The 228,586-nt window shown below is 72.8% G+C and carries 192 protein-coding genes, 2 tRNA genes and 1 pseudogene (2 of these 195 only partly in view); 86 read left to right on the plus strand and 109 right to left on the minus strand.

Features of this window, described 5'->3' with window-relative positions:
* From ACZ3ZE_RS08435 to ACZ3ZE_RS08445, 3 genes are all read right to left on the minus strand, one after another.
* Window positions 1-280: the beginning of a lysophospholipid acyltransferase family protein gene (locus ACZ3ZE_RS08435; RefSeq protein WP_467258038.1), read on the minus strand. The gene continues 683 nt to the left of window position 1, outside the view; the window shows 280 of its 963 coding nt (coding positions 1-280); its start codon is at window positions 278-280; the stop codon falls past the left edge of the window.
* Window positions 277-1,089: a GNAT family N-acetyltransferase gene (locus ACZ3ZE_RS08440; RefSeq protein ID WP_361173199.1), complete on the minus strand. Its 813-nt coding sequence runs from the start codon at window positions 1,087-1,089 to the stop codon at window positions 277-279. The genes ACZ3ZE_RS08435 and ACZ3ZE_RS08440 overlap by 4 nt, the downstream gene beginning before the upstream one ends.
* Before the next feature lie 162 nt (window positions 1,090-1,251).
* On the minus strand, window positions 1,252-2,499 hold the full coding sequence (locus tag ACZ3ZE_RS08445; protein WP_363292035.1) for an extracellular solute-binding protein: 1,248 nt from the start codon (window positions 2,497-2,499) through the stop codon (window positions 1,252-1,254).
* A 264-nt stretch (window positions 2,500-2,763) separates the two neighbouring features.
* Here ACZ3ZE_RS08445 and ACZ3ZE_RS08450 point away from each other — a divergent pair, with 264 nt between their 5' ends.
* Entirely contained in the window at window positions 2,764-2,985 is a 222-nt protein-coding gene (locus ACZ3ZE_RS08450) for a dodecin (RefSeq protein ID WP_361173193.1), read from the plus strand.
* Between the two features lie 80 nt (window positions 2,986-3,065).
* Here ACZ3ZE_RS08450 and ACZ3ZE_RS08455 read toward each other — a convergent pair whose 3' ends face one another.
* Window positions 3,066-3,554: a phosphatase domain-containing protein gene (locus ACZ3ZE_RS08455; protein WP_361173190.1), complete on the minus strand. Its 489-nt coding sequence runs from the start codon at window positions 3,552-3,554 to the stop codon at window positions 3,066-3,068.
* A gap of 113 nt (window positions 3,555-3,667) precedes the next feature.
* Between ACZ3ZE_RS08455 and ACZ3ZE_RS08460 the strand changes: the two genes are divergently transcribed.
* The 4 genes and pseudogenes from ACZ3ZE_RS08460 (at window position 3,668) to ACZ3ZE_RS08475 (ending at window position 9,264) form a co-directional block, all read left to right on the plus strand.
* A complete protein-coding gene (locus ACZ3ZE_RS08460) occupies window positions 3,668-4,831 on the plus strand; it encodes an LLM class flavin-dependent oxidoreductase (RefSeq protein ID WP_363292034.1) in 1,164 nt (387 codons plus the stop codon).
* The gene (locus ACZ3ZE_RS08465) at window positions 4,815-7,196 is read left to right on the plus strand and encodes an ATP-binding cassette domain-containing protein (RefSeq protein ID WP_467258040.1); all 2,382 of its coding nucleotides are present in this window, start codon (window positions 4,815-4,817) and stop codon (window positions 7,194-7,196) included. The genes ACZ3ZE_RS08460 and ACZ3ZE_RS08465 overlap by 17 nt, the downstream gene beginning before the upstream one ends.
* A gap of 152 nt (window positions 7,197-7,348) precedes the next feature.
* Window positions 7,349-7,969: pseudogene (locus ACZ3ZE_RS08470) on the plus strand (IS5 family transposase); the annotation flags it as partial.
* 155 nt (window positions 7,970-8,124) lie between these two features.
* Entirely contained in the window at window positions 8,125-9,264 is a 1,140-nt protein-coding gene (locus ACZ3ZE_RS08475) for an RCC1 domain-containing protein (protein WP_467258042.1), read from the plus strand.
* 234 nt (window positions 9,265-9,498) lie between these two features.
* Here the strand turns inward: ACZ3ZE_RS08475 and ACZ3ZE_RS08480 are convergent, their stop codons facing one another.
* Window positions 9,499-10,284: an alpha/beta fold hydrolase gene (locus ACZ3ZE_RS08480; protein ID WP_363292033.1), complete on the minus strand. Its 786-nt coding sequence runs from the start codon at window positions 10,282-10,284 to the stop codon at window positions 9,499-9,501.
* A 34-nt stretch (window positions 10,285-10,318) separates the two neighbouring features.
* Window positions 10,319-11,914, minus strand: a complete 1,596-nt coding sequence (locus ACZ3ZE_RS08485; RefSeq protein ID WP_467258044.1) for an ISL3 family transposase — start codon at window positions 11,912-11,914, stop codon at window positions 10,319-10,321.
* A gap of 228 nt (window positions 11,915-12,142) precedes the next feature.
* Here ACZ3ZE_RS08485 and ACZ3ZE_RS08490 point away from each other — a divergent pair, with 228 nt between their 5' ends.
* Window positions 12,143-13,162, plus strand: coding sequence for a hypothetical protein (locus tag ACZ3ZE_RS08490; protein ID WP_361621716.1), 1,020 nt, complete (start codon window positions 12,143-12,145; stop codon window positions 13,160-13,162).
* Between the two features lie 175 nt (window positions 13,163-13,337).
* Here ACZ3ZE_RS08490 and ACZ3ZE_RS08495 read toward each other — a convergent pair whose 3' ends face one another.
* From ACZ3ZE_RS08495 to ACZ3ZE_RS08530, 8 genes are all read right to left on the minus strand, one after another.
* A complete protein-coding gene (locus tag ACZ3ZE_RS08495) occupies window positions 13,338-13,769 on the minus strand; it encodes a DUF4240 domain-containing protein (protein ID WP_467258046.1) in 432 nt (143 codons plus the stop codon).
* Window positions 13,770-13,812: 43 nt separating this feature from the next.
* Window positions 13,813-15,408 carry an ISL3 family transposase gene (locus ACZ3ZE_RS08500; RefSeq protein ID WP_467258554.1) on the minus strand — a complete coding sequence of 532 codons (1,596 nt, stop codon included), beginning with the start codon at window positions 15,406-15,408 and terminating at the stop codon, window positions 13,813-13,815.
* A 426-nt stretch (window positions 15,409-15,834) separates the two neighbouring features.
* Window positions 15,835-16,104 (minus strand): hypothetical protein, encoded by a 270-nt coding sequence (locus ACZ3ZE_RS08505; RefSeq protein WP_361173168.1) that lies wholly within the window; start codon window positions 16,102-16,104, stop codon window positions 15,835-15,837.
* Window positions 16,105-16,251: 147 nt separating this feature from the next.
* On the minus strand, window positions 16,252-17,079 hold the full coding sequence (melC2, locus tag ACZ3ZE_RS08510) for a tyrosinase MelC2 (RefSeq protein ID WP_363293447.1): 828 nt from the start codon (window positions 17,077-17,079) through the stop codon (window positions 16,252-16,254).
* A gap of 41 nt (window positions 17,080-17,120) precedes the next feature.
* Window positions 17,121-17,513, minus strand: coding sequence for an apotyrosinase chaperone MelC1 (gene melC1, locus ACZ3ZE_RS08515; RefSeq protein ID WP_361173162.1), 393 nt, complete (start codon window positions 17,511-17,513; stop codon window positions 17,121-17,123).
* Between the two features lie 288 nt (window positions 17,514-17,801).
* Window positions 17,802-18,548, minus strand: a complete 747-nt coding sequence (locus ACZ3ZE_RS08520; RefSeq protein WP_361173159.1) for a succinate dehydrogenase/fumarate reductase iron-sulfur subunit — start codon at window positions 18,546-18,548, stop codon at window positions 17,802-17,804.
* Complete coding sequence (locus tag ACZ3ZE_RS08525; RefSeq protein ID WP_361173156.1) at window positions 18,545-20,488, minus strand: fumarate reductase/succinate dehydrogenase flavoprotein subunit; 1,944 nt, start codon at window positions 20,486-20,488, stop codon at window positions 18,545-18,547. The genes ACZ3ZE_RS08520 and ACZ3ZE_RS08525 overlap by 4 nt, the downstream gene beginning before the upstream one ends.
* Window positions 20,489-21,235: a succinate dehydrogenase gene (locus ACZ3ZE_RS08530; RefSeq protein WP_467258048.1), complete on the minus strand. Its 747-nt coding sequence runs from the start codon at window positions 21,233-21,235 to the stop codon at window positions 20,489-20,491.
* Window positions 21,236-21,330: 95 nt separating this feature from the next.
* Here ACZ3ZE_RS08530 and ACZ3ZE_RS08535 point away from each other — a divergent pair, with 95 nt between their 5' ends.
* On the plus strand, window positions 21,331-22,227 hold the full coding sequence (locus tag ACZ3ZE_RS08535) for a LysR family transcriptional regulator (RefSeq protein ID WP_361173153.1): 897 nt from the start codon (window positions 21,331-21,333) through the stop codon (window positions 22,225-22,227).
* Between the two features lie 62 nt (window positions 22,228-22,289).
* Here the strand turns inward: ACZ3ZE_RS08535 and ACZ3ZE_RS08540 are convergent, their stop codons facing one another.
* A complete protein-coding gene (locus tag ACZ3ZE_RS08540) occupies window positions 22,290-24,464 on the minus strand; it encodes a putative bifunctional diguanylate cyclase/phosphodiesterase (protein ID WP_361173150.1) in 2,175 nt (724 codons plus the stop codon).
* On the minus strand, window positions 24,461-25,273 hold the full coding sequence (locus tag ACZ3ZE_RS08545) for an SAM-dependent methyltransferase (RefSeq protein ID WP_361173147.1): 813 nt from the start codon (window positions 25,271-25,273) through the stop codon (window positions 24,461-24,463). Before ACZ3ZE_RS08545 ends, ACZ3ZE_RS08540 begins: the two co-directional genes overlap by 4 nt.
* Before the next feature lie 495 nt (window positions 25,274-25,768).
* On the opposite strand from ACZ3ZE_RS08545, the gene ACZ3ZE_RS08550 reads away from it, so the two are divergent.
* The 3 genes from ACZ3ZE_RS08550 to ACZ3ZE_RS08560 all read left to right on the plus strand — a co-directional run bounded on the left by ACZ3ZE_RS08550 (window position 25,769) and on the right by ACZ3ZE_RS08560 (window position 27,967).
* A complete protein-coding gene (locus tag ACZ3ZE_RS08550; protein ID WP_467258050.1) occupies window positions 25,769-26,446 on the plus strand; it encodes a hypothetical protein in 678 nt (225 codons plus the stop codon).
* 28 nt (window positions 26,447-26,474) lie between these two features.
* Complete coding sequence (locus ACZ3ZE_RS08555) at window positions 26,475-27,239, plus strand: bestrophin-like domain (protein ID WP_361173141.1); 765 nt, start codon at window positions 26,475-26,477, stop codon at window positions 27,237-27,239.
* 167 nt (window positions 27,240-27,406) lie between these two features.
* Window positions 27,407-27,967, plus strand: coding sequence for a hypothetical protein (locus tag ACZ3ZE_RS08560; RefSeq protein WP_361173138.1), 561 nt, complete (start codon window positions 27,407-27,409; stop codon window positions 27,965-27,967).
* Between the two features lie 138 nt (window positions 27,968-28,105).
* Here ACZ3ZE_RS08560 and ACZ3ZE_RS08565 read toward each other — a convergent pair whose 3' ends face one another.
* A complete protein-coding gene (locus ACZ3ZE_RS08565) occupies window positions 28,106-28,633 on the minus strand; it encodes a hypothetical protein (RefSeq protein ID WP_361173135.1) in 528 nt (175 codons plus the stop codon).
* A 326-nt stretch (window positions 28,634-28,959) separates the two neighbouring features.
* Here ACZ3ZE_RS08565 and ACZ3ZE_RS08570 point away from each other — a divergent pair, with 326 nt between their 5' ends.
* The gene (locus tag ACZ3ZE_RS08570) at window positions 28,960-29,619 is read left to right on the plus strand and encodes a class F sortase (protein ID WP_361173132.1); all 660 of its coding nucleotides are present in this window, start codon (window positions 28,960-28,962) and stop codon (window positions 29,617-29,619) included.
* Between the two features lie 70 nt (window positions 29,620-29,689).
* On the opposite strand, the gene ACZ3ZE_RS08575 is transcribed toward ACZ3ZE_RS08570, so the two are convergent.
* Window positions 29,690-30,553 carry a polysaccharide deacetylase family protein gene (locus ACZ3ZE_RS08575; protein ID WP_467258052.1) on the minus strand — a complete coding sequence of 288 codons (864 nt, stop codon included), beginning with the start codon at window positions 30,551-30,553 and terminating at the stop codon, window positions 29,690-29,692.
* A gap of 90 nt (window positions 30,554-30,643) precedes the next feature.
* Here ACZ3ZE_RS08575 and ACZ3ZE_RS08580 point away from each other — a divergent pair, with 90 nt between their 5' ends.
* Window positions 30,644-31,090, plus strand: coding sequence for a universal stress protein (locus ACZ3ZE_RS08580; protein ID WP_361173126.1), 447 nt, complete (start codon window positions 30,644-30,646; stop codon window positions 31,088-31,090).
* Window positions 31,091-31,132: 42 nt separating this feature from the next.
* Here ACZ3ZE_RS08580 and ACZ3ZE_RS08585 read toward each other — a convergent pair whose 3' ends face one another.
* Entirely contained in the window at window positions 31,133-32,323 is a 1,191-nt protein-coding gene (locus ACZ3ZE_RS08585) for a CapA family protein (protein WP_467258055.1), read from the minus strand.
* Between the two features lie 228 nt (window positions 32,324-32,551).
* On the opposite strand from ACZ3ZE_RS08585, the gene ACZ3ZE_RS08590 reads away from it, so the two are divergent.
* The 3 genes from ACZ3ZE_RS08590 to ACZ3ZE_RS08600 all read left to right on the plus strand — a co-directional run bounded on the left by ACZ3ZE_RS08590 (window position 32,552) and on the right by ACZ3ZE_RS08600 (window position 34,184).
* Window positions 32,552-33,121, plus strand: a complete 570-nt coding sequence (locus ACZ3ZE_RS08590; RefSeq protein ID WP_361173120.1) for a sigma-70 family RNA polymerase sigma factor — start codon at window positions 32,552-32,554, stop codon at window positions 33,119-33,121.
* The gene (locus tag ACZ3ZE_RS08595) at window positions 33,109-33,531 is read left to right on the plus strand and encodes a PaaI family thioesterase (RefSeq protein WP_467258057.1); all 423 of its coding nucleotides are present in this window, start codon (window positions 33,109-33,111) and stop codon (window positions 33,529-33,531) included. The genes ACZ3ZE_RS08590 and ACZ3ZE_RS08595 overlap by 13 nt, the downstream gene beginning before the upstream one ends.
* A gap of 182 nt (window positions 33,532-33,713) precedes the next feature.
* Window positions 33,714-34,184, plus strand: coding sequence for a hypothetical protein (locus tag ACZ3ZE_RS08600; RefSeq protein ID WP_361621704.1), 471 nt, complete (start codon window positions 33,714-33,716; stop codon window positions 34,182-34,184).
* 4 nt (window positions 34,185-34,188) lie between these two features.
* Here ACZ3ZE_RS08600 and ACZ3ZE_RS08605 read toward each other — a convergent pair whose 3' ends face one another.
* The 7 genes from ACZ3ZE_RS08605 to ACZ3ZE_RS08635 all read right to left on the minus strand — a co-directional run bounded on the left by ACZ3ZE_RS08605 (window position 34,189) and on the right by ACZ3ZE_RS08635 (window position 42,843).
* A complete protein-coding gene (locus tag ACZ3ZE_RS08605; protein WP_467258060.1) occupies window positions 34,189-35,394 on the minus strand; it encodes a histidine kinase in 1,206 nt (401 codons plus the stop codon).
* Complete coding sequence (locus ACZ3ZE_RS08610) at window positions 35,391-37,169, minus strand: sodium/solute symporter (RefSeq protein WP_467258062.1); 1,779 nt, start codon at window positions 37,167-37,169, stop codon at window positions 35,391-35,393. The genes ACZ3ZE_RS08605 and ACZ3ZE_RS08610 overlap by 4 nt, the downstream gene beginning before the upstream one ends.
* A 10-nt stretch (window positions 37,170-37,179) precedes the next feature.
* A complete protein-coding gene (locus ACZ3ZE_RS08615) occupies window positions 37,180-37,578 on the minus strand; it encodes a DUF485 domain-containing protein (RefSeq protein ID WP_361173105.1) in 399 nt (132 codons plus the stop codon).
* A gap of 101 nt (window positions 37,579-37,679) precedes the next feature.
* Window positions 37,680-38,447, minus strand: a complete 768-nt coding sequence (locus ACZ3ZE_RS08620; protein WP_467258065.1) for a LytR/AlgR family response regulator transcription factor — start codon at window positions 38,445-38,447, stop codon at window positions 37,680-37,682.
* 29 nt (window positions 38,448-38,476) lie between these two features.
* Window positions 38,477-39,349 carry an Fpg/Nei family DNA glycosylase gene (locus ACZ3ZE_RS08625; protein WP_361173098.1) on the minus strand — a complete coding sequence of 291 codons (873 nt, stop codon included), beginning with the start codon at window positions 39,347-39,349 and terminating at the stop codon, window positions 38,477-38,479.
* Window positions 39,350-39,456: 107 nt separating this feature from the next.
* Window positions 39,457-41,448 (minus strand): SpoIIE family protein phosphatase, encoded by a 1,992-nt coding sequence (locus ACZ3ZE_RS08630; RefSeq protein WP_442305714.1) that lies wholly within the window; start codon window positions 41,446-41,448, stop codon window positions 39,457-39,459.
* 216 nt (window positions 41,449-41,664) lie between these two features.
* Window positions 41,665-42,843, minus strand: coding sequence for a DUF6777 domain-containing protein (locus tag ACZ3ZE_RS08635; RefSeq protein WP_467258068.1), 1,179 nt, complete (start codon window positions 42,841-42,843; stop codon window positions 41,665-41,667).
* A 223-nt stretch (window positions 42,844-43,066) separates the two neighbouring features.
* On the opposite strand from ACZ3ZE_RS08635, the gene ACZ3ZE_RS08640 reads away from it, so the two are divergent.
* The 4 genes from ACZ3ZE_RS08640 to ACZ3ZE_RS08655 are packed head-to-tail and all read left to right on the plus strand — an operon-like array spanning window position 43,067 to window position 46,353.
* Entirely contained in the window at window positions 43,067-44,113 is a 1,047-nt protein-coding gene (locus ACZ3ZE_RS08640) for a YndJ family protein (protein WP_467258070.1), read from the plus strand.
* Entirely contained in the window at window positions 44,110-44,694 is a 585-nt protein-coding gene (locus ACZ3ZE_RS08645) for a DUF1990 family protein (RefSeq protein ID WP_361173086.1), read from the plus strand. The genes ACZ3ZE_RS08640 and ACZ3ZE_RS08645 overlap by 4 nt, the downstream gene beginning before the upstream one ends.
* 48 nt (window positions 44,695-44,742) lie before the next feature.
* A complete protein-coding gene (locus ACZ3ZE_RS08650) occupies window positions 44,743-44,898 on the plus strand; it encodes a hypothetical protein (RefSeq protein ID WP_361173083.1) in 156 nt (51 codons plus the stop codon).
* Window positions 44,899-44,928: 30 nt separating this feature from the next.
* Window positions 44,929-46,353, plus strand: coding sequence for a lipase maturation factor family protein (locus ACZ3ZE_RS08655; protein WP_467258073.1), 1,425 nt, complete (start codon window positions 44,929-44,931; stop codon window positions 46,351-46,353).
* A gap of 192 nt (window positions 46,354-46,545) precedes the next feature.
* Here the strand turns inward: ACZ3ZE_RS08655 and ACZ3ZE_RS08660 are convergent, their stop codons facing one another.
* The 3 genes from ACZ3ZE_RS08660 to ACZ3ZE_RS08670 form a co-directional block, all read right to left on the minus strand.
* Window positions 46,546-46,716: a hypothetical protein gene (locus tag ACZ3ZE_RS08660; protein WP_361173077.1), complete on the minus strand. Its 171-nt coding sequence runs from the start codon at window positions 46,714-46,716 to the stop codon at window positions 46,546-46,548.
* Window positions 46,717-46,957: 241 nt separating this feature from the next.
* Window positions 46,958-48,442 (minus strand): SDR family NAD(P)-dependent oxidoreductase, encoded by a 1,485-nt coding sequence (locus ACZ3ZE_RS08665; RefSeq protein WP_361173074.1) that lies wholly within the window; start codon window positions 48,440-48,442, stop codon window positions 46,958-46,960.
* A 65-nt stretch (window positions 48,443-48,507) separates the two neighbouring features.
* Window positions 48,508-49,221, minus strand: coding sequence for an IucA/IucC family C-terminal-domain containing protein (locus tag ACZ3ZE_RS08670; protein ID WP_363292439.1), 714 nt, complete (start codon window positions 49,219-49,221; stop codon window positions 48,508-48,510).
* Between ACZ3ZE_RS08670 and ACZ3ZE_RS08675 the strand changes: the two genes are divergently transcribed.
* Window positions 49,200-49,883 carry a carbonic anhydrase gene (locus ACZ3ZE_RS08675; RefSeq protein WP_467258076.1) on the plus strand — a complete coding sequence of 228 codons (684 nt, stop codon included), beginning with the start codon at window positions 49,200-49,202 and terminating at the stop codon, window positions 49,881-49,883. The genes ACZ3ZE_RS08670 and ACZ3ZE_RS08675 overlap by 22 nt on opposite strands.
* Window positions 49,884-50,000: 117 nt before the next feature.
* The gene (locus ACZ3ZE_RS08680) at window positions 50,001-50,996 is read left to right on the plus strand and encodes a DMT family transporter (protein WP_361173066.1); all 996 of its coding nucleotides are present in this window, start codon (window positions 50,001-50,003) and stop codon (window positions 50,994-50,996) included.
* On the opposite strand, the gene ACZ3ZE_RS08685 is transcribed toward ACZ3ZE_RS08680, so the two are convergent.
* The 4 genes from ACZ3ZE_RS08685 to panD all read right to left on the minus strand — a co-directional run bounded on the left by ACZ3ZE_RS08685 (window position 50,877) and on the right by panD (window position 54,170).
* The gene (locus ACZ3ZE_RS08685; RefSeq protein ID WP_467258078.1) at window positions 50,877-52,331 is read right to left on the minus strand and encodes a peptidoglycan DD-metalloendopeptidase family protein; all 1,455 of its coding nucleotides are present in this window, start codon (window positions 52,329-52,331) and stop codon (window positions 50,877-50,879) included. The two genes, ACZ3ZE_RS08680 and ACZ3ZE_RS08685, sit on opposite strands and share 120 nt — an antisense overlap.
* Window positions 52,332-52,685: 354 nt before the next feature.
* Window positions 52,686-53,351, minus strand: coding sequence for an aspartate/glutamate racemase family protein (locus ACZ3ZE_RS08690; RefSeq protein ID WP_467258079.1), 666 nt, complete (start codon window positions 53,349-53,351; stop codon window positions 52,686-52,688).
* Window positions 53,348-53,692 carry a GNAT family N-acetyltransferase gene (locus ACZ3ZE_RS08695; RefSeq protein WP_361173057.1) on the minus strand — a complete coding sequence of 115 codons (345 nt, stop codon included), beginning with the start codon at window positions 53,690-53,692 and terminating at the stop codon, window positions 53,348-53,350. Before ACZ3ZE_RS08695 ends, ACZ3ZE_RS08690 begins: the two co-directional genes overlap by 4 nt.
* A gap of 52 nt (window positions 53,693-53,744) precedes the next feature.
* Window positions 53,745-54,170 carry an aspartate 1-decarboxylase gene (panD, locus tag ACZ3ZE_RS08700; RefSeq protein WP_329426278.1) on the minus strand — a complete coding sequence of 142 codons (426 nt, stop codon included), beginning with the start codon at window positions 54,168-54,170 and terminating at the stop codon, window positions 53,745-53,747.
* A gap of 180 nt (window positions 54,171-54,350) precedes the next feature.
* Here panD and ACZ3ZE_RS08705 point away from each other — a divergent pair, with 180 nt between their 5' ends.
* Window positions 54,351-55,169: a 4'-phosphopantetheinyl transferase family protein gene (locus tag ACZ3ZE_RS08705; protein ID WP_467258080.1), complete on the plus strand. Its 819-nt coding sequence runs from the start codon at window positions 54,351-54,353 to the stop codon at window positions 55,167-55,169.
* Here ACZ3ZE_RS08705 and ACZ3ZE_RS08710 read toward each other — a convergent pair.
* The 7 genes from ACZ3ZE_RS08710 to ACZ3ZE_RS08740 form a co-directional block, all read right to left on the minus strand.
* A complete protein-coding gene (locus tag ACZ3ZE_RS08710; RefSeq protein WP_467258082.1) occupies window positions 55,154-56,383 on the minus strand; it encodes an FAD-dependent monooxygenase in 1,230 nt (409 codons plus the stop codon). The two genes, ACZ3ZE_RS08705 and ACZ3ZE_RS08710, sit on opposite strands and share 16 nt — an antisense overlap.
* A 46-nt stretch (window positions 56,384-56,429) precedes the next feature.
* Window positions 56,430-59,366 (minus strand): BTAD domain-containing putative transcriptional regulator, encoded by a 2,937-nt coding sequence (locus ACZ3ZE_RS08715; RefSeq protein WP_467258084.1) that lies wholly within the window; start codon window positions 59,364-59,366, stop codon window positions 56,430-56,432.
* 51 nt (window positions 59,367-59,417) lie between these two features.
* Complete coding sequence (locus ACZ3ZE_RS08720; RefSeq protein WP_467258087.1) at window positions 59,418-64,262, minus strand: NaeI family type II restriction endonuclease; 4,845 nt, start codon at window positions 64,260-64,262, stop codon at window positions 59,418-59,420.
* Window positions 64,255-65,199 (minus strand): AAA family ATPase, encoded by a 945-nt coding sequence (locus ACZ3ZE_RS08725; RefSeq protein ID WP_361173041.1) that lies wholly within the window; start codon window positions 65,197-65,199, stop codon window positions 64,255-64,257. Before ACZ3ZE_RS08725 ends, ACZ3ZE_RS08720 begins: the two co-directional genes overlap by 8 nt.
* Window positions 65,200-65,233: 34 nt before the next feature.
* A complete protein-coding gene (locus ACZ3ZE_RS08730; RefSeq protein ID WP_442305705.1) occupies window positions 65,234-67,405 on the minus strand; it encodes a vWA-MoxR associated conflict system protein in 2,172 nt (723 codons plus the stop codon).
* Window positions 67,402-68,460 carry an alpha/beta hydrolase gene (locus ACZ3ZE_RS08735; protein WP_363292449.1) on the minus strand — a complete coding sequence of 353 codons (1,059 nt, stop codon included), beginning with the start codon at window positions 68,458-68,460 and terminating at the stop codon, window positions 67,402-67,404. Before ACZ3ZE_RS08735 ends, ACZ3ZE_RS08730 begins: the two co-directional genes overlap by 4 nt.
* A gap of 132 nt (window positions 68,461-68,592) precedes the next feature.
* Window positions 68,593-69,912, minus strand: coding sequence for a nucleotide disphospho-sugar-binding domain-containing protein (locus ACZ3ZE_RS08740; protein WP_467258089.1), 1,320 nt, complete (start codon window positions 69,910-69,912; stop codon window positions 68,593-68,595).
* Window positions 69,913-70,240: 328 nt separating this feature from the next.
* Here ACZ3ZE_RS08740 and ACZ3ZE_RS08745 point away from each other — a divergent pair, with 328 nt between their 5' ends.
* Window positions 70,241-71,377, plus strand: coding sequence for a winged helix DNA-binding domain-containing protein (locus ACZ3ZE_RS08745; RefSeq protein WP_467258091.1), 1,137 nt, complete (start codon window positions 70,241-70,243; stop codon window positions 71,375-71,377).
* A 57-nt stretch (window positions 71,378-71,434) separates the two neighbouring features.
* On the opposite strand, the gene opcA is transcribed toward ACZ3ZE_RS08745, so the two are convergent.
* The 3 genes from opcA to ACZ3ZE_RS08760 form a co-directional block, all read right to left on the minus strand.
* Window positions 71,435-72,346, minus strand: a complete 912-nt coding sequence (gene opcA, locus ACZ3ZE_RS08750; RefSeq protein WP_467258093.1) for a glucose-6-phosphate dehydrogenase assembly protein OpcA — start codon at window positions 72,344-72,346, stop codon at window positions 71,435-71,437.
* Window positions 72,347-72,446: 100 nt separating this feature from the next.
* Window positions 72,447-73,376, minus strand: a complete 930-nt coding sequence (locus ACZ3ZE_RS08755) for an NADP-dependent oxidoreductase (RefSeq protein WP_361173024.1) — start codon at window positions 73,374-73,376, stop codon at window positions 72,447-72,449.
* A 4-nt stretch (window positions 73,377-73,380) separates the two neighbouring features.
* On the minus strand, window positions 73,381-73,947 hold the full coding sequence (locus tag ACZ3ZE_RS08760) for a DoxX family membrane protein (protein ID WP_361173021.1): 567 nt from the start codon (window positions 73,945-73,947) through the stop codon (window positions 73,381-73,383).
* Window positions 73,948-74,137: 190 nt separating this feature from the next.
* Here ACZ3ZE_RS08760 and ACZ3ZE_RS08765 point away from each other — a divergent pair, with 190 nt between their 5' ends.
* From ACZ3ZE_RS08765 to ACZ3ZE_RS08775, 3 genes are all read left to right on the plus strand, one after another.
* On the plus strand, window positions 74,138-75,547 hold the full coding sequence (locus ACZ3ZE_RS08765; RefSeq protein WP_467258096.1) for a M20/M25/M40 family metallo-hydrolase: 1,410 nt from the start codon (window positions 74,138-74,140) through the stop codon (window positions 75,545-75,547).
* The gene (locus tag ACZ3ZE_RS08770; protein ID WP_442305709.1) at window positions 75,544-76,146 is read left to right on the plus strand and encodes an HdeD family acid-resistance protein; all 603 of its coding nucleotides are present in this window, start codon (window positions 75,544-75,546) and stop codon (window positions 76,144-76,146) included. The genes ACZ3ZE_RS08765 and ACZ3ZE_RS08770 overlap by 4 nt, the downstream gene beginning before the upstream one ends.
* Before the next feature lie 137 nt (window positions 76,147-76,283).
* Window positions 76,284-76,706 carry a DUF350 domain-containing protein gene (locus ACZ3ZE_RS08775; RefSeq protein WP_132917519.1) on the plus strand — a complete coding sequence of 141 codons (423 nt, stop codon included), beginning with the start codon at window positions 76,284-76,286 and terminating at the stop codon, window positions 76,704-76,706.
* 13 nt (window positions 76,707-76,719) lie between these two features.
* On the opposite strand, the gene ACZ3ZE_RS08780 is transcribed toward ACZ3ZE_RS08775, so the two are convergent.
* From ACZ3ZE_RS08780 to ACZ3ZE_RS08790, 3 genes are all read right to left on the minus strand, one after another.
* Window positions 76,720-77,934, minus strand: coding sequence for a serine hydrolase domain-containing protein (locus tag ACZ3ZE_RS08780; protein WP_361173012.1), 1,215 nt, complete (start codon window positions 77,932-77,934; stop codon window positions 76,720-76,722).
* A gap of 148 nt (window positions 77,935-78,082) precedes the next feature.
* Window positions 78,083-78,550: a hypothetical protein gene (locus ACZ3ZE_RS08785; protein ID WP_361173009.1), complete on the minus strand. Its 468-nt coding sequence runs from the start codon at window positions 78,548-78,550 to the stop codon at window positions 78,083-78,085.
* Window positions 78,547-79,983 carry a WGR domain-containing protein gene (locus tag ACZ3ZE_RS08790; protein WP_363292453.1) on the minus strand — a complete coding sequence of 479 codons (1,437 nt, stop codon included), beginning with the start codon at window positions 79,981-79,983 and terminating at the stop codon, window positions 78,547-78,549. Before ACZ3ZE_RS08790 ends, ACZ3ZE_RS08785 begins: the two co-directional genes overlap by 4 nt.
* A gap of 187 nt (window positions 79,984-80,170) precedes the next feature.
* Here ACZ3ZE_RS08790 and ACZ3ZE_RS08795 point away from each other — a divergent pair, with 187 nt between their 5' ends.
* Complete coding sequence (locus ACZ3ZE_RS08795) at window positions 80,171-81,304, plus strand: SPFH domain-containing protein (protein ID WP_467258097.1); 1,134 nt, start codon at window positions 80,171-80,173, stop codon at window positions 81,302-81,304.
* Window positions 81,301-82,284: a M23 family metallopeptidase gene (locus ACZ3ZE_RS08800; RefSeq protein ID WP_467258100.1), complete on the plus strand. Its 984-nt coding sequence runs from the start codon at window positions 81,301-81,303 to the stop codon at window positions 82,282-82,284. Before ACZ3ZE_RS08795 ends, ACZ3ZE_RS08800 begins: the two co-directional genes overlap by 4 nt.
* A gap of 74 nt (window positions 82,285-82,358) precedes the next feature.
* Here the strand turns inward: ACZ3ZE_RS08800 and ACZ3ZE_RS08805 are convergent, their stop codons facing one another.
* From ACZ3ZE_RS08805 to ACZ3ZE_RS08835, 7 genes are all read right to left on the minus strand, one after another.
* Window positions 82,359-83,576, minus strand: a complete 1,218-nt coding sequence (locus tag ACZ3ZE_RS08805) for an ROK family transcriptional regulator (RefSeq protein WP_361621671.1) — start codon at window positions 83,574-83,576, stop codon at window positions 82,359-82,361.
* Between the two features lie 96 nt (window positions 83,577-83,672).
* Window positions 83,673-84,467 carry a maleylpyruvate isomerase family mycothiol-dependent enzyme gene (locus tag ACZ3ZE_RS08810; RefSeq protein ID WP_361172993.1) on the minus strand — a complete coding sequence of 265 codons (795 nt, stop codon included), beginning with the start codon at window positions 84,465-84,467 and terminating at the stop codon, window positions 83,673-83,675.
* A 123-nt stretch (window positions 84,468-84,590) separates the two neighbouring features.
* Complete coding sequence (locus ACZ3ZE_RS08815) at window positions 84,591-87,644, minus strand: alpha-mannosidase (protein WP_467258103.1); 3,054 nt, start codon at window positions 87,642-87,644, stop codon at window positions 84,591-84,593.
* Window positions 87,645-87,726: 82 nt separating this feature from the next.
* Window positions 87,727-89,013 carry a glycoside hydrolase 5 family protein gene (locus ACZ3ZE_RS08820; RefSeq protein WP_467258105.1) on the minus strand — a complete coding sequence of 429 codons (1,287 nt, stop codon included), beginning with the start codon at window positions 89,011-89,013 and terminating at the stop codon, window positions 87,727-87,729.
* A 61-nt stretch (window positions 89,014-89,074) separates the two neighbouring features.
* Window positions 89,075-89,914, minus strand: a complete 840-nt coding sequence (locus ACZ3ZE_RS08825) for a carbohydrate ABC transporter permease (RefSeq protein ID WP_467258107.1) — start codon at window positions 89,912-89,914, stop codon at window positions 89,075-89,077.
* Between the two features lie 3 nt (window positions 89,915-89,917).
* Window positions 89,918-90,796 carry a carbohydrate ABC transporter permease gene (locus ACZ3ZE_RS08830; RefSeq protein WP_363292457.1) on the minus strand — a complete coding sequence of 293 codons (879 nt, stop codon included), beginning with the start codon at window positions 90,794-90,796 and terminating at the stop codon, window positions 89,918-89,920.
* Window positions 90,797-90,804: 8 nt separating this feature from the next.
* Complete coding sequence (locus ACZ3ZE_RS08835; protein WP_361172978.1) at window positions 90,805-92,100, minus strand: ABC transporter substrate-binding protein; 1,296 nt, start codon at window positions 92,098-92,100, stop codon at window positions 90,805-90,807.
* 195 nt (window positions 92,101-92,295) lie between these two features.
* Here ACZ3ZE_RS08835 and ACZ3ZE_RS08840 point away from each other — a divergent pair, with 195 nt between their 5' ends.
* A complete protein-coding gene (locus ACZ3ZE_RS08840; RefSeq protein ID WP_467258110.1) occupies window positions 92,296-93,321 on the plus strand; it encodes a LacI family DNA-binding transcriptional regulator in 1,026 nt (341 codons plus the stop codon).
* A gap of 158 nt (window positions 93,322-93,479) precedes the next feature.
* Window positions 93,480-95,930, plus strand: coding sequence for an endo-beta-N-acetylglucosaminidase (locus ACZ3ZE_RS08845; protein ID WP_467258112.1), 2,451 nt, complete (start codon window positions 93,480-93,482; stop codon window positions 95,928-95,930).
* A gap of 12 nt (window positions 95,931-95,942) precedes the next feature.
* Here ACZ3ZE_RS08845 and ACZ3ZE_RS08850 read toward each other — a convergent pair whose 3' ends face one another.
* Window positions 95,943-96,560: a LysE family translocator gene (locus ACZ3ZE_RS08850; protein ID WP_361172969.1), complete on the minus strand. Its 618-nt coding sequence runs from the start codon at window positions 96,558-96,560 to the stop codon at window positions 95,943-95,945.
* Between the two features lie 162 nt (window positions 96,561-96,722).
* Here ACZ3ZE_RS08850 and ACZ3ZE_RS08855 point away from each other — a divergent pair, with 162 nt between their 5' ends.
* The gene (locus tag ACZ3ZE_RS08855; protein WP_361172966.1) at window positions 96,723-97,538 is read left to right on the plus strand and encodes an alpha/beta fold hydrolase; all 816 of its coding nucleotides are present in this window, start codon (window positions 96,723-96,725) and stop codon (window positions 97,536-97,538) included.
* Here the strand turns inward: ACZ3ZE_RS08855 and ACZ3ZE_RS08860 are convergent, their stop codons facing one another.
* Window positions 97,539-98,486 carry an NADP-dependent oxidoreductase gene (locus tag ACZ3ZE_RS08860; protein WP_361173658.1) on the minus strand — a complete coding sequence of 316 codons (948 nt, stop codon included), beginning with the start codon at window positions 98,484-98,486 and terminating at the stop codon, window positions 97,539-97,541.
* A gap of 93 nt (window positions 98,487-98,579) precedes the next feature.
* Here ACZ3ZE_RS08860 and ACZ3ZE_RS08865 point away from each other — a divergent pair, with 93 nt between their 5' ends.
* Window positions 98,580-99,551: a GlxA family transcriptional regulator gene (locus tag ACZ3ZE_RS08865; RefSeq protein ID WP_361172963.1), complete on the plus strand. Its 972-nt coding sequence runs from the start codon at window positions 98,580-98,582 to the stop codon at window positions 99,549-99,551.
* Between the two features lie 3 nt (window positions 99,552-99,554).
* Here the strand turns inward: ACZ3ZE_RS08865 and ACZ3ZE_RS08870 are convergent, their stop codons facing one another.
* Together ACZ3ZE_RS08870 and ACZ3ZE_RS08875 are read right to left on the minus strand one after the other, a co-directional pair.
* Window positions 99,555-100,715, minus strand: coding sequence for an aminotransferase class V-fold PLP-dependent enzyme (locus tag ACZ3ZE_RS08870; protein WP_361172961.1), 1,161 nt, complete (start codon window positions 100,713-100,715; stop codon window positions 99,555-99,557).
* Complete coding sequence (locus ACZ3ZE_RS08875) at window positions 100,712-102,694, minus strand: carbohydrate-binding protein (protein WP_467258115.1); 1,983 nt, start codon at window positions 102,692-102,694, stop codon at window positions 100,712-100,714. The genes ACZ3ZE_RS08870 and ACZ3ZE_RS08875 overlap by 4 nt, the downstream gene beginning before the upstream one ends.
* A gap of 159 nt (window positions 102,695-102,853) precedes the next feature.
* On the opposite strand from ACZ3ZE_RS08875, the gene ACZ3ZE_RS08880 reads away from it, so the two are divergent.
* The 6 genes from ACZ3ZE_RS08880 (at window position 102,854) to ACZ3ZE_RS08905 (ending at window position 109,422) form a co-directional block, all read left to right on the plus strand.
* Window positions 102,854-104,218, plus strand: coding sequence for an ABC transporter substrate-binding protein (locus ACZ3ZE_RS08880; protein WP_361172957.1), 1,365 nt, complete (start codon window positions 102,854-102,856; stop codon window positions 104,216-104,218).
* Window positions 104,215-105,144, plus strand: a complete 930-nt coding sequence (locus ACZ3ZE_RS08885; protein ID WP_361172954.1) for a carbohydrate ABC transporter permease — start codon at window positions 104,215-104,217, stop codon at window positions 105,142-105,144. The genes ACZ3ZE_RS08880 and ACZ3ZE_RS08885 overlap by 4 nt, the downstream gene beginning before the upstream one ends.
* Window positions 105,141-105,977 carry a carbohydrate ABC transporter permease gene (locus ACZ3ZE_RS08890; protein ID WP_361172951.1) on the plus strand — a complete coding sequence of 279 codons (837 nt, stop codon included), beginning with the start codon at window positions 105,141-105,143 and terminating at the stop codon, window positions 105,975-105,977. Before ACZ3ZE_RS08885 ends, ACZ3ZE_RS08890 begins: the two co-directional genes overlap by 4 nt.
* Before the next feature lie 14 nt (window positions 105,978-105,991).
* Complete coding sequence (locus ACZ3ZE_RS08895; protein ID WP_363292462.1) at window positions 105,992-107,782, plus strand: glycoside hydrolase family 36 protein; 1,791 nt, start codon at window positions 105,992-105,994, stop codon at window positions 107,780-107,782.
* Entirely contained in the window at window positions 107,779-108,774 is a 996-nt protein-coding gene (locus ACZ3ZE_RS08900) for a LacI family DNA-binding transcriptional regulator (protein WP_361172945.1), read from the plus strand. Before ACZ3ZE_RS08895 ends, ACZ3ZE_RS08900 begins: the two co-directional genes overlap by 4 nt.
* 183 nt (window positions 108,775-108,957) lie before the next feature.
* Window positions 108,958-109,422 carry a GreA/GreB family elongation factor gene (locus ACZ3ZE_RS08905; RefSeq protein ID WP_442305995.1) on the plus strand — a complete coding sequence of 155 codons (465 nt, stop codon included), beginning with the start codon at window positions 108,958-108,960 and terminating at the stop codon, window positions 109,420-109,422.
* A gap of 50 nt (window positions 109,423-109,472) precedes the next feature.
* Here ACZ3ZE_RS08905 and ACZ3ZE_RS08910 read toward each other — a convergent pair whose 3' ends face one another.
* The 9 genes from ACZ3ZE_RS08910 to ACZ3ZE_RS08950 all read right to left on the minus strand — a co-directional run bounded on the left by ACZ3ZE_RS08910 (window position 109,473) and on the right by ACZ3ZE_RS08950 (window position 119,000).
* Entirely contained in the window at window positions 109,473-110,108 is a 636-nt protein-coding gene (locus ACZ3ZE_RS08910) for a DUF1345 domain-containing protein (protein ID WP_467258118.1), read from the minus strand.
* Window positions 110,109-110,116: 8 nt separating this feature from the next.
* Window positions 110,117-110,941 carry a family 1 encapsulin nanocompartment shell protein gene (locus ACZ3ZE_RS08915; RefSeq protein WP_361172936.1) on the minus strand — a complete coding sequence of 275 codons (825 nt, stop codon included), beginning with the start codon at window positions 110,939-110,941 and terminating at the stop codon, window positions 110,117-110,119.
* 6 nt (window positions 110,942-110,947) lie between these two features.
* The gene (locus ACZ3ZE_RS08920) at window positions 110,948-111,997 is read right to left on the minus strand and encodes a Dyp-type peroxidase (RefSeq protein WP_467258120.1); all 1,050 of its coding nucleotides are present in this window, start codon (window positions 111,995-111,997) and stop codon (window positions 110,948-110,950) included.
* Window positions 111,998-112,259: 262 nt separating this feature from the next.
* Window positions 112,260-114,098, minus strand: coding sequence for an ABC transporter ATP-binding protein (locus ACZ3ZE_RS08925; RefSeq protein ID WP_467258123.1), 1,839 nt, complete (start codon window positions 114,096-114,098; stop codon window positions 112,260-112,262).
* A 109-nt stretch (window positions 114,099-114,207) separates the two neighbouring features.
* Window positions 114,208-114,795, minus strand: coding sequence for a hypothetical protein (locus ACZ3ZE_RS08930; RefSeq protein WP_361172927.1), 588 nt, complete (start codon window positions 114,793-114,795; stop codon window positions 114,208-114,210).
* 143 nt (window positions 114,796-114,938) lie between these two features.
* Entirely contained in the window at window positions 114,939-116,291 is a 1,353-nt protein-coding gene (locus ACZ3ZE_RS08935) for a cytochrome P450 (RefSeq protein ID WP_467258126.1), read from the minus strand.
* 50 nt (window positions 116,292-116,341) lie between these two features.
* Complete coding sequence (locus ACZ3ZE_RS08940) at window positions 116,342-117,571, minus strand: wax ester/triacylglycerol synthase domain-containing protein (protein WP_363292467.1); 1,230 nt, start codon at window positions 117,569-117,571, stop codon at window positions 116,342-116,344.
* On the minus strand, window positions 117,568-118,770 hold the full coding sequence (locus ACZ3ZE_RS08945) for a beta-ketoacyl-[acyl-carrier-protein] synthase family protein (RefSeq protein WP_361172918.1): 1,203 nt from the start codon (window positions 118,768-118,770) through the stop codon (window positions 117,568-117,570). The genes ACZ3ZE_RS08940 and ACZ3ZE_RS08945 overlap by 4 nt, the downstream gene beginning before the upstream one ends.
* On the minus strand, window positions 118,767-119,000 hold the full coding sequence (locus tag ACZ3ZE_RS08950) for an acyl carrier protein (protein WP_361172916.1): 234 nt from the start codon (window positions 118,998-119,000) through the stop codon (window positions 118,767-118,769). The genes ACZ3ZE_RS08945 and ACZ3ZE_RS08950 overlap by 4 nt, the downstream gene beginning before the upstream one ends.
* 138 nt (window positions 119,001-119,138) lie before the next feature.
* On the opposite strand from ACZ3ZE_RS08950, the gene ACZ3ZE_RS08955 reads away from it, so the two are divergent.
* Genes ACZ3ZE_RS08955 through ACZ3ZE_RS08965 form a run of 3 tightly spaced genes read left to right on the plus strand, consistent with a single transcriptional unit; the run spans window position 119,139 to window position 122,672 of the window.
* A complete protein-coding gene (locus ACZ3ZE_RS08955) occupies window positions 119,139-119,687 on the plus strand; it encodes an NUDIX domain-containing protein (protein WP_361621655.1) in 549 nt (182 codons plus the stop codon).
* A 10-nt stretch (window positions 119,688-119,697) separates the two neighbouring features.
* A complete protein-coding gene (locus tag ACZ3ZE_RS08960; protein WP_467258128.1) occupies window positions 119,698-121,287 on the plus strand; it encodes a prenyltransferase/squalene oxidase repeat-containing protein in 1,590 nt (529 codons plus the stop codon).
* A complete protein-coding gene (locus ACZ3ZE_RS08965) occupies window positions 121,284-122,672 on the plus strand; it encodes a cytochrome P450 (RefSeq protein ID WP_467258131.1) in 1,389 nt (462 codons plus the stop codon). The genes ACZ3ZE_RS08960 and ACZ3ZE_RS08965 overlap by 4 nt, the downstream gene beginning before the upstream one ends.
* Before the next feature lie 500 nt (window positions 122,673-123,172).
* On the opposite strand, the gene ACZ3ZE_RS08970 is transcribed toward ACZ3ZE_RS08965, so the two are convergent.
* Window positions 123,173-129,403 carry a DNRLRE domain-containing protein gene (locus ACZ3ZE_RS08970; RefSeq protein ID WP_467258134.1) on the minus strand — a complete coding sequence of 2,077 codons (6,231 nt, stop codon included), beginning with the start codon at window positions 129,401-129,403 and terminating at the stop codon, window positions 123,173-123,175.
* Between the two features lie 243 nt (window positions 129,404-129,646).
* On the opposite strand from ACZ3ZE_RS08970, the gene ACZ3ZE_RS08975 reads away from it, so the two are divergent.
* Entirely contained in the window at window positions 129,647-130,687 is a 1,041-nt protein-coding gene (locus ACZ3ZE_RS08975; RefSeq protein ID WP_467258136.1) for an AraC family transcriptional regulator ligand-binding domain-containing protein, read from the plus strand.
* Window positions 130,688-130,710: 23 nt separating this feature from the next.
* Complete coding sequence (locus ACZ3ZE_RS08980) at window positions 130,711-131,220, plus strand: GNAT family N-acetyltransferase (protein WP_361178412.1); 510 nt, start codon at window positions 130,711-130,713, stop codon at window positions 131,218-131,220.
* A gap of 89 nt (window positions 131,221-131,309) precedes the next feature.
* Here the strand turns inward: ACZ3ZE_RS08980 and ACZ3ZE_RS08985 are convergent, their stop codons facing one another.
* Together ACZ3ZE_RS08985 and ACZ3ZE_RS08990 are read right to left on the minus strand one after the other, a co-directional pair.
* Window positions 131,310-133,865 carry a discoidin domain-containing protein gene (locus ACZ3ZE_RS08985; RefSeq protein WP_467258139.1) on the minus strand — a complete coding sequence of 852 codons (2,556 nt, stop codon included), beginning with the start codon at window positions 133,863-133,865 and terminating at the stop codon, window positions 131,310-131,312.
* 238 nt (window positions 133,866-134,103) lie between these two features.
* Window positions 134,104-134,328: a DUF6537 domain-containing protein gene (locus ACZ3ZE_RS08990; protein WP_467258142.1), complete on the minus strand. Its 225-nt coding sequence runs from the start codon at window positions 134,326-134,328 to the stop codon at window positions 134,104-134,106.
* Between the two features lie 589 nt (window positions 134,329-134,917).
* Between ACZ3ZE_RS08990 and ACZ3ZE_RS08995 the strand changes: the two genes are divergently transcribed.
* The 4 genes from ACZ3ZE_RS08995 (at window position 134,918) to ACZ3ZE_RS09010 (ending at window position 137,270) form a co-directional block, all read left to right on the plus strand.
* On the plus strand, window positions 134,918-135,538 hold the full coding sequence (locus ACZ3ZE_RS08995; protein WP_467258145.1) for a hypothetical protein: 621 nt from the start codon (window positions 134,918-134,920) through the stop codon (window positions 135,536-135,538).
* Window positions 135,539-135,875: 337 nt separating this feature from the next.
* Window positions 135,876-136,091 (plus strand): hypothetical protein, encoded by a 216-nt coding sequence (locus tag ACZ3ZE_RS09000; RefSeq protein ID WP_361178422.1) that lies wholly within the window; start codon window positions 135,876-135,878, stop codon window positions 136,089-136,091.
* 131 nt (window positions 136,092-136,222) lie between these two features.
* The gene (locus tag ACZ3ZE_RS09005) at window positions 136,223-136,585 is read left to right on the plus strand and encodes a hypothetical protein (RefSeq protein ID WP_361178425.1); all 363 of its coding nucleotides are present in this window, start codon (window positions 136,223-136,225) and stop codon (window positions 136,583-136,585) included.
* Between the two features lie 406 nt (window positions 136,586-136,991).
* A complete protein-coding gene (locus tag ACZ3ZE_RS09010; RefSeq protein ID WP_467258148.1) occupies window positions 136,992-137,270 on the plus strand; it encodes a JmjC domain-containing protein in 279 nt (92 codons plus the stop codon).
* Between the two features lie 146 nt (window positions 137,271-137,416).
* Here ACZ3ZE_RS09010 and ACZ3ZE_RS09015 read toward each other — a convergent pair whose 3' ends face one another.
* Together ACZ3ZE_RS09015 and ACZ3ZE_RS09020 are read right to left on the minus strand one after the other, a co-directional pair.
* The gene (locus ACZ3ZE_RS09015) at window positions 137,417-137,590 is read right to left on the minus strand and encodes a hypothetical protein (RefSeq protein WP_467258151.1); all 174 of its coding nucleotides are present in this window, start codon (window positions 137,588-137,590) and stop codon (window positions 137,417-137,419) included.
* A 4-nt stretch (window positions 137,591-137,594) separates the two neighbouring features.
* On the minus strand, window positions 137,595-138,233 hold the full coding sequence (locus ACZ3ZE_RS09020) for a PASTA domain-containing protein (RefSeq protein ID WP_467258153.1): 639 nt from the start codon (window positions 138,231-138,233) through the stop codon (window positions 137,595-137,597).
* A 406-nt stretch (window positions 138,234-138,639) separates the two neighbouring features.
* Between ACZ3ZE_RS09020 and ACZ3ZE_RS09025 the strand changes: the two genes are divergently transcribed.
* On the plus strand, window positions 138,640-139,188 hold the full coding sequence (locus tag ACZ3ZE_RS09025) for a tyrosine-type recombinase/integrase (protein WP_467258557.1): 549 nt from the start codon (window positions 138,640-138,642) through the stop codon (window positions 139,186-139,188).
* A 337-nt stretch (window positions 139,189-139,525) separates the two neighbouring features.
* Here the strand turns inward: ACZ3ZE_RS09025 and ACZ3ZE_RS09030 are convergent, their stop codons facing one another.
* From ACZ3ZE_RS09030 to ACZ3ZE_RS09045, 4 genes are all read right to left on the minus strand, one after another.
* On the minus strand, window positions 139,526-141,724 hold the full coding sequence (locus ACZ3ZE_RS09030) for a hypothetical protein (protein ID WP_467258156.1): 2,199 nt from the start codon (window positions 141,722-141,724) through the stop codon (window positions 139,526-139,528).
* A 614-nt stretch (window positions 141,725-142,338) separates the two neighbouring features.
* Entirely contained in the window at window positions 142,339-143,052 is a 714-nt protein-coding gene (locus ACZ3ZE_RS09035) for a WbqC family protein (RefSeq protein WP_361178436.1), read from the minus strand.
* A gap of 19 nt (window positions 143,053-143,071) precedes the next feature.
* Window positions 143,072-143,740, minus strand: a complete 669-nt coding sequence (locus ACZ3ZE_RS09040) for a YdcF family protein (RefSeq protein WP_361178438.1) — start codon at window positions 143,738-143,740, stop codon at window positions 143,072-143,074.
* 16 nt (window positions 143,741-143,756) lie between these two features.
* Window positions 143,757-144,869, minus strand: a complete 1,113-nt coding sequence (locus ACZ3ZE_RS09045; protein ID WP_467258158.1) for a helix-turn-helix domain-containing protein — start codon at window positions 144,867-144,869, stop codon at window positions 143,757-143,759.
* A gap of 541 nt (window positions 144,870-145,410) precedes the next feature.
* Here ACZ3ZE_RS09045 and ACZ3ZE_RS09050 point away from each other — a divergent pair.
* The 14 genes from ACZ3ZE_RS09050 (at window position 145,411) to ACZ3ZE_RS09115 (ending at window position 159,482) form a co-directional block, all read left to right on the plus strand.
* Window positions 145,411-145,932 (plus strand): ATP-binding protein, encoded by a 522-nt coding sequence (locus ACZ3ZE_RS09050; protein ID WP_361178443.1) that lies wholly within the window; start codon window positions 145,411-145,413, stop codon window positions 145,930-145,932.
* A 22-nt stretch (window positions 145,933-145,954) separates the two neighbouring features.
* Entirely contained in the window at window positions 145,955-146,623 is a 669-nt protein-coding gene (locus tag ACZ3ZE_RS09055) for an HAD family hydrolase (RefSeq protein ID WP_361178445.1), read from the plus strand.
* Entirely contained in the window at window positions 146,620-148,530 is a 1,911-nt protein-coding gene (locus ACZ3ZE_RS09060; protein ID WP_442304059.1) for a hypothetical protein, read from the plus strand. Before ACZ3ZE_RS09055 ends, ACZ3ZE_RS09060 begins: the two co-directional genes overlap by 4 nt.
* The gene (locus ACZ3ZE_RS09065; protein WP_442304058.1) at window positions 148,427-149,383 is read left to right on the plus strand and encodes a thymidylate synthase; all 957 of its coding nucleotides are present in this window, start codon (window positions 148,427-148,429) and stop codon (window positions 149,381-149,383) included. Before ACZ3ZE_RS09060 ends, ACZ3ZE_RS09065 begins: the two co-directional genes overlap by 104 nt.
* An 8-nt stretch (window positions 149,384-149,391) precedes the next feature.
* On the plus strand, window positions 149,392-151,110 hold the full coding sequence (locus ACZ3ZE_RS09070; protein WP_442304057.1) for a carbamoyltransferase family protein: 1,719 nt from the start codon (window positions 149,392-149,394) through the stop codon (window positions 151,108-151,110).
* A complete protein-coding gene (locus ACZ3ZE_RS09075; protein WP_467258161.1) occupies window positions 151,107-152,159 on the plus strand; it encodes a glycosyltransferase family protein in 1,053 nt (350 codons plus the stop codon). Before ACZ3ZE_RS09070 ends, ACZ3ZE_RS09075 begins: the two co-directional genes overlap by 4 nt.
* Window positions 152,160-152,255: 96 nt before the next feature.
* On the plus strand, window positions 152,256-152,768 hold the full coding sequence (locus ACZ3ZE_RS09080) for a topology modulation protein (RefSeq protein ID WP_399524264.1): 513 nt from the start codon (window positions 152,256-152,258) through the stop codon (window positions 152,766-152,768).
* Between the two features lie 31 nt (window positions 152,769-152,799).
* Window positions 152,800-153,645: a class I SAM-dependent methyltransferase gene (locus tag ACZ3ZE_RS09085; protein ID WP_467258163.1), complete on the plus strand. Its 846-nt coding sequence runs from the start codon at window positions 152,800-152,802 to the stop codon at window positions 153,643-153,645.
* Window positions 153,642-154,403 (plus strand): phosphotransferase, encoded by a 762-nt coding sequence (locus ACZ3ZE_RS09090; protein ID WP_361178468.1) that lies wholly within the window; start codon window positions 153,642-153,644, stop codon window positions 154,401-154,403. Before ACZ3ZE_RS09085 ends, ACZ3ZE_RS09090 begins: the two co-directional genes overlap by 4 nt.
* Window positions 154,400-155,056 carry a histidine phosphatase family protein gene (locus ACZ3ZE_RS09095; RefSeq protein WP_361178471.1) on the plus strand — a complete coding sequence of 219 codons (657 nt, stop codon included), beginning with the start codon at window positions 154,400-154,402 and terminating at the stop codon, window positions 155,054-155,056. Before ACZ3ZE_RS09090 ends, ACZ3ZE_RS09095 begins: the two co-directional genes overlap by 4 nt.
* Window positions 155,053-155,889, plus strand: coding sequence for a phosphotransferase (locus tag ACZ3ZE_RS09100; RefSeq protein WP_361178474.1), 837 nt, complete (start codon window positions 155,053-155,055; stop codon window positions 155,887-155,889). The genes ACZ3ZE_RS09095 and ACZ3ZE_RS09100 overlap by 4 nt, the downstream gene beginning before the upstream one ends.
* A 32-nt stretch (window positions 155,890-155,921) precedes the next feature.
* Window positions 155,922-157,007, plus strand: coding sequence for an NAD-dependent epimerase/dehydratase family protein (locus tag ACZ3ZE_RS09105; RefSeq protein WP_361178476.1), 1,086 nt, complete (start codon window positions 155,922-155,924; stop codon window positions 157,005-157,007).
* A 22-nt stretch (window positions 157,008-157,029) separates the two neighbouring features.
* The gene (locus tag ACZ3ZE_RS09110; protein WP_467258166.1) at window positions 157,030-157,800 is read left to right on the plus strand and encodes a 3-deoxy-manno-octulosonate cytidylyltransferase; all 771 of its coding nucleotides are present in this window, start codon (window positions 157,030-157,032) and stop codon (window positions 157,798-157,800) included.
* Between the two features lie 788 nt (window positions 157,801-158,588).
* Window positions 158,589-159,482: a tyrosine-type recombinase/integrase gene (locus tag ACZ3ZE_RS09115; RefSeq protein WP_467258168.1), complete on the plus strand. Its 894-nt coding sequence runs from the start codon at window positions 158,589-158,591 to the stop codon at window positions 159,480-159,482.
* 98 nt (window positions 159,483-159,580) lie between these two features.
* On the opposite strand, the gene ACZ3ZE_RS09120 is transcribed toward ACZ3ZE_RS09115, so the two are convergent.
* Window positions 159,581-159,654 (minus strand) — tRNA-Pro (locus ACZ3ZE_RS09120).
* Between the two features lie 116 nt (window positions 159,655-159,770).
* On the opposite strand from ACZ3ZE_RS09120, the gene ACZ3ZE_RS09125 reads away from it, so the two are divergent.
* On the plus strand, window positions 159,771-160,274 hold the full coding sequence (locus ACZ3ZE_RS09125) for a DUF309 domain-containing protein (protein ID WP_361178485.1): 504 nt from the start codon (window positions 159,771-159,773) through the stop codon (window positions 160,272-160,274).
* On the opposite strand, the gene ACZ3ZE_RS09130 is transcribed toward ACZ3ZE_RS09125, so the two are convergent.
* From ACZ3ZE_RS09130 to ACZ3ZE_RS09140, 3 genes are all read right to left on the minus strand, one after another.
* Window positions 160,264-161,532: a cytochrome P450 gene (locus ACZ3ZE_RS09130; protein ID WP_467258170.1), complete on the minus strand. Its 1,269-nt coding sequence runs from the start codon at window positions 161,530-161,532 to the stop codon at window positions 160,264-160,266. The genes ACZ3ZE_RS09125 and ACZ3ZE_RS09130 overlap by 11 nt on opposite strands.
* Window positions 161,533-161,820: 288 nt before the next feature.
* Entirely contained in the window at window positions 161,821-162,210 is a 390-nt protein-coding gene (locus ACZ3ZE_RS09135) for a DUF488 domain-containing protein (RefSeq protein ID WP_361178491.1), read from the minus strand.
* A 29-nt stretch (window positions 162,211-162,239) separates the two neighbouring features.
* Window positions 162,240-162,878, minus strand: a complete 639-nt coding sequence (locus ACZ3ZE_RS09140; RefSeq protein ID WP_467258174.1) for a TetR/AcrR family transcriptional regulator — start codon at window positions 162,876-162,878, stop codon at window positions 162,240-162,242.
* Window positions 162,879-163,046: 168 nt separating this feature from the next.
* Between ACZ3ZE_RS09140 and ACZ3ZE_RS09145 the strand changes: the two genes are divergently transcribed.
* The 8 genes from ACZ3ZE_RS09145 to ACZ3ZE_RS09180 all read left to right on the plus strand — a co-directional run bounded on the left by ACZ3ZE_RS09145 (window position 163,047) and on the right by ACZ3ZE_RS09180 (window position 174,513).
* On the plus strand, window positions 163,047-163,859 hold the full coding sequence (locus ACZ3ZE_RS09145; protein WP_361178496.1) for a phosphatase PAP2 family protein: 813 nt from the start codon (window positions 163,047-163,049) through the stop codon (window positions 163,857-163,859).
* Window positions 163,856-164,896: a DMT family transporter gene (locus tag ACZ3ZE_RS09150; protein WP_361178499.1), complete on the plus strand. Its 1,041-nt coding sequence runs from the start codon at window positions 163,856-163,858 to the stop codon at window positions 164,894-164,896. The genes ACZ3ZE_RS09145 and ACZ3ZE_RS09150 overlap by 4 nt, the downstream gene beginning before the upstream one ends.
* Before the next feature lie 298 nt (window positions 164,897-165,194).
* Complete coding sequence (locus ACZ3ZE_RS09155) at window positions 165,195-165,779, plus strand: DinB family protein (protein ID WP_467258176.1); 585 nt, start codon at window positions 165,195-165,197, stop codon at window positions 165,777-165,779.
* Between the two features lie 82 nt (window positions 165,780-165,861).
* The gene (locus ACZ3ZE_RS09160) at window positions 165,862-166,866 is read left to right on the plus strand and encodes an SPFH domain-containing protein (protein WP_361178505.1); all 1,005 of its coding nucleotides are present in this window, start codon (window positions 165,862-165,864) and stop codon (window positions 166,864-166,866) included.
* The gene (locus ACZ3ZE_RS09165) at window positions 166,863-167,756 is read left to right on the plus strand and encodes an NAD(+)/NADH kinase (protein WP_442304047.1); all 894 of its coding nucleotides are present in this window, start codon (window positions 166,863-166,865) and stop codon (window positions 167,754-167,756) included. Before ACZ3ZE_RS09160 ends, ACZ3ZE_RS09165 begins: the two co-directional genes overlap by 4 nt.
* 241 nt (window positions 167,757-167,997) lie before the next feature.
* The gene (locus ACZ3ZE_RS09170; RefSeq protein ID WP_361621614.1) at window positions 167,998-168,846 is read left to right on the plus strand and encodes a GNAT family N-acetyltransferase; all 849 of its coding nucleotides are present in this window, start codon (window positions 167,998-168,000) and stop codon (window positions 168,844-168,846) included.
* Window positions 168,847-169,495: 649 nt separating this feature from the next.
* A complete protein-coding gene (locus ACZ3ZE_RS09175; RefSeq protein WP_361178652.1) occupies window positions 169,496-171,190 on the plus strand; it encodes a S8 family serine peptidase in 1,695 nt (564 codons plus the stop codon).
* A gap of 227 nt (window positions 171,191-171,417) precedes the next feature.
* Window positions 171,418-174,513 (plus strand): AAA family ATPase, encoded by a 3,096-nt coding sequence (locus ACZ3ZE_RS09180; protein WP_467258179.1) that lies wholly within the window; start codon window positions 171,418-171,420, stop codon window positions 174,511-174,513.
* A 136-nt stretch (window positions 174,514-174,649) separates the two neighbouring features.
* Here the strand turns inward: ACZ3ZE_RS09180 and ACZ3ZE_RS09185 are convergent, their stop codons facing one another.
* Window positions 174,650-175,456 carry a caspase family protein gene (locus ACZ3ZE_RS09185; RefSeq protein ID WP_361178515.1) on the minus strand — a complete coding sequence of 269 codons (807 nt, stop codon included), beginning with the start codon at window positions 175,454-175,456 and terminating at the stop codon, window positions 174,650-174,652.
* 106 nt (window positions 175,457-175,562) lie between these two features.
* Here ACZ3ZE_RS09185 and ACZ3ZE_RS09190 point away from each other — a divergent pair, with 106 nt between their 5' ends.
* From ACZ3ZE_RS09190 to ACZ3ZE_RS09200, 3 genes are all read left to right on the plus strand, one after another.
* A complete protein-coding gene (locus ACZ3ZE_RS09190; protein WP_361178517.1) occupies window positions 175,563-176,423 on the plus strand; it encodes a DNA/RNA non-specific endonuclease in 861 nt (286 codons plus the stop codon).
* Window positions 176,424-176,534: 111 nt separating this feature from the next.
* On the plus strand, window positions 176,535-181,850 hold the full coding sequence (locus tag ACZ3ZE_RS09195) for a trypsin-like peptidase domain-containing protein (RefSeq protein WP_467258182.1): 5,316 nt from the start codon (window positions 176,535-176,537) through the stop codon (window positions 181,848-181,850).
* A 35-nt stretch (window positions 181,851-181,885) separates the two neighbouring features.
* A complete protein-coding gene (locus tag ACZ3ZE_RS09200) occupies window positions 181,886-182,989 on the plus strand; it encodes a trypsin-like serine peptidase (protein ID WP_467258185.1) in 1,104 nt (367 codons plus the stop codon).
* Here the strand turns inward: ACZ3ZE_RS09200 and ACZ3ZE_RS09205 are convergent.
* The 16 genes from ACZ3ZE_RS09205 to ACZ3ZE_RS09280 form a co-directional block, all read right to left on the minus strand.
* Window positions 182,976-185,351, minus strand: a complete 2,376-nt coding sequence (locus ACZ3ZE_RS09205; RefSeq protein WP_467258188.1) for a hypothetical protein — start codon at window positions 185,349-185,351, stop codon at window positions 182,976-182,978. The two genes, ACZ3ZE_RS09200 and ACZ3ZE_RS09205, sit on opposite strands and share 14 nt — an antisense overlap.
* Window positions 185,348-188,938, minus strand: coding sequence for a hypothetical protein (locus tag ACZ3ZE_RS09210; protein WP_467258190.1), 3,591 nt, complete (start codon window positions 188,936-188,938; stop codon window positions 185,348-185,350). Before ACZ3ZE_RS09210 ends, ACZ3ZE_RS09205 begins: the two co-directional genes overlap by 4 nt.
* A 16-nt stretch (window positions 188,939-188,954) precedes the next feature.
* Complete coding sequence (locus tag ACZ3ZE_RS09215; protein ID WP_361178528.1) at window positions 188,955-189,932, minus strand: hypothetical protein; 978 nt, start codon at window positions 189,930-189,932, stop codon at window positions 188,955-188,957.
* A gap of 11 nt (window positions 189,933-189,943) precedes the next feature.
* On the minus strand, window positions 189,944-190,561 hold the full coding sequence (locus ACZ3ZE_RS09220; protein WP_361178530.1) for a hypothetical protein: 618 nt from the start codon (window positions 190,559-190,561) through the stop codon (window positions 189,944-189,946).
* Window positions 190,558-192,774, minus strand: coding sequence for a hypothetical protein (locus ACZ3ZE_RS09225; RefSeq protein WP_467258191.1), 2,217 nt, complete (start codon window positions 192,772-192,774; stop codon window positions 190,558-190,560). The genes ACZ3ZE_RS09220 and ACZ3ZE_RS09225 overlap by 4 nt, the downstream gene beginning before the upstream one ends.
* Window positions 192,771-194,081 carry a baseplate J/gp47 family protein gene (locus ACZ3ZE_RS09230; RefSeq protein WP_361178535.1) on the minus strand — a complete coding sequence of 437 codons (1,311 nt, stop codon included), beginning with the start codon at window positions 194,079-194,081 and terminating at the stop codon, window positions 192,771-192,773. Before ACZ3ZE_RS09230 ends, ACZ3ZE_RS09225 begins: the two co-directional genes overlap by 4 nt.
* A gap of 3 nt (window positions 194,082-194,084) precedes the next feature.
* A complete protein-coding gene (locus tag ACZ3ZE_RS09235) occupies window positions 194,085-194,483 on the minus strand; it encodes a hypothetical protein (protein WP_363291656.1) in 399 nt (132 codons plus the stop codon).
* A 14-nt stretch (window positions 194,484-194,497) separates the two neighbouring features.
* Window positions 194,498-194,842 carry a hypothetical protein gene (locus ACZ3ZE_RS09240; RefSeq protein ID WP_363291657.1) on the minus strand — a complete coding sequence of 115 codons (345 nt, stop codon included), beginning with the start codon at window positions 194,840-194,842 and terminating at the stop codon, window positions 194,498-194,500.
* Window positions 194,842-196,539, minus strand: a complete 1,698-nt coding sequence (locus ACZ3ZE_RS09245) for a hypothetical protein (RefSeq protein WP_363291658.1) — start codon at window positions 196,537-196,539, stop codon at window positions 194,842-194,844. The genes ACZ3ZE_RS09240 and ACZ3ZE_RS09245 overlap by 1 nt, the downstream gene beginning before the upstream one ends.
* Window positions 196,536-196,898 carry a hypothetical protein gene (locus ACZ3ZE_RS09250; RefSeq protein ID WP_361178546.1) on the minus strand — a complete coding sequence of 121 codons (363 nt, stop codon included), beginning with the start codon at window positions 196,896-196,898 and terminating at the stop codon, window positions 196,536-196,538. The genes ACZ3ZE_RS09245 and ACZ3ZE_RS09250 overlap by 4 nt, the downstream gene beginning before the upstream one ends.
* Before the next feature lie 42 nt (window positions 196,899-196,940).
* The gene (locus ACZ3ZE_RS09255; protein ID WP_361178548.1) at window positions 196,941-197,441 is read right to left on the minus strand and encodes a hypothetical protein; all 501 of its coding nucleotides are present in this window, start codon (window positions 197,439-197,441) and stop codon (window positions 196,941-196,943) included.
* A 3-nt stretch (window positions 197,442-197,444) separates the two neighbouring features.
* Window positions 197,445-197,720, minus strand: coding sequence for a hypothetical protein (locus ACZ3ZE_RS09260; RefSeq protein ID WP_467258192.1), 276 nt, complete (start codon window positions 197,718-197,720; stop codon window positions 197,445-197,447).
* A gap of 2 nt (window positions 197,721-197,722) precedes the next feature.
* Entirely contained in the window at window positions 197,723-198,115 is a 393-nt protein-coding gene (locus ACZ3ZE_RS09265) for a hypothetical protein (RefSeq protein WP_055645540.1), read from the minus strand.
* A 20-nt stretch (window positions 198,116-198,135) separates the two neighbouring features.
* Window positions 198,136-199,263, minus strand: a complete 1,128-nt coding sequence (locus ACZ3ZE_RS09270; protein WP_363291660.1) for a hypothetical protein — start codon at window positions 199,261-199,263, stop codon at window positions 198,136-198,138.
* 84 nt (window positions 199,264-199,347) lie between these two features.
* Window positions 199,348-200,148 (minus strand): hypothetical protein, encoded by an 801-nt coding sequence (locus ACZ3ZE_RS09275; protein ID WP_467258193.1) that lies wholly within the window; start codon window positions 200,146-200,148, stop codon window positions 199,348-199,350.
* Window positions 200,149-200,474: 326 nt separating this feature from the next.
* Window positions 200,475-201,167, minus strand: a complete 693-nt coding sequence (locus ACZ3ZE_RS09280) for an HAD family hydrolase (RefSeq protein WP_361178654.1) — start codon at window positions 201,165-201,167, stop codon at window positions 200,475-200,477.
* A 113-nt stretch (window positions 201,168-201,280) separates the two neighbouring features.
* Here ACZ3ZE_RS09280 and ACZ3ZE_RS09285 point away from each other — a divergent pair, with 113 nt between their 5' ends.
* On the plus strand, window positions 201,281-201,880 hold the full coding sequence (locus ACZ3ZE_RS09285; RefSeq protein ID WP_361178557.1) for a carboxymuconolactone decarboxylase family protein: 600 nt from the start codon (window positions 201,281-201,283) through the stop codon (window positions 201,878-201,880).
* 98 nt (window positions 201,881-201,978) lie between these two features.
* On the opposite strand, the gene ACZ3ZE_RS09290 is transcribed toward ACZ3ZE_RS09285, so the two are convergent.
* The 4 genes from ACZ3ZE_RS09290 to ACZ3ZE_RS09305 form a co-directional block, all read right to left on the minus strand.
* Complete coding sequence (locus ACZ3ZE_RS09290) at window positions 201,979-203,229, minus strand: serine hydrolase domain-containing protein (protein WP_467258195.1); 1,251 nt, start codon at window positions 203,227-203,229, stop codon at window positions 201,979-201,981.
* A gap of 229 nt (window positions 203,230-203,458) precedes the next feature.
* A complete protein-coding gene (locus tag ACZ3ZE_RS09295) occupies window positions 203,459-204,361 on the minus strand; it encodes a geranyl diphosphate 2-C-methyltransferase (protein ID WP_442304036.1) in 903 nt (300 codons plus the stop codon).
* 8 nt (window positions 204,362-204,369) lie between these two features.
* Window positions 204,370-205,656 carry a family 2 encapsulin nanocompartment cargo protein terpene cyclase gene (locus ACZ3ZE_RS09300; protein WP_467258197.1) on the minus strand — a complete coding sequence of 429 codons (1,287 nt, stop codon included), beginning with the start codon at window positions 205,654-205,656 and terminating at the stop codon, window positions 204,370-204,372.
* A 92-nt stretch (window positions 205,657-205,748) separates the two neighbouring features.
* Window positions 205,749-207,164 carry a family 2B encapsulin nanocompartment shell protein gene (locus tag ACZ3ZE_RS09305; protein ID WP_361178568.1) on the minus strand — a complete coding sequence of 472 codons (1,416 nt, stop codon included), beginning with the start codon at window positions 207,162-207,164 and terminating at the stop codon, window positions 205,749-205,751.
* A gap of 566 nt (window positions 207,165-207,730) precedes the next feature.
* On the opposite strand from ACZ3ZE_RS09305, the gene ACZ3ZE_RS09310 reads away from it, so the two are divergent.
* From ACZ3ZE_RS09310 to ACZ3ZE_RS09340, 7 genes are all read left to right on the plus strand, one after another.
* A complete protein-coding gene (locus tag ACZ3ZE_RS09310; RefSeq protein WP_361178571.1) occupies window positions 207,731-208,612 on the plus strand; it encodes an alkaline phosphatase family protein in 882 nt (293 codons plus the stop codon).
* 1 nt (window position 208,613) lies between these two features.
* On the plus strand, window positions 208,614-209,933 hold the full coding sequence (locus tag ACZ3ZE_RS09315) for an MFS transporter (RefSeq protein ID WP_363291664.1): 1,320 nt from the start codon (window positions 208,614-208,616) through the stop codon (window positions 209,931-209,933).
* A complete protein-coding gene (locus ACZ3ZE_RS09320) occupies window positions 209,930-210,973 on the plus strand; it encodes a TolB family protein (protein WP_361178577.1) in 1,044 nt (347 codons plus the stop codon). Before ACZ3ZE_RS09315 ends, ACZ3ZE_RS09320 begins: the two co-directional genes overlap by 4 nt.
* A gap of 308 nt (window positions 210,974-211,281) precedes the next feature.
* Window positions 211,282-212,265, plus strand: coding sequence for an ABC transporter permease (locus tag ACZ3ZE_RS09325; protein WP_467258199.1), 984 nt, complete (start codon window positions 211,282-211,284; stop codon window positions 212,263-212,265).
* A gap of 3 nt (window positions 212,266-212,268) precedes the next feature.
* A complete protein-coding gene (locus ACZ3ZE_RS09330; protein ID WP_361621578.1) occupies window positions 212,269-213,168 on the plus strand; it encodes an ABC transporter permease in 900 nt (299 codons plus the stop codon).
* A complete protein-coding gene (locus ACZ3ZE_RS09335; protein ID WP_467258202.1) occupies window positions 213,165-215,342 on the plus strand; it encodes a dipeptide ABC transporter ATP-binding protein in 2,178 nt (725 codons plus the stop codon). Before ACZ3ZE_RS09330 ends, ACZ3ZE_RS09335 begins: the two co-directional genes overlap by 4 nt.
* Window positions 215,343-215,417: 75 nt before the next feature.
* Window positions 215,418-217,115: an ABC transporter family substrate-binding protein gene (locus ACZ3ZE_RS09340; protein ID WP_467258204.1), complete on the plus strand. Its 1,698-nt coding sequence runs from the start codon at window positions 215,418-215,420 to the stop codon at window positions 217,113-217,115.
* Window positions 217,116-217,195: 80 nt separating this feature from the next.
* On the opposite strand, the gene ACZ3ZE_RS09345 is transcribed toward ACZ3ZE_RS09340, so the two are convergent.
* Together ACZ3ZE_RS09345 and ACZ3ZE_RS09350 are read right to left on the minus strand one after the other, a co-directional pair.
* Window positions 217,196-217,864 (minus strand): deoxynucleoside kinase, encoded by a 669-nt coding sequence (locus ACZ3ZE_RS09345; RefSeq protein ID WP_361178590.1) that lies wholly within the window; start codon window positions 217,862-217,864, stop codon window positions 217,196-217,198.
* Between the two features lie 152 nt (window positions 217,865-218,016).
* A tRNA-Pro gene (locus tag ACZ3ZE_RS09350) sits at window positions 218,017-218,090 on the minus strand.
* 125 nt (window positions 218,091-218,215) lie between these two features.
* Between ACZ3ZE_RS09350 and ACZ3ZE_RS09355 the strand changes: the two genes are divergently transcribed.
* Together ACZ3ZE_RS09355 and ACZ3ZE_RS09360 are read left to right on the plus strand one after the other, a co-directional pair.
* Window positions 218,216-218,938 carry a transketolase gene (locus ACZ3ZE_RS09355; protein WP_467258206.1) on the plus strand — a complete coding sequence of 241 codons (723 nt, stop codon included), beginning with the start codon at window positions 218,216-218,218 and terminating at the stop codon, window positions 218,936-218,938.
* Between the two features lie 137 nt (window positions 218,939-219,075).
* Window positions 219,076-219,969 (plus strand): transketolase family protein, encoded by an 894-nt coding sequence (locus ACZ3ZE_RS09360; protein WP_363291668.1) that lies wholly within the window; start codon window positions 219,076-219,078, stop codon window positions 219,967-219,969.
* Here the strand turns inward: ACZ3ZE_RS09360 and ACZ3ZE_RS09365 are convergent.
* On the minus strand, window positions 219,962-220,324 hold the full coding sequence (locus ACZ3ZE_RS09365; protein WP_363291669.1) for an MmcQ/YjbR family DNA-binding protein: 363 nt from the start codon (window positions 220,322-220,324) through the stop codon (window positions 219,962-219,964). The genes ACZ3ZE_RS09360 and ACZ3ZE_RS09365 overlap by 8 nt on opposite strands.
* 549 nt (window positions 220,325-220,873) lie before the next feature.
* Here ACZ3ZE_RS09365 and ACZ3ZE_RS09370 point away from each other — a divergent pair.
* A complete protein-coding gene (locus ACZ3ZE_RS09370; RefSeq protein ID WP_361178602.1) occupies window positions 220,874-222,073 on the plus strand; it encodes an acyl-CoA dehydrogenase family protein in 1,200 nt (399 codons plus the stop codon).
* Window positions 222,074-222,157: 84 nt separating this feature from the next.
* Here ACZ3ZE_RS09370 and ACZ3ZE_RS09375 read toward each other — a convergent pair whose 3' ends face one another.
* The 6 genes from ACZ3ZE_RS09375 to ACZ3ZE_RS09400 all read right to left on the minus strand — a co-directional run bounded on the left by ACZ3ZE_RS09375 (window position 222,158) and on the right by ACZ3ZE_RS09400 (window position 227,662).
* Window positions 222,158-222,727, minus strand: a complete 570-nt coding sequence (locus ACZ3ZE_RS09375; RefSeq protein WP_361178604.1) for a GAF domain-containing protein — start codon at window positions 222,725-222,727, stop codon at window positions 222,158-222,160.
* The gene (locus tag ACZ3ZE_RS09380; protein WP_361178607.1) at window positions 222,724-223,347 is read right to left on the minus strand and encodes a GTP-binding protein; all 624 of its coding nucleotides are present in this window, start codon (window positions 223,345-223,347) and stop codon (window positions 222,724-222,726) included. Before ACZ3ZE_RS09380 ends, ACZ3ZE_RS09375 begins: the two co-directional genes overlap by 4 nt.
* Window positions 223,325-223,696, minus strand: a complete 372-nt coding sequence (locus ACZ3ZE_RS09385) for a DUF742 domain-containing protein (protein WP_046911061.1) — start codon at window positions 223,694-223,696, stop codon at window positions 223,325-223,327. The genes ACZ3ZE_RS09380 and ACZ3ZE_RS09385 overlap by 23 nt, the downstream gene beginning before the upstream one ends.
* Window positions 223,697-223,698: 2 nt before the next feature.
* Window positions 223,699-224,133: a roadblock/LC7 domain-containing protein gene (locus tag ACZ3ZE_RS09390; protein ID WP_329426035.1), complete on the minus strand. Its 435-nt coding sequence runs from the start codon at window positions 224,131-224,133 to the stop codon at window positions 223,699-223,701.
* 7 nt (window positions 224,134-224,140) lie between these two features.
* Window positions 224,141-226,051, minus strand: a complete 1,911-nt coding sequence (locus ACZ3ZE_RS09395; RefSeq protein WP_467258209.1) for a sensor histidine kinase — start codon at window positions 226,049-226,051, stop codon at window positions 224,141-224,143.
* Window positions 226,052-226,375: 324 nt separating this feature from the next.
* Window positions 226,376-227,662 carry an MBL fold metallo-hydrolase gene (locus ACZ3ZE_RS09400; protein WP_467258212.1) on the minus strand — a complete coding sequence of 429 codons (1,287 nt, stop codon included), beginning with the start codon at window positions 227,660-227,662 and terminating at the stop codon, window positions 226,376-226,378.
* Window positions 227,663-227,781: 119 nt separating this feature from the next.
* Here ACZ3ZE_RS09400 and ACZ3ZE_RS09405 point away from each other — a divergent pair, with 119 nt between their 5' ends.
* On the plus strand, window positions 227,782-228,586 hold the 5' portion of the coding sequence (locus tag ACZ3ZE_RS09405) for a glutamate dehydrogenase (RefSeq protein WP_361621557.1). It continues 374 nt past the right edge of the window; the window shows 805 of its 1,179 coding nt (coding positions 1-805); it begins with the start codon at window positions 227,782-227,784; the stop codon falls past the right edge of the window.

The following is a 228,586-nucleotide window of genomic DNA, read 5'->3' on the forward strand; positions in this document are numbered from 1 at the left end:
GGGGCACCCCCGGGCCGTGGACCCGGATCCGCACCCCGAAGGCGCGCACCACCGCCCGGCACCAGCGGCGGACGAGGAGCAGACGCCAGGCGGGCGGGAGCAGGGCCGCGAGCGGGGCGAGCAGCACCCCGAGGAGCACGGCCGCGAGTCCGGCGGCGAGCCGGAGCACGCCCCGGGCAGCCGCCGCGCGCGGGGCGTCGGGCCCGGGGTGGGCGGCGCACCGGCCCGGGGTGCAGGGCGCCGTGGGGAGCCACGGCGAAGGGGCCGTGGGGGTGCTCACCGGACCGGGGCGAGCGAGAGGAAGTGGCGCAGGTAGCGGGGGTTGGTGCGGCGCAGCGACAGCAGGACGTAGAGGTCGGCGACGCCGAAGTCGGGGTCGTGGGCGGGGGCGCCGCACACCCAGGCGCCGAGCCGGAGGTAGCCGCGCAGCAGCGGGGGCAGCTCGGTGCGCCCCCGCGCGGGGGTGACGCCCTCGGGGGTCCAGAGGCGGTGCGGGGTGACCCAGAACTCCTCGGGCGCGAGGTGCTTGGCCTTGACGGTGTCCCAGGTGGCGGCGGCGAGGGTGCCGCCGTCGGCGAGCGGGACGGAGCAGCAGCCGGCGAGCCACTCGTGCCCGGTGCGGGTCATGTAGCGGGCGAGTCCGGCCCAGATGAGCGCGATGACGGCGCCGTTGCGGTGGGCGGGGTGGACGCAGGAGCGGCCGACCTCGACCAGGTCGTGGCGGATGGGGGCGAGCCGGGTGAGGTCGAACTCGCTCTCCGAGTAGAGCCGGCCCGCGACGGCGGCGCGCTCGGGCGGCAGCACCCGGTAGGTGCCGACGACCTCGCCGGTGTCCTCGACCCGTACGAGGAGGTGGTCGCAGTAGGCGTCGAAGGCGTCGCTGTCGAGGCCGGGTTCCGGCCCGTCGAGGACGGCGCCCATCTCGCCCGCGAAGACCTGGTGGCGCAGCCGCTGGGCGGCGCGCACGTCCTCCTGGTCCCGGGCGAGGCCGACGACGTAGCGGGGCTGCGGCTCGTCCCCCGGCTGTGGCTGGGCCGGTACGGCCACGACCGGTGCGGCGACGTGCTGGGCGACGGGTACTGCGGCCATGTCGGGCTCCTCCGGCGGTACGGAAGGGACGGTGGGAGCCGGACCGAGCGAGCGGTGGTCCGGCTCCTTGTTTCTTCCGTGACCGGCTGGATTCGACGTGACCGTGCGGGGGCCGGTTGGTGTGGAGGCGCTGAATGCTGTCCGGCGGCCGGACGGTGACGGCTACTCCGCGAGACCGCTCGTGATCTGCTCGGAGGCCTCCTTGGCGGCCTGCCGGGGGTCGCCGCCCTGGAGGACGGCCGTCATGTACGGCTTGATGGGGTTGGAGCCCTCGATGTCGGCCCACTGCGGGGAGTTGGGGGTGGCGCGGCCGCGTGCGGCGCCGACGGCCATGGTGGCGGTGGCCTCCTGGTCCTCGATGGCGGAGGCCAGGGAGGCCTTGTTGGGGACGTAGTTCATGGCGCGGGCGAGCTCGGTCTGCCACTGCTCGCCGGCGAGCGCCTTGACGACGTCGAGCGCGGCGGCGCGCTCGGGGGCGTTCTCCGGGATGATCAGGTCGGAGCCGCCGGTGAACACGGCGCACGGCTGGCCCGCCTTCTTGCCCGGTATGGGGAAGAAACCCAGCTTGTCCTTGAGGCCGGGGTTGGCCTTGGTGATGACGGGGATGGCGCTGGGGGTGGCGATGATCTGGGCGACCTTGCCCTTGGCGAAGACCTCGGCCTGCGGCGGGTTCTGCTCGTCGGCGTCCTTGGGGCCCTGGCCGTACGACTGGAGTTCCTTGTAGTACTCCATGCCCCGCAGGGCGGCGGCGCTGTCGAGGGCGCCGGTCCACTGGCCGCTCTTGTCGACGGCGAGTTCGCCGCCCTCGTCCCAGATGAACCCGGAGAGGGTGTACCAGTCCTGACCCGCGAGGTAGATGCCCTGGGTGTCGCCCCGGTTGAGCTTCTCGGTGTCGTCGAGCCACTGGGCGCGGGTGGCGGGCGGCTTGGTGACGCCGCCCCGCGCGAAGAGGTCCTTGTTGTAGATGACGATGCGGTTGGCCGCGTACCAGGGGATGCCGTACTGGGCGCCGCCGATGGAGCCGGGTTCGGCGAGACCGGGGAGCCAGTCCTGGCTGCCGAGGTCGCGGACCGACTCCAGGGTGAGGTCGTAGAGCTTCTCGGTGTCGGCGTACTGCGCGACCTGCGTGTTGCCGACCTCGATGACGTCGGGTCCGCCGGAGCCCTCGATGGCCTGGGTGACCTTCTTCCCGATGCCGGTCCACTCCTGGATGGTGAACTTCAGCTCGATGTCGTCGTGCTCGGCCTCGAAGGACTCCGTGAAGCGCTGGAGGAAGTCGTCGCTGACGCTGTCACGCATCAGCCAGACGTTCACCGTGCGGGTGCCACCCCCGCCCGGAAGGAGACCGCACCCGGACAGGACGAGGGCGGAGACGACTGCCAGCGGACAGACGAGACGGCGGTTCTTCACGTAGGTCACCTTCTGCGTTCCAGGGCACGGGCTGCGGCATGGACTGCGGCGGCATGGAGGGCTGACCCGACGTGTGGGGGGACCGAACGGGAGGTTCGCGCGGGTATGTGGCCTGGATTCTGGTCTGGACCAAAGCGGATGGTCAAGTCCTTGACCAATCGAGCCGCCCGGCCCGGCGCGTCGGCTGGGCGGCGGCGGACGTGTCGCGGACCCCGGCGGGGTGGGGCACGGTGGAGGGAACGCACCGAGAGGAGTCCGGCTCCCATGTCGAACCACACCTATCGCGTCACCGAGATCGTCGGCACGTCCACCGAGGGCGTCGACCAGGCCATCCGCAACGGCATCGAGCGTGCCTCACAGACCCTGAGAGGCCTCGACTGGTTCGTGGTCACCGAGGTCCGCGGGCATCTCGCCGACGGGGCGATCGAGCACTACCAGGTCGGACTCAAGGTCGGCTTCCGACTGGAGGACGAGGACGAGGCCTGACCCGGCTTCAGGACTTTGGGGTCTTCGGATTCTGGATTCTGGATTCTGGATTCTGGATCCAAAATCCAGTCCCCCCACCCTCAGGTCCGCCCCTCCCCCTCCTGCGCCTCCGACAGCGCCTCCGAAGGCGCCGTCCAGCGCGCCCGCACCACCGTGAAGCCGGCCTCCTCGGCGGCGTCGCAGACCAGCTCGTCGTCGTCGACGAGCATGCGGATCTCGCGGTCCTCCCTGATCCGGCGCAACACGTCCAGCTTCGTCTGCCGGGCGGGGCGCCGGTCCCGGTCCCCGCGCATGTGGACCGGACCCTCGGGGAGGCCGTGGGCGGCCAGCCAGGCGAGGGTGTCGCGGCGGCAGCGCTCGGGGCGGCCGGTGAGGTAGACGATGTCGCACTCCTCGGCGGCCTCCCGGCACAGCGCGACGCCCTCGGCGAGCGGCGGGTCCTGGGGCGCGGCGGCGAAGAAACGGTTCCAGTCGCGCGGCTTGCCCTCCAGGAAGTGCTGGCGGTGGGCGGTGGAGCTGAGGGTGTTGTCCAGGTCGAAGACGGCCACGGGCCTGCGGTGTCGGTTCACTCCCCCAGCCTAGGCACCCGGGCCCGCGACGAACCCGCGCCGGACCCGCCCCGGGCGCCCCGGGCTTCCGGGAATCCCCCGCGCCCCGACGCGTTGAACCCTGCGTGAGCACCATGACGACGACCGCACTCGAAGGCATCAGATTCTCCGTCCTGGACCGGTCCCGCACCCGGGAGGGCGAGGACGGCGGGCAGGCGCTGCGCGACACGGTGCGGCTCGCCCGGGAGGCGGAGGCGCTGGGGTACCACCGGTTCTGGGTGTCGGAGCACCACAGCGTGCCGGGGGTGGCCGGCTCGGCGCCGACGGTGCTGGCCGCCGCGGTCGCGGGGGCGACCTCCCGGATCCGGGTGGGGACCGGCGGGGTGATGCTGCCGAACCACCAGCCGATGGTGGTGGCCGAGCAGTTCGGGGTGCTGGAGTCCCTGTTCCCGGGGCGGATCGACATGGGGCTCGGGCGTTCGGTCGGGTTCACGGACGGCATCCGGCGGGCGCTCGGCCGGGACAAGGAGGACGCCGACCGCTTCGGCGAGCAGCTGGAGGAGCTGCTGGGCTGGTTCACGGGCACGCAGACCGCCCATCCGCAGGTGCACGCCCGCCCGGCGGAGGGCCTGCGGGTGCCGCCTTTCGTCCTGGCCACCGGCGAGGGCGCGGCGATCGCGGCGGCGGCCGGGCTGCCCCTGGTGATCGGCGACCTGCGCGGGCGCTCGCGGATGCTGGCCGCGGTCGACGCCTACCGGGCCGCGTTCCGCCCGTCGGCCTGGTCGGCGGAGCCGTACGTGGTCGTCTCGGGCACGGTCGCCGTCGCCGCCACCGACGCGGAGGCCCGGCGGCTCCTGAAGCCGGAGGCGTGGTCGCTCGCCCACTCGCGCACCAAGGGCGTCTTCCCGCCGCTGCTGCCGCCGGAGCACATCGAGCGCCTGGAAGCGGCCCGGGCGGCGGACGGCACGAACGCCGGCCCGGACTCCGGCCCCGACTCCGGCCTGGACGCCGCTACGGACGCCGGTACGACCGCCCGCACGACGGCCGGGATGACGGAGAAGCAGCGCGGCTTCTACGCGGCGGGGCTCCAGGGCCACATCCACGGCACGGAGGAGCGGGTCGCCGAGGAGCTGGCGGGGCTGGTGCGGGAGAGCGGGGCGCAGGAGGTGCTGGTGACGACGAGCACGTACGACCGGGGCGCGCTGCTCGACTCGTACCGCAGGCTCGCCCGTCTGGCGGGCCTGACCAGGGCAAATGTCACGAGCGGCCTAGAATCGGCGGATGCACAGCCGCACTGACGCCCCGCCGGCGCCGCCCGCGCCCCACGATCCTTTCGTCCGCGTACGGGGCGCCCGCGAGCACAATCTGAAGGGTGTGGACGTCGACGTCCCCCGGGACGCGCTGACGGTGTTCACGGGCGTGTCGGGCTCGGGGAAGTCCTCGCTGGCGTTCGGGACGATCTACGCGGAGGCGCAGCGCCGCTACTTCGAGTCGGTGGCACCGTACGCCCGTCGGCTCATCCACCAGGTGGGGGCGCCGAAGGTCGGGGAGATCACCGGCCTGCCGCCCGCGGTGTCGCTGGAGCAGCGCAGGGCCGTGCCGAACGCGCGCTCCTCGGTCGGTACGGTGACGACGCTGTCCAACTCGCTGCGCATGCTGTTCTCCCGCGCCGGCACCTATCCGCCGGGGGCGCCGCGCCTGGATTCCGACGCGTTCTCCCCCAACACCGCCGCCGGGGCCTGCCCTTCCTGTCACGGCATCGGCCGGGTGCACGGCACGAGCGAGGAACTGCTGGTCCCCGACCCGGGCTTGTCGATCCGCGAGGGCGCCATCGCCGCCTGGCCGGGTGCCTGGCAGGGCAAGAACCTGCGGGACGTCCTGGACACCCTGGGGTACGACGTGGACCGGCCCTGGCGGGAGCTGGCGGCGAAGGACCGGGAGTGGATCCTGTTCACGGACGAGCAGCCCGTGGTGACGGTCCATCCGGTGCGCGAGGCGGGCCGCATCCAACGCCCTTACCAGGGCACGTACATGAGCGCCCGGCGCTATGTGATGCACACCTTCTCGGATTCGAAGAGCGCGACGCTGCGGGCGAAGGCCGAGCGGTTCCTGACGAGCAGCCCGTGCCCGGTGTGCGGGGGCGGCCGGCTGCGGCCGGAGGCGATGGCGGTGACCTTCGCGGGCCGGACGATCGCGGAGCTCTCCGCCCTGCCGCTGACCGATCTGGCGCGGACGCTCACTTCGGCGGAGCGCCCCTCCGAGACGGCCCGTGTCCTCGGCGAGGACCTGGTGGCGCGGATCGGCACCGTCACGGAGCTCGGCCTCGGCTACCTCAGCCTCGACCGGGCGACGCCGACGCTGTCCAACGGAGAGCTCCAGCGACTGCGCCTCGCCACGCAGTTGCGCTCGGGACTCTTCGGGGTCGTGTACGTGCTCGACGAGCCGTCCGCGGGGCTGCACCCGGCGGACACCGAGGCGCTGCTGGTGGTCCTCGACCGGCTGAAGGCGGCGGGGAACACGGTGTTCGTCGTCGAGCACCATCTGGATGTGGTGCGGCACGCGGACTGGCTGGTGGACGTGGGCCCGCGGGCCGGGGTGCACGGCGGCCGGGTGCTGCACAGCGGCCCGCCGCAGGGGCTCGCGGAGGTGGCCGAGTCGGCGACCCGCCGGTTCCTCTTCGACCGGGCGCCCGTGCCCGGGCGCGCGGTGCGCGAGCCGTCCGGGTGGCTGCGGACCGGACCGGTCGACCGGCACAACCTGCGCGGCCTCGACGCGGCCTTCCCGCTGGGCGTGCTCACGGCCGTCACCGGGGTGTCCGGTTCGGGGAAGTCGACCCTGGTGGGCGTCCTGGCCGAGGACCTTCCGGGCGTGGAGCGGCTGGTGACGGTCGATCAGAAGCCGATCGGGCGGACGCCTCGTTCCAATCTCGCCACCTACACGGGCCTGTTCGACGTCGTGCGCAAGCTGTTCACCGCCACCGACGAGGCGCGGGAGCGCGGTTACAAGGCCGGCCGGTTCTCGTTCAACGTGCCGGGCGGGCGCTGTGAGACCTGTCAGGGCGAGGGGTTCGTCTCCGTCGAGCTGCTGTTCCTGCCGAGCACGTACGCGCCCTGCCCGGACTGCCACGGGGCCCGCTACAACCCGGAGACGCTGGAGGTGCGGCTGCGCGGGCTGACCATCGCCGAGGTCCTGGACCTGACGGTGGAGTCGGCTGCCGGGTTCTTCGCGGACGTCCCGGCGGCGGCCCGCAGCCTGGGCACGCTGCTCGACGTCGGCCTCGGCTATCTGCGGCTCGGCCAGCCGGCGACGGAGCTGTCCGGCGGGGAGGCGCAGCGCATCAAGCTGGCCTCCGAGCTGCAACGGCCCCGCCGCGCCCACACCCTGTACGTGCTCGACGAGCCGACCACGGGGCTGCACCCGGCCGATGTGGAGGTGCTGATGCGCCAGCTGCACGGTCTGGCCGACGCCGGTCACACGGTGATCGTCGTCGAGCACGACATGGAGGTGGTCGCCACGGCGGACTGGGTCGTCGACCTGGGTCCGGGCGGCGGCGACGAGGGCGGCCGGATCGTGGCCGCCGGGCCGCCCGCCGAGGTGGCCCGGGCGGCGGAGAGCAGGACCGCTCCCTATCTCGCCCGGGCCTTGGGCGTGTCGGGAACGTAGCGCCGTCTGCCCGCGGGGCAGGGCCGCGAGCCAGGCGGGACTTTTCGGATACGACCTTGGGGCCTCACCGCGCCCGGTGAGGCCCCGTGGGCGGCTAGGCCGTGTTTTAGGTTCCGGAACCGCCGGGGCTAGTGAGCCGTGATGATCGCGTTGTGGGGCGTGGAAATCTCTCGGATAAGGATTGGTCAGTGTTGGAGTCAGTGCTGGCTGCAGCGGGTGTGCGCCGCAGGTCGGAGAATCGGCGGTGATTGGTCGATGGGGTCCGGTGGCGGGTCCGGACCGGTGCTCCCTGGTGTGATCTCCCGCCTGAGTACGGGCCCTGGCAGACGGTCTACGGGCTGTTCCGCAGGTGGCAGCGCCAGGGGGTCTGGGCCCGTGTGCTGACCTTGTTGCAGGCGAGGGCGGATGCGGCAGGGCTCATCACATGGGAGGTGAGCGTCGACTCGACGGTGTGTCGGGCACATCAGCACGCGGCCGGTGCGCGGCGGGACGGGGCTGGACAGAAGGAGCCACCGGGCGGCGTGGCCGAAGAGCCGGCCGATCACGGACTGGGCAGGTCGCGGGGCGGGTTCAGCACGAAGATCCACTTGGCGTGTGAGCAGGGCCAGAAGCTGCTGTCGTTGTTGGTGACGGCGGGTCAGCGTGGGGACAGTCCGCTGTTCGTGCCGGTACTGGAGGCGATCCGGGTGCCGCGGCTCGGGGCAGGTCGCCCGCAGCGGACTCCCGTGCGGGTGCGGGCGGACCGGGCGTATTCATCAGCGGTCAACCAAGCGGGAAGACCGATCTCGCTGTGCCGCTTCTCTTCGCGCTGACCCGACTGCCGTTACCGCACCACATCCACGTCATCCTCGTACTTCCCGTTCAGTTCACCCTTTCAAGTGATCTGCGCCGAGGCTGGTCGATCTTGGGAATCTGGGACGTAAGGCTGGTGCGGACACGTGATCTTTTGACGTGGAGGACAACCATGGCGGATTCGCCGCGTAGCACTGCCGCAACGGTTCTGGCCTGGGGAGCAGGGGATGCCGGGCAGCTCGGTGACGGGACGACCGAGGACCGGTACACGCCCGGGGCGGTGAAGGCCCTGGTGCCGGCTGATGTCGTGAAGGTCGTGAGTGGGGGTGTGGGCTCCAGCAGCACCTTTGCGTTCGTCCTGGGTGCCGACGGCACGGTCAAGGCGTGGGGAGGCAACACCGAAGGCCAGCTCGGCAACGGCAGCATCACGCAGCAGACCACGCCGGCGCCCGTCTCCCAGCTCACGGGGATCAAGGACATCGCTGCCGGGGGGATGCACGCCCTGGCGCTCGACGCCCACGGCCAGGTGTACGCCTGGGGGTCCAACGCCTACGGACAGCTCGGCAGCACCAGCACCGGCGATGATCGGACCGCGCCGGTCCGGGTGCAGGGCCTGGGAAAGGTCAAGGAGGTGGCCGCGGGCGGCGAGTTCAGCTTCGCCCTGCTGGAGGACGGCACGGTCTACGCCTGGGGTCAGGGCATTCACGGCCAGCTCGGAAACGGCGGCCTGGGCTCCGGCCACACGCCCCAGCGGGTCGTGCGTCTGGAGAACATCGCCGCCATCGCGGCCGGGCGCTACCACGCCCTGGCCCTGACCTCGGATGCCACTGTCAAGAGCTGGGGCTACAACCTCTACGGACAGCTGGGCGACAGCAGCACCAAGCTCAGCGCCGTCCCGGTGGACGTCGACACGCTGGAGGACGTCAGCCGGCTCGTCGTCGGCGCCCACCACAACTACGCGGTGTTCTCCGACGGCGTCGTGGTGGGTTGGGGCAGCAACCGGTACGGCCAGCTTCTCCAGGACGACGACGGCGCGCTCACCAGCATCACCGGCGCGGTGGAGATCCCCCGCCTCAAGGACGTCCAGGCCCTGGCCGCCGGCGCCCGCCACGGGGTGGCGATTACCGGAGGGGACGTCTACGCCTGGGGCGACAACAGCGAGGGCCAGCTCGGCAACGGCACCACCACCGCCGGCTACCACAAGGTCGAACTGCCCGGTACCGGCTACACCGGGGTCGCCGCCTCCCTGGACGGCAACACCACGTACCTGTACTGAACCGCTCGTCCACCTCGACTTCCTCTGAACTTCCGTGCCTTCATATCCGGACGGACTGTGAGAGGTGGCACCCCGCAGGAGGCGTACTTCGTTCAGGTCGGCCAGGGCATCACGAGGAACGACGATGGCTCTGTACGCGAGATCAGACAGCACTTGTTCACCAGATCGGGTTCTGGCTCAGGTTTTGTGGTCCGTTACGGTGGGTTACCGGGTGAAGGTCTCATTCGGGTAGATTCACAGCAAACCGAGGAACTCGTTTACAGCTGCGGCGAACTCGTCTGGGACGGTCTCGTGGACGGTGTGTCCGGCAGGAAGTTCCATGAGCTGGGTACGGGGGCGCCGCGTCGCCATGTCCTTTGCGTGCTCCGCACTGAGCACTGTGGTCCGGCTGCCGCGAACAAGCAAGGCTGGGCAGTCGCTGGAGATCCAGTCGCTCCAGTGGTCCCCGTTAAGCTCCTGCTGCGAGGCATTCATATCCTTCGGGTCGAAGGCAAGGCCCCATCCATCGGGATACTCACGGACGGCGCCTATGAGGTATCGCGCCGAGGTGCCGAGTCCTTCCAACAGTTCGGCCCGGGTCGGTGCCCGGTGCGGCCAGGCCAGGCTGAAGGACAAGTCGTCATCGACCTCGGCGCCGATGTCCTCGACGATGAGTGCGTCCACAAGTGCGGGGAACCAGGCCGCGAGTTGGTAGGCGTTGACGCCGCCCAGGGAATGGCCGAGTACGGCCGCCCCGTGGATCCCCAGATGTTCCAGCACCGCCGCGGCGTCCTCGACGTAGCCGGTGCGGGAGAAATCGGAAGACCTGTCGGAGAGGCCGTGTCCGCGCTGGTCGAGCGCGATGATCCGCCAGGAGTCCCTCAGCTCCCGGGCCAGGTGCGCGAAGGTGCGGCCATCTCCGAAGTGCCCGTGCAGGGCAAGTAGAGGACGCCCCGGACCGCCGAAGTCGAGGAAGGACAGGCGACGCCCTGCCACCGTCAAGGACGCGCGCTTCGGCTCGGGCGGAATCGTTGACGTCATGGCCGCCAGTATGCAGGGTTCCAATTGTCCAAGGTCACGAAGCGAGCAGTACTCGCTTGCGCAGGAGCTTGAAGCCGGCTCGTCCGTACATCTGCCGCTTGATCATTTTGATGCGGTTGACGTGGCCTTCCACTACACCTGAGCTCCAGGGCAGGGTCAGGCCGGCTGCGACGGCCGCGAGGTCGCGTTCGAGGCCGTTGATGAAGGTGTGCATGCTGGGCAGGTCGTCGGCCCGGACCGCGGCAATCCACTCAGGGATCCGTTCTCCCTGGAGCTGGGTGAGCATCTGCCCGAAGGAGCGGACGTGCCCGGCGAGGGCGTCCAACTCGGGGCACCCGGCCAGGACAGACTTCAGCTTCAGCCGCTCCTTCTCCGCAAGGGCGTCCGGGTGGGTGAGGATCCACCCGGCCACAGTCCTGGGCGACGGCGGCCGGCCATCCGGCACGGCGTCACGGAAGGGACGAAGGTAAGCGCGGACGGCGCCATATCCACCTGCGTACCCGTGGCTCTGAATCTCCTTCCAGAGGGTCCAGGCGTTCGTGCAGCCCCCTGCCCACCGCTCGTGCAAGTACGGCTTGAAGTCGTCGAGTTTCGTTCTGCGGTTCTGCCACTGTCCCTGGAAAAGCTCTTCCGGGCTTGCCACGTCGGCCAGGCGCTGAACGGTTCGGTAGGTCATCCGGAGTTCGCGGGCGACCGCGCGACGGCTGTGCCCTTCGCCGAGCATTCCGTGGACGATGGCGTGTTTCTCGCGGATTCGGTCGGCGAACCGGTGCCCCGTCGGCCAGGGCGACGCGCCTGCTTCAGTAGCCCGTGGCGTGGTGACGCTCTCGGAGCCGGGCACTGTGAATGGCACCCGCAGGCAGGCCCGATGGCGCGACACGCATCGCTCGGCGGCTTCGCCGAGGTTGCGCCAGAGATGGAAACGGTCTGCGACCTGCACCGCGGTGGGAGCCCCGGTGCTTGCGCCCTCGGCGAAGAAGGGCGCACGGTCGCGGCAGACCACCTCGACCCTAGGACACTCAGCGAGCCAGGCAGCGACGGTGGCCGCCTCACGATCGGGCAGCAGATCCACGGGCCTGCGGGTTTCGACGTCGACCAGCACAGTCCCGTAGATACGGCCCTTGCGCATCGCGTACTCGTCGATGCCCACCACCCGCGGGGACGACGATTGAGGGTCAGGCATGGCATCAACCAGCCGAAGTACCGTGCTGCGGCTGACGGAGATGCCGAAAACGTCCGCAAGGCGGGCGCCGGCTCGGCCGGCCAAAGCGAGACCCACCTCGGCCAAGGCCGCCCGCAGCCGCTCAGTCCGCTGAGCATGACGGCGGGTCAGTCCGGGGATCTGTTCAACGAAGGTCTGTCGTCGGCAGGAGGTACCCGCGCAGGTGAACCGGCGGACTCGCAGGCGCAGCACGACACGTCTTCCAACGCTCGGAAGGTCGGCGGGGAAGCGCAGGTAAGACCCATGAATGCGGCTCGACCACCCTCCGCAGCCCGGACACTCGGCACCAGCCGACCTACGCGTGATCCCGATCCAGATCGCCTCGCCGTCGTCCTTCGCCGACACCACCGCCACTTCAGGGTCCGATAGGAACAGGAGCTCTTCCAGCCGGAGCAGCACTTCGTCCACGGCCTCGGACTCTCGGGCACGGCACAGCAGCCAGGGGGCATTTCAGGACGATCGAGGAGAGCCGGTCTGAAGATCAACAGTTACGGAGCGTGGATGCACCACAGAAGTTGAGCCAGAACCCCAGATCGGGAGTCACCTTGCCGACTCCCTCGAATCGAAATACTCACGGGTTCGGACAGCAGGGGCGCCTGTGAACGTGGTCGGTGGAGTGGCTTAAGGTCTGCGTCCATGCACCGCACTACGCCGCCCCGCCCGGTACACGTCGAGGCACTCTTCCCGAAGCTGGGCACGTTCCGCGGTACGACGACCCGGCTGCACCCGCGGCCGGGACGTCCCGACGCGTCGGTCAGCTCGGTCGGTGGTCCTTTGCTGTGGCCGGCCGACGAACCGTGGCCGGTCTGCACCGAGCCACACAAGCGCAGTAGCGGGTACCGCATCGCGGACATTCGGCGTGAGCGTCAGATACTCGCGGATCCCTGGGCACGTGACCGGCCCACAGACGAGGAACAAGTCCTTCTCAAGGAGCTCGGCCGCAGGCACCGCGATCGGGAGATCGCTGACACCGATTCGATCCCGCTGATCGGCTTGGCCCAGTTGTACCGGCGAGACGTTCCCGACCTCCCGCCCGGCCCGGACGGATGCGACCTGCTCCAGGTCCTTTGGTGTCCGTTCGAGGCACATGGCCCCAGCCGCTACGGCCTGGCCCCGCACGTGCGCTGGCGCCACTCCGACCAGGTCGCCGTGCCGCTGGACACTCCGCCGCAGCCGGCGCTGGTCGGCTTCAAGGGCTCGGTCGCCGAACCCTGTGTGCTACACCCCGAACAGGTCATCACCTACCCGTACGCCGGATCACTGCCGGCCAGGCTATGGAGAAAAATCGACTCCTGGGAAAATGCGCAGGAACGTAAGGCAGAACGACGCGGACTGGACGACGAACCGGTCACCTACCACCATGACCTGTCGATTCCGCGGGGCTGCCGAGTGGGTGGATTCCCCTCCTGGCACACGACCGACCCCCACTCGATGAACTGCGGAGCCTGTGCCGCGCCGATGGTCCTGCTCCTGACTCTCGACAGCTGGGAGTGGAGCGGCGCCAATGGCAGCTGGATGCCCAACGAGGAATGGAACGTCGCCGAGCGCCTACGGGACCGCTGCCCCACGCAGCTCACGATCGGCCGAGACGGCCTGCTGAACATCTTCGCCTGCCCCACCGAGCCCGGACACCCACACCGATGGTGCATCCAATAGGCCGGACGGAGCTTCTCGGGCTGGGTGCTGTCACCTCCCGTGAACATCGAAGCAGGACACCGCGCAGGTGCCTCCCAAACCCGTGAACAACTGACTTCACAACTCGGTTCTGGCACATATTCCGTGAGGACGATCAACGACGCTGGAGTTCGTCACCACCCGCGGGCCATGGCGTTCAATCAGCCCAGCCCTCGGTGTTGGAGCAGGATTCGTAGGAGTAGCGGGTATCGCGGTCCCACTCCTCCCCGGTGATGCGTTTGTATGCCCGATCCGGTGTGTAGAGCAGGGGCTCGGCCCAGATGAGGTCGATGGCGTAAGGAGTGAAGGCCGAAGGGGCCTGGAGGACTCTGTCGAATTCGGTGCGGCCGGCGGCGACGACCGCGGCACGGGTGTAGAGGAAGGCGTCATCGGACAGGTCGTGTCCGTACTCCTTGCGGTCCAGCCGGTAGAGCGCCCACGCCAGTTGTTCGGCAAAGCCGATGACCAGCGACAACGGGGACTGGGCAAGCCGCTCGGTGAGCGTGGCTGCAAGGAGTTGAGCGTCCGGGTCGGATTCCTCCGTGGGCCTGCAGTCCTCGATGAGCTGCCAGAAGGCGTCTTCGTTCATGCCAGCGAGCATGCCGCAGCGGTCTGACAGTCCTGGCTCCGGGTCACCAGTTTGCTGCGGCTGTGAGAAGGACGCGTTTGCGGAGCAGGGGGAGCTTGGCTCGTCCGAACATCTGGCGTTTGACCATCTTGATATGATTTACGCGGCCCTCGACGGGGCCGGAGTTCCAGCGTGTGCTCAGGCCCTGGAGCACGGCATCCCAGTCCTTCTCCAGACCGGTGGCGAATGCATGCAATCGGGGCAGGTCCGCGGTGCGGACGGCGATGATCCAGTCTTTGAGGTGTTGACCGGAGCGGGTTTGAAGGATCTCTGCGAAGCCGCGGACGTGCTCGTGGAGGGCCTTCAGCTCAGGGCAGTGGGCAAGTAGGGCGACGAACTGTTGGCGTTCTCCGTCGGCCAGATGCTCGGGGTGCCGCATCATCCAGCCGGTGATCCGGCGGATTCCTGGTGGTGCGGGTGGGACAACGCGGATGCGTTGGCGGCGCCTCGGTCGCAGATAGTCGCTGATGATCTGGTAGCTCCCGCGGTAGCCGAGGTTCTGGAGCTCGGCAAGCAGCTGGATGGCGTTGGTGTGTCCTTCGGCCCAGAGTTTGTCCAGGTGAGACTTGTAGGGGTCGAGCTGGCTGGCCCGGGGCTGATGCCTTCCGGTCAGCAGCTGTTCGGGGACTGCCGCGCGGGCGTTCCGACGGACGGTGTTACCGCCCATGTGCAGTTCCCTGGCGATCTCCCTGATCCCGTGCCCCTGGGCCAGCAGGGCATGGATGGTCGCGTGCCGCTCTCGGATACGAGCTTCGATCGGCGACATCGTCTTCGTCGCATCCGCGCTGTCGCCATCGCTCGTAGGGTCATCTGAGCTGGTGAAAGCCGTCTTGAGGCACGTGCTGTGGAGTCTGACGGTGGCTTCGACGGCGGTGCCGAGGTTCTGCCAGAGGTGGAAGCGGTCGGCCACTTGGATTGCGTTCGGTGCACCGGTCCGGGCGCCGTCAGCGTAGGAGCCGGCCCTGTCACGGCAGATGATCTCGGCGCCGGGATGCTCGCGCAGCCAGCCAGCGAGGGTGGAGGCGTCCCGGCCGGGCAGCAGATCGAGAGGCCGGCCGGTCTCGCAGTCGATGAGGACAGTGCCGTAGTGGTGCCCGCGACGGGTGGCGAAGTCATCGACACCCAGCACCTTTGGAACGGCCCAGAGCGGATCAGGCTCGGCCATGATCGCCCGCAGCAGCGTTGTCCGGCTCACCCTCGTCTGCAGGACAGCTGCCAGACGGGCCCCGGCCCGCCCTGCGAGGGCAACTGCAACGACCGCCAGGACACGGCGCGAGGCCGGAGTCCTTCTCCCGTACCTGAACGTCAGACCCGCGACCTGTTCAACGAACGTACGACGCCCGCACAAGGCGTTATCGCAGTAAAGCCGCCGCACGGTCAGTGCGATCACCACCGGCTGGTCACCGACCGGAGTGTCGGCCAGTCGGCGTTCGTAGCAGCTGTGCACATGACTCGACGGAAGCTCGCAGTCCGGGCACGAAGCCGTGCCATCGAGGGTTCTCGCAACGATGTGCACCACACCGCACTCCGTGAACACCCGCTCCACCAAGACCGCCCTGAACTGCGGAAACAACACCCTTATGAGGTCATCACACCGCACCACGGCCCCAGATGACGCGACGTCACCGTGGCAGAACGCCGGTGATCGTCCTCACGGAATATGTGCCAGAACCCACAACTCGTGAACAAAGCCACGACGACGTCCCAGCAGGCCAGCTCATCGGCAACGCCGCCCTGCGGCCCGCCGAATGCCGGCCTACAGCTCGCCCGGGAGACATACCGGGTATGACGCGTCGCCCCTGGCCAGGAACTCCTGCCGCCAGAGCGAGGCGAACACCATCACGATCGTGATCACCATCAGCGTCGGCGCCGCAATGGACGCGCGGCTTGCTGTCCTCTAGCAACTGGTCCGCGCACGTGTGGGGGTCCCCGGCAGATGCCGGGGACCCCCACACGCTCTTCTCGGATGCCGCCGGGGCGGTGGGCGTCGGCGCCTGCGGTCTGACCCGTCGCTGCCCGCGAAGGGTCAGCCCAGAGCGATCGGGGACCGCAACTTGTAGAGCTGGCCGCCGTGGGAAGCGCCGTCCGGATTCGTCTCCGCCGGCGGCGGAGGGAACCCGCCCCCCACCACAGGGGCCGATCCGGTCATGAGGGAGCGCGGAGCGATCACTTCCTCCCCGTCGACCACCACTTCGTCTTCGAGACCCTGCTCGGCTGCCGCCTGAGACAGAACCTCCGCGACCTCTTCCACGCTCTGGTCCTCGCAAGGGACGATGCGGACCACGTCATCATTCACGATGCTCTCCAACTACCAGGGGCGCCGAAGCGGCACCCAACCCATAGTCGCCAGCGCATCACTCCTTGCCGCCCCGGCCACGTGCGAGAGCCCTCGCTTCACCCATATGAGCGCCTGCGACCCGCGCACGCGAACCCAAAACACGCCCTAGGCCGCCGTGTCGAAGGTGTAGTGGCGGGTGTGGTCCAGCATGTCCGCCGGGGTCACGTCGTTCCACGGGCGCATGGTGTCGTTGAGGTCGACGACGTCGGCGGTGCCGGCGGCCGGGAGGTACGGCGACCGGGGGTGGCGGGCCTGCCAGTCGGCCCACAGCTTGTCGATGAAGGCGTGGTGCATCCAGAACACGGGGTCGTTCGGGGAGACCCCGGTGGCCATCTGGCCGCCGACCCAGACGTGGACGCGGTTGTGGAGGTTGACGCCGCGCCATCCCTCCAGGTGGTTGCGGAAGCCGTCCGAGGAGCTGTTCCAGGGGGCCATGTCGTAGGTCTCCATGGCCAGGACGGAGTCGACCTCGGCGCGGGTGGGCAGCTGGCGGCCGCCGGCGCCCAGGTCGCGGCGGAGGTAGTCGCGCCCGTCGACGCGGACGTTGATCGTCCAGCGGTTGCCGGAGCGGGCGAACGCGCCGTCGAGGACCTGGCCGTCGCGGGCCCGTCCGGTGCCGCCGAGGAAGTCGGGGGCCCAGAGCGAGGAGCTGGTGGTGCGGTCGGCGGTCCAGTCCCAGTAGGGCAGGGTGACGGTCGCGTCGACGGACTGCAGGGCCTGCTCGAACTGTATGAGGAAGCGCCGGTGCCAGGGCAGGAAGGAGGGCGAGCGGTGGCCGACGCGGTCGCCGCTGTCGGTGTCGCTCATGATGAAGGCGTTGTGGGTGGTGACGAAGGTGTCGTAGCGGCCCGAGCGCTTCAGTTCGAGGAGGGCGGCGACGAAACGTCGCTTCTCGTCGGCGGTGAGGGCGGCCTGGTTCTTGCGTACGGTCACGGTGGTACGGCTCCTGGGTGGAACGGGCGTGCGGGATCGGGTCAGGCGAGGGTGAGGGGGACGAGCGCGGCCCCCTGGAGCTCGCGTACGGCCGCGCGGGCCACGGCCTTGGGCGTGGCGACGGGGTCGTAGTGGTTGATGACGCTGATCCAGGTGCCGTCGGCGTTCTGCATGACGTGCAGTTCCTCGCCGTCGATCGTCACGGAGTAGCCGCCCCCGTGGTGCCCCCCGTGGTGACCGCCGCCGTGCGACGGGCCGCCCTTGATGCGGCGGCCCTGGTAGACCTCGTCGAAGGCGGCCGGCTCCGGGCCGGCCGCCGGTGCGGCGGCGCGTGGCGTGGCGGCGCCGGCGGTGCCGGCCAGGGCGAGGCCCGCGACGGCGCCGGCGGCGCCCGCGGCGACACCCAGGGCCTGGCGGCGGGTGATGCTGGACATGGAAACCCCCAAATGGACAGGTACGACCGGGGGTTTGGTCATATGCCCCCGGCAGGACCCATCAGTACCCGGAGGTGCCCGGACGCCGGAAATCACCCGGAGTGGGTTGGCTGCGATATGGACAACTCGCCATGATCAGTACAGCCTTGAACGGAGTTGATCTTGCGGTTCCGGCGCACGGAAGCGCCCCGGAACGAAAGTTCTGCGAAGATCACGGGGATCTTGTGAACGATCTTTCGTTCCGGGGCGCCCGGCGTGGTGGGGCTCACGCTCCCAGACTGTCCGGATTCAGCCGCGCGCCGACCGCCGCGCCCGCAGCCACTCCTTGTTCATCGCCGCGATCGACGGCAGCGGGATGCCCTTGGGGCAGGCCGTCGCGCACTCCCCGGTGAGGGTGCAGCCGCCGAAGCCCTCGGCGTCCATCTGGGCCACCATGTCGAGGACCCGGGTCTCCCGCTCGGGCGCGCCCTGGGGCAGCACGCCCAGATGGTTGACCTTGGCGGAGGTGAAGAGCATCGCCGAGCCGTTGGGGCAGGCGGCGACGCAGGCGCCGCAGCCGATGCACTCGGCGTGCTCGAAGGCGAAGTCGGCGTCCGCCTTGGGGACGGGGGTGGCGTGGGCGTCGGGGGCGGAGCCGGTGGGGACGCTGATGTAGCCGCCGGCCTGGATGATCCGGTCGAAGGCGGACCGGTCGACGACGAGGTCCTTGACGACCGGGAAGGCGGCGGCCCGCCAGGGTTCGACGTCGATGGTGTCGCCGTCGCGGAACGCGCGCATGTGCAGCTGGCAGGTGGTGGTGCGCTCGGGGCCGTGGGCGTCGCCGTCGATGACGAGGCTGCACGCGCCGCAGATGCCCTCGCGGCAGTCGTGGTCGAAGGCGACGGGGTCCTCGCCGCGCAGGATGAGGTCCTCGTTGAGGGTGTCCAGCATCTCCAGGAAGGACATGTCGGGCGAGACGCCGTCCACGTCGTAGGTGGACATGGCGCCTTCGGCGTCCGCGTTCTTCTGGCGCCAGACGCGCAGGGTGAGCCTCATGCGTAGCTCCGCTGGGTGGGGTGGACGTGTGCGAAGACGAGGTCCTCCTTGTGGAGGACGGGGGTGCCGGACGGGGTGGACTCCCAGGCGGCGACGTACGCGAACTCCTCGTCGCGGCGGGCGGCCTCGCCGTCCGGGGTCTGGGACTCCTCGCGGAAGTGGCCGCCGCAGGACTCCGCGCGGTGCAGGGCGTCCAGGCACATCAGCTCGGCGAGTTCGAGGTAGTCGACGACCCGGTTGGCCTTCTCCAGGGACTGGTTGAACTCCTCGCCCGTGCCGGGCACCTTGATGCGGCGCCAGAACTCCTCGCGGATCTCGGGGATGCGGCGCAGTGCCGTCCGCAGACCCTCCTCGGTGCGGGCCATGCCGCAGAACTCCCACATGAGTGCGCCGAGTTCGCGGTGGAAGGAGTCGGGGGTGCGGTCGCCGTCGACGGCGAGCAGGAGGTGCAGCCGGTCCTCGGTCTCGGCGAGGACCTCCCGTACCTCCGGGTGGGCGTCGGTGACGGGGGTGTCGTGCGGGTGGCGGGCCAGGTAGTCGTTGATCGTGGCGGGCAGGACGAAGTAGCCGTCGGCGAGGCCCTGCATGAGGGCGGAGGCGCCGAGCCGGTTGGCGCCGTGGTCGGAGAAGTTGGCCTCGCCGATGGCGAAGAGGCCGGGGACCGTGGTCTGGAGGTCGTAGTCGACCCAGAGTCCGCCCATCGTGTAGTGCACGGCGGGGTAGATCCGCATCGGCACCTCGTACGGGTTCTCGGCGGTGATCCGCTCGTACATGTCGAAGAGGTTGCCGTACTTCTCCTCGACCTCGGCGCGGCCCATCCGGCGGATGGCGTCGGCGAAGTCGAGGTAGACGCCCTGGCCGCCGGGGCCCACGCCCCGGCCCTCGTCGCAGACGTTCTTGGCGGCGCGGGAGGCGATGTCGCGGGGGACGAGGTTGCCGAAGGAGGGGTAGACGCGCTCCAGGTAGTAGTCGCGCTCGTCCTCGGGGATCTCGTTCGCGGGCCGGGTGTCGCCGTGCGCCTTGGGGACCCAGATGCGTCCGTCGTTGCGCAGCGACTCGCTCATCAGGGTGAGCTTGGACTGGTGGTCGCCGGTGCGCGGGATGCAGGTGGGGTGGATCTGGGTGAAGCAGGGGTTGGCGAAGTACGCGCCGCGCCGGTGGGCCCGCCACACGGCGGTGGCGTTGGAGTTCATGGCGTTGGTGGACAGGTAGAAGACGTTGCCGTAGCCGCCGGTGGCGAGGACGACGGCGTCGGCGTAGTGGGTGGAGACGCGTCCGGTGATCAGGTCGCGGGCGACGATGCCGCGGGCCCGGCCGTCGACGACGATCAGGTCGAGCATCTCGGTGCGCGGGTGCATCTCGACGTTGCCGGCGGCGATCTGCCGGGACAGCGCCTGGTACGCGCCGAGGAGGAGCTGCTGGCCGGTCTGGCCGCGGGCGTAGAAGGTGCGGGAGACCTGGACGCCGCCGAAGGAGCGGGTGTCGAGCAGTCCGCCGTACTCGCGGGCGAAGGGCACGCCCTGGGCGACGCACTGGTCGATGATCTCGACGGAGATCTGGGCGAGCCGGTGCACGTTGGACTCGCGGGCGCGGAAGTCGCCGCCCTTGACGGTGTCGTAGAAGAGGCGGTGTACGGAGTCGCCGTCGTTGCGGTAGTTCTTCGCGGCGTTGATGCCGCCCTGGGCGGCGATGGAGTGGGCGCGGCGCGGGGAGTCCTGGTAGCAGAACTGGACGACCTGGTAGCCCTGTTCGGCGAGGGTGGCGCCGGCGGCTCCGCCGGCGAGGCCGGTGCCGACGACGATGACGCGGTGGCCGCGCCGGTTGGCGGGGTTGACCAGCTTCGCCTGGAAGCGGCGGGTGTCCCAGCGTTCGGCGAGGGGGCCGGTGGGGGCCTTCTCGTCGGTGAGCGGGGCGCCCAGGGTGTAGTCGGGGGAGGTCATTCAGCTCACCACTCCGGTCATGACGGCGACGGGTACGGAGACGAATCCGGCGGTCAGCAGCAGCGCGAGACCGTTGGCCGTGGCCTTCAGGACGCGTTCGCGGCGGGCGTTGCCGACGCCGAGGGTCTGGGCGGCGCTCCAGAAGCCGTGCCGGACGTGGAGTCCCACGGCGAGCATGGCGACGATGTAGACGAGGTTCCCGTACCAGGTGGAGAAGGTGTCGACGACGTTCTCGTACGGCCGGCCCTCCTGGAAGCCGCCGGAGTGGACGGTGCCGGTGGTCAGGTCGAGGACGTGCCAGACGATGAAGAGCCCGACGACGACCCCGCCCCAGCGCATGGTGCGGGTGGCGTAGCTCGCCCTCCTGCGCCGGTGGACGTACGCGGTGGGGCGGGCCTTCAGGTCGCGCCTGCTGAGCTGGTACGCGGAGACGGCGTGCGCGACGACGGCGGCGAGCAGCACGATCCGGGCGATCCACAGGCCCCACTGGTGGTGCAGGACGGGGGCGCCCATGGTGCGCAGCCAGTGGCCGTAGGCGTTGAACTCCTCGGGGCCGAAGAAGACCTTGAGGTTGCCGGCCACGTGGGCGACGAGGTACGCGAGCATGGTCAGGCCGCTGACGGCCATGACGGTCTTCTTGCCGATCGTGGACGCCCAGAAGCCACGGGTGGGGCCGGTGGGCGGGCGGCCCGCCCGCCGGGCGGTCCGCCGGTCGCTCTCCCGGTCGGGGTTGGTTGCCAGAGCCATGCCAGCGACGGTAGGGGCGAAGGGCCCGAGAGGTCCAAGACATGGTTCGGCTGATCTCGATAGGCCCGCCCTATGGTGCGGGGTAGGCTGGCCTCATGCAGTTCCAGCAGCTCCTCTACTTCGTCGCCGTCGCCGAGACCCGCCACTTCACCCAGGCCGCCGAGCGGGTCCACGTCTCGCAGCCCTCGCTCTCCCAGCAGATCAAGGCCCTGGAGCAGGAACTGGGCGCGGAGCTGTTCAGCCGGGCCCGCGGCAACATCACGCTCACCGACGCGGGCGAGGCGCTGCTGCCGCTGGCCCGCCGGATCCTCGCGGACACGGACACCGCCCGGCACGAGGTGCAGGAGCTGGTGCAGCTGCGGCGCGGCCGGGTGCGGCTCGGGGCGACGCCCAGTCTCTGCACGGGCCTGCTGCCGGACGTGCTGCGCACCTTCCACGACCTGCACCCGGGCATCCGGCTGCTCATCGAGGAGGGCGGCTCGCACGACCTCGTACGGGAGCTGGCGCGCGGCGCGCTCGACCTGGCGCTCGTGGTGCTGCCGCTGCCGACGCCCTCACCGGCCCTGACGACGGTCGAGCTGCTGACCGAGGAGCTGGTGGTGGTCTCCTCGGCGTCGGCGCCCGCCCCGCGCCGGCCGGTGCGGATCGCCGACCTCCGCGAACAGCCGCTCGTGATGTTCCGGCACGGCTACGACCTGCGGGAGCTGACCGTGGGCGCCTGCCGGGCGGAGGGCTTCGAACCCTCCTTCACGGTGGAGGGCGGCGAGATGGACGCCGTCCTCGGTTTCGTACGGGCCGGGCTCGGGCTCGCCGTCGTGCCGACGATGGTCGCGGCGCGCGCGGGCCGCGACCTGCGGGTCACGGCCCTCGCCCGCCCGGGGCTCCAGCGCACGATCGCGCTGGCGCACCGCAGCGACGTGGCTCCCCCGCGGGCGGCGCGCGAGCTGCAGAGGCTGCTCATGGCCTCCCGGAGGGGCGGCACGGGGGACTGACCTCCCGGGGCCTCATGCCGTCGGCACCGCGCCGGATCACGGCCCGCCGCTCACCTTCCCCGCTACACCGCGTCCGCCAGGACCAGCGAGTGGATGCGGTCCGGGGCGCCGGGGCGGGCGTAGTACCAGCCCTGGGCCGTGTCGCAGCCGAGCTCGCGGAGCTGCTGGGCCTGCGCGCCGGTCTCCACGCCCTCGACCGTGACCGCCAGCTCCAGGCTGTGGGCCAGGTGCACGATCCCCTCGACGATCTTGAGGTCGACCGGGTCCACGGGGTGCTGCTGCATGCCCTGGGTGAAGGAACGGTCCAGCTTGAGGACGCTCACCGGGAGCCTGCGCAGGTTGGCGAGGTTGGAGTAACCCGTGCCGAAGTCGTCGAGCGCGATGTCCACGCCCATCTCGGCCAGCTGCCGCAGCGGCTTGAGCAGGTCGTCGTCCGCGCCGATGAGCGCCGACTCGGTGACCTCCAGGCAGAGCGCGCCGGGTTCGAGTCCGGAGCGCTCCAGGACGTCGACCGTGTCGGCGACGAGCCGCGGGTGGTGCAGCTGGGTCGGCGACAGGTTGACGTTGATCCGCAGCGGGCCGCCGTCGGCGTGTCGGGTCTGCCAGAACCGGGCCTGGCGCACGGCCTCCTGGAGCACCCAGCGGCCCAGCGGCACGATGAGGCCGGTGTTCTCGGCGAGCGGGATGAACCGGTCCGGGCCGAGCACGCCGTGCTGCGGGTGGCACCACCGTACGAGCGCCTCGGCGCCGTGCACGCTGCCGTCGTCGAGGTGCACGAGCGGCTGGTACTCGATGAAGAACTCGCCGCGCTCCAGGGCGAACGGCAGGGCGGTGGTGAGCCCGTGCCGGGTGATGGCCCGGGCGTCGGCCTCGGCGTCGGCGAACTCGAAGCGGTTGCCGCCCGCCGACTTGGCCCGGTACATGGTGATGTCGGCGCTGCGCAGCACCTCGGCCGCGGTGCGCTCCCCCGCCGGGCCCTCGACCACGCCGACGCTGCCGCGCACGGTCAGTTCGCGGCCGTCGATCCGGATCGGGGAGGCGAGGGCGGCGAGTATCCGGTCGGCGAGTTCGGCGACCTTGTGCTCGCTGTCGGGCCCGGTGGTGAGCGCCACGAACTCGTCGCCGCCGAGCCGGGCCACCATCTCGCCGGGCGCGGTGACGGAGCCCTGGAGCCGGTCGGCGACCTCCACGAGCAGCCGGTCGCCGGTGGCGTGGCCGAGGCTGTCGTTGATGGCCTTGAAGCCGTCGAGGTCCAGGTAGCACAGGCCGAAGCGGTTGCGTTCGCCGGGCGCGAGGGTCTTCTCCAGGCGCTCGAAGAACAGGGTGCGGTTGGGCAGTCCGGTGAGCGCGTCGTGCGTCGCCTCGTACCGCAGCCGCAGGTTGAGCAGCCGCCGTTCGGTGGTGTCCTCCATCAGCGCCAGCTGGTAGCGGGGGACGCCGGCCGCGTCGCGCAGCAGCGAGACGGTGAGGTTGGTCCACAGGACGGTGCCGTCACCGCGGTAGTACGGCTTCTCCACCCGGTAGTGCTCACGCTCGCCGCGCACCAGCTCGTCGTACAGGCGCCAGACGTGCGGGCCGTCCTCGGGGTGCGACCACTCGGCGATGTTGCGGCTGAGGACGTGCTGTTCGAGGCCGCCGAACATGCGGGTGAGGGTCTCGTTGACCTCCAGGACGTTGCCGGCCAGGTCGGCGATGCCGATGCCGATCGCCGCGCCCTCGAAGATCGCGCGGAAGCGGCTCTCGGTGGCGTGCAGGGCGAGTTCGGCGGCGCTGCGGGCGGAGAGCGCCGAGTGCGCGATCGTCTCCTGCTCGTTCAGCGTGCGTTCGCGCAGGGCCTGCGCGAAGCCGGCGGCCATGGCGTGCTGGAGCCGGGAGCAACGGGCCCGCAGCTCCTCGGCGGTGGCGCCGGCGGCGTCCGGCTCGTCCGCGCAGTACAGCACCAGATAGGCGTCGACGACGCCGAGGCTGCGGGACAGCGCGTCCGGGTCGGTGCAGTGCGCGGCGATCAGGGCCTGGCCGACGCGGTGCGCGGGCGCGGTGTCGAAGGGGCGGGCGCGCAGGGCTCCGGTGAGTTCGCGGGCGAGCGGCAGCAGGTGCTGTTCGAACTCCTGGCGGGTCATGGAGGTCGCGGTGACCGGGAAGACAGCTCTGCTCCAGATGGTGACGAACCGTCTGATTCTGTCCTCGGGGCCGTCGGCGTCGGCGACGGACCCGGCCGGCTGGGACGGTACCTTCACGCCTTACGCCCCACCCCTGCGAACCCGGAGAAGGCGTAGGGGTCCTCCTCCTCTTCCGGACTGTCGGGACGCCAGCGGGGCATCGACACGAGTCCGGGTTCGACGAGTTCGGTGCCGTCGAAGAAGCGGGCGATCTCCCCGTGCGAGCGCATCACCAGCGGGCTGCGGATGTCGCGGTAGACGTCGACGGTGCCGCCGGCCTGCTCCTGGGAGCTCGGGATGCCCTCGTAGGAGGCGTGGGTGAGGACGAGGAGGCTGCCCGGGGCGAGCGCGTCGAGCAGCTCGGCGACGGCGGTGCCCGGGTCGTCGGCGTCCTCCAGGAAGTGCAGGACGGCGACGAGGAGCAGGGCGACCGGCCGGTCCAGGTCGAGGAGTTCGGACACCTCGGGGCTGCGCAGGATCGTGTCGGGCTTGCGCAGATCGGCGGCGAGCACGGCCGAACGGGTGTCCCCGGCGAGCACGGCCCGGCTGTGGGCGACGGCCACCGGGTCGTGGTCGACGTAGACGACGCGGGCGGTGTCGGCGGCGGCCTGGGCGACCTCGTGGACGTTGCCGAAGGTGGGTATGCCGGAGCCGATGTCCAGGAACTGGGTGACTCCGTTGTCGACCGCGTACCGCACGGCGCGGCGCATGAAGGCACGGTTCGCCTGCATGACCTTGGGGAGACCCGGCATGAACTCCATGGCCTTGCGGGCCGCTTCCCGGTCCACTTCGAAATTGTGCGAGCCGCCCAGATAGAAGTCGTACATTCGGGACACGCTCGGCATCGAGATATCGATGCCCGGCGGAGCCCAGGCGGGACGCTCCATCAATGTCTCCAACAAGTCGCCACGGGGGATACGGCCATGTGTTCGCGGCCGACGTTCGAGCCGAGGCTACTGATCGCTTGCCTGGAGAGCGAGTAGAAACGGAAATTCGCGATCCGTTCTTGGTCACACGCCATTGGCACGTGCGGCGGGAACGGAAGAGTTCACGCCTTCGGCCCGTGCAAATTCACGTGCATATGGTCGTGCCCCGCTTCCGGGGCCGCCACCGGAAGGGATCGGGTGGCCCCGGCCGCCCTCCGAGGGACGACAACCGGCCACTTACCCCGCCCACCCTCTCCCCCGCGGGAGACACCGCGTCAATACGCCTCAAGACCTCTCAATCCGGCGCAACAGCACGCCCATTGGGGCCAGTGCGCACCAACGGGTCGACCGCGCCAGCGGAAACGTCAAACCCGTGCACCCGGAAAACCCCTCCATCCGGGGAATCCGAGGCCGTTCCGGGCCTACGGCCCGATGCGCGTGATCATGCTGCTCGGCGTGTCTCTGTTGTCTCAGTACGGATCGCTCCTCGTGCGGCCCCTGGCGGCCGGCGCGCTCGTGTGGCTGCTCGCCACACCGGTGCCCGTCGCCGCCGACGCCTGCGCCTCCGCCATCACCGGACCCGACGGTTCGAACACCGTGGTCTCCTTCGCCGGGCGGGGGCCCTGCCACCCGACCCACCACCCGCACCCACCCCACCCGACGCATCCCACGCACCCCACCCACCCCTCTCACCCGACCCATCCACCGCACCCCACCCACTCCCCGTGCCCCACGGATCCACCGGAGCCGACCGAGCCGCCCAAGCCCACCGAGCCGCCGAAGCCCACGAAGCCGCCCGAGCCGCCCAGGCCCACGCCGCCTCCACCGCCGCCACCGAGCCCCGAGCCGCCGCCCGCGCCGAAGCCCCCGCCCGTGCGGCCCGCTCCCCCGCCGCGGCCCGCGCCGCCCGCGCCCGCCCCGACCACGCCCGAGGCCGAGCCGCCCCCACCGCCGAGACCTTCTCCCCCGCCCACCGCGCGCCCGCGCCCGGCCGCGCCCGTGGCGCTGCCGCACTACCGGCCCACGGCGGCCCGGGCGAAGCCGAAGAGCGCCCCGAACGTGCTCACCACGACCCTGCTCATCACCGCCCCGGCCGTGATCGCGACCGCGATCCTGCGCCCCCGCTCCCGCTGAGTCCCACGCTCCGCCACCGGAGGAAACCTTGTCCGAATGGCTCGTCCTGACCATCGCGATGGCCGCCGCGTGCGCCGTCGTGCTCACCATCGTCGTCATCAACCACCGGAGGATCCCCGAGGACGACGACCCCAGCGAGACCCCTGACGTCATCGAGTACATGACGATGATGATCGGCGTGGTCTACGCCATCGTCCTCGGTCTCGCCATCGCCGGTGTCTGGGAGGCCCGCAGCGCCGCCCAGGAGACCGTGCGCCAGGAGGCGCAGGCGCTGCACGAGATCTCCGCGCGGGCCGAGGTGTACCCGGTCGCCGCGCGCGAACGGATCCGCTCCGACGTGGACACGTACGTCCGTTACGTCGTCGAGGACGAGTTCCCGCACATGACCGAGCACGGCGAGCTCAGCGACAAGGGCACGGAGCTCCTGGAGAAGGTCCGCCGGAGCGTGACCGACTACCAGCCGGCCAACGACTTCGAGGGTCAGGCCTACCAGCCGCTGGTGGACCAGGTGGCCGTGGCCGACGACGCGCGGGGGGCCCGCGGGCAGAGCGCCGGGGACACGATGCCGGGCGTGGTGTGGTTCGGGCTGATCATCGGCGCGCTGGTGACGGTGGGCCTGATCTTCACGCTCCAGATCCGGCGCACCGGGAAGGAGTTGCTCCTCGCCGGCCTGTTCAGCGCCCTCATCGCCTTCCTGCTCTTCCTCATCTGGGACTTCGACGCCCCCTTCGGCCGGGGCATCGCGGCGACCGCCGCGCCGTTCACCGATCTGTTCCCGCAGCTCACGGGCTGATCAGGGGGCCGAATGTAGGCCGGGCGGGGGACATGGGTGCCCCATTCGCACGTCTGGGATCGCGGCTGTGATAGTGCGCTCCTAGCGTTTCGGGCATCGAGGTGCATGCCGTCCGATGTGTGGAAACCCCTTCCGCAGCAGCTCCTCGGGTACCCGGAGGATTCACCATGCGCGCGATACGTGCCGCGTCCGCCGCTCTGCTGGGGGCGGCCGCCCTCGCCCTGGCCGCCCCGCTCGCCGTCGCCGCCGACGGCGCCCCCGCCGTGCCCGCGCCCCGGGCGCCCCGCGCGAAGCAGGCGGGCGACTTCGTCATCTCACCCGGGGTCGTCGCACCGGGCGGCCGGATCACCCTGAGCGCGCCGGGCTGCGCGAGTACGGCGACGGCGTCGGCCGGCATCTTCGACACCGTCACCATCGCCCCGGGCTCGGCGGCGACCGCCCTGGTGGACGCCGACGCCAAGCGCGGGGCCGTCTACACGGTGGCGTTCCACTGCACGGGCGGGATCGGCGGCACCGTCGACCTGACGATCAGCGGCGGTGCCACCTCGACGCCCACGGCCAGTTCGACGCTGCTCACCCCGCCGCGCGGAGTCCAGGGCGGCCTCGGCGGCTCCGTCGGTGCGATGGACGCCTGGACGCCGGCCGTGGGCGGTGCCATGGTGCTGGCCGCCGTGGCCGGTGTGGTGTTCGTCGTGCGGCGCAGGGCCGCCGAAGGCCGCCGCCACTGACGGTGTACGGACGGGGCCCCCCGCCCGTACACCGTCCTCGTCCCGCGGGGCAGCACCGGACAGGCCCGTCGCCCCCGGGTCCTGGAGAGCAGGACCCGGGGGCGACGGGGTGACGGGCCGACCGGGAGGTTCGACCGGTCAGACGCCCGCGCCGGCCATACGGCGCCGGCGGGCGATGAACAGTCCGCCGCCGAGCGCCGCCGCGGCGACGAGCGAACCGCCGACGGCCATCTCCGTGGAGCTCGGGGCGAGCGATCCGCCGAGGCCACCCTGTGCGCCCTGTCCGGCGAGGACACGGAACGGCTGGGTGAGCGTACGGCCGCCGCACTGGACGGCCAGGTTGTACTGGCCGGGCGTGGCGTTGTTGAAGATGCGGGCGGTGGCGGTGGACACCCCGTTGACGGTGGCGGAGAGCGTGGTCGTCGCGAAGGCGTTGGACGTGACCGTGCCTCCGGCGCAGCCCCGGACGGTGATCGTGAGGATCGCCCCCTGGTGGACCGCGAAGGGCGACACCGTGACGCCGTTGGAATTGTCTCCGCCCCGCTCGGCCTGGAAAGGGTTGACGGTCACGCTGCTGGGCCCGTTGGTGGCAGTGGCGAGGGGGGCGGCGAGCCCGAGCGCCGCGAACGCGGTCGCCGTCACCGCCAGAGTGCGTGCAGCACGCATGGTGGAACCTCCTGTGGAAGACGCCCCAAAGCGGTGCTCCGGGAGATTCGACGAGTACGTCTTCCATGACGAACCATCACAAGCCGGACCAGGCCCCGCATGTTGGCCTTGGGCCACACCGGTGACGCGGGGCACCGGCCGAACGGGGGTCGGCGTCCGACGGTTCCGCAGGTCACACGACATCGGGCCGATGATCTGACGAGTACTCGGATGGGGCATCACCCGGACGCCACCCGCGTCGACGGCCGACACCCGTTCGCCCCGCCCCGATCGCCGCCCTCCCCGGGCGCCCTTACCGTTCCCGTGACGCCCACGAAGGGAGAACCATGAGGACCAAGGACTTCAGCGTCCTCGACGCCGCCAGGAGACGCCAACCCTGGGGCGCCCTGGCTCTGGTCATGCTGTCCGGCCTGGCGATAATGCGCAACGGCGTCGGATTCGAATCGGGACCCCCGCAGCCCACCGCCGCGGCCCGCCCGGTCACCCGTCCCGTCGGCCCCGCTCCGACCGCGGCCGCCGGACTCGAACCGCTGCCCTTCGCCCCGGCCTCCCGGATCAGGATCCCGGCGCTCCGCGTGGCCGCACCGATCATGGACGTGGGCCTGGACGACAACGGCTGGATCAGCGCTCCCCCTCCGCAGGACGCCAACCTCGCCGGCTGGTACCAGAACGGCACCGCGCCGGGCATGCGCGGCACCTCCGTCGTCGTGGGCCACGTCGACAACCTGGCGGGCCCCGCCGTCTTCTACGGCCTCGGCTCCCTGCAGAAGGGCCAGCACGTCGAGGTCGAACGGTTCGACGGCCGGGTCGCCGTCTTCGAGATCTACGGGGTCGAGGTCTACGCCAAGAACGACTTCCCCGTGCAGGTCTACGCCGACACCGGCGAGCCCGAGCTCCGCGTGATCACCTGCGGCGGCGGCTACTCGCGGGCGCACGGCTACGACGGCAACGTCGTCGTCTACGCCAGGATGGTCGGCTCGCGGTAGCGGCCGTACGACGAGGGCCCCGGCACGTCCGCCCGTGCCGGGGCCCTCGTCCTGCCCGCGGGGCGGCGGCTCAGCGGCGCGGGACGGTGATGCTGTAGCCCGCGTCGAGGAGTTCGGGCAGATAGCGCTTGAGCGCGGCCACGCTGTGCGCGCGGTTGCCGCCCGCGTCGTGGTTGAGCACGACGACCCCGGACCCGGCCCCGTCCAGCACCCGGCGCACGATGGAGTCGGTGGGCGGCTCCTGCCAGTCCAGGGTGTCGACGGTCCAGGCCAGCGGCTCCATGCCCAGCTCTGCGCCGATCTCGAACGAGAGCCGGTTCCACGCCCCGTACGGCGCCCGGTACCAGAGCGGCGGGGTGCCGAGGGCCTGTTCGACGACCTCGCTGGTGGAGCCGAGCTCCTGGCGGATGCGGGACGGCCGCAGCTTCGGGACCAGCGGGTGCGACCAGGTGTGGTTGCCGACCACGTGTCCGTCCTCGGCCATCTCCTTGAGCAGGTCCTGGTTGTCGACCGCCATCTCGCCGCAGACGAAGAACATCGCGCGGCAGCCGTACCGGCGCAGGGTCGCGAGGATCTCCGGGGTGTAGCGCGGATCGGGTCCGTCGTCGAAGGTGAGCACCATCGAGCGGCCGACGCCGGTCAGGTGGAGGAAGGGCCGGGTGCGCACCGGCGGGATCGCCCGGCGGAAGGCGGGGGGCGCGTAGCCGGTCATCGGCTGGAGGCGGTAGGCGGCCGGGCGCAGCCTGGCCTGCGGCTGCGCGCCCGGCGCACCGGCCGGACGCGGACGCGCCGGGGGCGCCGCCCCGGTCGCGGGGCCGGCCTCGGAGCCGCTCATGCGGTCCGCCGCGAAGACCCCGACGGTGGCCGTGGCCCCGAGCGCGGCGGCGAGCCTCAGCAGCGACCGCCGTCCCATGGGCTTCTCATCGTTTTTCATGGCCAATGGTTCGTACGGAGGACCCCGCGCGCTTCTCAGCGACACCGGGCCCCCGCTCGAAAGCACCCGATGAGCCGATAGCCTCGGAGGGTGAGTGGTTTCGAACGAGGTACCGACGGCCCGAAGGTGATCGTGGCCGGAGTCGACGGCTCCGAGTCCTCCCTGCGCGCCGCCTCCTACGCGGCCGGGCTCGCCCGGCGGCAGAACGCCCTGCTGGCCCTGGTGTACGTGCAGCCCCTGCTGACGGCGGGCGCGGCCGTGGGCGCGCCGGTGGCCGGGACCACGGACGAGATCGCCGAGGGCCTGGTGAAGGAGATCCGCGAGGCGACGGAGCGGGTGAAGGAGATCTGGCGGGTGCGCTGGGAGTTCCACACCTTCCGCGGGGACCCGTACGCGGGCCTGGTCGCCGCGGCGGACGAACTGAAGGCGGACGCGGTGGTGGTGGGCGTCTCGGAGTCGGCCGGTCACCGTTTCGTCGGCTCGGTCGCGGTGCGCCTGGTCAAGGCGGGCCGCTGGCCGGTCACCGTGGTGCCCTAGCCGGACTCCTCGTACCGGGGGCTCACCGGGGTGCGCCGGGGCTCACTCCCCCATCACGAGGCCGTCGCGGGCGGCGCCGCGGCCGAGGACGACCTCGCGGATGGCGTCGCGCGGCTCGGTGTACTGCTCCTCGCCCTCGCGGAGGGCCGCGTTGAGGTTCACGACCCGGCCGCGGGCGGTGTCGAAGAACTGCGGGACGAACTCGGCCCGGGAGACCTCCCAGCGCGCGCCGGGGGTGGCCGGCGGGGTGAAGGTGAAGCGGGCCAGGGTGCCCTGGTTGCCGCGCTTGTCGTAGGCGCCCTCGTAGTTGACCATGTCGCCGGCGATCTGGTCGCCCATGCCATAGACGATCCAGGTGCCGTTGACCTTCTCGTACGCCTGCGGGATGTGGGCGTGCGTGCCGAGGACGAGGTCGATGTCGGGGCGGCCGCCGGTCCGTGCGGCGGTGAGGGAGCGGCCGAGGGTGAGCTGGCGGTCGTCGGGGGCGGTCTGCCACTCGGTGCCCCAGTGGAGGGAGACGACCACGACGTCGGCGCCGGCCCTGCGGGCGGCCCGGGCGTCGGCGACGATCTTCTGCTCGTCGATCAGGTTGACGGCCCAGGGCTGCCCCTCGGGCAGCGGATAGCCGTTGGTGTCGTACGTGTAGGCCAGCTGGGCCACGGTGGCGCCGCCGGCCTTGAGCAGGGCGGGCCTGGCCGCCTCCTCGGCGGTGCGGGCCGATCCGGCGTGCCGTACGCCCGCCTTGTCGAGGGCGTCGAGGGTGCGGCGCAGTCCGGCGGCGCCGTCGTCGAGGGTGTGGTTGGAGGCGGTGGAGCAGGAGTCGTAGCCGGTCTCCTTGAGGGCGGCGGCGACCTCGGGCGGCGACTTGAAGGCCGGGTAGCCGGTGTAGGGGCCGCCGTCCTCCCCGTACACGGTCTCCATGTGGCAGATCGCCAGGTCGGCACGGGAGACGACGGACTTCACGCCCGCGAGCATGGGGCGGAAGTCGTAGCCGGCGCCGCCCGCGTCGGCGGCGGCCTGGCGGATGATGGAGTCGTGCGGCAGGACGTCGCCGGAGGCGACGAGGGTGAAACCGGCCGGGGCGGACGCTCCCCCCGGCGCCGCGGGAGCGCGCGGTGTCCGGGTCGGGGAGGCCGGGGCGTCGGCGGCGCGGTCCTGGGCCGCGCAGCCGGTGGCCGCGGCGAGCAGGAGGGCGGCGAGGGCCGCCGCGCCGGGTCGGGTGCGTGAGGTCATCTGCCGGCTCCGCCGATTCATGGGATGAACATCTGATCCTGTGAATTCACCGTCGGCGAAGGCCCCAGTCAAGGGTCATTGCCGCAGACCGCACCAAACCCCGCTGAATCGGACGCAAGGGTTCCGCCCGACCGTTCGCCGTACCGTTCACCGCGCGGTGCGACCGTTCGTCGCAGACCGCTGTCCGTTCCCTGTCCCTCACCGCCCGGATGCGTTCGGATACGGCCCATGACCACGGCAACCACCGACGAGCGGACCCTGCAGGAGCTCCAGGCCGAGCACGGTCCGGCGCTGCTCGCCTTCCTGCTCGGACTGACCCACGGCGACCGGCAGCGCGCCGAGGACCTGGCGCAGGAGACCCTGGTGCGGGCCTGGCTCCATCCCGAGGCCTTCGCCGCGCCCTACGAGTCCATGCGCCCCTGGCTCTTCACCGTCGCCCGGCGGCTCGCCATCGACGCGCGCCGCTCCCGGCTCGCCCGCCCCGCCGAGATCGGCGACTCCGCGCTCGCCGTCACCGCCGATCCGGGCGACGCCACCGAGTCCGCCGACGCGGCCCTCGACGTACGGGCCGCCGTGCGCGGACTCAGCCCGGAGCACCGCGCGGTCCTCGTCCGGCTCTACTTCCACGGCCTGACCGTCAACGAGGCCGCCGCCGAGCTCGGCATCCCGGCCGGCACGGTCAAGTCCCGCTCGCACTACGCGCTGCGCCTGCTGGGACGGCGGCTGCCCGGCTACCGGCCGCCCCGGCGCACGCCCGTTGCCCGCTCGCGGGCCACCGCCCCACAATGCCCCTCGTGACGCTGACTCTGACCTCCGCCGAAAAGATCCTCGCCGACAACTTCGCACCCTGGGTGCTCGATCTGGGGCTCACCGTGGCCTCCGTCGACGGCCAGGAGGCCGTCCTGCGGCTCCCCTGGTCCAACCGGCTCGCCCGGGAGGGCGGCGGCCTGTCCGGACAGGCACTGATGGCCGCCGCCGACACGGCGACGGTGCTCGCGGTGGCCGCCTCCCGCGGCGGCTTCGTCCCGATGACCACGGTCCAGCAGTCGATCAGCTTCCAGCGCGCGGTGGTCGGCACCGACGTCCTGGTGCGAGCCCGGCTCACCAAGTCCGGCAAGCGGATGGCGTTCGCCGACATCACCATGACCGCCGAGGGAAGCGAGGAGACGGCCGCCCACGCGACGGCGGTGTACGCGCTCCTCGGCTGACCTCCCCGAGCGCTCCCGCCCCGTACCTCACCCGAGTCACACGGCTCCCACCTGCACCGATGCGGCGGGGGCCGTATCCGGAACCGCCCGGGCGAGTTGAGCAAAGTGCGCCCCGCGTCCGTGCTTCCTGGTGGAGGCTCGTCGTCGGGGCCTCGTGAGGACGTCCGGGAGAAGGTGGAGCGTTGCTGCCCGAGAGCACGAACGGCGCCGGCGGGGGCGGGCTCGCCGTCCCCATGGACTGGCTGTGCGCCGAGTACGCCGCCGACGACCTGCTGCGCACCAGCGGTCTCGTCGAGCCGGGATCGCTGGAGTTCCGCGCCGGAGTCCAGGCACTGGCCCTGACCGTCCACCTCGCGGGCGCCGGGGTCGAGGAGTGGCTGTGGCGCACCTCCCACGACCATCCCTGGTCCGGCTGGGTCGCCGATCGGCTCGCCGCACCGTCGGCCGAGGGGCCCGATCTGGTCCTGGCCCGGGCCACCTGGCGCCGGTTGCGCGCGACCGAGCTGCGCGCCGCCGACCTGGCGGACCTCGCGGGGGTGGCCGGGCCGGTCCCGGTACCACCGGCGGCCGGGATCGACGAGAACCGTCAGGTGTGGCTCCCCGCCTGGCAGTTGGGCGTCACCCTCGCCCATCTCGCGCTGTACCTGCACTGAGCGCTCAGGCCACGGGGTGCACCCCGGGCCGGTACTTGGGGATCCGCACCGTCACCTTCATCCCGGCGCCGACGCCCGTCTCGATGACGAGACCGTGCTCCGGCCCGTACACCTGGCGGAGCCGCTCGTCGACGTTGCCGAGCCCGATGCCCGAGGCCGAGGGGCGCTCGCCGCGCAGGACGGCGCGCAGCTCCTCGGGGTCCATGCCCACCCCGTCGTCCTCGATGGTGACGACCGCCTCGGCGCCCGCGTCACGGGCCGCGATGACGATCCGGCAGCCCGCGGCGGAGTCCTCCAGGCCGTGCTTGACGGCGTTCTCCACCAGCGGCTGGAGGCAGAGGAAGGGCAGCGCCACCGTGAGCACCTCGGGCGCGATCCGCAGGGTCACCGTCAGCCGCTCGCCGAAGCGGGCCCCGGCGAGCGCCAAGTACTGCTCGATGGACCGCAGTTCGTCGGCCAGCCGGGCGAACTCGCCGTGCCTGCGGAACGAGTAGCGGGTGAAGTCGGCGAACTCCAGGAGCAGCTCACGGGCGCGCTCCGGGTCGGTGCGGACGAACGAGGCTATGGCGGCGAGGGAGTTGAAGATGAAGTGCGGGGAGATCTGGGCGCGCAGGGCCCGGATCTCCGCCTCGACGATCCGGGTGCGCGAGCGGTCGAGCTCGGCCAGTTCGAGCTGGACGGAGACCCAGCGGGCCACCTCGGTGGCCGCCCGCACCAGCACCGCCGACTCGCGCGAACCGTACGCCACGAGCGCGCCGAGCACCCCGTCCTCGCCGGTGAGCGGGGCGACGACCGCCCAGCGCAGCGGACAGGAGTCGTCGGCGCAGCCGGTGTGCACGGAGCGGCTGCGGCCCGAGGCGAGGGTCTCGGCGACGAGCTCCACGACCCGGTCGCGGTGGTGCCCGTCGCCGGGCCCGTCCCAGGCGAGCACCGCCGTACGGTCGGTGAGGCACAGCGCCTCCGTGCCGAGCAGCGAGCGCAGCCGCCCGGCGGCCCGGGCGGCGGTCTCCTCGGTGAGCCCGGCGCGCAGCGGGGGCGCGGCGAGCGAGGCGGTGTGCAGGGTGTGGAAGGTGGCCCGCTCCACGGGGGTGCCGAGCCCGGGGGCGGCGGAACGGTCGCCGCGCCGGGCGGTGCTCCGGCCCAGGACGAACCCGACGGCGAGCAGCACGGCCCCGACGGCCCCCGCCGCCGCGAACGCGATGCCGCTCACCGCTCGGCCCCGTTCCGGTGCGCGGCCTTCGGGACCGCCGCCCTCGGGCCCGCCTCCCGGGCCTCCGGACGGCCGCTGAACTCCTCCGGCAGGTGCAGCCGGGCCAGGATCGCCGGGGTCCCGGGCGGTACGCGGCGCGGGGTGGCCAGGGAGACGAGGACCATGCTGAGGAAGCCGAGCGGCACCGACCAGACGGCCGGCCAGGCCATCAGGGTGTGCGGCCAGCCGGCCGGCGGCAGTCCGGCCCGGGTCGCCATCACGGCGGCGAGCGCCGAGCCGCCCCCGAGGAGCAGTCCGGCGACCGCGCCCGGCGGGGTGAGGCGCCGCCACCAGATGCCGAGGACGAGCAACGGGCAGAACGAGGAGGCGGACACGGCGAACGCGAGGCCGACGGCGTCCGCGACCGGCACCTGGGAGGCGACCGTCCCCGCGCCCAGCGGTACGGCCGTCGCCAGTAGGGTCGCGAGCCGGAAGTGCCGCACGCCCCGGGAGGGCAGCACGTCCTGGGTGAGGACACCGGCGACGGACATGGTCAGTCCCGAGGCGGTCGACAGGAAGGCGGCGAAGGCGCCGCCCGCGAGGAGCGCGCCCAGCAGGTCGCCGAGGACCCCGCCGAGCATCCGTTCCGGCAGCACGAGCACGGCGGCGTCGGCGGCTCCGGTCAGGGCGAGTTCGGGGGCGTAGATCCGGCCGAGCGCCCCGTACAGCGGCGGCAGCAGGTAGAAGACGCCGACCAGCCCGAGGACGACGAGGGTGGTGCGGCGGGCGGCGCGGCCGTGCGGGCTGGTGTAGAAGCGGACGGCGACGTGGGGCAGGCCCATGGTGCCGAGGAAGGTCGCCAGGATCAGCCCGTACGTGGCGTACAGCTGGTGCCCGTCGCGGCTTCCGGCGAGCGGCTGGGACCAGCCGAGGGGGTCGGCTCCGGTGCCGGAACGGCGCGGGACGGGCGCGCCCTCGGGGAGGACGAGCGCCGTGCCCGCCTCCACGCGGTGGGTGCCGGGGGCGAGGGTGACGCCGTCACCGTCGTACGTCCGGGAGTCGATCCGGCCGGTGACGGTGAGCGTCAGCGGGGCGTCGACCTCGACGCGTACGGTCTCGGCGACCCGGACGGCGGTGTGCGCGCGGAGGACGGCGGGGGCGTCGAAGCGGGCGCGCGGGGCGCCGTCCCCGTACCAGGCGGCGGCGAGGAAGAGCACCGGGACGAGCAGGGCGGTGAGCTTGAGCCAGTACTGGAAGGCCTGGACGAAGGTGATGCTGCGCATGCCGCCCGCGGCGACGGTGCCGGTGACGACGAGGGCGACGAGGAGCCCGCCGACCCAGTCGGGCGCGCCCGTGAGGATCTCCAGGGTGAGGCCCGCGCCCTGGAGCTGGGGCAGCAGGTAGAGCCAGCAGATGCCGACGACGAAGAGGCTGGCGAGCCGCCGGACCTGGGGCGATTCGAGCCGGGCCTCGGCGAAGTCGGACAGGGTGTACGCGCCGGAGCGGCGCAGCGGGGCGGCGACGAGGAGCAGCAGGACGAGGTAGCCGGCGGTGTAGCCGACCGGGTACCAGAGCATGTCGGGGCCCTGGACGAGGACGAGTCCGGCGATGCCGAGGAAGGAGGCGGCCGACAGGTACTCGCCGCTGATGGCGGCCGCGTTGAGGCGGGGGCCGACGGTGCGGGAGGCGACGTAGAAGTCGGAGGTGGTGCGGGAGATGCGCAGGCCGAGGGCGCCGATGAGGACGGTGGCCAGGACGACGGCGGTGACGGCGGCGACCGCGTAGCTGTGGTTCACGGGGCGGGGGTCACCGCTCGACGAGGCCGGTGAAGTCGCGTTCGTTGCGTTCGGCGCGGCGCACGTACCAGTGGGCGACGGCCCAGATGACGGGGTGGACGCCGACGCCGAGCGCGATCCAGACAGCGGGCTCGGGGGCGGGCAGGGCGAGCAGCAGCGGCAGCGGGCCGACGAGCAGGACGAGCGCGCCGAGGGCGGTGAGCGCGGTGCGCAGCTGGCTGCGCATCAGGGAGCGCACGTAGGTGTGCCCGAGGGTGGTCTGCTCGCTGATCTCGGAGCGGGCGGGCGCGTGCTGGGGCCGCGGGCGGGGCACGGCGCCGCCGAGGGCCGAGGCGTAGGTGACGGTCTCGCGCCGGGGCCGGGGGGCGTCCCGCCGGCCGGGGGCGGGCGGAGGGTGGTGCTCGGACATCGCCGTCCGCTCTCTCACGGTCTGCTGGGCCCGTGGAGTGTACGCAGAAGGGCTCCGGACCCGGTAGGGGGCGGGAACCGCCCTAGGGGGCGGGAACCGCCCTAGGGGGCGCGCCGCATGAGGAGGTCGCGCAGGTGGCGGGCGTGACGGCGGGAGACGGCGAGTTCGGCGTCGCCGACCCGCACGGAGGTCGCTCCGCCGTCGAGGCGGAGCTCGTCGATGCGGGCGAGGGCGACGAGATGGCTGCGGTGGATGCGGACGAAGCCGCGGGCGGCCCAGCGCTCCTCCAGGGCGGACAGCGGGATGCGCACGAGGTGGCTGCCGTGGTCGGTGTGCAGGCGGGCGTAGTCGCCGCGCGCCTCGACGTACGCGATGGTGTCGACGGAGACGAAGCGGGTGACGCCGCCGAGTTCGACGGGGATCTGCTCGGGGGCGGGCGCCTGGGCGGTGGCGTGCACCAGTTCGTGGACGCGGCGGACGGCCTCGGCGAGCCGTTCGCGGCGCACGGGCTTGAGCAGGTAGTCGACGGCCTCCAGGTCGAAGGCCTGGACGGCGAAGCCCTCGTGGGCGGTGACGAAGACGATGAGCGGCGGCCTGGCGAACCCGCCGAGCAGCCGCGCGAGGTCGAGGCCGCCGAGCCCGGGCATGTGGATGTCGAGGAAGACGACATCGATGCCGTCGATGCCGTCGACGCCACCGACGCCCTCGTCGCCGCCCTGGCCCGACTCCAGGGCGCGCCCTATTCGGCGCAGCGCCTCGGTGGCGTCGCCCGCGCCCTCGGCACTGCGCACCCGTGGGTCGGCCCGCAGCAGGTAGAGGAGTTCGCCGAGGGCCGGCGCCTCGTCGTCGACGGCCAGTACGCGCAGCATGCGGGGAGTCTAGACACCCCTCTGGGCGCCTACTTCAGGAGTTTCGACATGCGGCGGTCGGCGAGCGGCTTCCCGCCGGTCTGGCAGGTGGGGCAGTACTGGAGGGCGCTGTCGCTGAAGGAGACCTCCCGGATGGTGTCCCCGCAGACCGGGCAGGGTTCGCCGGCGCGGCCGTGGACGCGCAGGCCGCTCTTCTTCTCGGCCTTGAGCTTGCCGGCGGCGAGTCCGTGGGAGCGCTCGACGGCCTCGGTGAGGGTGTCGCGCATCGCCGTATAGAGAGCGGCGGTATCCACGGGTGTCAGGTTCTGGGTGGGTTTGAAGGGGGACATCTTGGCGACGTGCAGGATCTCGTCGGAGTAGGCGTTGCCGATGCCGGCGATGAGGCTCTGGTCGCGCAGCGCGCCCTTGATCTGGCGCCGTTCGCCGGCGAGCAGTGCGGTGAACGCGGCGAGGTCGAAGTCCTCGGCGAGCGGGTCGGGGCCGAGGCGGGCGACGCCGGGCACCTCGGCGGGGTCGCGGACGAGGTGGACGGCGAGGCGTTTGGTGGTGCCGGCCTCGGTGAGGTCGAAGCCGTCGCCTCCGGTGAGGGCGGTACGCAGGGCCAGCGGGCCCTTCCCCGGGCGCGGCGGCCCGTCGGGCAGGACGTCCTTCCACTGGAGCCAGCCGGCCCGGGCGAGATGGACCAGCAGGTGGAGCGGGCCGGCCGCGCCCTCGGTGCCGATGTCGAGGAACTTGCCGTGCCGGGCGACCCCGGTGACCCGCGCCCCGTCGAGGGCGCCGAGCGGTGGGTCGTAGGTCTTGAGCACGCTGATCGCGACGGGCAGCACGCGGGCGATCTCCTTGCCCACGAGATGCTCGTCCAGGAAGGCGCGGAGGGCTTCGACCTCGGGCAGTTCCGGCATGCTCCCACCCTGCCGCACGGGACGGGCGGACGCCCGCCGACGGAGCGGCGCCCGGCTCCCGGGCGTCCCGGGCGCCGGGCGCTCGGCCCTCCGAGCGGCCCGCCCCCTCAGCCCTCCGGCTGCTCCGTGACGAACTCGCACCACACGCACTTGCCGCCGCCGCGCGGCTCCACGCCCCACAGGTCGGAGAGCCGGTCCACGAGGAGCAGCCCGCGCCCGGAGACGCCCGAGTCGCCCGCCTCGCGGCGGCGCGGCAGCGCGCTGGAGCGGTCCTCGACCTCGACGCGGAGGCGGCGCTCGGGGCCGGGCAGCATCCGCAGGGTCACGATGGCGCCGCCGTCGGTGTGCATGAGGGCGTTGGTCATCAGCTCGTCGGCGACCAGTTCGATCTCGTCGGAGCGGCCGCCCGCGCCCCAGGCCCGTACCGCGGCCCGGATCATGTGCCGGGCCGAGCTGAGGGCCTCCGGGTCGTTCTGGCCGACGTGCTGCTGGAGGCGCCCGCCGGACTGCGGCGGGTGGGCGCCCTCGCGGCGCAGCAGCAGGACGGCCACGTCGTCCTCGCCGCCCCGCTCGTCGACGACGTCGCACAGGTGGTCGGCGAGTTCCTGGAGGTCCCGCGGGCCGCGCTTGACCAGCGAGGAGAGCCATTGGAGCCCCTCGTCGAGGTCGGAGCCCGGCTTCTCCACCAGGCCGTCGGTGTAGAGCAGGAGGGTGTGGCCCGGGTCGAGTTCGACGGTGGTCACGGGGTAGTCGAGCCGGGCGAACTCGGCGGAGAGCCCGAGCGGCAGGCCGCCGTCGACGGGGAGGCGGTGGGCCGTGCCGTCGGGGTCCTGGACGAGCGGGTCGACATGGCCGGCGCGCACGATCTGGACGAGGCCGGTGGCGGGGTCGGCCTCGGCGTACGTACAGGTCGCGAAGCGCTCGGTGTCGAGCTCGTGCAGGAAGACGGAGGCGCGGGCCATCACGGTGGCGGGGGTGTGTCCCTCGGCGGCGTAGGCGCGGAGCACGATCCGCAGCTGTCCCATGACGGCGGCGGCGTGGGTGTCGTGGCCCTGGACGTCGCCGATGACGGCGCCGACCCGGCCGCCGGGCAGCGGGATGATGTCGTACCAGTCGCCGCCGATGTCCCGGCCGAGCCGGGCGGAGCGGTAGCGGACCGCGATCTGGGTGCCGGGGACGTCGATGATGCGGCGGGGCAGCATCGCCTGCTGGAGGCCTTCGGCGAGGTCGTGTTCCTGCTCGTAGAGCATGGCGCGCTGGAGGCTCTGGGCGATGGAGCTGCCGAGGGCGACGAGCAGGTTGCGTTCGTCGGCGCTGAAGCCGGTGCGGTCGCCGCTGTAGAGCAGTCCGAGGGCGCCGATCGGGCGGGCCTGCGCGATGAGCGGGAGATAGGCGGCGGAGGTGATGCCGAGGCCGCTGATGTGCGGCCACAGGACCGGGTAGGAGGCGGCGAAGTCCTCCGGGGACTCGATGAAGCGGGGGCGCAGGGTGCGGATGACCTCGCCCATCGGGTACGGCTCGTCCACCCGGGTGAACCGGGTGCCGGGGACGAACGCGCCGTCGGGCCCTTCGGCCACGAGGTGGATGCGCCCGGCCTCCAGGAGGCCCATGACGAGACTGGCCGCGCCGAAGTGTTCGAGGCCCTGGGAGTCGTTGAGCAGGTCGATGATGTCCTGCACGGTGCGGGCGTGGGCGAGGGCCGCCGTGGTGCCCTCGACGACGCTGGTGCGCTGGCGGCGCCCCTCGTCGAGGCCGAGCCGGGCGGCGGACTCGGTCAGCTCCTCGGAGGCGTCCCGGACGATGCCGACGATACGGAACGGGCGCCCGTTCTCGTCGCGCCGTACCAGGCCCTGGGTGTGGGTCCAGCGCTGGATGCCGGAGCGGGTACGGATGCGGAAGTAGGCGCCGTAGTGGTCGCTGCCGTCCTTGAGGGCCTGGGCCACCAGCATGTCGAGGCGGCGGCTCTCGTCGGGCAGGACGCGCGAGGCGAGGCTGCCGGGGTCGCCGTCGTAGGCGTCGGCGTCCATGTCGAAGACGCTCAGGGCGGCCTCGTCCATGGTCATCCGGCCGGTGAGCAGGTCCCAGTCGAAGCTGCCCATCCGGAATTCCTGGCCGAACTCATGGAGAAAACAGCAGGTCGTCCCCGCCGAGCCCGCTTCGCAGCGGCACTGCTCGGCCGCCTCCCCGCCCCCGTCGCCCGCGTTCATGGGGCCACGCTAGGCGTAGCCCCGCCCGCGCGCACGGCGAAGATCGGAAATGGGTTCGGATCGGGATCGGGGAGGGTGCCCGGGTGGCCCGGACCGGATCGGGGGCGGTCAGCCCTGGAAGGTCTCGGGCTGCTGTGCGGCGGGGTCGTTCGGGAACAGTTCCTCGAACGAGGGCGGCGGCTCGGCGGAGGGGAAGTCGGGCGGCAGGTCATGGGGGGCATCGGGCATCGGGAGGTCGGGGGTCGGCACGTCCGGGGCGGGGGCGTCGGGCGAGGGGGTGTCGTGCGAAGGGGCGTCGTGTGAGGGCGTGTCGGGGACGGGTTCGGCGGGGTGCGTGCCGTGGTCGGGTGACTGCGGGGTGGTGGGGGCCTGGGGCCGGGCAGGGGTCTGCGGGTCGGCAGGCGTCCGCGGGTCCGTGGGGGTCCGGGGTGCGGCGGGCGCCTGCGGGTCGGCCGGCGTCCGCGGTGCCTGGCCGTCCGGGAGCGGCGCGGCCGGTGCGGTGACCGGGTCGCAGGAGGCGGGGTCGCAGAGCGGCAGGACGTCGGGCCTGCGGTCCTGGACGCCGTATCCGGCGGCCTTCCGCTCGATCCAGGTGTTGTCGGTGAGGTTGGCGATCACCAGGCTCGTGACGACGGTGCTGGTCGGGGTGATGGCGAGGACCCGGTCCGGCGCGTAGCCGGGCCAGGGCTTCCCGGTGTGCACGGCGCCCGGCCCGGCGGCCGGGGAGCGCAGCGGGTTGCCGCAGGCGCAGCGGACGCGCGGGGTGCCGTACTGGTCGACGAGGACGGCCGTTCCGGCCTGGAGGACGGTCTGGAAGGCGGTGGCGCGGCCGTCGCGGTAGCCGTGGTCGGTGACGCGGGTGTCGGCGCGCAGCAGGACGGGGGTGAGGCCGCGCAGCCAGCCCGCGACGTCGGCCTCGGGGATGCCGGCGGCCTCGGCGAAGGAGCGGGTCCTGGCCGGCTCGGCGGTGAGGAGGGCGGCCTGCTGGGCGACGTTGCAGGAGGCGACGGAGCGGGTGCCCGCGTAGAGGCCGGGGGTGGCGCCGCCGATCTCGCGGGCGGCCGGGACGGGGGTGCCGGTGACGCCGTCGGGTGCCGTGCCGGAGCGCTCGGGGGCGCCCTCCTGCGCGGTGGACGGGGTGAAGGCGTCGGGGCCCTGGGCGACGGCCGGCTGGAGCAGCACCTCCCGGGAGGGCGCGGCGGCGGCCTGTTCCGCCCCGGCCTCCCCCGTGCCGCCCGAGGAGCAGCCCGCGATCAGCAGGGCCGAGGCCAGCGCGGCGCTCGCCACGGCACCGGGCCGTGTGGGCCGTTGTCTGGGTGTGCGCACCTGGTCTCCCGCCTTTCGCCCCCGAGTCGTTCCTCCATGTCTCCCGCAGGGCCCGGAGGCCCGCAATCCGGGTACGCCCATCCGGCGAGTCGCCCGTCACCCACCCCACCCTTGAACGTGTTCAAGCAAGGCTCTACGCTCACCCCAGACGGTTGAACATGTTCAACAGGGGGGTGTGGCCGCCGTGTCCGTACTCGTGGCGCTGATCGTGACGCTCGGGATGCTGGTGATCGTCCCGATGGGCCTCCGACTCATCGACGAGCCCGACAGGCCCGCCGGGCAGGCCAGGCACGACGAGCAAGCCGGGCGCACCGGCCCCGTCCGTCCGCGCCCGCCCGGCCTCCGCCTGCTGCGCCGGGCCTGGCCGCTGCTCGCCGCTCCCGGGGTGCTCGCCCTCTGGCTCCCCCGCTCCCCGCTCGCCACCGCGCTGGCCTGCGCCTACGCGCTCGCCACCCTGGCCCTCGCCCTGCACGCGCCCGCCCGGCTCGCGGTCACCCGGTCCCTCGCCCCGGCCGAGGTCGCGGTGCTCACCGCCCTGGTGACCCCCTCGGTCGCGGGCCTCGCCCTGGTCGCCGAGCGGGGCGGCCACACGCTGTTCGGCTTCGAGCCCGGCATCCTCGCCCTGACCGTGCCGCACTTCCACTTCGCCGGGTTCACGGCAGCCCTGGTCGCCGGACTCGTCTGCCGTACGACCGGCGGACGCACGGCCCGGTTCGCCGCGCTCAGCGTCCCCCTCGGCACCCTGCTCGTCCTGCTCGGCTACTTCGTCGACGACTGGGCCGAACTGGCCGGAGCCCTCGTCCTCACCGCGGGCATGTGGGCCGTCGCCCTGCTGACCTGGCGCGAGCTGCGCACCACCGCGCCGGACCGGGTCACCCGCGCCCTGCTCGGGGTCTCCGCCGCCGTCCTGGTCGCCACCATGCTGCTCGCCCTCAGCTGGGCGCTCGGCGAGGCCACCGGGCTTCCGCACCCGAGCCTGACCTGGATGGCCGCGACCCACGGCCTCGGCAACGCGCTCGGCTTCGCCCTCTGCACGCTCCTCGCCTGGCGCCGCCTGCGCGCACTCCCGGAGCGCCACGAGACCCGCGCACGCCGACCCCTTTCCCGTAACCCACGCAACCCCCGTAACCCACGCAACTTCCGCGATCCCCGTAACCCCCCTAACCCCATCAACCCCCGTATCCCCCGTACCGCCCCGCACCCCACTCCCCGAACGGAGCTCCCGGCATGACCCGTCTCCTCCGCAGCCTCTCCGACGAGGCCGCACGCCCGGCCGCCCGGCCCCACCCGGCCGCTCCCGCCGCGGGCGGCCCCAACTACCCCGAGGTCGGCGCCACCCGCACCCGGCCGCTGCCCGCCGGCTACCACCACCTGCACCACACCGTGCGCGTCGGCCACGGGCGCGCGGCCTACGCGACCGCGGGCGCGGCCGTCACCACCTGGCGGATGCACCGGGCGACCGGCGCCCGGGTGACCAGCGAGGCCGTCCGCGCCGAGCCCGGCGTCACCCTGGAGGTCTCGCTGGGCCTCGGCCCGGTCCGCTTCACCGCCCCGTGCCAGGTGATCTGGACCGCGTACACGGACAGCGAGACCGGCTTCGCGTACGGGACGCGGACCGGGCATCCGGAGTGCGGCGAGGAGTCCTTCGTGGTCGACCTGCGCGAGGACGGTTCGGTCTGGTTCACCGTGACCGCCTTCAGTCGCGCCGCCGCCTGGTACACGCGGCTCGGCGGCCCCGTCGTACGGGCGCTCCAGCTGGCCTACGCGCGCCGCCTGGGCCGATCGCTGGCGGGTCTCGTCGCCGGGCGATAGGAGTTACGCTCCTCCTGTACTCATCCGTGCTTCCTGAAGGAGGCGGCCATGAGCCAGTACGACGAGTACACGACCCCGGCGCAGGCCGAGGGCGAACGTCTCGAAGAGGACATGGACGCGCAGCAGAAGGCGCAGCTCCACCCGCAGACGACCCGCACGACCCCGTCCCAGGCGGAGGGCGAGCGGAAGGCCGGCGACGAGTAGCCGCGGCTCCCGGGAGCGGCACCGGACACGATGCGGTGGTTCACCGCACCCGACTACTGGCTGAGCCGGATCGTCTTCCAGCGGGGGCTCGCCGGGCTGTACGTCGTCGCGTTCCTCTCGGCGGCCCTCCAGTTCCGGGCCCTCATCGGCGAGCGCGGGATGCTGCCCGTGCCGGAGTTCGTGCGCCGGGTGCCGGCGCGCGGCGCGCCCAGCCTCTTCCAGTGGCGCTACTCCGACCGGCTCTTCGCCTCGGTGGCCTGGGGCGGGGCGGGCCTGGCCCTCGCGATGGCGGCGGGCGCGGGAGACGCGGTGCCGCTGGCCGTCTCGATGCTGCTGTGGCTGCTGCTGTGGGGGCTCTACCTGTCGATCGTGAACGTCGGCCAGACCTGGTACTCGTTCGGCTGGGAGTCGCTGCTCCTGGAGACCGGTTTCCTCGCCGTCCTGCTCGGCAACGACGACATCGGGCCGCCCGTGCTCGTGCTGTTCCTGCTGCGCTGGCTGCTGTTCCGGGTGGAGTTCGGCGCCGGGCTGATCAAGATGCGCGGCGACCGCTGCTGGCGTGACCTCACCTGTCTCTACCACCACCACGAGACCCAGCCGATGCCCGGCCCGCTGAGCTGGTTCTTCCACCATCTGCCGAAGCCGCTGCACAAGGCCGAGTGCGCCGCCAACCATGTCGTCCAGCTCGGCGTCCCGGTCCTGCTGTTCACGCCGCAGCCGGTCGCCACGGTCGCGGCCGGTCTGATGGTGGCGACCCAGCTGTGGCTGGTGCTCTCCGGGAACTTCGCCTGGCTGAACTGGCTGACCATCGTCCTCGCCCTGTCGGCGATGGACGGCTCGCTCGTCACGGGCGCCCACCCGCGGCCGGACCCCCCGCTCTGGTACGTGGTCGTCGTCTGCGCCGCCACCGCCCTGGTCCTCGCGCTCAGCCGCCACCCGGTGCGCAACCTGCTCTCCCGGAGGCAGGCGATGAACCGCTCCTTCGACGCGCTCCACCTGGTCAACACGTACGGCGCGTTCGGCACCGTCGGCCGGATCCGGGACGAGATCGTCGTCGAGGGCACGGACGACCCGCGGCCGCACCCGGGCACGGTGTGGCGGGAGTACGGCTTCAAGGGCAAGCCGGGCGATCCGCGCCGGCTGCCGCGCCAGTTCGCCCCGTACCATCTGCGGCTCGACTGGCTGATGTGGTTCGCGGCGCTCTCCCCCGGCTACGCCCGCGACTGGTTCGGGCCGTTCGTGGAGCGGCTGCTCACCGGGGACCGCGACACGCTGCGGCTGCTGCGCCACAACCCGTTCCCCGACGCGCCGCCCACCCATGTGCGCGCCCGGCTGTACCGCTACCGGTACACGACCTGGCGCGAGCTGCGGGAGACCGGGGCGTGGTGGCACCGGACGCTGCTGCGGGAGTACCTGCCGCCGATCCGGCTGAGGGAGACGTCGAAGCGCCGCTGAGGCACACCGGGCAGCTTCGGAGCGTCACTGGGGCACACCCGGGCAGCTTCGGAGCGCCGCTGAGGCACACCCGGGCCGGAGCTTCGGGGCGCTGCCGACGCGGACCGGGTCGACGCTTCGGGCGGGCGCGTGCCCCCGGGCGCGCGGGGCGGCCGGGGGCACGGGGCGGAGCGACCGTACGACGGGTACGGCTCAGTCGATGCCGGGCAGGATGTGCGGCTCGGCGAGGTCGTCCTCGTAGCCTGCGAGCCGGATCGGGGCCGAGCGGGCCCAGACCTCGAGGCTGCCGAGCTCTCCGGTCCGGCGCTTGCGCTCGGTCGGTTCGGCCGGGCGCTGCTCCTGCTGGGTCAGTTCTGGTGTCACCGCGCACTCCTCTGTGTCGCGTACCAATGGGGAACAAGGACCGTCGGTCGCGGTGGCGCCGTTGTTCGGGCGGGACCGCGACCTTGGTGGAAGGCCTGTCCCCAGGCCGGCCGTGAGGGTTTGGTGAAACCCCGGTGGCCGACCGTGGACATCAGATTAACCAGATGAGCGCGCCAGCGCTCTATGGGGCACCAAAGTGTGACGCGAACGGGTGACGCCTTTTCGGGCGGAAGCGGATGAACTACCAGTTACCGGGCGCGTAATCCTTCATGAAGACGCCGTAAAGGTCTTCACCCAGCTCGCCACGCACGATCGGGTCGTACACCCGGGCCGCGCCGTCGACGAGGTCGAGCGGGGCGTGGAAGCCGGCCTCGGCGAGGCGCAGCTTGTCGAAGTGGGGACGCTCGTCGGTGATCCAGCCGGTGTCGACCGAGGTCATGAGGATGCGGTCGGTCTCGAACATCTCCTGGGCGCTGGTGCGCGTCACCATGTTCATCGCGGCCTTCGCCGCGTTGGTGTTCGGGTGACCGGCGCCCTTGTAGCCGCGGCTGAAGACGCCCTCCATGGCGGAGACGTTGACGACGTACGAGCGCCCGCTGGACGCCTTGGCGGCGGCCTCGGCCATCACCGTGCGCAGCTTGCTGATCAGGATGAACGGCGCCGTGTAGTTGCACAGCTGGGTCTCCAGGAGCTCCACCGGCGAGATCTGCTCGATGGACTGCACCCAGGTGTTGGAGTCGACGACGTCCGGGACGAGGCCGCCCGCGTCGATGGCGGTGCCGTCGAGGTGCCGGGCGACGCTCGCGTTGCCCGCGACGAGCGCGAGGTCGGCGACCTGCTGGGCGTCGAGCCCGCTGACACCGGCGGGCAGCGCGGTCCCGGCGCCGAGCTCGCCGACCGCGCCGGAGCCGAAGGCGCCGATGACGTGGTGCGCGGGGAGCTCGCCCGCGGGCAGCGGGGCGCTCTCGCCGTCGACCAGGGCCGCGTAGGCGGAGGCGAGGCGGCGCACGGTCTGCGTCGCGTTGTTGACGAGGATGTCGAGCGGTCCGGCCTCGGCGACCTGGTCGGCCAGGGCCACGGCCTGCGCGGGGTCGCGCAGGTCGATGCCGACGACCTCCAGGCGGTGCATCCACTCCGCCGAGTCCTCCATCGCCTTGAAGCGGCGGATGGCGTCCTTGGGGAAGCGGGTGGTGATGGTGGTGTGGGCGCCGTCGCGCAGCAGCCGCAGCGCGATGTACATGCCGATTTTGGCGCGGCCGCCCGTGAGCAGCGCGCGCTTGCCGGTGAGGTCGGTGCGGGCGTCGCGGCGGCCCCGGTTCAGGGCGGCGCAGTCCTGGCAGAGCTGGTGGTAGAAGTAGTCGACCTCGACGTAGCGCGTCTTGCAGGTGTAGCAGGAGCGCGGGCGCTGGAGTATCCCGGCGATCTTGCCGGCCTCGGTGACCGAGGAGGGCAGGATGCCCTCGGTCTCGTCGTCGATGCGCTGCGCGGAGCCGGTCGCCGTGGCCTCGGTGACGGCCTTGTCGTGGGCGGTCTTGGAGGCGCGGCGCTCCTGGCGGCGGCGCTGCTTCACGGTCCGGTAGATGCCGGCGGTCGCGCGGCGGACGGTGATCGCGTCCGGGTGGTCGACGTCGATCTTGTCCAGCTCGTCGAGCACGCTCAGGCAGACGGCCAGGCGCTCGGGGTCGATGCCCGGCCCGTGGTCCTGGGTCTCTTCAGTCACCGTCATGGCCTTCGTCGTTCCTCGATCGCTCGCGCCGTCAGTACTCCGTCAGTACTTCCAAAGACGCAACTTTACGGAGCGGAGGGCCGCCCCTCCAAACCCGTTCGAGGGGCGTGGTCGAACACACAGTCGCCGCACAGCCCTCCGGAGGGGCAGCGGTAGTAGAGGCAGCAGCTGGTACGGCGCAGGGCGGGACCCCGGACGGTGCGGGCCAGATCGGGGTGGTCGAAGAGGCCCTGGACGAGGGCGGTGGCGCGCTCGGCGGCGTCGGGGCGGGCGTGGGCGTGGGCCCAGCGGACGAGCTCGCGCAGCGCTCCGGCCAGCGCGGAGCCCGCGTTGCCCCACAGCAGCCGCCCGGAGATCCGCCCGTCGCGGGCGAAGGCCGCGTGCAGCGGGACGAGGTGGGCCTCGTGGACGGCGGCCCGCAGCTCGTCGACGCCGGCGGGGCGGGTGGCGGTGCCGGACCACCACAGGTCGTCGGGCGAGGTGAGCGCGCCGTCCCAGTGCAGGGTGGCGGGCGACAGGTCGGGGAAGCGGCCGTGCAGGGCGGCGGGGCCGAGGGCGGTGGACCACAGCCGGGCGGCGAGGCCGAGGTGCGCGACCGAGGCGCCGACCCTGCGCTCGGGGGCGCCGAGCCGGGCGGCGACCCGGTCCACGCGCGCGGCGAGGGGGCCGTCCTCCCCCGCGTACAGCCGGGAGAGCGGGACGTGTGCCGTGCCGGGGCCGGGCGGGGCGGTGCGCAGCGCGAAGAAGCCGCCCACCTGTGCGCTGTCGTCGAGATCCACTCCGGCATCCTCCCGTACGCGCCCACGGTCCGGTCCGGCAGGAGCCCGTTCCGATAGTCGATCCAGTTCGATCAAGTTCGGCCCCCGGGCCGCTCGACCCGGCCGCCGCGCTCGCCGAGCTGCGCGCCGGGAACGCCCGCTACGCCGCGCTCCGGCAGCAGTACCCGCACCAGGACGCCGCCCGCCGGGCCGCCGTCGCGGTCTCCCAGCAGCCCTTCGCCACCGTGATCGGCTGCATAGACTCCCGCGTCCCGCCGGAACTCGTCTTCGACCAGGGCCTCGGCGACCTCATCGGCGTGCGCTCGGCCGGCCAGGCCGTCGACGAGGCGGTGCTCGGTTCCGTCCAGTTCGCCCTGGAGGAGCTGCACGTCCGGCTGATCGTGGTCCTCGGGCACGAGCGCTGCGGCGCCGCGGCGGCGGCCATCGAACACGTACGGACCGGGCATCCCGTCGAAGGACACATCGAACGAGTGGTCGAGGAACTCGCTCCGGCGGCCCGCGCGACCCGCCACCTGCCCGGCGACTGGGTCGAGAACACGGTGCGGGCCAATGTGGACCGCGTCACCCGCCGACTGGCTCGGGATGCGGCCTTCGCCGACGCCCGGATCGTCGGCGCCCGCTTCGACCTGGACACCGGAATGGTCGCATTCCACCCGGCCTGACCTGCACAGGCGTACATCCCAGGGTGTACGAGGGGGGTTCGTACTCCATCTGCGGTACCTCCGATCGCGTCCCCAGGTACGAAGACGGGAGCGCTCAGGAGAGAGATCGTGGAAGGTATGAGCCCCCTCCTGCTGTCCGTGCTCCTGGCCCTGGTCTCGGCGGTCGCCTACGCGGCCGCGGCGATCGTGCAGGAGCGCGTCGCGGCCTCCGCCACCGGACCGCGCTACGCCCCGCTGCGCACCCCCGCGTGGTGGGGCTCCGTGCTGCTCAACGGGCTCGGCGCTGCCCTCCACGTGGCCGCGCTGGCCTATGGGCCGCTCAGCCTGGTCCAGCCGCTGGGCGCCCTGACCATCGTGTTCGCGCTGCCGATGGCGGCGCTCCTGGTGGGCCGCAAGGCCGGTCGCACGGCCTGGCGGGGCGCCGTGATGGCGACCGTGGGCCTGGCCGGGCTGCTCAGCCTGACCGGCGGCACCGGCACCCAGTCCCTCTCCGACGGCGAGCGGCACCTGCTCACGGTGACGACCTTCGGCGCGGTGGCCCTGCTGTTCGTCCTGGCCCGGCTGGTGGGCCGCACGGTGCTGCGCAGCGTGGTCCTGGCCGCCGCGGCCGGGGTGTCCTTCGGCATCGCCTCGGTCTTCACCAAGACCGTCGCCGAGGAGTGGACGGCGAGCGCGCCGCTCGCCGAGTGGACCAGCCTGCTGACCCTCTCGGCGCTCGCGGTGACCGGACTGCTGCTGTCCCAGGCCTCGTACCGGGGCGCGGGCCTCGCGGCCCCGCTCGCCACGGTCACCGTGGTGAACCCGGTGATCGCCGCGGCGGTGGGCCTGACGCTGTTCGGCGAATCGTTCCGCTATGGGACGGCCGGCGCCGTCGCCGCGCTGATCTGCGGCGCGGTGGCGGCGGGCGGCCTGGTCCAGCTCACCCTCGACCGGCTGACCCGGGCCGAGGACGCGCCCGCGGTGTCAGACCGGACGAGGGCCGGCGGGACACGATCAGATCGACACGCCCCGGGCGCGGAGGTAGGCCAGGGGGTCGATGTCGGAGCCGTACCCGGGACCCGTGCGCATCTCGAAGTGGAGGTGCGGTCCCGAACTGTTGCCGGTCGATCCTGAACGCGCGATGCGCTGACCGGGGTTGACCCGCTGCCCCTCGCGCACGTTCAGCGCGGACAGGTGCGCGTACTGGCTGTAGCGGCCGTCCGCGTGGCGGATGACGACCTGGTAGCCGTACGAGCCGGCCCACCCGGCGGAGACCACCTTGCCGGAGGCGACGGCCCGCACCGAGGTACCGGTCGGGACCGGGAAGTCGACGCCCGTGTGGTAGCCGCTGGCCCAGGAGGAGCCCTCCTTGCGGTACCGGGTGCCGATGTCGGTGTCGGCGACGGGCGCGGCGAAGTGGTCGGCCTCGGGGACTGCGGGGCGGGCGGCGGGCTTGTGGACCGGCTTGGGCGCGGGCTTGTGCACGGGCTTCGCGACCGGCTTCGGCGCGGGCTTGTGCACGGGGCGGGCGGCCGGTGGCCTGGCCGCCGGGGTGGTGCCGGGCCTCGTCACCGGGCGGGTGACGGGCTTGGCCGCGGGCGCTTTGGTGGCGGGCGCCTTCGTGGCGGGCGTCTTGGTCGCGGGCGCCTGCGTGGCCGGGGGCTTGGCGACCGGCTTCGTCGTGGAGGGCTCGGTCGCGGGCCTGCCGGGCCGCGTGGGGCTCGTGGGCTTCGTGTCGGCCCTCGGGGGCTTCGTGTCGGCCTTCGGGGGCTTCGTGGGGGCGCTCATCCGCAGGGTCAGCCGCTGGCCCGGGTAGATGAGGTCGGGGTCGTCGCCGACGACCTTCCGGTTGGACTCGTAGAGCCGCTGCCAGCCGCCCCGGAGGTGCTCGTCGCGGGCGATGGCGGAGAGGGAGTCGCCGGGGGTGACCGTGTACATCTCGCGGACGCTCGGCACGGCGGTCGGGCTGGTGCCCGCCGGCTTCTTCCGCTGTGCGGGCAGCGCGGTCTTCGCGACGCCGGCGGCCGTGGCGGTGTCGGTCAGCGGGCGGGTGCGCTGCGTCTGCGGCGCCAAGTCGGGTGCTTCGCCGCCCCGTTCGAGCCCGGCGCCCGGCGCGCAGCCCGGCCAGGCGCCCGGCCCCTGCCCCTTGAGCACGCGTTCGGCGACGGCGATCTGCTGGTCCTTGGAGGCGAGATCGGCGCGCGGCGCGTAGTGCGTGCCGCCGTACCGCTCCCAGGTGGACTGGCTGAACTGGAGGCCGCCGAAGTAGCCGTTGCCGGTGTTGATCTGCCAGTTGGAGGTGGACTCGCAGGCGGCCAGCTTCTCCCAGACGTCGAGCGAGGCCGCCTGGGCCGTGCCCGCGCCGATCAGCGGCAGCGCCATTCCGGCACCGCCCGCGGTGACGGTCAGCGAGGCACGGTTGATCAGGCTCGGCTGGTACCGGCGGCGGTGTCTCCCGCGTAAGGCCATGGGCCCCCCTTGAACGCATCGGCAGTCGCCCACGGTAGGGGCGGGCAACCGTACGTGACAAGGCCCCTGGCACAATCGCCGGGCGGGTCCGTCACCTCGCCGTCAACGCCCCGCGGGACCCGGCTGCGGCTGGGGCTCCGGCTCGGGTACGGGGACCGGGCCCGGCGGCGGCCCCGGCACCGGGCTCGGCGGCGGGACGGGCGGGGGCGAGGGCACCGGCGGGGGAACGGGCGGCGGGACGGGCGGCGGCAGCGGATCGGGGTACGGGGGCTGCGTCATGGCGGACTCCGGTGCTCGGGGGCAGGGTCGGCTCCAGGTTCCCCCGGTCCGCGCGCCCGCGCGCGCGGAGCCCGTTCATTCGGGTCGGTGGCCGACCGCGCGGGCCGCCGCCGCGAGCCCCGTACCGGGACTGGACAGCACCGTCAGAGGGGTGCGTACGCGGGCGGCGGCGTCGGCCATGGAGGCCTGGGCCAGCACGACCACGGGCTCCTCGGCGGGGTCGATCCCTTCCACGGCGGCGGCGACGGTGTCGAGGTACCCCTCCCGGTCGCCCGCCTCGAACCGCTCCCACGCCTCCGTCACCACCAGGGTGCCGACGAACGTGGTCCGGTCGGTGGACTCCTCCCGGAGCAGGTCCAGGGTGGGCCGCACCGTGGACCGCACGGCCGCGACGATCAGCACGGGCCGCCCGCTGCGCATGGCCTGGGCGGCCATCGGACGGTCGACGCGCAGCACGGGCACACCGAGGGCGCCGGCCCGCGCCTCGGCGACGGCGCCGAGGGTGGAGCAGGTGCACAGGACGGCGCCCGCCCCGTCGGCGACGGCCTCGGCGAGGACACGCCCGACCTCGTCGGCCACGGTGTCGGGGCCCTCGGCCCGGGCCTGGTCGAGCAGCCCCTCGTGGACGAGGTGGCGCAGGCCGAGCCCGGGGTGGTGCCGGTCCCGCAGCGCGTCGAAGACGGGTACGTGGACCGGCGAGGTGTGCAGCAGGGCGAGCGGCCCGCCGGGCGCTGGGGTCACCACAGCTCCGGCGAGGCCTTGAGCTGCCGCTTGGCCGCCCGGGTGACCTCCTCCGAGGGCGCCGGTGCCTCCTCGGGATGCCGTTCGGCCCACTTCGCCGCGTACGGGCAGAGCGGGACGACGGGGACGCCCTCGGCGGCGGCGATCCGGTAGAACTCCCGGACCAGCGCGCCCGCGACGCCCTTCCCCTCGTGGGTCGCCTCCACCACGGTGTGCACCGCGACGAGGGCGTGCGGCTCGGTGTCCAGGGCGAAGTAGACGACGACACCGGCGTACTCGCCGTCGTCGAACGCCTCCAGGCGCCCCTTCTCCCGGTCCTCGCGGATCGTCAACTCGGCCATGCTGCGGTCCTCCCGGACTCCTCGGCCGCGGCCTTCCGGCCGCCTGGGGGGCTCAGACCTGAGCGGGCACCGCGTGCGGCGCGCGCACCGTCTCGCTGCCCGGAACCGGCGCGGACGCGTCCTGTCCCAGCTCCACGATGCGGTTCTCGCCGTCCACGTGCACGACACGCGGCACGAGCGTCCGCGCCTCGGCGTCCGCCACCTGGGCGTAGCTGATGAGGATGACCAGGTCCCCCGGGTGCACGAGATGGGCCGCGGCCCCGTTGATCCCGATGACACCGGAGCCGCGCTCGCCCTCGATGACATAGGTCTCCAGGCGGGCCCCGTTGTCGATGTCGACGATGTGGACCAGCTCGCCGGGGAGGAGGTCGGCGGCCTCCATCAGCTCGGCGTCGACGGTGACGGAGCCGACGTAGTGGAGATCGGCCTGGGTGACGGTGGCACGGTGGATCTTGGACTTGAACATGGTTCGCAGCACGAAAGCGCTCCTAGACTCGGCTCCCTGCCCGCTTTGTGCAGGTCAAGGGCGTTGTTCACTGTACAGCGGCCGGCTTTTCGAGGGTACGGAACGCGAGGGGCGGGCGCACCGAGAGCCCGGTCACGCCCGAACCGGGAGAACGGGGCTTCCCGGGCGCCGGATCGGCCTAGAGTCGGGGCCGTGGACGTAGCCGAGATCATCCCGAAGGAGTTCGGCCGCGACCGGCCGGCGGCCGCGCCGCCCGGGGCGGCCGAGGTGTGGCTGGTGCCGCCCGGGGCGGTCGCGGCGGCGGGGGGCCCGGGGGTGCTCGACGCCGAGGAGCGGCACCGGGCGGGGCGGTTGCGGCGGGCGGTCGACCGGGAGGTCTACGTGGCCGCGCACACGGCGCTGCGGGTGCTGGCCGGGGCCTACCTCGGGCAGGCGCCCGAGGGGCTGGTGTTCGCGCGTCAGGACTGCCCGGGGTGCGGCGGACCGCACGGGCGGCCGGTGTTCGCCGGGGAGGCGGCCGGGCTGCACTTCTCGCTCTCCCACAGCCGGGACCTCGCCCTGGTCGCCTTCGCGCCCGTCCCCGTCGGCGTGGACGTCGAGGGTGTCCCCGAGGCGCGGACGGTCGGCAGTGTGGCGAGCGCGCTCCACCCGGACGAGCGGCGTGAGCTCGCCCTGCTCGACGGCGCCCCGCTCGCCTCGGCCTTCACGCGCTGCTGGACGCGCAAGGAGGCGTATCTGAAGGGGACGGGCCAGGGCCTCTCCGGCAGCGGGTTCGCCGACACCGTGGTGGGGACGGGCGCACGCCCGCTGCCGGTGCCCGGCTGGACGCTCACCGACGTACGCGTCCCGCGGGGCTTCGCGGCGGCGTGCGCGGTGCGTACGGCTGCTCACCCGGTGACGCACGCCGTGCCGCACCCGGTGTCCCGCGCCGTGCCCCGCGCTGATGCTCACACGGTGCCGGACGGCGTGCCCCGCGCCGATGCCCACGACACGCCTCACCCGTTGGTGTAGTCGCGCAGGACGATGTTCTCGGCGGTCTTGCGGGCGATCTTCGCGGCCATGTTCCGGCCGGGGAGGTACGGCATCACCTTGTAGTAGCGGTTGAGCGCGGCCGCCGCGAAACGGCTGCCGGGGACCATCAGCTTGGCGACGCCGTCGCCCATCTTCCGGCAGCCCTCCGCGTACGCCCGCAGTTCGTCCTCGTAGCGGGCGAAGGCCACCTCGTGGTCGCCCCCGGCGGCGGCGAGTTCGCCCGCGAGGACGTAGGCGCCGACTAGGGCCAGGCCCGTGCCCATCCCCGAGAGCGAGGAAGGGGCGTACGCGGCGTCGCCGACGAGCGCGACCCGGCCCCGGGTCCATCGGTCCATCCGGACCTGGGCGACGGAGTCGAAGTAGAAGTCGGGGGCGTGCCGCATGGCGTCGAGCAGCCGCTCGCTCTCCCAGCCGTTGCCCGCGAACCGCTCGACGAGCACCTCCTGCTGGCGTGCCGTGTCCCGCCGGTCCAGGTCCGCGTCCGGGGAGCCGAAGTAGAAGACGGCCTTCGCCTCGGTGTTGTGGCGGGCGCTGTACATCGCGACCATCTTGTTCGCGGTGCGGTAGGCGTGCCCGGTGTGGTCGAGGCCCAGGTGGTTGTCGGTGGTGAAGACCGCGCAGTGGACGCCCAGGTGGCGGACGAACTCCTCCTCCGGGCCGAAGGCGAGCCGCCGGGTCGTGGAGCGGAGCCCGTCGGCGCCGATGACCAGGTCGAAGCGGCGGGGCGCGGAGCGTTCGAAGGTGACGGCGACGCCGGTGGCGTCCTCGGTGAGCGAGGTGACCGAGTCGCCGAAGAGGTATTCGGTGTACGGGCTGGTCGCGTCGTACAGGATGCGGGCGAGGTCGCCGCGGAGGATCTCGACGTCCCCCGCGAAGAGGTCGGCGGGCAGCTGCGCGACGGGCTTGCCGGCCGCGTTGACGTACGCCATGGAGCCGTTGCCCGTACGGGCGCCCTCGACGGCCTCCAGGATGCCGAGGGTGCGCAGCACCTTCAGGTGGGCGTGGCCCCGGAAGTCGACGGCGTAGCCGCCGTCGCGGAGGGCGGGGGCGCGTTCCACGACGGTGGGGTTGAAGCCGTGGCGGTGGAGGAGGAGGGCGAGGGCCGGGCCGGCGACGGAGGCGCCGGAGATCAGGATGTCCAGCTTGCGGGCGGTGGTGGGCCGGGCGGCGTTCGTGAAGGTCGTGTTCGTCATGCCGCAGAGCTTGTCCGGGGGCGCTCACCGGACGCTCACCGGCGGCTCACCGGGCCGGTGAGCGCGCGTGCAGGACGGCGTCCACGGTGGCCGCGGGCAGGCCCATCAGGCGGAGGGTGTCCGCGAGTCCGGGGCCCAGCCCGGCGACGGAGTCGGCGGCCTCGCGGTAGCGGGCGCGGGCCGTCGTGAGGTCGCCGCGGGCCTCGGCGACCCGGCCCAGCCCCGCGAGGCAGCAGACGCGGTTGCCCAGGTTCCGCACCCAGAGCGGGTCGATCCGGTCGAGGGCCTCGCCGTAGCGGCGGAGCGCCTCGTCGAGGTCCCCGTCGAGGAGCGCGAGGTCGCCGAGCCCGCGCAGTGCCGCGGCCAGGCCGGCGGAGCTGCCGCCGGCGCGGGCGAGGGCCGCGGCCTCGGTGTAGTCGGCGCGGGCCCGGGCGGGGTCGCGGGCGATGTGGTGGTCGCCGCGGTTGACGAGGAGGTCGGCGGAGTCCTCCAGGGCGCCGAGTTCCCGGGCGAGTGCCAGGGCCCGGTCGGTCAGGGTCACGGCGGCCTCGTGGTCGCCGCGGACGCCGGCGAGTCCGGCGAGGGCGTCCAGGGCGAGGGCGGTGCCCCAGCGGTCGCCGAGCGCGCGGAAGCCGTCGACGGCGTCGGCGAAGGCCCGTTCGGCGCCCGCGATGTCGCCGTCGGCCAGCGGCCCGTACCCGGCCACGAACGCGGCCGCCGCCCGTGCCCACGGCTCCGGGCTGTCGCGTTGGGCCGACACGAGCCCGAACGCGGCCCCGGGGTCGGCCTCCCCCGCGTTCCGCAGCATCCACACCAGCAGCGCCGCCGGCCGGCGCCCGGCCCGCTCGCCCGACCACACGGCGTCCAGGGCCTGTTGGGCGCTTTCCCGGCAGCGGCGCCAGGAGGGCGCGGTGCCGTCGGCGGTGTCGGCCGCACCGGCCGCCGCGAGCAGCACGCACACCGCGTACTCCTCCCCGAGCCCGTCCGGCGGGGTGGAGCCGAGGGCGTCGAGCACGGCGGCGGCCCGGGGCGCGAGCGGGGCGGCGGCGCCGCGGATCCACAGCGAGGTGGCGGCGGCGGCGAGCAGGCGCAGGGCCGTGCCCGGGTCGTGGGCGGCGAGGGCCCGGTGCGTCGCCGCCGCGAGGTCGCCGTCCTCGGCGGCCGTGCGCGGGAGCCACTCCAGTTGTGCGGCGCGCAGCAGGTGCGGGGCGGCCGCGTCGAGGAGTCCGAGGAGGTGCTCGGCGTGCCGCCGTCCGGTCGGCTCCTCCTCGCCGGCCTCCCTCAACTGTTCGGCCGCGTAGGCGCGTACGGTCTCCAGCATCCGGTGGCATCCGCCGCCGGCGGCTTCGATGAGCGACTTGTCGACCAGCGATTCGAGGGTGTCGCCGTCCATGCCGCACACCCGCAGGGCGGCTTCGGCGGTCGCTCCCGCGGTGAAGACGGCGAAGCGCCGGGCCGCGCGCTGTTCGTCCGCCGTGAGCAGCTCCCAGCTCCAGGAGACCACCGACCGCAGCGTGCGGTGCCGGGCGTCGGCGGCGCGGCTGCCGCGGGCGGTGACCGCGAGCAGGTCGCCGACCCGGCCCGCGAGCGCGTCGAGCTCCAGGGTCCGCAGCCGGGCCGCGACGAGTTCGACGGCGAGCGGGAGTCCGTCCAGGGCGGCGCAGATCCGGCGTACGGTCTCGGGGTCGGGCGCGGGCCCCGGACGTACGGCACGGGCCCGGTCCTCGAAGAGGCGTACGGCGGCGGCCTCGTCGAGCGGTCTGACCTGCCGTACGTGCTCGCCGATCACCCCGAGGGGTTCCCTGCTGGTGGCGAGGACGCGCAGCCGGGGGCAGGCCGACAGCAGCCGGGCCACCAGCGCGGCGGCCTCGTCGACGACGTGCTCGCAGTTGTCGAGGACGAGGAGGAGCGGCCGGGCGGCCAGGGCCGTGATCAGGCGGTCGACGGGCTCCAGCGGGCCCTCCGCCAGCTGGAGGCCGCTCCCGCGCAGTCCGAGCGCGGCGAGCAGCGCCTGCGCGAGGCCCGATCCGTCGCGCAGGGCGGCCAGTTCGACGAAGCAGATCTCGTCGCCCGCGCTGTGCAGTGCGCGCGCGACCTCGGCCGACAGACGGGTCTTGCCGACGCCGCCGGGGCCGGTGAGGCAGACCAGTCGGGCCGCCCCGAGGAGGGCGGCGAGCTCGGCCGTCTCGGTCTCGCGGCCGATGAACGCGGTGAGCGGGGCGGGCGGCCCGGTGGGGGCGGGCAGGCCGCCGGAGTCCAGCAACTCGCGGTGGAGCCTGCTCAGTTCGGGTGAGGGGTCGGCGCCGAGCTCGTCGGCGAGCCGGCGTCTGGTCTCCTCGAACACCAGCAGCGCCTCCGCCTGGCCGCCCTGGGCGAACAGCGCCCGGATCAGCAGCGCCGCCGGCCGTTCGCGCAGCGGGTGCGCGTCGACCAGTTCGCGCAGTTCGGGGACGGCGGCGCGGTGCTCGCCGGAGCACAGTTCGGCCTCGATCCGGTCCTCGACGGCGGCCAGCCGCAGCTCCTCCAGGCGGATCGCGGCCGTGCGGGCCGTCTCACTGTCGGGCAGCCCGGCCAGCGCGGGCCCCCGCCACAGTCCCAGCGCCTCGCGCAGGACGGCCGCCGCCCGCCGGGGGTCGCCCTCGCGCAGGGCGGTGCGCCCCTCGGCGGCCGCCCGCTCGAACCGTACGGAGTCCACGGCGTCGGCGTCGGTGGCGTCGAGGACGATGCGGTAGCCGGATCCGCTCCGCTCGATCACCGCCCCTTCGGGCAGCGCCGCGCGCAGCCGGGACACCTGGGACTGGAGGGCGTGCGCGGTCACCGCGCCGCCCGGTTCGACCTCCTCGGCCAGCCGCTCCGCCGGCACGACGGCGCCGGGACGCACGAGGAGCAGGGCCAGCAGGGCCCTGCGCGCGGGGCCGCCGAGGGCCACCTCGGTGCCGTCGTCGTGCCAGGCCCGGGTGTCGCCGAGGATTCCGAAACGCATTCCCGGAATTAGATCACGCGGCGGATCGCGGACTCCTCACCCGGCGCCTTCTCACCGGTTGCGGAGGGCCGGGAACCCGGCCGGGAGCGGGGCGAGTTCGTCGCCCTCCCCCGCGACGACCCAGGCGGCTCCGTCGGCGACGACGGAGGGCCGCGCGCCGTGCTCGGAGCGGCGCCGGGTGAGCGGGGCGCACACGTACTCGTCGGGCTCCGGGACCGGCAGCCGCAGCGTCCCGGCGGTCTCCCTGCCGCGCGGGTTGCCGGTCAGGAGCAGCAGGCCGTCCTCGCGCAGGGCGGCGCCCGCGAGGCGCACCGTGCGGGCCGGGTCGGTGTCCCGGATCAGGGGGCGCAGCGCGGAGGCGGGCAGCGTGCGGAAGCGGATCCGGCGGAAGAGTTCGATGACGCGGGAGACGTCGTCGGGGCGGGAGAGGATGTCGTCCCGCGTCTCCGGATCGAGGCGCAGCAGGACGTTCTCGGGGAGCGGCGCGTCCCGGTGCAGCCAGAGGACGGCGCTGCGGTGCGCCTCCGCCGTGAGCGCCGACAGGCCGTCCCGGTCGACGCCGGGCGTCAGGTGCTCGGGCCGCACCCGGACCAGCCCCGCGGACCACCTGGCCCGCGCGTCGTCCGCGTACACGATCAGGGCCACGGTCCCGACGGCGGTGCGGCCGAAGGTCTGGCGCGGCCGGTCGAGGGAGAACTTGAGATCGAACGGCACCTCGCCCTGCGGCCGTTGCCACACCAGGCCGAACGTCCGGCCCCGTACGAAGGGGAAGACGTTCTGGAGCCCCGACCTCACCTCCCCGCGAATCCGCGCCCGCTCGTCGGGCTCCAGTTCCGCCGGGTCGAACCGGCCCGTGTTCCGGGGGTCGAGCGCCCCGTCGACACAGTCCCGCAGGATCCCCGCGAAGCGGCGCCCGTCCGGGTCGAGCTCGTTGAACACGCGCGCCAGTGCGATGAGTTCACTGTCGTACGCGGAGAGGTCGAGGAGCGGGGTGAGGATCACGCAGACCTCGGTGCCGTCCTGGGTCCGGACCTCCTGCGCCGTGAAGCGCCGTACGACGTCGGTGTCGCGGAGGGCGGCGAACGCCTCCGGGGAGACGCACAGCGTGGTGTCGTCCGGGTAGTTGTCCGACACCCTGCGGAACTCGGCGGACCGGAGCAGTTGCCTGGTGTACTCGACGCCGAGACCGAGCAGCGGGACGTCCGAGCCGAGGCGCAGCGGCCCGCTGTGCACGGCGAGGCGCAGCGGGCCGCCGTCCCCGCCGCCGTCCAGCCGTCGCGGCAGCCGCTCGACGAGGTCCCGCAGCAGTTCGTGGACGGGGACGAGGGCGTCGACGACCAGCAGGACGCCCTCCTCGACGAGGTGGCTCTCGAACTGGTCGACGAGTCCGGCGCGGAAGAGGACGGCCGTCGTCTCCGCCTCCAGCCGGGACGCGCGACCCGGGCCCTCCAGCACGACGAGGGTCCGCTTGTCGGACGCCTCCCGGGCGGTGCGGAGCAGACGCTCGGCGGTCTCCCGGCCCGCCGCGTCGCCGGCCGCTTCGAGGAGTGCCAGCGCGCGGCGGGCCGGGGCCTCCGCCTCGGCCCGGCGGTCGAGGAACAGGAGGGTGTCGCAGAGCCGGAGCAGCACCTGCCCCTCTTCGTGGTGGAGCTCCCGGGCGGCGAGGTGCAGGCCCAACCGCTTCTGGACGGACCGCAGTTCCTCGTAGTCCCCGGACGCGGCGAGGGCCTGTTCCAGACAGCGCAGCGCGTCGGTGGTCTCCGGGCTGCGGGCGGTGGGGCCGGAGTCGAGGTACGCCACGGCCTCCTCGGCCCAGGAGAGCGCCGCCTGCGTGTCGTCCGGCTGCCCGTCGAGGGAGAGCCGGGCGAACAGCAGGGCGGTCGGACCGTAGGTCGCCGCGTCGCCCTGGAGCTGGAAGGTGCTGGCCTTGTGCACGGTGTCCCAGGCCTCGCGCGCGCGCCCGGACGCCTGCTGGGCGTGGGCCAGCGCGACCACGGCCCGGACCCAGGCCTCGTCGGCGTACAGCGAGCGCCCGTCGATCAGCGAGCGGGCGGCCTGGGCGAAGCGCGCGCGGTACAGGGGCGTGGCGCCGGTCCCGTGGAGGAGGAACAGGGTGTCTGCCTCCAGGCCGGGGGGGCCGAGGCCCGAGGGGGCCAGCGCGTTGGGGATCCACACCTCGGGGTGTGGTGCCGGTTCGGGGGTCACGCCGAGCAGGGCGGGCAGCGCGCTGCCGGGGTGCCGCTCCTCGCGGAGGGCCGCGGCGGCGGCGCGGTGGAAGCGGGCGATGCGCTCCCGGGCCACCACGCGCCGGGGCTCGAACGGTGTGCCCTTCTCGACCTCCGCGTGGACGGCGTTGGGGAAGGCGTAGCGTTCCGGGCCCGTGCGTTCCAGGAGGCCCGCGCGGACGAGGGTGTCGAGGAGCCGGGCCGATCCGGCCGTGTCGCTCTCCAGGACGGCCACGGCCTCCTGGAGCGTGAACTCGCCCGAGCTGACGACCGCGAGGCGTTCCAGGGCGCCCGCCAGGCTGCCGCGCCACCGGTCCATGTCGAGCACGTGGCGTACCAACACTGCCGGATCCAGGGCCTGTTCGGTCGACCGGCGACGCCCCGGAAGGCTGCTCGTCGTGGACGAGGGGTCGGCGTCGAGGAGCAGCGCTCCGCCCAGGACGCGCAGGGAGAGCGGCCACCAGGTGCCGGAGCCGACCGCCTCCCGCGCCGCGTCCGGCGTGGCGTCCGGTCCCATGCGCGCGGCGAGCAGCCGCACGGCGTCCTCCCCTCTGAGGGGCGGGAGTTCGACGGTGTCCTCGGCACGCCACGACCGGGGCTTCTCGCGACCGGTGATCAGGGAGGCGCAGCCGGGGGGCGGGGTCGTCGCGAAGCGGTACATGTCCTGCCGGCCGCCCAGGTCGTCCAGGACGAGCAGGACCCGCTTGCCCGCCAGCCTGCGGCGCAGCTCCTGTTCCAGGGTTGCGAACAGGAGCGGCGGGTGTTCGTCCGGGATCTCCTCCTCGGCCACGCCCAGCTCCCGCAGCACCTGGTACAGCGCGGCTTCCGGCGGCAGCGGGTACGGGGTGGAGCCGCGCAGCGGCACGAAGACGACGCCGTCGGGGAAGTGCGCGCGGACGCGGTCGGCCACGTGCCGGGCGAAGGCGGTGCGCCCGGCTCCGGGAACGCCGTCGCGCGCGGTCACGTAGACGAGATCGTCGCCCTCGGCGAGTTCGCGCACCACCCGTGCCACCAGCTCCGTGTGCCCGACGAACGCGTCGGGTTCGACCGCCGCCGATGGGTCGGACGGGTCCGACGGGTCCGGCCCGTCCGGGCGGCTCGGCTCCGCGAAGCCGAGCAGTTCCAGGGTGCGCCGCGACGCCCGCGCGAAGGCCTCCTTCTCGGCGGCCCAGTCGTGCGGCCCGTCCCCGTCGTGGGCGACCGACGGCAGCCGCCCGGGTCCGGCGTCGCGGGTGGCGACGTACCGGTCGAGCTCCTGGTGGACGGCCCACAGCTCGTGGGCGGGCAGCTCGGCGCCCAGGACGGTCCGGGCGTCGGCCGGCAGCACCAGTTCGATGCCGCCGGTGGCGTTCTCCTCCAGCTCGAAGAGGCCGCTGGTGACGAGTTCGGCCACGTCCGCGACGCCGGCCTCCGGGACCAGCTGCTCGCGCAGGACGTGGATCAGGCGCAGGCTGAGGCGCTCGAACGGGGAGCAGAGCACGGCCAGTCGGGCCGCGCGCGGCGACGCGGTGCGCAGCAGGTTGCGGGCGAGGGTCCCGGGCGGCAGCGGGAGTGCCGGGGGCCGGGCGGGGCCGGGGGTGCGTCCGGTCGGCGGGACGAGGACGGCGGTGCAGCCCTCGGGGGCGCCGCGCATCAGGGTGTGCGACCAGCGGCCCAGGGAGTGCGGGGTCAGGGAGAGCACGGGGATCGGGAGCCAGTCGCCGTCCGGGGCGCCCGCGCTGTCGGGGCCGTCGGGGTCGCGGGGGCCGGGCGGGCCGAGCAGGGGCGGGGGTTCGACGGGGACGCGGCTGCGGTGGGTGCCCGGGGCGGCGGGGGTGAAGCGCGCGGTGGGGAGGTTGAGGCCGCCGCGCCGCCAGAGCCGGGTGGGCAGCGGGTTGAGCACGGCGGTCGGGGTGGCGCCCGCCCACTCCCGCAGCAGGTGCCAGACCTCGGGGCGGCGCCAGGCGTCGGCCATGCAGTCGGAGACCACGACGACGAGCCGGCGCCCGTCGGAGGAGCGCAGCTGTCCGGGGACGAGGGGTTCGCCGGAGTCGTCGAAGGCGAGGTCGGTGACCTGGAGGGTGCGGAAGGCGCCGAGCCGGTCGAGGACGGCGGTGAACTCGGCGATCGTCTCGCGCCAGACGCGCATGCCGGGCGAGCGGTCGACGACGAGGGCGAGGTCGAACCAGCGCTCGGGCGCCGCCGCCAGGACGGGGATCAGTTCGCCGCTGCGGGCGTAGCCGTCGACGGTCGCGTCGATGTCGAGTTCGGCGTGGCGGCCGCGGGGCCAGCGCCGCTTCCAGGGGCGTAACGCCCGGGTCAGTTCCAGGGCGTGGGGCAGTCCGGCGACGCGGGGCGCGCCCACGGCGTGCCCGCGGACGTGGCTGCCGCTGCCGGGCAGCCGCTCGTGCAGGGTCCGCAGGTCGGGGGCGGGGCGGCCGTCCGGGCCTGGCGGGCGGGGTGCCGGGGCGGGGGCGGGCTCCTGGGGGCGGGGCGGGGTGTCCGGCAGACTCGGCGGCTCGGCCCGGTCGGCGGTGGACGGTGCGGGTGGGGGTGCGGACCGGGCCGTGGTAGCGGCCCGGTCCCCGGCCATGTGGGCGGCCAGCCAGAGCGCCTCCGCCAGCGCGGTGCCGTCCAGGTCGGGGACGGCGTTGCGCAGGGCGGAGAGCAGTCCGGGCAGGGGATCAGGCATGGGAGAGCTCGCGCAGGATCAGGTCCTCGATGGCCTGCCGCCGGTTCTCGTCGGGCGCGCCGGCCCCGGCGAGCAGGTGGACGGCGTTGAGGAGCTGGTCGACGGCGAGGCTCTCGCCCGAGGTGAGGCGTTCGAGGAAGACCGTGAGGAGCCGGTCGGCCTCGGGGGTGCGGGCGGTCTCGGGGCCCATGTGGGCCTCGACGATCCGCAGCAGGGTCTCGGGGGTGGGCAGGGGCATGGTGAAGCGGACGCAGCGGCGCAGGAAGGCGGCGGGGAAGTCGCGTTCGCCGTTGCTGGTCATGACGATGAACGGGAACTCGGTGCACTGCACGCGCCCGCGCCGTACGGCGTGGTGGGCGTCGCCCTGCCATTCCCGTACGGCGACGACGTCGGTCCCGTAGCGGGCGAGTTCGGGGATCTCGAACTCGCCGCGTTCGAGCACGTCGAGCAGGTCGCTGGGGAGGTCGAGGTCGCTCTTGTCGATCTCGTCGATCAGCAGGGCGCGGGGCCGGTCGGTGGGCAGCAGGGCGGTGCCCAGGGGGCCCATGCGCAGGAAGGGCGCGATGTCGTCGCCGCCGTCTCGGCCCTTGAGGCGCTGCGCGTGGATCCGGCCGAGGGCGTCGTAGCGGTAGAGCGCCTCGGTGAGGCTGCTGCGGGAGGTGATGTGCCAGCGCAGGACGGTGCCGAGGGCGAGTTCGGCGGCGACCTGTTCGATGACGGTGGACTTGCCGGAGCCCGCCGGTCCGGTGACGAGCAGCGGCCGGCGCAGCGCGAGCGCGGCGTTGACGGCCTCGACGAGGCCGGGCGGCGGCACGAACTGCTCGTGCAGGGAGCGGCGCGGGAACTCGCGCCAGGGCGGGGCCGGGGGGAGCGCGACGGGGCTCTCGGGGTCGGTCGGGGCGCCGCCGTCGCCGACGTAGAAAGGCTGCCAGGTCATGCGGGTTCCTCCCCCTCCGTGAAACGCTGCCGGGTCATGCGGGGCTCTCCCCCTCCGTCAGGAACCGTTCCGGGGAGAACTGTTCCCGAGCCGTGTGCTCGCGATCGAACCATTTGCAGAATTCCAGCCACTCGTGACCGTCCCACACGGTGCGCAGTCCGGCGAGATGGCGTCGCCCCGCGTCGGCGTGCCCGCACGCGCCCCCGGGCCCGGGGGCGGACCGCCGGTGCTCCCGGTAGGCGCGGCTGAACTCGGCGGGCAGCAGGTGCCAGTAGGTGTCCACGGACCGCCGTACGGGCTCGGGTACGGGGGCGGCGGTGCCGGAGCCGTCGCGCGCGCCCGGCACCGACAGGTCGCCCTGCCCGGCCTGGTCGGGATTGGGCCACAGCACGATGGGCGAGGAGGCCAGCAGGATCTCCATCATGTCCTTGAGGTGGGCGGGCCGGTGTTCCAGGGCGACGGCGCGGCTGCGGGGCGCGGACCGGCGCAGCCGTTCGTGGAGTTCGTCGGTGCGCCGGGTGTCGGCCTCGCCGAGCCAGTCGACCCGGCTGCCGTCGGCGTGGTCCGCCATGGCCTTCAGGGTCGTACGGGCCTGGTCGTTGATCCACCACAGGTGGTCGGGCGGCTGGATGCGGTCGCTCCAGCGCAGCACCACGTCGTGGAGGTCGCCGAGGCGCATGCCGAAGTCGGTGTCCTCGGGGCGCCAGGTGGCGAGCAGCGGGGCGGGGGCGGCGATCTCGACCCGGCGCAGCGGGGTGTCGAGGGCGTCGGCGTGCTTGGACGCCCAGCGCAGCGCGCCGCCGAGGGTGCGCTCGACGCCGGCGCGGTCCTGCGCGGGGCAGGGGAACTCCTCGTGCCGCAGTACGGTCCCGCCGTCGAGGAGCCAGACGGCCAGCGACTCGGGCCAGTCGTCGCCGACGGCGGCGTGCAGGCTCACGACGAGCCGCAGCCGGGTCTCCCGGTCGTGCTCGGCGAGCCGTTCGAAGGCGTCGTTGAGGTCGATCGCGGCGTCGACGGCGCTCGCCCAGGCGCGCAGGACGGGGTGGCGCGGGTCGACGTGCGTCTCCCTGGCCAGGACGGCGACGAAGGCGGCGAGGGGTTCGGTGGGCCGCTGTTCGGCGCGCGGGGCCCGCAGCAGCAGGTACTCCACGGTGTCGCGCAGCAGTTCGCCGCCGGAGGAGTCCGGCAGGGGCGACAGCGGGGCCGGGCACGCCTCGGCGAGGGCGCGCCGCAACAGCGCGCTGGTCAGGTCGTCGCCGGGCCAGTCGGCGAGCAGGGCCTGGGTGCGTACGGCGCCCCGGAGGGCGGTCGTCACCCGGCGCGCCCAGCTCCGCCGGGGCTCCGGCAGCGCGGCGACGCGGGCGCCCAGCCCGTCCAGTTCCCTGGGGTGGACGAGCGTGTCGGCGAGGGGTCCGTCGGCGGTACCGAGGGCACGGTCGAGGTCGGTCCGGCCGACCGGTCCGAACAGGGCGCCCGAACGGGCGTCGCCGTGGCGGGCGTTACGGGCGAGCCAGAGCTCCGCCTCGGCGAACTGGGCGCCGTCGTAGTCGGTGTGGTGGACGGCCTGCCCCTCGACGCCGCCGTCCTCGCGGACGGCCCGGACGACGGCCGAGGGGGCGAGGGTCTCGCCGCCTTCGGCGATGCCCGCGTCGAGCACCTTGACGAGGGTGCGGCTGAAGCGGAGCCCGTACGCCTCCTCCTCGGCGCCGGACCCCATGAGCAGCGAGAACCGGGTGTCGCCGCGCCGGATGCCCAGGGCCAGCGAGCCGAGGTCGGGCGTGGCGTTGCCCGCGTGGCAGGTGTCGACGAGGGCCACCACCCCGTCGATCCCGGGGGTGTCGACGAGTCCGGTGAGCAGCGAGCCGACGTCGACGGCGCTCGACGGGTCCTCGGCGCGGGAGTCGCCCGCCATGAAGTAGAGCCGGGTGCCGGCCGCCATGCCGTGGCCGAGCAGCCCGAGGACGAGCACCGCCCCGGCCTCGGCGGCGCCGCGCCCGGCCCGCCGGACGGCCTCCTCGACGCCGGTACGGGTGAGCCCGGGGCCGTACAGCAGGGTCGGCCCGTGCGGCTGGTCCTTCTCGCAGGCGCCGGCCCACGGGGTGGTGAGGGTGTCGTGGAGGGCGCGGGTGGCCTGCTCCAGCTCGTCGAGGAGGCCGAGTCCGGGGCACTGGGCGCCGATCACCAGCACATGGCGCGGTCCGCTCATCGCTCCGCGAGCGTGGTCAGGGCCTCGACGAGCGGGCCGGCGACGGCCGGCTGCGCCAGGTACTTCGCCGCCGGGTGGACCCAGGCTCCGTCGGAGTCGACCCTGCGGGAGGCCGGGACGACGGCGGCGGCGTTGGGCCGTACGAAGGTCTCCAGGTGCGGGCGGGCGGCCACGAGGTCGTCGCGGTCCCAGAAGTTGAGCCAGCGCCCCACGGAGGCGGGGGTGGCCAGCGGGTGGGGGCGGACCCGGGGCTGGACGGCCGTGCGGATGCCGAGCGGCGAGCCGAGGGTGACGAGGAGCGGCACGTCGGGGCGGCGGCGCGCGGGCACCCGGTCGCCGCCCGGGCTCCCGCCGCCGTTCCCGTACGGGTTCCCCGGCGCCGTGCCGTCCGCCGTCCCGTACGTAATCTCGTGCAGCGTCTCCAGGGCGACGACGGTGCCGAGGGAGTGGGCGACGACGACGTTGGGGCCCTCGGGGTCCAGGCAGGCGGCGACGCGGGCGCGGACGCGCCGGTCGAGGGTGGCGCCGGTGGTGTCGGGTTCGGCGCGGTTGAGGTAGCGGGCGACCTGGCCGAGCATGCCGGCCGTGGTGCGGGCGCTGAGCCAGCCGCCGAGGGCGCGGACGCCCGGGACGGCGAGCAGGGTGGTGACCGCGTTGACCACGCGCCGGGCGGGCGCGCCGGCGCCCTGGGCCCCGGACGGCGGGGCGAGCTGGGTGCGGGCGTGCCGCAGGGCGCGGGTCTCGGCGGCCGAGAGGGGCGCGTCGGGGTCGGCGAGGCGCTCGTCGACGGCCTCCAGGAGCAGCTCGGCGAGTACCTCGTCGTCCTGGTCCTCCCCCGGGCCGCCGCCGCTGCCCTGGCTGCCGGCGGTGCGGAACAGGTCGCCGTAGTAGGCGAACCGGACGTCGGCGGCCCAGCCTCCGGTCAGGCCGGAGACCCGCCCGCCGTGCCCGGCGGCGCGCGCGCCCGAGGCCACGGCCCGCAGCCATTCGTCCTGGTCGGCGGCGGCGTCCCGGGGGCCGCCGATGCCGTGGACGAAGACCAGGCGAGGTTTCATGGCGTCCCCGTTCTCCACGTTGCTTGCGGGCGATCCTTACGGGTGGGGCGGGGCGGGAGCAAGCCGTTGCGGAACCTTCACCCGGTCTCGGCCAACTCCTTCGTCAGCTTGGCGTGATCGCGGCGGTCGGGCTCAGCGGCCGGCGGTCTCCGTGACGAGGCCGTCGATCAGGGCGAGGGCGTCGTGCGCGGCGTACTCCTCGGCGAGGGCGGTAGCCCGCTCGCGGTAGGAGGGGACGGACAGGACGGTGTCCACGGCGGTGCGGAGCGCCTCGACGGTGGGGTCGCCGGTACGCAGGTTGACGCCGGTGCCGGACCACTCGACGCGGGCGGCGACCTCCGGCTTGTCCTCGGTGTCACCGCCCACGATCAGCGGGACGCCGTGGGCGAGGGCGGCCTGGGTGCCGCCGTAGCCGCCGTTGGTGACCAGCAGGTCGGTCAGCGGGAGGAGTTCGGCGAAGGGCACGAACCCGGCGATGCGGGCGTTGGCGGGGACGGCCGGCAGGTCGGCGGCGATCCGCTCGGCCGCGTCGGGGCGCCCGGTGGCGGCGACGACGAAGACGTCGTCGCGGTCCGCGAGGGCCCGCACCGTGGGGACGACGAGCCGGCCGAGGGCGGTGTTGGCGAGGGTGCCCTGGGTGACGACGACGATCCGCTTCCCGTCGGCGCGGGCCTTCACCAGCTCGGGCCACCAGACCGGCGGCTCCTGGGCGGTGCCCGGGTCGATGGGGATCGCGCCGACGAAGCGGACGTTGGCGGGCTGGTCGCTGCGCGGGTACTCGAAACCGGCCACGGTGAGCTGGAGGAACGCGTCGGCGGCCTGGATCCGGAGCCAGCCGAGCGAGCCCTCCGCCAGGGACACCCCGGCGGTGGTGAAGCAGCCGCGCAGATGCTCGGCGAGCGGCTTGCTCCGCTCGGCCATCCGCGCGGCCAGCTCCGCGTACCGCGCGCGCTCGGCGTCGTCGACCGGCGGCAGCAGACCCAGCAGGTGGGGCGCGGTGTCCCGGCTGTCGACGCCCAGCGGCGAGATACCCACGCCGAACACGGCCGGACGGCGGCCCGGTTCCTCGCCCAGGGCGAGCGCCACACCCCCGAGGAACAGGTTGTCGTGGAGGACGACGGAGGCCGGGAACTCCGCCAGCACCTCGCGCAGCGCCCCGAGCTGGGCGGGGATCGGGTCACCGAAGACATGCATGACGTCCCACATGACCTGCTCAGGACCGGCCGGGATCCCCTCCCGCCCGGGGAACCGGGCCGCCAGATCACGGTCGTCGTAGTCGGCGGCCGCGGGCAGCGCCCGGAAGACCGGACCGGCCGCCTCGACCTGGGCGCCGAAACGGGAGCCGCCGAGGAAGACCACCTCGTGACCGAGACCGGAGAGATGACGGGCGATCTGGAGCAGCGGCGCGTGGTGGCCGGACACGGGCGTGGCGGCGACGAGGATCCTGGACACGGTGAAGTTCCCCCCTGGGTACGGACGTCGTGCGGTCGGCGCGCACCTCGTGGGTGACGCGCGTAGCGAGCGTACGACCTGCGGTGACGCGGCCTCGAAGCGTTGCGGGGTGACGGCGCGTCGGCCGCGCCGCGAGGGGGCGGGGCCGGTTGTGCCGGGGTGCGGCCCGCGCCCGCGCCGCCCTCCGGGTGCCCGGTGCCAGGTGCCGGGTCCTGGGTCCTGGGTCCCAGATCCCAGATCCCGGGTCCCGGGTCCCGGGTCCCAGATCCCGGGTCCCGGGTCCCGCCCTCCGGGGTCTCAGATCCCGGGCCTCGGGGACAATGCCCCCGTGAAGATCACCGCACGTGAGCTCAACCGCGCCACCCTCGCCCGTCAGCTGCTGCTCGCACGGGCGCCGTTGGGCGTCGCCGAGGGCGTCCGGCGGGTCGTGGCGCTCCAGGCGCAGCACCCCGGTTCGCCGTATCTGGCGCTGTGGAACCGGCTCGTCGGGCTGGATCCGGACGAGGTGGACGGTGTCTTCGCGCGCCGTGAGGTGGTGAAGGCGACGCTGATGCGGATCACCCTGCACGCGGTGCACGCCGGGGACTACCGGATGTTCCGGGAGGCGCTGCAGCAGACGCTGTACGGTTCGCGGCTCGGGTTCCGGTTCGCGGGGACGGGCCTCACCCCCGCCGACGGCGAGGAGCTGGTGCCGGGGCTGCTGGCGTTCGCCGAGGAGCCGCGCACGGTGGCCGAACTGCGCGGGTGGCTGGCGGAGCGGGTCGGCGCGGAGCGGGCGGAGGGTGCGTGGTGGGGGCTGCGGGCGTACGCGCCGCTGCACCACCATCCGACGGGCGGCCCCTGGTCGTTCGGCCCGCGCCCCTCGTACGTGACGTCCGGCGGCGCGCCCGTGACGGGCCGCGAGCCGTCGCCGCAGGCGCTGCGGGGTCTGGTGCTGCGCTATCTGGAGGGCTTCGGTCCGGCGTCGGTGGCGGACGTGGCCCAGTTCGCGATGGTCCAGCGCACCCCGATCCGCCGCGCGCTGAAGGACCTCGACGCGGAACTGGACCACCTGGAAGGCCCGGACGGCGCACCGCTCTTCGACGTCCCCGGCGCGCCACGCCCGCCCGCGGACACGCCCGCCCCGCCGCGCCTGCTGCCGATGTGGGACAGCGTCCTCCTGGCGTACGCCGACCGGAGCCGTGTGATACCGCCCGAGTACCGCCGCGTGGTGATCCGCGTCAACGGCGACGTCCTCCCGACGCTGCTCGTCGACGGGTACGTGGCGGGCGTGTGGCGCCCGGTCGAGGGCGGCATCGAGGCGACGGCCTTCCACGACCTCCCGGACCGGGCCTGGCAGGCCCTGGCCGAGGAGGCCCGGTCCCTGACCACCCTGCTCGCCGCCCGCGACCCGTGGCTCTACCGCCGCTTCGACAACTGGTGGGCCAAGCTGCCCGAGGGGCGGGTGCGGGTGCTGCCGGGGTAGGGCGCGGCCGGCCCCCCGTGACAGGGGTCAGTCGAAGAGGGCGACGACCCCGACCATCTACCCCCCGTACCTCAACGCCGCCGCGTACGCCTCGTCCGGGTCCAGTCGGCGCAGTTCCTCCGCGATGAGTTCCGCCGTGGTGCGTACCTTCAGGGCCATCACGCGGCTCGGCTGGCCGGGGATGGCCAGGTGGGCGACCGGGCCTTCCGGGCGGTCGATGCGGATCTCGCCGTCCGGGGTGCCCATGCGGACGGCCGTCACGACCGGGCCGTCGGTGACGACCCGTTCGACGGGGACGCCGAGGCGGGCGCCGAACCAGCGGGCGAGGAGTTCGGCGCTGGGGTTGTCGGCCTCGCTCTCGACGGCGGCCGAGACGACCGTCGTACCGGCCTGGTCGAGGGCCGCCGCGAGCAGGGAACGCCAGGGGGTGAGCCGGGTCCAGGCGAGGTCGGTGTCGCCGGGGGCATAGGAGGCGGCGCGGGCGGCGAGCGCGGCGAGCGGGTCCTCGACGGCGTACGTGTCGGTGATGCGGCGCTGCGCGAGGGCGCCGAGGGGGTCCTGGGAGGGCACCTCGGGGGCGTCGACCGGCCACCAGAGGACGATCGGCGCGTCCGGGAGGAGGAGGGGGAGGACGACGGAGTCGGCGCGCCGGCCGAGTTCGCCGTGGAGGCGGAGGAGGACGGTCTCGCCCGCGCCGGCGTCGGTGCCGACCCGGACCTCGGCGTCGAGGCGGGTCTCGCTGCGGCCGCGCGGGGAGCGGGCGTGCCGCTTGATGACGACGAGGGTGCGCGAGGGATGCTCGCGGGAGGCCTCGTTGGCGGCCCGCACCGAGTCGTAGGCGTGCTCCTCGTCGGTGACGATGACCAGGGTGAGGACCATGCCGACGGCGGGAGTGCCGACGGCCCGGCGGGCCTCCAGGATCGCCTTGTTGATCTTGCTGGAGTTGGTGTCCGTGAGATCGATCTTCATGGCCGGCGCCCGTACCTTCCCTCGCGTGTCCGCATGCTCTCCCCCGCCCTCCCCGTAGCACCGGTCGGGCTCCGGATCTTCCCGAACACTATCGAGGTGTTCAGGGCTCGCCGACCGAGAGGACCAGCTTGCCCCGGGTGTGCCCCTCGCTGTTGAGCCGCCAGGCCTCGGCGGCCTCGCTGAGCGGCAGGACCTTCTCCACGGGGACGGTGAGGCGCCCCTCGTCGGCGAGGGCCGCGAGGGTCGTCAGGCCCGCGCCGTCGGGTCGCACCCAGACGTAGTGGCCGCCGAGGCCGGCCGCCCGGTGGTCGGCGACGGAGGCCAGGCGGGCGGCCGACGCGAGGAGTTCGACGGACACGTCGACGGCCTCCCCGCCGACGAAGTCGAGCGCCGCGTCGACGCCGCCCGGGGCCAGTTCCCGTACGCGGTCGGCGAGACCGGGGCCGTACGCGACGGGTTCGGCACCCAGTTCGCGCAGGAACGCGTGGTTGGCGGGGCTCGCGGTGCCGATGACACGGGCGCCGCGGGCGAGCGCCAGTTGGGTGGCGAGGGAGCCGACGCCCCCGGCGGCGGCGTGCACCAGCACGGTGTCGCCCGCGCCGACGCCGACGCGGTCGGCGGCCTGGAGGGCGGTGAGTCCGGCGAGCGGCAGGCCCGCGGTCTGGGCCCAGCTCAGCGCGCGGGGCTTGCGGGCGAGCATCCTGACCTGGGCGGAGACCTTCTCCGCGTAGGAGCCGTGCTCGGCGCTGTCCTTGCGGATGTAGCCGAACACCTCGTCGCCCGGGGCGAACTCGGTGGAGTCCAGGCCGTTGCGCTCGACGACCCCGGCGACGTCCCAGCCGGGGATCAGCGGGAAGTGGGTGACCATCAGGGGGTCGAGTCCGCCGGCGGCCAGCTTCCAGTCGACCGGGTTGATGCCCGCGGCCACCACCCGGATCAGGACCTCGCCGGGGGCGACCTTCGGCTCGGGGAGGTCCGCGAGCGCGAGGTCCTCGGGGCCGCCGTACCGCGGCATCGTCATGGCGCGCATGGCGTCACCCCTCCGGGTCCGGGGCGGTCCCGTGCTCGGGCTCGGGTTCGGGACGGGCCTCGGCCTCGGCCTGGGCCTGGGCGCGGCGCCCGACGACGGCCGCGGCGGCGAGCGCGGTGCCGACGAAGGCGGCGGCGACCACCCAGGGGCGGTCGAGGACGTGTCCGGTGGCGTGGTCCAGGGAGTAGCGGCCCGCTCCGGCGATGCCGATGGCGGCGGCGGTGAAGCCGAGGAAGGCGGGGTACTCGTATCCGCCGCTCTGGTTGAAGAAGCCGGCCGGGAGGTGCACGGAGACCGCGCCCGCCATGGCGCCCGCCGCGGCGGCGCCGGCCGCCGGGGTGGCCAGGCCGAGGGCGAGCAGGGCGCCGCCGCCCGCTTCGCCGAGCCCGGCGGCGATGGCGCTCTCGCGGGCGGGTGAGAAGCCCATCGCTTCCATTCCCTTGGCGGTGCCCTCGATGCCACCGCCGCCGAACCAGCCGAAGAGCTTCTGCGTTCCATGGGCGGCCAGGACGGCGCCGGTGCCGACCCGCAGGACGAGGAGTCCGAGGTCGCGGCGGTTGAGCGGGGTCATGGGGTCTCCCGGTGCGTGTCGGGGTCGCGGCGGGTGCGGCGAACTCCACAGGTGCTCTCCACTCTGCGCCGGGTGGAGCCGCGACCCTCAGCGGTGCTCGGCCATCCAGGTCATTTTTGCCATGTTTTGCGGCGTTCGTCCGGTGTTGCTTTAGTGAAAGCGCATTGCCCGCCCGACGGAAGTGGGACGCATGACCGCCGATTCCCCGGAGACCGCCGCCCTGCGCGCGAGGATCCGCGAGCTGATGCCACGTGCCAAGGAGGACCTGACCGCGCTGGTGGCGATGCGCTCGGTCGCCGACCCCCGGCAGTTCCCGCCGGAGGAGTGCGCCAGGACCGCCGACTTCCTCGTGGAGGCGTTCACGGAGGCCGGGCTGCGGGACATGCGTCGGGTGACCACCCCGGACGGCACGGACGCGGTGGTGGGGCACGCGCCGGGCCCCGAGGGCGCGCCGACGGTGCTCCTGTACTGCCACTACGACGTGCAGCCGCCGCTCGACGACGCCGCCTGGGAGACCCCGCCGTTCCAGCTGACCGAGCGCGACGGGCGCTGGTACGGGCGGGGCACCGCCGACTGCAAGGGCAACATCGCCATGCACCTGACCGCCCTGCGCGCGCTCGGCGGGCCCGACGGCACGGGCTTCCCGGTCCACCTCAAGTTCGTCGCGGAGGGCTCGGAGGAGCAGGGCACCGGCGGCCTGGAGCAGCTGGTGCCGCTGCGGCCGGAGCTCTTCGCCGCCGACGCCCTCCTGATCTGCGACACCGGCAACTTCACGCTCGGGCTGCCCACGGCGACCACCTCGCTGCGCGGTCTGACGAACGTGGTGGTGACCGTCTCCACGCTCCAGGGCGAGATGCACTCCGGCATGTTCGGCGGCCCCGCCCCGGACGCGCTCGCCGCGTTGGTACGGATCCTGGACAGCCTGCGCGACGAGGCCGGCAACACCACGGTCAAGGGCCTCGCGGACGACGGGACCTGGGACGGTGTCCCGTATCCCGCGGACCAGTTCCGCGCCGACGTCGGCGCCCTCGACGGGGTGTCGCTGCTCGGCACGGGCACGGTCGCCGACGAACTGTGGGCCCGGCCCGCGGTGACGGTGCTCGGCATCGACTGCCCGCCGGTGGTCGGTTCCTCGGCCGCCGTGCAGGCGAAGGTACGGGCCCGGGTCAGCCTCCGGGTGCCGCCCGGGATGGACGCCGAGGAGGCGCGGGACGCGCTCTCGGCCCATCTGCTCGCCGCCGCTCCCTGGGGCGCGCGGGTCGAGGTGGAACCGGAGAGCGTGGGCCAGCCGTTCCGGGCCCGCACCGACGGGCCCGCCTACCGGGCCCTCGGCTCGGCACTGAGCCGCGCGTACGGGAAGGACATGGTCCAGTCGGGGCAGGGCGGTTCGATCCCGCTGTGCAACGTGCTCGCCGCGCGGTTCCCGGACGCGGAGATCGCCCTGATCGGGGTCGAGGAGCCCGGCTGCCTCATCCACGCGCCCAACGAGAGCGTGGACCCCGCCGAGATCGAGACGATGGCGCTGGCCGAGGCGCTGTTCCTGCGGACCTACGCGACCCCGCCCGAAGGGCGCGCGAAGAGGAGTGGAGTGACGTCATGACACAGACGGACGACCGTCCCTCACGGGACGATCTGCCCCCCGGACCGCTCGCCATGCTGGCGGGCGTCGCGTGGCAGGCGCTGCTGGTCGCCGGTGTCATCGCGCTGATCCTGGGCGTGCTGGTGCTGGCCTGGCCGAAGGCCACCCTGACCGTGGTCGGTGTGCTGTTCGGCATCTACCTGCTGGTCAGCGGTGTGCTGCAACTGGTCGCGGCCTTCGGCACGCACGCCAGGACCTCGCTGCGGGTGATGGCCTTCATCAGCGGCACGCTGGGCATCCTGCTCGGTCTGTTCTGCTTCCGGGGCGCGACGCAGTCGCTTCTGCTGCTGGCACTGTGGATCGGCATCGGCTGGCTGTTCCGCGGCATCATGCAGACGGTCGCGGCGGCCTCCGACCCGGCGATGCCGGCCCGGGGCTGGCAGATCGCGCTCGGTGTCGTCAGCGCGCTGGCCGGTGTGGTGCTGATCGTCTCGCCGCTGGAGTCGGTGGCGGTGCTGACCGTCCTCGGCGGCATCTGGCTGCTGGTGGTGGGCGTGGCCGAGATCGTGACCGCCTTCATGGTCCGGTCCCGCGCCAAGCTGATCCCGCCGGGCGTCTGAGACGCCGCCCGGTTCCGAGGCCCCGGCCCACCCGGCCGGGGCCTCGGCGCGCTGCGCTACATTTTGCCGGTCCTTGACCGCGATCGATCACGCTCTCCGAGCGCACGCGATCCCTTCCCTCCGGAGCCGGCATTCCCATGAGCGACATCGTCAACGGCCTCGGCCGGGCCTCCGCGTACGGCGCCCTCGGCGTCGTCCTGCTGATCCTCGGCATCTTCCTGGTCGACCTGCTGACCCCCGGGAAGCTGGGGCGGCAGATCTGGGAGGACCGCAACCGCAACGCCGCGATACTCCTGTCCTCCGCGCTGCTCGGCGTCGGCGGGATCGTCTTCACGTCGATCTGGACGACCTACGAGGACTTCGCCAAGGGCCTGGTGTCCACGGCCGCGTTCGGCCTGCTCGGTCTGGTGATGATGGCGGTCGCGTTCCTCGTGGTGGACCTGGTGACCCCCGGCAAGCTGGGCGCCACCCTGGTCGACCCCGAGCCGCACCCGGCGGTCTGGGTGACCGCCTCGTGCAACCTCGCCGTCTCGGCGGTCCTGTCCGCCTCCATCGCCTGAACCCCGGGCTTCCTCAGCGCGGGGGGATCGCCCCGGCGTAGACGTGGTCCGGGGTGATGATCTCGGTGATCGCCCGGGCGAGCAGCGTGGACGGCTCCTGGCCGCCGACGAGCGAGTCGGTGTTGATGATGAGGACCAGGGTGGCCTTCTTCTCGGGCAGGTAGACGGTCACCGTCTCGTAGCCGGGCAGCGAGCCGTTGTGGCCGATCCAGCCGTTGGTGTCGAGAATGCCGAGGCCGTAGTTGGTGCCGGGGAACCCGGTCGGCAGCGTCTTGAGGCGCTGCGCCTGGGTCTCGGGGCTGAGCAGCCGCCCGGTGGCGACGATCTCGGCCCAGCGGCGCAGGTCGTGCAGGTTCGAGATCATCGCCCCGGCCGCCCAGCCCCAGCTGGGGTTCCAGTCCGTGGAGTCCTCGACCTTGCCGCTCAGCGTCTGGTCGGTGTAGCCGTGGGCGTGCGGCTCGGGGAACTCGGCGCCGTAGGGGAACAGCGTGTCCTTCAGGTGCGAGGGCCGGAGCACCCGGTGGTGGATGAAGTCGGCGAGCCGGTGCCCGCTGACCTTCTCCACGACCAGGCCGAGCAGGACGAGGTTGGTGTTGGAGTACTCGAACTTCGCGCCCGGCTTGAACGTGTTCTTGTGCGTGAAGCCGTACTTCAGCACCTCGTGCGGCGTCCACTGCCGCTCCGGGTCGCTCAGCAGCTCGTGGACGAAGGTCTTGTCCGCGGTGTACGGGAAGAGGCCGCTGCGCATCTCGGCGAGCTGGCGCAGCGTGATCCGCCGCCCGTCCGGCACGCCGTGGACGTACTTCGCGATCGGGTCGTCGAGCCCGACCCGCCCCTCGTCGACGAGCTCCAGGAGCGCGGTGACCGTGAAGGTCTTGGTCTCGCTGCCGATCCGGGCGTACGTGTCGACGAACATCGGGCGGCCGGTGGCCTTGTCGGCGACGCCGGTGGCGCGCACGTAGCTGCCCTTGCCGGGCATCCACACTCCGGCGACGACGCCCGGGATGCCCGCCTTCTTGCGGACGTCCTCGATCGCCTTGTCCAGCCGGGCGGTCAGCTCGGTGCCGAGCCCGTCCGGCGGGCAGTCGTCGCCGTGCCGGCCGGTGCCGTGGGGTCCCGGGCTCGCGGCCTGGACCGCCGTGGCGGGGGTCGCGGCCACCGGGGCCAGCACGGACGCCACCAGCAGCGTCGCGGCGAACAGCCGGCGGTGGGGGGTTCTTCGTGGCATGTCGGGACGCCTCTTCCGGGTCACGGGATTCGGAGGGCCAGATGACCACCGCGGCCCGTGGGGAGGGCCTCCGGTCCCGCGTGTGTTCCGGCGAGTCCACTCGATCGGAGCCGCCCGCGTCGCCGGGCGGCCCGGGGCCACGGGCCCCCTACGCTTCTTCCGGCCGGACCGCCTCCACCTCCAGGAAGTGGCGTCGGCGCGGGCCCCGGTAGAGCAGGGCCTCCCAGCCGAGCCGGTCGAGGGCGGCGGCGCAGGCGGTGAGGGCGGTCTCCTCCTGGTGGGCGGCGCCCGCGCCCGGCGGGCCGAGCCACTCGACCACCGCCGTGCCGGGCCGCTCGCCGGCGGTGACCCGGTAGCCGGTGGCGGTGCGGGCGCCGGTCGCGTCGAGCGCCGAGGGCGGCTGCCGGGCCGCCTCCAGGGCGAGGGCGATGGCCCGCACCGGCTGTCCGCGCTCCCAGGCGGCGGGGCTCGCCGCCGGGTCGCCGCCCTGGCGGTTCGTCAGCCGCCTGATCTGGAGCAGCCCTTCGAACGCGGCCCGCACTTCGCGCGAGCGCTGCTCCACGTCCGCCTCGGGCAGCGCGGGCCCGTCCCCCGTGGCCGCGTGGAAGGTGCTCACAGCAGCCGCCGGATGTCGCCGCGGACCCGGTAGAAGCCGCCCGAGGCCGGGTGCAGGGCGTCGACGACGTAGCGGGCGCCGGGCTCCCGGATGGCGCGCGGGAACTGCACGTTCCACCCGGTCTCGTACCCCTCGGTGACGACGTGGACCCGGGTCCTGCCGCCCTCCTGGACGCACTCCACGACGACCGTGCCGGCGGGCGCGGCGCGGACCGCGTCGACGGCGGCGAAGGTGGTCGCCGGGGCGTACGTGGGCAGGGCGGCGGCCAGCTTGATGTCCTGGGCGACGGGGACGGTGCCCTGCTGGGCCGCGGCGATGGCCGCCTCGCTCGCGTCCACGCAGAGCAGCGAGCCGTCCGTGGTCACCAGGTAGAGGCGCTCGTCGCGGTACTGCATCGAGAGGGCCGAGCCGCCGCCGGTGCCCAGCTTCCACAGCCGGGTGCCGTCCTCGGCGAAGCAGTAGACGGAGGAGGCGTTGTCCCCGGCGAAGACGAAGCGGCCGCCGGGCGAGGTGGCGCACGAGTACACCGGGCTGTCGCAGCCGTAGACCGCCTCGGTGCGCCCGTCCCGCTTGGCGAGCCGGTGGACCTTGCGGCGCGCGGTGCCCGCGTAGACGGAGGTGTCCTCCTGCCAGCCGAAGAGCACCCCGCCCTCGGCGGGGGTGTGCCACAGCTCCCCGCCGCCGTCGGGGGCGTAGGCCGTCACGCCGCGGCTGTCGCCGTGGTAGACGCCGTCGGCGTCCGCGCGCACCATCCAGGCGTGCTCGCCGCGCCCGGAGCGTGACCACTGGTACTCGTCCTCGTGGTCGATGACGGTGAGCCGGCCGGAGCGGTCGGCGACGTCGAGGACGCCCTCGTGGATGTCGAGCCAGAAGATGTCGACGTCGGCCGCGATGTCGTAGGCGGCGAAGGGCAGCTTGGACGACAGGTCGTAGACCCGGCCGTCGTCGCAGCCCGCGTAGATCCAGAAGTCGTCGGCGACCAGGCACTTGACGCCGTCCGGAAGGCTGAAGCGGGCCTGGACCTCGCCGGTGTGGCCGAGGGTGAAGACCTCGCCCGCCTGGTTGCCCACCCAGCAGCGCTCGTCGTCCACGTGGATGCCGAAGGCCGCGGAGCCGGTGCGGAAGCGCCACAGCACGGGGGCGACGGCGCGGGCGGTGGAGGGCGCGGAGCTGACCGCGCGCCGGCTGACCGCGCGGGCCGCGCGCTGTCCCTGGACCGCCGGCGCGTACCCCTTGCGGACCTTCTCGCCTATCTTCTTCGCCGCCGCGGCCTGTGCCTTCTCGACCGTGGCGAACGTCGAGGTCTGCGTCTGACCGGCCGCGCCGATGCGTCCGTAACGGACCGACACCACGGTGCCGGTGACCGTCACTTCGTAGAACTTGTGGGCGCCGCCGCCGTCCTGGGACAGCTCCAGATAGGTCTTCGTCGTCATGTCGAGAACGGTAGGGGGAGCCACTGACAATGCCGGATCAGCGGCCCTCGGAGCCGACGCCAGGGACCAAAGTCCGTCCGATTCAGGACCTTCGTCACGGCATTTCGGACATTAACCCCTGTGACGATGGTTTCTGAAGATCATCCGACACGTCGTCACCTCGACGAGGGACGGCCGGAAGGGCCCTATGACCGAGCGACAGAAGCGGCCCCTGCCCATACGCGCGCGATGGCACACCGACGGCATACCGATGGACGACCTGTTCCGGGCCGACCCCACGGCACCCGACGCGACACCGGGCACGACGCCGACCGCGACGCTCCCGCCGCTCCCCCAGCCGACGCGCCCCGCCCTGCCGACCCGGCCCTCGCGCCCCCGGCCGCCGGAGCGCCAGACGCGGCCCGCCGCGGAAGCATCGCCGGGGCCGTCCCGGCGCCCGCCGCCGGAGGAGCCCGAACTCGTGGAGCGCGGCGGACCGGCGGTCCCCGGCTGGCTGGCCGTCCTCGTCGGTCTCACCGCGCTGGGCGGGGCCGGCGCGCTGCTGTGGCGGGCCCGGCCGCTGCGGACGGTCCAGCTGGCGCCGTGGGAGTGGGCCGCGTTCGGGGGCTGCGTCGCCGTCGCGGTGCTGGCCTTCGGCGGGCTGACGAGGGGCCGGACCGGTTCCGCCTGGGTGCTCTCGCTCTTCGGCCGCTACCGGGGCAGCGTGCGGCGCACGGGGCTCGTGTGGATCAGCCCGTTCGTGCTGCGCCGCCGGATCGACGTCCGGCTGCGGCACTGGCGCAGCGAGCCGATCGCCGTGGTCGACGCCGAGGGCTCGGCGCTGCGGGTGGTCGTCCTGGTCGTCTGGTCGGTGAAGGACACCGCGCGGGCGCTGCTCGCCGTGGACGACCATCTCGACTATCTGCGCGAGCAGGTGGAGGCGGCCGCCGCGCGCGTCCTGTCCCAGCTGCCCGCGGACGCGTTCCGGGGCGACGGGCCCACGCTGCGGGACGCGGAGGCGGTCGGCGGCGCGCTGACCCGGCTGCTGGCGGCCGAGTGCCGGCCGGTCGGCATCGCGGTGTTCTCGGCGCAGCCGACCCGGATCGAGTACGCGCCGGAGGTGGCGGCCGTGATGCAGCGGCGCCAGATCGCCGCGCTCGACGCCAAGCACCGCGACACCGTGCTCACCAGCGTGATCGACGCCGTGGACGACACGGTGACCCGGCTGACCACCCGCGGCCTCGTCGAGCTCGACGACTTCGAACGCCAGGCCCTGGTCAAGGACTTGACCGTGGCCTTCTACACCCGGCGCGGCGGACCCTCCGAACAGGGCCAGGAGTGAGCACCGGCGCGCCCGCCCGCGAGAAGGGCACCGACGGCCCCCGAGAGAGCGAGGACACCATGGAACTGCGGACCCCCGACTTCACCGACGAGACGGCCGGGACGAGCTGCGACTGCGCGGGCTGCGCCGCGGCCCGCACGGCCGCCCGCACCGAGCGCGGCGGCGGTGTGGCGGCCCTGCGCGGGGTGCGCTGCGCGGTCGTCGCGACGGTCGGCGCGGTGGCCCTCGCGGGCACCGGCGCGGGCACGGCGGCGGCCGAGCCGGCCCCGTCGCACGCGGGCTGGGACGGCTCGCGCTACTGGTTCAAGAACGAGGCCGGCCAGTGGCGCTGGACCAGTCACCACGCCACGTACGCCCAGCGGACCGGTGAGACGGCGGCGAAGGCGCGGCAGCAGCCGAAGCGCGGCGGCGGCGAGCCGGTCTTCCGGGGGCGGCAGGGCTGGGACGCGACGGACCGGGTCTACTGGTTCCGGAGCGGCGGCCACTGGTACTGGACCAGCCACAAGGAGAAGTACGAGCAGCGCACCGGCGCCAAGGGCGGCGGCGCGACGGGCGGTTCGACGACGGGCAGCTCGCGGGGCTGGACGGCGCCCGTCTCCTCGTACGTCTTCACCGGCGCCTACGGGCAGCACGGTTCCTGGTCGAAGGGCTATCACACGGGCCAGGACTTCGCCGTGCCGACCGGCACCACGGTCCGCTCGGTCGGCCCGGGCCGGGTGGTGCACGCCGGGTACAACCGGAGCTACGGCTACGAGGTGGTCATCCGGCACGCCGACGGGCGCTACACCCAGTACGCGCATCTCTCCCGTATCGACGTGTCCCCCGGCCAGAGCGTGTCGGCGGGTCAGCGCATCGCGCGCTCCGGGGCGACGGGCCGCGTGACGGGTCCGCACCTGCATTTCGAGGTGCGGACCACGCCCTACTTCGGCTCGGACGTCAACCCGCTGGCCTACCTGCGCGCGCACGGGGTGCGCGTGTAGGGGCGGTTCCGTCCGCGGAGGGTCGCCGGGCACGGCGGGCGACGGCGCTGTCGTGGGTGCCCGGGACGGCGCCGTCAGCCGCCGTACGTGAGGGGGTCCGCGAGGATGTCGCGCAGGACGAGCGCCGCCGCGCCCCGGGCCGTGGTGGCGGTGGTCGAGGCGGCGCGCAGGCGGCCCGCGTCCGGCGGCCAGAGGGCGGAGACGACCCGGCGGGCGAGCTCGGTCTCGACGGCCGGGGCCAGCCAGGGCATGAGCCGGGGGTAGATGCCGCCGAGGACCACGGCCTGCGGGTCGAGGAGGTTGACCGCTCCGGAGAGGGCGACGCCGAGCATCCGGCCGGCCTCGTCGAGGGCGGCGAGGGTACGGGGCTCGGCGGCGGCGGCCCGTGCGACGAGGGTGTCGAGCGAGGGCGCCCCGGCGGCGCGCAGCAGTGCCGGCTGGCCCGCGTACTGCTCCAGGCAGCCGTGCGCGCCGCAGCGGCAGCGGGGGCCGTCCGGGGTGACCGGGAGGTGCCCGATCTCGCCGGCGAACCCGTGGGCGCCGCGCAGGAGTTCGCCGTCCAGGACGATCGCGCCGCCGACCCCGATCTCGCCTGTGACGTGCAGGAAGCTGCGGATCCCGCCGAGCTCGCCGAACCAGAGCTCGGCGAGCGCGGCGACGTTGGCCTCGTTGTCCGAGGCCACGGGCAGGCAGGGGGTGCCGGGCGGGCGGGCCGTGGCGGCGGCGAGGGCCTCGGCGAACAGGGCGTCCGCGTCGACCCGGTTCCAGCCGAGGTTGGGGGCCTGGCGGACGGTGCCGCCGGAGACCAGGCCGGGCAGCGCGAGCCGTACGCCGGTGGGGCGCAGCTCCAGCAGGGCCGCCTCCGCCAGGACCTCGGCGGCGATGTCCGCCGCCCCGCGCAGCACCTCGGCGGCGGTGCGGGCGCGGTGGTCGAGCGGCTCGGTGCGGCGCACCCGGTCGGCGCCGGTGAGGTCGGCGACGCACACGCTCACGTAGTCGACGTTGATCTCGACGCCGAGGCCGGCCGGTCCGGTGCCGGCGGGCTTGAGGACGGTGCCGGGACGCCCCGCCTGGCCGCTGAAGGTCTTCCCCGACTCGACGAGCAGCCCGAGCTCCAGGAGCTGTTCGGCGAGCGAGGACACGGCGGCGCGGGTGAGGCCCACCCGGGCCGCGACGGCCGCCCGGGTCGTCTCCCCGGCCTCGTGCACGGTGCGCAGGACGAGGCTCAGGTTGTGCCGGCGTACGCCCGCCTTGTCGGCCTTGGGCTCCGAGGGGTGGTGGGGGCTGTTCATCGTGCGCAGAGCCTAGCCGGAGGGCGCGGGAACGGGGGCGGCCCGGTGCGGGGGCGCCCGCCCGGGCTTCCCTCGGCGGGGCAGGTCCCCCGGGCGCTACGGCGCGACGAACATCCGGGGGAAGCGCGGGCCCAGCCACGGCTTGCGGCCCCAGGCGAGGGCACGGCCGGTGGCCATCACCGGGACCGGGTCGAGCCGGCCGAGGGCCATCAGGAGGAAGGCGACGGGCTCGGTCAGGACCGTGCAGTCGGGCCGGTCCAGGGGGCCGTGCGTGGTGGTGACCGTCCCGTCGGCGACGGTCACGCCGAACTGGCTGCCGCCCCACAGCCGCACCCGGTAGCGGGCGGTGACCCCGGCGACGGCCGCGGGGTCGGCCACCCGGGGCATCACTCCGACCATGAACGGCAGGGTCAGCTCGACCCGGGCGCGGTCCACCATGTGCGGGCGGCCGAGCGCGCGGGCCAGGTCGTAGCCGTGGCCGAGCATGTGCGTGAGCAGGTACGCGCCGAGGCCGGCGGGGTCGAGCGGCCCCATGGGGGTCTCCACGACCTCGTCGGGCGCCCGCTCCTCGACGGCGTCGAGGAACGCCAGGGCCTGGTCGACGATCAGGTCGGCGAGCGGTCCGGCGGCCCGCTCGGGGAAGGCCGCCAGGGCCTCCTCGTTGGCGGCGGCGATGCCCGCCGCGGTGCCGTCGGCGTAGGGGCGGGCGTGGCCGGCGGCGAGCTCGGCCATCAGCAGGTTGGCCTGGCCCAGGTGGGCCGCGGTCTCGCCGACCGTCCACGTCAGCCGGGGCACGGGCAGCCCCGTGTCGGGGGCCGCGCGCAGCACATCGGCGATGTCCCGCGCGGTGTCGCGTATCGCGTCACCGAGCCCTTCCGGCAGCACACCCATGTCTCGCCCACTCCTCGCGCCCCGACGGATCAGGGCGCAAGAGTAGGGCGTCGGTGCCGCCCGGGACCAGGGGTAACCCCCCACTGATCAGGCGTGGGTCCGGTGGGGGGCCACCCGCTCGGCTCAGGCCCGGCTCAGGCGCAGCGTGAGCAGCTGGAAGGGGCGCAGGACGACCGGGACCTCGTCGCCCTCGACCGGCACCGCCTCCTCCTTGGGGCGCTCCAGCAGGTCGCAGACCCGCGCCCCGGCGAGGGCGAAGCCGGTGGAGAGGCGGGTGCGGGCGCGGCCGCCGCCGGCCTCGTAGAGCCGGACGACCACGTCGCCGCTCCCGTCGTCGGCCAGCTTCACGGCGCTGACCACCACGGCCGGGTCGGCGACGCTCACCAGCGGCGCCACGTCGGCGGCGCCGGGCACCCGCCGCTCGGGCAGGTTGATCAGATAGCCCTCGCGGACGGCGTCGCCGATGCCCGCGCCGGGGACGAGGGCGTGCCGGAAGCGGTGTGTGCCCTGGTCGGTGTGCGGGTCGGGGAAGCGCGGGGCGCGCAGCAGGGAGGCCCGGACGGTGGTCGTGGTGCCCTGGTCGCTCGGCCGTACGGTACGGGTGACGTCGTGGCCGTACGTGGAGGCGGTGACGAGCGAGACGCCCCAGCCGGGCTCCTCGAAGTGGACGAACTTGTGGTTGCAGGCCTCGAACTTGGCCGCCTCCCAGCTGGTGTTGGCGTGGGTGGGCCGGTGCAGGTGCCCGAACTGGGTCTCGGCGGCGTAGCGGTCGGTGTGCAGGTCGAGGGGGAACGCGGCCTTGAGGAACTTCTCGGTCTCGTGCCAGTCCACCTCGGTGTCGAGGTCGAGCCGCTTGGCCCCGGCGGTCAGGGTGAGGGTCTGGACGGCCCGGGAGGAGCCGAAGGAGCGGGTGACGCGGACGGCGACCGCTCCGGCCGTGTCGGCGGCGACGGTCAGCTCGTCGACGCCGGTGAGGTCCGTGACGGTGTTGCGGTAGAAGCGGTCGACGTCCCAGGCGTCCCACATGTTCGGGAAGTCCGGGTGGAGTTGGAGCAGGTTGGCGGCGGCGCCCGGCGCGACCGTCTCACGTCCCGTGTCGAGGTCGACGGCGGAGACGACGAGCCCGCGCGCGTCGACGGTGACCCGCAGCAGCCCGTTGCCGAGGACGAAGCCGCCTTCGGGGCGGGCGGTGACCGTACAGCGCCCGGGGGCGGCGGGCAGGGTGGCGACGCGGCGGGCGCCGCCCGCGGGGACGCCGCCGCGCGGGTGCGGGGCGCTGTTGAAGACCACCTCGGCGGAGCCCGGGTCCGTGCCGTCCCCGGGGGCGCCGGCGAGGGCCCGCTGGGCCCGGTCGACGAGCGCGGTCAGTTCCTCGGCCACGGCGGCGTACGTGCGCTCGGCCTCCCGGTGGACCCAGGCGATGGACGAGCCGGGCAGGATGTCGTGGAACTGGTGGAGCAGCACCGTCTTCCAGATCCGGTCCAACTCCGCGTACGGGTACGGGAGTCCGGTCCGCACGGCGGCGGTGGCGCACCACAGTTCGGCCTCGCGCAGCAGGTTCTCGCTCGCCCGGTTGCCCTGCTTGGTCCGCGCCTGGCTGGTGAGGGTCGCCCGGTGCAGCTCCAGGTACAGCTCCCCCACCCACACGGGCGGGTCGGGGTACTCGGCCTGCGCCTTGGCGAAGAACTCGGCGGGCCGCTCCCAGCGCACCCGGGCGGAGCCCTCCAGGTCGCGCATCCGGGCCGCCTTGGCGATCATCTCGCGGGTGGTGCCGCCGCCGCCGTCGCCCCAGCCGGTGGGCGCGATGGAGTGCCGGGCGCGGCCCTTGTCCTTGAAGTTGCGGACGGCGTGGGCGATCTCCTTGCCCTGCATGGAGCAGTTGTACGTGTCGATGGGCGGGAAGTGGGTGAAGACGCGGGTGCCGTCGACGCCCTCCCACCAGAAGGTGTGGTGCGGGAAGGAGTTGACCTGGCTCCAGGAGATCTTCTGGGTCAGGAGCCACTTCGAGCCGGCCTCCTTGATGATCTGCGGGAGCCCGCCGGCGAAGCCGAAGGTGTCCGGCAGCCAGGCCTCCTGGTTCTCGACGCCGAACTCGTCCATGAAGAAGCGCTTGCCGTGCACGAACTGACGGGCCATCGCCTCCGAGGACGGCATGTTGGTGTCGGACTCGACCCACATGCCGCCGGCCGGGACGAAGCGCCCCTCGGCGACGGCCTTCTTGACCCGGGCGTACACCTCGGGCCGGTGCTCCTTGATCCAGGCGTACTGCTGGGCCTGGGACATCGTGTAGACGAAGTCGGGCTCGTCCTCCAGGAGGGCGGTCATGTTGGCGGTGGTGCGGGCCACCTTGCGGACGGTCTCGCGCAGCGGCCACAGCCAGGCCGAGTCGATGTGGGCGTGTCCGACGGCGCTGATCCGGTGGGCGGAGGGCTCGGCGGGCGATGCGAGGACCTCGGTCAGCTCGGCCCGGGCGGCGGCGGCCGTGCCGCCCACGTCCTGGAGGTCGAGCGCGTCCAGGGCCCGTTCGACGGCGCGCAGCACGTCCCAGCGGCGGGCGCCCTCGACGGGGAGCTCGGCCATCAGCTCGCCGAGCACCTCCAGGTCGGCGACGAGCTGCCAGACCGTCTCGTCGAAGACGGCGAGGTCCATCCGGGCCAGCTTGTACTGGAGGGAGTCGCCGGCGGTGTCCTGGTCGCCGAGTTCGGTGGGCAGGAAGGGGTGGTAGTCGAGGATGACCGGGTTGGACGCGGCCTCGACGTGCAGCAGGACCTCCTCGCCGCCGCGCGCCGGTTCCGCGATCCGCACCCACTGGTTGCGCGGGTTGAGTCCCTTCACCGGGCTGCCGTCGGGGCGGTAGACCAGGCCCTCGCACTGGAAGCCGGGCATGTTGGCGTCGAAGCCGAGGTCGATCAGCGCCTCGACGGTGCGGCCGGCCCACTCCTCGGGCACGGTGCCGGAGACGGTGAGCCAGCTGGTGCCCCAGGGCGCTCCCCAGGCGTCGCCGACGCCGATCGGGGTCCGGGGCGCGGCGAGCCCCTCGGCGACGGGCACGGGTTCGCCGGGGGCGGTCCAGATGCCGACCTGGAGGGGCACGGAGACGGGGTACACGGCGGGGCGGACGCGTTCGTCGAGGACGCGCTTGAGCCGGTTCTCGACGAGGCTGCGGTCGTCATGCATGGGCGGGACTCTCCGGATCACGAAGGGGCGGAGGGGGGGGCGGCGGTGCGGGGCGGCGGGGTGTACGGGGTGGGGCGAGGCGCTACGCGACGCCGGAGCCGAGGTCGGCGGCACCCAGCGCGTCGAGCGTGACGAGTTCCGTGATCCCGCGCGCGGCGAGGTACGCGGGGTCGTCGGCGCGGGCGGCGAGGACCACGGACGGGCGGGCTCCGTCCGCGGCGAGCCGCATGAACGCCTCGAAGTACGCGCCGCCGGGGGCGCACGCGGAGCGCTTCGGTCCCTCGTCGGGCAGGTCGAGGACGAGCGCGGTGCCGCGGGGCGCCGGGGCCGGGGTGGTCGCGCGGGCCTCGGCGACGGCGTCGGCGAGCGCCCGGCCGGCCGGCTTGACCCGGCGGTCGGTGGTCAACAGGCCGAGGCTGTATTCCAGTTCGGGGAAGTCGGCGAGCGAGCGGTCGACGTCGTGGGAGCACCACCACGTGATACCCCACAGATCGGGGCAGTCGAGCGCGGCGGCGAAGGTCGTCCGGGTGAATTCGGCCGCGCGGTCGGCGGCGATGTGCGGGGCGGGGGCGCCGACCTCCTGGAGCCAGACGGGCCGCCGGGGGTCGGTGGCCCAGGCCTTGGAGAGTTCGACGAGGTAGGCGGCGTGCTGGGCGACGGCCACGGAGTCGGGGCCGTAGCGCTGGGCGGTGCCGTTGAAGACCCAGGAGTGGACGGCCGTGACGGCGCCGAGCCGGGCGGCCTGGGCGGGGGTGAAGGGGTGGTCGTCCTGGTACCAGGCGGCGTCGTACTCGGCGTGCAGGTGGAGCCGCCCGGGGGCGCCCTCCTCGCAGGCGGCGAGCATCCGGCGCAGCCAGGTCCCGGCCTCGTCGGGGGTGATGCGGTCGGGGTCGGGGTGGGGGTCGCCGGAGAACTGGTTGATCTCGTTGCCGACGGTCATGCCGAGGAAGTGGGGCCGGTCGGCGAGGGCGGCGGCGAGGGTGCGGAGGTAGGTGCTCTGCCCGTGGACGACCTCGGGGTCGGTGAAGAGGCCGCGCCGGTGCCAGGTGCGGGTCCAGGCGGGCAGGAAGTCGAAGCTGGAGAGGTGGCCCTGGAGCCCGTCGACGGCGACGTCCAGGCCGCGTTCCCCGGCCGCGTCGGCGAGCAGGCCGAGCTGTTCGATGGCGCGGGGGCGTATGAGGGTGCGGTTGGGCTGGAACAGCGGCCAGAGCGGGAAGACGCGGATGTGGTCGAGGCCGAGGGCGGCGACGGAGTCGAGGTCGGCGCGTACGGCGTCGAGGTCGAAGTCGAGCCAGTGGTGGAACCAGCCCTGGCTGGGGGTGTAGTTGACGCCGAAGCGCGGACCGGTGCGGGGCTGAGGGTTCGTCATGCGGGGTGCGGTTCCTTCGTGAAGGAGGGGTGCTGACGGGTCGGGTGGCGGGGCCGGCGGGTCATCCCTTGATGGCGCCCTCCTCGACCCCCTTGAAGAAGAAGCGCTGGAGCGCCGCGAACACGGCGACGACCGGCAGGAAGGCGATCATGGTGCCGGCGGCGATCTGCCGGGGGTTGGCGCTGAACGTGCCGTCGAGGTATTGGAGGCCGACCGTGAGGGTGTAGCGCCCGGGGTCGTTGAGCACGATCAGCGGCCACAGGAAGTCGTCCCAGGCCTGGATGAAGGTGAAGATCACGACGACGCTCAGCATGCCGCGCACGCTGGGCAGTCCGATGTGCCACAGGCGCTGCCACACGCCGGCGCCGTCCACGAGCGCGGCGGCGTCGAGCTCGGGCGGGACCGCGCGGAAGGCGGTGTACATGAGCAGCACGTTGAGCATGCCGATCGCCCCGGGCAGGGCCACGCCGAGGAGGGTGTCGGTGAGGCCGAGGCTGCGGACGGTCACGTACTGGGAGACGATGGTGACCTCGCCGGGCAGCACGAGGGTGGCGACGAAGAGGCCGAGGGCGAGCCGGGCTCCCCTGAACCGCAGCCGGGCCAGGGCGTATCCGGCGAGGGTGGCGCCGACGACGTTGCCGAGGACGGCGATCCCGGCGACGATCAGCGAGTTCGCCGCGTAGCTCCACACCGGGATGGTGTCGGCGACCTTGGCGTAGTTGTCGAGGGTGAGGTCCTCGGGCAGGAAGCGGGGCGTGCGGGAGAAGACGTCCTCCGCGGGGCCCTTGAGCGAGGTGGACAGCTGCCAGAGGAAGGGGCCGACGGTGAGGAGCAGGACGAGGACGAGCAGGAGGTAGCGGAGCGCCTTCCGCGCGGTGGAGGGCGTGCGGCTCAGGGCCATCCGTCAGGCCGCCTTCCGGTTGAGCCGGGCCAGGACCAGCATGGGGCCGACGGTGAGGACGAAGAGCAGCACGCTGAGGGCGGAGGCGTAGCCGATGTGCCCGGTGAAGCCGCGGCTGTACATCTGGATGAGCATGACCACCGACATGTCGCGCCCGCCGGGTCCGCCGGTGCCGTTGGACAGCACGTACAGCTCGGAGAAGACCCGCAGCGCGGAGACCGAGATGAGCACGGAGATGAGCAGCATCGCGGGGCGCACGCCGGGCAGGGTGACGTGCCAGAACCTGCGGGGGGCGCCGGCCCCGTCGACGGCGGCGGCCTCGTGCAGCTCTCGGCCGACGTTCCCGAGCGCGGACAGGTAGATGACCATGTAGTAGCCGAGGCCCTTCCACACGGTGAGGCCGATGGCGCTGAACAGCAGCAGCCAGCGGTCGGTGAGGAAGGAGACGGGCCGGTCGGCGAGGCCCAGTTGCTGGAGCAGGCCGTTGAGCAGGCCCCGGTCGTCGAGCATCCAGCCCCAGACCAGGCCGACGACGACGGCGGAGGCGACGACCGGGGTGTAGAAGGCGGTGCGGAAGAAGGTGATGCCGGGCAGTTTCCGCTCCACCAGGAGGGCGAGCAGCAGCGGCAGCAGGGTGAGCAGGGGCAGGCAGACCAGCAGGTAGATGACGCTGTTGACGAGGGCGTCCGTCAACTGGGCGTCGTCGAGGACCCGTTCGTAGTTCTCGAGTCCGGTGAAGCGGCCGCCGCCGAGCGGCCGGGCGCTGGTGAAGGACAGGATCACGGTGTTGACCGCGGGCCACAGGTTGAAGACGGCGAGCCAGACCAGGGCGGGACCGGCGAGCAGCCAGGGCGTGAACCAGCGCCGGTGCGTCAGCGTCATCGCGGGGCTTAGTCCTTGATCAGCTGGTTGGCGCGGGCGACGGCCGTGTCCAGGGCTTCCTTCGAGCTCGTCTGGCCGCTGACGGCGAGGGAGATCTGCTGGTTGATGACGGTCTTGACGGCGTCGTTGGCCTGCACGGGTTCGAGGACGCGGGCGGCGGCGAGCGAGCGGAAGGCCGAGACCTTGGCGTCGGCCGCGTTGGTGCCGTCGCTCTTGCTGAAGAAGGGGTCGGCGGCGGACGCGGTGGTGGAGGGGAAGATGCTGGTCTCGTGGGCGAAGGCGGCCTGGTTGGCGGCGTTGGTCACCCAGCGGGCGAGGGCCAGGGCCGCGGTCGGGTTCTTGGTGGACCGGGGGATCGACAGGCCCTGCACGTACAGCGGCGGGGTGCCCATCGCCGGTGAGGAGACCACCTTGGGGGCCAGCGTCGGGTTGTCGACCGCGAGGCTGGTGATGTAGTTGGCGCCCGCGGTGGTCCAGGCGGCGGTGCCGGAGGCGAACAGCTTGGTGTTGCCCGCGTAGGTCTCGGTCAGGACGTCCTTGGGCAGCAGGCCCTCCTTGAACGCCGCGCGGTAGGTGTCGAGGACGGCGGCGGCCTCGGGGGTGTTGAAGGTGAAGCTGCGCCCGTCCGCCGACATGACCCGCACCCCGGCGTTGGCCAGGTCCATGAGGTTGGGCTTGCGGCTCATGAGGTACGTCCGGCCGCCGGACCTGGCCTTGACGGTACGGGCCGCCGCCACCAGCTGGTCGAGCGAGGCCGGCGGCTTCTTCGGGTCGAGGCCGTAGCGGGTGAGCAGGTCGGCGTTCCAGTAGTTGACGTCGGTGTTGAGGTACCAGGGATAGCCGAAGGTGCCGTCGTGGCCGGGGAAGCGGTACGCGTCGAGGCCGCCCTTGACGTAGTCGGCGGAGGCGGACGGGTCGGACCCCGCGATGTCGAGCAGCAGGTTCTGCTTCACCAGCGGCAGGGCGAAGTCCGGGGGCAGGTTGACGACGTCGGGCAGGGTGCCGCCGGCGGACTGGCTGAGGACCTTCTCCGAGTAGCCCTCGCCCGGCTGGTCGAGCCAGTCGACCTCGACGCCGGGGTACTTCTTCTCGAAGCCGGCGATCACGCCCTCCATGTACGCGGTGAACTTCGGCTTCAGGGCCCAGGTCTGGAGCGAGACCTTGCCCTTCACCTCGCCGCCGGAGACCGCCGGGCCGGGGGCGCCGGAGTCCTCCGCGCCGCCGAGGCCGCAGCCGGCGAGGGTCACCGCCGCCACCGCGGCCGCCGTCCACCGCGCCCAGCGGCTCCTTCGAATGACTCGCACGAGGGTGTCTCCTTGCTGATCGATGGTGCAGGGAGTGCGGTGGCCGTCGGGACGCAACCACCCGTTTACTAAACCGCTATAGCGATGCGGGACTATCCTCCCGGCTAGACTCCGGTGTCAAGAGAGCCCGCGAAGACCGGCCGTCCTCGCGGGGGTGGCGGCGGAGCGGGAACGGCCGATCAGGGAGGGCGTCCGGTGGCCAGACCGACCATCGCCGACATCGCCAGGGAGGCGGGGGTCTCCAAGGGCGCCGTCTCCTTCGCGCTCAACGGGCGCCCGGGGGTGAGCGAGGCGACCCGGGACCGGATCCTGCGGGTGGCCGAGCGGATGAACTGGCGCCCGCACAGCGCCGCCCGCGCCCTCGGCGGGGCCCGCGCGGGCGCCGTCGGCCTGGTGCTCGCCCGCCCCGCGCGGACGATCGGCCTCGAACCCTTCTTCAGCCATCTGCTCTCCGGGCTCCAGGCCGCGCTCTCCGGCCGCGGCACCGCCCTCCAGCTGCTCGTCGTCGAGGACACGGCCGGCGAGATCGAGGTCTACCGGCGCTGGACCTCCGAGCACCGGGTGGACGGCTTCGTCCTCGTCGACCTCCAGGTGCGCGATCCGCGCATCCCGGTCCTGGAGGAGCTGGGCGTCCCCACCGTGGTGCTCGGCGGCCCCGGCCGGCACGGGCGGCTGCCCGCCGTCTGGGCCGACGACCGCGAGGCCATGACCTCGATCGTCGAGTACCTGGCCGCCCTCGGGCACCGCCGGATCGCCCATCTCGCCGGCCTGCCCTCGTTCCAGCACACCCAGCGCCGGATCCGGGCGGTACGGGACGCGGCGCGGCGGCTCGGCCTCGCCGACGCCGTCTCCGTGCCGACCGACTTCAGCGACGCGGAGGGCGCGGCGGCCACCCGGGCCCTGCTCGCCCGGCCGGGTCGGCAGCGGCCGACCGCGATCGTCTACGACAGCGACGTGATGGCGGTCGCGGGCCTCGGGGTCGCCACCGAGATGGGGGTCGCGGTCCCGGGCGGGCTGTCCGTCGTCTCCTTCGACGACTCGGCGCTCACCCGGATCGTGCACCCCTCGCTGACCGCCCTCTCCCGGGACACCTTCGCGCTCGGCGAGCAGGTCGCGACGGCGCTGCTCGCGCAGGTCGACGCCCCCGGCTCGGCCCAGGACGTCAGGAATCCGACCCCCCGGCTGACGGTCCGCGAGAGCACGGCCCCGCCCGGTGCCTGACCGGGACGGCCCTCTTGACCCCGGTCACTAAAGCCGTTTAGCCTCCCGGACCGAACGGCCCGGCGTCCTCGGCGGCGCCGGCCCACCCTCGTTGTCCTCCGCACCATCGCGCCACCGGCACCACCAGCCCCCACCCCTTCCGCTGGACCGGAGCTCCGATGAGACGACCCCTGCACCTCCTCCTGGCCGCGGCGCTGTCCGCGGCCGCGCTCGGCCTCGGCGCCGCCGCGCCGAGCGCGTCGGCCGCGGCCGAGGGCCCCGCGGCCCCGGCGAGCCCCGCCGCCCCCGCCGCCGCGGGCGACCAGCCGTACGCCTCGTACTGGTACCCCGACTCGATCCTGAACTGGGACCCGGCCACCGACCCGGACGCGCGCTTCAACCGCTCCCGCGTACCGCTCCGGCCGCGCGTCTCCGATCCCGCGCTCAAGGCCAACGCCAACGCCCGCGCGGGCGAGGGCAAGATCGTGTCGCTGGTCTCCTTCGGCCCCACCTCGAACAACCCGTCCCAGGGCTCGGCCGACCCGAACTACTACGCCTTCGGGCACTGGCAGTACGTCGACAAGCTGGTGTTCTGGGGCGGTTCGGCGGGCGAGGGCCTGATCCTGGCGCCCAATCCGACCGTGATCGACGCGGCCCACCGCAACGGGGTCAAGGTCTACGGCACGGTCTTCTTCCCGCCCACCGCCTACGGCGGCCAGCTCCAGTGGGTGCGCGACTTCACCCAGAAGTCCGGCAGCCGCTACCCGGTCGCCGACAAGCTGGCGCAGGTCGCGCAGCACTACGGCTTCGACGGCTGGTTCGTTAACCAGGAGACGGCCGGCGGCGACTCGAGGCTGGCCACCGAGGTGCGCAACACCCTGCGCTACGCCCGCTCCCTCGGCCCGGTCGAGTTCATGTGGTACGACGCGATGACCGAGTCCGGCTCGGTGAGCTGGCAGAACGCGCTGACCTCCGCCAACGACGCCTTCCTCCAGGAGGGTGCGCAGCGCACCAGCGACTCGATGTTCCTCAACTTCAACTGGAGTTCAGGAGGCCTGAGTTCGTCCCGCTCCCTGGCCCGTGGTCTCGGGCGCGGCGAGTACGAGCTGTTCAGCGGCGTGGACACCGAGTCCAACGGCTACAACACGAGCGTCGACTGGAACGCCCTCTTCCCGGCCGGGCAGCCGCACACCGCCTCGCTCGGGCTCTACCGCCCCGAGTGGACGTGGAAGTCCGCCGCCGACCGGGCCGACTCCGTCGCCCGCGAGGCGCGCTACTGGGACGGCGCCAACGGCGACCCGTCCGACACCACGACCAGCTCCTCGTGGAAGGGCCTCGCGCAGTACGTCGCCGAGTCCTCCCCCGTCACCACGAAGCCCTTCGTCACCCACTTCGACGCCGGGCAGGGCGACTTCTACCACTCCGGCGGCACCCGCGTGTCCGGCGCGGGCTGGAACAACCTGTCCCTCCAGGACGTGCCGCCCACCTACCGCTGGCTGGTGCGGTCCACCGGCACCAAGCTCAAGCCGTCGATCGACTTCACCGACGCCTACGAGGGCGGCTCGGCCCTGCGCCTGACCGGCCCGCTGGACGCCGTGAACTCCGTACGGCTGTACCAGACGCGGCTGCCGGTGGCGGCCGACACCAAGCTGGCGGTCGCGGTGCGGACCCCGGCGGCCGGGCCCACCCGGCTGAAGGCGGCCCTCTCCTTCACCGACGCCCCGACCGCCTTCACCACCCTGGACCTCGGCTCCACCACGGGCACCGGCTGGGAACGCAAGGTGCTCGACCTCTCCGCGTACGCCGGGCGGACGGTCGCGCAGCTCGGCCTGGAGACCACCGGGACGGCCTCCTCGTACGACATCAAGGTGGGGCAGCTCGCCCTGTACGACGGCACGGTGGACGTGCCGGCCGCCCCCACCGCGCCGGCCGTCCTCGGCACGACGGACACGGGGACGAGCAAGTCCCTCCGGCTCGGCTGGACCGCGTCGGCCTCCGGCGAGGTGCACCACTACGAGGTGTACCGCCGCAACGCCGACGGCAGCCGCACCTTCCTCGGCGCCACGCCCAACGACGCCTACTTCGTGCCGAAGCTGGACCGGGCCGGCACCGAGACCACGACGACGCTCGACATCGAGGCCGTCTCCACCGAGTTCGGCCGCTCCCCCGCCGCGAGCACCACGGTCACCTGGTCCGGGACGGCCGAGAGCAACCTGGCGCTGAACAGGCCCGCGACGGCCTCCGGGCAGTGCAACACCGCGGAGGCCCCCGCCAAGGCGGTCAACGGCAGCGTCTCGGGCGGCACCACCGACAAGTGGTGCGCGACGAGCTCCGCCAAGTGGCTGGAGGTGGACCTCGGTGCGGCCCGGACGCTGAGCCGCTTCGTGGTGAAGCACGCGGCGGCGGGCGGCGAGAGCGCCACCTGGAACACCCGGGACTTCCGGGTGGAGGTCCGCGACAGCACCACCGCGGCCTGGACCACCGCCGTCACCGTCACCGGCAACACGGCGGCGACCACGACCCACCCGGTCGCGTTGACCGCCCGGTACGTCCGCCTGGTCGTCACCGCGCCGACGCAGACGACCGATCCGGCGGCCCGGATCTACGAGTTCGAGGCCTGGGGCTCCTGACCGCCGGACGCGCTAGGAGGTCGCCGTGGCGACCTTCACCCCGAAGCCGATGAGCACCACACCGGTGACCCGCTCCATCGCTCCCCGCACCGCGGGCCGGGCGAAGAAGGAGCGGGCCCCGGCGAGCAGCAGCACATAGCCGGAGAGCCAGACGACCGTGAGCGCCGCGTGGATCAGCACCAGCAGGGCCATCCCGGTGTGGGGGGAGAGCCCGGACGGCGCGAGGGTCGGCAGCAGGCCGGTGTAGAAGACCGCGATCTTCGGGTTGAGCACATTGCCCACCAGACCGGTCCGCCACGGGTTCCCGGCGGGCGGCGGCGCGTCCACGGGCGCCGCCGCACCGCCGCGCCGGTTCCGCCACAGCGCCTGCGCCCCGAGGAACACCAGGTAGGCGGCGCCGACCAGCTTCACCACGGTGTACGCGACGGACGAGGCCGCGAGGACGGCGGCGAGCCCGGCCACGGACAGCACGCCCCAGACCAGCAGACCGCTGGCGATCCCGCCGACGGTCAGCAGCCCGTCCCGCCGCCCGGCGGCCACGGCCCTGCGGGTCACGATCGCCATGTCCGGCCCCGGCACCATCGTCAGCAGGGCGAGCACACCGGTCGCCGCGAGAAGTTCGAACCCCATGGGCCGAGTCTGCCAGCCCCCGGGCCCGGCCCGGGGGCAGGCCCCGGCCATCGGTGTGAGCGGCGCCCCCCGACACCCGCATGGCCCGCGTGTTCTCCCGCCCCCGGGCCGTACGGCGACCGGACAATGAACGCCCGTGCCGGATCGTCGCAGGGAGCACGCATGGCAAAGGTCGAGGTCAACGGCGTCGGACTGTTCTACGAGACCGGCGGTGACGGTGACCCCCTGGTCCTGGTGCACGGCTCCTGGGGCGACCACCACGACTGGGACGGCGTCGTCCACGGCCTCGCCCTGCGCCACCGGGTGCTCGTCTACGACCGGCGCGGGCACAGCGAGAGCGACCGGCCGGCCGGGCCGGGTTCGCGCGCCGAGGACGAGGAGGACCTGGCCGCGCTGATGGAGACGCTGGGCTTCGCGCCCGCCTTCGTCGTGGGCAACTCCTTCGGCGCGTCCACCGCCCTCGGGCTCGCCGCCCGCCGCCCCGAACTGTTCCGGGCGATCGCCGTGCACGAGCCGCCGCTGCTCGACGTGGTGGCCGACGTGCCCGACTACCGCGACGAGGTGGCCGCGACGCGCGGCCGGATCGACGGCGTGAGCGAGCTGCTGCGATCCGGTGACGCCCTCGCCGGTGCCCGGGCCTTCGTCGACACGGTGGCCTTCGGGCCCGGCGCGTGGGAGCAGTTCCCGCAGGAGCTGAAGGACACCTTCGTCGCCAACGCCCCCACCTTCCTCGACGAGCAGGGCGACCCGCACTGGGCCGCCCTCGACCTCGAAGGGCTGCGCGGCTGTGCGGCCCCCGCCCTGCTCACGCGCGGCTCCGAGAGCCCGCACTGGTTCTGGGCGGTGTGCGAGCGGATCGCCGGGGCGCTCCCCGGGGCCCGCACCCAGGTCTTCGAGGGGGCGGGCCACGTCCCGCACGTCACCCATCCCGAGCGTTACGTGGAGGAGTTGACGGCCTTCTTCGCCGCGGCCGAGTAGTCAGGCCCCGGCGCTGTCCACCACGAGGACGATCTTCCCGGTGGTGCGGTCCGTCTCGCCGAGGGCGTGGGCCTCGGCGGCGGCGGAGAGCGGGAAGACCGCGTCGACGTGGGCGCGCAGGGCGCCGCCGGCGACGAGGTCGGCGATGGCGGTCATGCCGCCGTGGTCGGCCTCGACCAGCAGGGTGACGGCCCGGACGCCGCGCTCGGCGGCCTTCGCGGCGTCGTCGGGGTCGGTGGGCGGCAGGATCGAGACGACGATGCCGCCGGGGCGCAGCACGTCGAGGGAGCGGGTGCGGGTGTCGCCGGAGACGGGGTCGAGGACCACGTCGATGTCCTTCGTCGCCTCGCGGAAGTCGACCGAGCGGTAGTCGATCACCTCGTCCGCGCCGAGTGAGCGCAGGAACGCGTGCTTGGGGGCGCTGGCGGTGGCGATCACGTACGCGCCGCGCGCCTTGGCGATCTGTACGGCGAGGTGGCCGACGCCGCCCGCGGCGGCGTGGATCAGCACGCGCTGCCCGGAGCGCACTCCGGCGGTGTCGACGAGCGCCTGGTACGCGGTGAGGGCGGCCAGCGGCAGGGCGCCGGCCTGGATGTGGTCGACCTCGGCGGGCTTGCGGGCGAAGGCGCGGGCCGGGCCGGTGACGTACTCGGCGTGGGCGCCGACGCCGTGCGGGTACGGCAGCATGCCGAAGACCTCGTCGCCGGGCGCGAAGAGGGTGACGCCGAAGCCGACGGCCTCGACGACGCCGGATACGTCCCAGCCGAGGACCTGGGGCAGCGCGCGCAGGAAGAGGTTCTCGGTGGCGCGGTGCTTCCAGTCGGTGGGGTTGAGGCCGGAGGCGCGGACGGCGACCAGGATCTCGCCGGGGGCGGGCGCGGGGCGCGGGACCTCGGTCACCTGGAGGACCTCGGGGGACCCGTGGGTGTGCTGGGTGATGGCGCGCATGGTGGCGGTGGCGGTGTTCGTCATGACGCAAGCCTCGCCGGGCGCCCCGGCCCGTACCATGGCATGAATGCCATCTTTCGACAGGATCGTGCCATGGGAAACGCCCACCGCGTCGTCGTCCTCGCCCTGGACGGGGTGTACCCCTTCGAGCTGGGCATCGCCAACCGGGTCTTCGGGACGGCCGGGGACCGCTACGAGGTCCTGACCTGCTCGGTCGACGGCGGGCCCGTCCGGACCAACTCCGACTTCTCGGTCACCGTCGAGCACGGGCCCGAGGTGCTGCGCACCGCCGACACCGTGATCCTGCCGCCGTGCGACACCGCCCTCCTGACCCGCGAGCTGCCGGAGGGGATCCGCGCGGCCCTCGCGGCCGTGCCGGAGGGCGCGCGGATCGTGTCCATCTGCACGGGGGCCTTCCTGCTGGCCGCCGCCGGTCTGCTCGACGGGCGGCCGGCGACCACCCACTGGGGGCTGGCGGACCAGTTCCGGGAGTGGTTCCCGCAGGTCGCGCTCGACCCGGACGTGCTGTTCATCGACGACGGCGACGTGCTGACCTCGGCGGGCGCCGCCTCGGGCGTCGACGTCTGCCTGCATCTCCTGCGGCGGGACCACGGCACCGCGTTCGCCAACCGGGTCGCGCGCGCGTGCGTCGTCCCGCCCTGGCGGGACGGCGGCCAGGCCCAGTACATCGAGCAGCCGGTGCCCGGACCCGACGCGAACGGCACCTCCGCCACCCGCCAGTGGGCGCTGGAGAACCTGCACGAGCCGCTGGCCCTCGCCGATCTCGCCGGGCACGCCCGGATGAGCCTGCGCACCTTCGCGCGCCGGTTCAACGAGGAGGTCGGCATGAGCCCGGGCCGCTGGCTGATCCAGCAGCGGGTGACCCGGGCCCGCGACCTCCTGGAATCCACCGACCTGGCCGTGGACGACATCGCGGGCCAGGTCGGCTTCGCCACCGGCACGTCCCTGCGCCAGCACCTGCACGCCGCGATCGGGGTCACGCCACTCGCGTACCGGCGTACGTTCCGGGGCGGCGTGGGTGTCGGCGTCGGCGTCGGCGTCTAGGCCTCAGCGCCCGTCCAGCAGGGCGCCGAGTCCGGCGGCCAGCCGTTCGTACTCCTCGGGCCGGTTGTAGATCTGCCCGCTGATCCGGATGCCGCCGCCGTCCGGCCAGGCCCAGACGAGGGTCCGGCAGCCGAGGCGGGCGGCGATCTCCTCGCGCAGCGCCGCCGCCTCGGGCTGGGTCCGCGCCAGGCTCCGGGGCAGCCGCAGGGACCGCATCGCGAGCCCCTCGTCGTACGGAAGGCGCGTCACGCCGGGGAGGCGGGCCAGCAGTTCGGCGCCGTGGGCGACGAGGGCGCTGTTGTGGGCGCGTACGGTCGCGGCGCCGAGGCGCTCGATCAGGTCGAGGCCCTCGGGGGCGGCCAGCCAGCCGGTGTAGTCGGCGGTGGCCCGGAACTCGACCGCGCCCGGGAAGCCGCGGGCGTACTCCCAGGAGGGCACCGGGGCGGGGATCCGGTCGCGGAGCCCGGGGGCGACCGCGAGGACGGCGGTGCCCGAGGGGGCGTAGGCCCACTTGTGGAGGTTGCCGAACCAGAGGTCGGGCCGCCCGGCGAGGGGGTCGGCGAGCATCCCCGGCGCGTGGGCGCCGTCGACGACGGTGGTGATCCCGCGGGCGCGCAGTTCGGCGAGCAGCCGGGGCGAGCCGAGGAGCCGCGCGGTGGGCGAGCTGATCTGGTCGAGGAGCGCCACCCTGGTCCGCGGGGTGATCCCGGCGAGCACCGCCGCGACCAGCGCGTCCTCGTCCGGCAGTGCCGGGTCGAGGGCGACGGTGGTGAGCGGGGCGCGCCGGGCGGCGGCGGTGACGACCGTGCCGTAGCCGTGGTCGGTGACCAGGATCTCGTCGTCGGGGTCCAGGCGCAGGGCGTCGAGCGCGAGGTTGGCCGCCTCGGTGGCGTTGGCGACGAAGGCGAGGCCCTCGGGCTCGGCGCCCAGGTGCGCGGCGATCCGGGTCCGTGCCTCGGCGAGCCGGTCGGGGACGTCGCGGAAGAAGCGGTCGGGGTCGGCGGCGGCCTCCTCCTCGATCCGGCTGCGGACCCGCGCGACGGGGACCGGGACGGCGCCGTACGAGCCGTGGTTGAGGTGGGCGACGGCCGGGTCGAGCCGGAACAGGGCGGCGCCGCCGGGGAATTCCCCGGGTGCGGCGGGCCACACCGCTTCGGGGCTCATCGGACCTCCACCGTGACCGTGCGGCCGGGGGCCACCCGGGTGCGGACCGTCGTGTACGTCACGCCGTCGACGACCTCGGTACGGGCCGGGCGCGGCGCGCCGTCGACGCGGACGGAGGCGTGGGCGCCGGGGAAGCGCGCCACCCAGGTGTAGGGGCGGGTGCCGGAGGTGTGGGTGAGGGTGGAGCGAAGGACCGCCGGTGCCGTGTCGTGCCGCAGGGTGAAGGCGGAGTCGCCGACGCGCAGGTCCGAGACGCTCAGCCAGTCCATGCCGGAGGGCAGGCGCGGCTGGGTGGTGAGGGTGCGGGCGGGGGCGTCGGGGGTGACGCCCATGAGGCCCTGGACGGTCTGGGCGACGAGGGTGAAGGAGACCTCGGGGTAGTCGCCGTTGGTGCCCTGGCGGGTGTTGACGTGCTGGACGTCCTTCTCGGCGTAGATGCGGCGCATCCACTTCCAGGCGGTGTCGGCGCGGTTGTCGGTGAGGAAGGTGTCGGGGAGGTAGGTCAGGGCCTCGATGTTGTCGGGGCGTCCGTCGCCCTCGGCCTGGGCGTCGATGTAGTCGAGGTAGGCCTCGCGGCGGGCGCCGGGGTCGATGATCCGCTTCATCGGCATGAACCAGCTGTTCTCCTTGCCCCAGCCGGTCAGCGCGCGCCCGTCGGTGGTGTAGCCGCGGACCATGTCGGCGCCCGAACCGGTGCCGCTCCAGGTGGTGTTGAAGTAGGTCCTGAGCTCGCGGGCGCGCCGGTCGAAGCGGGCGGCGGTCTCGGTGTCGCCCTTGGCGCGGGCGAGGGAGGCCATCGCGCGGTAGGCCTGGTACTGGGAGCCGATGGCGTCGCCGGCCTCGGCGAGCGGCTCGTCGCTCTGCTCGTTGTAGCTGGCGGTGCCCTGGAAGATGCCGTGGCCGGTGCCCTCGGCGACGCGTACGGGGCCGTTGTCCTTGGTGCCGTCGTGGAGGGTGACGAACTCCTCGGTGGTGTGCCGGTAGAAGTCCCACAGGGCGGGGTCGTCGAGGTAGGCGGGGTCGCCGCTCCAGCGGTAGGCCTCCTCGGCCTTCTGGACGAGTTCGAAGGGGGCGGGCACCTCGCGGACGAAGAGCTTCGGGCCGCGGTAGTCGATGGAGAGGGGGCTGCGGTTGTCGAAGTTGAGCGCCCACACCGGGTAGTAGGCGTGCTCGGGGGTGGCGGTGGCGGCGAAGGCGCGGAGCATCTCCTTGTTCTCGCCGTGCAGGCCGAGGACGCCGGCGCCGGCGAGCTGGTGGGCCATGTCGCGGGAGTAGTAGCCGCTGCGGTTGGCGTAGCCGGCCCAGTAGGAGGGGCCGTAGACGCCGGTGCCTGTGCCGCCGGTCTGGCGTTCGTCGGCGTCGAGGGGGCCCTGGGTGCCGGGGAGGTGGACCCAGCTGTTGGCCTTGTGCTTGGCCCAGTCGAACATCTCGACGATGTGCGGGTCGCTGGAGGTGATCCGGGGGTCGGCGGGGGCCGCCGGGGAGACCATCACGTCGTCGACGTTGATCCAGCCCTGGCCCGACTCGAAGGCGATCTCCAGCCGGTCGCCGGGGGCGAGCGTGATCCTGCCGAGCGTGTGGCGGCGGTAGTGGGCGCCGGCCGGCAGCGGCTGCTCGGCGACGGTGGTGCCGTTGACGCGCAGGAGGTAGCGGCCGCCGGGGCCGCCGGTGGCGACCCAGGCGGAGACGAGGTAGCCGCCGTGGCCGGTGGCGGTCACCGTCTGGGAGACCTTCATGCCGCTGCCGGCGTCGAGGTAGGCGAGGCGTCCGCCGGCGTGCGGGTTGTTGCTCGCGACGCCCGTGCCTGCGGTGAACTCCCATCCCTTGCCGCCCTGTTCGAAGCCGGGGTCGGTGACGGCCAGCAGGGCGGGGGCGGCCGGTGGGACGGGCCGCGCGGGGGTGGCGTGCGCGGTGGTGAGCGGGGCGAGCGTGGTGAGCAGCGCGACGGCTGAGAGCAGCGTGAGGCGGGTGCGCGTCATGAGGGTGGTCTCCCGGATCGGGTCGGGTCGGCGCGCGGCACGCTAGCAACCGGCCCGGAGGCATAGCAATGGATCAGGCAACATTCCCTGACGGATCAAACTGAAAGTTTTCATTGCAGGCTTGCAACTCCGATGGGTCGGCTTGTAGCGTCCCGCCCCATGACAGACAGAGACTCGGCACGACACCCCGCCCGGCGACACCTCCTGCGCATGGGAGGCGGCGGAGCCCTGGCCCTCGCGCTCGCCGGCTGCACCGGCAGCGGCGCCGCCGACGCGGGCGCCTCGGGCACCGCGGGCGACCCCCGCAAGGGAAAGATCACGGTCTGGTCCTGGCAGGGACCGGCGGCCGAGCTCAAGGCCCTCATACCGAAGTTCAACAAGGAGTTCCCGGACATCCAGGTCACCGTCGAGGACATCGGCAACCCGGCGATCTGGGACAAGATCACGGCCGGTCTGGCCGCCGGCGGCCAGGGCCTCGCCGACGTCCTGCACATCGGCGTGGACTACCTGCCGGGGTACGTCGAGCGCTTCCCCGGCGGCCTCGCCGACCTCGCCCCGCTGGGCGCCACCACTCACAAGGACGCCTTCGCCGCCGGACTGTGGCAGACCGTCAGCCCCGACGGCAAGCGCGTCAACGCCCTCCCCTGGGAGGCCAACTCGGCGGGCTTCTACTACCGGGCCGACCTGTTCGAGCGGGCCGGGGTCGACGTCGGCGCGCTGCAGACCTGGGACGAGACCATCGAGGCCGGCAAGCGGCTCAAGGCCCGCACCGGCGTCCACCTCCTCGGCATCGACAAGCCCGCCTCGCAGCCCGACGCCGCCAACTTCTTCCAGATGCTCCTCCAGCTCCAGGGCGCCTTCTACTTCGACCTGGAGGGCCGCATCACCCTGGAGTCCCCCGAGGCCGTCCGGGCCATGACGCTCATCAAGACGATGAACGACGCCGGGCTGGTCAGCGACCTCGCCGGCGGCTGGAACGCCCTGATGAGCTCCCTGAAGCGGGGCACCGCCGCCGTGCTGCCCTGGCCCACCTGGTTCGGCGGGATCATCCAGGAGCAGGTGCCCGCCGAGGCCGGCAAGTGGAAGGTGCGGCTGCCCCCGGCCGTCCGGCGCGGCGGCCCCACCGCGGCGACGGTGAACTCCACCCACCTCGCCGTCGCGGGCAGCAGCAAGCAGCAGGCCGCCGCCTGGACCTTCATCGAGTTCGCGCTGACCCGGCCCGCCTCCCAGGTGAGCATCTACCGCGGCAAGGGCATCGCGCCCGCCCTGATCAAGGCGTACGACGACCCGGTCTTCCACGAGCCGTCGGCGTTCTTCAGCGGGCAGCGCAAGGGCGAGGTCTTCCTCTCCGCCCTCAAGGCCCCCAGCCCCGCCGTGAACTACACCGGCGACTACGCCCGCGCCCTCAAGCTGGTCACCGACGCCCAGTCCCAGGTGCTCCTCAAGGGCGCCGACCCGGCGAAGGTGCTCGCCACGGCCGCCGGTGAACTGGCCCGGCAGACGGGGCGGAAGGCCGTCCGATGACGCAGGTCACCACGGCGGCCGGCACCACACCGGCCGCCGCCGCACCCCGGCCCGCCGCACCCCGCCCCCGGCGGCGCGGCCGGGCCGCCCCGTACCTCTTCGTGCTGCCGGCGCTGCTGCTCTTCGCCGGGTTCAAGCTCTACCCCATCGCCTGGTCCTTCCTGATCAGCCTGCACCGCACGGTGGGCGGCGTCGACACCTTCGTCGGCGCCGACAACTACCTGCGGCTGGCCGAGGACCCGCTGCTGTGGACCGCGCTGCGCAACACGCTCCTGATCCTCGCCGTCCAGGTGCCGCTGATGCTCGCGCTCGCGACCGGCCTCGCCGTCGCCCTCGACTCCACGCTGCTGCGCGGCCGGCCCGTCTTCCGGCTCGGCTTCTTCCTGCCGATGGTCACCGGCCTCGTCGCGTACGGCATCGTCTTCTCCGTCCTGCTCAACAAGGACTACGGCCTGGTCAACTGGGTGTTCGGACTCTTCGGCGCCGACCCGGTGCCGTGGCTGACCGATCCGATGTGGGCGCGGATCTCCCTGGGCCTGGCACTGACCTGGCACTACACCGGCTACAACGCCGTCATCCTGCTGGCCAGGCTGCAGACCGTGCCGCGCGAGCTGTACGACGCGGTCGCCGTGGACGGCGGCGGGGCGTTCTCCGCCTTCCGTCACGTCACCCTGCCGGGGCTGCGGCCCGCGCTGCTGCTCACCACGGTGCTGTCCACGATCGGCACCCTCCAGCTCTTCGACGAGCCGTACGTGCTGACCGGCGGCGGCCCCGACAACGCCACTCTGACCATCGGCGTGTACCTGTACCAGAACGCCTTCAAGTACTTCGACTTCGGCTACGCCTCCGCCATCGCGTACGCCCTCACCGTCCTCGTCGGGCTGCTCGGCCTGATCCAGTTCCGCCTCCTCGGGGAGAAGCCGTGACCGCCCGCCGCGCCCGCAACCCCGGGCGGAGCATCCTGCTCACCTCCGCGCTCGCCCTCGCGCTCGCCGTCGTCGTGGTCCCGTTCTACTGGCTGGCCGTCGGCGCCACCCACAGCTCGGCCGAGATCTTCGACAGCCCGCCGCCGCTGCTGCCCGGCGGGCACCTCGGGGAGAACCTCGCCACCCTCCAGGACACCGCCGGCTTCGGCCGGGTGGTGCTCAACTCCCTGGGCATCTCGGTGGTCTACACGCTCCTCGCGGGCACCGTGTGCACCCTCGCCGGATACGGCTTCGCCACCTACCGCTTCCGCGGCCGCGGGCTGCTGTTCGGGCTGCTGATGCTCGGACTCGTCGTGCCCGCGCAGATCACCCTCGTGCCGCTGTTCAAGATGATGGCCGAACTCCACTGGCTCAACACCTACCAGGCCGTCATCGCCCCCAACCTGGCGCTGCCCTTCGGCATCTTCCTCATGCGCCAGTCGATGGGCACGCTGCCGCAGGAACTCCTCGACTCGGGGCGGATGGACGGCTGCGGCGAACTGCGGCTGTTCTGGCGGGTCGCCCTGCCGCCCATGCGCCCGGCGCTCGCGGCCCTCGCGCTGTTCCTCTTCCTCTACCAGTGGAACGACTTCGTCTGGCCGCTGATCGTGCTCCGCGACGAGAGCGCCTTCACCATCCCCGTCGCGCTCGCCTCGCTCCAGGGCCTGGACGAGACCGACTACGGCGCCATCCTGGCCGGCACCTCCCTCGCCGCCGTCCCCATGGCGGTGGTCTTCCTCGCCCTCCAGCGGCACTTCGTCTCCGGCCTCCTCGCGGGTGCCGTGAAGGAATGAACCGGACAAGCGACATGAGCCAGCTCAGCCCCACCACTCCCCCGCCCACCCCCGCGGTCACCACCGCCCATCTGGCCCCCGCACCCGCCGAGCCACTGCTCGACGCCGTGTCGATCGCCGTCCTCACCCCCGGCCAGGACGGCCCACGCCCCCGCTGGACACTGGACCCGCTCACCGACGGAGTGCGGATCCTCGAAGTGGACGCCGACGGACGGCCCGTGGAGATCCGCCTCTCGGTGCCGCTCGGCGACACCGCCGGCTACTGGCATCCGCAAGGCGCCTGGCGGCGCACCCTGGTCGCCGACTGGGAAGGCCGGGCACGGGTCAGCCTCGTCGACGGGGCCGCCGTCGGCTGCCTGTACGAGCACACCGGCGCCACCCTGCTCGCCTTCGCCGCCGCCGACCCGGTCCCCGAGGCCACCCTCCGCTTCGGGGTGTCGGAGGAGAACGACACCCACGTCGTCCACCTGAACCTGCCCGCCTCCGCCGCACCGCACCGGCTGCTGCTCGTTCCGCGCGCCCCCTCGGTCGCCGCCGCCCTGCGCCCGCTGCGCGCCTGGTTCGCCGCCGACCGCCCGCCCATGCCCGTACCGGACAGCGCCCGGCTGCCCGTCTACTCCACCTGGTACGCCTTCAACCAGGACGTCACCGCCACCGCCGTCGAGACCCAGGCCCGGATCGCCGCCGGACTCGGCTGCGGGGTGCTGATCCTGGACGACGGCTGGCAGGCGTACGGCAACGGGCGCGGCTACGCCGGCTGCGGGGACTGGCGCCCCGACCCGGCGAAATTCCCCGACCTGGGCGAGCACGTCACACGGGTGCGCGCCGCCGGCCTCCGGTACCTGCTGTGGGTCGCGCCGCTGCTCGTCGGCCCCGAGGCGGACTGCTTCGCGGAGTGGGCCGAGGCGGCACCCGCACCCGCCACCGTCCCGGGCGCCCAGGTCCTCGACCCCCGGCTGCCCGAGGTGCGCCGGCACGTCGTCGACCTGTGCGTCTCCCTCGTCAGGGAGTACGAACTCGACGGCCTCAAGCTGGACTTCCTCGACGAGGCCGCCGTGTACGCGGGCGACGGCGGCGAGGACGTGGGCCGGGCGATGACCGAACTCCTCGCCGAACTGCGGGCCGCCCTGGAATCCGTACGGCCCGGAGTCCTGCTCGAACTGCGCCAGCCGTACGCCGGTCCCGGCATGGCCCCGTACGGCAACATGCTGCGCTCCTTCGACTGCCCCGCCGACGCCACCGCCAACCGGGTGCGGACGCTGGACACCGCGCTCCTCGCGGTCGGCGGCGCGGTCCACTCCGACATGCTGATGTGGTCGCGGACCGCGCCGGTCGAGGCGGTGGCCCGCCAGCTGATCGGCGCGCTCCACGCGGTGCCGCAGATCTCCGTACGCCTGGACGGACTGCCGGACGCGCAGCTGGCGGCCGTACGGTTCTGGCTCGGGCGCTGGCTGCGCCACCGCGAGCTGCTGTTGGACGGGCTGGTGGAGCCGGGCCGGCCGGACGAGCTGTACCCGGTGGTGACCGCGGCCCGCGGCGACGAATGCCTGGTGAGCGTGCACGGCGACCGGGTGACGGAGCTCGACTTCACCACGTACCGGAGCTACCACCTGGTCAACGGCTCCGACCGGGACCGGCTGATGGTGGACGTCCGGGGCGGCGGGAACGGGGTGACCGCCCTGGTCCACGGGCCGGACGGCCTTATGATGGATGATCCGCTGTCGATCCCGTCGGAGGGGCCCCGCTCCCTGGCCGTACCGCGCGGCGGTCTGGTTTCGCTCGCACTCACGGAAGGACCGCGATGAAGGTCGGCATCACCGACGTCGCAGCCCGGGCACAGGTCAGCGAGGCCACTGTCAGCCGGGTGATCAACCGGCGGCAAGGGGTGTCGAAGAAGACCCGCGAAGCCGTCGAGCAGGCCATGGCCGAGCTGGGCTACGAGCGGCAGACACAGGGTCAACTGGTCGCGGTCGTCACCGAGTTCGTCTCCAACCCGTTCTTCGCGGACGTCGCCGAACGGATCGAGTCGGCGCTCGCGCCGCACGGCCTGAAGACGGTGCTGTGCCCGGTCTTCCCCGGCGGGGTGCAGGAGCTGGACTTCCTCAGCTCGCTCGTCGACAAGGGCATCGCCGCCGTCGTCTTCCTCTCCGCGTCCAACACCGTGGAGGGCGCGGACACCGACGGCTACGAGCTGCTGCGCCAGCGGCGCGTGCCGTACGTCGGCATCAACGGCGAGTTCGCGGACGGCGTGCCCGCCCCGGTGTTCTCCACCGACGACGCCCTCGCCGCCGAACTGGCCGTGGACCACCTGCACCGCCTCGGGCACCGGCGGATCGGCATGGCCTCGGGCCCGGCGGGCAACCGCCCGGCCGACCGGCGGGTGCGCGGCTTCGTCGCCGCCATGGAACGGCGCGGCATCGACGACGCGCAGCGCTGGGTGGTCCGCCAGTCCTACAGCGTGGAGGGCGGCCAGTCGGCGGCCTCGTCGCTGGTCGGCCTCGGCGCCACCGGGATCGTCGCAGCCAGCGACTTCATGGCGCTCGGCGCCGTCCGGGGGATCCGCAGGCAGGGCCTGTCGGTGCCGGGCGACGTGTCGGTGGTCGGCTACGACGGCTCGACGGTCACCGAGTTCACCGACCCGGCCCTCACCACGGTCCGCCAGCCCGCCGACCGGCTCGCCCTGGAGGTGGGGCGCAGCGTGCTGGCCCTGGTCAGCAACCGGGAGGTCCCCACGGGCGAACTCCTCTTCGACCCGGAGCTCGTGATCCGCGCCTCCACCGGACCCGCCCCCGCCTGACCGGGGACGGACCGGGGCCCGCACCGGCCGGTGCGGGCCCCGTTCGCGGGGGCGCGGGCCCGGTTTGCCAGTGCGTGGGCCCCGTTCGGGGGGGGGCGGGCCCGGTTTGCCGGGTTCGCACGGTGATGCGGTAATGGGAAACGCCGTATCCCCATCCGCCCCACCAGTGACGCGGGAGCAGCCATGACCGACGGCCCCCAGCCCCTCAGCACCGACGATCTGCGCGAGCTGGAGCGGGAACTCGCCGAGCTCCGCGCCGCGCGCGCGAAGGTGGCGGCGACGCTGCCGGACGACGACATGGTGGGCGACCAGGCGGACACGGCCGAGGAGCTGGACCGGGCCACGGACGTCGCCCGTCTGGACCAGCGCATCGACGAGATCGAGGCGCGGCTGCGCACGGCGTCCGTCGCGGCGCCGCCGCCGAGTGACACGGTGGGCCTGGGCAGCACCGTCACCGTGCGCTTCGCGGACGGCTCGGAGGCGACCGTCACGGTCGGCGAGCTGGCCGAGGCCCCCGATCTGAACCTGGTGACCACCGACAGCCCGCTGGGCCGCGCTTTGCTGGGGCACGGCGCGGGCGACACCGTCACGTACCGGACGCCGGAGGGCACCACGACGGCGACGGTGGTGTCCCTCGGGACGCCCTGAGGGACGCCCTGAGGGACGCCCTGAGGGACGCCCTGGCCGGTGACGACCCCCTAGCCGGCGACGAGGGTGGCCACCAGGTTGATCGTCGTCGCGAGGATGCTCGCACCGAACACGTACGACAGCAGGCAGTGGCGCAGCACGACCGCGCGGATCGCCGAGCTGGAGACGTCGTTGTCGGAGACCTGGTAGGTCATGCCCAGGTTGTAGCTGAAGTAGAGGAAGTCGCTGAACCGGGGCGGCTGCTCGGAGTGGAAGTCGATGCCGCCGCCGGGCTCCCCGTAGTACATGTCCGCGTAGCGGGTGGCGTACATCAGGTGCAGCGCCGCCCAGGCCATGAAGACGCCGGCGAGCGCGATCGCCGCGGCGGCGTGGCCGGTGCCGGGGTCGGCGCCCAGGAGCAGCAGCACGATGGCGACCAGGCCGCTCAACGCGGCCGAGACGACCGCGATCTCCGCCAGGAGCGGCCGGAAGTCCTCCCGGCGTACGTTGCGGTGGGTGGTGTCGGCGTCCATGGGCCAGAGCACGGCCCAGCCGGTGACGACGAAGACCGTCTCGGCGGTGGCGATCCCGGACAGCGTGCCCAGCGCCACCCTGGTCAGCAGGGCGACGACCAGGCCGACGACCGCTCCGGCGAGGGTCGAGCCCACCAGACGGGGCACCGCGGACAGGGGCAGCAGCTGACGCATCGCGCGGCTCAGTGGCGGAGCACGACGACGGCCTCGTCCGTGTAGGTCAGGAACGTGAGCGTCTCCTGGAAGTACAGGTCGATGCCGTGCGCGTCGTGCGACGTGTAGCCGATGGCCACGTCCTGGCCGAGCCGCAGCTCGAAGTCGCCGCCCCGGGTGGAGAGGACGAACGCGCCGCTCAGCGCCGGCGCCCACAGCGGCGGGCCGTCCAGCATCCGGGCCAGGTGGGCCGCGATCGGGTAGCCGTGGTCGGAGGTCTCGCTGACCGCGCTGTACTCGTCGGCACCGAGCAGCAGCGCGTACGGGCCGTCGACTCCGGCGAGCCGCAGCGAGGTCAGGGCGCGGCTGACGGCGTCCGGGTAGTCGCGCGGCTCGGCGGGCAGCGCGAGCACCGGGTTGGAGCTGCGGTCGCGCAGGCCGTCGACGCCCGCCGCCGGATAGCCGTCGAAGATCGCCCGGTCCTCGGCGAAGGCCATGGCGCGTGCCGCGTCCTTCACCGGCTGCCAGTCGGAGTCGCTGGAGCCGCGCTCGACGTCGTCGACGGCGGCCCTGCTGACGGTGAACGGCACGCGCAGCTCGACCAGCGGCTTCGCCTCGCGCAGCCGGGCCGTCACCCCGGGGGCGGGCGGGGCGATCTCGGTGAGGTGTCCGGTGCCGACGGAGGCGAGGCCGGGACCTGCGGCGTCGGGCACGTCGACGACGCGGCGGCCCGCGACATGGCGCCGGAAGGTGCGGCGGGCCTCTTCCTCGATCTGCTCCCAGGCGGCCTGGGTGACGGGGGCGAGTTCGCGGTGCAGGTTGGTGGTGCCGGCCGGGTCACCGGGAGGCGTCATGGCGGGTCACGCTCCTTTCATGCTGCCGATGCCGAGGCCGTCGCCCACGTCCGTACGGACGGGCGCGTCGGTCGCGGTGGTCACCGCGCCCTCCGTCACCGGGCCACCGATCGTGGCGGCCGTCGTGGCCGGCGGGCCCGGCAGGTCGTCGAGGAAGTCGGCGCTCGGCACGTGGAAGAGACAGCCGGTCACGGCCGTGGAGAAGTCGAGGATGCGGTCGGTGGTGCCGGGCGGGTCGCCGAGGAACATGTGGGAGAGCATCAGCTCGGTCACGGCGGGGGTGCGGGCGTAGCCGATGAAGTACGTGCCGAACTCGCCGCCGCCGACGTTCCCGAAGGGCAGGTTGGCGCGCAGGATCTGCCGCTCGGTGCCGTCCTCGTCGGTGAGGGTGTTGAGCGCGACGTGCGAGTCCGGCGGCTTGACGTCGTCGGCGAGCTCCACGTTGTCCGCCTTGCGGCGGCCGATCACGCGCTCCTGCTCCTCGACGGTGAGCCCCTGCCAGGCCGTCATGTCGTGCAGGTACTTCTGCACGATGACGTAGCTGCCGCCCCGGAACCCGGGGTCCTCGTCGCCGACGAAGACGGCCTCGGCCGCCACCCCGCCCTCGGGGTTCTCGCTGCCGTCGACGAAGCCCAGGAGGTCGCGCTCGTCGAAGTAGCGGAAGCCGTGCACCTCGTCGACGACGGTCGCGGCGCCCGCGAGGCTCCGCGCGATCAGCCGGGCCAGCTCGAAGCAGAGGTCCATGCGCTGGGCGCGGATGTGGAACAGCAGGTCGCCGGGTGTGGCGGGGGCGCGGTGCCGGAGCCCTTCCAGGGGGATGAAGGGGTGCAGCTCGCGCGGGAGTGGTCCCTCGAAGAGGCGGCCCCAGGCCGTGGCGCCGATCCCGAGCACACAGCTGAGCGCCCCCTCGGGCTCGCGGAAGCCGACGGTGCGTACCAGTCCGGCGAGTCCGGCGATCGCGTCCCGCGCCACGGCCTCGCCGCCGGGGTTCACGGTGGCCACGAGGTACACGGCGGCCTTCGAGGGCGGGGCGAGGACGGGCTGCGGGGTGACCACGTGACTCCCGGACGGACGAGAAGCGACAAAGGGCGCAAAGCAGGCACAAGATCCGCGCCCAGCGTAGCCGGGCCCGGCCCCGTGCGCAGTCCGGGGACGGCGCACGGGGCCGGGCGGGAGGGCTCGCGGGCCGTGCGCCGTCGTGGGGCGGCGCACGCGTCCGGGCGGGGAGGGCTCGCGGGCCCGGCGGGGGCGCGGGCTCGCGGGGGCACGGGGTCCGGGCCCGACGATGGGGCCCCGCGCCTCCGGCTCCGGGACGTGCTCAGCGCACCCCCGCCCGCTCCGCCGGCTCGTCGAGGAAGCCGCCCGACTGGTGCTGCCACAGCTTGGCGTAGGCGCCGTCCGCCGCCAGGAGCTCGTGGTGCGAGCCCTGCTCGACGATCCGGCCGCGGTCCAGGACGACGAGCCGGTCCATGTGCGCGACCGTGCTGAGCCGGTGCGCCACCACGAAGGCCGTGCGCCCCTCCATGAGGCGCCACAGGGCGTCCTGGACGAGGACCTCGCTCTCCGAGTCCAGCGCGCTGGTCGCCTCGTCGAGGAGCAGGATCGGCGCGTCGCGCAGGATCGCCCGGGCCAGCGCGACCCGCTGGCGCTGCCCGCCGGACAGCTTCACCCCGCGCTCGCCCACCATGGTGTCGAAGCCCTCCGGCAGGGCGTCGGCGAACTCGGTGACGTGCGCGGCCTCGGCGGCCCGCCGGATCTCGGCCTCGGTGGCGTCCGGCCGGGCGAACGCGATGTTCTCCCGCAGGGTGCGGTGGAACATCGCCGGGTCCTGCGGGACGTACGCCATCAGGCCGCGCAGGTCGGACTGGCGCATCCGGCTGATGTCCTGGCCGCCGACGAGGATCCGCCCGGCGTCGATGTCGGTCATCCGCAGCAGCAGCCGGGTGAGCGTGGTCTTGCCGCTCCCGGACCGCCCGACGAGCCCGATCTTCGCCCCGCCGGGCACGTCTAGGTCGAGCCCCTGGAAGAGCGGGTCGCCGCCCGTGTGGGTGAAGGTCACCCCCTCGAAGCGCACATCGGCCTCCCGGGAGCGGAGCGGCTCCGGGGCCTCCGGGTCGCGCACGACCGGCTGGACCAGGAGCAGTTCGGTGAACTGCGCGGCCTCCGTCATCGAGCTTTCGAGGCGGCGGTAGATCTGGTTGAACTCGAACATGATCCGGGTGGCGTTGGAGTAGTACGTGAAGGCGACGACGAGCGCCTCCACACCGTGGTCGCCGGCGCCGAGCGACAGGGCGAGGACCAGGCCGAGCACGTTGGTCAGCACCGACAGCGGTGCGACGAGCGTGTCGATGCGCAGGTTGCCGAAGTCCCAGGAGCGCAGGGTGAGCCGGCGCGACTCGGCGACGCGGGACCGGTGCTCGGCGGCCTCGCGCCCCTCGGCGGCGAAGGCCCGTACCGTGTCCATGTTCATCAGGCTGTCGGCGACGTGCCCCGACACCCGCGCGATCGCCTCCTCCCGGTGCCGGACCAGGACCTGACGGCGGCGGATGAGCGGCCGGACGCAGACACCCGTGAGGGTGATCATCACGAGGAGCCCGACGACGAGCAGCGGCTCGTACGTCCACAGCACGACCGAGGCGAAGATCAGCGGCACGAAGCTGCCGAAGACCGAGAAGGTGAGGGTGTCGACGAACTCCTCGAAGCGGGAGGCGAAGCTCAGCACCCGCTTGGTGAGCGATCCGGCGAAGTTGTCGTGGAAGAAGGCGGCGTCCTTGGCGAACAGCTCGTCCATGCCGAGGACGTACAGGTGCTCGATGCCGAGGGCGTCGACGCGGTTCAGACAGTGCAGCCCGAGGCGCCACAGCGTCTCGGCGAGCAGCAGCACACCGGCGAAGCCCAGGACGTAGGGCAGCACGGGGCCGAGCCCGCCGCCGGAACCCCCGGCGAGCCGGCCGACCAGCTTGGCGACGAGCAGGGGCGCGACGTAGTAGATGCCGATGTTGCCCAGCGCCGGGAGCAACAGGGCGGGCACGGTCAGACGTCTGAGCCTGACCAGCTCTTGTGCGTAGGAGCGCAGTGCGAGGAGCACCGGGCCCCTGGCGGACGGCCCCTCGGGCGCCTCCGCCGGCGGGCCTCCGGGTGATTCAGACGTACCCATACCAACCCTGCTTTGTCGGACGTGACGGGACAGGACGGTGAGTGTTCCGCGCGGGCCCCCTCGCCGTCCAAGGGTTTTTCCCGCGCACGGAAAAGGACTTGACAGGACATCAGCCGCTCGCGGGCGCCTTTTCCGCCGCACGTCGGCGCCGCGCGTACGCCACCGTCAACACGGCCAGCAGGGGTCCCCACAGAACCAGTGGCGAGTAGCAGACATAGAAGGAGGCCGCCTCCCAGCCACCGGCCTCGCTCGGGAAGTCCCCGGGCAGGGCGTCGCCCCGGATGGTCGTCCCCAGGACCTGGGTGACGGGGGTCAGCAGCGTCCACATGAAGGTGAGGAGAGCCGCGCCGACCGCGGCCGGGACGACGGCCGCGCCCGTCGGGACCCGCAGCCCGCGCAGGACCGGGATCCAGCGGGGGAACACCTCGCCCCAGCGCGCGATCAGGCCGAACGCGGTGAAGGCCAGCGCCTCCGACAGGACCGACAGGAAGACGACGTACACGCGTTCACCGGCCCCGATGTCCCGGTCGAAGGCGGCGGGCAGCCGCCACAGGCTCGACGGCAGGACCGCGAGCACCACCCCGTACGCGGCCAGCCGGGTGCGCCGGGACACCCCCGCGACGGGCTCGTGCGCCGCCCGCCACGCGGCGCGGAACCTTCCGGAACGGGCTTCTCGGGTGGGCGCGGGCGGGCGCATCGGGGGTTCCCTCCGTCGTGACGGGCCCGGTCGGCCCGTACGACCCGACGATCGCGCGGAGGAAGGGGCCGCCGGATCGCCCGGGGGACCGAATCGGTTCCGCCGCGCGACCGAGGGAGGGTGCTCCGTGAGGAGTACGGGCCCTACGCCCGGGCCGCGGTGAGGGTCCCCCGTACGGACCCGTCGGGACGCAGGTTGGCGCCGAAGACGGCGCTGCGGGGCGGGGTGGTGAGCGACGGCCGGTGGGCGGGGAGCAGGAGGCGCAGCAGGGTGAGCATCTCCTGGAGCGCGAAGTGTTGCCCGAGGCAGGCGCGCGCCCCGATCCCGAACGGCTGGAACGCGGCCGGGTGGTGGGGGCGGTGCCCGCCCGGGAGGAAGCGCGCGGGCTCGAAGCGCTCCGGGTCGGGCCAGAGCTCCGGGATGCGGTGGGTGAGGTACGGGCAGGCCAGGACGCTGGTGCCGGCGCCGATCGGCAGGCCGTCGAGGACGTCGTCGCGGGCCGCGTGCCGGGGGACGAGCCAGACGGCGGGGTAGAGCCGGAGCGTCTCCTGGACGAGGGCGCCCAGCAGGGCGTCGCGGGCGGCGGGCCCGTCGGCCGCCGCGTACGCGGTGAGGAACCGGTCGTGGACGTCGGGGTGCCGGTCGAGGAGGACGAAGAGCCAGCACAGGGTCTGGGCGGTCGTCTCGTGTCCGGCGACGAGCAGCGTGACGAGTTCGTCGCGGATGAGCCCGTCGGTGTACTCGGGCTGGGTCTCGGCGGTGTCCAGGAGCAGGTCGAGCAGGTGGGGCGGGCCGTCGGGCTTCGCGTCGGCCCGCCGGGCGCGGGCCAGGCCGATGACGCGGTGGGCGGTGGTGTCGATCTGCGCCAGTGCCTCGTCGACGGCGAGCGCGGGGTCGGGCCGGGCTCCGGCGAGCGTGGGCAGGGAGGCGACGACGGTGTCGACGGCCTCCAGTTCGCGCTCCGTCGCCTCGTCGAGGGCGGTGCCGGTGAGGGTGCGCCAGATGGTGTCGAGCGCGAAGAAACGCATGTCCCGGCCGATGTCGACCTGCGCGCCGGCACCGGCGGCCGCGTCCCAGCGGACCGCGATCCGCTCGGCGGCCCCCGTGATGTGGTGGGCCCAGCGCCGGGTCCCGGCGACGGTGAACTGGGCCTGCAGCAGCTTGCGCTGGCGCTTCCAGGCGCCACCCGAGGCGGAGATGAGGCCATCACCCAGAAGGGGGCGGGCGCGGTGCCCGTGCTTGACGTAGACCTCCGGGCGCTTGGCCAGCATCTCCTGCGTCTGGTCGGGGCCCGTCGCCAGGACGAACGGACGCTCGCCGATGCGGAGCGCGGTCAGCGGCCCGGCCTGCGCGGCCTCCCGGAGGAGCTCGACGACACCACCCGAGGAGGACGGGGGTGGGGTCGGGACCGGGGTCGGCTGCGAGGTGGGGCCGGAAACAGGAACGGGAACGGGGGCGTCGGGCACGTCGGTGGACACGGGCGCGGAGGGGGGCATGGCTTCCTTACTGGTTTCCTGGTGCGGCGGGCCCGCGGGCGCCCCGCGGGTCAGCTGTCGAGGGCGCGCCGCAGGTCGTCGACGGCGGACCGCCACAGCCGCGGCAGCAGGTCGAGCTCCGGCGTCGGCCGGTCGGTGCGGAAACTGACGTGCAGCTGCCCCCGGTACGACGTCCAGGCGATGAAGAGGCGCTGGCCCGGCACGAGGACCGGGATCGGGTACACGTGGCGCACGGGGGTTCCGGCGAACTCCAGGGCGCGCCGCAGCCGGACGTCGGCGACGCTCAGGGCCGCCGTGCGCGGGTCGATGGCGCGGCGCAGGGCGAGCCGGTCGAGGACGGGCCAGCGCGCGCGGAGCCGGTGCGCCCGGCGCGCACGGCCGACCAGCCGCTCCCCCGGCACTCCCTGGACCAGCCGCCGCAGCCGCGCGAGCGGGTCGGGCTCGTCGACGGGGAGTTCGACGCTCAGGACGCCGACCTGGTTGCCGATCGGGCGGACGGGTGTCGCGGGCGGCCGCAGGCTGATGCCGAGGTTGGCCCGGAGCGGCGCGGTCCCTGCGAGCGGCGACCACTGCCGAGCCGTGGCGGTCGCCAGGGCGAGGCACAGCTGGTGCAGCGAGACCCCGGTGGCGCGGGCGGCATGGAACAGGACGCCGGTGTCGAGGCGGGTGGTGACGACCCGCCCCGGGCCGGGGGCCGCCGCCTCGGGGTCGTCGCGGTCGTCGGCGGCGAGGGGGGCGGGGGCGGTCCCCGGCGCCGGTCCGAACAGTGCCTCCACGGCGGCCATCGCGGCGAGGCCGTCCTGGAACGCGTGATGGACGCGGTAGCAGAGCGCGTACCCCTCCGCACCCGGCTCGCGCGACCGGACCAGCCACACCCCCCAGAGCGGCCGGTCCTCGGGGAGCGGCCGGTCGAGGACGGCCGCCAGGGCGGCGTCGGCCGCTCCGGCGGGGCCCGCGGGCCGCTCCGCCTCGTACACGTGCCGGGCGATGTCGAAGTCGGGGTCCTGGGCCCAGTACGGGCGCTTGCCCGTCAACCCGTACGGGCGGTACGTCAGTTCCGGCACGCCCCGGATCCGCGCGCGCAGGTGGTCCGCCAGCTCGCTCGTCCCGGGCGGCGGCCCGTCCAGGCGCAGCACGGCGCCGAGGATCATGTCTCCGCCGTGGTCGGCCAGTTCGAGGGTGATGCGGTCCCGTTCGGTCAGCGCGACCCGGGGCAGCGCGGGAACTCCGCCGCGCGGTGCGGGGATGCGGGCGCTCGTCGCGCCGGTGCGGGCGGTCACGCGGCGGCGAGGACGAGGGCCACGTTGTGCCCGCCGAAACCGACGGACAGCGACAGGGCGGCGTCGATGCGCGCGGTGCGGCGGGCGCCGGACACGTCGACCTCGATGCCCGGACCGGGCACCGTGAGGTTGGCGGTCGGCGGGACGACCCCCTTCTGGAGGGAGAGCGTGGTCAGCGCGGCCTCCACCGCGCCGGCCGCCCCCATCAGATGCCCGGTGACCCCCTTGGTGGAGGTGACCGTGGGCCGATGGGCGAACGCGCGGGCCAGCGCGGCGCTTTCGATCGCATCACCGCGGGGTGTACTGGTGCCGTGCGCGTTGACGTGCTGGATGTCGCGCCGGTGGAGCCCCGCGTCGCGCAGCGCGTCGTCGACGGCGGCGGCGATACCGGTGCCCTGCGGGTGGGGTGCGACGGCGTGATGGGCGTCGGAGGCGGACCCGTGCCCGACGATCCGCGCCCTCACCCTGGCCCCCCGGGCGGCGGCGTGCTCCGGCCGCTCCAGGACGAGGAACCCGGCCCCCTCGGCGATGAGGAAGCCGTCCCGCTGCGCGTCGAACGGGCGGGAGGCGCCCAGCGGGTCGTCGTACCGGCGGGACAACGCGCCCAGCCGGTCGAAACCGCGCAGGTGGTACGGGGTGAGGCCGGCCTCCGTGCCGCCGACGAGGACGAGGTCGCAGCGTCCGAGCGCCAGCATGTCGCAGGCGACGGCCAGGGCGGTCGCCCCGGAGGCGCAGGCGGTGTTGACGACCGCGCTGGTGCCGCGCGCGCCGAAGGCCATCGACACCAGCGCGGCGGGCGAGTTGGCGAGGCTGCTGGGCAGCGCCAGCGGCGGGACGTCCTCGGGCGCGGTGTCCAGCAGCGGCCGATAGTGCTCGTACGTCTCCGCGCCGGCCGTTCCTGAGCCGACGAGGACGGCGACCCGGTCGCCGTCCCACTCCGCCGGGTCGAGGCCCGCGTCGTCCAGCGCCTCCCGCGCGGCCAGCAGGGCGAACTGCCCGGCCCGGTCGGGCTTCCAGCGGCGGGCCTCGCCCAGCCGCCCGGCGTCGAACTCCGGCACCCGGCCCACCACGAACGTGCCGTGCGCGCTCCGGTGCAGGGCCGCCGCGGGCTCGCCCGCGCACACCCGGCGCCAGCTCTCCGCCCGGCCGTCCCCCGCGGGTGTCAGCAGCCCGACACCGGTGATGGCGGCGTCGGTCACCGCTCCGCTCCCGCGCGCTGCCCCACGGCCGTGGCCACATCGGCGAGCGTCGCCGCGGAGAGGATCTCCTCCTCGGGGATCCGGATGCCCTTCTCCTGCCGCAGGATCAGGGCGAGTTCGGCGGCGAACAGCGAGTCGAGGCCCGCCTCGTCGCGCAGGGCGTCCGGGTTCAACTGCTCCGGTGGCATTCCCATGCCGATGAGGGTGCTCTTGAGCTCGTCGAAGGTCATGACGCTCCTGGATCGTGCGGGCGGGTGCCGCACACGCGGCACCGCGGTTCGAACCCGGCGGATATTACCGTGCGAACGCACTTGATCACATACGGTAGTGTTCGCCGGCATAGCGATCACCGGCACTGGAGGGGCGGCGTGACGGCGCACGAAACCGTGGACTACGTCGACGCGGACGACCGTCCCGTGACGCGCGGACCACGCGGCGGGGCCGCGGCCCGAGGCCTGTACTACCGGGTGGCCGCGACCGTCTGCACGGACTCCGCCGGCCGCCTCCTGGTCTACCGCCGACCACCCTGGGCCGCGGTCTACCCGGACCACCACGACATCCTGATCGGCGGCTGCCCCCGGGCAGGCGAGGCCTACGCGGACGCCGCAGCCCGCGAACTCCACGAGGAACTGGGCGTCCTGGCCACCCCACGCCTGGTGCTCCACCAGCCGCGTCCGTCCCCCGCCGGACGCTGCTGGCTTGCCGTGCACGTGGCGGAGATCCAGGCGCCCCCGAGCGTCGACGCGCGCGAGATCGCGGAGCACTTCTTCGCCCCACCGGCCGACCTCCTCGACCACCCGCCGACACCGTTCGTCCCCGAGGGCCGCCGGGTCCTGGCCCAACTGCTGGCCCGGGGAATCCCGTTGGCACCCCCTGACACCAGGCACCTCCCTCCCCCCACCACCCGTCCGACGTGAGAAGGACACCGTGACCGCAACACCGACGCCCACGGCCACCAGGCCCGCGGAAGTCACCCCCGCAGCCCTCCGCTGCCGGACCCTGCTGGCACGCAAGGTCGCCGCCGGGGTCGGCCCCGAGGGTCTGCTGCCCGCCCCGTGCGAGAGCCGGGTCCTGGAATCCGCCCTCGCCCTCGCCCTGTTGACGGCGGAGCGGGCCGAGGAGGACGCGGCCGCCCGCCTCACCGCGTACCTGCGCACGACGCTGCGCACCAGTCCGCCCGACCCCTTCCAGCGCGCCGTCGCCCGGGCGGTCCTCGGCCGGGACGGCGACGCGGGCGCGGCGCTCGACGCCGGACTCCACGGCTTCGACCACTTCACCGCCGGCCGCAAGCGGCTGATGTTCGGGACGGTGCTCGCCGCGCTCGGCGCGACCAGGTTCCCGGACGTCCCCTGGGATGCGTACGACGCGCGGCCCCAACAGAGCTGGCTGCACATGGAGATGAAGGCGCTGAAGGTGCTCGCCGCCCAGGGCACCGGGCGCCCGGACGTCGTACGCGACGAGGACTGGGACGCGCTGCTGCCCGCCCTCGAACCCGGTCCCGCGTGGGAGCGCAACAACCTGGCCCAGCTGCTCGCGCTGCTCGCGCTGCGCCACTCCCCCCGGCATCGCCAGGCTCTCGGCGACGTCCTCAAGCACGTCGCCGGCCGCCTGCGCCCGGACGGCGGCATGCCGTTCATCGACGGCATGACCGTCTTCACCACCGCGGCCGCCGGGCTCGCCCTGTCCCTCCTGCCCGCGCCTCCGCCGTGCGTGGCGCCGATGGCCGACGCCCTCGCGCTCCGCCGCAATCCGGACGGCGGTTACGGCTTCCACTCCGGTGTCGCGCAGAGCGACGTCGACGACACCTGCTACGTCCTGGAGTTCCTCCGCCGCGCGGCACCCGTCCGGCACCGGGCGGCCATCGCCGAGGCGGAGCGCTATCTGCTCGACGTCCGCAACCCCGACGGAGGTTTCCCCACCTTCGCCCGCGGCACCAGCTCCGAGATCGCGATGACCGCCGCCGCGGCGAGCGCGCTGGCGCCCAACCCCGAGCGTCGGGACGTGGTGGCCGAGGCCCTGCGGTACGTCGTACGGAACCAGCGGCCCGACGGGACGTTCGAGCGCAGTTGGAGCCGCAACGCGACGAACGCGGTGTTCCGCGCGGTGCTGGCGCTGAACGGCGTCGACGCGTACGGGGAGGAGTACGGGCCACGGGCACGCGCGGCCGAGCGGTCGCTCACCCACCTCGCGGCCACCCAGCACAAGGACGGCGGCTGGGGCCACGCCGAAGCCGAGCCGAGCGACCCGATCAGCACGGCGTACGCCGTCATCGCCCTGGCGTCCGCCGGGCCCCTCCGCGACAGGAGCACGCTCGAACGGGCGCTCGCCTACCTGATCGGCCGCCAGCGCCCCGACGGCGGCTACCGGAGCCGCCCCGACCAGGCGGGGCCGAGGCCGCTGCTGTACGACGTGCCGGCCCTGGCGGACGTCTTCGTCCTGCTGGCGCTGTCGCACGCCACGGCCGTCCCGGGCGTGCGCGCCACGGCCGTCCCGGGCGCGCGGGACGGTGCGCGATGAGCGTCCCCGCACCGACCCGCCCGCTGATTCCCCGCCAGGCCCCGGGCGGCCTGCCCCTCCTGGGCCACGCCGTGGCGATGCAGCGGCGCAGGCTCGACCTGCTGGAGGAGGTCCAGCGCCTCGACGCCGGCCTGGTCGCCCTCCGCCTGGGGCCGCAGCGGATGCTGATGGCGACCGACCACCACCTGGTGCGCGAACTCCTGGTCCAGCGGGCGGAGGACTTCGGTCCCAGTCCCCAGTACCGGCTGATGGAACAGGTCACCGGCCAGGGCCTGCTGCTGTCCGAGGGCGCCTTCCACCGCCGCCAGCGCCGACTCATCCGCCCCGCCTTCCGGCACGCCCGCGTACGCCACTACGCGGAGCTCATGACCGACCTGACCCGCACCTGGACGGAGGGGCTGCGCGACGGCCAAGTGCTGTCACTGGACGAGGAGTTCGGCAACCTCGCCTCCTCCATCGTGGTCCGCAGCCTCTTCACCCAGGGCATCACCGAACAGGACGCCGCATCCGTGGTCGAGGCCATGACCGACGTCATGGCGTGGGTCGGGGCGCGCGGATCGGACCCGCTGCCGTTCCTGGCGAAGCTGCCCACCCGCGTCAACCGGCGTTTCGCCCACGGCTCGCGCACGCTGCACACCCTGGTGGACACCGTCATCGCGCACCGCCGCGGCCTGGACGCGGAGGCCCCCGACGACGTGCTGACCTGGCTGCTCGCGACGACCGACGCCGAGACCGGCGAGCGGATGTCCGACCGGCAGGTCCACGACGAGGTGATGACCCTCCTGACCGCGGGGACCGAGACGACCTCCCGCACCCTCGCCTGGTGCCTGTACCTGCTGGCGCGTCACCCCGAGGCCGAGGAACGCCTCCACGCGGAGGTGGACGCGGTGCTGGCGGGCCGGGCCGCCGGCTTCGACGACCTGCCGCACCTCCCGTACACCCGGCGCGTCCTCACGGAGACCCTGCGCCTGTACCCGTCCGGCTACCTGCTCTCCCGCGCGTCCGTCCGCGACACCACCCTGGGCGGGTACGCGGTCCCGTCCGCCACGACGATCCTGTTCTCCCCGTACTCCCTCCACCGCGACCCGCGCCTCTTCCCCCAGCCGGACCACTTCCGCCCCGACCGCTGGCTGCCCGACCACACGACGGAGGTCACCCCCGACGCGTACCTCCCCTTCGGCCTCGGCCAACACGGCTGCCTCGGCGAGGGCTTCGCCTGGACGGAGATGACCATCGCCCTGGCGACCCTCACTGCCCGGTGGCGGCTGCGGCCCGTCTCCTCCGCCCCGGTCACTCCCACGCCGACGTTCTCGCTGTCGTGCGGGCGGTTGCCGATGCGCGTGGAGACGAGGACGGCCTCGACGACCCCGGAAGCGGGGCCATGACCCCTTAAAAGATGTCCTGATCGGCCACGACCGGCTTGGCTGGCACCGCTGGGTGGTCGCGCCTCGCCGATGCCCAGCCCACAGATCCCGGCATGTGGTCAGAGAGGTCCGTCCGCGATGCGGAGGGACCTTCTGCCGATGGGATGGGGGTGACCGGAAGCACCCGCCTCCCCCACAACAATGAGGTTAAACAGGCTTTTACTCGCCTTGCCGCTCCCCCCTATTCAGAGGGACTCTCGCTTTCGTTCATCACGCCGGGCAACCCGACCGAACAGCCATGCGACGCAAAGAACAGCCGCCGAGCAGGCAAACGATACCGTTGCAGACCCTCTCCCAGACATAACCCAGAAACCGATCCCTGTGAAGAAGGAAAGAACCCCAAGGGCGAAAAACGCAGTGGAGTTCCTCTGCGGCTCGTTCATGACACTCCATTCTTTCATTCATCGAGACAGGGCCCGACCCCCTGAGAGTCTCAGAGAATCGGGCCCGTAGAAACTATCTCATCGACGCCAACTCGACCACCAGGAAGTCTTCTTGCGGTGGCGGTAAAACACTGCCCGATGCCTGCCCGACGAAGGATACCGCCAGGAGAGCCAGCGCATGGCCCCCCTCTTTACACCGTAGCGCGCAATTGCACCCCACGTGGCACCGAAGGGGCCGATACCCGTGGCCCCGGAAACGCCGGCCCGCGCAATAGAGCCAATCGACGCCTTTCGGTTCCAATACCACTTCGCGCCGGCTCCCGCAGCAGCTCCAGCTGCGATCGCGCACCCCGCTGCCGCCATGCCAACAGTAAACAGGCCACACGCGAACCCGGCCCCGGCGGCCGCGATCCCTACTCGGTGTCGCTTGATCCAGCGCTTCGTCTTCTTCCAGCTCCACCACTTCCCATCGAGGTCGTACTGGTTGATGGGATCGCCGGGGTAGGCGTACCGGTTGTCGCCGCCGCCGTAGACTGGGTCGATCGAGAGGAAGCGCCCGGTGACCGGGTTGTAGAGGCGGACGCCCATGAGCACGAGGCTGGTCAGGGTCTCGCTGGAGCGCTGCTTGCCGCCGAGCCAGTTGTAGCGGACGGCCGGCTGGCCGGTGCGCGGGTTGCCGTACTCATCGTTGTCCAGCACCAGCGGGGCGTCGTTGGTGTCCAGCGGGAGCTGGAGGGCGACGTCGCCGTGGATGTTGGTGAGCTGGAGGACGGTGTTGCCGTTGCCGCTGGTGGTGGCGGCGAGGTCGCCGGAGGCCGAGTCGACGTTGCGGGTGAGGGTGCCGTCCGCGGTGTCCTCGACCGTCCAGCGGGGGTTGTCGCCGTCACCGTCGTAGTGGTTGATCTTGGACGCGGTCTGGGCCCAGGTGCCGTCGGTGTTCTCTTCGACGGTCCAGGAGTGCAGACGCTGGTTGGCGTCGAGCTGCCACGTCTGACGCTGGGTACCGGTGATCTGCTGCCGGACCAGGTCGTTGGCGTAGTAGCCGATCTGGCTGCCCGGCAGCGCGGTGGTGCGGCCGAAGGCGTCGTAGACGGAGCCCGTCTCGATGAGCCGGTCGGCGCTGTCGTAGGTGGATGTGGTGGTGGTGCCTCCGGTGGTCGGGCAGGTGGCACCCGCGGCGCCGGCGACGGTGGTCAGGCCGGTGCGGTTGGTGCGCTTGTCGAAGCCGTAGGTGCGGCTGGTGCAGATGTCGCCGACCGTGTCGTCGACCCCGGTCAGGCGGCCGATGGCGTCGTAGGCGTACTTCTGCGAGGACCACCCGGCATGTTCGGTGACCTGGCCGTGGACGGATTCCTCGACCGTGTCGGAGTAGACGACCTGCTTGTCGCTGTCGCGGGTGTAGACCCGGGAGAGCGTGGCGCCGGTGGTGTCTTCCTCGACGGTGAGGGTGTAGCCGCCGGGGAGCTTCTCGGTGGCGACGGAGCCGTCGGCGTCATAGGTGGCGGCGAAGGTACCGGCGACCGAGTCCGTGGTGGAGGTGACCAGACCACGCGGCTCGAGAGCCGTGTCGTAGGTGGAGGTGACCGTGGACGAGGCCGAGTCGGTGGTCTTGACCGGCCGGTTCAGCAGGTCGTACTCGGTCCGCGTCACGCCGCCGTCGGCGTCGGTGTAGGAGATCTGACGGCCGAGCTTGTCGAACTCCTTGGTGATGGTGCCGCCGGTCGGGGAGGTCGTCTTGACGGCCTGGCCGGTGGCCGGGTCGTACTCGGTGGTGCCCTCCGGGACGGCCTGGCCGAGTCCGCCGGTCATGACCGTCTTGGTCGGGCGGCCGGCGCCGTCGTAGGTGTTGGTGGTGGTGCGGGTGACGCCGTTGGCGGTCTCGGTGGCCTTGACCGGGTTGCCCCACCAGTCGTACTCGGTGGTGATGGTCGGCAGCTGGTTCGGGTACGTACCGCCGCCGGTGATCGTGCCGGCCGGGCCGGTGGAGCAGACCTGGTCGGCCCACTCGGGGCGTCCGGCGCAGGCGCCGTTGCCGGTCGCGGACCAGTAGCTGGTCACGCGGGTGCCGGCGTCGGTGCCGGTGGCGTCGGGCAGGAGCTGCTTGGTGACACGGCCCTGGTCGTCGTACTCGGTGGTCTCGGTGATCGCGAGACCGGCCGGGTCCTTGACCGTCTTGGTCGGCAGGCCCTTGGCCCAGTCGTAGACCGTCTGGGTGACACGGGCCTCGGTCATGCCCGTTGAGCCGTAGACCTGGGCGCCCGTGGTGACCTTGGTGACCTGGTTCTCGACCTTGGCGTCGGCCGGGCGGCCGGCGTCGTATTCGTTGACCGTCCAGGAACGCGCCACGGCCGACTCGGCGGCCCCGCTCGGGGTGGTCCGGCGCAGCGGGCCGAACTCCTCCAGCTCTCGCAGGCCCTTGGCGTCGTACACGGACTTGGTGGAGAGTAGGTCGGCGCGGTCCTTGGCGGGCAGGCCGATGATGCCGAGGTCGGTCAGCGTCGCCTGGTCGGCGGCGGTGCCGCCCAGGGCGAGTGCCCGGTTGCCGGCGGACAGCTGACGGACCGTGTTGCCGAAGCGGTCGTACTCGGTGGTGGTGATGTTGCCGCCGGGGTCGACGGTGTTCACCTGGCGCCCGGAGGCGTTGGTGTACGTGATCGTCGCACGGCGGTAGTCACCGGCGGTCAGTCCGTCGCCGGAGTTCGCCGCGGGGACGGTGTCGGCCGGGAAGACGGCGGTCGCGTCGGTGGGGGCGTCGGTCTGCCCCCAGGCGTCGACGTCCGAGACGCCCAGCTTGTAGGGGGCGTTGGTCCCGGTCAGCGGCACGTCGTAGACGATGCTCGTCGCCGCCGTACCGGACACGACGTCCTTGCTGCCCTGCTGGAGGGCGAAGCGGCTGGCCTTGGTCAGCATGCCTTCACCGGCGGTGGCGGCGTTGCCCGCCTTGCCGTACGTGAACGACCACGGGAGCTCGCCGGGCGGGGCGAGTCCGGTGACGCGACCGACGCTGTCGTAGCTGTAGGCGGTGGTCAGCGCGGGGCTGATCTGCGGGTTGTAGGTTTCCCGCAGGCGGCCGGAGGTGTCGTACGCGTACTTCTGCACGGTCTTCGAGGTCGCCGTGGTCGCACCGGGCTCGGTGGACCAGGCCCGGATCTCCTTCACCTGGCCGGCGAAGTCACCGAGGACGCTCCCGGTCGCGGTGGTGATGTTCGCGTAGACGAACTCCAGCGCGCGGCAGCCCTTCGTGGACGGCGTCGCCGTGCAGGTCGTGGCCGAGGCGGCGGAGGTCGGGGCGATGACCAGCTTCGGACGGGCCAGCTTGCTGGTACCGACCGTCACGGCCTCGGAGATCACCGTGGTGGTGGACTGCGCGAGGCCGTCCAGGGTGCTGGAGGCGACCTGCCACGTGGTGGCGGCCGGGTCGGGCTTGGTGAAGACGGTGACCGTGCCCTCGGTGTCCTTCAGCGTGAACGAGCCCGTCAGCGAGCCGGTCAGCGTCAGGTCCTCGGAGCCCGGTTCCGGCTTCCAGCCGCCACCACTCGTGGCGGTGAAGCCCAGCTCCTCGCCCTCGGCATCGACCAGCGCGACCGAGGTCGCCGTCGACTTCTTCAGGTAGGACCAGTCCGACTCGGTGATCTCCGCGGTCGTGCCGGAGGTCCACTGCGGACCGAAGATCGCCGCCTGACCGTCCTGCTTGGCCCCCGCGTCGGGGCGGCGCGAGGAGGCGGAACGCGACACCGAAAGCCCGAACAGCGACGTGTCCGTGGCCGACAGGTTGTAGTCACCGGTCAGCAGGTTGACCGAACCCGGACCCGTCTCCTCCGACGGCGCCGTGCCCGCGTTGCGGTCCACCGTGATCTCGTTGTCCGGCGAGTACACGGTCGCGGTGCCGTCGGTGAACGCGGCGCGGACCTCGATCGGACCGTCCTCCGCGAGAGTGTCCGTGATGTTCCATGTCAGCCCGGCGGGCTTGCCGTTCGTCACCGCGACCGGCCAGGCGGCAACCGTGTTCGAACCCTGCCGGACGTCGGCGACTGGGACGCTCTTCCAGGCGTCCGTCTCACCGCGGCGGTACTGGTAGGTGACGCCGGTGTAGGACGTCAGGCCCTCCGCTGACAGGCCGACACGACGGGCAGGGCGCTCGCCCTGGCCCGGCGTCAGCAGTGCCGCACCGGAGCCCGCGTAGAAGGTGTGGGACGCCTCTGTCGAGGCGTTGCCGGCGGGGTCCTTGGTGCGGACCGTCACCGTGTGCTTGCCGGCGGGGAACGTCAGCGTCTTGGACAGCGCGGCGCCGGTCGTCGTGGCTGCCGCCCAGGCGCCGGCATCCAGCTTGTACTCCACCGACGCCACATCCGTGGCGGGCGGGGTGAAGGTGAAGGCGCCGGAGAAGCTGCCGTTGGCGTCCGGGGTCCCCGACCACGTGTTCGCCGGGAAGTCCGTCGAACCGACCGCGCTCGCCGCGGGCTTGGTGGTGTCGACGGTGAAGTACACCGACGGCGTCCAGTTCGACCAGGAGCTGCCGTCGTAGATGCGGCCCTTGTACCAGTAGGTCTTGCCGTTGACCAGCTTGCCCGCCGGGACCTGGTGGGAGACCGTCTTGCCCAGGACCGGGTCGCCGGTGCCGGTGTCGTACACCTCCAGGTTGGTGGTGCCCTCCCACACCTCCCACTTCTGCCGCAGGAAGTACGTCTCCGCGTCGCTCGCCGCGTAGGACAGGTCGGGCGTGGTCGTGGTGACCCAGTTCTTGCCCGCGTTCGTACGGCCCGGCGTCGCGGTCATCGGGTTCCCGGCGACCGGGATCGTGTTGTACGTGACCGAGATGTACGGCGTGTTCGAAGCCGCGTTGCCCGAGTTGAACCGCTTCCACGAGTACGGGTCCGACTCGTTGGTCGCCTTGATGCCCATCGAGTTGGTGCCGTTGCCGTTCGCCGCCCAGGCGACGGCGAGATTCTTGATGTCCTGCGACACCCAGCCGTCGGCGCACGAGGACGAGAAGCCCTTGGTCGCCGTCGAGGTGGCCCACTTGGTGGTGAAGCCGGGCTGGTTGGTCCAGCGTGTGGCGGTCGTGGCGTGCGGGGTGTCCCACACCTCCCAGCTGTTCGGTGTGCAGGACCAGGAGTGGGAGTTGAACAGGTTGAGCTTGGCGCCCAGGATCTGCTTGCCCGAGATCCCCGCCATCGGGAAGTGCAGGAACGAGCGGGCGATCTGGCCGGCGCCGTTGTTGCCCAGCTTCAGCTCCGTCGACGCCGACATGTCGGTCGTGTAGCCCTGCTGGACGAACGTGTCGAAGCTGGCGCCGATGTTCACGGCGGGGTCGACGGTGACGGGGTACTGCGTCTTCGGGTCCGCGAGGAACTTCGCGTCCGGCGTCAATGTCAGGTCCACCCGGGCGCCGCGCTGGGTCACCTTCAGGCCCACGTCCGCGCGGCGGGTGTGCTCGCCCGACTTCGCGTCGACGGTCGCGTCCCACATCACCGGCGCCGGAAGCAGACCGACCTGCTTGCCCGTCTTCGCGTCGACGAACGTCACCGAACGGTCCGCGTTCGCCCGCGCCTTGACGCCCTTCGCGTTGAGCGTGAGGGTCACCGAACCGTTCGCCGCCACGGCGGAACGATTCTTCAGCTCCAGGAACTGCTCGAAGCCCGTCCGGGTCGACTCGATGACCAGGTCCGTCGCCGTCAGCGCGTCCTCGTAGCGGGCCGTCGTCCCCGACAGCTTCGGCTCCGGCAGCACCCCCCGCCACGACAGGCCCAGTTCACGGCCCTCACCGGCGGCCAGCGTCACCAGCGGAACCTCCGCCGTGCCCGCCTTGCCGGACGCGCCCGACGCACGCACCTTCGCCGCCTGCGCGGCCGGCGTCTTCCCGCCGAGCCGCAGCCCCAGCGGGTGGCCCTTGGCCGCGATCACGCCGTCCCGCTTCACCAGCTCGACGTCGATGTCCCGCCACTGCTCGTCCGCCCCGTCACGGAAGCGGACCGGGCCGGACGCACTGTCCGTCGTCACCGTGCCGTCGGGATTCGCCCAGGTCGTCGTCGACTCCGTGCGCTCCGACAGCGCCTCCACCCGCTTGCCCGACAACCGGGCCGCGACCTGCGCCGACGGCAGATCCGCCGCCTCCGTCGCGTACGCGGGCCTCTCGGCCGCGGTCTCCCGCGACGAGAGCGCCACCGCCTGCCCGGTCGTCGCGACGACCACCGCGGCCTCGAAGGCCATCAAGCCGGCCACGGACAGCGCGATCCGGGGCAGCGCACCCCGGCGCAGCCACCTCGACCCCCCGCCCCATCTGTCCGGCAGGTCCATACGTTCGTTCACTGCTCGATCCCTCCCCATGGATGTGTACTCATGTGCCGGAGCGACGGACTGGGCGGCGAACAGGCCGCCGCCTCCTCGCCCCCGTCGTCCCCCGCCCCGGCACCGAACGCGACGCTAGATCGCCGTGTGTGACGAAGCCGAGGTCCGAGCGCGCCAGCAGGGGGACTTCTCGCGCCAACCGGAGTGACGAACTACCGGATCCGGGGATGATCCGGTGTCTCCCCCGAACTAGGCTCGCCGCCCGTGTCCCTGCTCACTCACCCCGGTACGACGCCGTCCTCCTTCACCCGCATCAACGCCACGAGCGCGCGTCTTCTGGGCATCGCTCCGGAGAAGTACGCCGGGCTGCTGGGCATGGCTCCGGAGCACCTGCACGACGACCGGTACCGGACACCGGCGACCACGAACGTGCGCATCTGGGAGCTGATGGTCACCCATGCCCCCTGGACCGAGACGGCCCTGCTGATGGCCGAGCAGACGACGCTCGGTCTGCTCGGCGCGTGGGACTACCTGATTACCTCGGCGCCCACGCCGCTCCAAGGGCTCCACGACGCGGCGGAGTACTTCGCCGCCGTCGCCGACATCGGCACCGAGACCCTGCTGATCGCCGAGGACGAGCACGCGGTCACCCTCACGCATGTGAACGCCGCCGACCTGCACTACGAGGTCGCCTCCGCCATCCGCGCGTACGTGCTGGGCCTGCTCCGGCAGCGCCTCTGCGCCGCCCTGCGGCAGGAGCTCCTTCCCCTGCGCGTCAGGCTGGCCACGCCGGCGCCTCGGCACCGCGGGCCCCTCTTCGACCTCTACGGCACCCGGAACGTCGAGTTCGAGTGCCCGGTCAGCTCGATCGTCTTCCCCGTCCACGACCTGCGGGGAAGCACCCCGCACGTCCAGCCGGGCCTGTCGGACGTGCTGCGCAGCCACGCCGAGCGGGTCATGGCCGACTCGATCCCCCTGCACGACTGGCTCGACCTGTTCCGCGTCGCCCTCGCGGAGGCGGCCCGCGCCGACGAGGCGACGCTGCCCGCGACGGCGACGCGCCTGGCCCTCAGCCCCCGCACCCTTCAGCGGCGTCTCCACGCGCACGGCACGACGTGGACGGCCGAGATCGAGGCGGTACGCCGTACGGACGTCACACGGCTGCTCCGCACCACGGACCTGCCGCTCGACGTGATCGCCGGACGCAACGGCTACGCCGACGCCCGCGCCCTGCGCCGCGCGGTCCACCGCTGGACCGGCCGCACCCCCGCGACCCTGCGCCGGCAGACCCGCCCGGCCATGTGACCTGGGCGTGCGAGGATCCCCGCGTGAGTGATCTGCGCATACGCCCGGCCACCGAGGCCGACCTGACCACCCTCGTCCGCCTGCGCGACGACGCGGCCCGCTGGATGGCGAGCACGGCCGTCCCCGGGCAGTGGCGGCCCGGGGAGCTCGACGAGGAGCACTTCCGACGGATCATCGACCGCGACGAGGTGTGGCTCGCGGAGGACGCGGGGCGCGTCGTCGGCGCCTGGGAACTGTGGTGGGCGGACGAGGACGCCTGGGGACCGCAGCCGCCCGTGGCGGGGTACGTGCACCGGCTCATGGTCGACCGCGCCACCGCGGCGCCGGGAACGGGGCGCCTCCTCCTGGAGGCCGCGGAGGCCCGGGTATGGGAGGCCGGGCGGAGCCATGTACGCCTCGACTGCCTGGCCGGCAACGCACCGCTCAACGCCTACTACCAGCGGTCCGGTTACCGCGTCGTGGGCCACAAGGAGGGCAAGCCGCAGCCCGGCGGGGCGCCGAAGTCCTTCACGCTGCTTGAGAAGGAGCTCTGACGGGGCGGCGCCCGGCCCCGGCGGGGTGAACCCGGCCCGGGGGTGGACGCCGCCGCCGTACGCGGCCGCCGTACGCCGTCGCCGTACCGTCAGGAGACGGTGATGAACCGGGCGATGCTCGGCACCCCGTGGCCGTCCAGGGCGAAGAGCATGTAGGTACCGGGCAGGACCACGCCCTTGTCGGCGGGGACGGACACCTTGTACGTGCCGGTTCCGGTGGCCGTGGAGGCCAGCGGGACGCGCCGCTGGTCGTTGTCGGTGGAGTGGGTGGCGGCGGCGGCCCGTACCAGGACGAAGGAGGCCACCGGCCCCCCGGTGGTGACGGTGAGCGAGCTGCCGGCGGCGGTCCGGGGCGGCACGCCGCCGGTGATGACGGGACGCGGCTTGGGCGAACCGTCCGCGTTGAGCAGGTACGGCGGTGTGAACACGGCGCCGTCGGCGTGGTTGGTGGCGCAGTCGCCGCACAGGCCGCCGCCGCCGGAGAAGACCCGCCCGTCGGGCAGCAGGTTGGCCACGCTGTGGTAGTTGCGCGGGATGGCCATGGTGGCGAGCGGGGTGAAGCGTCCGGTCGCCGGGTCCCACAGCTCGGGGGTCAGCACGGAGGTGGCGTCGCTGAACGGCACGGGGAACGCCTGCCCGCCGAACACGGCGACCTTGCCGTCGGGCAGGACGACGCTGTTGCCGAAGGCGCGGGCGTGGTCCATGTCGCCCGTGCGGGCGGCCCGGACCTGGGCGCCGTCGATGCTCACGGTGTACGCACGCCGGGTGGCGGGCGTGTTCTGGTACCCGGGCGAGCCACCCAGGGTGAGCAGCTTGCCGATGTCGTACGCGACGGCGTTGCCGGTCATGGCGTCCGGACTGTCGGCCCGGGTGCCGGCGGAGGTGAGGGTCCCGTTCCCTGAGGTCGTGATCCAGTTCATCCGCTTGCTCGGGCCGAGCTGGAGGACCTTGCCGCCCGAGGTGGCGTACAGCCACATGTGGTTGTCGGCGCGGTAGGCGCCGGCGGGGTCAGCGGTCATCGCCGGGACGGCGGAGACGCCGGGCAGCTTGCGCCAGGTGCGGGTGGAGGGGGACCAGACCTCGCCGGCCTTGTCGCCGGCGGTTCCGCTCCAGGATCCGCCGAGGACGAAGGCCTCGCCGGTGGAGAGCAGGGTCATGGCCTGGTAGCCGCGGGCGATGTTCATGCGGGTGGTCGCGGACCAGGTGTCGGTGGCCGGGTCGTAGATGCTGGCCTTCTCGGCGTTGCTGCCGCCGGTGACCAGGACCCGGCCGTCGGCGAGCATCGCTATGCCCGGGCAGAACATGTCGTGGCCGGTGTTGTCGATGCGGCGCTGGGTGACCTTGCCGGTCTTCAGGTCCAGGATCGCGGTCTGGGTGTAGCCGTTGCTGCCGCCGAAGCGGTCGATCGCGTACGCCGACCAGGCGAGGAGTTTGTCGCCGGGCAGGACGGCGGTGGCCACCGGCACCAGGGGGAAGCCGGTGATCCGGCTCCAGGAGCCGTGGGCGGCCGGGTTGGCCGGTCCGCTCAGGCGGATCTCGGCGGCGGAGGCCCAGGGCCCGCGGTTCCCGGCCTCGCGGGTCACGGTGAGGCGGACGTAGCGGGCGTTGGCGGTACGGGTGAACGTGGCGGTCTTGACGGTGTCGTCGTCGCGCCAGGTGCCGGAGGAGACCGGTGCGCCGAAGGTCGTGCCGTCGGTGCTGGTGGTGACGGTGTACGTGCCCGCGCGCCCGTTGGGGCTGTCCTTGCGGGGCTGGTAGACGAGGGCGGAGACGGCCGTCGTGCGGTGCGTGTCGATGGTGAGGGTGTGCGGCGGCGGAGCCGGGGTCCCGGACCATCGGCTGTGCCAGAGGGTGGCGGCGTCGCCGTCGAGGACGTTGGCGGCGCGGCCGTTCTCCTTGGCGGTCTCCTCGTCGCCCGCGGTGGCCGTCCAGCCGGTCCGGGGCAGGTCGACGGTGGCCGCCGGGGTTCCGGGGTCGCCGAGCAGGTTGAGTTCGGCGGCGGAGGTCCACGGGCCGCGTCTGCCGGCCTCGGTCACGGCGGTGAGCCGGACGAACCGCGCGCCCTGCGGGGCGAATCCGAGGGTCTTGGCGCCGGCGTCGTCCGCGAGGGTGCCGGTGGCGACCGGGCTGCCCCAGGCCCGGCCGTCGGTGCTCACGCTGATGCTGTACTCACCGACGCGCCCGTTGGCCTTGCCGTCGGTGCGGGGCTGGTAGACGAGCGCCGAGACCACCGTCGTGCGGTGCATGTCGAGGGTGACGGTGTGCGGCAGCGGGGCCGGGGTCCCGGACCACCTGCTGTGCCAGAGGGTGGCCGGGTCGCCGTCGAGGACGTTGGCCGCGCGCCCGTTCTCCTTGGCGGTCTCCTCGTCGCTCGCCGTGGCCGTCCAGCCGGTCCGGTCGAGCACCGGAGCCATCGGCTCCATGGCGTTCGCCGGGGCCACGCCGTGGTGCGGCGACTGCTGCGCGGTCCGCTGGGTGAAGGGCACGGGCGCCGGCGGAGGGGTCGGCCCGTGGCCGCCCGGCCCCGGGCTCGCGACGCCGAGCCAGGGGGTGACCCCGACGAGCAGCGAGCCGAGACCGAAGGCGATGAGCGCGTGGGAGCGGCGCAGCGCTCGGGCGCGGGCGTGGACGCGTCGTGGCTGCAATCCGACCTCCTGGACGAACCATGGACCTGACCTGAACCGCTGCAGGCCCCTACAACATAGGCCAGAACGGTGCAACTCAACCCTGTGGTGGCGGAGTTGACGCGAAGCGGTGAGGCGGCGCGCGCGGAGAGGCGAAGCCCGCGGGGAGCCGGAGCGCACGCTCACGCCCGCGCGCCGGCGCGAGACGGAGGCGCCGGAGAGCGGCCCCATCCGGCGCGGGCCGACGTGAGTTCGGCGCTCAGTCCTGAGCTCGGCCCGGGGAGTGCAGGCGGTCGACCAGCTCCTCGGAACGGTCCCGGTACCGCGCGACCGATGCCATCTTGATCTCCTCGTAGCCCCGCACCATCTCGGGCAGGGAGGCGATCTCTAGAGCCAGAGCGTGGACGTCCTCGTCGAGGGCTCGGCAGACCTCGGTCATGATGGTCTCGCACTCGGCCACCAGGGCCCGTTCGGTGCGTCGCACGCGGGCCGCCCCACCTGTTCGACGAAGCGCAGGTACCTCCTCGCGTAGACGACGTCCTGGTACGCGATGAGATCCGGAACGCGGACTTCCAGGAGCCGGGCGAGCTCCGACCCGGGGGCGGTCCCAGCCGACGCCAGGACGCGGCGGGCCGCGGCGGAGAGGCGGCGCCCCGGCCGCGCCGGCGCGGCACGCCCGTGCAGGAGAGCGGCGAAGGCTTCGGGGTCGGCAACGGCTTGCCGGCCGAGGCGGAACGCCTTGACGTTGGCTTCGACCCTGATGCCGTTGAGGGTGATCGCCTCCTCGATGGCGTGCGCCGGGATCGGTAGCCCACCGGTCTGGTAGGCCGCGCCCGTCAGCAGGAGATTGGCGAACTGGTCCTCGCCCAGCAGGTCGCCTGCGAGCCCCCGCGTCCAGGAAGACGGTGTCCCGGGCTCCCGCCCGAATCCGTTCCTTCGAGGGACTCCGCCAGGACGGCTGGTGGTTAGACGACACCATGGCCCAGGGTGGGATACTGCTCGACCTCTGCCGGAGGGTGCTCCTGTTCTTCGCCTGGGAGGGGCCTATCACTGAGCTCCGCCACCGCGCGGCCATGTTCGAGCTGATCCGAGCTGCGTGGCCGGGCTGGGAGGTCCGCTGGCTGTACGAGGGCTGGGCCGAACTGCGTGAGTACGTCGGGCTGGACCCGGAGTACGTCCGTTGCCGCGATTCGGACCCTTCTTTGGCCCCGTTCCTCGCCCCCGACGACGAGGACTTGGCCGGGTCCGACCCAGGCGGTGTGATGATCACGGTCAGCACCGGCCGCTGCCACGTCGCCTCTGACGCCTTCGACCACCCTGTCCGCGAGGGCGCCGCCCGGCTCGACCGCCTGTCAGACGCCCCCGGGCACGGAGGCTGCCACCTGCACGTCAACGCCGGCATCCATCTCGACCCGGAACGCCCCTGTCTGGGCTGGTGGTCCCTCTACTCCTCGCCACAGGCTTACCAGGTACCAGAGTTGTGGCCACGCTGGACGGTGGAGTTCTGGCAGGACGAATGGGGGGAACGGCACGTCAGAGCCAGCGCCCACTTCTCTCCGGCGGCGTTCGACGCCGGAGAGGAAGCCAGAGCCGCGGTGCTCGCCGAGGCCGGGGAGCGCCTGGCTATCCGGGCCCGCAACCGCGCCCAGGTCACCCATCTACGGACCGCACCGGCTCGATCCCCGGCAGGATGAACGCAATCGGCCTGATCACGGACGACTGGCCGACATCACGCAACCAAGCTCAGGCAGTACCTTCGAGCGTTTCTAGACAGTGACTAAATTTCACCCTTGAATGACAGTGTGGCGGTCAGTAAATTCAGCTGTCCGCCGGACTGCTGTCCGGCGCCGTAGGTCGATATGCAGGGAGACAGGGATGCGCAGCAGGTTACGAACCTGCCGCTGACTCGTGAAACGCGGGCCAGCGGGGTTCTTCATTCACTTGGTTGCCCTGACAAGGCACCGTCCGAGGGAGACATATGCCCTCAGTCGGACACCAGGTGACCCCGCTCGCGTATCCGAGGAGTGCACCTTGCTGGACCGTTTGATCGACCTCCTGTCTCAGACCCGGACCCTCCGCGCCCTGCTGGACCTCTGCACCATCGTGGTCCGTCTGCTGCCCGCGTTGGTCGTGATCGTGGCGCTCATCCCCTCGTTCGTCGTCTTCGCGTTCATCTCCGCCGGGGCACGCAGGTCGGTTCTCGACATCGTGGACCGCCTCACGAACTGGACCCTCGCCCGCTACTGAACTCGATTGAGTGATGTCGGTGCCGTTCGCCTGACAGCTGGCCGGCGGCACCGACCTGGCCCTGTGAGCGTCGGGTCGACGGACCCGAAATCGGTCGAAGCCCGAAGCTGCTGGTCAGCTACGGTGGCGGCATGCCTGAAAGTCTGCCCGAGGATGTAGCCGACGTGCTTGACCTCGTCCTGAACCCGGACGAGCCGATTCACGTCGCCCTCCGACGGCAGGTGCCCCAGCTCAGGGTGCAATCCCGCTGCAAGTGTGGGTGCGGCACTGCCTACTTCGACCTTGACGCCGACGCGTTGGAGCCCGCGCCAACGGGCCCCGGCACCGTCGTGGCTGCCGACGTACAGCTGTTCACCGAAACCGGCGAGTGCCCTGGTGAGCTCTTGGTCTTCGCGCAAGGCGGCTACCTCTCATGGCTGGAGGTCTGTTCTTGGAGCGATGACGTCGAGGTGAACCTCTCCGCGGCGCGGCGCTGGCTACAACCGTCGTCCTGAACCCGAGCCGGTAACAGCCGACGTCTCGGACCCTGACGCCGCCACCACGAGTCGACCGACATCACGAGTTCAAGTTCAGTAGTACTGCAGCGGTGCTCACCCGGACGGCAGGTTGAAGGCGGGCTGTTCAGCACTCGCTGACGTCTCCGAGGACAAGGTCCGACTGCCGTGTCGCCCCTATGGTGCGGTCGGCGCCCACCGTCGGCCGGACACCGCGGCGCCGCGCCGAGAAAGCGGACGACGGCCCGTTCTGGCACCTCGACGCACGAGGCGTCAGGACGGAAGTCCGGGGTCGATCCGTTCACCCAGCGGGTCCTCCTCCCAGCCGAAGGCCCTGTCCATCGGCACTTTTCGATGGAGTGTAAGAGCCGGGACGGTGTAACCGAACTGATGCTCACGTGGCCGGATGAGCCGCGTGTGTTCGTGCGCGGTAGGGCGGCGCTCGACGAGACGGTCACCGCGGAGACCAGACATCCAGACCGAGACGGGCCACTCGAACCACGTCCACGCCTTCCTGACTCCTCCGGGGCACCAAGGGCTCCGTCACCACTGGGACCAGCAGATGGCCGTGATCGTTCAGATCTCGGGTACGAAGCGGTGGCAGCTCTGGCGCCCGCCAGTCGAGGGCCCCATGCGGGAGTACAACGAGAGCTGGAGAGTCTGGCAGGAGGACTACATCCCGTAGTGGGAGGCAGCGGGACCAGATGTCGAAGTCGACCTGAAGGCCGGCCAGTCCCTCCTGCTTCCGCGCGGTGGGTTCACAACCCACACGTCCTGGACGCCCACGAGCACAGCATTCACCTGACGTTCGCGATCCGCGAGCGCACTCCCCTATGGCTGGCCGAGAAGCTGGTGGCCACCGCGATCGACAACCCCGACTTTCGTCGTATCCTGCGCCCCGGCCAGTTGGGTGGGGTTGGGTTGAGCCAACAGCTCTCCGAGACGCGCGGTCAGCGCGAGCGCGAGGGTTGCGGCGGCAACGAGGCCGGTGGTCGTCGTTCGCATGGGGTTAGCAGCTCTCTTCGAACTTCACGGCGGTAAGGGTGACGGGCTGGCCTTCGAGCTTGGTGCCGGCGGCGGGCTCCTGGGTGCAGACTTGCCAGTTGGATTCGACGATGACCATGCGGTCCTGGGGCGAGGCGTCGGTGACAGTGAGACTGGTGGAACCGTCGAGCGACTCCCGGGCGACCTTGACGGACTTCCCGGTGAAGTCGGGCATGATGGCGCTGACCTGAGGATCGGCGCTGCCCTGGTCGCCGTTCGGACAGTTCTCTTCGAGTTTGACCGCCGCGAAGTCGATCTTGACATGGGTGGGGTGCTCGCCTGCCGCCGGGATCTGGCCGCAGACCTTCCAGTTCCGGTCAAGGGCCTGCATGCGTCCACGGCCGAGGGCGTCGTGGGAGTGCAGGTTGTAGAAGCCCGCTGCCTGGGCCTGGTCCTGCGCGGACTGGAGGCCCTTGCCCGTCATGTCCGGCAGGGTGCCCGTCTCGGCATCGGCGTCGGGGGCCTTGGTCGTGGCGGCCGCGGTTGGCTCGGTGGACCGGGCGGGGCGCGGTGTGTCCGAGCCAGTCTTGCTGCCTCCTTCGCAGGCGGTGAGGCTGAGCACGAGGGCGGCGCCCGCGATGAGGGTGGTGGTCTTGATGCGCATCGGGTCAGCCTGCCGGAATGCGTACAGGGAGTGGCGAGGTGTGATCACCTTGTGATGATTGGGTGCATAGCCAGCTCGCCTCCTGACGCGTGCATGGTGACGGGTAACCGGGTGGTGATGGCTGTCTTGTCAGAGAACGTCCGTACGCTCCAGCCATGAAAGGTGACGAGATGCCGGAAGGCGTAGAGGTCCGCCCGTTCGCGGTGTCGATCAAGGCGGCTTCGACCAGGAGGCGGCGTGGACGCTGCGGACTTATCGAGAGATGGTCGAGAAGTGCTTTCTGGGCGCTGGAGCGCCCTCTCCTGAGCCACCGCTCCTGGCCGAGGCGGCCGGCGTGAACGCCACCCCAGACCCGGTCGGAACGGCGCGAGGATCGCTTCACAACATGCTGCTCGACGTAGCGGGCATGTCCTGGGATACGACTCTCGACCACGTGCGGGCACTGGAGCACGACATAGTCCGCAAGCCCCTGCCAGTCTGGTCGCCACTGGTAGTGGCGCGCGCCGTGCTGGAGAGCTGCCTTGTATTCGACTACCTCACGGCCTTTTGTCGGGAGCGGCCCACGGGCGGCCCTGGATGTCGGACCGGGCACGGCGCCTGGGGGTGGAAGGTTCAGGTGGCCTCGTGGGAGAAGCGGCCACCGTGGTGGTTGCGCTCCAAGTCTCCATGGCATCGCTGGAGATGGGTTGACGAGCTGGGGTGCCCCTTCAAGACAGACAAGCTCCGTCGCGAGGCGCACCACCTGATGGCACAGGCCGGCGTGCGGAAGGTGCGTCTCTACGACGCCCGCCGCGCGTGTCTCTCGTGGGTGGCCAACAACGGGGTGCCTGACACTGTCGTCTCCGCCTGGGCGGGGCACAGCGACCCGTCCTTCACCAAGCGGGTCTACGTCCGTCCCGACCCGCAGAGCCTCAAGGCGGGTTCGGAAAAGCTCGGAGAGCTGCTCGCCGGCTGAGGAAGATCCACCAGTCCTGTGACGAAATGTGACACGACTGCCCCAGAGGACGAACAAGAGCCCTGCCTCACCGAAGTGAGACAGGGCTCTGATCTGCGACTACGAGGCGAACCTCGAGTCGGGACGACAGGATTTGAACCTGCGACCCCTTGACCCCCAGATCGATGGGTCGGAGAAAAAGTCATGACATATACGCCAATCTGGGGGCACACAGCGTGCAAATCCGTACGTGCCGTGCGCCCGTCAACATGGGCGCTGGTCCCCAACTGGTCCCCAAGTAGGCCACCTGGCCCTCGGCCCGCCCAGCCGTCTCGGACGGCTGGGCGGGCGCGGCGAGTCAGGGAGCGGTGTGGAGCCGACGCCTTTCGGCCCGGCGGCGAAGGCCGCTGACGACCTCACGCCAACGCCACCGTCCGTCCCAGCCGACGTTCTCGTGGCCGTCGGGCTCCCAGTCCGCGAGCTCTTCGAGCTGCTTGCACAGGGCTTCTGGTTCGACAGGAGCGCGGTAGGTGCGCTGGTCGTCGAGTTGGCCGGCGGTGTCGTGGAGTTGGTGGGCAGCGCGGTAATAGGAGAGTTGGGTGTCGGTCAGCCGGCGCGCAGAGTAGCCGCCGCACTTGCTGCACCAGTCCCAGTCGTCACGGGCCAGCAGGTCGGAGACACTGAGGAGGTCGTCGCTCCGCGCGAGACCTCGGTCCCGTGTGTGCCGGCAGAAGGGTGAATGTCCCTTGCCTTCGAATGCGGGATCCGCGTTCGTGGCGTAGATCTGCACCGGTCCCAAAACCCCCAGTGGAAGGCCGCTGCCGCGGCGCCAGCGGTCGGTGCCGGGCGCTCGGAACGGCGTCAGGTCCAAGGGACCGGGCGTGAGCAAGCCCTCCCAGACCGCGACCGACAGCACGCCAGAGCGGCCGGTGTCGAGGCTCCGCAAGTCGGGAACGCCCCGTGCCATGGCAAGTAGCCGCAGATTGTGCTCCTTCGCACGCTCCCCGTGCACCCACCGGACAGCCGCCTGGGCCCCGCCTGCAAGACCCAGGTCAGTTCCGAAGCTGTCATCCTGCCCTGCGCTGTCGTGGCCGAAGTGAGGGCCCTCGTCGGCCTCCGTTGCAGGGGCGACTTCCTTGATCCACGGGCTGAGCAGGCTTTCGGGAAGATCCGACGCGCCGGCGACGATGACGCCCGGCCAGCCCTGCTCGACGCGCTTCTCGATGGTCTGGAGGGGCAGGACTTCCGCCCCTCCGCTCGTCGAAAAGACGATGTAGAGCTGGTCGGCGGCGTACGAGTAGTTCCGCAGCGCCCGCAAGTGAGCGAGGGTGACGGGCCGGCGATCGAAGACGGCGGTGTCGTCGAAGACCCCGGGCCGCAGGAAGCCGGGATGCGCCTCGGAGACGGCCTCCGCCGGCGCGGCTTCGGCCCCTCGCTCGCAGGAGAGGACGCTCGAGGATGCGAGCAGTCTGTCGGCGACGAGGGTGGGGACCTTGAGCGTCAAGGTGCGTCGGCTCCAGTCGGCGGTCACGGTCCAGGTCACCACCGCCCCGAGGGTCCACCGATCCAGGCCGTCCAGGACATCCCGTGTATCCCCGTGCGAAGGCTCCTCCGTGTCCTCCGGCAAGCGTGCCGTGACCCACACCGTCGGTGTCGGATCCGCCGCCGCGGCCGCGGCGCGGGCCTCGTCCTCCCACGACTGGATGAGGCGGCCGGCTCCTTCCAGAGCTTCCGCGTGCCCCTTCTTGTTGGACCTGATGCCCTCCACCAGGTCATAGCGCCTGAACGTCCGGGAGGCCGGTCCTTCCCAGCCGTCTTCGGCCTCGTCCTGCCACCTGCGCCATAGCCGGCTCAGGCCGGTGGAGATCCGGCTGCTGTTGCCGAGCACCGCGAAGGCAGGATCGTCGGCGGGCAGCGAGGGCGTTCCGAGTTCCGCTGCCGCAGCGGCTACGACGAGACCGGCCGGCTCCACGAAGAGGGCCGCCTGCGCCCGGAGACTCTCCAGGTGGCCCTCCTTCGCCGACAGCTTCGGCCTCGCCCAGTCCGTCAGCCAAGGGAAGTGGGCGATGGCCGCCTGCGCTCGGTGCAGGCTCGCCGCGGCATGACGCCAGCGGGACAAGACCCGCTCCTGCAGCTCCTCGGCCTCCCTACGCGCTTCCCATCGCTCGTCGTCGTCCTCGTTCTCAGGATCCCGTTCCGAGCGCAGGAGCTCGGCTGCGGCCTGCACCTCGTCCTGGGCCCAGTACACGTCCTCGTCCGGCTCTGCATAGGCCCGCAGCTGGTGGAGCAGTCCCGCTCCGCCGAGCGCTGCCAGGAAGATGCCCAGCCCGGATGTCGGCCGGACCCTCGGTCCCCAGTCCGCGCAACCCGAGCAGAACCTGGCCACCACGTCCGCGCTCAACGGGACCTCGGTCGTCGTCACGTTGGTCGTACGGAGCTGGCCGCATTCCCTCCGGACATGCAATCTGGCGTTCTTGCCCTTCGCCGAATAAACGGTGATCTCGGTGCCCTCAAACGGCCCCAGCGGTACATCGGCTGTCAGCATGCGGTCGCGCACGAACTCCCCCTTCTCATGCCTCGCGAGCTTAGAGCCGAGCAGTGACACCCACCTCCGGACGAGGAATCTCCCACCCTCCGGTGTGCACAACTGCACTTGCCTGTCCGCGACAGTCGCGGCGGTGTAACGCCCGCCGACACCAGACGGATCCGATGTCAGTTTGCGGCCCCAGGGGCCCTCCCGGGGCGTCAGCTCAGCACCCGTCGGGAGTTCTTGGCCACGGCCCCGTGATATCGGCGCCGCAAGGACAGCCGAGCCCAGACCCTGGCGGTTCCTCTCCAAAAATACGTGCCCCGCACACTGGTCCCCACGGCTGGTCCCCAAGCTCGGGCCACTTACATCGCCGCCCTAACGCGGCACGCTTCACCACAGAGATCGGTCGCAGCGCCCTCCACGTCCCGGCGCTCGAGTCCTACTCGCACGGCGGGCACCGTCTTTCACACGTTCGCTGATCAGGACTCCGTGCATCTCCTACGGGTTCAGTGCTACCGGGCAGCGCTGGTTCGTGAAGGGGGCCTCAACACCCGATAGCTTTCGGCCCCTGGCCCGAGAGCCTCAGATCACACCGCGCCGGACTCGCGAACAGCAAGAGCACAGGCCGGAAGCAGCACGTCTCACGCCGAGCCCGCGGGCGACCGATGGCAGGACGCGATGGCTCGTAGTTCGTCGGTCACTGCTGCGACCCCTGCAGTCATGAGGGGTCCCACGGAGCTGGCTTCGCGCGCGTCCCTCCAGAAGCCGTTCTTAGGGGGTACGAAAGGCACAACGCTCAGTCCATGGGCTTCGAACGGCGCCGTGACCAGGTAGCTCATCCCGCCGGTTCCACACAGGTAGCCGCGGGCACCGGCGACAGCGGCGAGGTCTGCGAGTCGTTGTGAGCGCTCAGCCTGAGCCGGCAGGCGACTGCTGCGCAGAATTCGCCCCCTCCACCCCAGCAGCCTGAGCAAGACCTTCGTGGACTCCTCGGCGACTGCGGCCACGCTCGCGGTGTCAATACATTGAAGTACAGAGTCCAGCCCGTCTCGGAGTATCGGCCAATCGGGACTCCTCGAGTAGTACTGCGTCAGCATGTGGGTGGTGCGCCGACGAGCCAGCTGCGGGTCGACCACCACCGCGTCCTTGATGAGGGTGGACCGGCCGTCGGGCAGGTGGGTGGGAATCGAGAGCCACTGGAGCCGAGACGGACTGGAGATGCTCCCGAGACGGGCGCGGTGCTGGAAGTCGCGGCGGGCGAACTGGACGTCGTCGAGGACGATCCAACAGTCCGCCGCGAAGAGCTTCGCGAGGGTGCTCAGTCGGGGGAAGAGGTTGGGCTGGTGGATCGCCACCAATCCCCCCGGAGCTGCTTCACGCGCCGATGAGCCTGCTGGTGAAACCGGCGCGGATGAGGTCTTCGTATGCGGCATGCACGTTCTCCGGGACGTCCTGCTCGATCGCGAAGCCCTGCTTCGGATACTCGATGATGCGCTGGAGGTCACCGACGAGCATGTCGATGACGAGTTTCTCGTCGCCGATGCTCTTCAGGTAGTCGTCGAACTCCATCTGTTCGGAGGCGCACAGCACTTCGACCTCGGGCCACAGCTTGCGGGCGGTAGCGAAGGAACGGCGCTCCATGTACGGCTTGGAGACGAGGAGCACCGACCTCGGGGTGAGGCCGGCGGAGGCGAGGAGCTCTCGGGACAGCTCGATGTTCTGCCCCGTGTTGCCGGCGTTCGGCTCCACCAGGATCGCGCTGTCAGGCACGCCGAGAGTGAGAGCGTGCTCGCGGAAGTGGACGGCTTCGCCGCGGGGGAAGACCTTCGCGGTGGTGGGGCTGTTGCCGCCGGTGAACACCAGGGTGGGGAACAGCCCGGCCCGATACAGCTCCGCGGAGAAGGCTGCGACGCCGAGGTCATGGCTGCCGAGGCCGATGGCGACATCGACGGGGCGCAGGTCGTGACCCATTTGGTGATAGTCCCAGACCAGCTTGGCATTGCGGATCTGCTCATCGTTGATGGCCAGCTGGTTGTCGGTCACTCGCTCGTCTCCCTGGTCAACGTGGTGAAGGGCTGGCTGGCCCATCGGCCGTCCTCCGGATGTCCGTGATGCTGCGAAGCTGGTGGGTCAGCCCGTACTGGGCCGCCCGCTTGGCAGCGTCGTCGAGGACGCGTAACCCATCATCCAGGGTCGCGCGGTCGGACAGGAGGATGTGCCCGTACGCGGTGTCCAGGCGTACCCGCTGCATGGGCGCATCGGTGATGCCTGTGCTGCGAGCCACGTCGATGAGGCGCAGGGCCGCGTCGAGATTGCCGGTTCCGCGGTGGGCAAGAGCGAGCTTCTGCTGCGCGACGGACCAGTCGTCCTGCTCGGCCAGGCCCTCGAACTCGCGAATGGCTTCCTCCATCACCCGGACCGCGTAGTCGTGGTTGCCGTCCTTGCTGAGGGCGGTGCCCACCCACAGGCGCGCACGGGCTCGGTCTCGCGGGGATAAGCGCTCGTCGATCGCAGGGTCCTCGTACTGCCGAGCCGCAGTGTCCAGCGCACCGGACATCTCGGTGACGACCGCCAGGGAGAGGTCGAGCTGCGCCACACGTCGTGGAATCGCCAACTCGATGTAGAGCGAGCGGGCGTTGGCGTAGCACCGTTGAGCGGAGAGCGGACCTACGACTGCCCCTTGGTCCCGCTTGAGATCGCCTTGAAGGGCGATGGAGCGGGCTAGGAGGTAGGTGCCTCGCTCGTCCAGCTCCGAGGGCCGGTAGCTCGACGACCACCGCCGTAGAAGGTCGTCAGCGAACGCGAAGTTCTGGTGGGACAGTGCGACGACCGCGCGTTCGAGGTCGTCCGTCCAGGACTCGTACTCCCAGGCCCGAGGTCGGGGGATGGTGACGCGCGCCGTTTCGCCGGTGTCCCCTGCCCCTGATCCTGCGGAGAGCTTCGCGAGCTCCGTCTCGAATCTCAGATGGGTTGCGGCATCGGACCGGGCCAGCGCGGTGTCGAGGATGGCCTGGCTCTCGGTGTTGGGCCGCCGTTTTTCCCGGTACTTCTCCCAGTTGCTGATGGTGTTGACCGCGATGCCCAGGTGCTCGGAGTAGCGACGCACGCTCAGCCGAAGGGCCTTGCGCAGGGCAAGCGCCTCCAGGCCGGTCCATTCGTGAACGGTCGCCACGTGCCACTCCTTTCCGATGCCATCGAAGCACGTGGCGACCGCGCCGGGGGCGGTTGTGGGACAGAAGTGGGACACACGTGGATTCCCGGATCGCGGCGCGGCGACCAGGCTCGGAGTGTCCCCCTCCCCCGATCCGATGGGTGGTCACGAACATGGAGCCCCTTACGGAACAGCGGAACGTCACGGGCCCGATCGTCTTCGGATTTCTGCGGCTCGTCGGGGTGTCCGCGAGCCGGCAGCAGGCTCTCGCCAAGACCATCACCGACTACTGCCGCCGCCACGAACTGACGCTGGGCGGTGTGTACATGGAGCGGTCCGCGACGACGTCTGGCGCTTTCACGGGCATGCTCGACGCCGTCGCGGCCACTCGCCCGTACGGCGTTGTCTTCCCCGCCCCGTCCCACTTGGGCCCCAGGGCCATGGCGGCTGAGCGCAGACAGCGGCTGAACGAAGCCGGCACGGAGATTCTGCTCGTACGAGGGGGCCGACCGGCGGCAGCAGACGAAGCGGCCTCGACGCCGGCCCCGGGGAGCACCACGTCATGAACCCCGACCGGCAACTCCTCCCTCTGGACGGCAGCCGCATCGACGGTCTGGGCAGCATCCTTGACGCCCCGCAGCACCAGAAGAGCCTGGCGTTCGCCGCCGACGACACGGCCCCGGGCACAGCACGCCGCTTCACCCGCGACGTTTTGACCACCTGGGGCGCGGAGGACCTGCTGGACCACGTCGTGCTCATCGTGAGCGAGCTCGTGACGAACGCCGAGCGCCACGGCCGACGTGCCGTGCACCACGGCGACGGTGAGCGGGACAAGCAGGATCCTCACCGCGACGAGATCACTCTCACGCTCGCCCTCCAGGCCGGCGTCGTGGGTATCGAGGTGGAGGACAACTCCCCGGATCCCCCCGTCCCGCGGATCGCCTCCCCTTACGCGACAGATGGGCGTGGACTGCTCCTGGTGTCCGCCGTGGCCGACGCCTGGACCGCATGTCCCACGCAGGACGGAAGCGGCAAGCGGGTCCTCGCCTTCGTGAAACGCCCCGAGACCCCCCTCACCCGCTGATCCCTTTAACCGGAGACACCTCATGTCCATCCTGCTCCTGCCCTCGCCTTTACCTCCAAAGGCATTGCTCCTCGACCTCGACGGCGTGCTTCTCGACACCCGCCCGGTCATGGAGCGCGCATGGCAGCAAGTCCTGACCGAGCACGGTCTCGACGTACCGTTCGAAGAGTACGAGCGCCACCTCGGCCGACCGTTCGCCGACATCATGAAGCGGCTCGGATTCACCGAGTCCGAGCGGTTTCACCGTACGTACGACGAGGCGGCGATCGCCGCGTCCCACCTCGCTCGCGAGTTCGACGGCACCGTGGAGATCCTGCACGTCTTCGTCGCCTTCGGCTGGCGCCTCGGCGTCGTCACGTCCAAGCCCTTGGAGCGGGCCGCCCCGCTCCTGACGAACCTCGGCTGCCCGTTCTCCACGGTGCGCACGCCGAACGGTGGTGGACGTGGCAAGCCCGCGCCCGACCCGGTCCTCCTCGCCCTGGCCGACCTGGGTGTCGATCCCGCCGACGCCGTGTACGTGGGCGACATGGCGGTCGACCAGGAAGCCGCGCGCCGCGCCGGAGTCCCGTACGTCCACGCCGGTTGGGGATACGGCTGCCCGGGTTCTCCCTCCCCCGTGGTCGCCGAGTCCCCGAAGGACCTGCTGAGGCTCCTCGCCCCCGGCCCCTTCCTCGAAGGGAGCCTGTTGTGACCAGGCCCCCTCGCCACGTCCAGGGTCTGGCGCGAGCCGACATCGGCGGGCAGCCCGCGTGGGCACTGGTCGGTGAGGGCGCGCTCGCGACTCTGGCGTCCGACCGGATCCCGACCAGCGAGCTGGAGGCTCTGCCTTTGGACGCACAGGAGCACGAAGTGCTCGTCGAGCACGTCATGGACGCACTCCAGTGGTACGGGGCCTATCTCAAGACGACGCCGGCCGGGGCCGGGTGGCTGTATGTGCAGCACGTACCGGTTCGCCGCCTGGTGGCTCAGGTCGTACGCAAGCTGATGGCCCTCAGCGCCTGGGAGCCGTTCAGAAAGGCGCCCGGCCCGCTGAAGATCGCTCCCCACGAGGGACTCGTCGGGCTTCGCGAGAGCAGTTCCCGGGAGTACCGCGCCTACACCGTCACATGGTCCGGCATGGCCTATCTGCTCGGGGCAACTGCGTTGTACAACCCCTTCCGCACGGCGCAGCTGAGCAACCTGAAACCGGTGCGCGTCGACACCCGGGTGCCGAGCCCTCCTCCGTCGGCGCTGCCACGCACCGGCGTCGTCGCGCTCTCGTGGTCGTCCCGCCATGCGGCCACTCTGCTGCCGGTGCTCGAAGACCTGGCAGGTGGTGGTCGGACGAGTCTCCTCGTCGACCTCGCCACGGACCCGGCGCAACGCTGCGACACTCCAGCCGCCGAGGGCATCAGGCTCATTACGCCTCCCGCTGGCCTCTTCGCTCTGTCCGGAGCCATGGAGCGCCTGCAAGTGTGGGACGACGAGCACGTCGTCCAGGTGGAGGAACACGTCGTCCGGCTCTCGCGTCTGGTTCGTCTCCTGGCCGTCTTGTTGGAGACGAGCGGGGGATGCACCCAGCCGTCCTGGCGCTCGATGGTCCGTCTGGAGACGTGGCTGAGCGGTGTCCTGGACGCGTCTCGCCCGCACACGCTGCTCGTCAGCAACGACACCAGCCCCGTCGGCGCCCTCGCCGTCCACCTGGCAGATCTCCACGCTGTGAACACGGTCCATGTGCAGCACGGGGCCTGGACTGCGGAGTCAGTTGCGTGGCCCGCGCTGCACAGCCGGGACATCATCGTCATGGGCGATCGAGACGCCCCGCTCGCCAAGTCGTGGGCGCGGCACCCGGACGCCGAGGTCCACGTGCTGGGGCAGCCCCGCTTCGACGTCCTCGCCGGCCTCGGGCGGGACGACCAGAGGCAGTACCTCGAGAAGCTGCTGGGCCCCGGATCCGGGCGGAGCCCCGACCGGATCATGGTCTGGGCCTGCCAGCCCTTCGGTCCCGACCGGCTCAAGGCCCACGCCGACCTCCTCCTGGACGGGATGTGGAAGGCCCAGGGCGAATGGGGCCTGGTAATCGCCCCGCACCCGGCGCAGAGCCCGGAGGTCTTCACCTCGCTCATGCAGCGGGACGGAAGGCCGCTCGTTGCAGTCGCCGATCCGCAGGTAGGGGCACGGGGTTGCCTCGCCGGCGCCGACGTCGTGGCGAGCGCCTATTCGACCTGTGGCATCGAGGCCGCCCTCTTGGGCGTCCCTGTCCTGGAGATCGGCACCGCCGAAGAACGCACGCTCGGGCTTGCTGCTCACGGCCTCGCGCGACGCTGCACCACCCCCGCGGACGTCGCCGACGCGCTCTCCACACTCCCCAAGGCACACACGGCTGCCGAACCCGCCTCGACGGACGCGGTGTGCCGCTGGAGCGGCGACAGCGCCGCCCTGGTCGCGCAACTCATCGTCAGCGCGCATCTGGCAACCCGCTCGAACACCTCCCAAACGAAGGAGTCTCCGCCCGATGACTTCCCTGACCGCCGACAGCATCGCCGAACTCTTCGTCGGTGCCGTCACCCTGGCCAAGTCCGGCGAGAGCGTCAGCCCGCGCGGCATGGCGACTCGTGAGGTCCTCGACGTCCACATGCGGCTCACCCGTCCGCAGGCCCGCCTGCTGCACGCGCCGCCGAGCAGGATCCTGAACCCCGCGTTCGCGGTGGCCGAGACCGTCTGGATCCTCTCCGGCTCGGACGAGCCCTGGATCTTCGACTACAACGCGAAGCTCCGGCAGTACGCCGACGACGGAGTACTGCGCGGCGCCTACGGCCCGCGGATGCGGAACTGGGCGGGCACGGTGGACCAGCTGGCCCGCGTCGTGGAGATCCTCAAGAAGGACCCGGACTCCCGCCGAGCGCTGATCCAGCTCTACGACCCGGCCCGGGACGCCGCCGGCCACAAGGACGTGCCCTGCACACTCGGCTTCCGCTTCTACCTGCGTGACGGCCGCCTGCACATGTCGACGACGATGCGCGGCCAGGACGTGTGGATCGGCATGCCGTACGACCTGTTCTTCTACACGGTCCTGCACGAGTTGATAGCCGGCTGGATCGGCGCCGAGCTGGGCGACTTCCACCACCACGTCGGCTCCCTGCACATCTACGAGAACCACCTCGTCCAGGCGGATGAGTTGACCTCGATCGTCGCGAGTGTCGACATGCCGGACCTCACCACCCCGTGGGAGGGCTTCGACGCCCTCCTCCATCAGGTCAAGACGGGGGACGTGACCGGGCACGCCGGCTGGGACGGCCTGTCCGAGACCCTGCGCAGCTACCAGCTCTGGAAGGGCGGCCGACGGGAGCACGCGACGGACCTGGCCGGCAAGATCGACGGGCCCCTCGGCCAGGCCATGACCTCCTGGTACGACGAGCTGAACCGTCGTCCCACGAGTTCATCTGTGCATGCCTCGGCTGGTGCACAGTGACAGCGGCCATGGACCAGGCACCCTCGGTCATCCTCGGTCTGTGCTCGTACACGCATGACTCCGCCGCCGCGCTCCTCGTCGACGGGCAGCTCGTCGGCTTCGTCGAGGAGGAGCGGCTGTCTCAGAGGAAGCACACCAAGGACTACCCGCGCCACGCCGTCGAGTGGCTGCTCGGCGAGGCCGGGCTGGCCGCCACCGACGTCGACGCCGTGGCCTACAACTTTCAGCCCGCCCGCTACCTGCTCGAATCCCCGGCCGCACTGCGTCTGGCGCTGTCACCGACCACACGTGACCGGGCGCTGCCGCGAGCCCGTGGTTTCGCCAAGGTGTCGATGCGCACCCAGCTCCGTGTCCGCGACATCGGCCGGCGGTTCCCCGCCGCACGCGTCTCCCCCGTCCTGCATCACCGGGCTCATCAGCTGACGGCTTTCGCGGCCTCCGGGTGGAACGAATCCGCCGTGCTCGTGGTGGACAGCCTCGGCGAGCGGCAGACGACAACCATCGCCCGAGGGCACGACGCTCTTCGTCCACGCACCCGCACCTTGGAGGCGATCAACGATCCCACCTCTCTCGGGTACGTGTACGGCGCGGTGACCGAGCACCTGGGATGGCGTCGTGGTGACGAGGAGGGCACCGTGATGGCGCTCGCCGCGCTCGGTGACCCCGGGCGATTCCGGAAACTCTTCGCCCGCGCTGTCCGCATCACCCCCACGGGCTTCGTCGTCGACCCGCTCTACTTTCCCCCGCGGGTGCTGACTTCGGGCTATCCGAGGACGACTCGCCTGTTCATCGACGAGACGTGCCCCGAACGCCACCCGAGCGAGCCGCTGAGCGACGTGCACCGGGACCTGGCCGCAGCCCTCCAGGAGCGCACGGAGCAGGTGATGCTGCATCTCGCTCGCCGAGCGCGGACCGTCACCGGCTCCCGACGTCTGTGCGTCGGAGGCGGCGTCGCCACGAACTGCGTGAGCATCGGCCGCATCATCGAGGCCGGCGTGTTCGACGAGGTCTTCGTGCCGCCCGCCCCTGGCGATGCCGGCACCGCGATCGGCGCCGCCATCGCCGTACATCACGACAGCCGCGCCCCACAGCCCGTGTCCGGCGTCACCCGGGCCTGCTACCTCGGCCCTTCCTTCCAGGGCACGTCTCTCGACCTCGCGCCGTGGCCAGGCCTTCATGGGAAGGCGCTGGGTGCCGAGGCCGTCGAGTTCCTCGCCGAGCGGCTCGCCAATGGTCTGATCGTCGGGCTCTTCCAGGGCCGCGTCGAGGCCGGCCCCCGTGCCCTCGGCAACCGCTCGATCCTCGCCTCTCCTCGGGAGCCGGGCGTCATCAAGCGGCTGAACGACTCCGTGAAGTTCCGGGAGCCGTTCCGTCCCTTCGCCCCGATGGTGCTCGCCGAGCGCGCTTCGGAGTTCTTCACCCTCGGCCAGGAGGCTCCGTACATGTCGATGGCCTCCGGCGTGACCGACAAGGCGCGGGAATTGGTGCCGGCCATCGTGCACGCCAACGGCACCTCCCGTCTCCAGACCGTCACCCGCTCGCAGAACCCGTTCATGCACGAGGTCCTCAGCGCCTTCGCCAGGCGCACGGGGGTTCCGGTGTTGATCAACACCTCGCTCAACGTCAAGGGCAAGCCGATCTGCGGGACACCGGAGATGGCGCTCGATTGCCTGGCCAACTCGGGGTTGGACGCCCTGCTGCTGGAAGGGCGGTGGATCACCAAGTGAGGATCGGATACAGCTTCTGGGGCTTCCTCGGCAACGGGATCACCGACACACCGGACGGGGGCCGCAGCCACCGCCGCCCCTTGATCGACGCCCTGTTCGACCGCGGCCACGAGATCGTCTTCCTCCAGGCCAACCGCGACCTGATCGAGGCCGGCGACGACCTGGGCAATGCCTACACCTTCCACAGCGGCAGCCCGGACATCGACGCGCTGTTCCTGGAGTGGCGCTGGGCGATCGACGGACGAAACACCACACCTTGCGGCGCCGAAGGCCACACGTGCGACCTGCATCGCCAGGCCGAACTGGTCACCCGGTACACCGTGCGCAGGAAGACGCCGACCGTGATCTGGGACAAGGACCGCAAGCTCCGAGGCGAAAGCGTGTGGCGGCGCGTCCCCCGTGTCACCGTCTGCGAGGCCGCCCTCGAACCGACGCCTGGGGCGCAGCGCCTGCTCTTCCCCGTCGACGACCGTCTGCTCGCCGAAGCCGATCCGGTCGCGCTCGCCAAGAGGCCTCGTGACCTCGTCCTCGGGTACGTCGGCAACCAGTACGCCCGCGACGAGCACTTCGACCGCTTCTTCGCACCGGCCGCGGCGTGCTTCGACCACCTGGTCGGAGGCAAGTGGACCAAGACCGGCCGCTGGCCGCACGTCCGGTTCCTCGGCAGGCTCCCCTTCGAGGCGGTCCGTGGCATCTACGGCAGGTCGCTCGCGACCATCCTCATGCTGCCCGAGACTTACGCAACCGTCGGGCAGATGACGCAGCGGATCTTCGAGGCCGTACTCGCCGGCTGCCTCCCACTCGCCCCTGCCGACATCGTGCATGCCGACCACTTCGTGCCCGAGGAGCTGATCGTCAGCTCCGGCAGCGCGGTGATCGAGCGCCTGACCCATCTCCAGCGGATCTCCGGCACCCAACAGCACGCCGACTTGATCGCGTCCTGTCTGGACCGCCTGGACCTGTTCCGGCTGAGCCGACAGGTCGACGTGTTGGAAGCCGTCCTGGACACGGCCGCCGGCCTCCTCGCGATCGCACGCGGGGCGGCCTGATGCAGCTGAGCAGCCACGCCACCGCGTCTGGATCATCCGAACGTGCCCAGGTGTCCAGTCCGACCCGGCATCCGAGCACCTCTACGCTGGAGCATCATGAAGAAGGTCGCCATCGTCGGCTGCGGAGGCAGCGGCAAGTCGTACCTGGCGCGGGAGCTGGGCAGGATTCTCGACGCCCCGGTGACGCACCTGGACGCCGCGTTCTACGACGACGAGTGGAACGAGCTGCCCATGGAGAAGTTCGCCGACCTGCAGCGGGAGCTGGTCGCGCAGCCGAGGTGGGTGATCGACGGGAACTACAACTCGACCCTGCAGACCCGACTCGAAGCCTGCGACACCGTGGTCCTGATGGACGTCTCGACCGTGGCCGCTCTGTACGGGATCTTCTCCCGGCAGATCCGGCACGGGGCCGGGCACAAGGGCAACGGGGTGCACAACCGCATCCACTGGGGCGTGGTCAAGTACGTGGCGACGTACCGCCGCAAGATGCGCCCGCGGGTCATGGCCAAGATCGAGGAGTTCGCCTCGGCTCGTGCCGAGGTGGTGCTGCTGTCCAGCCGACGGCAGACGCGCCGCTGGCTGCGAAGGGTCGCAGCCGAGCACCGCTGATCCTCCCGCGCCCCCGACAGGAGGGCGCGGCATGAGCGGCACCAACCCCTTCCTCGACCCGACACGCCAGGCGGAGCTGTACGGGCACGCCTCTCGGCTGGCCGGGCGCTCCAACGCCTTGAGGCGAGCGAAGACCGCCGGACGCCCCGTACCGGAGGCGATCGTCGGGCTGGTGCGTGCCCATCACGAGCGGCCGGACCGTCTCGGCCTGGCTCTGGACCTCGGCTGCGGTCGCGGCACGAGCAGCCTGACCCTCGCGGAGGGACTCCGGCCCCGGCGCGTCGTCGGTCTCGATGCCTCCCCCGCCCTGATCGAACAGGCCCGCCGGCGCGCCCGACGGCTGCCCGACCTCCCGGTGACCTTCCACCGGGGCGACTTCCACCGTCTCCCCGTGACCGCCGGGTCGTGTGATGTCGTCGTCGCCGCGTTCTGCCTGTATCACTCACCCCATCCACTGACCGTAGTCGCGGAGATCGGTCGCGCGCTGGCTCCCGGCGGTCTGGCCGTGCTCGTCACGAAAGGGATCGACAGCTATCGGGAGATGGACCAGCTGGTCGCTGCCGCCGGCCTCGACCCGCGGGCCGAGCAGCACGAGAGCCTGTACATCTCGGCGCACAGCGGCAATCTCGCCGACCTCGCCAGCTCATCGCTCGACGTCCTCGCCGTGGAGCACGAAGAGCACAGCTTCACCTTCGACGGCCACGACCACGTGGCCGAGTACCTGGCCACCAACCCGAAGTACAACCTCGCCCCCAGTCTGTATGGCAATCCGAGCGCGCTCGCCGCAAGCCTGCACCGGGCCCTTCCGGACAGTCCGCTCACCACGACGTCCCTCGTCACGTTCGTCGTGGCTCGGTCACAGGGAGGCAGGCTGTGAGGCCCCGGCAATTCACCAAACAGTACGAGACCGCTGCCCAGGCGGCCTCGGCCGCTCGTCACCACGCCTGGCTCGCCGAGCACGCGCGGCCGCTGCGGCTGCCGGCCCTGACCGTAGTCGGACCGACGAGTCTGACGTACGAATGGATCGACGGCCGTCCGGCCCGGCCCGAGGACCTTCTGACCCTGGCCCGGCTGCTGGGCGACGCCCACGGAGCCGCATGGGCCGCGGACCTCCGGCCGGCCTCTCTGAACACGCCGCACCGCTTCCGGGACGGCATCGCCTTCGGCGACTACATCGCTCCCCGGCAGACCGCCCTCCGAAGAAGACTGGAACAGGGCTATCTGCCAGACCAGGTCGCCCTCCACGCCATGCTGACGCTGCTGGAGAAGACCGCCAAGGGGCCGACCGCCTTCTACAAGGACAGCAACCCGCGGAACTTCATCATCACCGAGGTCGGCGACATCTACGCGGTCGATACCGACGACCTGACGCTCGCACCGATGGGGTACGACCTGGCGAAGCTGATCGCAACGCTGATCCTGACGTACGGGCCTCTGCCTGCCCCGGTCATCGACTCCACCCTGCGCGCCTACAACGAGGCCGCCGAACGCCACGACCCCCGGCTCGGCAGCACGCATCGCGAGCGGCTCAACGACTTCCTGGCCCTGCACGCCGTCCTCACCGCTCCGTACGCCGGGCGCAACGGCTACCGCGACAGCTGGACGGCCCGACCCTGCCCCCGAGGTTCCGCATGATCACCACAGAACTCGTCTTCGTCCGCCACGGCGAGGCTCAGTGCAACGTCGACGGCCTGGTCGGCGGCCCGCGCACCTGCACCGGGATGACCAACCGCGGGTACGCCCAGGCCGAGCAGATCTCACTCCGCCTCGCCGCCGAGCACCGCGCCAAGCCGTTCGACGCGCTGTACGCCGGCCCGCGCATCCGCCTGCGTCAGACCGCCGAGATCATCAGCCAGGCCCTCCAGCTTCCGATGCGCACGGACGACCGTGTCGACGGTCCCGTCCACGGCGCCGCCGACGGCCGGCCCTGGACCGAGGTGAAGACCGCCGCCGACGGCGGGCCGCACGCCCATCCCGACAAGCCCTGGGCTGCCGGATCCGACACCTGGAACGGCTACCTGGCGCGGGCCGGCCGCTTCCTACAGGAACTCATCGACCAGCACAAGGGCGAACGAGTCCTGTTCGCCGCACACGGCGAGACCGTGATCGTCGCGCACACCCTGCTCCTGGGGCTCCCGATCGGTTCCCCGGCCGGATTCACGGTCTCCCACGGGTCCATCACCCGCTGGCAGCACCACCTCAACCACCTTGGACAGCGACGGTGGATGCTCGACCGCCACAACGACACCGAGCACCTGGCCGCCTTAGGGCAGGAGGCCGCCTCGTGATCACGTTGTTCGACGACCCGCGTCTGAACCTGGCCCGTGGCGCGCTCGGAGCCGTTCGGGTCGTGCACGACCCGGTCCTCCCGTCCCGAGTCCTGCGCCTGGTCGACGCCGAAGGCAACGAGTTCTTCGCCAAGCAGCACAGCGAACGCGACCGGTACGTCCGAGAGCTCCGGGCCCATCTCGCCTGGGGAGCCCACTTGGTCGGCCATACCCCCCATGTCGTGGGGCAGCAGGACACGACGTGCACGCTGCTGCTCACCGCCGTCCCCGGCATACGGGCGGACACACTCGCACCGGGATCACCCGAGGACGAGCTGGCCTACTACGAGGCCGGGCGTGTGCTGGGCAAGCTGCACCGCGCCACCTCGGTGCCGCCCAGCAGAGCCATCGGCACGGAACTCGCCCAGCGACTGCGCGACTGGATCGCCCGTGCGGACCGGGCCGGCCTCATCTCCGCGGTCGAACGCAACGGCCTGAGCCACAGCGCCGACGACCTGGCGAACACGCCCATGGACAGCGCGACATGCCACCTCGACTACCAACCGCGGAACTGGCTCGTCGGTGACACCTTCGGGCTGTGCGACTTCGAGCACATGCGCCGCGACGCCCGCATCCGCGACTTCGCCCGGCTCGAGTTCCGCCACTGGCAGACAGCCCCGCACCTCCGCACCGCCTTCTTCGCCGGGTACGGCCAGCCGCTGAACGACACCGAACAGCAGCTGCTGGAGTCCTTCGGCGCGATCGAAGCCGTCACCGCCCTGGTGCGTGGACACGAGCAGGACGACCCCGCTCTCAGCACCCACGGCCGCACCGTGCTGGCCCGCCTCTCCTGAACGTCTCCCTTCGCCACCTCCTGGAGATTCCCGTGTCACACAACTCGCCCGCCCATCTGATCACCACCGTCCCGCGTCGGGCTGTCGTAACCGGCGCCGCCGGCTTCATCGGCTCCCACCTCGCGCACGCCCTCGTCCAGGCCGGCGCCATCGTCATCGGCGTCGACCGGCGCGACCCGGCCACCGACCCCACGGCCGCCGCCAACCTCGCCGCTCTGCAGGGGATCCCGGGATACATGCACGTCACCGCCGACCTCCTCAGCTGCGCGATCGAGCCGCTTCTCGTGGAAGCGAACGCCGTCTTCCACCTGGCCGGCATCCCCGGGGTACGTCCTTCCTGGGGACCGAAGTTCAGCGACTACGTCGCCTCGAACATCCTCGCAACCCATCGCGTCATGGACGCCGTCGCCCGCATGGGCGTGCCCCGACTCGTGGTGGCTTCGTCCTCCAGCGTCTACGGCACCACGGACGGCGGTGCGAGCGTGGAGACCGACAGGCCCCAGCCGGCGTCCCCGTACGCGGTCACCAAGCTCGCCGAGGAGCAGCTCTGCCTCGCGCACTCCACACAGGCCCACTGCCCGACCAGCGTCGTCGCCCTGCGGTACTTCACCGTCTACGGCCCCCGGCAGCGGCCGGACATGTTCACCCACCGTGCCCTCACGGCGGCCCTGACCGATCAACCGCTCCGTCTGTACGGTGACGGTCACCAGCGCCGGGACTTCACGTACGTCGACGATGCGGTCTCGGCCACCATCTCCGCAGGCACCGTCCCGACTGCGCAGGGCGTAATCAACGTGGGCGGTGGTTCGAGCGCCTCTCTGCTCGAGGTGATCAACATCGCGCGCAGCCTCACCGGGCGCGAGGTCCAGGTTCACCAGGAGCACCCGCGCAGCGGTGACGTCCTCACCACCCGTGCCAACCGCGGCCGCGCGCAGGAGGTCCTGGGCTGGCAGCCCCAGGTCGACCTTCACCGCGGCATGCACACCCATATGCGGGCTCTGGCCGCCGAGCTGCACGCCGAAGAGCCGCGGAACCTTGGGGTGCACTCGTTCGACGGCTCCGCCCCGCCGGCCGCCCGGACGGACCTGGCCCTCCTCCCCCACCCCACCCATTCCTGACACCCACCGACGGGAGTACGCCGTGCCCGCCACCACGACCGCACCACCGCATACCGCAGGTCGCCATCATGTGGCCGTCATCCCCTGCCGCTGGGGCTCCTCCCGGTTTCCGGGAAAGCCCCTGGCGCAGCTCGGGAACAAGCCGCTTCTCTGGCACGTCCACCAGCGCTGTCTGGAGGCCGAGCGTCTCGACGGCGTGGTGGTCGCCACTGATGACGAGCGCATCGAGAGGGTGTGCCACGAGCTGGGCATCGAGTGCATGCGCACGGGCCGGCACCTCACGGGTACGGACCGCGTCGCGGAGTGCGCGGCGCGCCTGCCGGCAGACGCGTACATCAACGTCCAGGGCGACGAACCGTTCATCTCCCCTGCCGCGATCGACGCGGTCTCCGAAGCCCTGGAACACCTCGTACCGGGAACGCTCGCGGTGAACGCGTACACGGTGCTGGGCGACGTCGGCGCGGTGCTGGACTACAACGTCGTGAAGGTCGTCGTAGACGCCGAAGAGAAGGCGCTGATGTTCTCCCGCCAGCCGATCCCGTACCCACGAGGAGACCGATCGAAGTACCGACGCCAGCTGGGGCTTTACGGCTTCACAGGAGCGGCCCTCAGCCTGTTTCGACAGCTGCCTCAAGGACCGCTGGAGCGAACCGAAGGCGTGGAAATGCTGCGCTTCGTGGAGCACGGCTACGGCGTACGGATGCTTACCGTCATCGACGACGGCCTGGCCGTCGACACACCGGAAGATCTCGTCAGAGCTGACTCGCTCCTTCGCTCTCGCCCGATTAACTGACCGCCCGCTGCAGCCCGGCCGCCCGAAAACCCACCCGTCACATGTGCATCGAAGCTCGGCATGTCGGCCATGGGCGGATCCTTCGGCTCCCAGGCCGAACAAGGGTCCGTGCCCCCTGCATACGACGTCGAGCGCTGTGACTGAGCGTTCTACATGGCCGGTCTGGCCGTGTAGGCGCTCAGGGATGGGTGGCGACGGCCGTTGGGTGTGCCTGGCCAGGCGGGGCACGGATCGGGCTTCGGAGACCGGGCCAGCGGCGCGAGGGATTCGCGTACCAGACCATTTCGTGCAGTGGTTCACAGTCAACGCGGTGAACCACTGCGCTTCCGCGTCGCCGCCTCGAGGAGGGCCTGCTGCTGGGCGCCCTCGGCCTCGACGAGCGGCACACCCCTGCCGGATCGCCCCCTGCCCGTGGTGCGTCGGCAAGCTCACCTTGCACACCGGATCGGATCAGGCGCTGGTCGGCCCGTTGACCTCGTTTCAGACGGCCGGCGCGTGTGGCCATGGGAAGACCTGAAGGGCCTCGTTGCGGCACTGAACAAAGACGGTCACATGTCGCATTGGTCCGCAGCGAGGGTCGAGATGCTCTCCGACACAGTCGCGCATAACGTGGAGGAAGGGGAGCGAACAGATGGCCAGGACGTCACCGTCAAGGTCCGTGGCTGACTATCCCGGGAAGGCTCCAGGGATTGCCAGGGAGGCCAAGGAGACGGAGGACGAAGCCCAGGAGTGGATCTCGGCGCTGGTCGAGGCCCCCCCAGGCCGGCATCAACCTGTCGCTTGCCACCATGCCGCTGGCCGACTACGGCACCGCGAACATGGACCTCACGCTTCGAGGGCTGGAACTCAAGACACTCGACCCCTATTTGGCCGGTTGGCGTCTGCGCGTAGTGCCCTCCCTCGGGCACCTGCCGGTTCGGATGATCACCAATGGCGCCGTGGACCGGACCGTCTACCGATGGATCGCAGACGAGCTCAGCCGCTCCACCGTGAAGAACACCATCGCCGTCCTCGTGCGCGTCATGGAGCAGGCCGTTCGCGACGGGCTCATCAAGGTCAACCCTGCCCGGGTCAGCGGCTGGCAGCGCCAGTACCAGCAGGTCGAGGACGAACTGAACGACCCGCGTGCGCTCGCTCTGCCCGACTGGGAGACCCTCCAGGCCCTCGCCAAGGACCTGGTCGCTCGCTCATACGGCCGGTACCAGGGGTGGGGCGACGTGGTCACGTTCGCCGCATCCACGGCAGCCCGCATCGGCGAGGTCTCCGGAGTCCGCGTCAAGGACATCGACACCGACAACTGGATCTGGACCGTACGGCGGCAGACCACCCCCGCCCAAGCGGGCTCGTCGACAAGGCCACCAAGGGAAAGCGCGCCCGCAAGGTACCCCTCCACCGCCGTCCTGCGCGATGCCACTCACTGGGACGACGTCGTAGCGGAACTCGGCTTCGAACACCTCCGACGGCACGACCTGCGCCACACCGGACTGACCTGGTTCGCCGACGCCGGCGTGCCGCTCCACGTCCTGCGCAAGATCGCCGGGCACGGCTCGCTGACCACCACTCAGCGCTACCTGCACCCCGACGCCGGCCAGATCACCGCAGCTGGCGCCGCGCTGTCCGCGCACCTCATGGTGCTCCGTGCACCTCGTTCACTGCCACTCACGGCAATGACCGCCGTATGACCCGCTCGGACCGGCTTGGTCCCCAACTGGTCCCCAAAAACGATCAAGGGGCCGTTTTGGATTGCTCCAAAACGGCCCCTGACCTCGACTCTTTCGAGTCGGGACGACAGGATTTGAACCTGCGACCCCTTGACCCCCAGTCAAGTGCGCTACCAAGCTGCGCCACGTCCCGGTGCCCGTCTGCCTCCGGTTTGTCCCCGGTGGCGGCGTGCAAGAGAACATTACCTCACTTCACGGGGTGGATCACCACACGGGGTGTCACCGGGTGGGGCGGCGGAGAATGGGGGGATGGACACGGATCGGGACAGGGATCGGGACCGGGACGGGCGGGCGCGGAGTGCGCGGCCGCGGGACGGGCTGGGGCGGCCGTTGCCGTACGGGGCCGAGGGGGTGCCGCGGCAGCCGGAGGGACTGGTGCGGGCGCCGGGCGAGACGGTGCGGGAGGCACAGCGGCTGCTGGACGCGGGGATGCCGTTCCACGCGCACGAGGTGTTCGAGGATGCGTGGAAGTCGGGGCCCGGGCGGGAGCGGGACCTGTGGCAGGGGCTCGCCCAGCTGGCCGTGGGCCTGACGCACGCGGCGCGCGGGAACGCGACGGGTGGTGCGCGGCTGCTGCGGCGCGGGGCGGAGCGGGTCGCCGGGTACGCGGCCGGGCCCGGGGCCGTGACGTACGGGATCGATGTCGCCGGGGTGGTGGCGTGGGCGCGAGGGCTGGCCGGTCGCGTGGAGGCGGCCGGGGCCGCTGTGCCGGACGCCGTGACAGAGGCGCCGCGGCTGCTGCTCAGCGAGTGAGGAGCAGTTCCTCCGGCGAGCGGTGGATGAGGGTCGGGCGCATCACCGGGGCGGCGCCGTCGGCGAGGCGGAGGCCGGGGAGCCGGTCGGTCAACACCTCCAGTGTGGTGTGGAGTTGGATGCGGGCGAGCTGGGATCCCGGGCAGCCGTGGCGGCCGTGGCCGAAGGCCAGGTGGCGGGTGTGCGGGCGGGGGCGCGTGATGTCGAAGGTGTCGGGGTCGGGGTGCCGGGCGGGGTCGCGGTTCGCGGAGCCGTACGCGAGGAAGACGGTCGCCCCGGCGGGCAGTTCGGTGCCGGCGAGGACGACCGGGCGGGTGGTCGTGCGGCGGAAGCCCTGGACGGCCGTGTCGTAGCGCGCGGCCTCCTCGACCGCGGCGGGTATCAGCTCCGGCTTCCGGCACAGCAGCCGCCACTGGTCGGGGTGGCGCAGCAGGTGGAGCACCGTCCCGCCGATCAGCGCGGTGGTGGTGAGGTGGCCGGCTATCAGCAGGTTCTGCAGGTTGGAGACGAGTTCGCAGCGCTGGTCCTCGGTGAGTCCGCGCGGCCCCGGGCCCAGGCCCGCGTCGGGCGCGAGCGCGCCGACCATGATGCTGATGAGGTCGTCCCGGGGCCGCTCCCGCCGGTCGCGGGCGTAGCGGTCGAGGAGCCGCTGGAGTGCGAGGACGTCCTCGGCGGCTTCGATCTGTTCCGCTTCGGGCAGCGGCCGGAACAGGAGGCGTTCGGCGCTGTACGAGCCGTGGACGGCGGCGGGTACGTCGGCCGGGTCGAGGCCGAGCAGCCGGCCGACGGCGGCGCCGGGCAGACGGCACGCGTAGTGCGCCATGAGGTCGGCCCGGCCCTGTGCGGCGAGGGTGTCGGCGAAGGCGTCCGCCAGGGCTTCCGCCTGCCGGCGGATGTACGGGGTGAGGGCGGCGGTGCGAGTGGCCGACAGGCCGCTGTTGAGCGGGGCCCGGTGGCGGCTGTGGGCAGCGCCGTCCGTGGAGACGACGGTCGGCCGGGCCGCGAAGCCCCGCGCGAGGACGGCGAGCGCGGCGGGGCCGGGCAGCACGTCGGGGCGCAGGGCCTGCGCGGAGGAGAAGTCCTGCGGCCGCAGCAGCACCTCGCGGATGTCGGCGTCGCGCGCCACCAGCCAGGAGTCGAGGGCGGGGACGAAGGTGAGGCCTGCGGAGCGGCGCGCGCGGGCGTAGAGGGGGTACGGGTCGCGCTGGAGCGCGTCGAGCACGGTGTGCCGGTTCCGCCGGGCCTGGTCCGAGTCCACGCGGTGCCTCCTCGCGAGCGTCGAGAGGGGTGGGCCGTGCGCTGTCGCGCCGGGTCCTGCCGCCCATGGTGCCGAGGGCGCCGGTCCGTGAACAGGGGGCGGGAGCCGAGGTGGCCCGAAAGGGCCGTATGCCGGGATGGGCTTCGGGGTGACAGCGGGCGGGATGGACGGGGCGCGCGGGGTGGAGGGGCGGCTACGACCACTGTGACGGCTGGGACGGCTGCGGCTGCCGCTGCGACAGCGACAGCGACAGCGACAGCGACAGCGACAGCCTCCCCCGGTCGCCGTTCACTCCCCGCTCTCCCCCAACATCTCGGTCAGCACCGCCGTATGGCTCACCGTCGGGTCCTTCGCCGCCGTCAGCAGGGTGACCGGGCCTTCCGCCACGCGGGCGCGGAGGGCCGCGAGGGCCTCGGCGGCGGGCGGTTCGGCGAGTTCCCGTGCGTAGCGGCGGCGGAACTCCTCGTACGCGCCGTCCGGGCCGTGGTACCAGCGGCGCAGTTCGGTGGAGGGGGTCAGGGCCTTGGGCCACTCGTCGACGCGGGCGTCGGTCTTGGCGAGGCCGCGGGGCCAGAGGCGGTCGACGAGCACCCGCAGTCCGTCGTCCGGCTCGGGCGGCTCGTAGATCCGCCGCACGCGGACGCCGGAGGGGGCGGTGGGGGGCGTGGGCTCGGGCATGGGTTCAGGGTGCCGGAGCCACGGGCGGTTCACATCTCGGGGGTTTCCGGGGGTTCGGCGGCCGAGGTGTCCCGTACGCGGAGGGCGGGCAGCAGGACCGCGTCCACGAAGGTGCGCAGGGTGTCCGGGTCGGCGAAGCGGTCCTCGAAGAGGCGCTCGATGCGGAGAATGCCGAGGAAGCTGGGGGCGACGAAGCCGATGGCGGGGTTGTCGGCGTCGATCTCGCCGCGTTCGACGGCGCGTCGCAGCATCGTGTCGAGGGCGGCGACCTCGGGTTCGATGACGGTCTCGCGCAGCGCGGCGCGCAGGTCGGGGTGCTGGATGTACGCCTGGCTGACGGCTTCCATCAGCTCGGCGTCCCGCTCGCGGCGGGAGGCGGCGACGCCGGCGGCGGCGCGCAGGTCGCCCACGAGGGAGCCGGTGTCGATGCCGGTGAAGACGGCGCAGCGGCGCTTGTCGAGGGCGGCGGTGACGAGGCGGGGTTTGGTGCCCCACTGGCGGTAGAGCGTGGCCTTGCCGCACTTGGTGCGGGCCGCGACGCCCTCCATGGTGACCGAGTCGTAGCCGCCCTCACGGAGCAGGCAGATGACGGCCTCGTACAGCTCCGTCTCCCGCTCGGGGGTGAGTTTGCCGCGCTTCGCGGCGGCGGTCGCGGCCTGCGTGGACATCGATTTCCTCCCGGACACCCCGTACCCAGCGGACAGCTGTCTCTGCACATACGAGAGTAGGGGGTGCACAATCGAGACGCAAACGTATCGAGACGCTTGCGTCTCGATGAATTCGGATCTAGAGTTCCTCCGTTTGCTGTCCGAATTGACGGAAAAAGGGGCCGCGCCATGGCTGCCGGGATACGCGGGATACGGAGACCACGTCCTGCAGGAACGGGGGTGACGGCTACCCCCAGACCGCCCCTCGTGCGCGAGCTGCTGCTCGTGACGGCGCTCTTCCTCGTCTACAAGTTCGGCCGGCTCTTCGCGAACGGGCACGAGACCCGCGCCTTCCACAACGCCGACCGGGTGTGGGACTTCGAGCGCGCCCTGCACCTCCCCGGCGAGGGAACGATCCAGCAGCTGCTCCTGCACGGCGAGGGCCTGATCCGGGCCGCCAACACGTACTACGCGGCCGTGCACTTCCCCGCCACCCTCGCCTTCCTCGCCTGGCTCTACTGGCGCCGGCCCGCGCACTACGTCTGGTCGCGCCGGGTCCTCGCCCTGCTGACCGGCACCGCGCTCGCCCTGCACCTGCTCCTGCCGCTCGCGCCGCCGCGGATGCTCGCCGCGACCGGCCTGATCGACACCGCCCAGGTGTACGGACCCTCCGTGTACGGCGCGACGCCCGAGACCGACTCGATGGCGAACCAGTTCGCCGCGATGCCCTCCCTGCACTTCGGCTGGGCCCTGATGGTCGCGATCGGGCTGATCGCCGCGACCTCCTCGCGCTGGCGCCCGCTGTGGCTGCTGCACCCGCTGCTCACCCTGCTGGTCGTCGTCGGCACCGCCAACCACTACTGGTCCGACGCCCTCGCCGCCGCCGTCCTGCTCGGGCTCGCCCTGCTCGTCGTGCCCGCGCCCGTCCGGAAGACCCGGCCCGACACCCGCGCGCCGCTCACCCCCACCCCCACCACTGCCACCGCCGGAGCGCTGCGATGAGCCCCGCCACCGGGACCGCCGTCGCGATCCTCCTCTCCCTCGTCTCGGCCGCCGGGTACGCCCTGGCCGCCGTCGCCCAGTCGCGGCTCGCCTCCGCCTCCGCCGGCGGGCCCGGTGCGCTGCGGCGACTGCTCGCCCGCCCCCAGTGGTGGTGGGCGGTCGGCCTGAACGCCGCCGGCGCCCTCGCCCACGTGGCCGCGCTGCACTACGGGCCGCTCACCCTCGTCCAGCCGCTGGGCGCGCTGACGCTCGTCGCGGCCCTGCCCATCGGCGCGTACGGCGCGCGCCGGCGGGTCACCCGCGCCGAGTGGCGCGGCGCGCTGTGGACGCTCGTCGGTCTGGTGGGCCTGGTGGCCGTCACCGGACCCGCCGCCCCCGGCGAGGCCCTGAACCTGCGCGAGGCCCTGATCGTCACGGCCGCCACGCTGCTCCTCATCGGACTGCTCGCCTCCCGTTCGCGCGCCCGCGCGGGGACCGCCTCCCGGGGGCGCGGCCTCGGGCACGCCACCGCGTCCGGGATGGCCTCCGGGGTGGGCTCGGCCCTCACCCAGACCCTGACCGCCGCGCTCGCCCGCGACCTGCCCGGGGGCCCGACCGGCTGGTGGCAGACCACGCTGCTCGCGGTGCTGATCGCCACCTTCGCGGTGGGCGGACTCCTGCTCTCCCAGGCCGCCTACCGGGGCGGGCTCGCCGCGCCGCTCGCCGTCGTCAACCTCTCCAACCCGGCCGCCGCCGCCGTCATCGGCGTGGCCCTGCTCGGCGAGACCTTCCGCGCGGGCGCCTGGGGCTGGGTGGTCGCGGCCACCGCCTCACTGGTGGCCGCCCGTGGGGTGGTCCTGCTGACGACCGGGCTGGGGACGGAGGACCCCGCCGCGGGAGCGGAACCCGCACACGAGGCACTCCTGAACGGCATCCCCGAACCCGCCGGGCGCGCCAAGGGCGGCGAGCCCGGATCACTGGCCGCGCCGCCGTCGGCCGGCCCTCTGCCCGCCCTGCCCGTTCCGGCTCCCGTACCCGTTCCCGAACCGGCGCGCTGAGGCGTCCCCGTCCTGCGCGACGCTCCACGAGCCCGTCCCGCCGGCGCTGCGGCGGCTCGCGGATGAGGACGTCTCGGCGCGGGCGCATGGGACGGGGCCGGAGGCCGGGGGCGACGCCGGCGCCGGGACCGGATAGGGAGCCGGGGCCGAGGCCGGATAGGGAGCCGGGGCCGAGGCCGAGGCTTGGAACCTGTCTCACATGGCGAGTTCCGCGAGCTTCTTGCGACAGGTCAGGGCGGCGGCCATCGCCGGGCCGGGAGCTTGAGGCCACGGGCGGCCCATGGCAGGCTCATGCCGCATGATCGACGACTTCGCGAAGGACAACCTGCACGGGAGACTGCGGCGGGACCGCCAGGCGCTGCTCTGGAAACTCGACGGCCTGTCCGAATACGACGCCCGCCGGCCCCTGACCGCGACCGGGACCAACCTCCTCGGCCTCGTCAAACACGTGGCCACCGTCGAGGCCAGGTACTTCGGCGAGGTCTTCGACCGCCCCTCCCCAGAACCGCTGCCCCGGTGGCAGGACTCCGACGGCAGCGATCAGTGGGCGACCGCGGACGAGACCCGCGACCAGATCATCGGGTTCTACCGGCGCTCATGGGAACACTCGGACGCGACGATCGACGAGCTTCCCCTCGACGCCCCCGGCCACGTGCCGTGGTGGTCGGAACCTTGCCCGAACACGAACCTGTTCGCCATCCTGACCCATGTCCTCGGCGAGACCGGCCGGCATGCCGGGCACGCCGACATCCTGCGCGAGGGCCTCGACGGCCGGGCCGGCCTGCGCGCCGAACACGAGCGGCAGATCGACGAGGAGGCCCGCGCGGCCCACTGGGCGAAGATCGAGCAGGCCGCCAGATCGGCCGTACCGACCCAGGGATAAGGCCCCCTCCCCTCATCTCGTCATCTTGACGACAACCGGAACCCACCCCTATCGTCATCCTGACGACAAGGGGAGGTCCCACATGGCCGACATCACCCGGCGGGCCGGCTGGCGCCATCTGCGCTCCGCGCCCACCGCCCACATCCGCTACCAGCGCGGCGGCCGGATCGTCCATGACGGCCCCGGGCTCAGCTTCTGGTTCCGGGCGCTGTCCGCCGCCCTCTCCGAGGTGCCGGTCGACGACCGCGAGCTGGCGATGGCCTTCCACGCCCGCACCGCCGACTTCCAGGACGTCAGCGTCCAGTCCACCGTCACGTACCGGATAGCCGACCCCGGCGCCGCCGCCACCCGGCTCGACTTCTCCGTCGACCCGGACACGGGTGTCTGGCGCGGCACCCCGCTGGAGCAGATCGCCGGTCTGCTCACCGAGAGCGCCCAGCAGCACGCCCTCGACGTGCTGGCCCGCATCCCGCTGGCCGAGGCGCTCGTCGACGGGGTCGCGGCCGTACGGGACCGGATGGCGGCCGGTCTCGCCGCCGAGCCGCGACTCCCGGACACGGGCATCGAGGTGGTGGCCGTACGGGTGGTGGCCCTGCGCCCGGAGCCCGAGGTCGAGCGCGCCCTGCGCACCCCGGCCCGCGAGCAGATCCAGCAGGAGGCCGACCGGGCCACCTACGAGCGGCGGGCCGTCGCGGTGGAACGTGAGCGCGCCATCGCCGAGAACGAGCTGGCCAGCAAGATCGAGCTGGCCCGGCAGGAGGAGCGGCTCGTCGACCAGCGGGGCATCAACGCCCGGCGCGAGGCCGAGGAGGGTGCCGCCGCCGACGCCGTACGGGCCGAGGCCGAGGCCGCGCGCACGGTACGGCTGGCGCGCGCCGAGGCGGAGGCGGCGCGCGAGGTCGGCGCGGCGCGCGCCGAGGCGCAGACCGCCTGGCTGCGGGCGCACGCGGACGTGCCGGCGGCGACGCTGCACGCCCTCGCCGCGACCCGGGCGGCCGAGCAGTTGCCGAGGATCGAGCACCTCACCCTCTCGCCGGACGTCCTGACCGGGCTCCTCGCCCGGCTGGGCGGCGGTGCGGGTTCGTGAGCCTGGCCCCGCGCGCGGTGCTCGTCCACCGCACGACCGAGTACCAGGAGCTGCTCGCCCGGCACGGGACGCACGGGCAGGCCGCGTTCTTCCTGGCCGCGCGGGGGCGTTCCGTCGAGGAGGTCCGGGAGCGCCACGAGCGGTCGGCGCGGGCGCTCGCCGAGGTGGCGGCCGCGGTGCCGCTGCGGTGGCGGCGGGCCCAGGTCGAGCGCGCCGACCTCGACCGTTTCCTCTTCGGCCCCGAGGACATCGTCGTGGTCGTCGGCCAGGACGGCCTGGTGGCCAACGCGGCCAAGTACCTGACGGGTCAGCCGGTCGTCGGCATCGACGTCGACCCGGGGCGCAACCCGGGCGTCCTGGTCCGCCACAGCCCGGCCGACGCCCATCGGCTGCTGCCGTCCGCCACGGGGGTGCGGACGGCGGTGGACAGCCTGACCATGGCCGAGGCCGTCACGGACGACGGACAGCGGCTGCTCGCGCTCAACGAGGTCTATGTCGGCGCGCCCGGCCACCAGACCGCCCGCTACACCCTCCAGGCGCCCTCGGGACCGGCGGAGCGGCAGGCCTCCTCGGGCGTCCTCGTCGGCACCGGAACGGGCGCGACGGGCTGGCTGCGCTCACTCTGGCACCAGCGCTCCAGCCCCGTCCCGCTGCCCGCCCCTACGGCCCCGCGTCTCGCCTGGTCGGTACGCGAGGCCTGGCCCTCGCCGGCCTCCGGCACCGGGCGCGTGGAGGGGCTGCTCGGGGCCGGGGACACGCTGCGGCTCGTGGTCGAGTCAGACCGGCTGGTGGCGTTCGGGGACGGGATGGAGTCGGACGCCCTTGAGCTGACCTGGGGTCAGTCCGTACGGGTGGGGGTCGCGGAGACGGCGTTGCGGCTGGTGGGCTGAGCGTCGGCCCTGCGGGGCGCGGGGCCGGTGCCGCCCCGCGCCCCGCGCGTCGGGTGACCGCCTCCGTCCGGGCCGGCGGAGTGCTCCCCGGGGACGGCCGGAAAGCGACGGCGGTACGTGAGGGGGCCGGGGCGGCGCCGCTATGCTCGGCGGCTCCCGCCTCCCGCTTCGCCCACTCCCTCGCGCTCCTCCCGCTCCTCCCGTTTCTCGCCGCGCTCCGTCATCCGCCGAAGGGACCCCCATGACCCTGCAGATCACCCGCGCCTCGCTCCAGGACTGGGCGCTGGTGCGCGAATGGGCGGCCGACGAGGGGTGGAACCCCGGTGTCTCCGACGCTCCGGCGTTCTTCGCGCAGGACCCCGAGGGGTTCTTCCTGGGGCGGCTCGACGGGGAGCCGGTCTCGGCGATCTCGGTCGTCAACTACAGCGACACGTATTCCTTCCTGGGGTTCTATCTCGTCCGCCCCGACCAGCGCGGTCTCGGCCACGGTCTCGCGACGTGGCGGGCCGCGCTCGCGCACGCGGGTGGGCGGACCGTCGGGCTCGACGGGGTGCCGGCGCAGCAGGACAACTACCGCAGGTCCGGGTTCGCCCCCGCCTACCGGACCGCCCGTTTCGTCGGGGAAGTCCCGGTGGCCGGGGGGACGGTGGCCGGGGTGGTGCCCGTGGAACGGGTGGATCCGGCCGCCCTCGCCGCGTACGACGGCGCCTGCCACCCCGCCGAGCGCCCGCGCTTCCTGGCGTCCTGGCTCGCGACGCCCGGGCACCGCGCGCTGGTGCGGCTGACCGACGGGCGGGTCACCGGCTACGGCGTGGTCCGGCCCGCCGAGCAGGAGGCCCGGGTCGGGCCGCTCTTCGCCGACACCCCCGCCGACGCGGCGGCGCTCCTGGACGCCCTCGCCGCGGAGGCCCGCGCGTTCGGCTCGGAGCGGATCGCCGTCGACATGCCGGAGGCCAATCCGGCGGCGGCCCGGCTCGCCGAGGAGCGGGGCCTGGAGCCGACCTTCGAGACGGCCCGGATGTACACCGGGCCGATCCGCCCGGTCGCGGCGGACCGGGTGTTCGGCGTCACCACCCTCGAACTCGGCTGACCCGGCGGCGGGGTGGGCGGCGGTCCACCCCCGCCGCCGCCGGACGACAGTGCCGCACCCACCCGCCGATCGCCCTCCCCCGGATCCGCGCCCGCCCGACCTCACTTCGGCTCCGCCCCATCCCGGCCGCCCCTCGGGACCCGCCCCGCCCGTGCCCTCCTGCGCCGTCCCGTCGTAAACCTCCCGGCTCCCCTTCCCTCGCGGGCCGGTTTCCCCACCCCTCCCCCTCCCTCCCCCGAGGGGTGACAAGGGTTTTCCCCGTATCGAGTTCACCTCGGCTTTCCCTACTGTCTGCCGCACCGGCGGATCCCCTCCCCCCTCTCCACCTGTCAGGTGCATGAGAAGGGGTGAGTGATGTCCGTCGGGGACGGCCTTGACCCGGGCCGTCGCGCCGGTGGCGGCGCACGGGCCCCCCACGCCCAGGGAGACGACGGACGCGACCCCACTTCGCCCCGCGGATCCCGCGCCGCCGCCACTGCTCCACTCACGTCGTACTCGAAAGGGCCACACCTTGAACGGTTCCAGGCGGAGAGTCATATCCGTGGTCGTCGCGAGCGCCGCGATCCTCGGTGCCGCTGCCACCACCACCGGGGCGTTCGCCGCCGTCCCGGCCGCTGCCACCCCGAAGCCCGTCCCGGCTTCCCAGTCGATGGCCGCGCTGCCCAGCGCCCCCGTCGACAAGGTCATCGTGACCTACAAGTCCTCGTCCGCCGAGGCGGGTTCCAACACCGCCGCCAAGAGCGACGCGGCCGACAAGGCCGCCAAGACCGGCGAGAAGCTCTCCTTCGAGCGCCGCCTGGCCGGCGGTGCCGCGCTGGTGGACCTGGGCGGTTCCGCCTCCAAGCAGGACGTCGCCGAGGTCATGGACGCCTTCCGCGCCGACCCGCAGGTCGCCTCCGTGGAGCCGGACATCCGCGCGTACGCCATGGCGGTCACCCCGGACGACACCGACTACGCCAAGCAGTGGGACCTCTTCGAGCCCACCGGCGGCATGAACGTGCCCACCGCCTGGGACAAGACGACCGGTTCGGGAGTCACCGTCGCCGTCATCGACACCGGTTACGCCGCCCACTCGGACGTGGCGTCCAACGTCGTCCCCGGCTACGACTTCATCTCCACCTCCGCCGACGCCCGCGACGGCAACGGCCGCGACGCGGACTCGAAGGACGAGGGCGACTGGAACGCCACGGACGGCGAGTGCGGCACCGGCTCCAAGGCGTCCAACTCCTCCTGGCACGGCACCCACGTGGCCGGCACCATCGCCGCGGTCACCAACAACACCAAGGGCATCGCGGGCATCGCGTACAACGCGAAGATCCAGCCCGTGCGCGTGCTCGGCAAGTGCGGCGGCTCCTCCGCCGACATCGCCGACGCGATCACCTGGGCCTCCGGCGGCACCGTGCCGGGCGTCCCGGCGAACCCGACCCCGGCCAAGGTCATCAACATGAGCCTGGGCGGCGCCAGCGCCACCTGCCCGAGCGTCTACCAGACCGCGATCAACGGCGCCGTCTCGCGCGGCACCACCGTCGTCGTCGCCGCGGGCAACAGCAACGCCAACGCGTCCGGCTTCACCCCGGCGAACTGCTCGAACGTCATCACCGTGGCGGCGACCAGCCGTGAGGGCAACCGGTCCTTCTACTCCAACTTCGGCACCATCGTGGACGTGGCGGCCCCGGGCGGCGAGACCCGTCGCGCCACCGACACCCCCGGCACCGTCACCACGCCCGAGAACGGCATCTACTCCACGCTGAACTCCGGCGCCACCGTGCAGGCGGCCGAGACCTACAAGCCCTACCAGGGCACCTCGATGGCGGCCCCGCACATCGCCGGTCTCGCCGCGCTCCTGAAGTCGGCCAAGTCGACCCTGACCCCGGCCGACATCGAGTCCGCGATCAAGGCCAACGCCCGCCCGCTGCCGGGCACCTGCACCGGCGGCTGCGGCACCGGCATCGCCGACGCCGCCAAGACGGTCGACGCGGTCACCACCACGCCGCCCGCCGGCACGGTCTTCACCAACGCGACCGACGTCACCATCGCGGACAACGCCACCGTGTCCTCCTCGATCGCCGTCACCGGCCGCACCGGCAACGCGCCGGCCGCCCTCAAGGTCGACGTGGACATCAAGCACACCTGGCGCGGAGACCTGGTCGTCGACCTGGTCGCCCCCGACGGCACCGTGCGCAACCTGAAGGCCTCCTCCTCGTCCGACAGCGCGGACAACGTGCTCGCGACCTACACGGTCGACGCGTCCAGCGAGGTAGCCAACGGCACCTGGAAGCTGCAGGTCCGGGATGTGGCCTCGGGTGACACCGGCTACATCGACTCGTGGAGCCTGACCTTCTAAATCCGTCGGGTTCTTCTCAGAATCACCCCCCACATCAGCATCACCGCTGGTCAGCGAAGCGCTCGTGGTCTACACCACGGGCGCTTCCTGGCGCCGGTGACGGACCGTCGACCGGCACCCGCTGTCCGTATGCCGGACACAGGGCCTGGACTGGGGCGACAGGCTCCGTATTCTCTGCGCAACGGGGCTCATGGGCCGGGCCCCGAGGGCCGGAGGGTGGTGGAAGCATGACGACAGCGCCGCCAGCGCCCGTGGGCCGGGAGGAACTCCTCGCCCGCCTCGAACGCGTGCTGCAGTCGCGGGGCCGAGCGCTGCTCACCGGGCCGGCCGGGGTCGGCAAGACCGAGGTCGCGCTGGCCGCGGCGGCGCGTGCGGAGGCGCGCGGCGAGACCGTGCTGTGGCTGGCCACGCTCCCCGCCGACCGGGACATACCCGGGGCGACCGCGGCCGCCCTGCTGGCCTCGGTCGCGGCCACCATCCCCTGGCCCACCACCCCGGCCACCCCCGCCGCCCCCGTACCGGACGCGCCGACGGGCACGCCGCCGGGCGCCGCGCCGGGCACCCCGCCCGGTACGCCCGGCACCCCGCACGGCACGCCGAGGGGTCTGCCGGCCGCGGACGAGGACCTCGCGTTCCCGGCGCCCCGCCACCCGGCCACCGACGCCCACGCGTACGGCTCCACCCCCACTCACGGCTCCACCCCCGCGTACACCTCCATCCCCACCCACGCCCCCGCGCCGACCGGCCCCCCGACCGCCGCACAGGGTCCACTCGGCGGCTCCGCCTCCGGGGTGTTCGACGCGCTGCCGGGGCCGCAGCGGACCGCGGTCGCCATGCTGTGCCGCGAGGCCCCGCTGCACGAGGGAGGCTGGGACCCGATCGCCCTGCGGCTCGGGATCGCCCGGATCCTGCGGGCGCTCACCGTGCGCGGACCGGCGCTGCTCGTCGTCGACGGGGTGCAGCACATCGATCCCGACAGCGCCGATCTGCTCCGCTTCGCCCTGCACCTGGCCCCGCCCACGCTGCGGGTGATCTCCGTGGAGACGCCGGAGGCGTACGAGGCGTACGGGACGCAGGACGCGCACGACACGCATCTGTGGGTGCCGTCCGAGGCGGACGTGCTGCTCGTGCCGCCGCTGCACGCCGACGAGATCGCCGAACTCCTCATCCACCACCGGCTGCCGTCCCGGATGGCCGGGCGCATCCACAAGGCGAGCGGCGGCAATCCGCGTCTCGCGCTCGCGGTGGGCCGTTCGCTAGCCGACGCCCGCACCCCGGTGCACCACGCCGAGGCGCTGACGCTGTCCGGCCGGGCCCGGGACCTGGCCCGGCAACTGCTCGGCACCGCACCGCCGGACGTGCGCGAGACCCTGCTCCTGGCGGCGCTCGCGCTGCGCCCCTCGGCGGCGCTGGTCCGCCGGGCCGGGCGCCCCAACGCGGAGGCGGACCTCGCGGCGGCCGAGCGGGCCGGTCTGGTGTCGCTCGCCGAGGACGGTACGGTCGCGTTCACCGCCGGGCTGCTGCCGTCCACCCTGGTGCACGACGCCTGCTGGGCCGAACGCAGCGCGGGGCACGCGGCGTTGGCGAAGGTCGTCGACGATCCCGTCGAGGCGGTACGGCACCGGGCGCTCGCCACCGACGCGCCGGACGAGGAGCTGGCCGCCGAGGTCGGCGCGGCGGCGGACCTGGCCCGGGGCCGCGGCAACCGCGCCCTGGCCGCCGAACTCGCTCTGCTCGCCGCCGAGTCGACCCCGGGTCAGTACGGGCCGCGGCGGATCGCCCGGCTCGTCGACGCCGCCGAGGAGGCCGCCCGCGCGGCCCGCGCCGATCTGGCCATGCGGGCCGCGACGGACCTGCTGGCGCGCGACGCGGTGCCCGCCGACCGGGTGCGGGCCCGGCTCGCCGTCCTGGACACGGCGGGGCAGGGCCTGACCGGGCTCGACGAGATGTACGTCCACGCCATGGAGGACTCCGAGGGCGACACGGCGCTGCGGGCGGCCGTGCAGCTCCGACTGGCCGTCAAGTACGTGCTGGCGGACGGCGATCCGCTGCGGTCGCGGGCGGCGGCGGTGGAGTCGGCCGCGCTCGCCGCCTCGATGGGCGATCCGCGCACGGCGGCGCAGGCCCTGACCGTACAGGCGCGGATGGAACGGGCACTGGGCTCGTCGGACGCGGACGCGGTGCTCGCGCAGGCCCGGGCCCTGGAGACGGCCGAGCGGCCGGCCGGCATCCGCAACGCGGCGCAGATCCTGACGATCCGTCACGCCCTGTTCGACGGGCGCCTCGTGGACGCCCGTGACCAGGTGAACGCACTGCTCCCGCTGGTGCAGCGGCGCGGCTCCGTCGAGGACGCCATCGAGCTGTTGAGCACCCTCGCGGAGATCGAGTCCCGGCTGGGCCCCTGCTCGGCGGCGCTCGCGCACGCGGGCCAGTCGCTCGGGCTCACCCTGGAGGCGGGTCTCTCCCCCGGGCCCGCGTGGTACGCCCTCGCGCTCGCGGAGACCGCGGGCGGCAGCTTCGGGCGGGCGGCGAGCTACGCCCGGCGCAGCGTCCAGGCCTCCGAGGAGGAGGGCGACCGGGTCTTCCTCTCCCGCAGCCTGTACGCGCTGGGCCGGGTCCAGCTGGTCAACGGGGACGTCGCCGCCGCGCTGGAGACGCTGCGCCGGGTCGAGGCGAACGAGCGCGCGCAGTCCACGGTCGACCCGTCGATGCTGCGCTGGCACGAGGAGCTGGCGGAGGCGCTGCTCGCGCACGACGCCGTCGAGGAGGCCGTCGCGGTCCTCGCGGAGGTGCGGCCCGTGGCGCAGCGGCTGGGGCGGACCTCGGTGCTGCTCGGCTGCGACCGGGCGTACGCGCTGTGTCTGGCGGCGGAGGGCCGCACCGACGAGGCGGCGGAGCTGCTCGCCGGTACGGCGCAGCGCTTCGAGCGGGCCGGGCTGCCGCTGGAGCGGGGGCGGGCGCTGGTGGCGCTGGCCCGGGTCGAGCGCAGGCGTCGGCGCAGGTCGGCGGCGCAGGCCGCGCTCCAGGCGGCCGCGGGGGTGTTCGAGCGGGCCGGGGCGGCGCCCTGGCTGGTGCTGACGACGGAGACGCCGGCCGGCCCGGCGGGTGAGGGCCCGGTGGGCGAGGAGGCGCTGCCCGCGCTGTCCGCGCTGACCGAGGCGGAGCTGCGCCTGGCCCGGCTGGTCGGGCAGGGGGCCAGCAACCAGGAGGCGGCGGCGAAGCTGTATCTGAGCGTGAAGACGGTCGAGGCACGGCTGACCCGCATCTACCAGAAGCTGGACGTACGCTCGCGCGCCCAGCTGGCGACGGCGCTCAGGCCCTGAACGAGGCTGTGAACGCGGTAGTGACCCGAGCCGGGGCCGCGCCCGAGCGGCGACCGGCCCGGACGGCGGTCCGGCGGAACCGCCTGCGAACCGTCGGACCGGCGTCGGGGAGAGGCGTTCAGACCGTGAGAGGTGTTCAGACCGTGAGGGGTCTCTGACCGAGGAAGGCCTCCGTGGGTGCGCCGGTCGTGTACAGGTTGGGGCTCTGGGTGGGCGGCAGCTTGGCCTGGATCGCCTTGTGGAAGGTGCGGTAGTCGCCGTGGAAGGCGCCGTCGCGCCAGACGTCGAGGAGCGCCTCGGTGAAGGCGCCGTTGACGTCTCCGTCGGCGGCGACCTGGTTGTCCTGGCAGGCGGAGACGAGGACCACGGGGGGTCCCTGTCCGTTGCCCGCGGCCGCCGACTTGGCGAGCGAGCGCTGGAGGTCGTCGTAGAAGTCCCGGTCGCGTTCGTAGAGCGCGATCTGCTGGGGTTCGGGGACGTAGCGCCCGGTGACCTCGGCCGCGCCCGGCAGCTCGATGCTGCTGCCGCTGTGGCAGCAGTCGAAGAAGGTGACGATGCGTACACCGTCGTCGAAGCGCAGGAACTCCTGGTGGACCTCGTCGTCGAGGAACTGGCGGTCGTAGAAGACCAGGGTCTCGTCGCGCCGGTCGGGTTCGTGGTCCCCGCCTGTCACGTCCGGGACCTGGCCGCCGTGGCCCGAGTAGCTGAAGAGCAGGATGTCGCCGTCCGACAGCTTGCCCGCCGCGTCGCGCAGGGCGGCGGTGATCCCGTCGACGGTGCCTTCCTCGGTGAGCAGGACGGTGGGCGTGAAGCCGGCGGCGGTGGCGATCCTCGCCATGTCGCGGGCGTCGTTCTCGCAGGCCACGAGGGTGCCGTCCCAGCCGTCGTAGCGGTCGGGATCGACACGGTTCAGTCCGACGTGCAATGAAAGGCCGGTGGGCATGGTGGTGCCTCCTTGGACGGGGTGAGGGGGCACCGGGGGGCGTCTGTTCGAGTGCCTACGGGTCCGGTGCCGTGGGCGGCCCTCCCCCGCGCGGTACTTACATCGTATGAACCCGAGCGATTCCCGGCACGACCAGTTCTCCGACCGCGCCGGGTACGACGAGGCCTTCCTCGGCCCCGTGGTGCCCCTGCCCCTGCCGGTGCGCGCGTCCGTGGAGACCGTGCTCCTGCCGTACACGCACTTCACCGTCGTCTTCCGGCCCGACCGGCGGCTCGCCGCGTCGACCGGCGTCTGCATCGAGGGCGCCCAGCTGCTGGAGGACGTGCCGCGCGAGGACGTCTGGAACTTCGACCCGAGGCTGCCGCACGAGCAGCAGGCCGGCGACGACATCTACCGCAACAACAGCCTGGACCGCGGACACCTGGTCCGGCGGCTCGACCCGGTGTGGGGCGCCGCGGGCGTGGCGGACACGGCGAACGCCGACACCTTCCACTTCACCAACGCGGCCCCGCAGGTCGACGTGTTCAACCAGGGCAAGCAGCTGTGGCAGGGCCTGGAGAACTACCTCCTGGAGAACGCGGCCGAGTACGACCGGAAGCTGGTGGTGCTCACCGGGCCGGTGCTCCAGGACGCCGACCCGCCCTACCGGGGCATCCAGGTGCCGCTGCGCTTCTGGAAGGTAGTGGCCTTCATGCAGGACGGGGCGCTGGCCTCCACCGCGTACGTGCTCGACCAGAGCCCCGACCTGAGCAAGGACGCCGAGCGGGCGCTGGCCGGGGCGACGGCGGGCGCGCCGCCGCCGCTGGGGCCGTACCGCACCTACCAGGTCCCGGTCTCGGACGTCGCGGAGATCACGGAGCTGGAGTTCGGGCCGCTGCCGGACGTGGACCTGATGCCGCCGACGCGGGCGCCGGAGGAGCGCTGGCGGCGCCTGGAGAGCTTCGAGGACATCGCGATGCAGGGCTGAGCGCGCCGGGCCCGCCCCGGGCCCGGCAGCGATTGCGGCGCTGCGGGCCCGGGGAGAGGATGGCAGGGAAGTCCGTCCTCATTCGGCGCAAGGACGGCGGGCAGGTGAGCCATGCCTCTCACCGAGACGGAGTGGGGCCTCGTCACCAGCTGGGTGCGGGACCACCTTCTCGACAACCCCGACCCCCGGCGAGGGCTGCTGCGCTCCGCCCTGAGCAGGATCTTCGTGGCGGACCTGCCGCTCACCCCCGACCGGGACGAGAACGCGCGCCGGATCGTGGGGGCGGCGCGCAAGGACATCGGGCACCAGCGGCGGCTGCTCGCCACGCTGGCCCGGCTCGACTCCCTCGACCGGCTCGACGCCAAGGACGCGGCCGGGCGGGGCACCGAGCTGCGGTCGCTGCTCGGCCGGCTGCGGGAGGACGAGGAGGTCGCGCACTCCGAGCGCGACCCGTTCTCGACGGTGGTGCTGCGGGACGGCACGGCGGTCTTCATCGACCGGGCCGAGCTGCGCGAGAAGCTGCGCGGTTTCGTCGCCGATCCCGAGCAGACGGTCCTGGTGGTGGACGGCGAGCCGGACACCGGGCGCTCGTACACGTACCACCTGATCCGGCATCTGGGGCAGCACTGCGGGTTCCGTCCGGTGCGGGTGACGCTGTCGCGGACCACGACGGCGGCGCGGCTGGTGGGGCGGCTCGACGAGTTCGTGACGGAGCCGGGCATCGACGGAATTCCGTTGAACCCCACACAGTTGAACGATCCACTGCCCTCGATCGACGACGCCGTGCACCGGATCGTCAGCCGCGCCACCGCCGCCGAGGAGCGCTACTGGCTCGTCCTCGACGAATGCGACACGCTCGACCCGAACTCCGACGTCTGGGACTGCATCGGCAAACTGGCCCTCGCGATCTACGAGCACACCCCGGTCCGCGCCCAGACCGTGCCCCGGCTCGTCCTGCTCGGCTACTCCAGCGCGATGCGCCAACTCCCGTACGACATCCGCAAGAACGAGGTCCGCGACACCTCGCGGGCGGCCGACGCGGACGATCTGCGGGCGTTCTTCGGGCAGTTCTTCCGGGAGTCGCCGACCCCGCCGGAGGACGAGCTGCTGCCGGGGCTCGTGGAGAGCACCGTCACCGAGGTGCTGCGGGCCGTCGAGGTCGCCGATCCGGTCGACAGCTATATGCGCCGGGTCTGCACGGCGGTCGAGGAGACCGTACGGACCTATCTCGCGCTCGCCCCCGGCCGTGACGTCACGGGCCCGCTCCGCAGAGCGCTGCGCACCCCCGCCGTACCGGCCGCCCCCGCCGTGTCCGAGCTGCGCCGCGCCTACCGCGAGGCGGCCTGTCTGCTCGACGACTTCGACCCGGCGCGGCTGCGGCTGCCCGGCGAGGAGCGGGGCACCGGCAGGGCCGTCGCCGAACTCGTCGACGACTGCACGGCCCTCGCCGCCTCCCAGCACGCCCTGCGCTGGGTGCTCACCCCGGAGGTACGGGAGGCGACCCTGAAGGGCTTCGCCGGGCCCGCGGCGGCGCGGGCCGCCCTCGACGCCGCCGACCTCGACGCGCTCCCCGAGGGCCCCCGTGTCGAACGCGCCGCGGCCGCCCTCTTGTCCGGCGCCCCGCCGACCGCCGCCGAGCCGGACGTCGAGGAGCTGTCCGACCTGCTGCAGTCCGTGCTGTGGCTGCGCCACGTGCCCGGCACCGAAGGACTGCTGCCGGACGCCGAGGACGTCCAGCGGCGGCTCGAACGGGCCCGGCTGCTCCAGCCGATGCGGCTCCTGGTCGAGAACACCTTCCACGGCCGGATCCGCGAACTCGACGCGCTGCGCTCCTATCTCGCGCTGCCCGCCGAGCCCGCCGAGCCCCCGGTGCTCATCCACGGCATCGGCGGCATCGGCAAGAGCACCCTGCTCGCCAAGTTCCTCCTCGACAGCCTGCGCGAGTCCGCGCCCGAGGGGTTCCCCTTCGCCTACATCGACTTCGAGCGCCCCACGCTCTCCATCCAGGAACCCGCCACGATGATCGCCGAGGCCGCCCGACAGCTCGGCATCCAGTACCCCGCCCACCGGGCGGCGTTCGACGCGCTCGCCGACCGGTGCGGCGAGACCGCCGCCGCGCAGCGCGGCGAACGCAACCAGCTCGACGAGCTGTACCAGCTCTCCGCGACCCGGGCCACCCTCGGCCGCGACTACTCGGCCGGCTTCCACGCCCGCGCCTCCGCCCACGAGCAGGAGCTGGCCCGCGAGCTCGCCGAACTCGTCGCACGGGCCGTCGCCACCCCGGCCGGGCAGATGGACCCGCCGCTGCTGCTCGCGCTCGACTCCTTCGAGCAGGCCCAGTACCGCGGCTCCCCCGTGATGTCCCGCATGTGGGCGGTGTGGACCGCGCTGCGCGCCGCCTACCCCAGACTCCGCTACGTCGTCGCCGGCCGGGCCCCCATCGACCACCCCGCCAAGGTCATGACCCCGCGCACCATGGCACTCGGGGAACTCGACGAGCCGGCCGCCGTGGAGCTGCTGATGTCCTCCGGCGTCGACGACGAGGACGTCGCCAGGAACCTGTACGACCGGGTCGGCGGCCATCCGCTCAGCCTGAAACTGGCCGCCCGCACCGCCGTCGTCCTCGGCGAGGAGTCCGCGTCGCTGGGCGAACTCCTCACCACCCTGCCGTCGCGGCGCCGGTACTTCCACCACAAGGTCGACCAGATGCTCATCCAGGGCACCCTGTACGACCGGATCCTCAAGCACATCTCCGACGAGTCCGTCCGCGCCCTGGTGCAGGCCGGCCTCGCGCTGCGGGTCATCACCCCCGACCTGGTCCGCGAGGTCCTCGCCGAGCCGGCCGGGCTCACCGTCACCTCGGCCTCCGAGGCGGGCCTGCTCTTCGGCAAACTCGTCTCCCGGCTGGACCTCATGGAGTCGGCCGGCCCGCAGGCCATCCGGCACCGCTCCGACCTGCGCACGATCATGCTGCGGCTCTCCGACAGCGCCCGCACCGACCTGATGCGGGCCGTCGACATCCGGGCCGTCGCCTACTACGCGGCCCGCGAAGGGCCGTCGGCGCGCGCCGAGGAGATCTACCACCGGCTGCGGCTCGGCGAGAACCCGCGCACGGTCGAGCTGCGCTGGGAACCGGGCGTCGAGAGCTACCTGGTGGACGCGGACCACGACATGTCCCCCCGGTCGGCGGCCTTCCTGCTGGCCCGGATCGGCGGCCACGTCCCCGACCAGATCATGGCCGAGGCCGACCAGGAGGACTGGGAACGGATCGCCGCCCGCGAGGTCGAGGACCTGCTCACCCAGGGGTACGTGGAGGCCGCCGCCGAACGGCTCGCCGAGCGGCAGCCGTGGACCCCGTGCAGCCGGCTGCACGCCCTCCTCGTCGAGACGCTGGCCCGCTCGGGCCGGACGACGGACGCCCGCGCCACCGCCGAGCGGGCCGTGGACCGGGCGGAGGAGGCCGGCTGCGCGGAGACCCGGCTCGAACTGCTCCAGCTGTCCGCCCGGCTCGCCCAGGACGCGGGCGACTTCACGGACGCCGACCGGTCCCTCCAGGAGGCCGAGTCCCTCGCGGCCGGCCTCGGCCTGCCGTACGAGTCGATGGGCGTCCTCGTCGCCCGCTCCCGGCTCGCGGTCGCCGCCGACGAGGGCTCCGAGGAGACCGACCGGCGCCTCGCCCGCACGCTGCGCGGGATCCCGGACGCGGCCCTCGCCCAGCAGCCCGCCCTGGCCCGGGCCGCCGCCGCCTCCGCCGGCCGGGTCGACCCGCACGTCCTGGAGCACACCCTGCGTCTGGTCGGGCTGCCCGGCGACGACGAGGCGGTGGTGGCGGCGCTGGCCCGCTGGATCGACACCGCGATGGCCGACGAGCCGCAGCTGCGCGAACCCCTCATCCGCATCCTGGAGTCGGCCGCCGCCGGAGCCGGGGCGGACGACCGGCCGGACCTCCCGGCCACGGACCCGTACCGCGCCCCGCAGGTCAGCGCCGTGCACACCGTCCCCGGCATCTCCACCGCCGCCGCCTCCTCCACCGTCCACGCCATGCCGTACGCCCAGGTCGAGGAGGCCCTGCGCGAAGCCCTCCGCCACGGCACCCTGGACAGCGTCGCGCGGCGGGCGCTGGCCCTCCGCGACCACAGCGGCGACCTGCTGCTCGGTGTGGCCGCCGCGATGGACGCCGGCACCCCGGTGCCCGCCCCGGGCCACGGCCACGGCTTCGGTACCCCGGCCGGCGGCCAGGCCGGCCTCGTCCCGCCGCCCGACTCCGCCCAGGCGGCCTGGCGGACGGTGCCGTACCTGACCGACGACGAGCTGCTGCGGGTGCAGAGCGCTGCCGTCGAGGCCGGGCTCGCCGACGCCGAGCTGCGGCCCCGGCTGTTCGCCGGCACCACCCGGCACTTCCGGGCCGGACTGCCGCTCCGGAAGACCCCGTTCGAGCAGATCCGCTCCGACCTGCGGACCGTCAACCGGGTGGAGCGGCTGATCGACGGCACGGTCCCGCTGGAGGTCTGGCTGCGCAACGCCCTCACCCTGACCACCCAGCCCGGACCGGTCGCCGTCTTCCAGCGCGCCCTCGACGACGTGTCCCGCGACGCGTCCGGCGAACCCGAACTCCTCGGGGACTACCTGTTCGGCGAGGTCAAGGAGGAGATCGTCTTCCGCGACGACACCGTCCCCTTCGAGTTCCTCCAGGGCGGCTTCCGCGCCGGTGCCGCCGTCGCCCGGATCAGCGTCCCGCCGTACGAGTCGGGGGCACCGCTCCAGCCCGCGTACCCGCACGCCGGCACCGGCTGGCTGATCGCGCCCGGCCTGCTCGTCACCAACCACCACGTGGTCAACGCCCGCACCCGCACCCCCGGCACCCCCCGGGCCCAGGTCGCCGACGACGACCTCCAGCTCCAGGTGCGCAACTCGCGCTCACGCTTCGACTACGGCTCCGACGAGACGGAGACCGAGGAGGCGACCGCGGGCGCGCTGGTCGCCTGGGACGAGGCCCTGGACTACGCGATCATGCGGCTGTCCGCGGAGCAGCCGCAGCGCCCGGTCCTGCGGGTGTCGACCGTGCCGCTGGCGCCCGGCGGGAGCGAGCAGGTCGCCGTCAACATCATCCAGCACCCGGGCGGCCGGCCGAAGCGGGTGGCACTGCGCAACAACCTGGTCTACCAGGCCGACGAGCGGGACGTCGTCTACTTCACCGACACCCGCGGCGGCTCGTCCGGCTCGCCCGTCCTCGACGACGGCTGGACGGTGGTAGCGCTGCACCGGGGCACCAAACGGATCGAGGAGGTCGACTTCCAGGGCAGGGCGACGGCGTTCGTGAACGTCGGCACACAGATGAGCCGGGTCCTCACCCATCTGCGGGAGAGCCGGCCCGAGTTGTACGAGGAGATCATGGCGGCCCAGGCCGCCCTCTTCGACCAGCCGTGACACACACGGGCGGGACAAGGCGGAGGTGACGGGCGATGGGCTACGGATCACGCGGCGGCGCGCACGGCGGGTCGCCGGTCGCGACCGGACCCGAACGGGTCTTCGGCGACCTGCGCGAGGTGGCCGCCCGGGTCCGGGCGGGCCTGGAGGCGGAGATCGAGTACGAGGAGTCGGCCGAGGAACTGCCGCCGGGCGTCGCCTCCGCCGAGCAGATCGCCAAGTTCGCGCAGGAGGAACGGTCCCGGGTCCTGGAGGCGGGCGTCTCCGGCCTGGAGAAACTGGCCGACGACCGGGCCGACGAGATCGACGACGACGAGTACTTCGGCGTGGAGGCGATCGTCCTCCTGGAGGGCCGGCCCGCGATCCTGGTCCAGGGGCAGGACTTCCCCTCCCAGCCGGGCGACTGGGCGGTCCTCGACGCGAGCCGGCCGGCGATCCACGAGTCGATCGCCCGGGTCGGGCGGGTCGAGGTCACCGGACACCCGAGCCTCGCCTGGATCGGCACGGCGTTCCTGGTCGGCCCCGACGCGGTGATGACCAACCGGCACGTGGCCGCCGAGTTCAGCCGCGCCGAGGGCGCCGGCTGGACCTTCCAGCAGGGCATGTCGGCCCGGATCGACCCCGGCGAGGAACTGCCCGTCGCCGAGGCCCCGGGACCGGTGCCGACCCCGGACTCCCTCCCGTACGAGATCACCGGGGTGATCGGCATCCACCCCGAGGTCGACATGGCGCTGCTGCGGATCGCCCCGCCCGACGGCGAGCAGCTGCCGACCCCGCTGGCGGTCGCGGCGGACGCCCCGGCGAGCGTGCCGGGCCGGCCCGTGTACGTCGTCGGCTACCCGGCGTGGGACGGGCGCCGCAACGAGCCGGAGTCGATGCGCAGGATCTTCATGGACATCTACAACGTGAAGCGCCTCCAGCCGGGCATGACCACGGAGTTCACCCCCGGCGGGCGGGTGATGAAACACGACTGCTCGACCCTCGGCGGCAACAGCGGCTCCCCGGTCTTCGACCTCACCGACCACCGCGTCCTCGGCCTCCACTTCGGCGGGCGCTACCGGATCGGCAACGTGGCCGTGCCGCTGTGGGAGATGGTCGACGATCCGCTGCTGGCACAAGCGAAGGTCAATTGGGTGTGACGGGCCCGGCGGGCGGCGGCGTGCCGAACCGCTCCGCGAACCTGCGCCGCGCCTCCGCGAGCTGGCTCTCGTGCGCCGCCGTCTGCTTCGCGTACCTCTCCGCGAACTCGGCGGCGGTCATGTCGAAGTGACGCCAGTACGTCTCTCCCACGAAGGCCGCCTCGCCGGCCTCGCGCAGCACGTGGGTGTACAGCAGGTTCTTCGCGAAGTGCTCGATGTGCTGGGTGCCGGTCAGGTCGAAGACGACGATGCGTCCGGGGGCCCGCACGACGAGGTCGGGGCGCAGGCCGCCGATCCGGCGTGGGCCGGACTTTCCGGTGAACAGGGGGCTGAGCTGCTGTTCCAGCTCGGCCAGGCCGGGTGTGGACTTCACATAGGTCTCGATCGGCATGTCGAGGACCGAGGCGGGCAGCTTGGCGAACCTGCGCAGCCTGGTCTCGCTGAGGATGGTCAGGCCGCTGTTCGGGAAGCGCTTGCGGACCAGGCGGGAGAAGGCGGAGTGCAGCTTGGTGCCGCGGACGGAGAACGAGGGGATGCCGGAGCCGACCTCGGCCATCGCCTGGGCGACCAGCTCCTCCAGTACGTCCACGCTGAGCACGGCGGCGGCCGCCGCGGGCGCGCCCGCGTGCGGTGTCGCGGGGCTCCTGCGCTCCGCCTCGTCGAGGGCCTTGAGCAGCTCCTCGACCTCCGCCGGGGTGAAGAAGCGCTCGGCTTCCTCCTCCCCCGCCTGCACGACCGTCTTCACGGCCTCGGCCTTGGAGATGACGGAGGTGCCCTTGGCCTTGGCCCCGGCGGCGAGGATGTCGTCGCCCTCGCCGATGCTGAGCAGGACCCCTGACGTGGTGACCCGCACGGCCCGCTCGGAGAGCAGGAGGCGGGCCACGTCGATCAGCCGCACGCCGATCCGGTCGAGGGCGGCCACGCCGACGCGGTTGAAGGCGGCCACCGCGCGGGCGGCGCCCTTGCCGATCCCGGGCAGGGACTTGACCGCCTCGGCCAGGGCGAGCAGGGACATCACGATCTGCCCGATGATGCGCCCGGCGTCGAAGAACTCCAGTTGTTCCAGCTTCTCCTTGAAGGCCGCCACCAGCTGCCTCGCACCCTCCTGCGCGGTGACCACCGGATGCGTGACGGCGGTGACGAGCGCGGCCCACAGCAGGTTGCGTTCCTCGGCGAGCCGCGCGTCGAAGACCGAGCCGACGAGCGTACCGAGGAGCTCCAGGGCCTGGTACTCGAACTCGCCCACGCCCCACAGGATCCCGGCGAACAGCTGCGCCCCGTCGGCGGCGCCCGGCTCCCAGTTCCCGAAGACGAACGACCAGGGCACCCCCCGCTCGCGCAGATACAGCCGGACCCCCCGCACGCGGACGAGCGCGAGCGCCTGGCCCAGCTTGCCCAGTGTGCGCAACTCCTCGAAAGCGTCCATGAGTTCGCCGTGGTCGAGGCCCCGGAGGAAGTCCTTCACCGTGGCTGTGACGACGGAGGGGGGCGCCCAGGCCAGGCCGCGTTCGAGAGCGGCGGCGAACCCGGCGGCCGCCGCCCGGAAGTCGCCCGGCCGGCGGCCGACGATCCTGACCTCGCGGAGGGTGGTGAAGTCGGCGGTGTACGCGAGGAAGCCGGCCGGCACCGGGCGGGTGTCCCGGGCGATGACCCGGAGTCCGGTGTCCTCGCGGCGCCCGTCGTCGGTGACGCGGTGGACGGCGTAGCCGGCGCCGGGGACGGCCGCGGCGACCACGCCGACCCGTTCGCGCGCGATCGGCTCGAGGGAGAAGGCGCCCGCGCCGAGCCGCACGGCGACCGTCCGCTCGTGGTCCGTGCCGCCGAGTGCGGGCACGAGCCGGATGTCGGAAGAGCCCACGACGAGACTGTCGACGGAGATCCGGCCGAGCAGCGCGTCCCGGTACGCGCGGCCCATGCGGGTCCGCAGGGCCGCGAGCCGTTCCGGGGTCCAGGGCCGCTCCGGCGCGGGGGCGCCCGGGACCTGCTGCCGGGGGCGGGCACCCCCGCCCAGATCGCGCGCGCCGGTTCCGGCCGCCGCCCCGAGGCCGAGGCCGCCCGCCGGGCGCCCGGCGCCGCCCCAGCGGGGGGCGCGCCTCAGGGGCACGGTGACCGGGCGGCCGGCCGCGTCGTAGCTGGGCACCCGGTAGCCGTCGCCCGGCGCCGCCTCCGCCTGGGCGCGGGGCTCGTGGTGCGCCGGGCGCGGCGGCGACGGGGAGGGGTGCCCGCCCGCCGCCCGTACGGCGTCGGCGAGGGCCTGGCGGACGGCGAGTTCCAGGAGGCGCGCGGTGTCGGGGGCGAGCCCCTCGGGCCGGGCGATGGTCTCGGGCAGGTGGAAGTGGCGCTCGGTACGGCCGGTGCTCACCGCACCCTCCTTCCGGCGACGATCCGGTAGACCGTGCTGACGTCGTCGGCGGTGACCTCGAAGACGAGATCGGGATGGCGGGCGCTGAGCCGGGCGAGCACCCCGCCGCGCGGCCCGCCGCCGAGCGCGGCGGCGCAGACGGTGCAGACCTCCTGGTCGACCCGGATGTACACCGTGTGCCCGCGCGCGGCGGCCCGCTCGGCCTCGGTCAGACGCGCCAGCCGGGCGTCGAGCTGCTGCCCGATGTCCTGCTCGGCATGGCCGTGGGCCTGCGGCACGACGACGGCGTCCGGCGGCCGGATCGCATGGGCGGGGTCGTACGAGCCGAAGGCGCGCGGCGAGCCGCCGGAGAAGCTCTCCCCGGCGAGGGCGGGGATGTCGGAGCGGGCGACCGCGACGGTCCCCTCGTACGCGGCGGCGGCCTTCGCGGTCGGCGGCACGTCCTGCACCCCGCCCGCAGTGGTCCGCTCCTGGAATCCGTCGGGCTCTTCGGAGGAGGGCTCGCGCAGCCCGGCCGCCTCCAGACGCCGCCGCTCGGCCTCGACGAGGGCGCGCGCCGCCCGCAGGTCCTCGCGCAGTCGCTCCTGTACGGCGGGGTCGCTGGGGCGTTCGGGCTGGAAGGGGCGCTTGGGCCCGCCCCACAGCTCGTCCAGGAACTCCTTGGCGGCCGGGTCGCGGGCCTCCCGGGCGCGCAGCTCCTCGGGGCGGGCCGTCTCGTACCACTTCCGGTCCAGGGCGGCCTCACGGTCGGTGAGCGAGGCCGCCTTGAGGCTCGCCCAGCTCGGCCACGGGGAGGCGGGTTGGGGCCGCGGCCGTGCGGCCTGGGCGGCGGCCCCGGCGGACTGGGGGACGGGAGCGGACGCGGGGTCGTGGGCCGGCACGGGAGTCTCGTGCGCCGGTGTGATGCGCGCGGGGACGCGCGACGCGGTGCCCGTGGGGCGCGCGTGGGCGAGCCCCCGCGCCGCCTCGTCGACGCGCTCGCCGAGCGCCCGCGTCCAGGCCCGCGCCTCCGCCGCCGGGAGGCCCTGGACCAGGCTCTGCTCCATCCGCCGCCGGGTCAGGGCCATGGCCTCGGCCCAGTGTTCGGCGGTGACGCCCTCGCCGCCGAGGAGCCGGGCCAGCAGGGCGGCCTTGACCAGGGTCGGCCCGGCCCGGGTGAGCAGTGCGTGCAGGAGGGGGTCGACGGTGAAGGCGGCGACGACACCGACGAGGACGTGGAACTCCATCTTCGCCACGTACGTGTCGACGCCCGACCCGCGTCCGGCGACGACGTCGTGCGCGAAGGTCTCCAGGGCCGCCCCCGCGGCACCGCCCACGGCGCCGGTGACCAGCTTGCCGGTGAGCCAGGAGGCGATCCGGCGGCGCAGGGTGGCGGTGCCGATCCGGCCCCCGGCCCAGCCGCCGAGCCCGGCGCCGATCCGGTAGCCGACGGCGCCGAGGTAGCCGTCGACGGCGGCCGTGAGGAAGCCGCCGACGGTGGCCTCCTCCTGGTGGAGCAGCACCTTGATCAGGTACGCGCCCTCGGAGATGCCGATGCCGGCACTTACCGCCCGGATCCCGCCGCCCAGCCGGATGAGCGAGGCGACGACGCCCGCCTCCCAGGCGAGGGCGAGGCCGCCGACGGCGAGCACGGCGAAGCCGAGCAGGCGGTAGCCCTCCCCGGCGCGGCCGAGCCGCCACTGCGCGAGCCGGGCCTCGAACACACCGACGGGTTCCCGCAGGGGGCCGGCGGCGGTCCCCCACTGCGCGCCGGGGCCGGCGACGCGCGAGACGATCTCGAACCCCACGTCGTAGGAGGGCAGGCCGTGCTCCTGGGTGGCGTACACCTCCAGGAGCCGGATGCCGTACTCGACCTCCACCTCCTCGAAGTCGTCGGCGCTGACCCCGGCCGTCCGCGCGGCCCGTTCCACGGCCGTCGCGGCGAACTCCCCGTCGCTGTAGACGCGTGGGTCGCGCCCGGTGAGGATGGCCTCGACCATCCGGTCCCGCTCGGCGAGGAGGGCGGCGCGCAGCGCCTCGGCCCTGCCGGGCTTCGGGCGCATGGTGGTGAGGGTCCTGCGGTAGACGGACCGCTTGTCCCCGAGGTCCCCGAGGACCTGTCCGGCGAACACGACCCCGTCCGGCTCCCGGTGGAGCTCCACCGCCCCCTGCCGGGTGCCGCCGACCGTGTAGGCGTGGGCGGTGGTGGCAGCCCGTTCCGCGGTGAGGGCGGCGCGCAGGGCGCGTACCCGCTCGTGGTGCGCGTACGGGGTGGTCTCGCACTGCTGGAGCAGGCGCAGCCGCAGGGCGAACCGATGGGTGGCCTCGGCGGCCGCGAAGAACTCGGCCAGCTTTCCGTGCCGTTCGATGCTGAGCAGCACGTACTGGAAGAGGCTGCCGAACCGGCCGCGCGCCCGCGCGAAGGTCTCGGCGAGCAGCGCGTCGAGGGCGGCGGCGAAGTCGTCCCCGCCGATCAGCGGGACGAGGGCGCCCGCCAGCCGGCGGGCCTGCGGCCCGAAGATCGCCGCGCCGAGGGTCTCGGGGGTGAGGTCGAACGCGGCCCGGCAGTAGAGCACCCGCTCGCCCGGCTCGGCCGGCCACTCGGTCGCCCGCCGCACGGAGTCGGGCACTCCGGGGAGGGCGTCGCCTTCGGCGACGAAGAGGCGGGAGGCCGGTTCCAGGTGCGGGTGACCGTCGCCGGCCCGCCGGTCGAACAGCGCGAAGAGGACATCGCGTTCGATGCCGGCCGGGCCGCGTACCGGGTTCGATGCCTGGCGCAGCACCGCGGGCTGGGTCCAGACGGTGACCTGCTCCCTCGTGTACTCGTCGGCGTACTGGTCCCAGGGGATGCCGGTGGCCCGCTCGAAGACGGCCTCGTCCACGCAGAATCCGGCCTCGCGGACGGGCATCGTGACGGAGAGGCCGGGGCCGAGGACGGCGACGTCGGCGAGGTCGACGCGCGGCAGCCGCATGGAGACGAAGACGACGTGCCCCTCGGGCAGGCGCGGGATGCGGGCGGCGACGGCCCCGCTCTCGTCGGCCTCGGTGAGCCGCCGCAGCGCGGAGCCGGAGGCGGAGAGCGCCCAGGCCGGTTCGGTCCTGCCGCCCTTGTGAGCCGCCGAGCTCCTGATCACCAGCTCCTGCCCCAACGCGTCGGGCACGTACGCCTGGTCGACGCGCACCAGCCAGACGTCGGCCGTGCGGACCGTGCCGGTCAGCGAGCGGTACAGCGCGGCCTGCGGGAACGGCCGCTCCAGCACCTCCGCCACGAGTCCGAGGAACCGGTCGACCTCGATCCGCGCCCGCGCGGTGCCGACGACGGTCCAGGGCACCCGGCGGCGCACCGGGACCGTGGCGCGCCGCCCGCCGCCGGCGTACGAGGGCAGGGTGTACCCCCCGTCCACGTCCTGCCCCGCCTCGTACACCTCCCGCACTCCGCCGTCGTCCGCCCACGCGGGCGTCCGCCGCCCCCGCCCGGTCTCGCGCTCGGCCCGCGCGAGCCGCCCGGCGACGAGCGCGGTGAGCCGCCGGGTGAGCGCGGCGAGTTCGTCGGGGCCGGGCTCGCCGGTGAGGGTGATCCTCACCGGCACGTGGACGTGGATCTCCATCGTGGTCCGGCCGGGGCTATTCGGTGACCAGGATCATGACGCGGAGCCCGGAGCCGGCCAGGTCGCCCCGCTCGGTCCGCAGGCCGACGTCGAAGACGTGCAGGCTGCCGAGCGGGGCGCCCTCGGGGAGCCGGACCTCGATGTCGGTGGGGATCGGCTCCCGTCGGCCCTCCGAGAACCGGAAGGGCGTGTCGAGTCCGGGGATGACCTCCGAGCGGAGTTCGAAGGCGGGCGTCCCGGTGCCGAGGGTGATCGGGACGGGTCCCTTGGAGGTCGTCAGGCTGAGACCCCCGAGAGCATCGGCCCCACCGCCCGGTACGACGCCGGGACGGACCCTGAGGAGGGCGAGCTGGCTCTCGTCGGGCTTCGTCGTGACGGTTTCGGCGCGCACCGAGAACTCGGCGCTCCCGCCGCGGGGCGGGAACGTCGTGGTGGGCACCTTGGAGCTGGTGCCGCCGCTGCCGGGCGGCGCTTGCGAGGCGGGTGCCACCACGATGTTGCACTGGCCGTGATGCTGGTTGTGGTCGACGTCCAGCACGGCGTTCGGGTCCTCGTAGAGCAGCCGCTTGCCCTCACCGCCCGCCTGGTCCTGGTAGACGTTGGCCAGGAGGCAGAAGTGCTTGTCGGGCGCCCCGTCGGTGTCCCCGGGTTTCCAGGGCTCCTTCATGAAGAAGGTGGCCATGCTGTGCGCTGCGACCGTCTGCTTCGGCTGATCGATGTCGCACCTGTGGATCGCGTATCCCGGGTATCCGAACCCGAAGCCGGACTGGAACACGTACGCCTGGACCGTGACGTTGTCCATCGGCTGGTCGCCTTTGTTCTTCACCCGGACCAGGATGGGGTTGTCCTTGCCGATGTACGCCTTGACGTCCGGGATCCCGTTGTAGTTGAACCGCAGGTTCTCCCCGTTCCACGACGGATTCGGGTTGGGCGGATACGGGCGCTGTGTTCCGCCGTCCGTGTCTTCCACCGGGATGTAGAGGTTGTCGGTCACGTGAGCTCCGTTCAGTCGACGTTGTAGGAGAGCTGGACGCTGGTGATGAAGACGGCGCCACCTTCGGTGGCGTCGACGAGACCCGCACCGACGAAGTAGTTGAACCGGGACATGTCGACCCGGGCCTTGTCGGGCTGGACCGGCTGGGGATCGCCGAAGGGGCCGCCTGAGCACTGCACCTGGGCGATCGGCTCGGGCGTGCCGGAGACGGTGAGCGCGTTGCGGAAGAGGGTGACCTGGAGGTTGCCGTTGCCCGCGTTGGTGCCGGTGGCGCGGAGGGTGAGGAGCTGGACGCCGTCGGGGGGCGCGATGGCCAGGAAGCCCCCGAGGTCGGTGTCGGCCGCGCTGGCCCGGACCGCCACGCCGTTCGACTGGAGCACCCACGGCGTCTTGCTCCGCACGGGCGCGAACGCGGGCAGCAGCGACAGCAGCCGCTTCACCGTCGGCCGCTGCCCCACCGCCTTCAGCCCCGTGTCGATCTGCCCCACGACCTTCGACAGGTTCTCCAGGTCCCGCTGGATCGAGTCGAAGCGCACGTTGAAGCCGTTCTGCCCGCTCGCGGCCACGCGGTCGCGGTTGTCCACCCATGCCACGTGTTTGAAGGTGGGGCTGAAGACGATGTCGGTCACGGGTTCCCTCCGGGCAGGAGTCGGGTGACGACCTCGACGCCCAGGGGGCGCAGGTCGTCGAGGAGCTGGATGATCAGGGATCGGGTGGCGGGGGGCAGGGTGTGGCCGGTGAGTTCGGGGCGCAGCCGGACCGTGAGCTGGTAGGGGCCGGTCTTGTCGCCGACGCGGTAGGCGGCCTGGACCCAGGCGGGGCCGCCGTGTTCGCCGCGGACGGACATCGTGCCGGGGGCGGTGGTCAGGAGGGCGGCGGCGCCGTCGCCGGTGGACCAGCCGAGGACTCCGGCGGCGCCGATCTCGGCGGGCGAGGGGGTCACGGTCAGGGGCACGGTGGTGCCGATCGGCAGGATGTCGCGGAAGAGCCCGGGGACGGTGACCCTGACCGGGTCCTGGTGTTCCTGGGAGACCGTCACGACGCCTCCGGCGACGCGGACGTAGCTGAAGCCGGCCCGGTGCGCGAGCGCGCCGAGCGTTCCCGGGGGCAGGCCCGGGTGGCTGAGGCGCAGTTCGCGTGCCTCCTTGGCGAGGGGGGACGCCGTCGCGCTCAGGTCCCTGCGGACGACGAGCTTGCCGGTGGTGGCCGGGGGCACGAGGGCGATCAGCGCGTCGAGGTGTTCGGCGACCTCGCGGCGCATCCGGTGGGTCTCCGCGTCCGTCCCGTACTCGGCGTGGGCGGGGTCGTCGTGGCGTACGAGGAAGGCGGGGTGGAGGCCCTCGCCGGGCGGCATGGGCGAGGGCGGGTCCGGGTCGAGGGTGCCGTCGGCGCCGATCGCCGTGTTGTCGGCGACGGTGACGGGACGGATCACGAGCTCGCGGGTGGCGGAGGCCGTGAGGCCGGCGAGACGGAGTTCGGCGACCACGACGATCCGGCCGGCGGCCTTGCCGCGGAAGTCGACGGAGGCGCCTTCGGCGGGTCCGACGAATTCACCGCGGCCCGCGCCGCCGCGCAGCAGGTACCAGCGGACGAGGGAGCCGGGCGGCGGCGTGAGGGGCCGTACGGAGAGGGTGGTCGTCCCGTCGACGGGAAGGGTGCCGTCCCCGGTCTCCATGCCGAGGAGCTCGCCGGGGGCGCACTCGGCGTAGACGAGGCCGTCGGGGCGGTGGGTGACCAGGTCGAATCCGGACCAGTGGGCGAGGGCGGCGATCCGTGAGGCGGGGATGGTGTCGTGGCTGAGGAGGACGGCGCGGCCGGTGGCGCGGGCGTCGGCGGCCGTCGGGTCGTACCCGGCGTGCACGACGGACCGCGAGGCGAAGAGGTTGAGCCGGGCGATGGCCGCGGAGACGACGGGCTGGACGAGGAGGGGGTCGGGGGTGCCGGGGAGGGGGCGGGACTCGGCGGCGTGCGGCGACAGGGCGACCAGGAGGCCGGGGTGGAAGACCTCCTCGACGGGGGGCCGGGGCAGGTCGGTGCCGATCGTGCCGAGGAGGTCGACGCTCTGTCCGGGCGGCAGGTCGAGGGGGGCGACCCGCAGCGGCAGCAGGCCGCGGCGGAGTTCGGCGTCGGTGTCGTCGAGGACGAGGGGGTCGGCGACGCCGTCGAGGGGGCCGACCGCGTCGTTGAGGGCGGCGGTGAGGCCGGCGGGGGTGGGCAGGGTCCAGCGGCGGGCGACGGTGAGGCGGCGGCGGTAGGCGTCGTCGGTCTCGCCGGGGGCGCGGACGACGCCGAGGCCCGCGCCGTTGCGGTCGAGGTGGGCGCCGTAGGCGTGGGCGACGGAGCGTTGGGCGACGGTGCGGGTGAGCTGTCGGCGCAGGTGGTCGCGTTCCCAGCCGACGGCCCACAGCAGCCGGCCCATGGTGCCGAGGAAGGCGGTGAGCCGCCACCAGTCCTCCTGGGGTCCGGCGAGGCCGGACTGGATGCCGGTGAGGATGCCGGTGCCGTCCGGGAGCGGGACGGAGGTGCCGGCGGTGAGTCCGTCCGCCAGGGGCAGCGACAGCGCCGGGCCGCCCCGTACGCCGAGGGTGACGGTGGTCCCGGCGGGGACGTCCTGGCGGGCCTGGAGGATGTACAGGGGCCGGGGTGTGACGCCGAACTGGGCGGTGTGCAGCTGGAAGTCGTACGGGGCGACGGCCGTGCCCCGCACCACGAGCGGCAGCCGGTCGGCGCCGCGCGCGAACGGGGCGGTGAGCCGTGCGGCCATGTCGGCGGCGGCCAGCCGGGGCGGGCCGGGCGTGACCTCCGGGGCGGCGGGGGCGGCCGGGACGGTGGGGGCGCTCATCGGCCGACCACCTCGATGCTGCTGAGGGCGGCGTCGGCGGCGAACACGGCCATCTCGGTGGGGCCCATGGCGAGGGACTCGCCGACGGCCGCCTCGACGGTGCCGAACTGGTAGAGGACGCCGCCGAAGCCGAAGCGGCCGAACGCGGGCGGGCAGCGCCGCAGATGGAGCCGGCGGACGTCGTCGACGCCGGGCTGTTCGGCGAGGGCGCACATCACGCGCGCGTAGAGGACGTCGTCGCCGAGGCGGAGCCGGCCGATGTCGGCGGTGAGGCGGGCTCGGATGCGGCCGATGACGGTGGGTCCGTCGAAGCCGGCGGCGAGGACGATCTCGGCGCGGACGGCGACGTCGATGTGGTCGGCCTCGACGATGTTCACGTGGACGCCGAGGGGCCGGACGCGGTCCACGGCCGCCTGGACGAGCTCGTACACGCCGGTCACGGAGCCGGGGGCCGGCAGGGTGCGCCAGGGGCGCAGGCCGCGGTGGGCGACGGCGACCTCGGCGAAGTACGGTTCGCCGACCCGGCGTTCGTCGCTGAAGGTGCGGCCGCCGAAGTCGAAGCCGCCGAAGTAGGCCTGGGAGACGTCGATGCCGCCGAGCGGGTCGCTGACGCGGGCGTCGAGGACGTCGGGCACGCCCAGGGCGGCCTGCCGGACGCTCTCCACGGTCCACAGGGCGCGCGGGAGGGCGATGATCCTGGCCCGGTAGGCGTCGTCGTCCTCGGGGATCAGCTCGTCGAAGGGCGCCGGGTTGGTGACGACGAGCGCGGCGGGCGGCCAGTCGGCGAGGTACTGGGCGCGGTGCGCCGGGTGCACGTCGTCGACGGTCCCGGCGGCGACCGGGGCCTCCCCGGGGTCGACGGCGAGGACGCGTACGGTACGGGCGGGGGCGGCGGCGGTCAGTTCGACGGGGGCGGTGGTGGCGAAGGCCCGGGCGGGGTCGCCGTCGCCGAGCAGGACGGTCGCCTCGGGCACCACATAGGTCCGGCCGGGGACGCCGCCGGTCAGGGTGAGGACGACGGCTCCGGCGCGGCGGGCGGCGTGGCGGGCGAGTCCCGCGTCGTCGCCGAGCAGTTCGAGGGCGGCGCCGTCGGCGGTGGCGGTGAACTGCCCGTAGTAGAGGGCCTCCATCCGCTTCCACAGTTCGGCGTCCTCCTGGGCGACCACTTCCAGGATCTTGCCGAGGGGGCTGGTGGGCGACAGGTCGACATCGGCGCCGAGGGCGGCCCGGGTGCGGGCCTTGCTCTCGGCGAGGATCACGTCGAGACCCTTGAGGACGAAGCCGTCGGGGGTCACGCCGTACGTCATGGTTCACACCTCCACTTCGGCGGTCAGGGCGGTGGTCCGGCCGTCGAGGGCCTCGACGAGGACGCGGACGGTCAGGAGCCGGACGGCGGGGTCCTCGGTGAGGACGACGTCGGCGATCTCCCGCACCCGTGGATCGGCGGCCAGGGTGCGGACGATCTCCAGGCGCAGCAGGTCCTTGAGGACGCGGGCGCCGCCGGGGTGGGTGAAGGCCTCGCCGGCGCTGAGCCCGTAGCGGTGGTCGCAGCGGTCGGAGCCGTACGGGGTGAGCAGGCGCAGGGTCAGTGCCTGGACGAGGTTGGCGAGGCCGCGGACCTCGGCGAGGCCGGTGCCGCGGACGACGAGGTCGCCGTCGTCGAGGAGCAGGCTGTGGCCGAGGGGTTCGAGCGGTGCGGGGGGTGGCATGGGCTGGCGGCTCCTCAGTCCGTACGGAGCAGGGTCTGGCCCGCGTCCTCGACCTGCCAGGCGAAGGGGAGGACGGGGACGGCCTGGGTGGTGCCCTTCGCGGTGGCGAGGGCGACGGGTGTGCCGCTGACCTTGAGCAGGCGGCTGGCTCCGACGCTGACCGCGGTGACCTTGACGCAGGGCGCCTGCCCCTTGCTGACGTCGGTGTTGGGGCAGGCGGGGACGGTGGCGGTGAGCAGGTCGGTGACGAGCAAGGCGGGGGCGCCGTCGACGGTCAGCGCGCTCTGCGAGGCGGTGGTGAGGACGGTGGCGCCGTGGGCGCACTTCAGGACGGAGGCGGTGGTGAGGACTTCGGGCATCACGTCACCTGGACCGAGGCGCCGTCGAGGGACAGGCTCACGGTCCCGTTGGTCAGGGTGATCCCGCTCCCCTGTGTGCGGACGGTGACGGCACCGGCCGGGTCGATCTCGATGGTGGTGCCGGTGTGGTGCTCGATGGTGATCGAGTCGTCGTCGGGTGGGGTGGGGCGGGTGCCGACCTGCGGCAGTTTCGGTGTGCCGACGAGGATGTGCAGGCCGCGGGCCTGGACGATCCGGCCGCCCTTGGCGTCGGTGAGGTCGTTGACGCCGGGGCCGGTGGGCTGCCCGTCGGTGTCGGTGCCGGTGGGCAGGGCGAGCCAGTAGTCGCCGGGTTCGGGGGCGGGGGCGCGGGCGCCGGGGGTGCGGGGCCAGAGGTAGCCGACGACGGCGGCGTCGTTGACGAGGTTGCGGTTGTGGGCGAGCAGGGCCCGCATGCCGGGGTAGACGGGTGTCATGAGTCCGCACGGGCCGAACGCGAAGGGCGCGGCGACGGGCTTGTCGAGCAGGACGTCGTCGCCGACCGGGCCGGTGACGCTGGGCAGGCTCATGGACGGCGGCGGGGACTGCCCGTAGCGGAGCGAGACCTGGTGGCCCGCGGCCCGGTAGCCGCTGACCTCGCCGACGTCGACGGAGGGGCGGGCGAGGAGGGCGCGTTCGGCGCCGGCGTCGAGACGGTCGGTGAAGGCCCGGACCCCGTCGACGGCCTCGACGAACTCCCCGGCGGCCGCGGCGACGAGCTGGACCTCGCACACGTAACCGGTGCGGACGCCGAAGCGGTGCACGAGCCGGTTGACGCGCAGCGGTCCGGCGGGGGCGTCGTCGAGTCCGCGGAGCGTGGCGACCTGGCCGACCCGCAGGTCGGGGTGGCCGAGGACGGTCAGGTTCATCGAGTTACGGGTCGGCGGGCGGTTCTCGCCGGGCGCCACCACGAGGGTCTCCTCGCCCTGCGCGTCGCCGTACGAGACGAGGTTGACGTCCGGGTCGAAGGCGACCGGGGCGGGGTCGTCGGTGCCGACGGCGGGGCCGATGAGGACGAGCCGGTCGCGGATGACGACGGGGGCGCGGGCGGTGTCGGCGAGCTGGCGCAGCGCGTCGAGGGCGGTGGGGTTGCACACGGTGAAGTCGGTGAGCTCCGTGGCCAGCTTGGAGCTCTCGGCCACGGTGAGCCCGGCGGCGTGCACGACCTTCTCGGCGAAGTCCAGGGCGTCGGTCGCATCGGCCCGGTGGACGCTCGCCGAGGTCATGCGCAGGGCGTAGCCGCCGGCGTCCTGTCCGGTGAGCCGGACCCGGCTGAGGCCGTCCTCGGCGACCCAGGAGGCGAGTTTGACGACACGGCCGGCCATGACGGGCTGCCGGCCGACGGCCGGGTCGTCGAAGTAGCCGAGCCGCACGGTGGCCGACAGCGGCCGGCGGGCGAGGGCGGCGCGCAGCGTCCTGACCGTCTCGGCGGGCAGGTTGACGAGGACGGCCTCGAAGGTGCTCGCGACGGCGCCTTCGGCCATGGTGACGGTGATGTCGGCGTCGAGGACGAGCGAACCGCCGAAGACGTCGTTGGAGACGTTCAGCGGCAGGGTGGTGAGACCGGCGAGTGCCGAGAGGGGCCCCGCCGCCTCGGCGACCGTGCCGAGGAGTCCGGCGGGCCCTTCGGCGGCCTTCTCCTCGGCGAGGGTGAGGCTGTAGCGGATGGCGAAGCTCATCGGGCGGACACCCCCGCGAGGACCTTCGAACCGTAGCTGCCGGTGCCGTTGAGGTTGCGGACGTCCACGCGGGCCTCCCGGAAGACGAGCCGGAGCTCGCCGGCCGGGCAGGGCAGGTCGCGGACGGCCTTGCGGCGCACCAGCGGGACGAGTCCGGCGGGCTCCTCGCGGGCCACCGCGACCACGAGGAACGGTCCGCCGCCGAGCAGGTCGAGGACTCCGCCCGCGGCCGCCGCCTCCTCGACCGTCTCCTCGGCCGCGTTGACGTACAGCTCGATCCGGTAGACGCGCTCGCCGAAGCGCAGCCGGAAGGACTGGGGGAATCCTTCGTCGGCGTCGACGGGCAGACTCGCCTGCATCGGGGCCTCCTCTCGGGACGGGGCGTCTGGTCGGGGGTGGGGTCAGGGGAGCGGGGGGCCGGGCGAGCGGGGTACGGATCCTGGGGCGGGTACGGAGGGGACGCCGGCGCTCCCGGCGGCGAGCGCCAGGTCGGCGGCCTCGCCGATCAGCGCGCTCAGGCTGGAGCGGGGCACGTACTGGAGGGTCATCGACAGGTCGAAGGCGTCCCGTTTCTGCACGCTCTGCGCGAACCGCAGGTCGGTGATCTGCATGTCGAGGCTGAGCGTGAGCCCGCAGACGACGGGGATGCCGGTGGCGGCGAGGGTCGGGCCGGCGGCGGAGAGCAGCGCCCGTGAGGTGAGCGCGAGCACCTCCAGGGCCTTCTTCGTCGCGAACCGGTCCGGGCCGAGCAGCACCGCCTCGACGGTCAGGGTCTTGGTGGACGGCTGGGTGGCCTGGGAGAACCGGCTGCCCAGGATCCGTTCGACCCGGTACCCCTCGGTCATGGTGATGCTCTGCACGTACAGCAGGGGGATCGTGCCGACGAGCACCTTGTCCGCCACGGGCTATCCCCGGCTGCCGAGTTCACGGTCGAGTTCCTCGAAGACGTGCGCGGCGATCCGCCGCACGTGGTGGTCCTGGAGGGCGCCGACCACCTCCACCTCCACGGGGAAGTGGTAGTGGACGACCTGGCCGGCGTCGCTCCGGTGGGACACCACGGCCTCGCTGCCGGGGGCGGGCACGATGTACTCGCCCTCGTGGACGAGGGCGATGCCGGTGCGCTCCACCCGGTCGCCGGCGTGGGCCGTCGGTTCGGGGGCGGGGGCGTCGTCGGAGGTCATGGTCAGTCCTCCACGCCGACGTTGAGGGCCATGCAGGTGAAGGTGGCCTGCGGGACGCCGTCGACGGTGATGTTGCTGGGCTGGGCGGCGCTGACCACGCAACGGCTGAACTTGAGCGAGGAGAACGCCCAGTCGTTGCCCTTCTTCTCGGCGACCGCGATGGCGAACTCGCCGCCGTTGACGGCGAGTTCGGTGAGGTCGGCGACGGCCGACGCGATGGCCGGGATGGTGAGCGTGAAGGTGAAGGTGAAGGGCTGGCGCACATAGCCGACGCCGTCCGCCTCCAGGCTGTGGATCACCGTGTGGGGCACGTTGAACGACGGGGAGAAGTTGGTGATCGGAGAGATCGTCCGGCCGGCGAGTTTCACTTCCAGCCGGGTGTTCCAGTCGGACATGGGACGGCTCCTTGGTCGGGTCAGTCGAACTTGAGCGTGATGTTGATGCGGTGGATCGCGCCCGCGTAGTCGACCCGCACCATGGCCTCGGCGGCGCGTTCGGTCTGGGCGGCCTGGACGAGCTGGTCCTCGGTCGGGGTGCGCTGCGGCTTGTCGAGCAGGGCGAGGATGGGGACGACGATCTCGTACGCCTCGATGACCTCGGCCCTGCGCAGGGGTTCGAGGACGGTCTCCATCTCGGCGACGAGTCCGCGCAGGCCGGAGCGGCTGATCCGGAGGTTGCCGATGGTGCCGATGAGCCGGGCCTTGAGCCGGAAGGTGATGTCGTCGACGGTGCGGACGATGTCGATGTACTTCTTGCCGCGGGGGTCGCCGGTGTAGCCCTCGCCGAGGTAGACGCCGGCGCCGGGGATGAGCGGCGGGTCGACCAGCCAGTTGACGCCCTGGCCGGCCGGTCCGTTCGCGGCCTCGGACCCGTTCAGCTTGATGAGGTCCTGGGCGGAGAAGGCCTCGGATCTCACCTTGACCTTCTTCAGGAGCAGCGAGACGTGCGGCTCGTGGCCCGCGATGGTGCCGGCGACGGCCGCGGCGACGTCCTCGTCGCTCTTGTGCGCCACGTACACCATGCGCTCGGTGACGAGGCTGCCGACCACCACGGCCGGGTCGGCGGCGCCCTTGGCGAGCATCGCGACGCCGATGCGCTCCATGCCGTCGGCCACGGGGGCGGTGACGTGCTCGGCCAGCTTCACGATGGCGGGGGTGGGCGTCGGCTGGCCGCCCGTCGGGGTGGTGAGGGTCAGTGCGGTGCCGGCGAAGAGGACCAGCTGCACGTTGACCGTGCCCATCTTGGTGAGCGCGTCGTCGTAGGCGTTGGCCTGGGCGAGCCGTACGCCCCAGACCTCGCTGGGGCCCGGCTCCTGGACGAGGGCCGTCGCGACGGCCTCGCCGAGGGCGCCGGTGGCGATCCTGCGGGCCTCGTTGACGTCGGTGAACAGGTGGGGGACGTTGGGCGGGAGGAAGTCCGCGGGCGGGTTGGCCGGCGGGGTCGCGACGCCGATGATGCCGACGTTGCCGAAGGCACGGACGGCGGGGGCGAAGGGGACGCCCTCGGTCTTGACGCGGACGTAGCGGACGGGACTGTCGGGCATGGGACCTGCTTCCTTCCGGAACGGGGACGGTCTTCGGGGCTCGCCGACCGGCGGCCCGGACGGGTCCTGCGGGCGGCGATCGCGTCAGGTCAGGAACACCGCCGCCATGCCCGCGCCTTCCAGCAGACGCTCGATCTGCGCCCGGGTGAGCCCCGGCTCGGCGGGCGGCGGCGGTACGGGGGCGGGGAAGGCGGCGACGAGCGCGTACGGCGCGACGCGCACTCCGAAGGGCCCGGGCGACAGCGGACGGTCGCGGGCCGCGGCGGCGACCAGTCGGGCCGCCCGCACCGCCCCCGCGACGTCGTCGGCGGCGCCGACCACCACGGCGGCGTCCACGGCGACGGTCCGCCGGTTGGCGGGATGCCCCGGGTCGAAGACGGGCGGCCGACGCAGCTTCACCTCGGTACGGAGGTACTCGCCGGACTCGCGCAGGTCCTCCACGGTGACGAGGCCGTGGCCGCGCATGAACGCGTCCAGGTCCAGGAAGCGGAACTGGGCGCGGAACTCGTCCAGGGTGGCGTACTCGTCGACGGCCTTCACCACGAGGGAGTCGAGGCCGCCGGGGTCGGTCTCGGCGACCACGTCGATCTCCAGCTCGGCGAGGACGTCGATCCACACGGGCTCGGCGGTCTCCCCCGACCAGGAGAAGTCGGCGAGGGTCGTGCCGGGAACGACCTGGCTCCAGTTGCCCCGCCGGGAGTCCAGCGGGAACAGCGGCCACTGGGCCGCGACCTTGCGGACCCGCAGCGCCGCCACCGAGTCGATCCGCTCGTACTCCAGCTCGTGGGTCCGCTCGACGAGGAACCGGGCGCGGGGTTCGAGCAGCGCGCCGAGTAAGGCCGGGTCGGCGAGCCGGGCCACGGCCCGGTCCTGGATGACACCCATGCACGCGTCCTTTCGCGCCGCGGCGGACCGCGGAGCGAGAACGCGGCTCCGGCGTGCGGCAGGACATAGGGACGCACGTCCGCACACCGCGCGACAAGGGCTTCTACTCCGTGCGGAGGAGAAGACACACCGATCGAGCGATTGCGCTCCGATCGGTGTTTTCGAGGGCCTCCCCCGCCCCTTCGGGCGAGCGCGCGAACAGGGCGAGGGGTTGTGCGCCGGAGCGCACGCCCGCCCGCCTCCACGTCAACTCCCCTGCTTCCAGGGCGCCCTGAGGGAACATCACCTCAGGCCGGGCTCACCCCGGTGTCAACACGGGTACCCCCTCAGGCGCGGCCGGCGTCACCCAGCAGCCCGAAGACCGGGCGCAGTCCGTCGGGACGCCGGTCGACGGGGAGGTGGTCGACGAAGTGCACCCGGGCGCCGAGCGCCAGCGCGCCGCCGTCGGCGGTGCGGTCGTCGCCGACCATCAGCGTCTCGGCGGGGGCGAGCCCGAGCCCGTCGCAGGCGAACCGGAAGATGGCCGGGTCCGGCTTCTGGACGCCGACCTCGTAGGAGAGCGCGTAGAGGTCGACCCACTCGTCGAGGCCGTGCGCGCGGAACACCGGCCGGAGGTCCCAGCCGATGTTGCTGACGACGGCGACCAGCACCCCGCCGCGGCTCAGCTCACCGAGCGTCCGCGCGGTGTCCGGGTACGGATGCCAGGCCGCCGGGTCCATGTGCCGGTCGTACAGGGCGCGGACCAGCTCCGGTTCGGTGATCCCGGCCTCGCGGATCAGCCCGGAGTACGCCGCGCGGTGCCGCTCGGCGTCGAGGTCGCGCTCGCCCCACAGCTTCCGCAGCCGGGCCGGCAGCTCGCGCGGTGCCGGGCCGCCGGGCAGCGCCCCGTACCGGGTCAGCCGCTCCACGGCGTGGGCGAACTCGTCGCCGGACAGCCCCACGCCGGCGTCGGACAGGACGGCGTCCAGCCAGTGCGCGGTGGACTCGACACGCAGCAGCGTGCCGGAGAAGTCGAACATCACGCCTTTGATCACCCCCCGATCGTAGAACGCCCGGCCGGGAACTCCGGGAGGCGAGTCGGCGTTATACCCCCCACGGGTATACCGAGGCGGTGTGCCGAGGAGGAGGCAAGGTGCGTACGGAAGACGAGGCTCAGGACACGGCGGAGGGCACGGCGCGGGGCGGGTCCCCGGGCCGGCCACGGCGGCTGGCCGCGCTCCGGCCCGAGCAGGCCACGGGGAAGGCGCGCGAGCTGCTCACCGACATCGTCGAGCGGCACGGCTCGGCCGGCGAGATGGTCTCGACGATGGCCCACTCGCCCGCGCTCATCGAGGGCTATCTCAGCCTGTCCCGGGCCATGAAGCGGGTGAAGATCCCCCGGGCGCTGAGCGAGAAGCTCTCCCTCGCCGTCCAGGAGTGGATCGGCTGCGGCACCTGCCGCGAGGCCCACGTGGCCGCCGCCCTGGCCGCCGGGCTGAGCGAGAGCGACATCGAGCTGGCCCGCCAGGGCACGTCCACGGACGCCCGCGAGGCCGCGCTGATCGCGGTCGCGCTGCGCGTGCTCGTCGAGCCGAGCGCCCTGGGCGACGAGGACGTGGCCGAGCTGCGGGCGCACGGGTGGAGCGACCGGATCATCGCGGAGGTCGTCGGGGTGGTGACCCTCAACCTGCTGACGGGGGCGTTCAACCTGCTCGCGGGGATCCAGCCGGAGGAGGACGCGGCGGCGGGCTGAGCGGGCCGCTGCCACGGGAACGGCGGACCAGGGCCGCCCCGGAACGATCCGGGGCGGCCCGCTTCCCGCGTCTGAGGCCTCGGTCGGCCCGGCGTGTGTCAGTGCCGCTCGGCCAGGTCCCGCTCCGCCGCGTACCCCGTGGCCCCCGACACCGCGCGCCGCTTCGCGCCGGCCGGCTTCGTCCCGCAGAAGGCGGCGTCCAGGGTGCCCATGAGGGCCGTGTTCGCGGCTCCGTGGTTGGAGGTGTTGGCCAGGGCCGACAGGCTGCGGCGGCCGTCGCGGGTCGAGAAGGCGTACGTGTAGTAGCCCTGGACCGTGCCGGTGTGGCCGTACACCTGGGTGCCGCAGGACAGGTCGTAGCGGCGCAGGCCCAGGCCGTAGAAGCGGGTGTTCGTGGTGTCCGTGGGGGTCACCGTCGTCATCGCGTCCAGCATCGGCGCGGAGAGGAGGCGGCCGCGCATCAGGGCGCCGGTGAAGGTGTTCAGGTCGGCCGGGGTGGAGATGACCGCGCCGGCGGACTGGGCCCAGGAGACCGTCTGCTCCGTCGAGTCGACGAGCGGCGCGCCCTCCTCGTCGGGGTGCAGGTAGCCGTTGACGTGCAGGCCCTTGATGGCGGTGTCCGGGTGGACGTACGAGGTCCCGCGCAGGCCCAGCGGCTTGAGGATGCGGCGCTCGTACGCGTCGGCCACCGGCCGGCGGGTCAGCTGCTCGATGAGCATGCCGACGACCACGAAGTTGGTGTTCGAGTACGCGTAGGCGGCGCCGGGCTCGGTGGTGCGGGGTTCGGCGAGGGAGAGGGCGACGAGGTCGCGGTAGCCGAAGACCTTGTTCCGTACCGCTTCGAAGCCCGGCACGGTCTGGTTGAACATCGCGTCGGTGTAGTCGGCGAGGCCACTGCGGTGGGTGAGCAGGTGGCGCACGGTGATGCGGGCGTCGGGGAGCAGGCCGGGCAGGTACCGGTCGACCGGCGCGTCCAGCTCCAGACGGCCCTCCTGCACCAGTTGGAGGAGGACGACGCTGGAGAAGGTCTTGCTCACGCTGCCGATGCGGAACCGCGCGTGGAGGTCCATGGGCGCGCCCGAGACGCGGTCGCGGACACCGGCGGTCCGGCTGCGGACGCCGTCGGGGCCGCTGTAGCGGGCCATGGCGCCGGGCGCCCCCTGGGCCATCGCGGAGTTCAGGGCGGCGGCCACCCCGTCCATGTCGGGGGCGGGGGCGGGGGCGGGAGGGGGCGCGACCGCGGTCGCCGGGGCGGCGGTCGCGGGGAGCGCCGGGGCCACGGCTCCGGCGAGGGCGGCGATCAGGGTGGCGCTCAGGGCGGCCAGGTGTCGGTGCGACGGCAGGGGCACGGCGGATCCTCGGCTTCTTCGTTCGGCGCGGTGTCGGCGCGGTGTCGGCGCGGTGTCGGCGCGGTGCGCCGCGGGCGTCGGTCGCGACCGCGGGCACCATGGATCATGAGTGCCGGATGTCGCGATCGCTTTCGGACACGCGGGAACGATGAGGAGCGACCGGGATCGGCCGGGATCGGCCGGGGTCCGCCGGGTGGACCGGACGGGCCCCGGCGGGCCGTCCGGCGCGTCAGACGCGGTCGGCCGCGATCAGCACGTACTGGAAGGAGCCGTCCTTGTACGAGTTGATGAACGCCTCCTCGATGCCCGTGACCAGCGACGACGTGGCGCGCAGCTCCCAGTAGGGCAGGGTCTCGGGGGTCAGGTCGATGACCGCCTGCGGGACGAGGCGGTTGTCCGCCATGGCCTTCAGGTACTCCCGGCGCGAGTGGATGTTGCACTCGAAGTGCGCGTTGATCTGGGAGACCCACTTCGACGGCTGGCCGTAGCGCGGGTTCCAGCAGCCGGTGATGGTGACGTAACGGCCGCCGACGGCGAGGACCCGGGAGTGCTCGGCGAACAGGTCCTCCAGGTCGACGTACATGCTCGACTCGTTGTTCCAGGAGCCGGCGGCCTGACCGGTCTCGAACGGCATGTCGAGCATGTTGCAGACGCGGGCGTGCACGTGCTCGTCGATGCCGAGCTCGGCGGCGCGCCGGTTGGCGAAGTCGGCCTGCTTGGCCGAGAGGGTGACGCCCTCTACCTTGGCGCCGAAGCGCTGGTGGGCCATGACCATCGAACCGCCGCGGCCGCAGCCGGCGTCCACGAGCATGTCGTCACGCCCGATGGAACCGAGGTGGTGCAGCAGGACGTCGGCCTGGGCCGACTCCAGGCGGTGCAGCTCGGCGATCAGCTTCTTCTCGTACGCGCTGTCCTGGACGTCGCCGAGGGCGGCCCGGTCGATGTCGCCGATGCCGTAGTGGTGGTGGTAAAGGCCGTCGACATCGCCCAGCTTCAGGTTGACCGGCCGGGCCTCCGCGTCCCAGTACCGTGCGATGTCACCCTGGTACGGCGAGGCCGGGGAGGGGACGAAGGCGGCGGAGGAGGCGCTGTCGAGGGTGGTGAACTCGGTGCTGGTCACGGGTGAATCCATTCTCTCAATTACCAGAAGTCGGGAAGGCTGTACCGATAGGTGTTGGTCTGGTGCCAGTAGTGGTTGCCGTCGACCCACACGGCCACCCCGCGCAGGAAGCGCAGCACGGACGGCAGGGGGCATGCGGCGGCCAGCTGGGCGCTCTCGGCCTCGAAGGCGCGCATCAGGTCGTTGTGGACCTCGATGGCCTTCAGATAGGCGTCCTTCTCGGAGAGGCCCTCGCGCTCGGCGATCACCACGGGCAGGTTCAGATGCTTGCCGGGGCTCGCCAGCTCCTTGGTGTAGGAGTAGAGGTCGTTGACGATGGTGCTGGCGTTCCCGGCGAGCGCGAGCACCCGCTGCATGGCGGGCTGGGCATGCAGGTCGGCCGGCAGCTCGTAGCCGCCGACGCTGTCGGTGATGGTGGGGCAGGGCCGGAAGTTGTTGAACTGGCGCATCGCCAGGTACTCCCACACCTCGGGCGTGTGGTCCGTCTCCGCCCAGGCCCCCTCGGCGAGGTATCCCATGTGCAGCCGGGCCATGTCGTGCCGGAACCGGTCGGCCTGGGAGGGGGTGGACTGCTTGACGAAGTACTCCATGGCGGAGCGGTACGCGCGCCGGGGGGCGTCCGAGCCGAGCGACGCGGCCCACGGCTCGTGGTACTCGGCCGGCACGTGCAGCGGGTCCAGGGCGGTGTGCGCGAGCAGCAGACGCCCGCCGAGGCCGATGGGCGAGCCCCCGTGGTCCTCGCAGTACATGTCGTCGACGGCGTTCTCGGCGACCATCAGGCGCGTGGCGAGCATCAGGTGCTCGACGGTGGGCGCGTCCGGGTGGCAGGCGACCATGTAACGCCCGACGGAGAAGCCGTCGAACTCGCCCTCCCAGTCGTGGGGGAACAGCTCGACCTCGTCGACGGCCCAGTCCTTGATCCGGCGGCTGACCTCTGCCACGCGTACGGGATCGGGCTCGGGCACCGGGTGGTAGTAGAGGCCCGGGACGTGCAGCGCGTCCACCGGCGCCGCCGGCTCGGGCGACGCGGGTGGTACGGGTGGTACGGGGGCTTCCGGCGGGTCCGGCACAGCGACCGGTTCGGGCACCGCGGCCGGTTCCGGGCGCCGCGCCAGGGACAGCGTGCTCGTACCGAGACCGCTGGGCCCGCGCAGGATCCGGTCGATGGGTGAGAGCTGAGCGGGAGGCGCGGGAGGAGTGGTGGGCGGAGGGGCGGGGAGGGAGACGGGGGGAAGGGGGGAAAGCCCGGGGTCGGGCATCCGTGGCTCCTTGCTGAGGTGAGTGGGCTGTCCCCGGCTCCCGGACATGCTCGCCCGGCCCGGGAAGGTCCGGGCCGTGTCGCGGCCGTCGGACGGATCCTGTGGTCGCGCCCTTCGGTCGCGCGCTTCCTTCGCGCCGCTCAGTCGCGGCGGCGGGCGATCTGGACGTTCTCCAGGACACCCAGCGCGTCGGGCACCAGGACGGCGGCCGAGTAGTAGGTGGTCACCAGGTACGAGATGATCGCCTGCTCGCTGATGCCCATGAACCGCACGGACAGGCCCGGCTCGTACTCCTCCGGAAGGCCGGTCTGGCGCAGGCCGATGACGCCCTGGTTGTCCTCGCCGGTACGCATGGCGATGATCGAGCTGGTGTTGTCCTTGCTGATCGGGATCTTGCTGCACGGCAGGATCGGCACCCCGCGCCAGGCCGGGACCGCCTGTCCGCCGAGGTCGACGTGGTCCGGGTAGAGCCCGCGGGCGTTGAACTCGCGGCCGATCGCCGCGATGGTGCGCGGGTGGGCGAGGAAGAGCCTGGTTCCGCGGCGGCGGCAGAGCAGCTCGTCCATGTCGTCCGGGGTGGGCGGTCCGGAGTGGGTCTGGATGCGCTGCTTGAAGTCGGCGTTGTGGAGCAGTCCGAACTCGCGGTTGTTGATCAGCTCGTACTCCTGGCGCTCGCGCAGCGCCTCGATGGTGAGCCTGAGCTGTTCCTCCGTCTGGTTCATCGGCCCGTTGTAGAGGTCGGCGACCCTCGTGTGGACCTTCAGCACGGTCTGGGCGACGGAGAGCTCGTACTCGCGCGGCTTCAGCTCGTAGTCGACGAAGGCGCCGGGCAGTTCGTACTCGCCGACGTGGCCCGCCGACATCGCGATCTCGGCTTCGCCGTGCTTGTTCTGCCGCTGGAGCGGGAGGGAGCTGAACTCCTGGATGTGGGTCTGGAGGCTCGGCGCCGAGGAGAGCACGGCGGCGAAGTCGGCCCGGGAGAGCGTGAGCAGGGTGCCGGAGGTCTCCGCGGTCGCGGTGTAGTCCCACCTGGCGTCGGCGTCCAGGAGGGCGTTCTCGCCGAACGGCTCGCCGTCCGCGAGGACCGCGACGGCGATCTCGTCGCCGTACTTGCCGGCGGAGGTCTGGCTGATCCGGCCGTGGGCGATCAGGTGGATCTTGTCGGCGGGCGCGCCCCGCTCGACCAGCACCTCGCCGGCGCGGAACTCGCGCTGCTCGCAGCGGTCGGCCAGGGCGGTGAGCACGTCCAGGTCGTCGAAGTCCCGCAGCAGGGCGAGTTCGCCGAGCTCCCGTGGGATCACCCGGACGGTGGCGCCGTCCTGGACGAACTCGATGCGCCCGTCGCCGACGGTGTAGCTCAGCCGGCGGTTCACCCGGTAGGCGCCGCCCTTGGTCTCGACCCAGGGGAGCATCCGCAGCAGCCAGCGGGAGGTGATCTCCTGCATCTGCGGGGCGGACTTGGTCGTGGTGGCGAGGTTGCGGGCAGCCGCGGTGCTCAGGCTGGACTGCGGCCGGGATGGCTCCAGCCGGGCTTCCGCGCCGGTGTCAACGGTCATCGGGCGAGCTCTCCTTCACGAAGGCGGTGACCGGCACATTCCTGTGCAGATCACCGGAAGAGGGGAACAGCGGGGGAAATCTCTGGGAATCGCCCCAGATCCCGGGGAACAGTAACGGCCTGGAAGACCGGCTCACCCCGTCGGACCGGGGGCATTACCTCGAACCGGTGATCTTGTTGCGCGCGGGGTTTATCCTGGTGAATGACGACATTCCAGCCATCCGACAGGAACGGCGGCGCACGGACCCGTGGCATAGTCCGGAATGCGCCGGAGGGCGTGTGCCGACCTATGCGCCAGATCCGGCCAGGGAGCGCACGCGCATGCTTCACCCCGCTCGAATGGCCGTGCTGTGGCGCGGAGTTGCCGAGAGGGGCGTACGGAAGGCGTACCGCCCCGGCCCTGGCGACGCCCCGGAGCGGGCCCGGGCGACGCTCCGTACGGGTATACGAGCGCGGCACGAGACGTTTCCCGGGTCTTCACATGGGACACCTTCCGGGTTGGCATGGACACTTCTACCCTTCGGTTGCACCGCCCCCAAGCCATCCCCCCCTCAACCGGAGGTAGCCGTGTCCGGCGCGCCCAGACAACGCCGCACCGCCCTTCTTTCCGCCCTCGGCCTCGCGGCCGCCTCGCTCGGCCTGTGGGCCGGTTTCGGCGGGACGTCCTCGGCCCAGGCCGCGGCGACCGTGCCCACCCCGGACCACGTGGTGGTCGTGGTCTTCGAGAACCACGCCTACAGCCAGGTCATCGACAGCTCCAGCGCCCCGTACATCAACTCGCTGAAGACCGGCGGCGCCAACCTGACCCAGTCGTACGCCGAGACGCACCCGAGCCAGCCCAACTACTTCGCGCTGTTCTCGGGTTCCACCCAGGGCATCACGGACGACAGCTGCTACACGCCCGGCTTCTCGTCCGCGCCGAACCTGGCCTCCGAGCTGATCGCCGCGGGCAAGACCTGGGGCAGCTACAACGAGACGCTCCCCAGCCAGGGTTCGACCACGTGCAGCAGCGGCAAGTACGCCCGCAAGCACAACCCCTGGTTCGGCTTCTCCAACGTGCCGACCTCGTCGGCGTACACCTTCACGCAGTTCCCGACCGACTACACCAAGCTGCCGCAGGTCTCCTTCGTCGTCCCAAACCTGTGCAGCGACATGCACGACTGCTCGGTCGGCACCGGTGACACCTGGCTGAAGAACAACCTCGGCGCCTACGCGACCTGGGCGAAGACCCACAACAGCCTGCTCGTGGTCACCTTCGACGAGGACAACCGGCTCGCCGGCAACAAGATCCCGACCGTGTTCTACGGCCAGCAGGTCACCCCGGGATCGACCTCCGCGACGACGTACAACCACTACAACCTGCTCCGCACGATCGAGGACATGTACGGCACCTCGCACGCCGGACAGGCCGCCAACGCGACCCCGATCACGGGCATCTGGACTCCGTGACGTGTACGTAGCGGACAGTCGCAGCACCCCCGCGACACCCGCGCCCGCCGCCCGGAGCACCCGCTCCGGGCGGCGGTCCGCCGTCGCCCCCACGGTCCTCGCCCTCGGCACGGTCAGCCTCATCACGGACGTGTCCTCGGAGATGGTCACAGCCGTGCTCCCGCTCTACCTGGTCGCCGGGCTCGGCCTCTCGCCGCTCGGCTTCGGCCTGCTCGACGGCGTCTACAACGGCTTCAGCGCGCTCGTGCGGCTGGTCGGCGGGCATCTCGCCGACCGCGGCGGGCGCCACAAGACGGTGGCCGTCCTCGGCTACGGCCTGTCGGCCCTGTGCAAACCCCTTCTCCTGGTGGCGGGTTCACTGCCGCTGATCGGGGCCGTGCTGGCCGCCGACCGCACCGGCAAGGGCCTTCGGACCGCGCCGCGCGACGCCCTGATCTCGCTGGCCTCCCCCGCGGAGTCCCGCGGCCGGGCGTTCGGCGTGCACCGGGCGATGGACACCGCGGGTGCCCTGATCGGGCCGCTCGTCGCCTTCCTGATCCTCCGCCAGGCCGTGGACGGCTACGACGCCGTGTTCACGGTCAGCTTCTGCGTGGCCGCGGTGGGCGTCCTGGTCCTGGTCCTCTTCGTACCGTCGCGCCGGCACCGGCCCGCGGCCACCCCCGGCGGGGCGCCGGCCGGCGCCCCGCGCGCCTCCCTCAAGGCGGCGCTCGCCCTGCTGCGGATCCACGAGGTCCGCCGACTCGCCCTCTGCGCGCTCCTGTTGGGCCTCGCCACGGTCAGTGACTCGTTCGTCTATCTGCTGCTCCAGCGGCGCCTCGGCGTCTCCGACCAGTGGTTCGCGCTGCTGCCGCTGGGCACCGCGGCCGCCTTCCTGCTGCTCGCCGTGCCACTGGGGCGGCTCGCCGACCGGATCGGCAGCCGGCGCGTCTTCCTCGGCGGGCACGCCGCCCTGCTCCTGGCGTACGTCGCGCTGCTCAGCGGCTGGCACGGCACCGCGCTCCCCTACCTGGTCCTCGCCCTGCACGGCGGCTTCTACGCGGCGACCGACGGCGTCCTGATGGCCGCGACCGCCGGCTGCGTACCCGCCGAACTGCGCTCCTCCGGGCTCGCGTTGGTCCAGACTGGCCAGGCGCTCGCCCGCTTCGGCTGCTCGATCGCCTTCGGCGCCGCCTGGAGCGCGTGGGGCGACCGCACCGCGCTCGGCACGGCGACGGGCGCGCTCGCGCTGTGCGCCGCGGCCGCGTTCGCCCTCCTCCCCACGCCCTCGCGCGCCGCGACGGACGCGAAGGACCCGAAGGACCCGAAGGAAGAGCCCGCATGACCCTGCGCATCAAACTGCTCGTCCTGCTGACGGCGCTGGCCGTGCTCGGCGGCGTGGCCGCGGCCTCGCTGCTGCACGCCTCGGACCGGGCCGCCGAGAAGGACCGGACGCAGGCGGGCGGCCCGCCGGTCGCGTCCGGGCGGGTCGCCCTGACGCCCGACGCGAGACGCCGGATCGTCTTCCGGAACATGGCCTGGGGTCCGCACCGCGACGAGCTGGCCACCGTGCCGGCCGCCGAGCCGGGCGGCCCGCGCACCGCGTCCGGGGTGAAGTGCCTGCGTTTCCATGCCGCCGCCGGAACGGGCATCTGCCTCCAGGCCGAACGCGGCACCGTGGAGGACGCCTACCGGGCGGTGGTCCTGGACGCGGGCCTCAAGGAGCGGGCGCACTACGCGCTGCCCGGCATCCCCACCCGCGCCCGGGTCTCCCCGTCGGGCCGGTTCGTGGCGTGGACGGTGTTCGTCGGCGGCGACTCGTACGCGGGCACGGACTTCTCCACCCGTACCGCCGTCCTGGACACCCGGACGAACCGGCTCACGGCGTCCCTGGAGGAGTTCACGGTGGTCAAGGACGGCAGGGAGCACCACGCCGCCGACACCAACTTCTGGGGCGTCACCTTCTCCCGCGACGACCGGCACTTCTACGCGACGATGGCGACCGGCGGGAAGACCTACCTCGTGCGCGGCGATCTCGGCGCGCGCACCGTCACCACCCTGCACCAGAACGTCGAGTGCCCGTCGCTCTCCCCCGACGAGACCCGGATCGTCTACAAGAAGCGCGTCCCCGGCGCACCCGCCGACGCGCCCTGGCGGCTGTACGCCCTGGACCTGTCCACCTTCCGCGAGACGCCGCTCGCCGACCGGCGCAGCGTCGACGACCAGGCGGTCTGGCTGGACGCCCGCACGGTGGCCTACTCCCTCCCGGGCGACTTCGGCGCCGACCTCTACACGGCCCCGGCCGACGGCACCGGCGCCCCGAAGCGCCTTCTGACGGCCGGTCTCGCACCGGTCGCGCTGGGAGGGGCGGGGGAGACCCGGTAGGCCCACGGGCGGGCGATTGTGACGTGCGCTTTTCCATCGCATGTCAGCTGCCTTGGAATCCTTCCGACGGCGCCGATCGCGACACAAGATGATGAGACACCGGGTCTCGTTCCCCTCCGATTCAGAGGGGGACCGGGCCCGGCGTCTGTCATCAGCACCGCGCCGCCCTGATCGGCCGCGCGTGCCCGCCCCTCAGAAAGCACGTCGCGCATGCGCAGAACCGGCACACCCCCGCCGGCCCCCCGTAAGGCCTCCCCCGCCGCCCCTCGTACCGCGTCCGTCGCCACGACGCGCGGGAAGGCGGGGTCATGCTCCGTCACGTGATGCGCAGGACGGCCGGCTGGCTGGCCATGATCGTGGTCGCCACCAACGTCACGTACGTGCTCGCCGCCTGGTTCCTCGACCCCAGGTCCAACTACAAGGACACCCGCCCGGTGCGCTCCGAGGCGGAGATCGACCAGGCGCTGGCGCCGTACAACCTGGACCCGCGGGTGCCGATGGTGGACCGCTGGTGGCAGTGGTTCGGTGACGTCGCGCTGCACTTCGACTGGGGGAAGTCCCCGGTCGGCGCCCCGGTGAACTCCGAGATCGGGTTCCGGGTGCTGGTGAGCGGGCAGCTGGTCACCGCCGCCACGCTTCTGTCGGTGCTCATCGGCGTCGGTCTGAGCGTGTCCACGGCCTCGCGGCAGTACGGCTGGTGGGACCGGATCACGCAGCTGGTGTCGGTGTTCCTGTTCAACATCCCGACCGCCGTCGCCGCGCTGGGCGTGGTCCTCGTCGGCATCTGGCTCAACCAGAGCCTCGGACTGCGCTTCCTGTACGTGGCCGGGGAGAAGTCCCCCACCGTCGAGGGCCTGCTGCCGACGCTGGTCGACCGGGTGCAGCACCTCGTCCTGCCGACGCTGAGCCTGACCCTGCTGGGGTACGTGGGCTACCACCTGACCCAGCGCACGCTGCTGCTCGACGCCATCGGCTCGGACTTCGTGCGCACCGCGCGCGCCGCCGGGCTGACCCGCTCCCAGGCGATCCGGCGCCACGCGCTGCGCGCCTCGCTGATCCCGACCGCCACCTCCGTGGCGTTCGGCATCCCCGCCATCTTCACCGGCGCGGTCATCACCGAGACCGTCTTCGGCTGGAACGGCATGGGCCAGTACTTCATCCAGACCATCGGCAAGAACGACGTGCACGGCACGGTGGCGGTGGCGGCGTTCGGCGCGGCCATGACCGCGATCGGCGCGATCCTCGCCGACATCGCCGTGGTCCTCCTCGACCCCCGGGTGCGGGTGAGCTGAGCCATGACGACACTCCTGACGTCCCCGCCCGGGCCGCGTGCCCCCGGCGCCGGGCGGCTGTACCTGCGCCGCTTCGCCCGCAATCGCGCGGCCCTGCTCGGTGTGGCGCTCTTCGTGCTCCTGGTGCTGTTCAGTGTGCTCGGCGGTCTCCTCACCCCGTTCGCGTACACCGACGCGGACTTCACCGCGCTCACCCAGCCGCCGGGCGCGGCCCACTACTTCGGCACCAACCAGGGCGGGAACGACGTGTACGCCGAGGCGGTGCACGGGCTGCGGCGTTCGCTGGTGATCGCGGTGAGCGTGTCGGTCCTGACGATCGTGCTGGCCTCGGTGATCGGCGCGGGCGCCGCGTACCTCGGCGGGCGGGTGGAGAAGCTGACCCTGGCGGTCATCCACTTCCTGCTGGTGGTCCCGTCGTTCCTGATCCTCGCGCTGGTCTCGCACCGGCTCGCGGGCGACTGGCGGGTGCTGATCCTCGTGCTCACCGTCTTCGGCTGGATGACGACCGCGCGGGTCGTCTGGTCGCTGTCCACGTCGCTGCGCGAGCGCGACTACGTGCTGGCCGCCGAGTTCATGGGAGTGCGGCCGTGGCACATCGTGCTGCGGCACATCATCCCGAACCTGGGTTCCCTGCTCGTGGTCAACCTGACCCTCGGGGTCGTCGCCACCGTGCTCAGCGAGACGGCCCTCTCGTTCCTCGGCTTCGGGGTCCAGACCCCGGACGTGTCGCTGGGCACCATGCTCGCCGACGGCTCGGGCAGCATCACCAGCGCCCCGTGGCTGTTCGCGTTCCCCGCCGGCCTCGTCGTGCTGCTCACGGTGTCGATGACGCTCGTCGGCGACGGGCTGCGTGACGCCCTCGACCCCACCTCCGTATCGGCGGCCTCGGGAGGCACGCGATGACGTTCACCCTCCTGCCCGCCCCCGAGTCGCCGCCGCACGGCACCGGGCCCGCTCCGGTCCTGTCCGTGCGGGACCTGAGGATCTCCTTCCCGTCCGAGGCGGGGGACGTCGAGGCCGTCCGCGGCATCGGCTTCGACCTGCTGCCCGGCCGGACGCTGGGCATCGTCGGCGAGTCCGGCTCGGGCAAGTCGGCGACGGCGATGGGCGTCATGGGTCTGCTGCCGCCGACCGCCCGGGTGTCGGGCGAGGTGCTGCTCGGCGGCCGTGACCTGGTCGGTCTGGACGACGCCCGGCTGTCCCGGGTGCGCGGCAAGGACATCGGGATGGTCTTCCAGGACCCGCTGTCCGCGCTGACCCCGATCTTCTCCGTCGGCCGCCTGCTGTCCGACGCGCTGCGCGTCCACCAGGACCTGACGAAGCAGGCCGCGTGGAAGCGCGCGGTGGAGCTCCTCGACCTGGTCGGCATCCCCGAACCGCAGCGCAGGGCGCGTGCGTTCCCGCACGAGTTCTCCGGCGGAATGCGGCAGCGCGTCGTCATCGCCCTGGCGATGGCGAACTCCCCCTCCGTCATCGTGGCCGACGAGCCCACCACCGCCCTCGACGTCACCGTGCAGGCCCAGATCCTCGACGTGCTGCGGACCGCGCAGGCCGAGACCGGCGCCGGGCTCGTGCTGATCACCCACGACCTGGGTGTCGTCGCCGGGTACGCCGACGACGTCGCCGTGATGTACGCCGGGCGGATCGTGGAACGGGCGGGCGCGGACGAGCTGTTCCGGCGCCCCACCATGCCGTACACGATCGGGCTGCTGGGCGCCGTGCCCCGCCCCGACGCCCCGAAGGACCGCCCGCTGGTGCCGATCGGCGGCGAACCCCCATCGCTGGTGGCGCTGCCGGCCGGATGCGCCTTCGCCGACCGGTGCCCCGCCGTGCTCGACCGCTGCCGGACGCACGAACCGGCGGAGACTCCCGTCGCCGGACACGGGCAGGTCGCCTGCCTGCGCGCCGAGGAGATCGCCGACGGCCGGCTGGACGCCCGCACGCTCTTCCCGGCGGCGGAGGAGAGCGCCGGCGGGGGCGGTGCGGCGGGGGGCGGTGCGGCCGGAGGCGGTGCGGCCGGAGGCGGTGTGGCCGGGGACACCTCAGCCGCGGCGACCGCCGCCGCGGGCGGGGCGCCCGGCGAGACGGTGCTGCGGGTGTCGGGCCTGACCAAGACCTTCCCCGTCACCAAGGGCGCGTTCCTGAAGCGCCGTGTCGGCACGCTCCACGCGGTCAGCGACGTCGGGTTCGAGCTGCGGGCCGGGGAGACGCTGGGTCTGGTGGGCGAGTCCGGCAGCGGCAAGACGACGACGCTCCTGGAGATCCTGCGGCTGAGGCCGCCGGAGGGCGGCCGGATCGAGGTGACCGGCACGGACGTCGCCGCCCCCGGCTCCGCCGAGCGGCTGCGGGAGCTCCGCGGCGCGGTGCAGATCGTCATGCAGGACCCGATGGGCTCCCTCGACCCGCGGCTCCCCGTCTTCCAGCTGCTCGCCGAACCGCTGCGGGCCGTCGGTGCCGACCGGCCGGCGATCCGCGCCCGGGTGGCCGAACTCCTGGGCCTGGTGGGCCTCGACGCCTCGCTCGCGGACCGCTTCCCGGGCGCCCTGTCCGGCGGGCAGCGGCAGCGCGTCGGGATCGCCCGCGCCCTGGCGACCGAGCCGCGGATCGTGGTCCTGGACGAGCCGGTGTCGGCCCTGGACGTGTCCGTGCAGGCGGGCGTCGTCAACCTGCTCGCCCGGCTCCAGCGCGAGCTCGGCCTGGCGTACCTGGTCGTCGCGCACGACCTGGCCGTGATGCGGCACTTCGCCGACCGGATCGCCGTCATGTACCTCGGGCACATCGTCGAGACCGGCAGCACCGAGGAGCTGTTCGGGAACCCCCGGCACCCGTACACCGAGGCCCTGCTCTCGGCGATCCCGGTGCCCGACCCGCGGCGCGAGCGCTCCCGCGAGCGGATCGTGCTCGAAGGCGAGCAGCCGAGCGCGTCGAACCTGCCCCCGGGCTGTGTCTTCGTCGACCGCTGCCCGCTGTACCGGCTGCTCGACGACCCGGCCCGGGAACGCTGCCGTACGGAGCGGCCCGCCCTCGGCCCGGTGACGCCCGGCTCCGGCCACCACCACGCCTGCCACGCCCGCTGACCTCGGGCCCACCCCGGCGGCACCGCACCCCTTGGTGCCGCCGCCCCCCATGAAGGAATGAGGATCCACCCCGCCATGCGATCGAGAATCGCCGTCCCCACCGCCGCGCTCACCGCGGCCCTCGCGCTCGCCGTCTCGGCGTGCAGCGCCTCCGGCTCCGGCACCACGGACTCCGGCAAGGCCCCCGGGAAGGGGGCGGCCCCCGCCGCGGCGTCGGCGAAGGTCGACTACAACCCCCAGCCCTACGACAACGTCAAGGACGGCGGCACCTACACCACCGCGGGCACCATCGACGACCAGGGCAACCCGTTCAACGCCAACGCGACGCTCACCGCCAAGCGCGTCTGGTTCTGGTACAACCCGGACGTCATCACGTACTCCCCCACCGGTGAGGCGCAGTACAACCCGGACTACCTGAGCGACGTGAAGGTCACCGTCACCGGCGGCGACCAGCGCGTGGTCCTCAGCCTCAACCCGAAGGCCACGTACAACGACGGCACCCCGATCGACTGGACGGCCGTCGAGGCGACCTGGCGGGCGAACAACGGCAGGGACAAGAAGTACAACGCGACCGACACCGAGGGCTACGGCCACATCACCTCGGTGACGCGCGGCGCGGACGACAAGCAGGCCGTCATCGACTTCAAGGGCACCGCCCCCTGGTGGTCGAGCCTGTTCACGACGTTCCTGCACCCCAAGGCCGCCACCGTCGCCGGCTACAACGACGCCTACGTCAAGAAGGTCCACCCCGAGTGGGGCGCCGGGCCGTACACCGTCGGCGCGTTCGACGCCAAGGCCGGCGACCTCACCTTCGTGCGCAACCCCAAGTGGTGGGGCAAGAAGGGCAAGCTGGACAAGCGCGTCTACGTCAACCTGGAGTCGGACGCCGCGGCCAACGCCTTCAAGAACGGCCAGATCGACTACACCTCCGCCGGCGACGCCGAGGGCCTGAAGCGCCTCTCCGGCGTCCAGGGCACCGGGATACGCCAGGGCGGCAGCCCCTTCGCGTACTCCTTCTACGTCAACGCGAAGTCCCCCAACCTGGCGGACGTCCAGGTGCGCAAGGCGCTCCTGGAGAGCATCGACCGGTCCCAGATCGCCAGGATCCAGTTCCAGGGCCTGGGCGACTACAGCGAGCCGCTGCCCGGCTCGCTGCTGCTCTTCAGCTTCCAGAAGGGCTACTCCGACAACGTCGGCGCGGTGATCAAGCACGACCCGGAGGGCGCCAGGAAGACCCTGGACGCCGCCGGCTGGAAGCCGGGCGGTGACGGCATCCGCGAGAAGGACGGCCGGAAGCTCACCGTCACGTACACCCTGCGCGGCGGCGACCCCCTGGAGAAGGCCACCGCCGGCGCCCTCGTGCAGATGCTCAAGCCGGTCGGCATCCAGGTGGAGCTCAAGACCTCCACCGACGCCGACTTCGCCAAGATCCTCACCGAGCGCAGCTTCGACATCTTCCTCGTCGGCAACCGCTCCCCCGACCCGTTCGGTGCCCGCTACCTGTGCGAGTTCTACTGCACCGACAGCGGCTCCAACATCGTGGGCATCGGCAGCCCCGCGCTCGACAAGGAGATCCACGCCGTCTCCGCGATCGCCGACCCGGCCCGGCAGACCGCCCGGGCCAACGCCGTCGAGCGCGAGGCACTGGCCGAGTACGGCTACCTGCCCCTGTTCAGCGGCCCGTCGATCTACGGCGTGAAGAACGGCCTGGCCAACGTCGGCGCCACCATCTTCGGCACCCCCCTGCCGGAGACCGTGGGCTGGCAGAAGTAACCCGGCCGGGACCAGCGTGTCCCGGCCGTACGCGACCACGGCGCCGCACCGGCTCCCCACCGGTGCGGCGCTCGCGTCGTTCAGCCCCGGGCGCGGCTCTTGGCGGCGGCCAGGGCCTCCCTGACCTCGCGCGCCACGCGGGCCGCGTCGTCCGGGCTGTTCACCACGTCGGTGTGGTTCATGTCGATGACGAGGACCTCGCTGGCCGAGTAGTGCTTGTGCACCCAGTCGTCGTAGCCGGACCACAGCACCCGGTAGTACTCGACGAGGGCCTCGTCCTGCTCGAAGTCACGCCCGCGCAGGCCGATGCGCTTGAGCACCGTCTCGAAGTCCGCCTTGAGGTAGACCATGAGGTCGGGCGCCTTGCGGTACGGCAGGCCGTCGATCTCGCGCATCATCTCGCTCAGCAGCCCCTCGTACACCTGCATCTCCAGGGAGCTGATGCGGCCCAGGTCGTGGTTGACCTTGGCGAAGTACCAGTCCTCGTAGATGGAGCGGTCGAGGACGTTGTCGCCCTGCTTGTACGCCTCCTTGATCGAGGCGAACCGCGTCTGCAGGAAGTAGAGCTGGAGCAGGAAGGGGTAGCGCTTCGCCTGGATCTCCTCGGCGCTCGCCGTGTAGAAGAGCGGCAGGATCGGGTTGTCGTCCACGCTCTCGTAGAAGACCTCACTGCCCAGCTCCTTGGCCAGCAGCTCGGCCACACACGTCTTGCCGATGCCGATCATGCCGCCGACGCAGATCACTGACATACCTCACTTCTCCCTGGGGACTTCTGTTCGCGGGCGGGGGACGGGCTGCCCCCACCACGGGACAGGCGGCCGCGACCAGCACGCCCCCGGAGAACACGAAAGGCCGTCCTCTCGTGAACGAGAGAACGACCTCCGACTGCGTTTCCGCACAGTCGGGACGACAGGATTTGAACCTGCGACCCCTTGACCCCCAGTCAAGTGCGCTACCAAGCTGCGCCACGTCCCGGTGCCCGCCTGACCTGGGGTTTCCCCGGCCGAACGCGCATGAGAACCATACCGCACTTCCCCGGGTGGTCACGAACCAGTTCGACCCTTGACCTCAAGTGCGCTTGAGGTAGCACCGTGTACACCATGACGAACACGACGTACACGCCGTCCGCACCGTCCGCACCTGAGGACGCCGTCCGCGAGCTGCACCGCCTGATGGCCCTGATGACCGGGGACGAGAAGCACTCCACGGCCGCCACCTCCACCCTCGACGCGCTCTGGGTCCTCTACGACCGCGTCCTGCGGGTCTCGCCCGGGACCGTGGACGATCAGGGGCGGGACCGGTTCCTGCTGTCGAAGGGGCACGGACCCATGGCGTACTACGCCGTGCTGGCGGCCAAGGGATTCTTCGGCGAGGAGCTGCTCGGCGGATTCGGGCAGTACGCGTCACGGCTCGGACACCACCCGGACCGGACGCTCGTGCCGGGCGCCGAGATCGGGAGCGGGTCGCTCGGACACGGGCTGCCGCTCGCGGTGGGCAGCGTGCTGGGGCTGCGGGCACAGGGGCTCACCGACCCGCGGGTGTGGGTGCTGATCGGCGACGCCGAGCTCGACGAGGGCAGCAACCACGAGGCCATCGGCTACGCCGGGCCGGCCGGCCTCGACCAGCTGCACACGCTGGTGATCGACAACAGTTCCGCCAGCTACGGCTGGCCCGGCGGCATCGCCTCCCGCTTCGAGGCCGCCGGATGGTCCGCCGAGACCGTGGACGGGCGTGACCACGAAGCCCTGTACGCGGCCTTCACCGCCCCGCACCCCGGCCGGCCGCGCGCCGTCGTCGCCCGCGTGGAGGCGAAGGACGCGTGACGGCCGCGGCGTGACGCCCGACGCGCCTCACGCCCACCGGCCGTCGACCGGCACCCGGCACCCGGCACCCGGCACCCGGCACCCGGGGGCGGCCGTACCCCCTCTACTCCCCTATGCACCCCAAGGAGACCCACCCCATGGACACCATGCGTGATCGCTTCATCGCCACCACCACCCGCCTGCTCGACGAGGACCCCCGGCTCGCGGTCGTACTCGCCGAGATCAGCAAGGACGGGTTCCGGCAGGCCCTGGAGCGGCACCCCGAGCGGGTGCTGAATGTCGGGATCCGCGAGCAGCTGCTCATCGGGGCGGGCGGGGGGATCGCCCTCACCGGGATGCGGCCCCTCATGCACACCTTCGCCAGTTTCCTGGTCGAGCGGCCCTTCGAGCAGCTGAAGCTGGACTTCGGGCACCAGGGCGTGCACGGCGTGCTGGTCAGCGCCGGCGGTTCGTACGACTGGCCGGCCGGCGGGTTCACGCACATGGCGCCGGGCGACGTGGCGCTGATGGACACCCTGGACGGCTGGACCGTGCACGTGCCGGGGCATCCCGACGAGGCGGAGGCCCTGGTGCGGGAGGCCGTGGCGGGCGAGGGGTCGGTGTACGTGCGTCTGTCGGTGCACGCGAACGCTTCGGCGCGGCCGCGCGCCCGGAGCGGCTTCAGCGTGCTGCGCGAGGGCTCGCGGGGTGTCGTCGTCGCGGTCGGGCCGATGCTCGACAACGTGCTGGCGGCGACGGAGGGCCTTGACGTGAGCGTGCTGTACGCGACGACCGTGCGCCCTTTCGACGGGGAGACGCTGCGCCGGGCGGTGGCCGCGGCCCGGGCGGACGTCGTCCTGGTGGAGCCGTATCTCGCGGGGACCTCGACGGCGGCCGCGAACGACGCCCTGGCCGAGGTGCCCCACCGGGTGCTGGGGCTCGGCATCGGGCGCCGGGAGCTGCGCCGGTACGGGACGGTCGAGGAGCATCTGGCCGGTCAGGGCCTCGACCCGGCGGGCCTGCGGGCGCGGATCGCCGGCTTCCTCAGCTGAGCCCGCCGACCTCGGGGTACCGGTCGCGGAGCGTGCGGGTCGCGGCCTGGCGCCAGGAGTCGGCGAGGATCGCCCGCAGCTCCTCCTCGTCGTCGAGGGCGTCGAGCCGGACCCTGATCCAGGCGTATGCGTCGTCGTGCCCCTCGCGCAGGAAGAACTTCTCGGGTTCGGCGGCGATCAGCTCCTCCCGGTCCTCCTTCGGACATTTCACACCCATCACCTGATCGGTGTCGTCCAGCGAGGCGAACATCCGGCCCCCCTGGCCCGCCCGGAAGGTGGGCATGCCCCAGGCCGGCTTCTCCACCGCCTCCGGCAGGGAGAGGGCGATCCTGCGCACCGCGTCGGAACTGGCCATGTTCCGACCGTACGACCTCCCGGCGGTCGAGGGGCGTGGAACGGCGTACGCTCCCGCGCACGCTCCGTCACGCGCTCCCCCTACGCTCAGTGACGCGCTGCCGCGCTCGCGAATGCTTCTGTGCGCCCCTTCCGCGGCGCCCGGAGCTCGCCCCGGAGGCGCGCGGCGCCCACAGGCCTTGCGGTTGCTGGCCTCATGCCCCTCTGGGGCAGTTCCGGAATGCCGCCTCTTTGGTGAAGAAGTGGCGCATGGGGCGATCCGAGGGGCCTCGACGCCATATGCCCACGAAACCTTTGCCGTTGGCATGTGGCAGAAAGATGCCCTCGGGGAATGACCTTCGGGCCGGACTGAGCAGGCCAACATCGCGCACAACACAGTCGGAATCAATCGTCAACCGTTCCGGTTTCGGACAAACTTGGTGGCGATATTGATCCGCCCGAGAAAGATCAACACCATGAAGTGGTCGGCCTGCTCGGGACGGGACCACTGCCGATGCACCACCTGCTCGGACCACTAGACGAGCAGGCGTTTCGCAGGGGAGGGACTCGTATGGACGGCTACTTCAGCAGCCGACTGCATCATCAACTCCGAGAGACGGTGCGGCACTTCGCGGAGAGTGAGGTTCGGCCACGGATACCCGAAATGGAGGCGTCACGCTCGGTCCACCACGAACTGTCCCGGCTGATCGCCGAACAGGGCTGGCTGGGTGCGACTATCAGCCAGGAGTACGGTGGGATGGGCGCAGGCCATCTGGCCAAAACCATCATCATCGAGGAGCTGTCCCGGGTCAGCGGCGCGATGGGCGCCATGGTCCAGGCCTCGCAGCTCGGCACGGCCAAGATCGTGCACTTCGGCAGCGATGAGCAGCGCAAGACCTGGCTTCCGGCCATCGCGGCCGGCGAGTGCCTGCCGACCATCGCGGTCACCGAACCGGAATCCGGGGGTCATGTCCTCGGCATGTCCGCGACCGCGGAACGCGACGGCGACGACTACATCCTCAACGGCAACAAGGTGTACGTCGGCAACAGCCATGTCGGCGACCTCCACGGTGTCGTGGTCAGGACGGGTCCGGGCTCGAAGGGACTCACCGCGTTCCTGGTCGAATCCGATCGTCCGGGGTTCAGGACCGGTCCCCAGCAGCCGGCCATGGGTCTGCACGGGTTCAGTTTCGGCGAGCTCATCTTCGAGAACTGCCGTGTCCCGGCCGCCAACCGGCTCGGCGACGAGGGGGACGGCCTCGCCGTCGCGTACTCCTCAAGCGTCCTCTACGGCAGGGCCAACCTGACGGCCGTGTCGCTCGGCATCCATCAGGCCATCCTGGAGGAGACCACCAAGTTCGCCCTCGAACGGATCCGCTACGGCAATCCACTCTCCGACCTGCCCACCGTCAAGCTCAAGTTGGGCCAGATGCAGTCGCGTCTGATGACGGCCCGGCTCGCCGCCTACCATGCCGTACACATGCTCGACAAGGGCATGTCCTGCGACACCGAGCTGATGAACGCGAAACTGGTCAACGTCGAGTCCGCCCTCGACTCCGGCCGCAACGCCATGGAGATCCACGCCGCCGCGGGCCTCTTCACCGACCGGGCCATCGAGCGGTACCTCCGCGACGCGCACCACATCTTCGCCCCCGCCGGCACCTCCGACATCCAGCTCCTCCGTCTGGCCGAGGTCGCCCTCGGACAGGACAAGGGCAGCTGGTCGGAGCGCCTGTCCGACGTGGTCCGCATGGAACCCGCGGGCTGCTGAAGGAGTCCACCGAAGAAACGTGCCCCGGAGTTTGGCGAAGGAGCCGAACACCGGGGCACCCGTACGAGGTGACGGCGGGTGCCGTCAGATCCTGCCCTCCTCGCGGCGGTGGATCTGCTCCACCAGCTCGGCCGCCATCGCCTTGATCGTCTCCAGGCCGGCCCGCCCCCAGGGGCGTACGTCCGTGTCGACCACGCAGATGGTGCCCAGCGCGACCCCGGTCCGGTCGATCAGCGGCGCGCCCATGTACGAGCGGATGCCGATCTCGTCCACCACCGGGTTGCCCGCGAACCGCGGGTAGTCGCAGACGTCCTCCAGGACCAGGGCCTTGCGGCGCACCACCACGTGCGGGCAGTAGCCGTGGTCGCGGGCCATGAAGCGGCCGACGCCGCTGCCGGCCGCGGCCGCGCCGAGGTCGGAGCCCGAGTGGGTGCCGGCCGGGGTGTGCAGTCCGGCGAAGAACTGCCGGTTCTCGTCGATGAAGTTGACCATCGAGAAGGGCGCGCCGGTCACGTCCGCGAGCCGGCGGGCGAATTCGTCGAAGGCGGGGTCGGGCTGCTCGCCGAGGCCCAGTTCGCGCAGTCGGCGGACCCGGGCGGGCGCCTCGTTGTCGATGGGGGTGAGCAGCATATGACCGGTCGGGTCGTAGGTCATGTCGTGGCTCCGTAGCTCGGCACGGCGGCCGGGATGGTGGTGAGGAGGTGCTGGACGAGGGTCAGCAGGGTCCGGATCCCGGAGCTGGATATCCGGGCGTCGCAGAGCAGGACGGGCACGGTGGGCTTGAGGTCGAGGGCCGACCGCACTTCGTCGGGGTCGTAGCGGTGGGCCCCGTCGAACTCGTTGACGGCCACCACGAACCCGATGCCGCGCCGCTCGAAGAAGTCGACGGCGGAGAAGCACTCCTGGAGGCGGCGGGTGTCGGCGAGGACGACCGCCCCGAGCGCGCCCTCGGACAGCTCGTCCCACATGAACCAGAAGCGCTCCTGGCCGGGGGTGCCGAACAGGTAGAGCACGTTGCGGTCGTCGAGGGTGATCCGCCCGAAGTCCATGGCGACGGTGGTCGTGGTCTTGGACTCCACGCCCTCCAGGCTGTCGGTGGCCGCGCTGATCGAGGTCAGCAGCTCTTCGGTGCTGAGCGGTTCGATCTCGCTCACCGCGCCCACGAACGTGGTCTTGCCCACCCCGAACCCGCCCGCCACCAGGATCTTCAGCGCGGTCGGAAAGGGGTCGGCGGCGAAACTCTCGTGGCGCTCAGAGCCGTTGTCGTAGGCCATCGAGCACTGCCTCCAGCAAGGAACGGTCGGTTGGATTGGCGTGGAAGCGGGGCGCGCGGGCGGTGATCGCCCCGCAGTCCACGAGGTCGGAGAGCAGGACCTTGGTGACGACGGCCGGGAGCCGTAAGTGCGCCGCGATCTCCGCCACCGAGGTGGGTCCGCCGCACAGCCCGAGAGCCAGGCTGTGCTCGGGTCCCATGTGCGGCTGCGGGCTGCTGCCGGTCGCCATCACCATCGACAGCAGGTCGAGCGCGGCGGTCGGCTTGGTCCGGCCACCGCTGACCGTGTACGGACGGATCAGCCGGCCGGCCGCGTCGTCGAGCCAGGGTCCTTCCTGGTGGGACCCCATGGTCACTGTCCCGCACTGCCCGCCGCGCCGGCGGCCTGTCTGGCCGGGGTGACCAGGTAGGGCCGCACGCTCTTGACGAGCATCGCCATCTCGTAGCCGAGGACGGCGGCGTCGGCCTCGCGGCCCGCCAGGACGGCGAGACAGGTTCCGGACCCGGCGGTGGAGACGAAGAGCAGGGTGGAGTCCAGCTCGACCACGACCTGGCGCACCTCGCCGCCGTCGCCGAACCGCGCGCCGGCGCTGCGCCCGAGCGAGTACAGCCCGGAGGCCAGCGCGGCCATGTGGTCGGCCGCGTCGGGGTCGAGGCCGTGGACGGACTTCACCAGGCCGTCGGAGGAGAGCAGTACGGCGTTACGGGTGTACGGGACCCGCTGGACCAGACCGCTCAGCAGCCAGTCGAGATCCGAGGAATGGCCGTTCGGCACATTGCTCGCCATGGTGCATCTACTCCTTGTGCTCGTCGCCTGGACGCAGCGGTTCACGGGGGGCGGGCTGGGATTCTGCGAGTCCGATGCCGCGCTGGAAGGCGGCCATCAGGCCCGGGTCGAGCAGGGCGTGCTCCTCGGGCTTGCGGGCCGCGGGCTCGTCGCGCAGCTGCGGGACGAGGTGTTCCTGGGCGCGCCGCTTGGGGAGGACGGGCCTGCCCGGTGCTCCGGTGCGCGGGGCCGGGGGGACCTCGGGCGTCGGGGCGGGGAAGGCTCCGCCGGGCCGTGCGGGCTCGGCGTGGCTGGGCTGGGGCGGGACTCCGGGCAGGCCGGACCCGGGGTGGGCCGCTTCGGCGTAGGCCGGGAGGGGCGGGATCGGTGCGTGCCCGTACGCCGGGCCCTGCGTCCGCGCCTGTGCCTGTGCTTGTGCTTGTGCCTGCACCGGTACGGGGGCCGGGGCGGGTACGTGGGCGGGTGCGGGCGCGGGGACGACGGGCGCCGTCGGGGCGGGGGCCCGGACGGGGGCGGGGGTGTGGACCGGGGCGGGGGCCGGGGCCGGGGCGACCGCCGGGATCGGGGCGGGCGCGGGGACGGCCTGGACCTGCGGGGCCGCGGCCTGGACCTGCGGGGCGGCGGCCGGAGCCGCGGCGGTGCTGCGGTTCTCGGTGCGGGCGAGGCCCTCGGGGTCGGCACCGAGGAGTCCCTGCGGCAGGACGAGGACGGCCTGGACGCCGCCGTAGATGTTCGACTGGAGCCGGACGGCGATGCCGTGGCGCCGGGCGAGGGCGGAGACCACGAAGAGTCCGATGCGCCCGTCCTGGAGCAGGTGCGCGACGTTGACCTGGTCCGGGTCGGCGAGCAGGGCGTTCATCTTGTTCTGCTCGGTGACCGGCATGCCCAGGCCGCGGTCCTCGACCTCGATGGCGAGGCCTGCGGTGACGTACTGGGCGCGCAACAGGACCGTGGTGTGCGGGGCGGAGAACACGGTGGCGTTCTCGACGAGTTCGGCGAGCAGGTGGATGACGTCGGCCACGGCATGGCCCCGCAGCGTACCGTCGATGGGCGGGACCAGCTTCACCCGCGGGTACTGCTCGACCTCGGCGATGGAGGAGCGCAGCACCTCGGTCATGGTGACCGGGTTGGACCACTGGCGGCGGGAGATGGCGCCGCCGAGGACGGCGAGGTTCTCCGCGTGCCGGCGGATGCGGGTCGCGAGGTGGTCGACGTGGAACAGGCCCTTGAGCAGCTCGGGGTCCTCGACCTCGTTCTCCAGCTCGTCGAGGAGCTGGATCTCGCGGTGGACGAGGGACTGGAGCCGGCGGGCGAGGTTGACGAAGACCTCGACCTTCTGTTCGTTCCCGACGCTGCTGGAGAGCCGGGAGGCCTGCACGACGGCGCTGACGGCGGCTTCGTGAGAGCGCGTCAGCTCGTGGGCGAGCAGGTCGAATTCGTCGCTTGATCCAGTGCCGGCCGGGGGTGTGGTCCGGGGTTCCGGCGTCTCGCCCCTGCGCAACTGTTCGACGACCGTACGCAGTTCGCTCTGGCTGCGGGCGCTGCTGCGGCGCAGTGCGTTGGCCCGGTCGGTGACGGCCTTGGCCGCCCGGTCGGCGCCGAGCGCGGCGGCGGTCACCGAGGCGACCGTGAGCGCGGCGGCTCCGGTGAGCGCGGCCCAGAGGCCCGGCGTGACCTCGGCCCCGGTGGAGCGGATGGTGAAGAGCACGGCGGCCGCGCCGCCGAGCGCGACCGCCACGGCGGGGAGCACGGAGGTGCGCAGGAGTTGGGGTCGTATGCGCGTCTCGGCCGGAGGCTGCGCGGGGGACGGTGCGGAGCCGGTGCCGGCCGGACCGGCGGCGTTGCGGGCGCCCGGCCGGCCGTGGCGCCCGCCCTCGCGGCGTTCGGACCGCGCGGCGGGTGCGCGAAGTTGAGACATGAGTGTCCTTGGTACGTGCCCAGGAATCGGCGTACTACGGGGGGTGCACTACGAGGAGGTGGACTACGTGGGTGTGATGAGCCTACCGATGATCACCAAGCAGCCACTGTAGTGGTCAACCGTTCATGTGCGGTGCGCAGTTGGCAAACTTACCCCGTCGGGGCCCCGAGTCTGCTAGCACCCTGCGCACGATAGGCCGATACCTGTCGGCCGAAACTCGACGGACCGGCATCGGAGGCGGGAACGGAAGAGGGCGGAGGTGTACATACACCTCCGCCCCGCACGGAATTCGCCCGCGACCGGAATCCGATGCGGGGGCGCAGATCAAGGAGTGGGAGCGGCCTCCTGCGCGCTCCGGCCGCTGTCCGCGCGCCGTTCCCCGGCCCCGCCGGCCGCGTCCACGGCGCCCGTGTGCGCGTTCGCGTTCGCGTCGGGCCCTCCGGTGTGGACCCCGGACCGGTCGGCGCCCTCGGGGGCCTCCCAGCCGCCCGCGGGGGCGTGCGCGACCGCCCGCCACCAGGGGGCGTCGGGCAGCGTCGCCGCGCCCGGCTCGAAGGGCTCGCCGGGCCGGGGCAGCGCGAGCCGCTGGCCGGCCTCCGCGCCGGCGGCGACGGTGCCCTCGCCCGGCTCGGCCCACGGGTGCGGGGCGAGGTTGAAGGTGCCCCAGTGGATGGGCAGCATCACGCCGTGCGGGCCGCCGCCCTGGAGGTCGAGGTGGGCGCGCACGCCTTCGGCGGGGGTCATGTGGATGTCGGGCCAGTACTCGGAGTAGGCCCCGATCTGGATCATGGTGACGTCGAAGGGGCCGTGGGCGGCGCCGATGTCCTTGAAGCCGGAGAAGTAGCCGGTGTCGCCGCTGTGGTAGATCCGGTGCCCGGGTCCCTCGACGGTCCAGGAGGCCCACAGGGTGTGCTGCTGGTTGCGCAGGCCCCGGCCGCAGAAGTGGCGGGCGGGGGTCGCGGTCAGCCGCAGGTCGCCGGTCTCGGTGGACTCGTTCCAGTCCAGCTCGCGCAGCCGGGAGGCGGGCACGCCCCAGCGCTCCAGGTGGGCGCCGACGCCCAGCGGCACCGCGAAGAGGGTGTCCGAGCCGGCCAGCGCCTTGATCGTCGGCAGGTCCAGGTGGTCGTAGTGGTCGTGGGAGATCACCACGACGTCGACCGGACCGAGCGCCGCCAGCGGTACGGGCACGGGGTGCAGGCGCTTGGGCCCGGCGAAGGCGAAGGGCGAGCAGCGGTCGCCCCAGACCGGGTCGAAGAGGACCCGGCGGCCGTCGATCTCGGCGAGGACGCTGGAGTGCCCCATCCAGGTGATCCGGAGCCCGGAGGCGGGCGGGCGGGCCAGGTCGGCGACGGTGGTCGGGTGGACGGGGATCGTGCCGGTGGGGGCTCGGCGCGCCCGTGCCTCCTTCTCGAAGTAGATCTTCGCGAACTCGACCGTCGAGCCGGTTGGTCGGTGCCGGGCCTCCTCCGGATTCCGGAAGACGCCGTCCGCGAAGTTCGGGGAACGGCGGATGCGCGCCAGGCGCTCCCCCGTCGGGTCGGCGCCGAAGGCCTCGGGGCGCAGCGCGCGCAGCCGTGCCCGCAGTGAGTGGTCGGGGCCAGTGCCGGTCACAGGACCTCCTGAAAGTCGAGGATCTTTTCATTATGGGCGGACCACGGGGTCCGGCGCCCGGACGATCCGTGATACTGAACGACGATTCAGTAAGACCGGGAGTACCGAGGAGTACGCGGATGAGCACCGCCCCGCTGTTGAGCGTCGGATGGACCGACCACGTGACGGGCCGTCGCGGCCATCTGGTCGTGGACCGGCTGGTGCGCGGGGTGGCCAGCGGCGGCCTGCGGATGCGCGAGGGGTGCACGGCCGAGGAGGTCGCCGGTCTGGCCCGCGGGATGACCATGAAGGAGGCCCTGCACTACGACCCGTCGGCCCGCTATGTGCCGCTGGGCGGCGCCAAGGGCGGCATCGACTGCGATCCGCGGTCCCCCGAGGCGTACGGGGTGCTGGTGCGCTACCTGCGGGCGATGCGTCCGTACATCGAGCGCTTCTGGACCACCGGCGAGGACCTGGGCCTCACCCAGGACCTGGTGGACCGGGCGGCGGCGGAGGCGGGGCTCGTCTCCTCGATCCAGGCGGTGTACCCGCTGCTCGACGACGAGGCGGCGGCCCGGGCGCGCCTCGCCGACGCGTTCGCCCTGGAGGTGGCCGGGATCGGCCTGGACGAGCTGGTCGGCGGCTGCGGCGTGGCCGAGGCGGCCCTGGCGGCCCTCGACCGATCGGGGACGCCCTACGCCGGCGCGCGGGTCTCGGTGCAGGGCTTCGGGACGATGGGCGGGGCCACCGCGCGCTTCCTGGCCGGGGCGGGGCTGCGGGTGGTCGCCGTGGCCGACGTGCGGGGCACGATCGTGAACCCGGACGGCCTGGACGTGGAGGCGCTGCTGGCGGCGCGTGACGCGCACGGGGCGGTGGACCGGGCGGTGCTGCGGCCCGGGGACCGCGAGGAGGCCGGGGACGCGTGGCTGGCGGTGGACGCGGAGG

This window comes from Streptomyces sp. NPDC023157, assembly GCF_055560575.1.

Coding starts and splice junctions, on each gene's coding strand:
- ACZ3ZE_RS08440 (WP_361173199.1), bottom strand. CDS start 1,089: ATGGCCGCAGTACCCGTCGCCCAGCACGTCGCCGCACCGGTCGTGGCC.
- ACZ3ZE_RS08450 (WP_361173193.1), top strand. CDS start 2,764: ATGTCGAACCACACCTATCGCGTCACCGAGATCGTCGGCACGTCCACC.
- ACZ3ZE_RS08460 (WP_363292034.1), top strand. CDS start 3,668: ATGACGACGACCGCACTCGAAGGCATCAGATTCTCCGTCCTGGACCGG.
- ACZ3ZE_RS08465 (WP_467258040.1), top strand. CDS start 4,815: ATGCACAGCCGCACTGACGCCCCGCCGGCGCCGCCCGCGCCCCACGAT.
- ACZ3ZE_RS08480 (WP_363292033.1), bottom strand. CDS start 10,284: ATGACGTCAACGATTCCGCCCGAGCCGAAGCGCGCGTCCTTGACGGTG.
- ACZ3ZE_RS08490 (WP_361621716.1), top strand. CDS start 12,143: ATGCACCGCACTACGCCGCCCCGCCCGGTACACGTCGAGGCACTCTTC.
- ACZ3ZE_RS08495 (WP_467258046.1), bottom strand. CDS start 13,769: ATGAACGAAGACGCCTTCTGGCAGCTCATCGAGGACTGCAGGCCCACG.
- melC1 (WP_361173162.1), bottom strand. CDS start 17,513: ATGTCCAGCATCACCCGCCGCCAGGCCCTGGGTGTCGCCGCGGGCGCC.
- ACZ3ZE_RS08520 (WP_361173159.1), bottom strand. CDS start 18,548: ATGAGGCTCACCCTGCGCGTCTGGCGCCAGAAGAACGCGGACGCCGAA.
- ACZ3ZE_RS08525 (WP_361173156.1), bottom strand. CDS start 20,488: ATGACCTCCCCCGACTACACCCTGGGCGCCCCGCTCACCGACGAGAAG.
- ACZ3ZE_RS08530 (WP_467258048.1), bottom strand. CDS start 21,235: ATGGCTCTGGCAACCAACCCCGACCGGGAGAGCGACCGGCGGACCGCC.
- ACZ3ZE_RS08535 (WP_361173153.1), top strand. CDS start 21,331: ATGCAGTTCCAGCAGCTCCTCTACTTCGTCGCCGTCGCCGAGACCCGC.
- ACZ3ZE_RS08545 (WP_361173147.1), bottom strand. CDS start 25,273: ATGGAGCGTCCCGCCTGGGCTCCGCCGGGCATCGATATCTCGATGCCG.
- ACZ3ZE_RS08560 (WP_361173138.1), top strand. CDS start 27,407: ATGCGCGCGATACGTGCCGCGTCCGCCGCTCTGCTGGGGGCGGCCGCC.
- ACZ3ZE_RS08565 (WP_361173135.1), bottom strand. CDS start 28,633: ATGCGTGCTGCACGCACTCTGGCGGTGACGGCGACCGCGTTCGCGGCG.
- ACZ3ZE_RS08570 (WP_361173132.1), top strand. CDS start 28,960: ATGAGGACCAAGGACTTCAGCGTCCTCGACGCCGCCAGGAGACGCCAA.
- ACZ3ZE_RS08575 (WP_467258052.1), bottom strand. CDS start 30,553: ATGAAAAACGATGAGAAGCCCATGGGACGGCGGTCGCTGCTGAGGCTC.
- ACZ3ZE_RS08585 (WP_467258055.1), bottom strand. CDS start 32,323: ATGACCTCACGCACCCGACCCGGCGCGGCGGCCCTCGCCGCCCTCCTG.
- ACZ3ZE_RS08590 (WP_361173120.1), top strand. CDS start 32,552: ATGACCACGGCAACCACCGACGAGCGGACCCTGCAGGAGCTCCAGGCC.
- ACZ3ZE_RS08595 (WP_467258057.1), top strand. CDS start 33,109: ATGCCCCTCGTGACGCTGACTCTGACCTCCGCCGAAAAGATCCTCGCC.
- ACZ3ZE_RS08615 (WP_361173105.1), bottom strand. CDS start 37,578: ATGTCCGAGCACCACCCTCCGCCCGCCCCCGGCCGGCGGGACGCCCCC.
- ACZ3ZE_RS08620 (WP_467258065.1), bottom strand. CDS start 38,447: ATGCTGCGCGTACTGGCCGTCGACGACGAGGCGCCGGCCCTCGGCGAA.
- ACZ3ZE_RS08625 (WP_361173098.1), bottom strand. CDS start 39,349: ATGCCGGAACTGCCCGAGGTCGAAGCCCTCCGCGCCTTCCTGGACGAG.
- ACZ3ZE_RS08630 (WP_442305714.1), bottom strand. CDS start 41,448: ATGGGCAGCTTCGACTGGGACCTGCTCACCGGCCGGATGACCATGGAC.
- ACZ3ZE_RS08645 (WP_361173086.1), top strand. CDS start 44,110: ATGACCCGTCTCCTCCGCAGCCTCTCCGACGAGGCCGCACGCCCGGCC.
- ACZ3ZE_RS08650 (WP_361173083.1), top strand. CDS start 44,743: ATGAGCCAGTACGACGAGTACACGACCCCGGCGCAGGCCGAGGGCGAA.
- ACZ3ZE_RS08655 (WP_467258073.1), top strand. CDS start 44,929: ATGCGGTGGTTCACCGCACCCGACTACTGGCTGAGCCGGATCGTCTTC.
- ACZ3ZE_RS08665 (WP_361173074.1), bottom strand. CDS start 48,442: ATGACGGTGACTGAAGAGACCCAGGACCACGGGCCGGGCATCGACCCC.
- ACZ3ZE_RS08680 (WP_361173066.1), top strand. CDS start 50,001: ATGAGCCCCCTCCTGCTGTCCGTGCTCCTGGCCCTGGTCTCGGCGGTC.
- ACZ3ZE_RS08685 (WP_467258078.1), bottom strand. CDS start 52,331: ATGGCCTTACGCGGGAGACACCGCCGCCGGTACCAGCCGAGCCTGATC.
- ACZ3ZE_RS08695 (WP_361173057.1), bottom strand. CDS start 53,692: ATGGCCGAGTTGACGATCCGCGAGGACCGGGAGAAGGGGCGCCTGGAG.
- ACZ3ZE_RS08710 (WP_467258082.1), bottom strand. CDS start 56,383: ATGACGAACACGACCTTCACGAACGCCGCCCGGCCCACCACCGCCCGC.
- ACZ3ZE_RS08715 (WP_467258084.1), bottom strand. CDS start 59,366: ATGCGTTTCGGAATCCTCGGCGACACCCGGGCCTGGCACGACGACGGC.
- ACZ3ZE_RS08720 (WP_467258087.1), bottom strand. CDS start 64,262: ATGCCTGATCCCCTGCCCGGACTGCTCTCCGCCCTGCGCAACGCCGTC.
- ACZ3ZE_RS08725 (WP_361173041.1), bottom strand. CDS start 65,199: ATGACCTGGCAGCCTTTCTACGTCGGCGACGGCGGCGCCCCGACCGAC.
- ACZ3ZE_RS08730 (WP_442305705.1), bottom strand. CDS start 67,405: ATGAGCGGACCGCGCCATGTGCTGGTGATCGGCGCCCAGTGCCCCGGA.
- ACZ3ZE_RS08735 (WP_363292449.1), bottom strand. CDS start 68,460: ATGAAACCTCGCCTGGTCTTCGTCCACGGCATCGGCGGCCCCCGGGAC.
- opcA (WP_467258093.1), bottom strand. CDS start 72,346: ATGAAGATCGATCTCACGGACACCAACTCCAGCAAGATCAACAAGGCG.
- ACZ3ZE_RS08755 (WP_361173024.1), bottom strand. CDS start 73,376: ATGCGCGCCATGACGATGCCGCGGTACGGCGGCCCCGAGGACCTCGCG.
- ACZ3ZE_RS08760 (WP_361173021.1), bottom strand. CDS start 73,947: ATGACCCCGCTCAACCGCCGCGACCTCGGACTCCTCGTCCTGCGGGTC.
- ACZ3ZE_RS08765 (WP_467258096.1), top strand. CDS start 74,138: ATGACCGCCGATTCCCCGGAGACCGCCGCCCTGCGCGCGAGGATCCGC.
- ACZ3ZE_RS08770 (WP_442305709.1), top strand. CDS start 75,544: ATGACACAGACGGACGACCGTCCCTCACGGGACGATCTGCCCCCCGGA.
- ACZ3ZE_RS08775 (WP_132917519.1), top strand. CDS start 76,284: ATGAGCGACATCGTCAACGGCCTCGGCCGGGCCTCCGCGTACGGCGCC.
- ACZ3ZE_RS08780 (WP_361173012.1), bottom strand. CDS start 77,934: ATGCCACGAAGAACCCCCCACCGCCGGCTGTTCGCCGCGACGCTGCTG.
- ACZ3ZE_RS08790 (WP_363292453.1), bottom strand. CDS start 79,983: ATGACGACGAAGACCTATCTGGAGCTGTCCCAGGACGGCGGCGGCGCC.
- ACZ3ZE_RS08795 (WP_467258097.1), top strand. CDS start 80,171: ATGACCGAGCGACAGAAGCGGCCCCTGCCCATACGCGCGCGATGGCAC.
- ACZ3ZE_RS08805 (WP_361621671.1), bottom strand. CDS start 83,576: ATGAACAGCCCCCACCACCCCTCGGAGCCCAAGGCCGACAAGGCGGGC.
- ACZ3ZE_RS08810 (WP_361172993.1), bottom strand. CDS start 84,467: ATGGGTGTGCTGCCGGAAGGGCTCGGTGACGCGATACGCGACACCGCG.
- ACZ3ZE_RS08815 (WP_467258103.1), bottom strand. CDS start 87,644: ATGCATGACGACCGCAGCCTCGTCGAGAACCGGCTCAAGCGCGTCCTC.
- ACZ3ZE_RS08820 (WP_467258105.1), bottom strand. CDS start 89,013: ATGACGAACCCTCAGCCCCGCACCGGTCCGCGCTTCGGCGTCAACTAC.
- ACZ3ZE_RS08825 (WP_467258107.1), bottom strand. CDS start 89,914: ATGGCCCTGAGCCGCACGCCCTCCACCGCGCGGAAGGCGCTCCGCTAC.
- ACZ3ZE_RS08830 (WP_363292457.1), bottom strand. CDS start 90,796: ATGACGCTGACGCACCGGCGCTGGTTCACGCCCTGGCTGCTCGCCGGT.
- ACZ3ZE_RS08845 (WP_467258112.1), top strand. CDS start 93,480: ATGAGACGACCCCTGCACCTCCTCCTGGCCGCGGCGCTGTCCGCGGCC.
- ACZ3ZE_RS08850 (WP_361172969.1), bottom strand. CDS start 96,560: ATGGGGTTCGAACTTCTCGCGGCGACCGGTGTGCTCGCCCTGCTGACG.
- ACZ3ZE_RS08855 (WP_361172966.1), top strand. CDS start 96,723: ATGGCAAAGGTCGAGGTCAACGGCGTCGGACTGTTCTACGAGACCGGC.
- ACZ3ZE_RS08860 (WP_361173658.1), bottom strand. CDS start 98,486: ATGCGCGCCATCACCCAGCACACCCACGGGTCCCCCGAGGTCCTCCAG.
- ACZ3ZE_RS08865 (WP_361172963.1), top strand. CDS start 98,580: ATGGGAAACGCCCACCGCGTCGTCGTCCTCGCCCTGGACGGGGTGTAC.
- ACZ3ZE_RS08870 (WP_361172961.1), bottom strand. CDS start 100,715: ATGAGCCCCGAAGCGGTGTGGCCCGCCGCACCCGGGGAATTCCCCGGC.
- ACZ3ZE_RS08875 (WP_467258115.1), bottom strand. CDS start 102,694: ATGACGCGCACCCGCCTCACGCTGCTCTCAGCCGTCGCGCTGCTCACC.
- ACZ3ZE_RS08880 (WP_361172957.1), top strand. CDS start 102,854: ATGACAGACAGAGACTCGGCACGACACCCCGCCCGGCGACACCTCCTG.
- ACZ3ZE_RS08885 (WP_361172954.1), top strand. CDS start 104,215: ATGACGCAGGTCACCACGGCGGCCGGCACCACACCGGCCGCCGCCGCA.
- ACZ3ZE_RS08895 (WP_363292462.1), top strand. CDS start 105,992: ATGAGCCAGCTCAGCCCCACCACTCCCCCGCCCACCCCCGCGGTCACC.
- ACZ3ZE_RS08900 (WP_361172945.1), top strand. CDS start 107,779: ATGAAGGTCGGCATCACCGACGTCGCAGCCCGGGCACAGGTCAGCGAG.
- ACZ3ZE_RS08905 (WP_442305995.1), top strand. CDS start 108,958: ATGACCGACGGCCCCCAGCCCCTCAGCACCGACGATCTGCGCGAGCTG.
- ACZ3ZE_RS08910 (WP_467258118.1), bottom strand. CDS start 110,108: ATGCGTCAGCTGCTGCCCCTGTCCGCGGTGCCCCGTCTGGTGGGCTCG.
- ACZ3ZE_RS08915 (WP_361172936.1), bottom strand. CDS start 110,941: ATGACGCCTCCCGGTGACCCGGCCGGCACCACCAACCTGCACCGCGAA.
- ACZ3ZE_RS08925 (WP_467258123.1), bottom strand. CDS start 114,098: ATGGGTACGTCTGAATCACCCGGAGGCCCGCCGGCGGAGGCGCCCGAG.
- ACZ3ZE_RS08930 (WP_361172927.1), bottom strand. CDS start 114,795: ATGCGCCCGCCCGCGCCCACCCGAGAAGCCCGTTCCGGAAGGTTCCGC.
- ACZ3ZE_RS08935 (WP_467258126.1), bottom strand. CDS start 116,291: ATGCCCCCCTCCGCGCCCGTGTCCACCGACGTGCCCGACGCCCCCGTT.
- ACZ3ZE_RS08950 (WP_361172916.1), bottom strand. CDS start 119,000: ATGACCTTCGACGAGCTCAAGAGCACCCTCATCGGCATGGGAATGCCA.
- ACZ3ZE_RS08965 (WP_467258131.1), top strand. CDS start 121,284: ATGAGCGTCCCCGCACCGACCCGCCCGCTGATTCCCCGCCAGGCCCCG.
- ACZ3ZE_RS08995 (WP_467258145.1), top strand. CDS start 134,918: ATGTTCGAGCTGATCCGAGCTGCGTGGCCGGGCTGGGAGGTCCGCTGG.
- ACZ3ZE_RS09005 (WP_361178425.1), top strand. CDS start 136,223: ATGCCTGAAAGTCTGCCCGAGGATGTAGCCGACGTGCTTGACCTCGTC.
- ACZ3ZE_RS09010 (WP_467258148.1), top strand. CDS start 136,992: ATGAGCCGCGTGTGTTCGTGCGCGGTAGGGCGGCGCTCGACGAGACGG.
- ACZ3ZE_RS09015 (WP_467258151.1), bottom strand. CDS start 137,590: ATGCGAACGACGACCACCGGCCTCGTTGCCGCCGCAACCCTCGCGCTC.
- ACZ3ZE_RS09020 (WP_467258153.1), bottom strand. CDS start 138,233: ATGCGCATCAAGACCACCACCCTCATCGCGGGCGCCGCCCTCGTGCTC.
- ACZ3ZE_RS09025 (WP_467258557.1), top strand. CDS start 138,640: ATGTCCTGGGATACGACTCTCGACCACGTGCGGGCACTGGAGCACGAC.
- ACZ3ZE_RS09050 (WP_361178443.1), top strand. CDS start 145,411: ATGAACCCCGACCGGCAACTCCTCCCTCTGGACGGCAGCCGCATCGAC.
- ACZ3ZE_RS09055 (WP_361178445.1), top strand. CDS start 145,955: ATGTCCATCCTGCTCCTGCCCTCGCCTTTACCTCCAAAGGCATTGCTC.
- ACZ3ZE_RS09065 (WP_442304058.1), top strand. CDS start 148,427: ATGACTTCCCTGACCGCCGACAGCATCGCCGAACTCTTCGTCGGTGCC.
- ACZ3ZE_RS09070 (WP_442304057.1), top strand. CDS start 149,392: ATGGACCAGGCACCCTCGGTCATCCTCGGTCTGTGCTCGTACACGCAT.
- ACZ3ZE_RS09080 (WP_399524264.1), top strand. CDS start 152,256: ATGAAGAAGGTCGCCATCGTCGGCTGCGGAGGCAGCGGCAAGTCGTAC.
- ACZ3ZE_RS09085 (WP_467258163.1), top strand. CDS start 152,800: ATGAGCGGCACCAACCCCTTCCTCGACCCGACACGCCAGGCGGAGCTG.
- ACZ3ZE_RS09095 (WP_361178471.1), top strand. CDS start 154,400: ATGATCACCACAGAACTCGTCTTCGTCCGCCACGGCGAGGCTCAGTGC.
- ACZ3ZE_RS09115 (WP_467258168.1), top strand. CDS start 158,589: ATGCCGCTGGCCGACTACGGCACCGCGAACATGGACCTCACGCTTCGA.
- ACZ3ZE_RS09125 (WP_361178485.1), top strand. CDS start 159,771: ATGGACACGGATCGGGACAGGGATCGGGACCGGGACGGGCGGGCGCGG.
- ACZ3ZE_RS09135 (WP_361178491.1), bottom strand. CDS start 162,210: ATGCCCGAGCCCACGCCCCCCACCGCCCCCTCCGGCGTCCGCGTGCGG.
- ACZ3ZE_RS09140 (WP_467258174.1), bottom strand. CDS start 162,878: ATGTCCACGCAGGCCGCGACCGCCGCCGCGAAGCGCGGCAAACTCACC.
- ACZ3ZE_RS09145 (WP_361178496.1), top strand. CDS start 163,047: ATGGCTGCCGGGATACGCGGGATACGGAGACCACGTCCTGCAGGAACG.
- ACZ3ZE_RS09150 (WP_361178499.1), top strand. CDS start 163,856: ATGAGCCCCGCCACCGGGACCGCCGTCGCGATCCTCCTCTCCCTCGTC.
- ACZ3ZE_RS09155 (WP_467258176.1), top strand. CDS start 165,195: ATGATCGACGACTTCGCGAAGGACAACCTGCACGGGAGACTGCGGCGG.
- ACZ3ZE_RS09160 (WP_361178505.1), top strand. CDS start 165,862: ATGGCCGACATCACCCGGCGGGCCGGCTGGCGCCATCTGCGCTCCGCG.
- ACZ3ZE_RS09170 (WP_361621614.1), top strand. CDS start 167,998: ATGACCCTGCAGATCACCCGCGCCTCGCTCCAGGACTGGGCGCTGGTG.
- ACZ3ZE_RS09175 (WP_361178652.1), top strand. CDS start 169,496: ATGGCCGCGCTGCCCAGCGCCCCCGTCGACAAGGTCATCGTGACCTAC.
- ACZ3ZE_RS09180 (WP_467258179.1), top strand. CDS start 171,418: ATGACGACAGCGCCGCCAGCGCCCGTGGGCCGGGAGGAACTCCTCGCC.
- ACZ3ZE_RS09185 (WP_361178515.1), bottom strand. CDS start 175,456: ATGCCCACCGGCCTTTCATTGCACGTCGGACTGAACCGTGTCGATCCC.
- ACZ3ZE_RS09190 (WP_361178517.1), top strand. CDS start 175,563: ATGAACCCGAGCGATTCCCGGCACGACCAGTTCTCCGACCGCGCCGGG.
- ACZ3ZE_RS09195 (WP_467258182.1), top strand. CDS start 176,535: ATGCCTCTCACCGAGACGGAGTGGGGCCTCGTCACCAGCTGGGTGCGG.
- ACZ3ZE_RS09200 (WP_467258185.1), top strand. CDS start 181,886: ATGGGCTACGGATCACGCGGCGGCGCGCACGGCGGGTCGCCGGTCGCG.
- ACZ3ZE_RS09210 (WP_467258190.1), bottom strand. CDS start 188,938: ATGGAGATCCACGTCCACGTGCCGGTGAGGATCACCCTCACCGGCGAG.
- ACZ3ZE_RS09225 (WP_467258191.1), bottom strand. CDS start 192,774: ATGAGCGCCCCCACCGTCCCGGCCGCCCCCGCCGCCCCGGAGGTCACG.
- ACZ3ZE_RS09230 (WP_361178535.1), bottom strand. CDS start 194,081: ATGACGTACGGCGTGACCCCCGACGGCTTCGTCCTCAAGGGTCTCGAC.
- ACZ3ZE_RS09235 (WP_363291656.1), bottom strand. CDS start 194,483: ATGCCACCCCCCGCACCGCTCGAACCCCTCGGCCACAGCCTGCTCCTC.
- ACZ3ZE_RS09240 (WP_363291657.1), bottom strand. CDS start 194,842: ATGCCCGAAGTCCTCACCACCGCCTCCGTCCTGAAGTGCGCCCACGGC.
- ACZ3ZE_RS09245 (WP_363291658.1), bottom strand. CDS start 196,539: ATGAGCTTCGCCATCCGCTACAGCCTCACCCTCGCCGAGGAGAAGGCC.
- ACZ3ZE_RS09250 (WP_361178546.1), bottom strand. CDS start 196,898: ATGCAGGCGAGTCTGCCCGTCGACGCCGACGAAGGATTCCCCCAGTCC.
- ACZ3ZE_RS09260 (WP_467258192.1), bottom strand. CDS start 197,720: ATGACCTCCGACGACGCCCCCGCCCCCGAACCGACGGCCCACGCCGGC.
- ACZ3ZE_RS09265 (WP_055645540.1), bottom strand. CDS start 198,115: ATGTCCGACTGGAACACCCGGCTGGAAGTGAAACTCGCCGGCCGGACG.
- ACZ3ZE_RS09270 (WP_363291660.1), bottom strand. CDS start 199,263: ATGCCCGACAGTCCCGTCCGCTACGTCCGCGTCAAGACCGAGGGCGTC.
- ACZ3ZE_RS09275 (WP_467258193.1), bottom strand. CDS start 200,148: ATGGGTGTCATCCAGGACCGGGCCGTGGCCCGGCTCGCCGACCCGGCC.
- ACZ3ZE_RS09280 (WP_361178654.1), bottom strand. CDS start 201,167: ATGTTCGACTTCTCCGGCACGCTGCTGCGTGTCGAGTCCACCGCGCAC.
- ACZ3ZE_RS09295 (WP_442304036.1), bottom strand. CDS start 204,361: ATGGATTCACCCGTGACCAGCACCGAGTTCACCACCCTCGACAGCGCC.
- ACZ3ZE_RS09300 (WP_467258197.1), bottom strand. CDS start 205,656: ATGTCCGGGAGCCGGGGACAGCCCACTCACCTCAGCAAGGAGCCACGG.
- ACZ3ZE_RS09305 (WP_361178568.1), bottom strand. CDS start 207,164: ATGACCGTTGACACCGGCGCGGAAGCCCGGCTGGAGCCATCCCGGCCG.
- ACZ3ZE_RS09320 (WP_361178577.1), top strand. CDS start 209,930: ATGACCCTGCGCATCAAACTGCTCGTCCTGCTGACGGCGCTGGCCGTG.
- ACZ3ZE_RS09325 (WP_467258199.1), top strand. CDS start 211,282: ATGCTCCGTCACGTGATGCGCAGGACGGCCGGCTGGCTGGCCATGATC.
- ACZ3ZE_RS09330 (WP_361621578.1), top strand. CDS start 212,269: ATGACGACACTCCTGACGTCCCCGCCCGGGCCGCGTGCCCCCGGCGCC.
- ACZ3ZE_RS09335 (WP_467258202.1), top strand. CDS start 213,165: ATGACGTTCACCCTCCTGCCCGCCCCCGAGTCGCCGCCGCACGGCACC.
- ACZ3ZE_RS09340 (WP_467258204.1), top strand. CDS start 215,418: ATGCGATCGAGAATCGCCGTCCCCACCGCCGCGCTCACCGCGGCCCTC.
- ACZ3ZE_RS09345 (WP_361178590.1), bottom strand. CDS start 217,864: ATGTCAGTGATCTGCGTCGGCGGCATGATCGGCATCGGCAAGACGTGT.
- ACZ3ZE_RS09355 (WP_467258206.1), top strand. CDS start 218,216: ATGACGAACACGACGTACACGCCGTCCGCACCGTCCGCACCTGAGGAC.
- ACZ3ZE_RS09360 (WP_363291668.1), top strand. CDS start 219,076: ATGGACACCATGCGTGATCGCTTCATCGCCACCACCACCCGCCTGCTC.
- ACZ3ZE_RS09365 (WP_363291669.1), bottom strand. CDS start 220,324: ATGGCCAGTTCCGACGCGGTGCGCAGGATCGCCCTCTCCCTGCCGGAG.
- ACZ3ZE_RS09370 (WP_361178602.1), top strand. CDS start 220,874: ATGGACGGCTACTTCAGCAGCCGACTGCATCATCAACTCCGAGAGACG.
- ACZ3ZE_RS09375 (WP_361178604.1), bottom strand. CDS start 222,727: ATGACCTACGACCCGACCGGTCATATGCTGCTCACCCCCATCGACAAC.
- ACZ3ZE_RS09380 (WP_361178607.1), bottom strand. CDS start 223,347: ATGGCCTACGACAACGGCTCTGAGCGCCACGAGAGTTTCGCCGCCGAC.
- ACZ3ZE_RS09385 (WP_046911061.1), bottom strand. CDS start 223,696: ATGGGGTCCCACCAGGAAGGACCCTGGCTCGACGACGCGGCCGGCCGG.
- ACZ3ZE_RS09390 (WP_329426035.1), bottom strand. CDS start 224,133: ATGGCGAGCAATGTGCCGAACGGCCATTCCTCGGATCTCGACTGGCTG.
- ACZ3ZE_RS09395 (WP_467258209.1), bottom strand. CDS start 226,051: ATGTCTCAACTTCGCGCACCCGCCGCGCGGTCCGAACGCCGCGAGGGC.